Genomic DNA, 230,686 nt, shown 5'->3' with positions numbered 1-230,686 from the left:
CAGGGGCGGCTCTTCGAACTCGCTCATGACCCGCTGCAAGCGCCCGGCCTGGAGGTCGGCTGCCACCTGATAGGCCAGCACGCGCGTCAACCCCCAGCCCTGGCGGGCAGTGCTGATGGCGGCTTCATTGGTATTGGTTTGCAGGGCCGCATCGATCACCACACGCTGGCCATCGGCAAAGCGCCATTCCGGCGAAGCCCAGGCGCTGGTGGACGTGACGATGCGATGCTGCTTCAGATCAGCGGGTGAGGTCGGCGTGCCATGCTGGCGCAGATAGTCGGGTGAGGCACAGATCACGCGGCGGACCGAACCAACCTGAATGGCAGTGAAGCCGGAATCGGGCAGATGGCCGATACGCACCGCCACATCCATGCCCTCTTCCACGATGTTGACCGGACGATCCACGAAGAAAGTCCGCGCCCGCATGCCCGGATAGAGATCGAGGTATTCCGTGACGATGGGCAGCACATGTAGCTGCCCGAACAGCAAGGCCGCCGTCACCGACAGCGTGCCCGAGGGTTGGTCATAATGACCGGCGGCGGCCGCTTCGGCTTCGGCGATTTCAGCAAGGATGCGGCGGCAGTCTTCCAGATAGCGGGCCCCGGCTTCGGTAGTCTTGACCGAGCGCGTGGTACGCACCAGCAGCCGTGCGCCGACCAGTTCTTCCAGTCCCGCCACGGTGCGGGTGACCATCGGCGCACTCAACTGCATCTGCCGCGCCGCCCTGGCGAAACTGGCGGTCTCGGCCACTTGCACGAAGATTCGCATTGCCAGCCATCGGTCCATGTGCCTTCCTTGCCTGCCTGTCGGAGAAGGTCGCATTATGCCCTCTTCAGCGGCATCCGGAGCGGGACTTTCCAAAGCCTTCATATCGCCCTCACAGCGCCAGCTCCAGGCGCTGCGCATCCGTGCCAGATGGCTTGGCCGGACGCGCACAGCACAGCAGCACCTCGCCTTCGCCCACGCTGGCCTGCGGCGGCTTGAGGTAAGTCACCTCGCCGGCCAGCAAACGGGTGCGGCAACTGCCGCAGTGACCTTCGCGGCAGCTGAACTCGGGCGACAGGCCGCGTGCTTCGGCCAGCTCCAGCAAGCTGCCAGAGTCAGGTGTCCAGCGGGCTTCCTTGAGGCTTTCCATGAAGATCACCGGGACGGCCGTGTCCGCCACCGGTGCCAGCGGCACCGCCGCCTCGACGGTGTTGCCGGTGCGGGTGAGCGAGGCCGGACCAAAGGCTTCGGCATGGATGCGCTCGTCGTTGATGCCGAATCCACGCAAGCCATCGTAGAGCCCCTGCATGAAGCCGCCCGGACCGCACAGGTAAAACTCGTAATCGCCAAACGGCAGGCTGCGCGAGAGCAGGTTCATGTCGATACGGCCGGCGGCGTCGAACGCGTCGCCCTCGCGGGCGTCGGTGGTGTCACTGAGCACCCGTACCAGCCTGATTGCACCGCGTGAGGCCGCCACCAGCTCGGCCAGCTCGGCATCGAAGGCGCGCTCGCCCATTGTGCGTGCGGAGTAAAACAAGATGGCCGGGCGCATGCGCTGGCGGCGCAATCCTTCCTGGACCAGGTGGCGCAACATGGCCATCATCGGCGTAATGCCCACGCCAGCGGCCAGCAGCACCACCGGCCTGTCGGTGGCGGTATCGAGCGTGAAATCCCCCGCCGGGGCGCGCGCCTCGATGCGGTCGCCCTCGCGCAACTGCGCATGCAGGTATTGCGACACCACGCCCTCGCGCTTGACGCTGATGCGGTAATGCCCCTCGTGCGGTGCCGAAGACAAGGTGTAGGTGCGGATCAACGGCGCGGCCCCGGCCTCGGTGCGCACCCGGATCGGCAGGTGCTGGCCCGGCAGCGCCGGCAGCAGCCCGGCGCCATCGTCGGCCACCAGGTGGAAGGAGCGGATGGTCTCGCTTTCCTGCACGATGCGCCACCTTCAGGCTGCGCCACTGGCCCGAGAGGGCCTGGGCGCGCAGGCGCTCGGCGGCTTGCTGCCAGTCGCCCGTCATGAGCGCATAGGGCGAAAAGGCGTGTTCCTGGAACGCCCAGCGCAAGGCCAGTGCCGCACGGCGGCGCACGATGCGCTGCGGGCGGAAGGTCCACAGGCGCTCGGCACCCTCGAAGGCGGCGATCTCGGGGGATTCGAGGATCACCTCAGCCTGCCCGGTCATCTGCAAGACATCGCCTGAGGCATAGTCCACAAAGAGCAAACCCGCATGGCCATTGAGCACGATGTTGCCCAGGGTCGAAAAGAACAGGTTGCCGTTGAAGTCCGGCACGGTCAGCACGCCCTCCTCATCGACCCTGACAAACCCCGGCTTGCCGCCGCGATGCGAGACATCCACCTGGCGCCGCCCTTCCAGATCGGCATAGGTGGCCACGAAGAAGGCATCGGCGTCGGCGATCAGGGCACGGGCCGGGGCGTCCAGCGTGGACAGCATCTCGCTCTGCCCGGTGTGCGCCTCGGCGGGCTCGCGGGCAAAGGAATAGTCGCGCAGCTGGATGTAGCGCGGGCAATTGCCGAAGCTCTGCTCCACCTGCACGCGCCATCCGTCGGCCAGCGGTGCGAGCACGCCATTCATGCGATTGCGGCGCCGCGTGTGCATCTCGATGCCCAGCAGGCCGACCGGCGCGCCTGCGGCCATGCCGGCGGCGGCCGGGTCTTCGGGCGCGGGACGGGCGTGCATGTCCAGCTGGGTCGGCGCAGGCGAGGCCAGGAAGCCGGGATGGCCTTCGAGGAAGGTGGCCCACGCGTCGCCCGACGCATCGACACTGCCCAGCACGATGAAGGGCAACTGGCCGTAGAAATCGCGGTGCTGCTCGGGCATGAAGTCGCGCACCACGCGCTGCCCCACGGACTCCATCTTGTCGGCCACGCCGAGTTGCGCTTGCAGTTGTTTCTCACCGGCATGCCAGGTCGGTAGCTTGGGGAAAGTGCTCATGACGGACCTCTCGAAAAGACAGTGCCAGCAATCGCCGTGACGGCGGCCTGGAAATGCACCCGGACAATCAGGCCTGGGCGGCCCGCAGACCAGCGGCGGTGCGGGGGAAAGGCACGAAGCCTGGCAGGGCCTCGATGCGCTCCAGCAAGCCCAGCACGGCCGGATAGGCGCTCAGGTCGACGTTGCCCTCGGGCGCCCCGGCCAGGTAGCTGTAGACGGCCACATCGGCGATGGTCGGGTGATCGGCGGCCAGCCATTGGCGCGTGGCCAGGTGCTGCTCCATGCGGCCCAGCAGCAGGTGCGCGCGCTGGATCACTTCTTCCGGATTGAAACGGGCACCGAAGACGGTAATGAGGCGTGCGGCGGCCGGACCATAGGCCAGCTCACCGGCGGCCACCGACAGCCAGCGCTGCACGGCGGCGGCGCCTTGGGCATCCTCGGGCAGCCAGTCGGTGCGGCCGGCCTTCTTGGCCAGGTAGACCAGGATGGCGTTGGAGTCGGCGATGACGGCATCCCCATCTTGCAGCACCGGCACCTGGCCAAAGGGATTCAAGGCGAGGAAGGCCGGCTGCTTGTGGGCGCCGCCGGCCAGGTCCACGTGAATCAGCTCGGCCTCCAGGCCCAGCAGCGAAGCGAACAGGACGGCGCGATGAGCATGACCGGACAAGGGGAAATGATGGATCTTCATGGGAGGGCTCCTGGTGGATTGGGTCGGTCATGGATGTTCCTTGACCGTGACGCCAGTGTGGAGCCAAGCGCGAATGAAGAGAATCCGTGCCGTCGACACTTCTTTATTGCACAGAGAGGAATAATGTGAAGAAAAATGTGAAGGAAAAAACGAGCCCTCAACGAGAATCCGGAAGCTTCGTTCAGTCTCGCCTTCACCAGCAACGTCGCTCATCCGCCCGGTAGCGCCCAGCTCGCTTGAAGAATCGCTGGCACGGGCGTTGGCGGCCCGCGCTTGCGAACGGGAAATGTTGCCTGACGGGATGTGTGAAGAAGCCTTCATTTCCTCCTGTACGCGCCCATGTCGCTTGGTTATGATCTTTCGCGGGGAGGGCCTGTTCAGGCCCTGGGGACAGGCGGATGGCAAAGCGCAAGGGGACGCTATGCATTATCAGATCGTGCACGCCTTCGGGGCTGGAGTGTATTGCGTCTTCATTGCGCTGTTCCTGCTGGCCGCGCGCATCCCGCGCACTCCTCCCGGTGCCAACTGGTTCGCTGCCGCCATCGGCTGTGCCCTGGTGGGACGACTGGCAGTGCTCTACCTGGCGCCACTGGGCGAGCGCGCCCTGGCCAGTCCGGTGTACGGGAGCTTCCTGATCCTGGAAAAAGTGTTGCTGGTGATCGGCTTCGTGCGCTTCTTCGATCTTGGGCATCGCACCCGGCTGGTACGGCTGGTCAGCCTGGCGGCCATCATCGCCGAACTGTGGATGCTGTGGTCCGACAACCAGCTGGCCCTGCCGCTCATCAAGAGCACCAGCTATGCCCTCTTCAACGTGGTTGCGCTGGGCAGCCTGTGCTGGATGATCCTGCGCGACGACCTCGACTGTCCGCCGCTCATGCGCCGCTGCATGGCCACCGCCGCCATCGCCCTGATGCTGCACTGGGCCTGCGGCGGACTGGTCGGATCGCTCTATGCTCCCTGGCTGCGCTATGGCTTTCTGCTGGGCACGGCGCTGGTGGCGCTGCTGTACATGAGCCTGCTCACGGCCATCCTGGCACTGTTCCACCGGCGCCTGATCCAGGCCGAGGAAAAGGCACTCAAGATGGCCTTCAAGGATCCACTCACTGGCCTCTACAACAAGCATTTCATGAACAACCTGTTCGACCAGGCGCTGCTGCTGGCCACCCGACCGCATCACCTGGTGGCGGTGTATTACATCGACCTGGACAACTTCAAACCCGTCAATGACCAGGCCGGTCATGCGGTCGGCGACAAGGTGCTCATGTGCGTGGCGCAGCGCTTGAAGGAAGCCGTGCGCAGCACCGACATCTGCGCGCGCCTGGGCGGCGATGAATTCACCGTGATCGCCACCCAACTGGAACGCCAGGACCAGGCCCCGGAAATCGCCAAGAAGCTGCTGGCCAAGCTGGCTGCCCCCATCGAGGTCGGGCAGCAGCAATTCGTGCTGGGGGCCAGCATCGGCATCAGCCTTTATCCCAGCCACGGGCAAGACCTGTCGCGACTCCTGGAGCAGGCCGATGCCGCCATGTATCACGTCAAGCACCGGGGCAAGAGCGGATATGAACTCTATACCGCCGGATAGGCGATGCAGGCTCGCCCGCAAGCCCGGGGGCAGACCGCTGGTGAAGATCCGTCCCCCCGACGTGGCAGGGCTGCGCGTCAGCGGGTGGGCAAGCCCTGGATGAACTGCCCCAGTTCGCGCGCATAGAAGCGCGCCATGCCGGTGGTACCGTGGCCGCGTGTCTCGGTACTGGCGGGGATGAGCAGCAATTGCGCACTCGGCACTTCCTTCAATGCGGCCTGCATGAGGCCGGTCTCGGGCGGGTTGCGTTCATCGTCGGCGGAATTGATGGCCAGCACCGGCACCTTGATCTTCGACAGGCCCGGCGCGGCGTTGTAATCGGCCGAGGAACCCCACTGGTAGATGAAGTCATTGGCGTCCGCCGTCACCGGCGCGGCCAGGCGCTGATCGACCAGCTTGTCGGCCTGGGCATGGGTGCCGGCGCTGGCCTGGTAGGCCAGCGTGCCGCCATTGGTGGCAATGATGAACATGTTGTTGGCCAGGCGCAGCGAGGGCGGCTGGGTGGTGTAGTTGCCATTGTTCCAGGCCGGGTCCTGCTTGATGGATTCCACCAGCATGCGCCGCATCATCCAGTTGCGGCTGGCCATCTCGGTAGGCTGGGACGCCATCGGCACCAGCCCATCGGCAAAGCCCGGATGGGTAGCGCCCCACAGCCAGGTCTGCATGCCGCCCATGGAATTGCCAATGATCAGGCGCAGGTGCGTAATGCCCATGCCCTCGGTCAGCATGCGGTATTGCGCCAGCACCATGTCGTCATAGTTGTATTGCGGGAAGGCCGCGCGCAGTCCGTCGGAAGGCTTGCTGGACTTGCCCACGCCGATGCCGTCCGGAATGATGATGAAATACTTGCCGGCGTCCAGCGGCTGGCCGGGACCGAACAGCTGGCCGCCGAAGTCCTTGGACAGCATCGCACCAGCGCTCTGGTAGGTACCATGCAGCACCAACACCGCCGGGTTGCTGCGTTCCCCCAGCGTGATGTAGTGCAGCCGCAGGTCCTCCAGCGTCTGGCCGGTATGGAACTGGAAGCGCGGTGCCACCCAGCTGCCTTCGACCGGTTTGAGCGGTTCGGCGGCATGCACGGGAGCGGCTCCCAGCAGGAGCACGGAAGAGGTGAGCAGCAGGCGGGCCGCCCGGCGCAGGCTTGAGGTCAGGGTCATGAGGTCTCTCTGGTCTGGTTATTATGAAAAATACACGCCTGCTACCCCTCTTCCCAAGGGATGGTAGGACGCAGGCCAAAGTATGTAACAACTGTAAGAGAACGTGTTGCAACTCGAATCTTTTCGAGAACAAGCTGGTCTATTGCCTTGTCCGCTCGCCTTCGCCTGCCTCTCTGAGGCAGCCTGCGCGAGCCGGGCCCTCATTCAAAAAACTTCGGGAACCAGCCCAACTTTCGATCAGGAAAAAAATCATGAAAACACTGCACAAGATCGCTGCCATTTCCATCACTGCCATCGCGCTGACCGCCATGACCGGCTGCAGCAACATGAGCACCCGCGACAAGAACACTGCCATCGGCGCCACCGTAGGCGCCGTGGGCGGCGCCATCCTGACCGGTGGCAGCGGCATCGGTACTGCCGGCGGTGCGGCCGTGGGCGGCATCATCGGCCATCAGATCGGCCGTTGAGCCGACTCCGGACGGCTACCAGCCCCTTGCAAGGGCGGTCTTCGGGCCGCCCTTGTTGCGTCTGCAGGGCCTACGCCGCCAGGAAGCCGCCATCGACCGGCACCACTGCACCCGTGAGCATGGCGGCATCCGCCGAGAGCAACATGGCGATGCTGCGCGCCACGTCCTCGGCGCTGGCGAAGCGCTGTAGCGGATGGCGCACCATCATCGGTGCCGACTTGGCCGGATCGCTCCAGGCCGCCTCGGCCAGTTCGGTCAGGGTGATGGTCGGAGCCACCGCATTGACGCGGATGCCATAGGCCCCCAGTTCCTTGGCCAGGACCCGCGTCGCGCCCTCCAGACCGGCTTTGGAGGCGGCATAGCAAAGATGCTCGGCAAAGCCGCGATGACCTGCAATCGAGCTGATGTTGACGATGGCGCCGCCTCCCCCGGCGGCCATGCGCGCCCGCGCGAAGGCCTGGCAGGTGATGAGGGCGGCGCGCAGATTCACTCCCAGAACGGCCTCGTAGGCTTCATCGCTCATCTCGGTACTGGATTGGAGCACGTTGATGCCGGCACTGTTGATGAGAAAATCCGCCGTGCCGGCCTGCGCCATGGCGCGCCGGGCGGCGGCAGGATCGGCCAGGTCGACCTGGATCGAACGAGCGCCGATTTCCTCGCGCAGGCTGGCCAGATCGCTGGCGGTGCGCGACAGGGCGATCACCTCGGCCCCTCGTTGTGCCATCAGCCGCGCGCAGGCGCGTCCTATACCCTTGCCGGCGCCGGTGATGATGACCGATGTTCCTGAAAATTCCATCCGGGTTTCCTTGTTCAATGCGCGGTGGCGGACTGCGCCGCCAGCAGCGGGGCCAGGCTGTCGCGCACCTCGCGCGCCAGTTGCTGGCTGTTGAGAAAGGCCTGATAACGCGCCTGGTGCAGTTGGCCGATGGCCTCCCCCACCGGGGCGTTGCGTCCGGCCACGCTGGACATGGCGGCCATGGCCGTCTTCAGGTCGGCATGGGTACCGGCAGCGACAGCGGCCAGCATGGCCGATCCCAGCAGCACCGGCTCCGGGCAGGCGGTGATTTCCACCGGCAGACCGGTGGCATCGGCCAGCAACTGGCGGGTGAGCGCATGCGTACCGGCGCCACCCGAGACCGCGATGCTGGCAATGCGCACCCCACACGCCGCCTGCGCCTCGATGATCTGGCGCAAACCGTAGCCCAGGCTGCACAAACCGGCTACGTAGAACGCCACCAGGCTGTCGATGTCGTGTTCCATGCCCAGCCCCAGCAACAGCGCGCGCGCCTGCGGATCAGCCAGCGGTGAACGGTTGCCGAGGAATTCCGGCACCACGTTGATCTGCCCGGCCAGCCAGACCGCCTGCGCCGGTTGTGCAACAGCGGCAAGCGCCCGCGCGGCCAGCCACTGCGGCAACTCCATGCCCTCGGCGGCGGCTTGCTGGCGCGCTTGCGGCGTGGCCGGATGCAGCCGCAACAGGTGATCAATGGCCGCACCCGCAGCGGACTGTCCACCTTCGTTCAGCCACATGCCGGGTGCCATGGCGTTGTAATACGGGCCCCACACGCCGGGCACGAAGACGGCCTCGGCATTGCTGGTCATGGTGCAGGACGAGGTTCCGAACACATAGGCCATGCAGGCTGCCGCATCCCCGGCACCGCCGCGCGCGGCCACCGTGCCCACACCACCGGCGTGCGCATCGATGAGTCCGGCAGCCACCGCAATACCGGGTCGCAACTGCAGCGCCTGCGCGGCCTGCCCGGACAAGCCGCCGCGCAATGCCGTACCGGGCCACACCACTTCCTGGCCGATGCGTGCAAACCCCTGGTCGGCCAGATCACCCAGGCCGATGCGACGGAAGTAGTCGGCATCCCAGCGCCCTTCATGGGCCAGATAAGTCCACTTGCAGGTGACGGTGCAGGATGAGCGCTGCAAGGATCCGGTCGCCTTCCATGTCAGGAAATCGGTGAGGTCGAAAAAATGCGCCGCCCCGTGATATACCGCCGGCAGGTGTTCCTTCAGCCACAGCAGCTTGGGTGTTTCCATCTCCGGCGAAATCACGCCGCCCACATAGGACAGCACCGCATGCCCGCCAGCATTGATGCGCTGTGCCTGCTCCAGCGCGCGATGATCCATCCACACGATGACGTCGCGCTCGGGATGGTCCGCATCGCCCACGCCCGCCGGTGCGCCTTGCACCACCAGCGAACAGGTGGCATCGACACCGATACCGGTGACGCTGGCCGGATCGATGCCGGCCGTAGCGACCGCGGCGCGCACCGCATGACATACCGCATCCCATATCTGGGCGCTGGATTGTTCGACGCGCGCACGGCGCTCGTCGCGGAAAAGATCGATGTCATGTCGGGCGCTGCCACACAACGTGCCGCTACGATCAAATACGCCGGCCCGGGCCGAACCGGTTCCGACATCGATGCCGATCAGATAGGTTTCCATCTTTCCTCGCTGGTTGCCTGAAGGGACCACCCTGCCGCGTGCATTGCACTCACACGCGGTCGAAATTGGTGGGCAGCACGAGCATATCGCGGATGGTCACGTTGCGATTGCGGGTCAGCATGTACTCCACCGCATCGGCCACTTCGGAAGGCTCGATCAGGCTGCCGGATTCCTTCGCCTTGCGCAGGTTCTCTTCGGGCCAGTCGGCCAGCAGCGCCGAGATCACCGGTCCCGGAGAAACCTGTCCCACCCGTATGCCATGCGGGATCATCTGGCGCCGCATGGTCTGCACGAAACAGGTGATGGCCCATTTGGAGCCCGCATAAACCGGCTCCCAGTAAGTCGGGAAATGCCCGGCCACCGAGCAGGTGACGATGATGTCGCCGCTCTTGCGCTCCATCATGTGCGGCGCCACCGCATGCACGTTCTTCATCACGGCGTTGACGTTGAGATTGAGCATCTTGTCGATGGCCTCGGGCGTGGTGTCCACCAGCTCGCCGCCGATATAGGTACCGGCATTGCAGTAGAGGATGTCGATGTGATCGACCTTCTTGAGGATCTCCGGCACCATCGCCGCGCAGCTGTCGGCATCCAGCAGATTGGTCACCTGCGCGATGGCCTTGGGACCGAGGCGTGCGGCCAGTGCTTCCAGGGCCTTGGCATTCCAGTCCACCATGACCACGGTCACGCCATTGGCCAGCAGTTTTTCGGTGGTGGCAAGGCCAATGCCGGAGGCGGCGCCCGTGATGACGGCGATCTTGCCGGTCAGGGATAGTGTCATGTTCTGTCTCCTTGTGAATGAAATCAAGTATGAATAAAAGGAATGGAATTGCTCAACGCCATTCCCTGGCGATATAGATCGCCAGCAGGATGATCACGCCGCGAATGATGTCCTGCAGGTAGGGATTGATGCCCATCAGGTTCAGGCCATTGTTGAGGATGCCCAGCAGCACCGCACCGATGAGCGTGCCCACCACCAGCCCGCGCCCACCGGCGATGGCCGTGCCGCCCAGCACCACGGCGGCAATCGCATCCAGTTCGAAACCCACACCCGCATTGGGCTGGCCTGACATCAGGCGGCCCGTGAGGATGATGGCCGCCAGCCCCGAGGTGAAACCGGAAATCGCATACACCGCCAGCTTGATGCGCGTAGTCTTCACGCCTGACAAACGCGCTGCCATCTCATTGCCGCCGATGGCATACACATGGCGACCAAAGGGCGTGCGCTGCAACAGCACCCACGCCAGGGCATAGACCACCAGCATCAGGATCACCGGCACCGGGATCATGCCGATGCGCCCCACGCCGAACCACGAGATCCAGCCCGGCAGCCCCGAGATCGGATAGCCGCCCGAGTAGATCAGCCCGACCCCGCGTGCCACGCCCATGGTGGCCAGCGTGACGATGATGGCCGGCATGCGGCCCCAGGCCACCAGTGCGCCGTTGAGCAGGCCGATAGCCACCGCCAGCGCCACCCCGGCCAGCAGTGCCACCGGTGCGGGCAGGCCGCTGTTGACGATCAGCCCGGCCGACAAGGTACCGGCCAATGCCATGGCCGCACCGACCGACAGATCGATGCCGCCCGTGAGGATGACGAAAGTCATGCCCACGGCGAGGATGCCGACAATGGACACCTGGCGCAGCACGTTGAGCCAGTTGGAGACGGTAAAGAAACTGTCCGAGGCCAGCCCCATGAGTAGCGACACCACCACCAGCCCGGCCAGCGGCAGCGCCAGTGGTGAATGGATCAGGGCGCGCCAGCGCGCCCGGGAAGCGGCGTGCACGGGGGCGGCGCCGAGAGCGTTTGCGTCATGCTGCATGGTGAAGTCTCCCGCTGGTTGCATGGGTCATGATTTCCTCGGCGGTCACGGCATCGCCTTCGACGGTGGCCACGATGCCGCCGCCCTTGAAGACGCAGACCCGGTCGGCCATGCCGACCACCTCCGGCAACTCGGAAGAAATCATGATGATGGAATAGCCCTGCGCGGTGAATTCGCGCATGAGCTGGTAAATCTCGGCCTTGGCACCCACATCGATGCCGCGCGTCGGTTCATCGAAGATCAGCACCTGCATGTGGTGATTGATCCAGCGCGCGATCACCACCTTCTGCTGGTTACCGCCGGACAGCGTATCGACCCGCGCATGCGCATCCGGTGCCTTCACCCGCACACGCTGCATGGCCGTGCGCGTGGCGTCGGCTTCACGTTGACGGTCGAGGAAGAGGCCACCACACCGATACTTGCCGTAGTTGTTCAGCGAGATGTTGTGCAGGATGGGGAAGCTGGTGATGAGTCCCTGCTCCTTGCGACTCTCCGGCAGCAAACCGATGCCGGCCTGCAGCGCTTGCGCCGGATCGGCAAAGCGCAGCGGCACACCACGCATGGAGAGCTGGCACTGCACCGCCGGATGCGCGCCCAGCATGGCCAGCACGGTCTCGGTGCGTCCGGACCCGACCAGACCGGCAAAGCCCAGGATCTCGCCGCGTCGCAACTGGAAGCGCGACACCGGGCCATGACGTTTCAACTGCAGTGCCTGGACCTCCAGCACCACATCGTCTTCGGGCGCGGCCACAGGCTTGGGCGGAAAACAGTTCTCGATGCGCCGTCCGACCATCATCTCTACCAGCTGCGCCTGATCCACTTCGCTCACGGCGCAGGTGCCGATGTATGCACCATCGCGCAGCACGGTGATGCGGTCGCAGATCTCGAAGATTTCTTCCAGATGATGCGAGATGAAAATGATCGCCACCCCCTGTTCGCGCAAGCCGCGCATGACCTTGAAGAGGTGCTCGACCTCACCGGGGGTGAGGGTTGCGGTCGGTTCATCCAGCACCAGGATGCGAGCGTCGAGTGCCAGTGCCTTGGCGATCTCGACAAACTGTTGCTGCGCCACCGAGAGCCTGCACACGGGCACATCCAAAGCAATCTCCACGCCCAGTTGCGCGATGATCTGCGCCGCACGACGCTTCATGGCCGCGCGTTGCAGCAGGCCGAACCTACCGCGCAGTTCGCGGGCGAGGAACATGTTGTCCACCGCATCCAGATAGGGGATCAGTGAAAACTCCTGAAACACCACACCGACGCCCGCTGCGATGGCTTCGTGATAGCGGGCGAAGCGGCGCGGTTCACCATCGATGCGGATCTCGCCGCCGTCCGGCGCGACGATGCCGCAGAGGATCTTCATCAGCGTGGACTTGCCCGCGCCGTTCTCACCCAGCAACGCGTGGACTTCTCCGGCACGTACCTCCAGATCGACACCGCGCAGCACCGTCACGGGGCCAAAGTTCTTCTTGATACCAGTCAGTTGGAGCATGGCTGCCTCCATCGAGGGAAAGGAAGGTGCGGCAACGCATGGCTGCCGCACCGGCGGCTTACCAGCTGAAGCCGGCCGCGTTCTTCTTGGTCACCGGCATGACGTCGATGGGCACTTCCTTGGGCACCACGCGCGCGCCCCATTTCTTGGCCAGGGCCATGGCCAGGCCCACGCGCACCTGGTCACGCGGGAACTGCGCGGTGGTCTCGATGAAGGGGCCGCCATCGGCAATGGCCTTGACCGCTTCCGGCGCACCATCCACCGAAGTGAGCTTGATATCCTTGCCGCTACCCTGGATGGCCGCCAGTGCGCCCATGGCACCACCGTCATTGACGGAGAAGATGCCCTTGAGGTTGGGGCGCGCCTGGATCATGTTCTCCACCACGCCCAGCGCCACCGAGCGGTCCTGACGGCCGTTCTGGGTGGCCACCAGCTTGATGTCCTTGTACTCGGCCAGGGCCTGCTTGCAACCTTCCACGCGCTGCAGGATGGGCACCACGGGGATGCCGTCGAGGATAGCCACCTCGCCCTTGCCGCCGATGGCATCGGCCAGTGCGCGACAGGACTGATACCCGGCATCCTTGTTCTTGGAACCGACGAACATGTCCACCGGGCCGGAGGCATTGGCATCGACCGCCACAACGATCACGTTGCGCGCCTTGGCCGCTTTCACTGCCGCTTCCACGCCAGCGGAGTCGGTCGGGTTGATGAGCAGAATGTCGATGTTCTGTTGCAACATGTCTTCGATATCGGCGATCTGCTTGGCCACGTTGTGGGCAGCATCGGTGACGATGACCTTGGCGCCGAAGGACTTGGCGGCCTCATCGAGCGCCTTCTTCATCGAGACGAAATAGGGGTTGTTCATTTCCTGGAAGCTCATGCCGATCTTGAGCCTGGACAGTTCCTGCGCGCCTGCCGGTGCGGTGAAGGCCACCAGCGTGGCGGTGGACAGGGCCAGTGCGGTCAGTGCTTTCTTCATTGCAGTCTCCATTGTTGTTGGTCGTGTGCTTGATGACGGGATTGCCCGGCATGCTCGTTACGAAGTGACAGGCGACACCTGTCCTGTTCCGGAAAGCGGGGGCTTTCCTGAATGCGGTTTCCCCGGATCAGGGAAATGATCTAAATGATTTCGCAGATTCCGCCGACGCTATCCGGTGGCGGCAAAGAGGCCATTGCTGGCAAAGGTATTGCGGAACTCCGAAGGCGACATGCCCTTGATCTTCTGGAAGTGCCGGTTGAAATTGGAGAGATTGGAAAACCCGGTCTCGTAGCAGATGTCGGTGATGCGCGCCTCCGGATTGTTGAGCAGGGCCAGGCAGGCCAGGTCCACGCGCAGCTGGTTCTTGTAGCGTACCAGCGTGGTCCCGGTGTGCCGCTTGAAGGCGCGCGAGAAGGTACTCAGGTTCTGCCCCACCATGTCGGCCAGGTCCTGTTCGCCGATGTCATCGGTGAGGTGCTCGCGCAGATAGGCGATGGCGCGATTGAGGCCGCTGCTGTTCACGCCGGAGAGATCGAGCTTGTAGGAGAGACTGGCCAGCACTTCGGGTTCGGGCGAATTGGCCAACACGTCGAGGATTTCCCAGAACAACGCCAGCCGTTTCAGGCCGCGCTGATCGATCAGTCGCTGTATCAGCGGGCGCACCATATCGCTGGTGGCGGCATCGAAGAGCAGGCCGCGATGGCTGCGCTCCAGTAGCGGCATGATGGCGTCCATCTCGGGGATACTGGCCGCGCACTGGTCTACCAGTTGCTCGGGGAACTGGATCACCAGCGAGCGCACCGGCACCACTTCATCGCGGCCGATATTGGAAATCCAGTTCTGCGGCAGATTGGGACCGGTCATCACCAGCTGGCCGGGCGCGAAATCGCCGATGTGGTCACCAACATAGAAACGGCCCGAGGTCGCCACCACCAGGTGGATCTCGTACTCCGGATGGTAGTGCCAGCGCACGGTACGGAAGGGGTAGCCGTGCATCCATGCCGCAAAGGATTCCCCCTTGCGGATATGGACCAGTTCCAGGTCGGGCTGCATCATGTCTCCTCTCAATCGAGAGCATTTTCTTTGTGGAATCTGACAAATCGCTGTTGTCAGTTTTCGCCATGTACTGCATCTTAGTGCCCGTCTGGCTGGGGCTTCTACATCACCAGCGAAGAGGGACTGATACTTTTTTGCATTTTTGAACAAAGAGAATGAAATACGATGCACGGCAGCAAAACGGCCCTCCGGGCTCCGTCTGCGCCCGATTTGTCATGCCCCTGTTGCATTGAAGGGGCATCATCGCGCACCATGGCGCAGCGCACACCGCGCGCCGTCCCCCCTGAACGTACCGGAAGTCCCATGCAAATCCTGGCCAACATCAATCTCGATTCCCTGCTCGATACCTTCATCAGCCTCACCGCCGCCTTCGTGCTGGGTGGCCTGATCGGCCTGGAACGCCAGTACCGGCAGCGTACTGCCGGCCTGCGCACCAATGTGCTGGTGGCGCTGGGGGCGGCGGTCTTCGTGGACATGGCCAACCGCCTGGGCGGGCATGACGGCGCGGTCCATGTGGTGGCCTATGTGGTCTCGGGCGTCGGTTTTCTGGGCGCGGGCGTGATCATGCGCGAGGAAGGCAATGTGCGCGGCATCAACACCGCCGCCACCTTGTGGGGCTCGGCGGCGGTCGGTGCGGCAGCGGGCGCGGACCTGATCCTGGAAGCGATCCTGGCGACCCTCTTCGTGCTGGCCGCCAATACCCTGCTGCGCCCGGTGGTCAATACCATCAACCGCAAGCCGCTGGACGTGCCCTCGGTGGAAGTGACCAACACCCTCCACCTGATCGTGGAGAGCGCACACCAGAAACGTGTGCTGACCGCCGTGACCGACATGCTGGAGCAAAGCCGCCATCCTACGCACGACCTGGATGTGCGGCCCTTTACCGATGATGAGGTGGAAATCGAAGCCACCCTGGCAGCCACTTCCGTGGATGGCGATGAGCTCGATGCGCTGGTCGAGCGGCTGCTGGCCTTGCCGGCCGTGAAACAGGCGTTCTGGAGTCCCAGTACGACCGATTGATCAATTAGTAGCGCTGAACTTGCCGCGCAACCACTTCACCGGCCCGCCGATGAGCGGCAATTTCTGCCACAGCTCTTCAGCCGCATCCCAGTAGTCGCGGTGCTCGATGACCAGCCCCGCTGCATCGAAGCGCAAATGCGTCGCTCCCAGCACCGTGTAGAACCGGCCCTTGAGCCGGAACTCGAAACGCCAGGTGGCAAAGCCCTGTGCGCCCTGCCCCATGCGCTCCAGGATCACGAAGCGTGGCTCTTCCGTGGTCTCGAACATGTGCGCGAAGATGGCGCGGATGGAACGCAGGCCCTTGATGTCGTTGAAGGGATCCTTGAACAGGGCCTCTTGTGAATAAAATTCACCAATCCGTTCCAGGCTGCCGGGGTCCAGCGCGCCATACCAGTCCAGCAAACGGTCCAGGTGCTGCATGGTCAGCTCAACAGAAAACGCTGGAACAGGACGAAGCGCAGCCGGAACGGCAGCAGCCGCAGGATCTTCAGCCAGGCCGTGAAGCGCAGCGGGAAGTGGATCTCGAAGCGGCCCTCGGCAATGCCGCGCCAGATGGCGGTGGCGGCCTGTTGCGGGGTCTGGATGGCGGGCATGGGAAAGTCGTTCTTGTCGGTCAGGTCGGTCTTTACGAAGCCCGGATTGACCAGATACACGTTCAAACCCTTGGGCCGCAAATCACTATAAAGAATTTCCGCCAGATTGATCAGTGCGGCCTTGCCCGGCCCATACACGGTCGCCCCCGGCAGCCCCACATAACCGGCCACGCTGGCCACCAGCGCAATGCCGCCGCTGCCGCGCGCCAGCATGTCGGGCAAGGCCGCACCCAATGCCGAATAGACGCTGGCGACGTTGGTGCGCAGGGTGTGTTCGGCCTCGTCTTCCTGGACTTCCCAACTGCGCTCGGGACGATACTTGGCCGCGCAGAAGACCAGCAGATCGACACCGCCGAAGGCTTCCACGATGCGCGCATGCTGGTCGCGCCAGGCATCATGGCAGAGCACGTCCAGCGGCGCGATGAAGGCATTCTTGTGGGCCGCCGCCACCTCTTGCAGCACATCGGCCCGGCGCGCCGAGAGTGCCACCCGGGCACCGGCCTGCAACGCCTGGCGGGCCAGCTCGGCGCCGATACCGCTGGAGGCGCCGACCAGCCAGATGCGCAGGCCGCGCAGGTCACTGACCGGTTGATTCATCGGACCAAACAACACGGCCGGGCGCGAGATCGGGGCGCGCTCGCCGGCGGCGCCGACAGCCTCCTTGGTCAAGGGCTTGGACTGGGTGTTCATACGCCCTCCTTGCGGAAGAACAGCGTGACCTGGCCCACTTCCACACCGAACTTGCTCATGCTGGTGCGGTTGATGAGGGTGCGCTCGTCCATCTGGTACATCCAGTCATCCATCTGGACTTCGTATTGCTTGTCATCGACCGGCAGCAGCAGCGTGTAATTCCAGTGCAGCGCATTGCCGGCCGTATGGCCGATGGCCTCGCCGATGACGTCACCGGCACGTCCACGCCAGCTGTTGTCGGGCTGGCGTACCAGGGTCCAGATGCGGGTCTGGGTCTGGCCATCGTCATAACGGAAACGCTCGTCCAGCGTGAGCGTATTGCCCTCCACGGTGCCGGTCACGACCACGTGAAAACGCCGCGCCGCTTCGCCGCTGCGCTTCTGGAACATGCCCCAGGCTTCCGTGCGGCCCTTGAAGAAGACCGCCGGATCGAACACCGGTGTCTTGCCTGCATAGTCCGACAATTGTTGCGAGGCGCAACCGCCCAGCAGCACTGCCAGCAGCGCCAGTCCCAACCAGGTCCACAGGCGCGCGGGCAGGTCCCGGCGCATCAGCTTGGCATCCATGACTCACTCCTTTTGCAAGAGGAATTGCACCACATCGGTCTGCCCTTCATCGAAGCCGACTTCGCAGAACACGTAATACAGCTGCCACAGGCGGCGGAAGCGCTCATCGAAACCTTGCGCGGCGATGGTCTCGCGCTCGGACTGGAAGGCATCGTTCCAGCGACGCAGGGTCTCGGCATAGTCACGGCCAAAATGGAAACGGTCACGCGTGGCCAGGCCGGCACGCTGGGCGCAGCGCGAGAAACGCTCATGACTGGGCAGCATGCCGCCCGGGAAGATGAATTCGCGGATGAAGTCGGCACTGTCGCGATAGCGCTCGAAGACGGCCTCATCGATGGTGATCGACTGGATCAGCGCACGACCGCCGGGTTTCAGGCGCGCCGAGACGGTATCGAAATAGGTCTGCCAGAAGCGCTCGCCGACTGCCTCGAACATCTCGATGGAGACGATGGCATCGTATTGGCCGTCCAGATCGCGGTAGTCGCACAGTTCGAGATGCGCCAGATGCTCCAGTTGCTGATGGCGCATGCGTTCCTGAGCGAAGGCCAGTTGCGAGGGCGAGATCGTCACACCATGCACGCGGATGCCCAGGCGCGCTGCGTGTTCGGCAAAACCGCCCCAGCCGCAGCCGATTTCCAGGACGCGGTCCCCCGCGCGCAGGCCGAGCTGGTCGACGATGCGCTGGTACTTGGCGGCCTGGGCTGACACCAGGCTCTGGCCGGGCGCACTGAAGATGGCGGAGGAATAGGTCATCGTCGGGTCCAGCCACAGACGATAGAAATCATTGCCCAGGTCGTAGTGCGCATGGATGTTGCGACGGCTGCCGCTGCGTGTATTGGAGCGCAGCAGGTGACGCAGACGGTACCACAGCGAGGCCAGGAGTCCGCCCTCGACGGCGCTGGAAAGCGCCGCGCGGTTGCGCATGGCCAGGCGCAGCAGTGCGGCCAGGTCGGGGGTATCCACCCAGCCGTTGCCGTAGGCTTCACCAAAGCCGATGTCGCCGGCACGCAGGATGGCACCGCAGGCGCGCCAGTCGAGGATGCGCAGTTGCGCGCTGGGTGGCTGGCGCAGATCGCCGAAGGTCAGCGTGGTGCCGTGGGGCGTGATCAGTTCCAGGTGGCCGTGGTTGAGACGCTCGAGCATCGCCAGGAACAGGCGAGCCGAAATCGGTCCGGCACGACGGCCGGTAGTCTGCAATGCGGGGCTGCGGTTCACGATAGGGTTTCCTTTCCAGAAGAAGGTCCTGCGGCGGCGGCGCGCTCAGGCTTGCTGAACCAGGGCACGCGCTTGCGCCACAACAGCAAGGCCTGCCAGTGGATACGGGCGACCACGCCCAGGGTAAGCAGTGGCTGTGCACACAGCGCACCGAAGGCCGTGGCCGCAGTCAGGGGGTGCAAACGGCCACCGATGGAGGTACGCATCAGGGGTTGCAGGCCGCGTGTTGTCTGCGCAGGTTGGCCGTGGTCGTAATAATCGATGCCAACGAAGGCGGTATCGCCGCCGGCATCCGGATGTCGCAATTGATCGCGGAAGCGGAAGCGATAGAAGCCGCGCACTTCGCAGAACGGCGAGACGTGCATCAGCTTGTTGCAGACCAAGCGCGTGTGTTCATCGATGACACCCTGTTCGGGTGCAGAGAGCAGGTAGTGCTGGGTCTCGCCGAAGGTGTTGTTGACCTCGGCCAGCACGGCGCGCAGATGGCCCTCACGGTCGTGGCACAGGAAAAAGCTGACCGGATTGAAAACGAAGCCGAACAGGCGCGGAAAGGTCTGCAACCAGATCGTCCCATCGTGCGGCAAGCCTGCCTCTTGCAGATGCGCGCGTACCCAGTGCGACAGATCGCTGCCATCACGGGGACCATAGTCGCGCGTACGCACGCACATCGGACGGCGGCGATTTACGCCGAACCAGGCATTGCCGGTCTCGTTGAGGCGCGCCAGATCGAGACGCACGCAGAACACCGGATAGACAAACTTGTGCGGCACCGGGCGCAGGCGCTGGTGCATCACCTGTCCGCTCAGCAACAGCGCGGGCGCGTCAGTGCGGGAGGTCAGCGAAATAGTCATGGGGACGCCCAATCCGGCGTTACGCCGAAATCCTTGATTACACGCAGGGCCGATTTGAGGCCGTCTTCATGGAAGCCGTAACCCGTCCAGGCGCCGGCAAACCAGGCGCGATGCTTGCCCTGGATCTCGGGCAGGCGGCGCTGGGCATCGATGGCGGGCTGGTCGAAGACCGGATGCTCGTAATCGAAACGGCCCATCACGGTGGCCGGATGCGGTGGCTGCGGCGGGTTCAGCGTGAGCACGATGTCGGTCTTGCAGGGCAGGTCCTGCAGACGATTCAACCAGTAGCTCACGCACACCGCACGGCTGCCATCGCCGTGACGCGAACCGAGGTAGTTCCAGGCCGACCAGACCTTGTCCAGGCGCGGCATGAGCGAGACGTCGCTGTGCAGCCAGGCGGTATTGGCCTGGTAGCGCACGGCCGCGAGCACCTGGTGCTCCTCGATGGTGGCGTCCTGCAGCAGGGCCAGGGTCTGGGGCGCGTGGGTGGCGAAGACCACGGCATCGAACTGTTCTTCGCGGGGTTCGGCACCGCCACTGCGCACCAGCACGCCCCGCTCGCTGCGGGTGACGCTGGCCAGACGACTGCCCAGGCGCACATCGTCCAGGGTGGCGGCGATGCGCCGCACGTACTCGCGCGAGCCGCCGCGCACGGTACGCCAGCGCGGACGGTTGTTGACCTGCAGCAGGCCGTGATTGATGCAGAAGCGCAAAAAGGTCGCCGCCGGAAAATCCAGGATGTCCGAAGGCGAACTGGACCAGATCGCCGCGGCCATCGGAATCAGATAGGCATCACCGAACAGGGCACCATAACCGCCCTCCTTGAGCAGTTGGCGCAGGCTCACCGGTCGGCCTTCGCAGGCGGCCAGGTTGGTATGGGCCGCACGATTGAAGCGCAGGATGTCACGCAGCATGCCCAGGAAAGACGGCTGCAACAGGCGCTGGCGCTGGGCGAAGACGGTATCGAGGTTGGTGCCGGCCCATTCGAAGCGCCCTTCATCCATCGACACGCCGAAGGACATGTCGGTGTCGTAGGTCTCGACCTTGAGCTCCTCAAACAGCGCAATCAGGTTGGGATAGGTCCAGTCATTGAAGACCAGGAAGCCGGTATCGACCGGGAAAGGCACACCCTCCGGGGCGATCTCCACCGTATTGGCGTGACCGCCCAGCGTGGGCGCGGCCTCGAACAGCACCACCTGATGCTTGCGCGCCAGCAGGTAGGCGCTGGCCAGGCCGGAAATGCCGGCGCCGATGACGGCGATGCGCTGTCCTGTGCCCGGCGCGTTGGCTGCTACGTCTGGAGTCATGAAAACTTGCCCGCCTATGTCTTTGTTATTGAAGTTCCGCCGTTGCCAGTCCGTGGGAAACCGTCCCCGCCCTGCTGGCCCGTGCTGCTTTGGTGACCGGGGCGGCGCCTTGTGGCCGGCCTTTTTGGCCTGTCGCGCCGCTTATTTGCTATTCATCCTTGATTTAGGTGCTAAGATTACTACCAAAGAAAAATAAAATCTACTAATTAGTAACTTAAACTACCAATGAGTATTTTCGGCAAACTGAGCTTCAAGGACCAAGCCTTCAAATTACGGGAGAACGCCATCCTGGATGCGGCCACGTCGGTACTGGGCAGCAAGGGCTATGACCTGATGACCATGGACGATGTGGCTGGTGCAGTGGGTATCTCCAAACCCAGCCTGTACAAGCATTTCAAGTCCAAGGAAGAGCTGATCGGCGAGACCATGCTGCGCCTCATCGATGGTGCCATCGACCAGCTGGCGGAGCTCGAACACATCGCCAGCCCGCGCGGCAAGCTCGAAGCGATGCTGGAATGGGCGCTGCGGGTGCGGCTGGAGGGCGGACTGCCGTTCCTGCCGTCCACCAGCGCGCATGTGCGCGAGATGCTCATGCGCAACGTCAAGTACGTCATGCGCGTGCTCAAGCTCAACGGCCAGCTGGAAAAGCTGGTGAAGGAAGCGCAGAAGAATGGGGAGCTCGATGCCGCCCTGCCCAGCGACGTGGTGTTGTACAGCTACTACGCACGCACCTGTGACCCGGCGGTGGATTACCTGCAGAAGTTCAGCAAGATGAGCGATGACGAGATCGTGAAATACATGCTGCACGTGGCCTTCAACGGTTTCACGCGCTGACGTGCACAGCCGCCGTGCTCGAGGGCGGCTGTGCCCTTGCCTGACTTACAAGCCGTAGCAGCGCGCCGCCGTCGCGCCCCATAGCTGTTCGCTTTGCGCTTCCGACAGACGGGTGGCCGCCCACTCGCGCAGCACGCCGGCCACCGTGGCATAGGAGGCGGCCAGCAGGCACACCGGCCAGTCCGAGCCGAACATCAGGCGCTGCGGCCCGAAGGCTTCCAGCGCGGTATCCAGGCACAACACGATATTGTCGTAATCCTTCTGTCGCAATCCGCGCAGCCAATCCGCCTCGGTTACCAGCCCCGACAACTTGCAGGCCACATGCGGCATGGCGGCCAGTGCACGCAACTGGCGTTTCCAGTCACTGAAGGAAGCTTCATTTCGCCCGAAATCCGCCAGGGCCGGCTTGCCCAGGTGATCCAGCACCAGCCAGTGGCGGTCATGGCGTGCGCAGAAAGCCTGCACCTCCTGCATCTGCCTGGCGTAGACCAGCACGTCATAGACCAGTCCCTGCTGCTGCAACCATTGGATGCCGGCATTGAAGGCCGGGGCCTCGACGAAGGCCGTGACGTCGGCTTCATCCTGGATCTGGTGACGCAGTCCGACCAGCTTGTCCCGCCCCCACTGCGCCACATTGGCGGCCAGGTGGGGCGAAGAGATGTCTTCCCAGCCCACCACACCGGCAATGCGATGGTCGGCGCGCGCCAGATCCAGCAGGAAGCCGGTTTCTTCGCGTCCGGCGCGGGCCTGCACGGCAATCGAGCCCTGCAAGCCTTCGGCCGCCAGGACCGGATGCAGTTGCCCGGGCAGGCGATCACAGGCCAGCAGTTCCATGCCCTTGCCGATCCAGGGATAGTCGTCGGCGCGATAGCGCCAGAAATGCTGATGAGCGTCGATGCGGAGGGGTTTCATGATGCAGTCTCGGGAGGGGGAGGAGAATGAGGGCATCCACATTTCCCGGTTTTTTTCTGGCTGAAAAACGCGGGAACGGGAAATGAAAAACGCGGGCGCCGCAAGCGCGCGGCGCCCCTGATCTCCCCGGACCCTGCCGGGGAAACCGGTGAACGCAAGATCCGATCAGTCGTACAGCACGGCCTTGATCTTGGGATCGTCGATGTTGCTCTTGTCGTACCAGTAGAAACCGGTATCGATGATCTTGGGCAGCTTCTCGCCCTTGATCGCCTTGACCGCCGCTTCCACGGTCTTGTAGCCGATGCCGACCGGGTTCTGGGTGATGGCGCCGGCCATGATGCCTTCGCGGATCGCATCCGTCTGCTGCTTGCCGGAGTCATAGCCGATGATGATGATCTTGCGCTTCATCTCCCTCACGCCATTGACCACGCCGATGGCCGAACCTTCGTTGGTACCGAAGATGCCCTTGATCTTGGGATAAGCCTGCAGGATGGACTTGGTCACTTCGGTGGACTTGAGCTGGTCGCCCGCGCCGTATTGCACGCTGACCACCTTGATCTTGGGATAGCTGGACTTGATGCGCTCCAGGAAACCATCGCGGCGGTCCACACCGGTACGGCTGGTCTGGTCGTGCGCGACCACGGCGACTTCACCTTCCTTGCCGATGAGCTCGGCCATCTTGTCGGCGGCCAGGGCCGCGGCGGCGCGGTTGTCAGTGGTGGCGGTGGTGACGGGGATGTCGCTGTCCACGCCCGAGTCAAAGGCCACCACCGGGATCTTGGCGGCTTGTGCCTTCTTCAGCAGGGGGATGGCGGCCTTGCTGTCCAGGGCGGCAAAGCCGATGGCCTGCGGCTTCTTGGCCAGGGCGGCGGAGAGCATGTCGATCTGCTTGTCGACCATGGCTTCGGTTTCCGGACCTTCGAAGGTGACCTTCACCTTCAGGTCGCGGCCGGCCTGGTCGGCACCGGCTTTGACGGCCTGCCAGAACTGGTGCTGGAAGCCCTTGGAAATGAGCGGCACATAGATTTCCTGCGCCTGCGCAGCCGAAGTGCCGACGGCGAAGGCCAGACCCAGGGCAGCGGCCAGTAACTTGTTCTTGAACACGGTACGTCTCCTTTTGTTATCGATGATGGAGTGCCGGAAATGGCGCTTCCGGCGGGGCTTGCGTTGCTACGTTTAAATCATGTCATGCGCTTGCGCCCCTGGCTCAGGCACGGCGGCGGCGCAGAATATCCAGATACACGGCCAGGATGATGATCACGCCGGTGACCACCGTCTGCCACTCCTGCGCCACCGACATGATGCGCAGGCCATTGACCAGCACGCTCATGATGAAGGCGCCGATGATGGTCCCCAGGATGGTGCCGGTACCGCCCGAGAGCGAGGTACCACCGATCACCACGGCGGCAATCGCATCGAGCTCGTAACCCTGGCCCAGAGCGGGCTGCGCCGAATTGAGGCGGGACGCGATGATGAGTCCGGCAATGCCGCAGATGGCCCCCGAGAAGGTGTAGACCGCCACCTTCCAGAAATCCACCTTCACGCCCGACAGACGCAGCGCTTCCTCGTTGCTGCCCAGCGCAAAGGTATAGCGGCCAAAGACGGTCTTGTTGAGGATGATGGAGGCGCCGATGGCCACGATGAAGAGGATCAGCACGGCGTTGGGAATCGGCAGCGAAGGGATCAGGTCGCCGATGAGCGAATCCTGGGCGATGGACGAGAAGCCCTCGGTATCGTTGAAATAGATCGGACGGGTACCGGAAATCACCAGGGACAGACCCTTCAACAACATCATCATGCCCAGCGTGGCGATGAAGGGCGGCACCTTGAGCTTGGCGATCACCATGCCCGAGACCCAGCCCGAGAGTGCGCCGAAGAAGATGGCCGCTGCGATGCCCAGCGGCAGCGGCATGCCCCAGTTGGTCAGCACCACGCCGGCCATGACGGCGCAGAAGGTCATCATGGTCCCCACCGAGAGGTCGATGCCGGAGGTGATGATGACGTAGGTACAGGCAATGGCCAGCACGCCGTTGACGGCGGTGGATTGCAGGATGCTGACCAGGTTGTCCACCTCCATGAAGTTGGGCGAGGCGAAGCTGAAGAACAGGATCATCAGCATCAGACTGGCAAAGGCCAGCAGTTTCTGGCGCGCCGCCGGGTTGAACAGGCGGGCGCGCAGGCCCGTGGGGGAAGCGTTGTTGGTCATGGTGGATGCGGAGGTGGCGGAGTGGATATTGTTTGCCATGATCGGTCTGTCTCTCTTGTAGGGTCTGGATGCGCGGCCGGTCTTGTTACGCCACGGCCGACACGCGCTGCGTGGCCAGCTGCATGATGTTTTCCTGCGTGGCCTCGGCGCGCGCGAGCTCACCGGTGATGCGGCCTTCGCACATGACCAGGATGCGGTGGCTCATGCGCAGCACCTCGGGCAGCTCGGAGGAAATCATCACGATGGCCTTGCCCTGTTCGGCCAGGGCATCGAGCAGTTTGTAGATCTCGCTCTTGGCGCCGATGTCGATGCCGCGCGTGGGTTCGTCGAAGAACAGGATGTCGCAGTCGCGCAGCAGCCACTTGGCGATCACGATCTTCTGCTGGTTGCCGCCCGAGAGCAGGCGCGCCTGCTGTTGCACCGAGGGTGTCTTGATGGCCAGCTGGCGCACGTAACCCTGCGCTGCGTCACGGATGGCACGCTGGTCCATGAAGCCCGCTCTGGTAAAACGTCCCATGCTGGAGAGCGCGATATTGGCCTGCACGTCCATGCCCACGGCCAAGCCGAAATGCTTGCGGTCTTCCGACAGATAACCGATGCCATGCGCGACCGCATCGGCGGGTTGGCGGATCACCGCCTTGCCGCCGTGGATGATGATCTCGCCCGACTCCAGCGGATCGGCACCGAAGATGGCGCGCGCCACTTCCGTGCGGCCCGCGCCCATGAGTCCGGCGAACCCGAGGATCTCGCCCCGGCGCAGCTTGAAGCTGACGTCACGGATGGCGCGACCACGATTCAAGCCGCGCACTTCCAGCACCACTTCATTGCCGGAAGTATCGGGCGGCATGCGCTGTTCGCCATCGAGGGCGCGGCCCACCATCATGGAGATGATGGTATCCATGGAGGTGCCCTGCATCGGCACGGTGGCGATGTACTTGCCATCGCGCATGACGCTGACGCGATCGGCGATCTGACGCAATTCGTCCATCTTGTGCGAGATGTAGACGATGCCCACGCCCTGCGCCTGCAGGTCGCGGATGATGCGGAAGAGCTCGGCGATCTCGGCATTGTTCAGAGCCGCCGTCGGTTCATCCATGATGAGCACGCGCGAATCGAAGGACAGCGCCTTGGCGATCTCCACCATCTGCTGGCGGGCCACGCTCAAGTCGCCCACCGGCGTGCGCGGGTCCATGTCCAGGCGCATGCGGGAGAAGATGGCGGCGGCCTGGCGGTTCAACTGGTCTTCATCGATGATGAGGCCGAAGCCCTTGCGCGGTTCGCGTCCGATGAAGATGTTCTGGGCGGCGGAAAGGTGGTTCATCAGGTTCAGTTCCTGATGGATGATGCCGATGCCCAGGGCCTGGGCCTGGCGCGGTTCGCGGATGTCCACCGGCTTGCCGTCAAGCAGGATGTCGCCGCTGTCACGCTGATAGACGCCGGAGAGGATCTTCATCAATGTGGACTTGCCGGCGCCGTTCTCGCCCATCAGGGCGTGGACCTCGCCGGCCACCAGTTCGAACTGGCAATTATCCAGCGCCAGCACGCCCGGAAAGCGCTTGCTGACATTGCGCAGGGCGATCACCGGTGTGGCCGATGCCGTCGCCGCTACGCGGGCTTGTGTCTCGTGTTCTTGCTGCATGCTCACCTCGGATGTGGATGCACTGCTGGCCGGATTGGCTCCTGACCATCGTTTGCACGACTCTGCGGTCGCTGTTTTTCGGTGCTGCCTGAATGGCGTACTGCTTACTCTACCGTCTTGCGAAAAACCTGGAAAGCCATTGACTGGCCCTCACCGGAGCTTGCCGTCGCGCACACTCAATCCTGCTGCGCGGCCAGGTCGAAGATGCGGGTCATGGGCACCCATTTCTCTCCGGCCGGGGTCCATGGCGTGGGCGCCTGGAAGCGCCACATCAGTTCTTCCCACGCGCGGACCCTGGGGTCGCTCTGGCTGGCCTGCGCCATGGCGGCGGCATCGAAGACGGCGTCGTCGGTTTCCATCACCATCACCATGCGTGTACCCAGGCGATAGATGTCCATGCCGGTTACGCCCTGCCGGTGCAGATGCGTGGCGATCTCGGGCCAGATGCGGCGGTGATGCTGTTCATACTCGGCGATGAGCGCGGGGTCATCCTTGAGATCCAGGGCCAGAACGGTACGCATGGCGGCCTCAGGTCAGGGCGCGGTCGAGATGGGTATAGCCCCCATCGACGAAGACCCATTGCCCGGTGGTATGCGAGGAACGTCCCGAGAGCAGGAACACCGCCATGTCGGCCATTTCCTCGGAGGTGGTGAAACGCTTGCCCAGCGGGATCTTGCTGGTGATGGCATCGAGTTTCTCCTGGGGCTGCTCGAAGGTGGCGATCCATTTCTCGTAGAGCGGGGTCATCACTTCGGCAGGGATGAGGGCATTGACGCGCACGCCATCATCGCGCAGAGCGGCGGCCCATTCGCGCGTGAGCGACAATTGCGCGCCCTTCGATGCGCAATAGCCGCTGGTATTGCCCTGCCCCGTGACGGCCGTCTTGGAGGAGACATTGAGGATGGCACCGCGCGTGGCCTTGAGGTGGGGCACGCAATAATGCGCCATCACGTAATAGTGGATCAGGTTACGCTCCAGCGAGGCGACAAATTCATTGCGCCCGGCATCCAGACCCACACTGTCATTGACCCCGGCATTGTTGACCAGGCCATCGAGACGGCCGAAGCGCCGCACGGTCTCGGCAACGGCCTCGCCGCAGGCTGCCTCGTCCTGCAATTCCAGCTGGAACAGGGCGGCAAGCGGCTGCAGACCGGTCAGGCGGCTCCAGAACTGCGGCTCTGGTGCGCTGCGCGCAAACACCACGGGAATGGCGCCCTCGGCCGCCAGCTGCAGGCTGATCGCTCCGCCGATGCCGGAGGCGCCACCGGTCACGATGACTACCTTCTCTTGCAGGTTCAAATCCACATCAGTCTCCGTTTTCGTTCTTTTCGTTCATCTTGCAATGGCAATGTCTGCCTTAATCCCGGAAGCGGTACTGCTCCAGTGAAGCAGGCTTCATTTCGATCGAAAACCCCGGCAAGGCGGGCGGCATGTAGGCCGCGTTGCGGATCACGCAGGGATCGACGAAGTGCTCGTGCAGGTGGTCCACGTATTCGGTCACGCGCCCGTCCTTGCTGCCGGAAATGCAGAGGTAGTCGATCATCGACAGGTGCTGCACATATTCGCACAGGCCCACGCCACCGGCATGCGGGCAGACGACCTTGCCGTACTTGGCGGCCATGAGCATGACGGCCAGGATTTCATTGACGCCGCCCAGGCGACAGGAGTCGATCTGCACCACATCGATGGCATCGCGCATGATGAACTGCTTGAAGAGCACGCGGTTCTGGCACATCTCGCCGGTAGCGACCTTGACCGCACCGATGCCCGCGCGGATCTTGCGATGGCCTTCCACGTCATCCGGGCTGGTCGGTTCCTCGATGAACCACGGTTGCGCGAAGGCCAGTTGATTGACCCAGTCGATGGCCTGATCCACTTCCCAGACCTGATTGGCATCGATCATCAGATTACGCTCCGGCCCCAACACTTCACGGGCGATGCGCACGCGCCGCTTGTCGTCTTCGAGATCGCGGCCAACCTTGAGCTTGACGTAGTTGAAGCCCTGGTCGACGGCTTCCTGGCACAGTCGCCGCAGCTTGGCGTCGTCATAGCCGAGCCATCCGGCCGAGGTGGTGTAGCAGGGATAGCCGTCCTGTTCCAGCGTGCGCAGGCGCTCGGCCTTGCCGGCCTCTTTTGCGCGCAGCAGCGCCAGCGCTTCGTCCGGGGTGATGCAATCGGTGATGTAGCGGAAGTCGATGGTGCGCACCAGCTCCTCGGGCGTCATGTCGGCCACCAGTTTCCACACCGGCTTGCCGACCGCCTTGGCCCACAGGTCCCAGGCGGCATTGACCACCGCGCCGGTAGCCAGGTGGATGGCCCCCTTGTCCGGACCGATCCAGCGCAGCTGACTGTCGGAGGTGACATGGCGCCAGAAGCGCCCCATGTCGGCGGCAATCCAGTCCAGCTCCAGGCCCACCACCAGGTGCTCCATGGCACGGATGGCGGCGCAGCAGATCTCGTTGCCACGGCCGATGGTGAAGGTCAGGCCGTGACCCTTGAGTTGTTCATTGTCGGTGTCGAGGATGACATAGGCGGCCGAATAATCCGGATCCGGATTCATCGCATCGGACCCATCCAGCGATTGCGAAGTAGGAAAGCGCACGTCCAGCACGCGCAGGGCAGTGATCTTGGTCATCAGTCTCTAACGTGGATGCCGGGGCGCCAAGGGGCTGCCGTCGGCCGGGCGGTCCGTGGCGGACGGCCCAGGGTGATCGTCTCCGGGGCCGGGCCCCTTTTTTGATTTCTCTCACAAATAAAATTTCATTTCATCTGTGAGTGACAGAGCATAACCCCGATTATCCTCCCAATGCAGGGCTGTCCCGATGAAGTTTCCGCGCGGATCGATATCGATTTCGTGATGACGATGCCGCATCAAGAGGTCATTCATGAAAATTTATTTTACAAATAAAATGGTTTTTTCATCAAAATCCCCTACAATCCGGCCCCATCAACCGCCCGCTTTTGCGATCTTGCGACCATTGCACCAGAACGCCATGCCCAGAACCCGGAAACTCCATCCCGCCGAAGCCCCTGCCGTGCAGACCGCCGCCGACCACGAGGAGGAAAGCGCCAGTGGCAAGACGCGCTACGCCGCGCCGGCGCTGGACAAGGGCCTGGACATCCTGGAGTTGCTGAGCCGCTCGGAGCAGATGCTGACCCTGAACCAGATTTCCCGGCAACTGGGGCGCAGCGTCAACGAGATCTTCCGCATGGTGGTCACGCTGGAACAGCGCGGCTATCTGGTGGCCGACAACGACCATTACCGGCTCTCGCTGAAACTGTTTGAACTGGCGCACCATCATCAACCGATCCGCTCGCTGGTCAGCACTGCCCTGCCCCACATGCGCGAGCTGGCCAATCGCTCGATGCAGTCGACCCATCTGACGGTCTATGAAGCCGGTCGGGTGATCGTGGTGGCACAGGTCGACAGTCCCGAGCGCTGGGCCTTCGGACTGAAGGTCGGTGCGCTGGTGAGCCTGACCGATACCGCCTCGGGCCATGTGCTGCTGGCGTTTCGCGACCAGGCCGAGCGCGCCAGCATGCTGGCTGCGCACGTGCGCATGGATGGTGAACAGGAAATCGAGACGGCGCAGTTGATGCGCCAGATCGAGGACACGCGCAAACGCGGTCACTCGCGCATGGAAAGCCGCCAGATCCGGGGGGTGGTCAACCTGTCCTATCCGGTCATGGGCGCCAACGACCGTATGCTGGCGGCCCTGAACGTGCCCTATATCGAACGCATCGACAAGAAGGTCAATCCCAGCCTGGACGAGGTGCAAGGCATCGTCCAGGAAATCTCGGCGCGGCTGTCGCGGCTGATGGGGGATTCAAGTTTCGGGTCCTGAGGACGGACCCGAGGCAAGGCCTCAGCCGGCGAAGCGCACTTCCGGCAGGCCGCGCACACCAGGCAACGGCACGCTGAACAAGGCACCGGCCAGCTTGTCTTGGGCGCGTTGTCCGGCGCTCATGCCTTCGTGGGCGGTGGTCACGAACAGGGTAGCAAAGTCGGCACCGCCGAACGCCACGCAGGACGGCTGTGCGGTGGGCACCTCGATGATGCGGTCGATCCTGCCGTCAGGGGCAAACCGCACCACGCGCGCACCACCCCACTGGGCGTTCCAGACGTAACCATCGGCGTCGACGGTGGAACCATCGGGGCCACCCGGCTGCCCGGACAGATCGGCGAAGAGGCGCGCATTGGAGACGGCGCCGCTGTCGGTGTCGTAGTCACACACCATGATCTTGCCGGCCATGGAGTCGCAGTGATACATCAGCCTGCCATCGAGGCTGAAGCAGATGCTGTTGGAAATGGCGATACCAGGCAGGGCCAGGCGTTCCAGGCTCAGGTCGGCATTCAAGCGATAGAAGCTGGCGATGGGCGCGCGGCCGGCGTCTTCATTCAAGGTCCCGAAAACGAAACGGCCCTGGCGGTCGCAGCGGCCATCGTTGAGGCGCGTGGTCGGCAGATCGCCTTCGATGCGGCAGATCGGACTGATGCTGCCGGTGTTCAGGTCGAAGAAGGCCAGGCGCGATTCCAGTCCGATCAGAAGACGCTGCGCTTCGGCCGTGAAGGCAAAGCAGCACAGGCGTTCCGGCATGCCCCAGCTGCGCGTGGCACCACTGGCCGGATCATGGTTCCACAAGCGGGATGCGTGGATATCGGTCCAGAAGACCGTCTGCGAGCGCTCGCACCAGAGCACTCCTTCGCCCAGTTCATGATGTCCGTCAACCAGCAATTGCGCATTCATCGGGGTTCCGCCTGCAAATCAAATAAATGAAAAAATGAAAAAAAATGAAATAAATTAAATAAACAATATAGATAGTTTGAATGGCGCAATCAACCATGCACCACCAAGACAAAAAAGGGTGGGCTTGCGCCCACCCTCAACTACATCAAGACCACCTCAGGAAGGATTACAGATACTGCTGTTCGTTACATCAGAACGAGTGGGCGATACCGAAGTAACCACCGGTCTGCTTCAAGCCGGAAACGCCGTTGTCGGCACCGTTTTCCAGGACGTGACCAGCGCCAGTGCCGTTACGCACGGTGCCCACGTCGACGTACAGCAGGGTACGCTTGGACAGGAAGTAGTTCACGCCAGCCATGTACAGGTTGGCCGTGCCGCCGCCATTGCCCACGCCGGAAGAACTGACCGAAGCGTTGTTGGCATTGACGTGGAACCAGGAAGCGACCAGTTGCAGTTGCGAGGTCACGTCATAGTTGGCGCCGATCCAGTACTGGTTGGCACGGCTCGGGGCACCTGCCGCGGCATTGGGCGCACGCAGGTTTTCGTAGCCGACGAACATCTTGAGCTTGTCGATCTTGTAGGTACCGCCCAGGATCAGTTCCTTGGAGTGGCTCCAGACGTTGGTGTAGTCGCCGTTGGAATCACGGATCACGTCATAGATGGCGCGCAGTTCCAGGCCGTTCTTCTGGTAGGCCACCGAGATGCCGTCCTTGCGACCATCGCTGTTGCCGCCAGCAGCAGAGTTGCTGTTGCCGCCGTTGAACGAACCGGCCTTTTCACCCAGGCTGGTCTGCAGATTGACGGTGAAACCAGCCATGTCGGGGCTGTTGTACTCGATGATGTTGGAAGCACCCGGCCAGTTGCGGCCGTTGACCAGGGTCACGGTACCGATGGCTTGCTGGCCGGTCGGATCCAGATACCAGATGTCATTGTTGATGAACAGGTTCTTGCCGAACTTGATGGAACCGGCGGTGGCCGAGGACAGACCGACGTAGGAACGACGGTTGAACAGGGCATTGTTGCTGGTGTCGGTGCCGTTGAGGGCGCCCTTGGTCGAATTGAAACCGGATTCGATCAGGAAGAAGGCATTGTTACCGCCGCCCAGGTCTTCCGTGCCCTTGAAGCCGATCATGCTGGTGCCCCATTGATTGTTGGCGGCGCTCCACTTGGAACCTTGACCGTTGGTACCGGCATTGGTCTGGAAGTCGACACCGGCCACGACACGGCCGTAAATGGTGACACTGCTTTGCGCCTGCGCCTGTGCCGAGAACGCTCCCATGAGCGCCAGCGCGCACAGGGTCTTTGCTCCAATAAAGGATGGCTTCACTTGCTTCATGAATAGTCTCCGTGGATATTGCCGTTTAAAATTTTTTTCGTCGGTGGGCTTGGCCGTGCAGCGTTGCACTTCAGACCCCTGGGTCCTGACGGACCCCTGACAGTCTCCCAACTTGTTGTTTTGATGCTGCCCGACCGTCTTCTCTTTCATCCCGTAGCTGCGCTGGTTGTCTCCTGTACAGCCCGGAATGTGGCTAGATACTAAGTATTCAGTTCATGTCTTTCCAATGAAATCTTTAGCAATTCCGATATGCGATTTGATATCATCAATTCCTAATAAAAAACGATTGATAAAATTTAGAACCCATTTCGTAAATAGGCGTGAGTGCCTATTTACGAAATGGGTTCTAAAAACCGTCCCCGGAGACTTATGAAAAACAGTGACCCGAACTGGTTTCTGCGGGCGCGATTGAAGACCCGTCAGCTGCTTCTGCTGATCGCTCTCGACGACACCCGCAACATCCACCGCGCCGCCAGCGAGCTGAACATGACGCAGCCGGCTGCTTCCAAGCAACTCAAGGACCTCGAGGACATGCTGGGCGTGTCCCTGTTCGAGCGCCTGCCGCGCGGCATGCGGCCCACCATCTATGGCGAGGCCATGATCCGCCATGCGCGCATGGCCCTGACCAGCCTGTCCAAGGCGCATGAAGACATCGTGGCCCTGAAATCGGGCCTCTCCGGCCAGGTCGACGTGGGCGTGATCCTCTCGCCGGGCATGGCTCTGCTGCCTCCGGCCATCGCACGGGTCAAGGAACAGGCGCCGATGTTGCGCATCGGCGTAGAAGTGGAAAGCAGCAACATCCTGCTCTCGCGCCTGCTGCACGGGGAGCTGGACTTCATCATCGGTCGCATCCTGGACGAAGAAGCCCGTGGCGGCCTGCTCTATGAAGAGCTGGCCGACGAGCCGGTGTGCGCCGTGGCCCGCGTGGGCCATCCCTTCCACACCCGTACTGACCTGAGCCTGGCTGACCTGGCCAGCGAAGCCTGGATCATGGCGCCCAAGGGCAGCATCCTGCGGGCACGCTGCGACCAGATGTTCCGTGAGCAAGGCCTGGCGCCGCCCTCCAACGTGGTCGACACCACCGCCATCCTCTTCATCACCAGCCTGTTGCAGCAGACCGATTTCATCTACGCAATGCCCACCGAAGTGGCACGCTACTACACCCAGGCACGCCTGATGGATATCCTGCCCATCGAACTGCCCTGCCGCATGGCCGGCTTCGGCATCATCACGCGCCAGGACAACCTGCTCTCGCCCGGGGCCAACCTGGTCCTGCAGGCGATCCGCGAAGTGGCGAAGATGATTTACTGATTCCCCCGCCTGCCCGGGCATGTGCCATGCCGGGGTCGGTTTGCTGCGCCGAGTTTTATTAAGAAATGTAAGGTAACGTAAGACTCTCTGAAATCGGGCGACAACGCGGCACCAAAAACAAAATCACACCGCAAAAAAACTTTAAAAAACGCGGCTAAAAAACAACACCCCACGCGCGCAAAAAACTAAGTTTTTTCAAGCTGTCATACAGCTTTTTCCGGAAACTCTCCAGGTTACCTCCCGCTTCCAAACTCTTTTAGCGTTTGCGCAAAATTTGCGCAAAAAAAAAGAGTCGCCATTGGGCGACTCTTTCTGGTCCGCAGCGCAGGCGCGCATCGTCAAACCTGTCACACCCAACCGGCGTCGACGATGAATTCCTGCGCGGTGCACATGGCGCTATCGTCGGCGGCCAGGAACAGCACCATGCGCGCCAGGTGCCAGGGCAGCAGATCGCCCTGCAGGCACTGGTTGCGGGCAATCGCCTTCTTGCCCTCTTCATCCAGCCACAGCTTGATTTGGCGTTCGGTCATGACCCAGCCCGGTGTCACGGTATTGACGCGGATCTTGTGCGGGCCGAGGTCGCGCGCCAGGCCGCGTGTCAGGCCCAGAGTCGAGGCCTTGGCCGTGGTGTAGACCGGGAAGCCGCCACTGGACTGATGCCAGCTGATGGAGCTGAAGTTGATGATGGAACCGCCGCCACGGCGCTTCATGCCTTCCACCACCGACTGCACCGCAAAGAAGGACGGACGCTGGTTGATGGCAATGCGATCGTTCCAATACTCCAGCGTCACTTCTTCCAGCGTGTGACGCTGGTCATTGGCGGCATTGTTGACCAGCACGTCGAAGTCGCCCAGTTGCGCTTGCAGCTCGGCGATGGTGGCCTGGAAGGCCGGGATGTCACGCAGGTCGCATTGACGGAACAGCGGCTTGGGGTGACCGGCCGCCGCCACGTCATTGCACAGCGCTTCGCTGGCCTCGGTGGCGATATCGACGAAGGCCACGTGCGCACCTTGTTGCGCAAACGCTTCGACAATGGCCGCACCGATGCCGGTGCCGCCGCCGGTGATGAAGACGCGCTTGCCCTTCAGGCTGGGGAAGTGCGCCAGTTGTACGTTCTGGGGAGTAGTGCTCATGAAGTGTCCTTGCTGGTCGGTGCGCGCACAAGGCGCGACACCGGCATCACGATGAAGGGAGGAAGATCAGTGCGAATGCTTGGGCACGGCAGCACCACGGCAGCCGACCAGGAAGTCGAAGTCGCAACCTTCGTCAGCCTGCAGCACGCGGTCCACATACAGGGACTGGTAGCCGCCGACCATCTCGGGCTTGCGTTCGGCCAGCAGCTTGGCGCGCTCGGCCAGGCGGCGCTGCATCTCTTCTTCGCTGATGTCCAGCTGCAGCTTGCCTGCGTAGGCATCCAGCTCGATGAAGTCGCCATCCTGGACGATGCCCAGCGGGCCGCCGGCGGCGGCTTCCGGCGCCACGTGCAGGATCACGGTGCCATAGGCGGTGCCGCTCATGCGCGCGTCCGAAATGCGGACCATATCCTTCACGCCGGTGGCCAGCACCTTGGGCGGCAAGCCCATGTTGCCCACTTCGGCCATGCCGGGGTAACCCTTGGGGCCGACGTTCTTCATCACCAGCACGCAGCTGGCATCGACGTCCAGATCGGGATCGTTGATGCGTTCCTTGTAATGAGCGAAGTCCTCGAAGACCACCGCGCGGCCGCGATGCTTCATCAGTTCAGGGGTGGCTGCCGAGGGCTTCAGGACCGCACCGCGCGGCGCCAGGTTGCCGCGCAGGATGCAGATGCCGCCGTCTTCGATGAGTGGCTTGGCCAGCGGGCGCACCACTTCATCGTTGTAGATCGGGGCGTCCTTGACGTTGTCCCACATGGTCTGGCCGTTGACGGTCAGGGCATCCTTGTGCGGCAGCAGGTCGGCTTCGCCCAGGCGGCGCAACACGGCAGGCAGGCCGCCGGCATAGTAGAACTCTTCCATCAGGTAGCGACCGGAGGGTTGCAGATCGACGATGGTCGGGGTGCCACGTCCGATGCGGGTCCAGTCTTCCAGTTCCAGATCCACGCCGATGCGGCCGGCGATGGCCTTGAGGTGGATCACCGCATTGGTGGAGCCGCCGATGGCGGCATTGGTGCGGATGGCATTCTCGAAAGCCTTGCGGGTCAGGATCTTGGACAGGGTCAGGCCTTCCCAGACCATGTCGACGATGCGCATGCCGGAGAGGTGCGCGAGAACATAGCGGCGCGCATCGACGGCGGGGATCGCCGCATTGTGCGGCAGCGACACGCCCAGCGACTCGGCCATGCAGGCCATGGTCGAGGCGGTGCCCATGGTGTTGCAGGTACCGGCCGAACGCGACATGCCCGCTTCAGCGGCCATGAAGTCGTGGATGGTGATTTCACCGGCCTTGACCTGTTCCGACAACTGCCAGACCACGGTGCCCGACCCGATATCGCGGCCCTGGTGCTTGCCGTTCAACATCGGACCACCGGTCACGACGATGGCCGGCACGTCACAGCTGGCCGCGCCCATCAGCAGGGCCGGGGTGGTCTTGTCGCAGCCGGTGAGCAGCACCACGGCGTCGATGGGATTGCCACGGATCGATTCTTCCACGTCCATGCTGGCCAGGTTGCGAGTCAGCATGGCGGTGGGGCGCAGGTTGGATTCGCCGTTGGAGAACACCGGGAACTCCACCGGGAAGCCACCGGCTTCGATGATGCCGCGGCGCACATGTTCGGCGATCTTGCGGAAGTGGGCATTGCAGGGCGTCAGTTCCGACCAGGTGTTGCAGATGCCGATGACTGGCTTGCCCTGGAACTCATGGTCGGGGATGCCCTGGTTCTTCATCCAGCTGCGGTACATGAAACCATTCTTGTCGGCGGTACCGAACCAGCCGGCCGAGCGCAGGGTGCGGCTCTTGTCTTTTTTGTCGCTACTCATTGTTGAATTCCTGAATGACAGAAAACGAAGGATCTGGAAAACCGCTTGCTGCCGAATGCAAAAGGCGGGCGCCAGGCCCGCCTTGCTTGATCCGGATTACTTGTTCTTGTTGTAGACGTCGAAGCACACGGCCATCAGCAGGACCAGGCCCTTGATCATCTGCTGGTAGTCGATGCCGATGCCCATGATGGACATGCCATTGTTCATCACGCCCATGATGAAGGCGCCGATGACTGCGCCCATGACCTTGCCCACGCCGCCCGAGGCCGATGCGCCGCCGATGAAGCAGGCCGCGATCACGTCCAGCTCGAAGCCCAGGCCAGCCTTGGGAGTAGCGGTGTTCAGACGTGCCGCGAAGATCAGACCGGCCAGTCCCGCCAGCACGCCCATGTTGACGAAGGTGAAGAAGGACACGCGTTCGGTCTTGATACCCGACAGCTTGGCCGCCTTTTCATTGCCGCCCACGGCATAGACGCGACGGCCCAGGGTGGTGCGGCTGGTGACGAAGGTATAGAAGACCATCAGCGCGAACATGATGATGAGCACGTTGGGCATGCCGCGATAGGTCGACAGCAGATAGCTGAAGGCGATGATGGCCGCAGCAAAGACACCATTCTTGAGCAGGAAGAACGCCGCCGGTTCATCTTCCATACCGTGCTTGGTCTGTTTGCGGCGGCCATGCAGCTTGACCAGGATCAGCACCACGGCCGCGACCACGCCCACCACCAGCGACGTGGTACGGAAGGTGGTGCTGCCGGTCAGCTCGGGAATGAAGCCCGAGGACAGCATCTGGAAAGTCTGCGGGAAGGGGCCCAGGGATTGACCCTGCAGCAGCGCCAGTGCCATGCCCTTGAAGACCAGCATGCCGGCCAGGGTGACGATGAAGGACGGGATCTTGAAGTAGGCGATCCAGTAACCCTGCGCCGCGCCGATCAAGCCACCGGCGATCAGGCAGACGATGGAGGCCGGCACGAAGCCCCAGCCGTAGTTCACCATCAGCACGGCGGCCAGTGCGCCGACCAGACCCACCACCGAGCCCACTGACAGGTCAATGTGGCCGGCCACGATCACCATCAGCATGCCCAGCGCCATGATGACGATGTAGCTGTTCTGCAGGACCAGGTTGGTCAGGTTCAGCGGACGCATCAGCGTGCCGTCGGTCATGATCTGGAAGAAGGCCATGATGGCCACCAGCGACATCAGCATGCCGTATTCGCGCATGTTGTTCTTCAGGAAGCTGCCGTAATCCTTCTTCTCGACGGCGCCGCTGGCGACGGCCGGTTTCTTGCTCATGTCAATGCTCTCCATTGTCTTGCTCCTCGGGTGCTCTCTGGTCTTGATGGACTTTATGGGTGTTGCCGCCGGTTTGGCTCCGGCTTGATGGTTTGCGTTCAGGCAGCCTGGGACAGGCCCGGGTCATCGATGCGCTTGTTGCGCATGATGGCGCGCATGATGTTTTCCTGCGTGGCCTCGGCCTTGGGCAGGTGGCCCACGAACTGGCCTTCGTTCATCACGTAGATGCGGTCGCACATGCCCAGCAGTTCCGGCATTTCCGAGGAGATCATGATGATGCACTTGCCCTCGGCGGCCAGCTTGCTGATGATGTTGTAGATCTCGAACTTGGCGCCCACGTCGATGCCGCGCGTAGGTTCATCCAGGATCAGCACTTCCGGCTGCGAGAACAGCCACTTCGACAGCACCACCTTCTGCTGATTGCCGCCGGAGAGGTTGACCACTTTCTGCAGCACGCTGGAACAGCGGATGCGCATCTGTTGCTTGAAATCGGCCGCGATCTTGTACTCGCGCGCCTCGTCGATGACGGTGCGCTCGGACACGCCGCCCAGATTGGCCAGCGAGATGTTCTTCTTGATGTCTTCTTCCAGCACCAGGCCATCACCCTTGCGGTCTTCGGTGACGTAGGCGATGCCCTTGGCGATGGCCTTCTCGATGGTGGACAGGTCCGCTTCCTTGCCATGCAGGAAGGCCTGGCCGGTAATCTTCTTGCCGTAGGCACGGCCAAAGATGCTCTTGGCCAGTTCGGTACGACCGGCGCCCATGAGCCCGGCAATACCGACGATCTCGCCGGCGCGCACGGTCATGTTGACGTCCTTGATGGCCAGGCGATCCGAGTGCAGCGGGTGATGCACTCGCCAGTCGCGCACTTCGAAGATGACCTCGCCGATCTGTGGATCGCGCTGCGGATAGCGGTCGGCCATCTCGCGGCCCACCATGTGCTGAATGATGCGGTCTTCGCTGATCGGCTCGGCGCGGCAGTCGAAGGTATCGACGGTGGTGCCGTCGCGCAGCACGGTGATGGAATCGGCGACCTTGGAAATCTCGTTGAGCTTGTGCGAAATGAGGATCGAGGCAATGCCCTGGCGCTTCAGTTCCAGCAGCAGTTCCAGCAGGGCATCGGAGTCGCTTTCATTGAGGCTGGCGGTGGGCTCGTCCAGGATCAGCAGCTTGACTTCCTTGGAGAGCGCCTTGGCGATCTCGATCAGCTGCTGCTTGCCCACGCCCAGGTCGCCGACCTTGGTCAGGGGTGACTCCTTCAGGCCGACCTTGGCCAGCAGTTCCTTGGCGCGCACGTAGGAGTGCTCCCAGTCGATGACGCCGCCACTGGCTTGCTCGTTGCCCAGGAACAGGTTTTCCATCACCGACAGCAGAGGCACCAGGGCCAGCTCCTGGTGGATGATGATGATGCCCAGGTGTTCGCTGTCGCGAATATCCTTGAAGGCACGCACCTCACCTTTGTAGACGATGTCGCCGGAATAGCTGCCGTGCGGGTACACACCCGAAAGCACCTTCATCAGCGTGGATTTGCCGGCGCCGTTCTCGCCGACGATCGCATGGATCTCGCCTTCGCGCACTGCCAGGTTGACGTTGTTCAACGCCTTCACACCCGGGAAGCTCTTTTCGATGCCGCGCATTTCCAGAATGTTGCTCATGATGCTGACCTCTCTTTTGCCGGTCTTGCGTGGGTGACGTAGCCGGACTTGCCTGTCTCGTTTGCGTTGCACGGGGGCAAGCGCAACGCTGAAAGAATTAGTCCCGCACAGAGCGGGACCATGCTGTTCTTCTTGCCTGCTTCTGCTTGTTGTTCTTGTCGGGTACGGCGGTGACACACTCTTGCCACGCGCGGCAGCGTCATTGACGCTGCCGCCCGCGTATTACCTCAAACGATTACTTCAGTTGCGCTTCGGTGTAGTAGCCGCTGCCCACCAGGATCTGCTTCCAGTTCGACTTGTCGACCACGACCGGCTTCAACAGGTAGGACGGCACGACCTTCACGCCGTTGTTGTAGGTCTTGGTATCGTTGATCTGGGGCTGCTTGCCGCCCATGAGTGCATCGACCATACCAACGGTGACCTTGGCCAGTTCGCGGGTGTCCTTGAAGATGGTGGAATACTGCTCGCCACGGATGATGGACTTGACCGAAGGAATTTCGGCATCCTGACCCGAGACATACGGGAACGGCTGTTGCGGAGTACCGTAGCCCACGCCGCGCAGCGAGGACAGGATACCGATGGACAGGCCGTCATACGGGGACAGCACGGCGTTGACCTTGGCATTGGTGTAGTAGGCCGACAGCAGGTTGTCCATACGGGCCTGGGCGGTTGCCGGATCCCAGCGCAGGGTCGCGACCTTGTCCATGCCCATCTGCTTGGAACGCACCACCAGCTTGCCGCTGTCGATGTAGGGCTTCAGGACCGACATGGCGCCGTTGTAGAAGAAGAAGGCGTTGTTGTCGTCCGAGGAACCGCCGAACAGTTCGATGTTGAACGGGCCCTTGCCTTCCTTCAGGCCCAGAGCCTTTTCCAGCGACTGCGCCTGCAGCACGCCGACCTGGAAGTTGTCGAAGGTGGCGTAGTAGTCGACGTTCTTGGAACCACGGATCAGGCGGTCATAGGCGATGACCTTGACGCCCTTGTCGGCGGCCTTCTGCAGCACGTCGGTCAGGGTGGTGCCGTCGATGGCGGCGATCACCAGCACCTTGGCGCCCTTGGTCAGCATGTTCTCAATCTGGGACAGCTGGTTGGGGATGTCGTCTTCGGCGTATTGCAGGTCGGTCTGGTAGCCCTTTTCCTTGAGGACCTTGACCATGTTGTTGCCGTCGGCAATCCAGCGGGCCGAAGACTTGGTGGGCATGGCCACACCGACCAGTGCCTTGCTCTGCGCGCTCACCTGTGCGCTGATGGACATCAGGGTCACACCCAGGCCGAGGGCGATACCGCTCAATACGGATTTGATTTTCATGCTTCGAGTCTCCAGTCTCATTGTTGGAATGGCGTGTTGTAGTTATCTAAAACAGCGCCGCTATTTCTGATGAATGTCATGCAGAGCAACTGTTTTGCGGGCTCTACATTAATTGCTTTACCAATACATTTCTAATGATTTTTTGAGCGTAATGGATATGTTTTTCGGTATAACTCCCTCTATGTAAAGTTATCTTAATTAAGCTTAAAAAATCCCGCCTAAGCCCCGGCTGGCGCGGCTTTCGCCGATCCGGCCGGTTTGCCGCGCAGGGCTCCCAGAGAAATGACGCGCTGTGCGACACAAAAGACGAACAACAGCGCGCCGATGAAGATCCTGGTCCACCAGGAACTGAGGCTGCCATCGAAGGCAATGAGGGTCTGGATCACGCCAAGGATGAGTACGCCGGTCAGTGTTCCGGCCACGTAACCATAGCCGCCGGTGAGCAGGGTCCCGCCGATGACCACGGCCGCAATCGCATCGAGCTCCACACCTTGTGCATGCAGCCCGTATCCCGAGAGCATGTAGAAGGAAAACAGCAAGCCGGCCACCGATGCGCAGAAGCCGCTGAAGGCATACACCAGAACCTTGGTGCGTCCCACCGGCAAGCCCATCAGCAGAGCTGACTGCTCGCTGCCACCGATGGCATAGACGGCACGACCGAAGCGGGTGCCATGTGCCATCCAGATCGCCACGGCCAGCACCAGCAACGCGATGACCACGCTGGGAGAAATGAACAGACCGGCGAACTCGATCCGCGTCTGCGACAACGTGACGAACAGCGGATCATCGATGGTGATGGAATTGATGCTGATGAGGTAGCACAGCCCGCGCGCCAGGAACATCCCGGCCAGCGTGACGATGAAGGCTTGCAGCCGGAAGTAATGGATCAGCGCCCCCATGGCTGCGCCAAAGCCGGCGCCCATGAGCAACACGGTAGCCATCACCAGCAGCGGCGGCCAGTGCCAGTTCTGCAGCAGGAAAGCCGCCACCATCGTGGTCAGTGCCAGCACCGAGCCGACCGAGAGATCGATGCCGCCGGAGAGGATGACGAAGGTCATGCCGATGGCCACCACCAAGAGGAAGGCATTGTCGATCAAGAGATTGAGCATCACCTGGGGCGACAGGAAACCATCATAGCCCATCGCCCCGACTACCAGCATGAGCACCAGCAACACCACCGTGACCATGGACGTGAACCACGGCGCGTGCGAAGCACGCCGCAAGAAAGAAACAGGCATCATGATTTGGACATCCTCAACATGCGGCGGAACTCCGGCGACTGCGACAGGCAGACCAGGAACACCACGATGGACTTGACCACCATATTGACTTCAGGCGGCACGCCCAGCGAATAGATCGTATAGGTCAGCGTCTGGATGATGAGCGCGCCGATGACGCTGCCCACCAGGCTGAACTTGCCCCCGGCCAGCGACGTGCCGCCCAGGGTGACGGCGAGGATCGCATCGAGCTCCAGCAACAGGCCGGCGTTGTTGGCGTCGGCACTCTTGATGTTGGAGGCGATCATCAGTCCGGCCAGCCCGGCACAGGCGCTGCAGAACATGTAGACAAAGAAGATCAGCGCAGCGGTACGGATACCGGCCAGGCGCGAGGCCACCGGATTGATGCCGACCGACTGGATGAACAGGCCCAGCGCAGTCTTCTTCATCAACAGCGCCAGCAGCAGGAACATGGCCGCGGCGATATAGAGCGAGAACGGCAGTCCGAACAGATAGCCGCCCCCCAGGAAGAAGAAGGGCTTGTAATACACCGTCACGATCTGACCATCCGTAAACAACTGCGCCAGCCCGCGTCCGGCCACCATCAGGATCAGCGTGGCGATGATGGGTTGCAGCCCGAGACCGGCCACCAGCAGGCCGTTCCATGCGCCACACAGCAGCGCCGCCGCCATCGCCGCGCACAGTGCCCACACCATCGGCACGTTGCTGACGTATTCAGGGACGCCATTGACCACCACCATCTTGCCGCCGATGAGAACGGCCGCGACCGCACCGGAGATGGCCACTACCGCCCCCACCGAAATGTCGACGCCGCGCGTGGCGATGACCAGGGTCATGCCCAGCGCCGCCAGCATCAGCGGTGCGGCGCGGTTGATGATGTCGATGACCGCGCCATAGAGGTGGCCATCCTTGATCTCCAGCCGGAAGAAGCCGGGCACCATCAGAAAATCGATCAGCAGCAGCAAGGCCAGCGCCGCCAGCGGACGCATCAGCGGATGACGCAGCAGTACCGCGAAGACCGGCGCGCTGCCGGTGGCGGCGCTGTCGGGAATGAGTTTGGAATCCATGGATGCACTCATGCGGCCTCTCCCGCGATTACCTGCAAGACCGACTGCTCGTCGAGCTCGCCGCGCCGATACTGGCCGCAGGCACGGCGGTCGCGCAGCACCAGCATACGGTCGCTGCAGCGCAGGACCTCGGGGATTTCCGAGGAAATGAAAAGAATAGCCTTGCCCTTGCGACACATGGCGATGACGAAATCCATGATCTCCTGCTTGGCGCGCACGTCGATACCGCGCGTGGGTTCATCCAGGATCAGCATGCCCGGATCGGTGGCCAGCCAGCGCGCCAGCAAGGCTTTCTGCTGGTTGCCGCCGGAGAGCAGGCCGATGGGGGTTTCCAGGTCGGCGGTCTTGATGCCCAGCCACCTGACGTAATCTGATGCGATCTGGTTCTGGCGCTTGCGCGGCAGCACCCGGAACAGACCCTGGCTTGCCTGCAACGCCAGGATGATGTTCTCGCGCACGGACAATTCGAGGATCGCACCTTCCTTCTTGCGGTCTTCCGAACAAAAACCGATGCCCGCCGCAATCGCATCGCGCGGCACGTTGAACTTCACGCTGCGGCCCTCGACGCGCAGTTCTCCGCAATCGGCGCGGTCGGCACCGAACAGCAGGCGCGCCATCTCGGTCCGTCCTGAACCGAGCAGACCGCACAGACCGAACACTTCACCGCGCCGCAATTCCAGATCCTGCGGGGCCAGTACGCCGTGGCGGCCAAAGCCATCGGCCTGCAGAAAGACCTCGCCCTTGCCGGATTCATCGCCCGACAGTTCCGCGGCCAGGGCCTCGGCACCGGCGTCGACCTGACGATGATCGACCGCGCTCACGCCCACCATCTTGTTGACCAGCTCCAGTCGCGACAGGTCAGCAACCAGATACTCGCCCTCGCGCACGCCATTGCGCAGTACGGTGATGCGATCCGATATGTCATAAGTCTGGTCCAGGAAGTGCGTGACGAAAAGAATCGCCATGCCCTGTTCGCGCAGGCGGCGCAGCACCTTGAACAGTTGCTGGACCTCGGCATCATCAAGACTGGAAGTCGGTTCATCCAGGATCAATACCTTGGCCGAAACCGAGAGGGCGCGAGAGATTGCCACCATCTGCTGGATCGCCAGCGGATAGGAAGACAATTGCGCGCCCACATCGATATCGATCTGCAACTGCTGCAGCAGCTGCCTGGATTGCGCATGTACGCTTTTCCAATCGATGCGCCCGAAGCGGCGCGGATAGCGGCCCACGAAGATATTCTCTGCCACCGACAGGTTGGGACACAGGTTGACTTCCTGATAGACCGTGCTGATACCCAGCGACTGCGCCTCCAGGGTGGAGGCCGGCGCAATGGCGCGGCCATCCAGTTCAATCCTGCCTTGATCGGGTTCGTGCACGCCGGTGAGCACCTTGATCAGCGTGGACTTGCCTGCGCCATTCTGTCCCATCAGGGTATGGACTTCCCCCGGGAACAGCCGCAAGCCGACATCGGTGAGCGCCTTCACGCCCGCAAATGCCTTGTGGATACCGCTCAATTCCAGCATGGGACGCGCCTGCGCCCCGACAGACATCGTCATCGCAACTCCATCAGAACCATCGGAACCCCGATGCAGGGCCGCTGCGCAAGCAGCGCCCGGCATCAGGCCAAACCAGCACGGCGCGCGCCCTGGAAGCTCCAGTGCGCGCGTCGGGCCGTCATGCCGCGATCAGTACTTGCGGTTGGGGAATTCCTTGGCGGCCACTTCGGCCGGGAAAACGCCTTCCACGGTGGTGATGCGCTTGGGGACTTCCTTGCCTGCCTTGATGTCCTTGGCCACCTGCATCAGTTGCGGGCCCAGCAGCGGGCTGCATTCCACGGTCACATTGAGCTTGCCGGCCATCATGGCTTCGAAGGCGCCCTTGACGCCATCGATGGAGATGATGGTGATGTCCTTGCCGGGCTTGAGACCTGCCTCTTCGATGGCCTGGATGGCGCCGATGGCCATGTCGTCGTTGTGGGCGAAGAGCACATTGATCTTCTTGCCCTCAGCCTTGAGGAAGGCTTCCATCACTTCCTTGCCCTTGGCGCGGGTGAAGTCGCCGGTCTGCGAACGGATGATCTTCAGACGCGGTTCGCTCTTGATGACTTCCTCGAAGCCAGCCTTGCGATCGATGGCCGGGGCCGAACCCACGGTACCCTGCAATTCCACGATGTTGATGTCACCGGCCGGCATGGACTTGGCCTTTTCCAGCAGCCAGCGGCCGGCGCGACGTCCTTCCTCCACGAAGTCCGAACCGATGAAGGTGACATAGAGCGACTTGTCGCTGACATTGACGGCGCGGTCGGTCAGGATCACCGGGATCTTGGCAGCCTTGGCCTCACGCAGCACGGTTTCCCAGCCCGATTCCACCACCGGGGAGAAGGCGATCACGTCGACCTTTTGCGCGATGAAGGAGCGGATCGCCTTGACCTGGTTTTCCTGCTTCTGCTGGGCGTCGGCGAATTTCAGGTTGACACCGGCCGCCTTGGCGGCCTCCTTGATCGATACGGTATTGGCGGTGCGCCATTCACTTTCGGCACCCACCTGCGAGAAGCCCATGGTCAGTGGTTTGTCGGCGGCAAAGGCCGAGAAGCTCACGGCGCTGCTGCCCAGGCTCATGCAAATGGCTGCGCCCAGAAGCGCTCTTCTCTTCGAGTTCATTGTCAGTCTCCGTTGGCAGGGAATTGTGGACTTCCCTTTTTTCTATGCGTGGGGTGCGCTGCGCCGCAATGCGTTTGATTTGTAGGTATGAATTGGAAGCGGCGCGGTGCGGTTGGAATCGCGGACAGCCCTGATCGCCCTTGATTCGCGCTCAATATTAGGCAAGCGACCAATCCGTATCCAATGAATTTTTAATGTTTCTCGATATCGTTTCGCACATCGTTGGAAGCAACCGGTCTCTTCGTGAGGCGTACCGGGGCACGCAGGCCGGTCGTTTTGCTTGCCGGCATGCGGCGCGCATTTTTGATATCGTTTGCGATGTTTTTTTCATTATTCCCTATCGGAGTGCAGTGATAGGATCAGCCAGATTTTTTTTGAAGCGCACTGCATGAAGACCGGGCGCGAACCCACGTGAACCGACTCCCTCTTCCTGCCGACGACTTCAGACAGCCCCAAGAGGGACGACGCGTTGGACAACGCGTCCCTGTGCCGACGATGCACGCAGCACTCCATAACAAGATACGAGACACCATGCCATCCCGAGCAAGCGATGCCCAACCCGCAGGCGCCCAGGGGCTGCCGGAAATCCATACCCTGCAATCGGGGCGCCAGCGTCTGCACGTGCTGCCAGCGCTAGGCGGCGCACTGGCCGGCTGGGAATGGCAGCGTGAGCGCAAGTGGCTGCCGCTGCTGCGCCCTTGGAGTGCCGACCCGGCCAAACTGTACGCGACCGCGTGCTTCCCGCTGCTGCCCTGGTCCAATCGCATCACCGGCGGCGGCTTCGAGTTCAATGGCAAGCATTACCCGCTGGCACCCAACCGCGCCGGCGAACCCTATCCCATCCACGGCGACAGCTGGCGCCAGGCGTGGTCCATCGTGGCCCAGGCCGAGGACCGCATGACCCTGGAACTGGACTCGGATCGCTGTGACGGCAACCCTTATGTCTATCGTGCGCGCCAGGTGCTGACCCTGCGCGAGAATGCGCTGGAAATCGAACTGCGCGTGACCAACACCGGCGACGAGACCCTGCCCTACGGTCTGGGCCTGCATCCGTATTTCCTGCATGACGCACAAACCCGCCTGCAATTCCGCTCGCGCGGGGTGTGGCTGTCGGGACCGGATCGCATCCCGACGGCTTTCTCGCGTGAACTGCCGGCCGACTGGGACTACAATCGCGCCGCATCGCTGCAGGGCGGCCTGATCGACAATTGCTTCGAGGGCTGGGATGGCCTGGCCATGATCGAAGATCCCACGCGCGGCCTGCGCCTGCAGATGCACACCACGGATCGCAGCGGCTATGTGCTGATGTTTCGCCCCAATGGCCTGCCGTATTTCTGCCTGGAGCCGGTCACGCATCCCATCGATGCCTTCCACCTGCCCAAGCAACCCGGCCTGATCGCCCTGGCCCCGGGTGAGGACATGGTACTGCTGACCCGCTTCACGGTCTGCGAGATCGCCCAGGACCCGGTGCAGGGCACTCCCCGACAAACGAGCCTTGCGCGCTGACGCGCCCTCATGAAGATGAACCAGGAATTGAATCAAGACTGTGCCCTGATCGCCCTAGACTGGGGGACCTCCTCGCTGCGCTGCTATCGTTTCGATGGCAGCGGCCAGGTGGTCGAGCGCCGCGCCCATCCGTGGGGCATCATGAACCTGCCAGCCGTCGGCCATGGCGAAGATGCCCAGGCGCCCTACCGCGCGGCACTGGAAGCAGCCTGCGCAGACTGGCTCAAGGCGGCCCCCGCCGCTCCTCTGATTGCCGCCGGCATGGTCGGCAGCAAGCAGGGCTGGCGCGAAGCCGCCTACCTGAACGTACCGCTGGCCCCCGCGCTGATCGGCCGCCAGCTGACCGAAGTCGATACCGGTCTGGGTCGCCCGCTGTGGATCGTGCCGGGCCTGCTGGAACAGGGGACGCTGCCCAACGTCATGCGCGGTGAAGAGACCCAGGTCATCGGTGCCCTGCAAACCCGCCAGGAGCGCGAGCTGCTGATCGGTCTGCCCGGCACGCATTCCAAGTGGGTGCGCGTGCTTGAGGGACGCATCGCGCATTTCGACACTTTCATGACCGGCGAAGTCTATGGCGCCCTGTGTGCCCACACCATTCTCGGACGCACCATGCACAAGCCCGAGGTGGCCGACGACGAAGCCTTTCTGCGCGGTGCCGGTGTGGCAAAGAGCGAGCAGGGCCAGAGCGGCGTACTGTCCAACATCTTCAGCAGCCGTACCCTGGGCCTGACCGGCGCGCTGGCGGCCGAGGCGCAGCCGGACTACCTGTCAGGCCTGTTGATCGGCCACGAGATCGCTGCACTCAAGCGCCTGTATCCGTCCACCCCGGACATCGTCCTCATCGGCGACCCCGGCCTGTGCCGCCGCTACCAGCTGGCCCTGGACCTATATGGACTGGGCCCGGCCAGCCAGGCCGACGCCGCCACCGAAACGGGCCTGTGGATACTGGCGCAGCACGCCGGTCTGCTGGCCTGATCGCCCCTCACTGCACAACGTACCCCGCATCACGAAAAAGACCATGACCACCCACTCCCAACGATTCCACGACGCCCTGCGTAGCACCGGCATGATCGCCATCCTGCGCGGCGTGCGCAATGAGGAAGCCCAAGCCATCGGCGCAGCCCTCTACGAGAGCGGCTTTCGCATCATCGAAGTTCCGCTCAATTCGCCCGCACCGCTGACCAGCATCAGCATCCTGCGCAAGAGCCTGCCGGCCGACTGTATCGTCGGTGCCGGCACCGTCTTGAAACCGACCCAGGTGCAGGAGGTCAAGGATGCCGGGGGAGAGTTGATCGTCATGCCGCACAGCGATGGCGCCGTGATTCGTGCGGCGCGCGAGGCTGGCCTCTACAGCGCCCCGGGCGTGGCCACCGTGACCGAGGCCTTTGCGGCCTTGGACAATGGGGCCGATGTGCTCAAGATGTTCCCGGCTGAGCAGCTGGGCCCGCAGGTGGTCAAGGCCTGGCGTGCCGTGATCGCCCGTGACATCGCCCTGCTGCCCGTGGGTGGCATCACCCCCGAAGGCATGGCCGTGTTCCGCGCGGCGGGTGCCTCCGGCTTCGGCCTGGGTTCTGCGCTCTACACCCCGGGCCTGAGCGCCGATGCCGTGCGTTCGCGCGCGCAGGCCTTCGTAGCCGCCTGGCAGGCGCTGGGCTGATTTCGCTCACAAGACATACAGGACATACATCGTCGTCACCGATCGCATGGCGATCATTCATCTGCACAACAGATTAAACGCATAACCGGACAGAACAATGAAAATCACCAAGATCTCCACCTTCATCGTGCCCCCGCGCTGGTGCTTCCTCAAGATCGAGACCGACGAAGGTATCGTCGGCTGGGGTGAGCCCATCGTGGAAGGCCGCGCGCACAGCGTGGCCGCTGCCGTGGACGAACTGGCCGACTACCTGGTCGGCAAGGACCCGCGCAACATCGAGGACCACTGGACCGTGCTCTATCGCGGCGGTTTCTATCGTGGCGGCGCCATCCACATGAGCGCCCTGGCCGGCATCGACCAGGCCCTGTGGGACATCAAGGGCAAGGCTCTGGGCGTACCGGTGCACCAGCTGCTCGGTGGCGCGGTGCGCAACTCGATTCGCGTGTATTCCTGGATCGGCGGCGACCGGCCGGCCGATACCGCTGCTGCGGCCAAGAACGCGGTGGCGCGCGGTTTCACCGCCGTGAAGATGAACGGCACCGAAGAACTGCAATTCATCGACAGCCACGACAAGATCGAACTGACCCTGGCCAATGTGCAAGCCGTGCGTGAAGCGGTGGGCCCGAACGTGGGCATCGGCGTGGACTTCCATGGCCGCGTGCACAAGCCCATGGCCAAGGTCCTGATCAAGGAACTGGAGCCGTACAAGCTGATGTTCATCGAAGAGCCGGTGCTGTCGGAGAACTCGGAAGCCCTGAAGGAAATCGCCCACCTGACCTCGACCCCGATCGCGCTGGGCGAGCGTCTGTATTCGCGCTGGGACTTCAAGCGCATCCTCTCCGAGGGTTACGTGGACATCATCCAGCCCGACGTCTCGCACGCCGGCGGCATCACCGAGACCCGCAAGATCGCCATGATGGCCGAAGCCTACGACGTGGCGCTGGCGCTGCACTGCCCGCTGGGCCCGATCGCACTGGCGTCCTGCCTGCAGGTCGATGCCGGCAGCTACAACGCCTTCATCCAGGAGCAGAGCCTGGGCATCCACTACAACGAAAGCAATGACCTGCTGGACTACATCCGCGACAAGAACGTGTTCGCGTATGAAGACGGCTACGTCAAGATCCCGCAAGGCCCGGGCCTGGGCATCGAGATCAATGAAGAATATGTCCGTCAGCGCGCCGAAGTCGGCCACCGCTGGCGCAACCCGATCTGGCGCCACAAGGATGGCAGCTTTGCCGAATGGTAAAGCGATAAGCCGAAACCTCCTCCTCGGTAGTCCCTCAACCCGGTCCGGCGCAAGCTGGCCGGGTTTTTTTGCGTACCTTGAGGCTGGAGGCAGCTTGTGTTCGACAAGAATACGGTGTGCCATTTCACCAGATTGAGGGGTTTCAGCAAACGCTGAAAGTGCCCTTTCCAGTGAAATCCGGCGCGGCACGCCCTACTGCGCTGCGGCGAGAGCCACCACATTCATCTGTGGAATCGATCAAGCCAATCTGAATAATCCATTTAACGAATGAATCAAAAACTGGCACAGTGACGCTCTTTGACTTTCGCCAGACCTCTCCATGCTTTCAGGCAGCTCATCCGCACCCGCTTCCGAACCACACCGCATCCGCCACGCCACCCGCGCCACCATGGCGCAGTTTTTCGTCAATGGTGCCACCTTCGCCACCTGGGGCATCCTGATTCCCTCGGTGAAGGATCGCTTCGCCCTGTCGGACGCGGTGTTGTCGCTGGCCATGCTGGCCGTGGCCGGGGGAGCCCTGCTGACCATGGGCCAGTCCGGCAAATGGATTGCGCGCGTGGGCAGCGCGCGCGCCTTGCGCCAGGCTGGCATCCTCTATGCGGCCACGCTGCTGCTGATCCCGCTGGCGCCGCAGTTCTGGATGCTGGTAGCGCTGCTGCTGGTGTTCGGCAGCGCCATGGCGGCTTTTGACGTCGCGATGTCGGTCCAGGCCGCGTTGGTGGAAGGTCGCCGCAGCCGGCCCATCATGTCCACCCTGCATGCCATGTTCAGCATCGGTGGTATCGCCGGCTCGGCCCTGGGCGCCCTGCCCGGCCTGTCGCCGCTCGCCCATGCCGGGCTGGTGGCAGTGGTGACGCTGTCGGTGGCCTTGTCCATCGGCCCCTTCGCCCTGCCTGACGATGCCCACGACGAAACGGCAGCCACGCCCGGCAGCGACAGGTCGGCCCGCCGCATGGTGCTGGTACTGGGCGTGATCTCCTTCCTGGCGCTCATGTGCGAGGGCGGCATGTATGACTGGGCTGCGGTATACATGCGCGACATCGCCCAGTCGCCCGCCGCCTGGGTCAGCTACAGCTACGCCGCGTTTTCTACCGGCATGGCCGCCGGGCGCCTGACGGGCGACCGCATCCGAGCACGCATCGGTGGCTTGCGCACGCTGCTCTGGAGCGGGGTGGCGGGTGCTGCCGGCATCGCACTGGCGGCGACCTTGCCGACCCCGCTGGCGACCATGGCCGGGCTGCTGCTGGCCGGGCTGGGGATTGCCAACCTGATGCCGATCTTCTTCCTGGCAGCGGCCCGCGTACCGGGCATGCCCGCCGCCGAAAGCATCGCCGCCGTGGCACGCTTTGCCTACGTCGGCATGCTGCTGGGGCCGGTGTGCATCGGCGGCGTGGCCGAGCACCTGGGGCTGCGGGTGAGCTTTGCGGGAGTGGCGCTGGTAATGATGGTGGTGGCACTGTTCGGGCCTCGGGCGGTCAAACGCTTCATCTGACGCCCACAGGAGCGACGGAAACCGGCTACGGTGGCGCCCCCACCTGAAGCTGTCTTCATATCGCCCTGAAACCACCCAAGCGCAGGACATCGCGTGCTGATGGTAGTGCCGCGTTGTCATGCGGCCTTGTTCGAGGACGCGGGCCGGTCATCCAACATGCAGCGCCGAGCAGGGCGCAATCCTGCCGGGCCGCTGATTCAGCTTTTTTCCCGGGCCTGCGCCTGCTCCATCAACAAGGCAAGAAACGCCGCCGGTGCCGCATCGAGCACCAGCACGCCATTGCGGGCCGCCGCTTTGTGCGTGACCACCAGTTCCCAGCACAACTCCACCCCGCGCAGCTTGATGCAAGCCAGCTTGCCCCGCCGCGAGCGCACCAGGTCGCGCGGCAACAGCGCCACACCCAGCCCATGGCCGACCAGATCGAGCAAGGTCACCAGGTCACTCACCTCAAAGGCCACACGACGCCGCAGGCCCGCTTCGGCAAAACCGCGATCGACCAGCGCACGGGTGCCCAACCCGGTTTCAAAATCGACGAAACCCTCGCCGGCCAGTTGTTCCAGCGTCACCGAACGCGCCTTGCCCAGGCGATGGCCGGGGTGGCAGGCCAGCACCAGTTCGTCGCAGGCGATGATGTGTTGCTGCAAACCCTCCCCGCTTTCCTCGATGGGCAGGATGGCCAGGTCCAGCTGGCGGGCATCGATCTTCTCGTTCAGCTCGCCCGCCGCCCCCTGGCACAGCCGCACCTCCACCGCCGGATGGCGACGGTGAAAACGTGCCAGCAGCGCCGGCAGATCAACAAAGGAGGGCAGGCTCTGTACCGTGCCGATGCAAAGCCGGCCGCGCCGCATGGCATTGACGTCGGCCACGTCGGTAGCCCCCTGCTCCAGGGCCGCCAGCGAGCGGCGCGCGCTCTCCAGGAAGGCTTCGCCAGCCGCCGTCAGCTCCACCCGGCGCGTGGTGCGCACGAACAATGCGGCCGCCAGTTCTTCTTCCAGCAGGCGGATCGAGGACGACAGCGCCGACTGCACGACATGGCAGCGCGTGGCCGCCCGGGTAAAACTTTTTTCTTCTGCCAGCGCGATGAATTGGCGCAGTTGCCTCAGTTCCATGGAGTCCGTTGTGGTCGGTGATGCTGTGGGATTGATCAATGCAATGAATGAATCATGCCGTTTGCATCGATTCTACTGACAAGTCTGCGCCAGCACCGCTGTCTGAAAAATTCTGCATCCCTCCTCGAAAAATCGCCAGGAACAAGGAGCGATGCGGCAGCCGCCTGCCAGCCCGGCTAAAATAGTCGCCCGAACGACCGCTGCGCACCGCGCGGCACCCACCGAACAGACAAGCATGAGAAAAGTGAAGCTGCGCACCGCCGCAGAAATCGCCCAGGCCCGCGTGGCCGGGCAACTGGCGGCCGAAGTGCTGCACATCGTGGCCGAGCACGTCAAGGCCGGTGTCACCACCGACGAGCTGGACCGCATCTGCCATGACCACATCGTCAAGGTGCAACAGGCCACCCCCGCCAACATCGGCTACCACGGCTTCCCCAAGACCATCTGCAGTTCCGTCAACGACGTGATCTGCCATGGCATCCCGGGTGGCCAGGTGCTCAAGGATGGCGACATCATCAACATCGACGTGGCCGTCATCAAGGATGGCTGGTACGGCGACTGCAGCCGCATGTACTTGGTCGGCTCCCCCAACGCCACCGCGCGCAAGCTGGTCAACACCACTTATGAGGCCATGTGCGCGGGCATCCGCGCGGTGCGCCCGGGCGCGACCCTGGGCGATGTCGGCCACGCCATCCAGACCGTGGCCCAGCGCGACGGCTTCTCGGTAGTGCGCGAATACTGCGGCCACGGCATCGGCACCATCTATCACGATGAACCACAAGTGCTGCACTACGGCCAGCGCAACAGCGGACTGCCGCTCAAGGAAGGCATGATCTTCACCATCGAACCGATGTTGAACGCCGGCAAGCGTCACACCCGTCAGCTCGACGACGGCTGGACCGTCCTGACCGCCGACGGCTCGCTGTCGGCCCAGTGGGAACACATGGTGGTGGTCACCGCCAAGGGCTATGAAATCCTCACACCCTGGCCGGAAGGCTGCGGCGACTATCCTTCCATCGCCACCCGCAACTGATGCAATGCCGGCCCGACGCGCATTTGTCGGGCCGGAAAAAATATTTTCAGATTACTGCATCCAGATCGGCTCCTCGCGGGTAGTACCTCATGTCAGCCCCGTTGTCGCGCATGCGGCGGCGGGCTGCACGAGACAACATCCCTTTCAAGAAACAAGGAGCCCATCATGCAAACTGCCGTCCTGTCTTCCCGTTCCCTCCGTATCGTCCTGCCCCTGGCCGCGGCCCTCACGCTGGCGGCCTGCGCGCCCATGTCGACCATGTATTCGCAGGACGGCCTGCCGGAGGCCGTCAAGGTTCCGGCCGGCAACAAGGTCGTGCTGCAGACCGTGGGCGTGGGCGAGATCCTCTACGAGTGCCGCGCCAAGAAGGACATGCCCGGCCAGTTCGAGTGGAGCTTCGTCGGCCCGGATGCCGTGCTCAAGGATCGCAACGGCATGCAGGTCGGACGTTACTATGGCCCGCCGGCCACCTGGGAGAGCAGCGACGGTTCCAAGGTGACGGGCGCCCAGGTGGCGGTCGCACCGGCCGGCACCGGCAATATCCCGCATCAGCTGGTCAAGGCCAATCCGGCCACCGGCATGGGTGCCATGACGCAGACGACCTATATCCAGCGCGTCGCCACCAAGGGCGGCGTGGCCCCGGCTGATCGCTGCGACATGGCTTCGGCGGGTGCCAAGCAGAAGGTGGGCTACCAGGCCGACTATATTTTCTGGAAGGCATCCTGATGCGGGCTCATCCCTGGCTATAATCCAAGGCCTGTTTACCCCGGTCGGAGGTTCCGGCCGGGCAACCATCGCCCGGAGCCTGCTTTCGCGTGACTGACGTCCCCGCCTCGTTCGATCATGAAGCCGCCCTGCTCGCCTGCGCGCACGGCGAGCGTCGTGCATTGCAGGCGCTCTACGAGCACGAGGGCCGCACTCTGCTGGGAGTGGCCTTGCGCATCGTGCGTGATCGCGCACTGGCCGAGGACGTCCTGCATGACGCCTTCCTCAACCTCTGGAACCGCGCCGCCAGCTTCGACCCGGCGCGCGGTGCGGCACGCGGATGGATCTATACGGTGGTGCGCCATACCGCCCTCAATCGCATCCGCGCCATGCAGCACGAAGTCGCCGTCGGTGACGACCTGGAAGAACTGGCTGAGCGCGCCGAGCCCGCCGTTGAAGCGCCCGAGTGGCAGGCCGACCTCGGCCGGCTGGACGAGTGCCTGGGCCAGTTGAGCGATGCCAAGCGCGCCAGCATCGTCTACGCCTATGTCGATGGCTGTACCCACGCAGAAATCGCCGAGCGTCTCCAGGCCCCGCTGGGATCGGTGAAGGCATGGATCAAGCGTGGCCTGGCCGCGCTGCGGGAGTGTATCGGATGAACGCATCACACGAAGATCTGCAATGGCTGGCCGCCCAGTACGTGCTGGGTACCCTGCCCTACGCGCAGCGCCAGGAGGTGGAGCGGCGCTTGCCCACGGACCCTGCCCTGCGCGCCGCCGTCGACGACTGGGAAGCGAAGCTGCACCCCCTGACCGCGCTGGCAGAGCCGGTACAGCCGTCGACCAGCCTGTGGCAGCGCATCGAGCGCAGCCTGCCCGCACCGGCAGCCGTGCGTCAGCGCGGTGGCTGGCGCGCTTGGTGGGAGAGCGTGCAATTCTGGCGCTGGAGTACGGCCACGGCGCTGGCCTGCTCGGTCCTGCTGGCCGTCATCATGTTGCGTGCCGGGCCGCCCACCGGAGCACCGGCTTACATGGTGGTGCTGGTCGCACCGCAGGACAAGGCGCCTGGCTGGGTGGTACAGACCGGCGGCAGCGGACGTCTCAATCTGATCCCGCTGGGCGTGGCCACGGTGCCGCAGGAGAAGGCGCTGCAATTCTGGACCAAGGGCAGCAACTGGAACGGACCGGTCTCGCTGGGCCTCGTCAAGCCGGGCAAGACCCAGGAAGTGGCCCTGGACAAGCTGCCGCCACTGCAGCCGGACCAGCTCTTCGAGATCACGCTGGAGCCCGGAACCGGCTCCCCCACAGGCCGTCCGACTGGCCCCATTCTCTACATCGGGCGCGCGGTCAAGGTCACATCCTGAGTTCTCCCCGATAGCGCATGAGATGAGCCATCCCTCGCCAACGCGAGGACTGGCGAGATTCGTGGATGGCGCACATCACTTGCGATGGGGGTGTCTACCGCACGCTGGGAAATGGCCGCAAAACACGAGGCAAAACAAGCGGCCACGAAAAAAACCGGATAAGGAAGCAGCGTTTTAAATTAAGCTTGCGCGACATAATTACTTTCTGAGCAATGAATCGCAAAGTCTTCCGACGCGTTTCCTCCTGGAAAATCCTTCTCTGGGCCTGCAGCTGCATGCTTGGGGGAGTCATTCTGGCGCAGCTCGCGCTGACCGTCTCGGAGATTGTCCACATCGACGCCTCGTCGATGCAGGCCTTGCAGCGTGCGGAAGACGCCGGGCGGGCCACTGCCGATGCACTGCGCCGGGCCGAGGCCAGTCCGTTCGAAGCCTGTTCCGAGGGTGATCTCACCATGCTGCGCAACATCGCCTATGCCAACAGTTATGTGGCCGACCTGGGTCGCATCGAGCAGGGGGTGGTGCGCTGTACGGCCTTGTGGGGCAAGCTGGAGCAGCCGACCCGGCTGCCCGCACCGCACTATCGCGCGCGCGGCGGCTTCGACGTATGGAGCCACCAGGAAGTCTTGCAGACGCACTACCAGAGCAATCTGGTCGCCCTCAATCACAGCCTGGTCATTGCCTCGCCCTCGACCTTCGAGCTCAACCGTTTTTATCAGGATGTGTCACTGCGCATCACCAACGGCGATGGCACGCACACCTATGCCCAACGCGCTGGTCTGCGCTACAACCCAGCCGGAGCGATGGATCTGCTGCCCCATATCGACATTACCGAGTGCAGTCGCGACATGGCCCTGTGCGCCCATGCCACGGCGCGCCTGCACTGGTTTGCACTGGCGCATCCCTTGAGCTTCCTGGCGTTGCTGGCTGGCGGTTTCCTGCTGGGGGCGCTGGCCTGCCTGATGTATCTGCGCCTGCGCCGCAACCAGGGTGTGCTGGAGAAACTGCGCGAGGGCATTGCTCGTGACGAGATCGTGCTGCTGTACCAGCCCATCGTCTGCGTGCGGGATCTGAGCCTGACGGGTTACGAAGCACTGGCGCGCTGGAGACCGGCGGGCGAGCCCGAGATCGGTCCGGACATCTTCGTGCCGCTGGCCGCGCAGAACCGGCTCAGTGCGGCGCTGGCCAAGGTGGTGCTGGCGCGTGCGGTGCGCGAGATGCACGACCTGCTGCAGGCCGATCCGGCGCTGATGCTGGCTATCAATACCGAGGTCGCCGACATCGAGGATGCGGATTTCATCGAGTTCGCCCTGGAACTGACGGCGGCCACGCCGGGGCTACGTTCGCAATTGCACCTGGAAGTCACCGAGCGCGCCGACATCCGTTCGGCCACCTTCACGCAGAACATCGAACTGTTGCGCAAGGCCGGCTTTGCGATCTGGATCGATGACTTCGGCACCGGCAGCGCCAATCTCTCGCACCTGTCGTATGCGCAGTTCGACGGCATCAAGATTGACCGGCTCTTCACCAGCGCCCTTAGCACCGGATCGCCGCTGCGCTCGGTGGTCCCCAACCTGCTGCGCCTGGCCACCGAGCTGGAGCTGAAGGTGGTCATCGAGGGCATTGAAACGGAAGAACAGTTGCAGCTCGTGCGCAGCATCGCGCCGCAGATTCATGCGCAGGGGTGGCTGTTCAGCAAGGCGATGGAATTGAACGAGGTGCTGCAGCAGAGGCGGCCTTATACGCTGGAGGAATTCGGGTTGGCGGCGTGAACTGACGCCCCACGCGCGCCTTGCGACGTCGAGAACCAGGGGCACGCAGCCCCTCCCCCGGCCACCCGGCGTTCATTCAAACGTGAGCTCCCGGAACGTACAAAAGTGTCGCACTTCAGCTTGGCCAGCAAAGTTCGACGAAGGCCTGCCTGTCACTGATATTCGCATCTCCCGTACGCGCCTTGAGTGCTTGCCCCAACGGCATGAGCAGCTTGTCCAGCGCGGCGTGCGTCACCTGGTTGGTGTCGCAGATCGCGTTGACATGTTTAACGAACAGCCGGTAGCAGGAGGCGTCATTGTCGCCAGTTCCGGTCTGCCTCCAGCCGCCGCTCCCCGTGAAAAGAAACTTCCTGCATTTTTCCTCTTCGGTTGCATCCAGCGAGCCTAACGCCCAAATCGCGCGCATCGCATGTTGATCATAAATCGGCGCATCAGGATCCCGAAGATACCTGGCGAAGGCAGAGAAAACGACGCCGCCGTCGGATGAGACTTCCCGGTCGAGATCATTGAAATTTTCCACGAATATTTTGTAGGTATTCCACTTGCCCATTTTCCAAAGCAGCGCTTCTGCCAGGTTCTGTGGGGTATCACCGATGTCACCGGAAAACTCTGCAGTGTTCGCGGGGAGCGCCGGGAACTTGTGTGCGTCATACGCCTTGTGGCCGAGGGCCTGGAGCTGACCAATCGCATCGTTTATACGACGTGAATCAAGCGTGTTCTGTTTGATCGCCTGTTGAAGACTGGAAATCAGCTCTCTCATTGTTCTCTTTCCTTGATGTGGTTGACCCGAAAATGTATGCAGCGAAGGGATCGGCATCGGCATTTCTTGCTCGTCCCCTGACCAGCCTTGCCAGTGTCCCTCATCCATGAGACATTTTATGTCCCATTCGATTTCCTTGCTTTCTCATGTCCCCCCTCGACTACCCCATTCTTGCCCTCCTGCCAACCAGGAAATCGACTGATCCCTGGATGACCACGCCTGAAGTCGCGGATGCACTCAGACGCAATGGCCTGAGCGTTCAGCACAACAAGACCGTTCAACGCCGCCTGGAGGCGTTTCGCGATGAGGGTGTGGTGATCAGCGACAAGATCGGCAATGCGCTGGCGTGGCAGAAAAAGGAAGGAGCCAGCGGCGTGGCCGCCAAAGCGGGCGGCATGATGACCTTTGACGAGGCCCTTGCATTGCAGGCGCTCAAACGCTTTGCCAGTCGCCAGATCCCGGCGCTAGTGGCCAATTCCCTGGCGGGACTGTTCGATGTCGCCCAAGAGCGGCTGAAACAGGGGATGGGATCGAATACCCGGCGACATGCCAGCTGGAACAAGAAAGTGGCCATCGTCGATAGCGGCTTTCAGTTACTGGCTCCGGTGATACCGGAATCCATCTTCTTGTCCGTCTCCGAAGCGCTGTTTTCCGAGCAGCTTCTGGAGATCGTCTATCACGCCCGGTCCAGCTCGGACAAAACGCCGGAGGCCCGTTTGGTCATGCCGCTGGGCCTGGTCGAAATGGCCTCGTTCGTCTATCTGGTGGCCAAACGGACCTCCAAGCCCGATCCGGCCATGTACCGGCTCGACCGCATGAAGAGCGCACAGGTCTGTCCGGATCCGTTCTCCTATCCCCGCGACTTCTCCCTGGAGAAATACATCGCGCAAGAGAGGCAATTCGATTTCCTTCCGAAAGGAGATATCAAACTGGCCGTTCGCTTTGCCAAAGGGCGCAACCACGCCGTTCTGGAAGCCCCCATCTCAGGCGACCAGACCGTGGAAACACATCCGGATGGCGGTATCACCGTTCAGGCGACGGTCATTCTCAGCGAAAGACTGCGCTGGTGGCTGCGCTCCTTCGGCCCCCATGCCGAAATACTGGAACCCCGGAGCCTGCGCAAGGAATTCGCTGCAGAGGCCAAGGCCAGCGCGCGACTCTATGAACAAGACCGCTAGCGCTGTTCAACGCTCTGAAGGTCCTCAACGCCCTTGCCACTCTCAAGCGCTAGGATCTCTCCTGGGAAAAGCTGTCCAGCTCGCGCAGCACATCTATCGCCGAACCGGCAATTCCCGTTCCGATGTGCGGGGCAATGGCTGCTTCGCGTGCATTGATACGGATCACGCGCGGACCGTATCGTTCGCCGAAGCGTCGCACGGTCGGAAGTGCGGAGCCCGCTCCGATTTCGATGACCACAAGGTGCCGTGTGGCAGCGATCCATTGCTCCAGGCGCCATCGCTGCTGCACTGCCGACGTATGATGCCAGTCTACATCGTCAAACATGAGGATATGTGGCCGCGCCAGGCCTGCACAGTGAGGACAGGTTGGCAGGTCCCCTTGCAGTAGACAGCTCACCTCGTCAACGTCCGGTTCAAAGCCCTCTGCAGACCAGACTGCGCCAGAGCAGGCGTTCACACATTGCATGGCGTGAATCGATCCGTGACATTCAACAATGCGCTGATCGGAAAAACCAGCCTTTCCGAAATGACCATCTACATTGCTGGTGAAGACGAAGGCGCCAGATGGCATCCTGTCGGCCCACTGTCTCAACAGGGTAAAACCGTGATGCGGCACGATTGCGCGATAGAGCGACAGCCGGTGTCCATAAAAGCCCCATGCGCGCCGAGGATCGGACAAGAATGCCTGCGGGTTGGCGATGTCTTCAAAGGAGAGACCAGCCCTGCCCAGCGCCGGGTACGCAGCCCAGAACCCTTCCTCTCCCCGGAAGTCCGGCAACCCCGAATCGACGCCCATACCTGCCCCGGCCGTGATCAGAAGCCCATCTGCCTCCTTTATCCAACCTGCAGCCCTCTGCAATTGTTCAAAACGTTGTGTCATCGAGGATATGCTTTCACTTTCCGATCATGCTATGGGTCAGCCCGCTCTTCACCAGCAAGCCCGATCAGGCCAACATTATTGTAAATACCTGTGTGAATCGCGTTCCAAGACAAATGAGAGGTAGAGCACATCACGCTGACGTTTCCTTGCGATCGCATCAATGTGTTCAATCAATACCGGCATCTTCTGGCTCCTTTTACGGTTCATGTCCCGGCCCCTGGCAATCGGATTGCAAGGGGCCTCCTTGTTGCTGAAGGAATGAATGATCGCACCGGGAAGAGACATTATTTGTCTCAACTGATCCGTGGAGAAGGGAGCCGCCAGAGCAGGCAAGCAGGGACAAGAACCGTGACGGCGGAGAGGGGCCGTCTCTGAGGTTCAGGAGAGGAAGGTCAGGGCTCGCTGCACCAACTCCGCCGCCGTCCCGTCATCACGCAAGCCAAGCCTGCGCGCAATGCGGTCATCGAGCACGGGATAGCGGCCAAAGACCGCCTCCACCGGCTCTTGCGGTGCATAGCGCACGAGCGCATTGCCATCAACGCCATACAAGGCCGAGAGCGTTTCGACCACTTCCTGCATGGACAGCCGCAACACCGGCAAGGCCCAGGTGCGGTCCATGTGGCCTTCCTTATCCAGCAGCGGATCCATGGTCGCCGCATGCAGCAGGTTTTCTGCACAACGTTGCGCCGACATCCACCACGCGGTCGCTTGCGGCCCCACCGGCAGGGTCACTGATTCACCTGCGGCCAGTGCATGCAGCAGTTCGCTCATGAAGGCCGAGACCAGTCCGGATGCAGTGCGCGGGCGGGCCACGATGCCCGGCAAACGCAACGAACGACCATCGAGCACACCGCGCCGCGTGGCATCGGCCAGCAGGATTTCGCAGGCCCGCTTGTGGGCGCCATAGATCAAGGCCGGTCGCGTGGGCGTCGTCGGAACGACCGGGTCGGGCAAGGGCGTACCGTACACCGCGATGGTGCTGGCATACACCACCACCGGCGCTGCACTTGCTGCGGCCCTGCCCTCAGCCAGCAAGTTGAACAGATCGAGCGTGGCATCCAGGTTGACGCGGCGGCTCAAGGCCGGATCGGCTTCGGCCGCGCCACCCGGAACCGCGGCCAGATGAAAGCAAAGATCAGCACCGAACTGCGCCAGACGTGACTGCACCTGCGCATCCTGCAATTGCCCCTCGATACTTTCAACGGTATCTGGCAGCGATGGCAAGTGCTTGTCCATGGCCGCCAGCCGCGCAATGCGTCGCGTGCCGACCTGCCCCGTCTGCTGCAGCAACCGCAGCAGGGTCGCGCCGATGAAGCCGCCCGCGCCGGTGACCAGGACCTTCATGCTGCCCGTACCACGCGCTGTTGCACGATGCCGAAGGGACCGGCACTGCCATCCTCGTAATGCGCCTGCATGCGCACCTCGTCGCCGAAGTGCATGAAGCCGGTACGGATCTCGCCGTGATCGATCTTCTCGATCACACGCCGCTCGGCGATGCAAGCCGAACCGGCCGCGCGCGCAACATTGGAAACGGTACCCGAGCCAATGATGCAACCCGCCGTAAGACGGCGGCTGTGCGCCGCATGGGCAATCAACTGACCGAAGGAAAAATTCATTTCGCCGCCGTGCGGTTCGCCAAAGCGCGCGCCATTCCATTGCACATGCAAGTGCATGTGCACACGGCCATCGCGCCAGGCCTTGCCCAGTTCATCGGGCGTGACGGCAATAGGTGCAAATGCCGTCGAGGGCTTGGCCTGCAGGAAACCGAAACCGGTCTTCATCTCATGCGGGCCAAGTGCGCGCAGGCTCCAGTCATTGAGCTGCACCACCAGGCGCACGGCCTGCAGGGCCTCGTCCGGTGTCGCGCCCATGGCGACCGGGCCGACCACCACACCGAACTCGCCCTCGAAGTCGATGCCTTCGGCTTCCGAGCGCAGCGGCACGTCCTGCTGTGGCCCGAGGAAATCATCGCTGGCCCCCTGGTACATCACGGGAACGGTATCGAAATACGGAATCGGCGGCGTCTTGAAGGCTTCTTCCATCAAGCGTCCGTGATTGAGGAAGGCGGATGCGTCCAGCCATTGCGGTGCGCGCGGTAGCGGTGCCATGCACAGCTGCGCATCGAAGCTGATGACACCCTCGGCCCGGCCTTCATTGAGGGCCTCATAACGCTCGGTCAGTGCAGGCTTGACCTCGTCCCAGCGTGCCAGCGCATCGATCAGGGTGCGCGCAATCTGCGGCACCGGCAAGGCAGTGGCGGCATCACGCGCGACCAGTACCAGCGCGCCATCAGGCGAGCCGTCGCGCAGGGTAGCGAACTTCATGGCTTATGCTCCCTTGCCCAGTTGCGCGGCAATGGCCGGGTCATACTCGCCATCGACCAGGATGAACAGCATGCGGCAGGGCTTTCCCGAACGATTGGCCCAGGCGTGGTTGGTGCCGCGCTGTACCACCACGCTGCCGGGTTTCAGGGCAACTTCGCCACGCTCCAATACCAGTGTCATCTCGCCTTCGATGACGATGCCGTAGTCCACCGATTCGGTCCGGTGCATCAGCGGGTGCGGGGAGTCGGCCTGCACGGTGGAGGCCGAAGCCTCGCCGATCTGGCTGAAGGCTTCGTGCATCTTGCTGTTGCCGCTGGCAAGGAATTCCTCGGTATCGGCCGGGATGTCCACGAAACGCATGCGCGTGCCGCGTTCAGGCGGTGACAGGACCAGCGCTCCCAGGGTGGGATCAGCCCCATTGTCCACACGTGCAGGCGTGGCGCCGGTACTCCAGACTTCATGGAAGAGCGTGCCGGGAATGGCGGCCACCTCCACGACGGTGGGCAGCGGGCCGTCGCTGCTGACGATGGATCGGCCTTGTGCATCGTGGCCGGTGACGACGCGGTGTATCGGGGGGAAGGACATCATGAGCTCCATGGAAATGCTGGTCGTGCGTGAATCTGCTGATGGCTGCCAGGGTGACAGCCGGGTTCAGCCTTCGTCGAAGATCGCTACCGCGCGGGTCCACCCGGCGCTGGCGCCACGAATCTTGTGGGGAAAGCAGCTGATGGTGAAGCCGTGCGCAGGCAAGGCTTCGAGGTTGTGCAGCTTCTCCAGGTGGCAGTAACCGATATCGCGACCGGCCTTGTGGCCCTCCCAGATCAGCGCCTTGTTGCCGGTCTCGGCCACGCGCTGTGCGGTATAGGAGAAGGGTGCGTCCCAGCTCCAGGCATCGGTACCGGTCAGGCGCACACCGCGTTCGAGCAGGTACATGGTGGCTTCGTAGCCCATGCCGCAACCGGCACCGAGATAGTCGCGATGACCGTAGCGCGATCCGGCGCGGGTATTGACCACGACGATATCGAGTGGCTGCAGCACGTGGCCGATGCGCTTGAGTTCAGCGTCCACGTCGGCGGCGGTGGCCACATAGCCATCGGGGAAGTGACGGAAGTCCAGTTTCACGCCGGCCTGAAAGCACCATTCCAGCGGGACTTCATCGATGGTGATGGAGGGACGTGCGCCCCCGTTCTTGGCATCCTGCGTGGAGTGGAAATGCCAGGGTGCATCCAGGTGCGTGCCATTGTGCGTGGTCAGCGTGACCCACTCGGCAGCGGCGGCCTCGCCATCGGGATAGTCCTCGGGCTGCGTACCGGGCAGCATGGCCATGAACTCGGGCAGGGTATCGGCGTGCTTCTGGTAAGTGATCTTCGGTGCCAGGGGTGGCGGGTCGGAGAGCACGTCGTTTTCAAGGTAGATGGACAGGTCGACGAAACGATGACGCCGACGCGCTTGCGGGGATACGGTCATGCCAGGGCCTCCTGGGGTTGAACGGCGACCGCGCGTGGCAGTCGCGAGAAACAGATCGATGCACTCACGCCCAGGACCAGGGCCACCGGTCCCAGGCTGCCATAGCCCCAGCCCTGCACCAGCGTGCCGCCGAGGATGGGGCCGATGGCCGCGCCCGTCATGAGCATGGCGGGCGTGGCGGCCATGGCGCGACCGCTGCGGTCCAGCCGGGCCATGAGGCCAAAGGCAAAGGTGTGCGTGAAGATCATCACGGCAGCAAAGACCGAGGCCGCCGCGGCATAGGGCGCAAAGCGTGCCGAACTCATGATCACCACCACCAGCAGCGCCTGCACCAGCGGGCCGGCCATGAGTACGCTGCGGGCCGGCAGCCGTTTTTCCAGCAGGGCCGCCAGCGGCGCGGGCAGGAGATTGACGAAGCCCAGCGCGATGAGCACACCCGTGACCGCTTGCAGTCCGAATCCGCGATCACTGCCCACGCGCTCCAGGAAACTGAACGTCATCGATTGCACCAGACCCATGCAGGCAATGCCGGCAATGCCGTACCAGACCTGGCGTGGCACCGGCTGGCGCGGCGCAGCCACGCGGGCCGTGCCATCGGTCTCGGCACGCGGAAACGCCAAGGCGCAGGCCAGCGCCCCCACCGCCATCACGCCCGCAAACAGGTAAAACAAGGCAGCGCCCCCGAGACTGGCGATGACAGGCGGTGCACTGCCCAGGAACAGGATGGCGAACACGCCCAGCGCGATGCCGACCAGTGCAAAACCGCGATGCGGATTGCTGCCCCGCGCGATGGTGCCATGCGTGACGCTCAGGGAAAGACCGGTGGTCAGCCCGCACACCGCATGCAGCAAGGCCAGCAGCAGGTAATGTTGGGTCTGCGCGGCCAGCGCAAAGAGCGCCGCCGACAGGCCAAAGCCGATGGCCGCCTTCCAGCGCGCCGTTTCCGGATCGAAGCGCGGGGCCAGCACGGCACTGGCCAGTACCGCGCCGCCCAGGAACAGCGACGCCAGCAAGCCTGCCTGACGCGCATCGAAGTGGTAATGCGCCACCAGCGTGCCGACCCAGACGGGCAGCGCGACCAGGTCGATCATGCCGGCACAGTGGGCCAGCATCAGCGCAGCCAGGGCGCGCTTGGAATAGGTCGTGATCATCTTGTCTCCTCGCGTCGTACGCGGATTGCAGAACCGTTAATCGTTTATATTTTTTATATGCTTTATGGACGTCAGATGGGCTGGACCAGTGCCGCATGCGACTCGCGCATGATGCGGGAATGCTCTTCCTTGTCGCCGCCTTCGACCTCGATCTCGCCCAGCCGCGCCGAGTTCTCCACCACCATGCGGCAACGTTCCCAGCGGCGTTCCTCGAAGGCTGACAGGGCCAGTGGTACGCTGGTGTTGCGCGCCAGTTCGTCGGCCAGCACCAGGGCGTCTTCGATACCGATACAGGCTCCCGAAGCCAGGTGCGGCGTGGTGGCATGGACCGCATCACCGATCAACACGACACGTCCCTGGTACCACGGACGCGGCAGCAGCAGACCTTCCAGCGGACGGAAGATGATGCGGGCGTTGTCATCGAGCTGGTCACGGATGGTCTTCAGGACCGGTGCACTGAAATCTTCCAGCAGGCCGCGCAGACGCGCCACGAAGCTGGCCGGATCGAGGTGCTCGTTGACCGGGCGCGGCTCGGTCACGAAGAGGTACATCTCGTCCTTGGAAACCGGATTGACGCCGGGCTTGATGCGCGGCCCCATCCACATGGTGCAGGTGGTGATCTCTGCCGGACGTGGCAGGATGGCGCGCCATACCGCCTGGCCGCTGTAGCGCGGTTTGGGTGCGTCGGGGAAGAGCTGGGCGCGCAGCTTGGAATACAGGCCGTCGGCACCGATCACCAGATCGTAGCGACGGGTCTGGCCGTCGGTAAAGTCTACCTCGACCTCGTCATCGATCTCGCGCACGGCAGTGAAGGTGCAGCCCAGGCGCACATCGGTACCGGCTGCGCGGGTGGCATCGGCCAGGATGCGCGCCAGCACCGGACGCAGAATGGCGCCGCCGCCAGGGACATCGGGCGAGGCCAGGCGCGGCGTGGGCAGTTCGGCGATCTGCGGTCCGTGCGGCAGGCACAGGCGCACGCCGTCACCGGCCGCACCTTCGCGCAGGAAGACATCGAGTACGCCCAGTTGTTTGAGGGCACGCAGCGTGGCCGGGCCCAGGCTGATGCCGGCGCCATAGTTGCGCCACTGGGCATCCAGTTCCACCAGGTCGACCTGCGCGCCACGGCGGCGCAGATCGATGGCGGCGGACATGCCGGAAAAACCGCCGCCGATGATGAGGATGCGTTGGGCTGCGAGTGTCATGGTGTCTCCTGAATCTTGTTCTTGAAAGGGTTAAGCATCGGCGCCGGTGGCCAGGTGCAGGCCGCCGTCGTCGTCGAGGCGCAGCGCCACCGGCGTGAGCGTATCGCCCAGGCAGGGGCCGAGGGTGCAGACGCCAGTGAGCGGATCGAACAGCGCACCATGTGCGGCACAGACCACGTGCTGGCCGCTGGCGTCGAGATAGGCATCGCGCCGCCACGGTAACGGGGTGCCGTGGTGCGGGCAGCTGTCACGCCAGGCGCGGATCTGGTCGCCCCGCCGCAACAGGAAGATGGTGGCCTGCCCGGCCCCGTCGGTATCGAAACCGCGTGCACCGTCTTCGGGCAATTGCGTGACATGGCACAGGTACATGGCCGTCTCCCCGCGCGGGTCAGCGTGCGGCGCCCGGCGGCGGACCACTCGGCGCCCACTTTTCGCGGTACTGGAACAGGAACAGTTGCGAGGCATCCGCGCCCATCGGCGCTTCGCGCGCGGCCCACTGTTCATCATGCAGGTCCATGTCGGCATCGTATTCGACGTGGCAGCCCAGCGGCGAATTGAAGTACCAGAACCAGTTGCTGCCAAAGCGATGACGCCCCGGCCCCCAGAAGCTCTGGTAACCCTTCTCGACGAAACGGGTGCCGGCCAGCAGCACTTCGGTCGGACCGCCCATGTGGAAGGTGAAGTGTTCGCAGCCTTTCATGAAGGGCGGGGTCTGGATCATGAACAGGGTATGGTGGTCCTGCGTACCCGCGGGACGCAGGAAGGGACCCACGCCGGTGAAGCGGTCGGTACAGACGAAGCCCAGGCGCTGATAGAAAGCCTCGGCCTTGGCGGCGTCAGGAACGAAATACACCACATGCGACAGCGTACGCGGCAGGGCCTGCACATCGGCGGGCAGGCCCAGTTGGTTCGGTGCGCGCTGGGCATCGCCAGGACCATTGACGCGTTCGGACGGGATGGCAAGCGGGCGGCGTACGGTGACCTGGAAGGCCAGCGCGAAACCCATGTCGTCGACGCTGCGCACCACGCCATCGCGGCGGCTGACCTCGCGGTCGCGGCGCAGTTCGGTTTCGATGGCATCCAGCGTGGCGTTATCGGCCACGCCATAGACGGTCTCGCGCAGCAGGCTGGCGGTCGCCATGGGCGGCGGCAGGGTGCCATCGTCCTTGGCGCGCAGCACGATGGCGGTACCATCGAGGGCTTCGTAACGGTCATGACCGACATCCTTCAAGCCATAGTCGATCAGGTATTGGCGGCAGGCGGGCAGATCGTCCACGCCAAAGACCAGGGCATCGGGTCCAATGATGTTCATGCGGATTTCCTTGTGATTGACTCGGTGTTGTGTCGTAGCGTCGTGCGCATCAGGCCTTGGTGCGCCCGCCCAGGGTCTCGGCCACCCAGTCGGCGATGACGTGGCCGGCGTTGATGGAGTTGTCGAAACTGGCGTGCTGCGCGCCGCCTTCGCGATCGGTGAAGACCTTCAATTCGCGCTTGGGGCTGTTGACCAGTTGTTCGTAGGTGCGGTGCGCCCACTTCAGGGGAATCTGGGTGTCCTTCTCGCCGTGGGTGACCAGGAAAGGCACGCGGATCTTCTCGACCACGCCATCCAGATGCACGTCTTCGGCGATGCGCATGAAGTCGTCGATATCCTTGGCGCCCCATACCCAGCTGACGTGCTGCCAGTAATGCGGCACGGGGAAATCGCCCTCTTTTTCCAGGCGCTTTTTCTGTACATCGCGCCAGTCGTGATTGGCTCCCCACACCACGCCACAGGCAAAGCGCGGCTCCATGGCCACCACGCGCGGGCAGTAGTAGCCGCCCAGGGAGACGCCTTCACAGCCGATGCGGCTGGCATCCACATCATCACGCTGCTCCAGCCAGTCCACCACGTGACTTGCCCAGTGCTCCGCATCGAAGCGCGCGGTCATGCCATGCAGACGCAGCGCTTCGCCGGTGCCGGGCTGGTCGATCACCAGCGAGGACACGCCGCGCTCGGCCAGCCAGCCGGGCAGGCCGACCAGGTATTTCATTTCCTTGGTCGAATCCAGTCCATTGAGCTGCACCAGAATCGGGGCCGGACCTTTGACCTTGTTGGCGCGTACATACAAGCCGGAGATGACCTTGCCTTGATAGGGAATCTCGACCCGCTCGCAGTTCTCGCCGGCCAGGGTGATGCCGCGCTGGAACACCTCCAGGAAGCGCCGATACAGTTCCAGCCGACCCGGCGCGCCATGCGCCTGCAGGCGTTCGCAGGTCAGCAGGTAGCTGGCCGCACGCTTGTACTTGGCGCCTGCGGAAAGCAGCCGGCCGCGTACTTCGTCTTCGGCGGCCAGGCTGCACAGCTTTTCTGCCATGTCCGCCCAGGTGGCGCGGAAGGCAGCGGTGCCTTCGGCGTCAGGCTGTTTGGCCGCCTCCTGCAAGGGGGCGCACATGGCTTCGATTTCACCGATGCGCGCGCCCATCTCGATGGCGAGGTCGACGGAAAGATTCCAGACATAGTTCGTCGGGAAGTAACGGAACATGGTGTAACTCCTTTGATGATGAGTGATGCCCGGCGAGGCCGACGCCGGCTCAGCGCGGGCCGCCCAGCCACAGCGGCATGGCGAAGTTGATCCAGACGGCATTGCTCTTGGTCGTATTGGCGGCATACAGACCGCGCTGGTAGTTCATGTTGATGCTGTAGGTACCGGCGTTGTAGGCCACCGTGGGGCCCATGGCGAAGCTGCGGGAGCGATTGCCGGTGATATCCGCGCCGTTCTGGCGATCATCGGTGAACTGGTTCAGGTAGGAACCGGTAACGCCCACCTTCCACTTGCCGAAGTTCCAGCCGCCGATGAAGTCGGCCACATAGGCCGTGCCGGAGCGGTAGTTGGTATCGCTGTTCTTGTCATTGAAGAGCAGGCGGTTGGAGATGCCCAGGTCCAGTCCGTCCGGATCGTTGTGGCGAATCGCCAGCACCGGCTGGTAGGAGTTGTAGCCCACTGCCACGCTGGTCCGCTTGGCATCATAGGAGCCGGTCTTGAGCGCGAAGTCGAAGCCGAAGGTGACATTGGTATGTGCGGCGACATCCCAGCGCAGCAGCAAGGGCGTGAAGGTGATGTTGGACAGACCGCTGTGATTTTCGCCATGGCCGGCCACTTCGGTATGCAGCGAGACCACTGGCAGCACCAGTTGGGAATACACCTTGGCCCCCATCCATTGCACACCGTAGGAAGCCAGCAGGCGCGTGGTGGCCGAGTAGACATCCGTCTTGAAGGGGATAGGACGCTTGTTGCCGTTGTTGTCGTAGAGTCCGTCGGCACTGCTGTAGTTGAACTGCTGCACTGCGAACAGGCCCGCAATGGGCGGCAGGGCGGCAATATATTCACTGGTGGACCCGGTGGGGAATGGCGAAACACCCCCTTCGAAGGCTTGCGCGGACTGCATGCTGGCAGCACCGATCACGGCCAGGGTGGCCAGGACGGCACGATTGCCCAGCCGCCGGGCTGGTACGGTTCCTCTCTTCACTGCTGTCTCCTTGTCTCCTACCCTGCCTGGCTTGTTGTTCGCCGTCGCGGCGTCTTGTCGGGGCCAGGCTCAACAGTGGCGCAACCAATGCGCCACCAGCTTGCCGTGCCAGCCTTTTCTCGTGTCTGTCTGCGAGGCCGTGCAGCGGTTGGGTGAAGATTAAGGTTGTGGTTGATATTGATCAAATGGATTGTTTTGATTCATGATATGGACGGGATCAATACATGACCGCGCCCTGCAAGCCTTGCACAGAAGAAAGGCCGGCCCCCGACAACGGAGACTTATTCATGCGTTTCAACAAGCTCGACCTCAATCTGCTGGTCGCCCTGGACGCCTTGCTGACCGAACTCAACATCAGCCGCGCCGCCGAGAAGATCCACCTGAGCCAGTCCGCCATGAGCAATGCACTGGGGCGCCTGCGCGAGTATTTCGATGACGAGTTGCTGATCCAGGTCGGCCGCCGCATGGAAGCCACGCCCCGTGCCGAAGTGCTGCGCGACGCGGTCAACGATGTGCTGCGTCGCATCGAAGGATCGATCGCGGCCAAGCCGGCCTTCGTGCCGGCCGACTCCCATCGGGAATTCCGCATCTCGGTGTCGGACTTCAGCCTGAACGTGCTGATCCCGCGGGTGATCGCACGAGCCCACGCCGAGGGGCCGCAGATCCGCTTTGCGCTCATGCCGCAGGTGCAGGACCCGACCCGCTCGCTGGACCGGGCCGAAGTCGATCTGCTGGTATTGCCGCAAGAATTCTGTACGCCTGATCATCCTGCGGAGGAAGTGTTTCGCGAACGTCATGTCTGCGTGGTGTGGCGCCACAGTCCGCTGGCCAAGGGCAAGCTGACGCTGGAGCGCTACATGGAGGCCGGTCATGTGGTGATGGTGCCGCCGGGTGCCAATGCCTCGTCGGTGGAAGCGTGGATGGCCAACAAGCTGGGCTTTGCACGGCGGGTGGAAGTGACCAGCTTCAGTTTTGCTTCCTGCGTGGCGCTGGTGCAAGGGACCAATCGCATCGCCACCGTGCATGGCCGGCTGGCGCGCAGGCTGGCGGCGCAGCTGCCGGTGGTGTTGAAGGAGAGCCCGCTGCCGCTGGCGGAGATGCACCAGATGATGCAGTGGCACCGCTATCGCACCAATGATCCGGGCATCGAGTGGTTGCGGCAGGTGTTCCTGGAAAGTGCGAGGGAGATGGACATGGAAATGGCTTGATGAAGCAGCCTGAGCCATTTCGATAATCAGTATAAATTATTTATATCAACCAAGTTTTTTAAAAAAATACCCTGCTGCCTTTCAGCAGCAGGGTATTAGATGCAACTCACAACTAAGTACGTGCAGATCAGAAATCGACCTGCGCCGACAGCACCAGAGTGCGCCCCGATGCCGTGCCGACATAACCGTTCTGCATCAGCCAGTAATTCTTGTCGAACAGGTTTTCGATGTTGGCGCGATAGGTCACGACCTGCCCTGCCGTTCGGGTGATGTAGCGCGCACCGATATCGACGCGGGTCCATCCCGGCACCTTGAGCTTGTTCTCGTTGCTGTACCACATCGAGCCGGTACGGGTGACGCGGGTATTCAAGGCCAAGCCTTGCAGCCAGGGCGCATCCCAGTCCAGGCCGAGATTGAAATTGCTGTTGGGGATAGCGCCGACATCCTTGCCGTCATTGGTGCCATTGTCGGTGTGGTACTGCTTGGCATCGAAGAAGGTGCCGCTGGCATTGAAGCGCAGGCCACGCCGTATTTCACCATAGGCCGCCAGTTCCAGTCCGCGCACGCGGTTGCGGCCATCCTGGGTGGTGGTGCTCACGCCATTGACCAGCGTGGTGCTGGAATTGGCCTGCTCGATCTGGAATACGGCGGCGGTGGTGGTGATGCGGCCCCAGTCGACCTTGGCCCCGGTTTCCACCTGCTTGGACTTGTAGGGCGGGAAGAGCTGGTTGGGATTGCCGTCGCTGGCCGAAGTGAAACCACCGGCACTGAGCGCCGCCGTGTAGTTGGCATAGAGCGAGACGTTCTGCACCGGCTTGACGACCACACCCAGTACCGGCGAGATGGCGGTCTTGTTGGAGGTCTGGGTGGCATCGACCAGGCTGTGCGAATAGACCTGTTGACGGCGCAGGCCGACGATGAAACGCAGGCGGTCATCGGCCAGCGACAGCGTGTCGGTCAGGGCAAGGCTGGTCAGGCGTACCTGGCTTTGCGGCGTGGGCTGGCCGCGTGCACCGGTAATGGCGGCCAGCGCCACCGGGCGATACAGGTTGGAGGTGACGCTGCTGCTTTCGGAGAGGTAGAAATAATCGGTCTGCTGGTCCAGCATGTTTGCGCCCAGCATCACGGTGTGCTTGATGCCACCGGTGTTCAGGCGCGCGCGCAGGCCCACATCGGCGGAGGTGGAGACCACCTTCTGGTCGTAATAGCCATTGGAGAGAGTCCCCGTATCACCGGCTGCATTGAGGATGGTGGCGCTGGGAAAGCTCTGGTAGGAGCTGGCCTCGTGATAGCCCACGGCACCGTAGGCGGTGAGCTGGTCGTTGATGTCGTATTCCAGGCGCGTGGTCACGGCCTTGTCGTCCGATTGCAGGGTGGTGCCCGGGTAGAGGTTGGTCTTGCCCGAGGGCGCTTCCGGCATGACCAGGCTGCTGACGCTGAATTGCGGGCGGAAGTTGCGCGCGTCTTCATGCTGGGTATACGCATCCAGGCTCCAGCGCACACGGCCACCGTTGTAGTCGAGCCCGACCGAGCCCATGCTCTGCTGCTGATTGCTGCCGGACAGGCCGGTATTGCCATCGGCATAGAGGGCATTGACGCGGATGCCCCACTCCTGCTGCTCGCCGAAGCGACGTCCGAGGTCGGCCTTCACGCCGAACTGCGAATTGGAGAGATAAGTGGCCGTGACGCTGGAGACCGGATCTTCATGTGCCCGCTTGGGGATCAGGTTGACCGCCCCGCCGACCCCGCCGGCCGGCCCCATGCCATACATCAGCGTTCCCGGCCCTTTGAGTACTTCGATGCGCTCGACCATGGAAATGGGCATGCGTGTAAGCGGCACCATGCCGTAGAGTCCGTTGAAGGCCACGTCATTGGCCGACATGGTGAAACCGCGAATCTGGTAGCTGTCGCCGAAACCGCCATTGCCATTGGTGTTGCGCACCGAGGCATCGTTGGTGATGACGTCACCGATGGCGCGCGCCTGCACATCCTCGATGCCTTGCGAGGTGTAGTTGGTGGTGCTGAAGGGCGTGTCCATGACGCTGGCCGTGCCCAGCACGCCCAGGCTGCCGCCACGCGCCACCAGGCCACCGGCATAGGGCGCGGTGGGGTCGGCACTTTCGGTGATGGTGACGGTGGGCAGGACAGCATTGGCATTGCTGCCGGTGATGCCTGCGGGGGCCATCACGGTGTAGCTGCCATCGGCATTGCGGATGGCTTGCAGGGGCGTGCCGGCCAGCAGCGCGGCAAAGCCTTCGGCCACGGTATAGCGGCCGGAGAGCCCCTTGCTCTGGCGCTCGCGCGTGAGGGCCGGATCGAAGGACAGCAACACGCCGGCGCGGCGGGCGAAACTGTTGAGGCTCGGGTCCAACGGCCCGGCGGGGATGTCGTAGCTCTGGCGTTGGGTGTCGGTGGCTTGCGCCTGAACAGCCGCCATGGGGCTGGCCAAAGCGGCCAGTATCGCCAGTCGGGACAAGGTCGGACGCGAGGGGAAGCAGGTTCGGATGGTCATGGATCTCGTTGGGTGATTAGCTGAAGAGGACTTGCTCTCTGGTAAACCGAACGAGATCCAAAAACCTGCAGAAAAAAATGAAAATGATTTACGCCAATGCCTGCATCAGGTGGCATCCCGTGGTCGCAAGGTGATCCAGTAGTCCGTGAAGGAATCGACCCGCACCGGCAAGGTCCGGGCGATCGCGGCCAGGATGCGGGCGGGCTGGTCGAGCGGAAACACGCCTGAGATCGGCAGGCTGGCGACCGCAGGATCGCAGCGCAGCCTGCCAGGCAGGCTGCGCTCCAGCTCGGCCACCAGTTGGCCCAGGGGCATGTGATCGGCGATGATGACGCCTTCGATCCAGGCGCTGGCCTGCTCATTGGCCGGGGCGAGACTGCCGACCAGTCCTTGCGCATCGAACAACCCCTGTTGCCCGGCATCCACGCGTACCGCCGCGTGCTCATCATGAGCACGGAATTCCACCGCGCCCTCATAAACAGCCAGGCGCATGCCCTCCTGCGCATCACGCAACTGGAAGCGCGTGCCCAGCGCGCGCGCCTGGCCCAGTCGGGTCTGCACCAGCAAGGGCCGATAGGGGCGATCACGTTCATGTCCCGTGCTGATGAGCACTTCGCCGCGATACAGGTGCAGCAGGCGCCGCTGCTGGTCGTAATCCGCATCCACGGCGGTGGCGCTGTTGAGTTCCAGCACGGTGCCGTCGGCCAGCACCACGCGGCGCCGTTCACCGGTGCCGGTAGTGTACCCGGCCATCCACGCCTGCCATGGCGCCAGGCGCGCAGCGCTGGTGGCCAGCAGCCCGGCACCGATCGTCATGCACAGGGTCTTGAGGGCGAAGCGGCGGTTGTGGCGGGTACGGGCAGGACTGGCGCCGATGCTGCCATGGGCCAGGGTCGCGGGCAGCGTGGCGATCCGTTCGCTGAGGCACTGCAGGCGCTGCCAGGCCAGCTCGTGCTGCGGGCATTGAGCCCGCCAGCGGCGGCAGGCTTGCTGGTCGTGGTCGGTGGCGCTGCCCGATTGCAGTCTGACCATCCAGTCGATGGCGGCCATGACGATGTCCTCGCTCGGCGGGCTGATGTCAGCGGCCATACTGCAGGCGGTAACAGGCGGTGAAGGCGCGCCTCATGTATTGCTGCACCGAACTGAGCGAGACCTGCAGACGGGTCGCGATCTCGGCATAGCCCAGGCCATCTAGCTGGGACAGCAGGAAGGCACTGCGCACCTTGGGGGGGAGCGCGGCCAGCATGGCGTCGACTTCGTTGAGGGTTTCCAGCACCAGCAGTTGCGCTTCGGGCGAGGGCAGATGCTCGGGCGGCATCTGCGCAAGCATCTCCAGGAAGGCCGCTTCCAGCGCACAGCGGCGGAAATGGTCGATCATCAGGCCGCGGGCGATGGTGGCCAGCAGCGCGCGGACTTCATCGAGGCTGAAGTCGCGGCGCGCCACCATCATCTTGACGAAGGTATCCTGGGCCAGGTCGGCGGCCAGGTCGGCATTGTCGGTGCGACGGCGCAGCCACCCCAGCAGCCACCGGTGATACCCGGTGTAGATGCCAGCGATGTCTTGATGACGGGAAGATGCAAGGTCGGCCATGACCGCAAGAAAATGAATGAGAACGTGTCTCATTATAATCTTGAAATGCGCTGACGGGGCGGCCTGGTTTTTGGTCGATATGAAACAAAAAGCCCCGGCACCAGGGCCGGGGCTTGTCACAGCGGCTTCATCCGGTTCCGTCATGGAACCGGATGTGAAGCTTGTTGCTTACTTCACCACGCTCAGCAGGGTACGCTTGCCACCCTTGTAGGTGTACAGGGTCAGGGTGCCGTTGAGGATGTCGCCCTTGGAGTCGAAGGCGATTTCACCGGTCACACCCTTGTGGTGGATCTTGGCCAGGAACGGCAGGTAGACCTTGGGATCCGACGAGCCAGCCTGCTGCATGGCATCAGCCAGGGTCATCAGCGCATCGTAGGTGTACGGTGCGTAGATCACGACGTCCTGGTTGAACTTCTTCTTGTAGGCTGCCTTGAAGTCTTCCAGCGGCTTCTTGCCGGCTTCGGTCACGCCACCGGCTTCGGCGCAGACCACTTCGCTGTCCTTCAGGCCGGCACCGGCCAGGGCCGGCAGTTCGGTGGTGCAGATACCGTCACCGCCCATGAACTTGGCCGAGATACCCAGCTGGTCCATCTGGCGCAGCATCGGGCCGGCCACGGCATCCATGCCGCCGAAGAAGACCAGATCCGGCTTCTTGGACTTGACCGAGGTCAGGATGGCGTTGAAGTCGGTGGCCTTGTCGGTGGTGTACTGGGTTGCCACGATGGTGGCACCGGCAGCCATTGCGCTCTTGCGGAATTCTTCGGCCACGCCTTGACCGTAGGCGGTGCGGTCGTCGATGACGGCCACGCTCTTGCCCTTGAGCTCATTGACGGCATAGCGACCCAGCACGCCACCAAGCTGACCATCGTTGGCCACCACGCGGAAGGCGGTGTTGAAGCCCTGTTGGGTGTACTTGGGGTTGGTGGCCGACGGCGAGATCTGCGGGATGCCGGCGTCATAGTAGATCTTGGAAGCCGGGATGGTGGTGCCGGAGTTCATGTGACCGACCACGCCCTTGACCTTGGCATCGACCAGGGCCTGAGCCACGGTGGTGGCTTGCTTCGGATCGGAAGCGTCATCCTGGGCCACCAGCTGGAAGGTGACCTTCTTGCCGGCGATCATGAAACCCTTGGCGTTGAGTTCGTCCACGGCCATGCGGGCGCCGTTTTCGTTGTCCTTGCCGATGTGCGCGTTGGGACCGGTCAGGGGAGCGACGTGACCGATCTTGATGACTTCTTGTGCTTGCGCAGCCCCTGCGAATGCGAACGCTGCCACCAGTGCCGTAGCGACAGGAATCATTTTGATTTTTTGCATGAATTGCTCCTATTACTTCCAATGAAAGATTGAAAACGCAGTTCGTTGTGCCATTTGTTATGTGCACTGACCGATCCTGAGCGCCATGTGGACGGTGCCATGATCGGAAAGCGCCGCAGCGCCTCCCAGTCGCTGACCGGTTCTTGCTTGCGGACTCTGCTACTGCAAAAAACGAGCCATGCCTTGCAGCATCTCGACTCGGGCGCTTTCCGCATGGTCATCCCCGGTTAAAAAGGGACGGAGCCACAGCAGGCAAGCGGCCCGGCCAAAGCGCCAGGCCAGGCGGGGCAGCTCCTCCGATACACCGCCCCGCCGGGCAGAATACACCGTAATGGTGCGGCTGGGAGAGCGAGTTCCGTGCCAACGCGGTTGTTCATTCATATCGCACGTTTTATGCACTTTTTTGAATCGAAATGCGAAGGAGCGCACCAATAAGGGTGGGCGACCGGAAGAAAACTGCACTTGAAACTCAGGCAGACTACCCCGGAAACCTCAGTCCACGCGCAAATGATCCTGCAAAATGAGAATTTTCATTCATTTGCCGCAGATTCCGGCCTTGATGCGCTGATCGCACCCGTCAGTGAGGTGCCGCCATCAGGAACCTTCCATGGCGGCCCGTTCACGACGCGTCTTTCGCAGGCGCTGATCAGAATGCGTAACGCCCCTGCACGTACAAGGTACGCGGCGCGCCCACCAGCTTGCCAGGATTGCCGTCCACGGTACGGGTGAAGTAGCGGTGATCGGTCAGGTTGTTGATGCCGGCGGTGACATCAAGCCCCTTCCTGCCTGGCACCTTCCAGCTTGCCTGGGCATGCCAGAGGCGGAAACCCGGGATTTCCCCGAGGCTGCCGTCGGTGCTTTCGGCCAGGGTGTTGGCTTCATCGGCGAACTGTCGGCTCTGGTGCGTCGTCGACAGGCTCACACCCCATGGGCCGGACTTGAAGCGGGCGCCAAGCGTATCGGTCGTACGGGCATAGAACGGCAGGTCCTTGCCGGGGTTGCTGCCCGACTTCTGCAGGGCCCGGGTGTAGGTGTAGTTGGCAAAGACCGAGCAGCCCTGCAACGGACCTTGCTGGTCAAAGGTATAGTCCGCTGCCAGTTCGATGCCATCATGCCGGGTCTTGCCGATGTTGCGGAAGACACTGGGATTGGTTCCCTGGACGGACACGATCTGGTTGTCAAAATCGAGGTGGAACAGCGTCGCTTCGGCAGACGCCTGCGCACTCTTCCAGCGCGCGCCCGCTTCCATTGTCCTGGCCAACTCCGGAGAGAGCGGATTGGCCGAGGACATGGTGTTGAGTTGCGAATTCTGCACCACGCCGAAGGAGGTGTTGTAATTGCTGAACAAGGTCAGTTGCCCGGTCAGCAGGTAGGCCACATTGATGGAGGGCAGCGGCTTGTTGCTGCCGGTCTCGTAGGATGCCTTTTTATTCACGTCAACTCGGGTCGACCTGACGTGCTCGAAGCGCAGGCCCGGGGTGATGCGCCACTGGCCGAAGGCGATCTTGTCGTCGATATAGCCGGCGTGGGCATCGGTACTGTTACGGAACTGGGCAAATCCGCTCAGTGCGCCGGTGCGCACTGACTCGTTATAGAGGTTGTCGTCGCCACGCTCGCGGACATGGCGATAGCCGACCGTGACATCGTGCGTGACGCTGCCCCAGGCAAGGCGATGCGTATAGCGTGGCTCGATGCCCAGGGTTTCGTAGTTGCGCGGTTGATGCGAGAGCTGCACCCGGGCGGCATTGATCAAGGTACTTTGGCGGGTGGCCTGGTTGAAATAGCTACGGATCTCGAACTCCTGATGGTCCGATATCGTGTTGAGGTAACCCAGGTCGAAGCCTTTTCGGGTGCCGCTCCAGTTGTCGCGCGGGCGTGTGTTCTGGAACGGATCGGCGGCGTACTGCGCCGTGGTCAGCCCGCCCGGCGTGCGACTCATCACGTCGTAGTAGTTGAGCTTGGCGTAGAGTTCGGCGCTCGGCGAGAGGGCGTAACGCATCTTCAGCGCAAAATCATTGAGGTGCTCGTCACTCTTGTCGCGCCATCCGCGGCCATCCTGCCCCGAGTAAAGAAAGGCCATGCCGATGCCGTTGTCGTTCTGGCCGCCGGCGAAGGCCGTGGTCTGCGTATTGCCCCCACCCTGACCGTAACTGTTGTAACGCACCGAGGCATCGCCGGAGATGCCAGTGGTTGCCGGGATGGAGCGCGTCTTGAAGTTGATGACGCCACCCACGTTCTGCGGCCCGAAGCGCACGGCCCCGCCACCGCGGACGATGTCGATGGATTCGATGTTGTTCAGACTCAGTGGTGCGAAGGACAGTTGCGGCTGTCCATAGGGCGCGACCGCCATCGGAATGCCGTCCAGCAGGATGGTGGAGCGCGGCGAGAAGCGCCCGGTCAGTCCCCGCACGCCAATGTTGAGGGCGATGGCGCTGCCTGCCGTGCCGGCGTTGTCGCTGGACTGCACGCCGGGGATGCGGCGCATCACATCGCCGATGCTGACGGCGCCCGTGCTGTCGATCTCCTGCTTCTTGACCACGGTGCGCGCCCCCGGATAGGTCTTCACGCTGCTCTCCAGACCGGTGCCGAGCCAGTCGCCACTGACCTGGATGGGCTCCAGGCCGGACTGCACCTGGGCCGCGGCCGGCTGCTGTGCCAGGCTTGCCAGTGGCCAGCCGAGCATGGCCAGCGAGACGAGGGTTGAGGTGGCGATGCGTAGATCGTGCGCAAAAAGCAAAGTGGCCTGACTAGTCTTCATAACATTTCGGTCCAATAAAAATATTGGCGAACCTCCGCCGTTTATTTCTTGTTTCTTGTTGAAAAAGGGAATCTTTCGGGCAGACACCCGAAAGGAGGCGGAATAGTAATGATTCGTATTAAGTCGTGCGCATTTTTCGGGGCGTTTGATAATTATTCTGATTAAGCCTCGAATTTCTTTGAGCTCCGGAGCGCCCTGCGGCAGCGGAAAACGTCCGGCATGGCCATTGTCCGCGATCAAAAATCCTGACAAACGCCTAAAACATAACCCCTTGATTTTATTAGATATATCACCTCAGACGATCAAAAATAATGACATAAGGCGCTCATAAATAATGTCACTGGTTTAGCGCGCGATCAAAAATAATGACAGTGGTGCAATGTCAACTTGACAATTCTCTGATCAGCATATCCCCAGGTAACGACTTCGCAACTTTCCAGCGACTTTCATGCGCGCTGAGAGCAGGCAGTAAAGGCCGGACCACAAGTTAGCTATATAGCTATGAACATCGCCACGGGCACGGCTTTTATCTAGCGCAGAAATATTTTCTAAAATGCACACAGTTGTGCGTGGAAATTGCACTTATCCATGGACTATTCTCAAAAAGAGTCCATGAGCGTACTTGATCTCAGCGTAGGAAGGCCCTGTGTATATACCCCAATATTTATTTGGAGCAATATTTGGTGAAGGAGTGCGCCGGGGCCGGTATGGAGTCAGTTTGTTTGCGAGGACGTTACTGCGATATTTCGGGCGTAGCTGTTAAATGGGCTAGCTATTTAGCCCAACGCAGCTGCCTTCGGCAGTAGCACCAGTAGCAGCGTTACTCTCGCTTTCCCCGTTACTTTCTCCAAGGAGTCAAGGATGGGAGTTGCTCGCAAAGTCGTACACCGCTCGACACATCGTATGGTTGGCGCGATTCCATGCCTGGGGAAAAATGCAAAGTTAGTGGAGTGGGAATCGCATTTAGAGCGTGACGCGATCGACATACTCCGATTTCATCCTGATGTGACTTACATCGACAGCCAAGTTCTTTGGTTGGAGTACCTCGATCAAAACGATCAAGTTCATAAACATTGTCCCGATCTGTACGTTATCTATAAAGACAAGCCACTTTGGATCGAAGTCAAACTTCAAAAATTTGTGGATGAATTTCAGGAGCGAACGCGCTTACTTACTGAGATTGTCCGTCTCAAAGGCGAGAACTATTCTGTGATGGATGAGACTGTCATCCGCATTGAGCCTCGCCTCAGCAACATCCAACTTCTGCTCCGATACCAATTGCTGCAGCCTTCCGCAGTAATCAAAAACAAAACAGAAGCACTCTTTGTTTCCGGATTTTCAGCATCAATCGAGACCCTCATTGAAGTCCATGGATTCGACCTTCTGACGCTCTATTCCCTTCTTTGCCACCACCACTTGCGTACGGATCTTCACACACCGATCACACGAAAATCAATTGTTTCTCGCTTTGTTTCAGGCCAGGAGATTCTTTCAGATGAAGAAATTCTCAATTAGTCCGGGACTCTTAGTACTTCGCAAAAATGTCCAATATGAGATGCGAAGATTGGTCAATGGTGAAAAACTGATTTTTGAGTCGCTGGTCGATGGGGATGTTTGGAATATCGAGAAAAGTGAGTTTCTTCGCCTATGGAGTGAGGGAGAAATCCAACTTGTATCCGCTGCAGTATCGAGGCAAGAAATCAAGGAGACTGAAGGATTGGGCTTGCAAGACTTGGATTGCTTTGGCTCCAAGCAAAAAGAAAAGGCGCTTCAGCGCAGTGAGTACATCGCAGAGGTTCAAAAAATACCAGGTTCTTCTTTTGAATCGCTCACCAAGGCCATAGAACAAGTTGCTTTACGTCGCAAAGAAAGCCCACCGTCGCTTCGGAGTGTATATAGATGGATCAAGGAATATAAACGCAATGACTGCGATGTGGTGTCTCTCGTTGATCGCTTGGCTAATCGTGGACGCCCTCCCACCTCTGGGATAGTTCAAACGCTTCTGGATGAATCTATAAAATCCGTCTATCTCACTCTAGAGCGCCGCCCGGCCACAGATGTCTTCGATGATCTAGATTCGAAGATTTCGCAGAGAAACAAATCACCAGGGAACGAGCCGCTGGTCTGTCCCAGTATCGCGACAATTAGACGCTACATTGACACGTTAAATGCTTATGAAGTTTGCGTCGCACGTTATGGAAAAAAGGAAGCGACTAGACAGTTCAGGTCCGTACGCAACACAAATTCCATTAAGCGAATTCTCGAGGAAGTGCAGATTGACCACGGCCTAGCAAACTTATTTGTCATCGATGACGAACTGATGCTTCCATTAGGAAGACCAACTATTACTGCAGCTCGCGATACCGCATCCAGGATGCCTTTCGGCCTATTCATCTCCTTTGTTCCCCCATCACTTTACTCGGTGTTCTCCTGTCTTAGGGACGGCATACTTTACAAAGATAAAATCATTAATGCGTTGCCGAGCATAGAAGGTGATTGGCCGGTTTTTGGTCTTCCCGTATCAATCAAGCTAGATAACGGCCCTGAATTTCATAGTGCCGAATTACTCTCCGTCGCGCAGGAATTCGGAATATCCATCACGTGGTGTCCTCGTCACCAGCCTTGGTTCAAGGGCGGGATAGAGCGTTACATCAAAGAACAAAATGCCGGCCTTCTCGAAAAACTCCCAGGGACAACTTTTTCCAACCTCATAGCGCGTGGAGACTACGACCCCGAAAAACATGCAGTTATTCGCTACAGCATCTTTTTGGAGCTGGTCTACAAATGGTTGATTGACGTCTATATGCGCACCCCAAGCCGGGACTATACGCGTCCGATAGACCTATGGAATGACGGTATCAAAGAAACTCCAGTTTTCTTACCAGAGAGTGTGGCTCATCTTTCTGTTGCATTTGGCCGTTCAGAAACTCGTACGCTGCGTCATGATGGCATACGTCTTCACAACCTAATTTATAACTCCGCAGAGATGGATGAACTAAGGGAGAAGTATGGAGCCGTCCAAACGGTAACGTACAAATACCAGCCAGCAGATATAGGTAGCATCTTCGTCCAACACCCCAATAAAAAACGCTACATTGAAGTACCTTGTATTGCCCCTGACTATGCTAAAGGCCTCTCGAAGTGGCAACACGATCTAATCCGGAAAATAGCAAAAGAACGCCTGAAATCCCGCATCGACATTGATGCGTTACGCAGAGCAAAGGCGTACTTGCGAGAGTTGGTTGCAGCAGAAATCAAGCGAAAACCTTCTGCGGCGCGCAAAGCGGTCGCGAAGATGGGAGAATTCGGCTCTGACACTGCCTTGGCCGGCGCCACTCCATCCGTCACTCAATGGCTGGCACCTACTACTAGCTTGCATGCGCAAGTTGACCAGGTTATTCAACAGGCTAAAGCTACAAGCAAGATGCCGGCAGAGATACCCAAATTTGGTACCGTCTTGAGCAAAAAGGAGAGCTTATGAGTGCTGAGCTCTTCTCTGATCCAGAAAAAATGGAGGCGCCTTGGGGCACGCGTGCCGCAGTAGATAGGGAAAATTCGTTACACCTAGCCCCGGAGGCAAAGGTCGCTGCTGTGCGACGAATCCGCGTTCTGCATCCGGCGTACGACAACGCCATTCAGTTTGTCCAACGTACATTCGACAAATTCGGGCGCTTTGAAGATCCAGGTGGCGGCAGAATTATCGCCCAGTCTGGCGGCGGGAAAAGCGCTGTCGTTCAGCACATGGTTGAAAAGTATCCCAAAATTGACACCCCTGAGCGTTTGATAGTCCCAGTCTTGGCGATTTCGGTCTCAAGCGCCCCCCGTATTGGATCGATACTTGATTCGATACTCGCTGAATGTTCCTTTTTTCTTACGAATTCAAAATTGCGAGCTACCGAAGATCTCAAGATCCCGGGCAAGGTGGATAGTGTGATTGAGGCTTTCGCGCGCTGCCAGGTCCGCCTTCTGATGGTAGACGAATTCAGTCACGTTGGAGAGCGCAGACAGGGGCCGATGTCCAAGGAAATAACGAACACAATGAAGCTGATTTACTCAGCGACGAAAGTTGGGCAAATATTTCTCGGGGAAGAAAATGCCAACCTGCCTTTCGAACAAAATGGGCAGCTGAGGACAAGGCTACCGGGAATGATCTCTCTCCATATGTTCGAATATGGCACGGAATTCCTAGGCGTGCTTCAGAGCTTCGATGAGCAACTTCCGATGCGCTATCAGGCAGGCTTAGCGGCACCCGATATTTCGTTTGCCCTCCATGTTGCAAGTGGTGGGCAAATGAGAACCTTGGTGAAAATTCTGTCCGAAGCCGTTTATATCGCCGCAAGTGGCAACGATGACAAAATCTCACACAAACATTTGAAGATTGCGTACGACTATGTGACTGGGGGCGATCCCAAGCTACACAATCCTTTCTCGGCCATCGGCAAATGATCTGGGGACAGGCATGCACGCGCTTGCTCATTCGCGGACAGCCGTCTGCAGAGGAAAGCCTCCTGGGCTTTCTAATTCGTCTAACAGAGCTCAATAATTTCGTAAGCCCTGAACGACTCTATCGCCTTATCCAGGGTTCATCCCCAACATATCCATCGCGACGTGATCTATTGAAGTTCGCGCACGTCGCAGGATGTGCTTTCAGTGACCTAGATATCCGCCACTATCGTCACACGCTGGCCGACAATTGCAAAGGAAGCTTCAATTACTTTGGTCATTCACTCTCGCGTGAATGCTTCCTCACATTCTTTTATCCGCGAATATGCCCAGAATGCCTCCGTGAAGCTGAAATAGCCCTCGCAATCTGGGATCTCACCCTCGTCACGTCTTGCCATCATCATCTGATTCGACTCGTTGACACTTGTGGTTCATGTGGAAAACGACTTTCTTGGAAAAGAAATCGCATTTGTTATTGCAATTGCGGCTTTGACCTTCGACATTCACCACGCAGTAGCTCCGGTGGATTTCCAGCATTCTTTTCTCAGCACATCAGCAGAAAGCTGGCGTTACGCTCACCGCCGTCAAGTCTGCCAGTACCCGATATCTACCCAGACTTCTGGTCTCTCTCATTGAACGCCCAGTTCGCGCTCGTTTGGCTGCTTGGTAGGCTGGTGCCGAATCACACACAGCTCAAGAACGGACATGGGCGAGCAAAACTGGGGGTTGGATCTGCAACATCGGTGCTCGAGGCAGCGGCCTCCACCATGGCGCGCTGGGGATCGCCAATAAGCATTGACAGCTACGAAACGCCCTCCGACCTCGATTGCCTGCGAAAAATCAGGCGTTACATTCAAGACGAATTCTCTTCCTCTGATCTGCTAACGCTTAGCCGTCAGCTGGAACGAGAATACGGTCGGACAGCTCTTAGGTTTGTCCCTCTGGACGATCTATCAGGAATTCAGTTGACCTTAGATTTTTGACTTCGCGAGTTAAGCCGATGCCCCTCGATCCCGTTGATGTCTCAGCACCAGTTGGAAAAGGATATTTGCCACCACGACTGAGACTATATGGCTGCCCACTGCCTTTGGCTGACGAATCACTGTCCTCGTGGCTTATGCGCGTTGGCGCCAATTACATTCTTCCTGTGAAGGAAGTCATTGGATATTGTTTTGGCAGCGGTCTCTCTCGACTATTCAGCGCTGATCCAGATATAGTCATCATTGAGCGGATTCGGTATATCCAAAAGTCACAAATATAAGAAAGAGCGTATCCCCCACGTTCAGTCCTGATGGAAAGAAACGTAGACCCAAAACAAAATATAGATATGAAAGGACAACTCCATATCCGACTAGCACAGCAGGAATTGTCCTGCGTATCAACTCAACCCGAGTGGAAAACGTCTTTGCTCTCGCTTCTTCTGCTTGTGCAAGATCCTTGATTTCCGTTGACGTCAGATTTTTCCCTTCCTGCTGGCTTTCTTCCTTACTCATCCTACCCCCAGATTTTTGTAGCTGATCCTACAATTTTTTCGAAACCGAAACTCATAGCGTCAATGGACCGCCCCGCGGAACGATATTCTGCCTGCCCAAAAGCAATCTTGTTAGACCTTATCTCTTCAACGATACGGAGATAACGAGCGGTCCCACCATGCAGAGATGAGGCCTCTCGACCTGGTCAATGACTCAGATGTGCCGTCAACTTGAATATACTGACCATCTTCGCCAGATGGCTAGCTTGCTGCTTCTGCAATTTATTTCCGAATAAAATGATTACAGCCTGCTGGAAGCAGGTTATTCGATTGACTATTTCGAGTGGAGAAAAAAATGAGCGAACCGAAGCGACTTTCTGTCTTTTACTCATGGCAGAGCGACCTACCTGACTCGTCGAACAGGTCCTTGATACGGCAAGCACTAAGAGCGGCAGCGTCGTCCGTCGAGCGACAAGAAGAAAACTTGATCGTTGACATTGACGAAGCAACCCGCTCAGTTTCAGGAAGCCCGAACATTCCCACTACGATCTTGGCAAAGATTGCGAGTGCTGATGCTTTCGTATGTGACATCACAACCATCAATTCAGACCAATCCGGGAAGAAAACACCTAACCCGAATGTGGTTTTTGAGTTGGGTTACGCTATTGCGAATGTCGGATGGCAGAGAACCATCCTCCTTTTTAATGATGCGTTTGGAAAATTTCCAGCTGACCTTCCATTCGATTTTGACCGTCATAGGGCCACAAAGTATTCATCGCCGAACCCATCATCGAAGAAGCATCTGAACGATCTGGCAGCGGTTCTAGCAACAGCACTTGGTTCGATTGTCAAAAATGATCCAGAAAAACCAAATAGTGTTGAGACGCCGGAGCAACGAAAGCGGAATCATGATGTCAGCAACATAAATTGGGTAATGAGTAGCCTTCATCTTCCAACCCTCGATCAGCACGTTCAAGAATGCCCGCACATGCTGTCTGATAGGGTTTTGTATTTTTGGGAAGGGTTTAACGGTGTCATGAGCAACAGCCTGTTTCATCTTTACGATCAAAACTTGCTCAATCTCTTTCGTCACTACCACGAAAGTTTTCATGAAACGGTTCGTCATGCAGAGGAATATCACCCCAACCATGACAATAGCGCATATATTTTCACAAATACGGGCGATCTTCCCTTGCCTGCTCGTAGAGAGGCCGTTTGGAATTTGATCAGAAATGCAGCTCAGGAGATGCAAAAGACGATGCCGAAAATCCTTTCGACAATTAGGGATGACTATCTCGAAGTTTCTGTCGACGAAAACAATAAGGCCGCATGGCGGGACTACGTTCAATTCAAGAAGGAGCAAGCTCAAGCTCTTGAGGATGATCAATCCCACTAAGCAGGCACTTGTCGTTCTACGCAGGCAAGTTGTCGCGTCAGGTGCTGGATGGCGTCTCCTGTCAGCGTAAGGCATCTGCTTCTAGCCGATCACCGACAGGAGTTATATCGGAAATTGTTGCAGCGATCGCGAATATCGGATCTCGGCAACACTAACCCCGCCGATCTCTACAGATTTTGTGCCCGCTTCAGCCAACAAACATTGTTCTAAGAGCATAAGCGAGAAATAAGGTCATCGCCAAATGAGCTCCTCAGTCGGGTAACATGCGCCGGCTCGGCATACTGCAAGAACGCGATGTAGCCCCGAAGGCTATCGATTTCATCCGCGGTCAATTCCCCCTTACTGAACTTGAATATTTGCACCCTAAGTAGCCGCTTCCTATCTCGACCAATCGAGACCTCACCTTCCGAGCTTATATTCAGCCCAGTAATCTGACGTCCAGTCTTCTTCGATGCATGCCTAGTCTTCTCTTGATTGACAGTCAATGCAATCAAACCAAACTCAGCAATGACTTCAGGGAGCGCCTTCTCTACCTTGCAGAGCACATCGCGCTCATTGGTCGAAAAGGTTAGATCATCCGCATAACGTGTATAGACAACATATAGCCGATCACAAAATTTAGAGATGACTTCGTCGAAGCGATACATGAGAATATTGGATAAAGCTGGAGAGCTAGGGGCACCAATAGCCAAACGAAGCTGCTCCGTTCGCCTATCCAATTTAAACAAAATATTGCAGAGAATACGAATCTCAGCGTCAGAATAAGACGATTCCTTTAAGAAAACTTTGAAGTTTTCAGAAGTAATTGAGGGAAAAAAATCCTTGAAATCGACTTTCAAAAGAAAACGATTCTTCTGATGTGGCCGAACATTTTCCAGCAGACCTCGGCCACTACGATATGCAGTTGCGGCGGGATGAACTGGAAATTGGCTAAGTACATTTACAACCACCCACCGCTGAAGTAATTTCACTTCGGGAGTCGGCTGGGATATCTGACGAAACTTGTCGCTGTCTCTTTTTGGAATCTTGTATTCTTTATACCTAAAAGGCGCAGTGCCGATTAGGACTTCAAGCTCTCCAGATGAGAACGGGAGCGACTCAAGCATAAGTTCTTTAAGCAGCATTCTGCACCTCGCTCTTCTCTGCAGAAGAGGTTGACCTGAGGACTTTGAATGAATGCTTTCGCCACCTATCGCCCGTTGTCTGCTCAAAGAAGTTGGCTTTCCAGGACAACTTCTTCGCGGGCGATCCGCTAAACGCGTACTCAATCTCAGGCCGCTCTGAATCTATATCTACATATAGGCAGCGCTCGCCAAGTATCTTTTTCTCGTTGATGAAACCCAGATTTTTAAGAACAAAAAGCAATTGTTCTAGCCTAGCTTTGGGAATCTCATAGCGAAGGCACTTCAAAAGGTGCTGAATGTCACTTATTCGCGCAACTTGGATTAGCTCGACAAAATCAACTAATAAAAATAAAAGATGGCGCAACTGCCCAACTCTGAATGTCTCAGTCTTGGGCATATCGGCAAATCGCCGCTGGAGCTCCGTACTGATATATGCAGATTCATCGCTTCCCAGAGATCCATTCACAGAGAAGATTACATTCACGTCTGCAAACGCTTCATCTAGATATTTGAGCATGCCGAGGTGAATGAACGAGTCCTGATCATGTTCACTGTTTACGACCACAATCAGTTTTGGTGCTATATCCGGGTTTTTTACCAGGCACCCCAATTCAGCAATAGCACCTGCGGTCTCAAGAAATACCAGCACTCCATCGACGATGGCACATATGTCTTCTTCAAATGATAGGAGATCCTTGTAGGTATCGAAGTGGTTCCAGCTTTTGATGTGCTCTGGAACAATAAAGCTATCCGCCAACTTTGACGCAAGGAGCAGAAACGTGCCTCGCTGTGATAGTTCAGAATCGGGGTTTTCGGTTTTGCCCCCGAATATGGTCACTTTCTTTGGACCATTGACCACCTTCGATCTTTGTAGATCGATGGCCTCCGCAAAATTTTCTATTATTTTTAGCACGAAGAAGTCTCAACTACCATAAATTACAGCGCAGGAAGGCGTGTTCGTCGCGGCGAGCCGGGACGGGCGCGGCTTTCTGCGCTGTCAGTGGTACCAATTCATTCAGTCTGGCGCTCCGCCCGACATTAATGTCCAGAAATATGCTTGAACATCAAAACGCGTAATTGAGGTGATGACGGTATCACGTAATTAAAAAGCTCGTCAATAAGTGGAAAGAACGTGGCCGCCGCGCGTATCCGCTTCGGCCAGAAGCAGACCTTTTAGATTTAGCAGCTGATTCTGAAGCGTAGATAACGGACAAGTGCAGCCCCCACACCCATCTTCGCCTTGCGCAAGACTGGAACTGAGGTGGATGCATATTTTTTCAGAGCAGTTTGAAGGCACAAGCTGTCAAACGCTAATTTATGGCTCCCTTCTCAGCCGTGTACAATAATAAATACCGTCAGTAGATATATCCTAGGTAGACATGTTAAAGCGGAAGAAATTTGATTTCACAAATGTTCGCACGATGACTCCCGAAACAGTTGTTCTGGGCGCAACGGTTGCCGAATGGAATCGTCTTTTCACCGGCAATTTCGTAGAGAATTTAGAATTAGACCGACTACGATCTAAGTTGGAAAAAGACTCATCTGCCGGTGAGGGCTTAAGGACTGAGCAAATGTAAGATGCGGCGCAAAACAAAATCAGCGCAAAAATGCTTTCCAAACGGAAGGAATTGTTTATTGCAAGATTGCGTCTCAGCTCGACCCAAGTCTGTTGCCATCAAATCTTGCAGATATTAACGGTGTGCCTCTGAGCTGGGGCAGTTGCGCCATAAGCACTCAAAGTGCTGGTCCAATATCCCGGATAGGTTGACCACCAAACCATCTCGACAATGTCGTCATGGCTTCTGGTTCAAGAAAATGTGTGAAAAGAAGAGCTAAACGTTTTTTCGGCCGAGAGACTGCGACATAGAACAGGTTGCGATAGCGCTCATAGGCCTCCGCACGAGCTCCAATCAAGCTTGGATTTCCAGCCATTTTGAGGAACAGGTTGAAATCATATTCGTTCCAGCCACGCCCGAACACAACTAGGACGTTATCGAACTGGTCGCCCTTCACTCCATGTTTAGTCTCAAATGGAGAGTGGCCATCGAGATATTTACAGAGAGCTATGATCTCCTTATATGACACTCCGTGAAGTGCATGAAGCTCCTTAATGCGTCCCGTCAACGGGGTGCCGCTCAAAAGCGCGTCAGCAAGCGCACGCTCTTGGCGCACAACTGCATCGGAAAGTAGTGGCAAGCCTGTAGAAGCCAAATGTGCAAGTACATCACCAATCGTACCTGTCTCACGAAGCTCGCAGAGGCGCTTCATCGCGCTTGCCCACCTAGCCTTGTCAGCGGGACTGTTCATTACCGGACGCGAGGCATCAATCGCTATAAACATTTTGCCGAACTGCTTTGAGAGGTATGCGCGCGCAGCCGGCTCCAGATGTTCGTGAAAGTACGCGATGATCTCGTTGGCCTTTCGAGTGTAAGAATCATTGAACTCAAAGACGGTTCGCATTGAGCTATAGCCCATCTCTGCGGCCAGTGCTCTATGAGTTAACATCAGGATTTTCGTGTTTTTAGTAAAATCCCAGCCAGCTTTTTCCAGCTCGGTGCGCACAGTGCTAAGCGCTCGCGCCGCTTCTGCCTCAGGAAGATCGCCCTGCCAGTGGTTAGCCGTGAGCCGCCTGCCTGACCATCCGTTGGTATGAAAAGTCCTGACGTCGCCCGGTTCAGTAGGATCTTTTACCTCCTGCGCGAGTTCCCGACGAATGAGGTTCAAGCTGTCGACGATAGGCTTCGTACTGCGAAAATTCGCTTTCTTGTCGATACGCTTCAGCGCATCGTGGATGATTGCCCCGCAGCCGTCGCCATAGATCTTTTGCCAGTGATCTCCGAAAAAGCCGAATAGAGGAGCATATTTTTTGCCCAGGAAATGGCTTTTAAAACATTCGACTATCTTCGCGTTCGTATCTTGGTACTCATCTACAAAAATGAGTGGGAAGCGTGACGAGATCATGTTACGAAACTTAGCAGATTGCATGAGCTCAATGAAAACTGGAAAAATGTCTTCATGGTGCAAATTCGCAGTCCCGTTTTCAATGGATCGTCGGCCAAGAGTATAACCAACCTTGACGATATTCGCGGCTTGAAGTTCATCGAGCCGATCCTTCCAACCGAGGAGCGTAGGAACCAACTCGCAAAGGCGTTTTTGAAAAGGACTGACGAGCATCCATGCGAACGCATGGGTGGTGTCGCAGTAAATCGTCGGATCACCGTCCGTCTGCGCTATGATCATGTCCCTCGCAACATTCGTATAGGTGATACACGCAACTTGTTGATGGTTGCGTTGAAGCGCTCGTGACTGACTCAGTAAAATATAGCGAAGCGCAGCAATCAGCGAGTAGGTCTTGCCTGCACCTGCGCCGGCTTCAAACACAAAACTCTGCCCTTCATCGAGGCAGCTTTTCAGCGCATGCCATGCGCTGGCTGCGGCGACCTCGGCTGGATTTTGGTTGAGTTGGGAGGTCTCGTTCATTTAAGGACTCCGGAAGCTTCAGTGTCAACGAGCGCATTGATCAGATTGGCCGCCTTCGCCTCAACTGCTAGTGATATGCCGGGATCTACGACAGCGACATTGTTCATTGCAAGCCAGCGCAACCCGTCAGCAATGTATCGCGGGGTAACCCAGTTGGTTTTCTTAATTGCATATGTCAGTGCAAATTTTGATTTCTTCTGTTTTTCAGCTTTATCTTGAGCGGCTTTGGCAAGCACGTCATGCGTCGCACCGGTGATGCCAAACAAAGTTTGGTTCGCAAGGATGAATGCATCTTCAAACGTACGACCACACGGTCCATTCGGCGCTTCTGGGACCTGATAGGCTAGTCGAAGAGTGTCGCGAGTCTTGGCGTCCTCAGTCGCCAACAATGCTGTAGACAGAGAGAATAAATGCGTTTCATCGGAGACCTCTTCCTCGTCGCCCAGGTCGCCGTTAACGGTATGCAGGGATTTAGTGCCGGCCTTTGCAGGCTCTTCCCGTAGAGTATCTTGGGACGTTTCCGGACCAACTTCAGAACCAGTAGTAATTTCCTCACTAGATGCTTCGTTCGCCTCCGGTCTGGCGATGCTCTTCGTGAACCAGTGTTTAATGCAAGAATTGCTCGTACTCTCCCCCTGATGGACCAAGCAAGCTTCAAGTTTCTTGTCGTTGTTGCGTTTGACTGCATCGAGGTCGGTAATAATCAGGGTTCGTAGGCCCAAAAACTCGAGTAGCGGGATGAACAACTGTGCATAGGCCCCACCAACCTCCATGATCGTGATGTATTGGATTCCAAGCTTTAAGGATGGATCAATAGCATCAAGGGCACGCATCGCTTGCGGCAATATTAGCCTCTCAGTCGTCCCCTCAATCAGTATAGCCTTGTCCGCGAAAAAGAGATCACAGCGCGTGAGCGTAAGATATTGATGCAGAAAGTCAGAAACAGGCCCCTTTAAACCGGCGAGGTCACTGCTGAGGTCCTTCACCTGTGTAGATCGGACGCCAATAGGGAGTGCGGCTGAGGTCCGCGCGAAATAGCGGATGGTGTTGAACCTAGCCTCGTTCGCGATGTGAGGAGAGTGTGTAGATACGACGAATTGCACCGGCCACGAAACGTCTTCGCCTTCTGCTTCACATAATTTCCTTACAATTACCGGCAATTGCCGAATGAAGACTTCTTGCATCTGCGGATGGAGATGAGCCTCCGGCTCTTCGATCACGATCAGCTGCACGCCAGGTGCGTTCGGATAAGCCCGATACTCTCGGAAAAATCCAACGATCTTGAGTAAGATATAAAGGAGGTTGCGGTAGCCAAGACCATTGTAGGATTCGGGTAACTGCACTCCACTGTAACCAGCGTATTGAACTTTCGTGAAGTCGGACAAAAGTTTACCGACGTCTAGTTTTGTCGCCGGCTGCAATGGCATGTTATCCAGTCCCGGATACCCGAAATTCTCAATCGCGGGCATGAGCTTAGCTAATTGGCCCTTAAAATCCGTGTCTATCCCCACTTGGATTTCCTCTACGGCCTTTTTGAGCCCTTCCGCAATGTTTTTTTGCGATCCATCCGCCGTCGAAACGGATGCACTTATGAACAATCCCTCCAGCACCTTTGCAAGTACATCGGTGTCGCGGCCTCCGGTGCCGTCAAGTGCACGTTGCGCATTCACAAAACCAAGGGAGAGAAAGTTTGTAACCGATTTGTGCGTTGCCTCACGTATATCGGACGGGTCTAGCGGGTTTTCCGCCCATATACGTGTGGCGAAAAGATGCGGAACGCGTTCTGCCAAACTACGGAAGAGCGCTAGACGATCCGCGTCGTCGCCGTTTAGGACCGCTTTCTGGTGTCCTTCGAACAGGTCTGCAATCTTGCCAGAGGCAACACTTCGTGAGCACACGATAATCGCTTCCGTGCAATCATCGTCATCATCTAAGATGAATTGGCTGAGTGGTCCAAAACTGGGGATTTTAGGATCATATTCCACGTGAAGTCGAAGCTCGATCGACGGCACGATCGCACGAACTCTTTCAACATCAGTACCCTCTAGGTACTCCCTATGCGCCTCACAAAATTGGTCGTAGCAAGCACTGGAAAAATCCTCGATTTCGAACGTGCTACGCTCTGAAAGAAACTTTCGGATTATGTCCGAGAACGAAGTCTTTCCGCAATTATTACGCCCGACCACTACTGTGGTTTCATCCTCAAGCTGCAGAGAGATATTATGCAACAAGCGGAAGTTCTTTATCTTTATTGTCTTTATTTTCACGATGCAATCTCGTAGATAGATTCGATGCTAACTAGCACCCCAGATGCAGCTATTTTTTGAGAAACAGCGCCCCAACCAGTTTCGAATGTCAGACTTCTTCCTATTATTTGCTTAATAAAATTCCTGTACTCCATCACCAGCAAAAATAGGCTGTCTTGGCAGCACAAACAATGGCATTAGCAGTCACGCGCGCAGCCGCAGATACAACCATCTACCAGCTCCTCCTCAGAAAAAATTTACCTTTAAAAACGGCATATCTTAATGAATCACTTCTTCAGCTTGAGACAGATATTGGGACACGTTCGCAAATGACTTATGAATTTTATTGAGGCAACATTATTAAATCTGTCGCCGGAGTTAAGTCAAAAGCAAACGCGCGAGGAGCACACGGTACGGTATTAATATTTCCCACGCATCGAGCATCTAAAATCAACTTTCGTTGATGTTCTACGGTCGCGGGGAGAAAATCGATTGCATGAAGCTGAAGCGCGGAAAAGATGGGAGTGCGGTCAGATGAAGCTCGGCAGCCGCGAGATTAAAGCTCTTTCGCCAAGCGATTGCTTCGAACGACTGCAGAGTAGTTAGTGGAGGGATCATCGTATCTCGAAGTTCTTATGTTGCAGAATTCGACCAGTGATTTGACGATGACTCTGCACACGAATCGAGATGTTTGCAGCTAATGACATAGATGTCGATCGCAGCATCTTTTCGCGGCCACTGAAACGTATCGGTATTTTGCACAAGCAATCCGTTGACGAAAGTGTAGAAACCGTCAATCCCTCCGTCGTCACTCCCATCCACCCAGCAAACAAGTAGCTCTTCGCGACTCAAGTCATGGCTCTTCAGAATTTGTTCGAAGGAGAACAATTCGAAGGCTTCTCCTCGATCTCCAATCGCCTCAGAATCCATCTTCGCGTCATGATGCTATCGACAAGCAACACGTCGTTTTTAGCCATGCGTTTCCCCCAATTTTGTTATGCGTTCGAACAGCTTTTATGGTTGTAAGCTCGGACTTTCACTCAGAGCTTGCATCAACCAGTTCCGGAATAGCTGCATTTTAGGTAAACCACTTTCCACTTTTTGCGCGAACTCCAGTAAATGTCGGCGAGCATCTTCATCTATTGCTTTTTCGTGCGAAATCCTCTCTCTGAATCCCGCATCGGGAAAGAACGGAACTGGAGTATCTTTCCGCCTACGTTGGATGGTTGCGTCGTACCAATATTGAGTAGTAAAAGCTCCGCAGTGAGGGCAAGAAAATGCTGACTCAGAGATAGACGGCGAGACGACCTTGGCGTTCATGGCAGCACATTCCCAAATTGGAAACGAAAATATCAAGCGTTTTGTTCGTCTGAAACGGGAATCAGACTTAAAGGCCGAGTTTTTTCTTCATCCAAATCACCCCCGCCGCAGACAGCATGTCTCGCCAAGATGAGAAAGAAGATTCAGCTTGAATATAACGGTCCCAGTCTTCGTCCGGAATTGCTTTAAGATCCTCGACACTATCTAGCTTGAAGCCACTCCCGTCGAACAATGCTTGCGCATTTGGAAAACGAGTGTGCGCTGACATGAATTCGGGCGTGAGAAGATCAGGCAGCGGTACATTTTGCGTTCCATCAATTTTCGACGCGTTTTCTGCCAACTGTTTGAGATGCCGGCTAAATTCATCAAGGCCTTTGATTTCCATACGATCTCTCCAAAAAATTTTGAGGGCACTAAGCAGCTGAACAATTAAACGAAACCTTGAGATACTCCGTCAAGGAGTGTCTATATAAAAGATTGATCGAAGCACGGCTCAGAATCTGAAGACTGGAACCTCAGATGATCTTGTACAAATATGCGACGACAGAGACCGCCCTGTTGATGTTGCAGCATGGCACCATTACGTTTTCCAACGGAAACACATTCAATGATCCGACCGAATTGAGTTCGGCACATTACACAGGGGAATTACAATATCCTCATGGAGGGATAGGTCGTTGGCCATTTTTAAATAGCTTTGGCATCTGTTGCCTCACGCGAGCACCATTGAATCCCATCATGTGGGCTCACTATGGCGAAAAGCATCGAGGGGTGGTGATTGGCATCGATGCCAATGAGGCCGGCTTGAATGCCACGGACACCTGCGTCATACCAGCCAAATATGGATCGCTCATTTACACAGGCTCAAAACCTCAACACCCATACATCGGCTCCGAAGCCCCCGAAGTGATGCGTGGCGAGATCCAGCAATTTGACCCACTTCATTTGGAGGCACTGCAGCGCGCATTTCTTCACAAAAGCAGCGAGTGGGCATATGAAGAGGAGGTGCGAGTTGTGCGATCTGGTCGATATTTAGAGGAATCGGGGGCCAAACTGGAAAGGGACTCGAATGGGGATTTCACAGGGAGATACTTCGCTTCGATTCGCAAAGAATCAATAAAGAGCGTACACCTGGGTACAAGATGGCTTGCGCTTAATAGCGAAGAAGACAAACGCAGACTTGAGCAGATACGAGAGCATGTTCCCCATGCCAATATAGAGATCGCCTATTTTGACGACAGCACCTGGAAAATGAATAGCGCGGTTCTATGGTCACAAAATGGACAAGGTGTATTCAACACAGACATGAGAGAAAAAACAATCAACCAATTAAATCAGTCCGATCTAAAGCTGCATTCCTAATCAAAAACGTAAAGGATCGTCCGGTACCGGACGGCCACTCTTCTCTACTTAATACGACTTCCTTGCCGGCCTCGTTGAAGGAAAATTCAATGCCGCTCGTGATTTTTTTGAAGAGATCCTCTTCAAGATCTATACAAAGTGCGAATTGAAACAAGATGGTTGAAAGCAATGCAAGCTCTTGCAACGCCTCTTCTTGAGACTCTGTGGCGTTGACGTTGAGAAGAAGCTTAAGCTCATTCGCAACAAACTCCTTTCCAGTAATGTAGTACGACACATTGCACGGATAGACACCTCGCGTTATTTCTTTGTGGAGCCTACTGGCGGACCATGAGCCATCAATATAGCCCTCGTGATAGTCATCTGGGATGATACCATTTCCCTTGAAGACTTCTCTCGCACGATACGGCGACCATCCATCCGAGAAATTCACTGTTGGTGGATTCTTCTCTCTCATATCCAGATGGATAAGCCGTCCAATTGCAGCTCGAACCTCGGTACGTGTCTTGGGCGGCCGATTGCGGATGTCTCTGGTCCATCTTTGCAGAAATTTCGTACGAAGGTGGAATCGAACTACTGCAACGCATTTTGCGTATCTTCGCAACCACTTGTCTTCAATGATCGAATCTACTTGATAGCCAAATGCGGTCTGGTACTTGGTGACTGCAGCAAACGTGATGGTAAAGGGCAGCAATGCGAAGGAAAGAAGAAACGGGAGAAGAAAATCTTTGAACGTGCCGAACTGGGCGAACGAGTCGAAATCGACAACTAGTTTGTAAGCTGAATACGTCAAGAGCACCAAGCCCCATGTCACCAAAACCCCGGAGAGGAAGGAGGTAGCTGAAGCATATTCTGGCTTTGTTTCTGAAAACACCTTAGTCGCGGCAAAGAACGCAATGACCGGAACCGTAATTAGCTCCATCCAGAATGGCAGCGGGAAGAAATTGACGACAAACTGGATCGCAACGATTACTTTGATGTTGTCCTTAATTGTATTTCGCAAATAATGTTCGTCATTTGCAATGGTAGGGGTTCTGAAAAACGAGACGCAGGCGATGGTTAAAAACCAGATCACGGTCGTTTTAAGTAGACCGGCATCCCAGTAACCTACGTGATAAAGCGCAAAAACAAGGCCACAGACATATAAAGTCAACACGAGGAAAGGTGCCAATATTGGCCAACTACATGCCGTACGCACCAGGTTGCCGATCATGCTTGGCATCTGGTCTAGCGAAAACACCCAGACAGTAAAAACAAATAGCCAGATTCCTATAGCGATTTCACGCGTGGTGAAGATCTCGAACATATCTTCCTTAGAGGAAAAAATCTGCAATCAATAGAGAAGCCTCAACTGAATATTACATTCGAGCAGGCCAGTTCCTGAAGCCCCGTAAAGTCTCAATTTATTGGCGTGTATCCGATTGCGGAATGTCGATTTCGAATGAATGGGTGAACTCCTTCCCGTCTCAAATGAAGTTTACGAGTCAGCGGCAATGGCTGCAGTGCTCGGCGCACTGATTCCTCTGCAGGGCCGTCACGCTATCAGCTTCTGTTGTTCTAAGAGTGATGCCTCCCGCCGCCCTTTATTAAAGGTCTCCATCAGATAGGCACCATGCTGCGTTGGAGGGCCAATTTCTAGATACGGATAGACCATAGGCAGAAAATACTTGCCTTCAGAACGCAATATTTCCATTGCAAAAAATTCAATTGAGTGGCGCTTCTTGGCGGCACTTTTCCGTAAATATGCCCAATCGCAAAGTAGTTGCACGATAGGAACATAGCCATACGTGATCCATACCCAATCTGGCGATCTGCCTGTACTGCAGACAGGACATGCGCCAAACGTCGAAGAAAACCCAGTATTTCGATGCACAACCCAGTTGGAAACAAATTCATTTCCAAAATGCAATTATTTCAGCGATTTTGAACGGCCACTTCCAAACAGAAGCCGGAGGAGTGAGGAGGTCCGTTGACGACCTACCAATTTATTTGACGGAAATAGGGAGAAGGAAAGGGATAGATGTCATACGCCCATTTGGCGATATTTCAGAAAAAGACGCCAAATATTTAACCAAGGTGTTTGATACAGCAATACGAGATTCGGGCTGGCTTGACCTCAGAGAGGGCAGACCGACCATGCCGTCTGGCTTAGCGCTCAAACGTTACCTTTTGGAAACACGAATTTCAACAGGAAAGTTCAGAGTTAAATGGCGGAAGTCGTCTAAGTCTGGAGTGCGGGTCCAGGCCCAGAGCACCTCGCTCCACACTGGTGTCAGCTAACTCTGTCCTAAAAAGTCATCTAACTCTGGATTTTCCCTACTTTGTTCACTTAACTCTGGATTTCTTCGTTCTGGCGAGTAAATCGCGTAGTTCAGTGGGCACTATCAAGATGATCGCGCAGCTGTTCAGGAGTGAGTTTTTCGGCGGCCCCGGCCAGCTCCGACCAGCGCTCTCCATCACAGTCTTCGGCATAGGAAACAGTCCAATTCCCGGCCGGATCGGCTGAAAACTCATAGGCAAATTCCCAGTCGCCCATGACGTTGTCGTCCAGGGCTATAGCCTCATAGATGGGAAGTACGTCACGCATTTTTGGCGAAATTGGCTCGTCGCCATAGCCTGCCTGGAAGATAAAACGCAGGAAATAGCTGCCGGTATGAAAGTGGGCCCGGGGCTTGATCGAATCTGCCGACTCCAGCATGTCCAGTAGGTGAATCCCAACGGCTTCAGGAGAGCCGTTTTGCCGGCGAAAGTGAACTTGATTTTCCCCAAAACGTACGACGACCAATGACGGCATTCCCATGAGCAATATTTCCTTATGAAGGGCTTATAGATAAAGGATGAACGGAGTTCGGTCTTGAGTGACTTCCGAAAAATCCAGGGTTAAGTGACAAAAATCCAGACTTAGACGATTTCCGACATTAAATGAATAAAGTTCAGACTTAGCTGAATTCCGACACAACACTCAGCGCAGGCGATTAAACGCCAGCCCAAGCTCAAAAAAATCAAATTTAAATTTCTGCAGAAAATTTACGATCTTCATAGCGAAGATATCGCCTGAAGCCACAAAGGTCATACTCAGATGACGTTCAAGGCTTTGATTTTAAAGCGGAATATCAGTGTCATTATTTTTGATCGCAATGACATTAATTATGATCGCGGACAGCCATCGACGCCTTGAAAATTCCCCGCCCCATCCCTATACTTAGCACTCGTCACGGCAGAGTGCTAACAGCACCGCCGGACGCAATCCCCTTTTTCTTGCGGTGAGGTTTGCTGCATTTGGAAGAAAACCGTTGCAGGCTACGCCGCAATCAATGCTAACTTATTGAAAATTAAGGAGTTCTCATGAATCTTCGCCCTTTGCACGATCGCGTTATCGTCAAGCGCCTCGACCAGGAAACCAAGACTGCTTCCGGTATCGTTCTGCCTGACGCAGCGACCGAAAAGCCGGACCAAGGCGAAGTCCTGGCCGTCGGCAACGGCAAGATCCTGGAAGATGGCAAGGTCCGTCAACTGGCCGTGAAGGTCGGCGACCGCGTTCTGTTCGGCAAGTACTCCGGCCAGGCCGTGAAGGTCGATGGCCAGGAACTGCTGGTCATGCGCGAAGAAGACCTGTTCGCCGTCGTCGAGAAGTAATTCGGCATCCGGCCTTCCTTTTCCTTCTATATAGATAGAGAAAATCTGAAGGCCTGCGGCAGCAAGACAGCAGCCGGCGCCCCTGAAATTTCAGTCGCGCGCCAGGCTATATGAACTGAACCGAATTTCTGGAGAATCCAACATGGCAGCAAAGCAAGTTATTTTCGGCGATGAAGCACGCGCCAAGGTCGTCAACGGCGTCAACATCCTGGCCAATGCAGTCAAGGTCACCCTGGGTCCCAAGGGCCGCAACGTCGTGCTCGAGCGCAGCTTCGGCGCCCCGACCGTGACCAAGGACGGCGTTTCCGTCGCCAAGGAAATCGAACTGAAGGACAAGCTGGAAAACATGGGTGCCCAGCTGGTCAAGGAAGTCGCTTCCAAGACCTCCGACAACGCCGGTGACGGTACCACCACCGCCACCGTGCTGGCGCAAGCCATCGTGCGCGAAGGCTTCAAGTACGTCGCCGCCGGCTTCAACCCGACCGACCTGAAGCGCGGTATCGACAAGGCTGTCACCGCCATCGTCGGCGAAGTGAAGAACCTGGCCAAGCCCACCACCACCTCCAAGGAAATCGCTCAAGTCGGCTCGATCTCGGCCAACTCCGACGCGGACATCGGCGACATCATCGCCAAGGCCATGGAAAAGGTCGGCAAGGAAGGCGTCATCACCGTCGAAGACGGCAAGTCGCTGGAAAACGAACTGGACATCGTCGAAGGTATGCAGTTCGACCGCGGCTACCTGTCGCCGTACTTCATCAACAACCAAGAGAAGCAGATCGTCGCCCTGGACAATCCCTTCATCCTGCTGTTCGACAAGAAGATCTCCAACATCCGTGACCTGCTGCCGGTGCTGGAACAAGTCGCCAAGGCTGGCCGTCCGCTGCTGATCGTGGCTGAAGACGTCGAAGGCGAAGCCCTGGCTACCCTGGTGGTCAACAACATCCGTGGCATCCTGAAGACTGCTGCCGTCAAGGCTCCTGGCTTCGGCGACCGCCGCAAGGCCATGCTGGAAGACATCGCCATCCTGACCGGCGGCCAAGTGATCGCCGAAGAAGTCGGCCTGACCCTGGAAAAGGCTACCCTGGCTGAACTGGGCCAAGCCAAGCGCGTTGAAATCGGCAAGGAAAACACCACCATCATCGACGGCAACGGCGAAGCCGCTGGCATCGAAGCACGCGTGGCAATGATCCGCACGCAGATCGGCGAAGCCACCTCCGACTACGACCGTGAAAAGCTGCAAGAGCGCGTGGCCAAGCTGGCTGGCGGTGTTGCACTGATCAAGGTTGGCGCTGCCACCGAAGTCGAAATGAAGGAAAAGAAGGCCCGCGTCGAAGACGCCCTGCACGCTACCCGCGCTGCTGTTGAAGAAGGCGTCGTGCCTGGCGGTGGCGTGGCCCTGCTGCGCGCTCGCGCCAACGTCAAGGACCTGAAGGGCGACAATCCTGACCAGGAAGCCGGTATCAAGATCGTGCTGCGCGCCATCGAAGAACCGCTGCGCCAGATCGTCTTCAACGCCGGCGACGAGCCGTCGGTGGTGGTGAACAAGGTGCTGGAAGGTTCGGGCAACTTCGGCTACAACGCTTCCAACGGCACCTACGGTGACCTGGTGGAACTGGGCGTGCTGGATCCGGCCAAGGTGACCCGTTCGGCCCTGCAGAACGCTGCCTCCGTGGCCAGCCTGATCCTGACCACCGACGCCCTGGTGGCCGAAGTGGCAGAAGACAAGCCGGCCGGCATGCCTGGCGGCATGGGTGGTATGGGCGGCATGGGCGGCATGGACGGCATGATGTAATTGGCCTTCCGGCTGCGGGCCATGCGCTGCATGGCCTGTGCTGCAAGTGAAAAACCCGCATCAGCAATGATGCGGGTTTTTTCTTGCCCTGCGCTCGGACCGGCTCCCTTGCGCCATCACCAAAACGATGCCAAGGCCCTTGCGTACCCGCGCTGTCAGGAAAGCCGCTCAGCGCACACTGCGCCGGCACCATGTGTCGTGCCGCAACGAGGTATAAAAAAAACCCGCATCCTTGCGGATGCGGGCCAAACATCGGGCTCCCACGAGCCCGGATGCAGTGCCAGATCTTAGAAGCTGTGGATCAGGCCGGCGTTGATGCCGGTCTGGCTGCGGTCCAGACCAGGGACGCGTTCCTTGCCCAGGCCGACGCTGTACATGTCGGACGAACGCAGGTTGCGTACGACGGCATAGGTGCTGGTGCGCTTGGACAGGTCATACTTGGCGCCCAGGTTGACCTGCAGCAGGCGGCCATCGGCGCTGCCGATGAACCTGGCGCGGGTGTACTGCAGGCTGCTGATCAGCGACAGAGACGGCGCGACGCGGTAGTTCACACCGATATCCAGCGTACTGCTGGAACGGTTGTTGGCACCGCCGATGACGTAGTGACCGGTGCTGTCCATCGTGTACTTCGGCTGGGGATTACGGCCCTTGGGATGTGCCAGCGAGGCGAAGCTGTAGTCATGCTTCGGATTGTTGGCGATCTCCGACGGTACCTTCCCCAGCGGCAGCGCCACGTGCGAATAGGAACCGTAGACCCTGGCCGCACCGAAGTCGTAGGCCGCAGCCAGCGTCCAGGTCTTCAGGCAGGTATCACCGGCACGGTCCTTGCCAACCACCTCGCCCTTGCAAGCCGCAGGACCGTTGACATCACTGGAGCTTGCGCCCAACTTGCTCTGGAAATAACCCAGACCGATGTTCAACGGACCATTGGCATAGGTACCACCCAGGCCGAAGGACTGGCCGGCGCCGGTGCTGCCGGCTGTCTCGCCGAAGCCGTAGATGACGCTACCGGTGAAACCGTTGAAGTTCGGGGTGTTGTAGCGGATGGAGTTGTTGACGCGCTCGCCGTTGGTGCGATCCAGGTTCAGCGAGTGGACCCGGCTGACCACGCCGCCGAAGTCGCCCGCCGAGCTGATGCTGCCCACATCGTCCAGGACGTCCTTCTGGCGGCCGGCCAGGATGGTACCGAAGTTGCCGGACAGGCCGATGGTCGCCTGACGGCCCCACAGCACGCCGCCCTGACCTGCCTCGCCGGTATCGACATTGAATCCGTTCTCGATCGTGAAGACGGCCTTGAGGCCGCCGCCCAGGTCTTCGATACCCTTGATGCCCAGGCGCGAACCCTTGAGCAGACCGGAATCGAGCGCCATCTGGCCGCCCGTCTCCTTGCCGTCCTTGGTGGCGATCTTGTTGGTATAGGACAGGCTGGCATCGACCGCACCGTAGATGGTCACGCTGCCGCTTTGCGCGTGCGCCGCGCCGGCGAAGGCACCCAGCACGGCCAGGGCCAGGATGGACTTTTTCATAGAGTACTCCGTAGTGGTTTGATTGCTGTTGATTGGCGGGCGGGCGTCGCAGCATGGCGAAGGGACCACCCAGGCTTCCCAAAGTAAATCAAGAAGTCACGGCAAATCTAAACCGTCTTTATTTCTTCAAAAGCATCATTCCTTGAATTTCATTCATTTATGAGACTATTCCGATGTTTTATCACCACACCTGTCGCGTATAGTGGGAGTCAAACTTGGGAGGCCATCAGAAATGGAAGCGGCATTGATGGATCACCACCCTGCCCGCCACGCGCTCGATGACCAGACGATGTTCGCCATGCAGGCGCAGGGCGAACAGACCGGGCAGACGCAGGGGCAAGGCCACCTGTCGAGCCGGTGGAATGCAGGAGTCGTCACGTAGCCGACGCATCAAATGAAGCAACTGACGCGCAACCCGACGGTCGTGACGGCGCCACCAGGCCAGGTCTTCCCGGGCCAGCGGGGTCATGCAGAGCGGGGTCATGTCGGATTGTTCAGCGGCAGCAGCTCGGCGCGCAGTTGCAGCAGGCTGCACAGCAGACGCTCGGCGTTCAGATCGTTGCCCAGCAGGTGCAGGGCTTCCTGCACCCCGCGCCAGACAGGTTCGCGCACCAGCACCAGGTTGTCGGCACCTTCGCGGGTGAGAATGACTTCATCGATATCGGCCAGCTCCAGCAGCGCATCGAGGCGCAGGGCGAGGTCCGTGACAGGAAAGGCGTACATGGGAGGGATTCCGGCGTCTTTGCCCGGCGCGCTGCAGCACGCCGGGCAAAAATTCAGGAAGATAAGCGCCCGCTGCGTCATCCAAGGCATTCCAGCGAAAAATGGACTGAACGACAAAATTTATTCGAATACTTTCTCGTTCAACAACGAGACAAGCTATTGTCCTGCCCTCTCCGCGAACCGCGATCCGGTCAGCAAATCCAGTCCACAAAGCACTTCCCGCCCCGTGCTAAGACGCGCCGGTTATATACATAGGCGAAAATTTATTTTCCCTATATAACCTTGCAGCCTTAAAATAACGGCTTCTTATAAAAATATTGATGGCAGTGGAGACCTGAGGTCCTGACCCGCCCGCAGCGTCCCATGATGCCGCGCTGGCGCAGGCGCCCGGGGCCCGCTGCCATTTCTTCTTTTTCATCATGATCGAAATACAAGCTGTCACCCAGCGCTTCGGCAATGTCGACGCGGTGCGCCATGTCGATTTGTCGATCCGCAAGGGCGAGATCTTCGGCATCATCGGCAGAAGCGGCGCCGGCAAGAGTACGCTGGTGCGCACCCTGAACCTGCTCAACCGCCCCACTGCCGGCCGCATCCTGCTCGACGGCCAGGACCTGACCTCGCTGTCGGCCTCGCAACTGCGCGAGGCTCGCCGTGGCATCGGCATGATCTTCCAGCATTTCAACCTGCTCTCTTCGCGCAGCGTCTACGACAACATCGCCCTGCCGCTGGAACTGGCCGGCAAGAGCAAAGCCGACATCGCCGCCAAGGTCGAGCCCCTGCTGGAACTGGTCGGACTGACCGCCCTGCGCGACCGCTATCCGGCGCAGATTTCCGGCGGCCAGAAGCAGCGCGTAGGCATCGCCCGCGCCCTGGCCAACGATCCCAAGGTCTTGCTGTCGGACGAAGCCACCTCGGCGCTGGACCCCGAAACCACCCGCTCCATCCTCGACCTGCTGCGCAAGATCAACCGCGAACTGGGCCTGACCATCGTGCTGATCACGCACCAGATGGAGGTGATCAAGGACATCTGCGATCGCGTGGCCGTCATGGAAGCCGGCCAGGTGATCGAACAGGGTGAAGTGCTGGAGGTGTTCCGCCAGCCGCGCCACGAAGTCACCCGTGCCCTGATCGGCGACGTCATCGCCCACGAACTGCCCAAGGGGGTGCTGGCGCGTCTGCGCGAACGCCTGGCGCGTGCCGATGCCGGACAGGGGACCGACCACCTGTTCCGCTTCGCCTTCACCGGCAGTGATGTGGACCAGCCGCACCTGTCGGAAGCGGTGCGCCGCTTCAACCTGAACTTCAACATCCTGCACGGCCAGATCGACGAGATCCAGGGACAGGCTTTCGGTTCGCTGGCGATTCTCGCCAACGGCACCCAGGACAACATCAACCAGGCCATGCAGTACCTGCGCGAACAGGGCGTGGTCGTCGAGGAGCTCAACCATGTCATCTGAACTGATCGATCTGTTCATCAGCGCCTTCGGCGAGACGCTGATGATGGTGGCCATCTCCGGCGTGGTCGGTTCGCTGCTGGGCATCCCGCTGGGCATCGCCCTGCACATCACCGAATCCAAGGGCGTGCTGCCCAATGTGGCGTTCAATCGCGTGGCCGGCCTGCTGGTCAATGCAGTGCGTTCCACGCCCTTCATCATCCTGCTGGTGGCGGTGATTCCGATGACGCGCTTCTTCGTGGGTACCTCCATCGGCACCGCCGCGGCCATCGTGCCGCTGACCATCGCCGCCGCGCCCTTCATCGCGCGCCTGGTCGAGACCGCATTGCGCGAAGTCGATCACGGCCTGGTGGAAGCGGCCCAGGCCATGGGTGCCACCACCTGGCAAATCATTTACAAGGTATTGGTGCCCGAGGCATTTGCTGGTATCGTCGCCGGTCTCACGATCACCTTCGTCAGCCTGGTCGGCTATTCGGCCATGGCCGGCGCCATCGGCGGCGGCGGCCTGGGCGACCTGGGCATCCGCTATGGCTACCAGCGCTTCCTGCCGGAAGTCATGCTGGCCGTGGTGCTGATCCTGATCGTGTTCGTCCAGGTGGTGCAATCCCTGGGAGACCTGCTGGTCCGCAAGCTCAGCCACCGCTGAGCACTGCAATCTCTACAAAAACGGCAGCTATCTGCTGCCCACCTCAAAGCTCGAAAGGAAAGTCATGAAGCGTCGTCAGTTGATTCAATTCATCGCCGGTCTGGGTCTGGCCGCCGGCCTGATCTCGGCCCCGGCCATGGCCGAAGACCAGATCAAGATGGGTGTGACCGCCGGTCCCCACGCCGAGATCATGGAACAGGTCAAGAAGCTGCTCGAAAAAGACGGCGTGAAGATGAAGGTCATCGAATTCACCGACTACATCCAGCCCAACGCCGCCCTGGCCGCCGGTGACCTGGACGCCAACTCCTACCAGCACCAGCCCTACCTGGATGCGCAGATCAAGGACCGTGGCTACAAGTTCGTCAGCGTTGGCAGCACCATCACCTTCCCGATGGGCGTGTACTCCAAGAAGATCAAGTCGCTCAACGACCTCAAGCCGGGCGCTCGCGTGGGTGTGCCCAACGATCCTACCAACGGTGGCCGTGCCCTGCTGGTGTTGCAGGCCAAGGGCGTGATCAAGCTCAAAGCCGATGCCGGTCTGAAGGCCACCCCGCTGGATATCGTCGAGAACCCCAAGAAGATCAAGATCGTCGAGCTGGATGCTGCGCAACTGCCGCGTTCGCTGGATGACTTCGACGCTGCCGTCATCAACGGCAACTACGCTGAATCGGCCGGCCTGTCCCCGACCAAGGATTCGATCGCCGTGGAAGCCTCCACCGGTCCCTACGTCAACGTGATCGCCGTGCGCGCTGCCGACAAGGACAAGCCTTGGGTCGCCAAGCTGGTCAAGGCTTATCACAGCCCGGAAGTGAAGAAGTTCGTGCTGGAAAAGTACAAGGGTTCCGTGATCACCTCCTGGTAATCCGCCACGCCTCACTTGCCTGCATCAACGAAAAGGCCAGCTCATCGAGCTGGCCTTTTTCATTGAGCGGGAATTGGTGGCTTGCCGGTGATCCCCAAAAACTTAGTTTCTGAAATCCGCTTTCTAAGTTTTCCGCAGAGCAAAACTTAGATTCAGCGCCCCCGGTGATCCGGAGCGTCTCGCCAGTCGTAGTCCTCGTCATCTTCCTCTTCATCCTCGGCCTGCAGGGCATCAGGATTGTCGGTGGACCGATAAGTCGCCAGCAGCTCGGCACGCGACTGCGGTGTCTCCAGCGAGATGCGACCCAATGCACCGCTGCGATAATCCTGCAGGAAGGTATGGGCGGCCTTCTCGAAATCGAAGTCGCCTCCCTTGAGACGAAAACCGCGCTTGGCCGCCACACCCTCTACCACCGCCACGCCATCCATGCCGTCAGTATTGAAGCCATACCGTGCCTTGAGCAGTTGCGGATAACGCTGCAGCAGCAGGTCGGCCAGAAAGGTCGCCACTTCCTCTTCGATGAGGGCATTGCTGCCCACCGCATGGCTGGCCGCCAGCATGAGACCATCGCTGGGATGCTCGATCTTGGGCCAGAGCATGCCGGGGGTATCGGTGAGCACCATGTTGTTGCCGAGATAGAGCCGCTGCTGCGTCTTGGTCACGGCCGGTTCATCGCCCACGGCGGCCACGCGCTTTTTCAGCAGCGCATTCATCAGGGTCGACTTGCCCACGTTGGGGATGCCCATGATCATCATGCGCAGCGGCTTCAGGGCGGTGCCGCGATGCGGTGCCACCTGGATGGCCAGCTTGGGCACGCGCGCCACGTCCGAGGGCTTCTTGCAGGACAGCGCCACGGCAGTCACGCCCTTCTGGCTGTTGTAGAAGTCGATCCAGGCTTGCGTAGCCACCGGGTCGGCCATGTCGGTCTTGTTCAAGATCTTCAGGCAGGGACGCTGGCGCGCATTGCGCAACTGCTCGATCATGGGATTGCAGCTGGCCTGCGGCAGGCGGGCATCGACCACTTCGATGACCATATCGACTTTTTCCATGCTCTCCGCGGCCTTGCGGCGGGCGGAGTTCATGTGACCGGGGAACCATTGGATGGACATGCGGAGCTTCTTTCTGATGCGTATTTCGTGAAGGCGCTATTTTACGGCCCTGCCCCGCCAAACCCTAACAAATCCCCAAGAAAACGGCCTGCCGCGCACAAGTCGGGGCAGGCCATTGGACAGGGAACAACACCCGCACTCACGCGCGCCGGGTCACCCATTGCTCCTTGACAACGCCCACAAAGCGCCACACCAGCCACAAGGCGACGCCGTAGGCCAGCGCCATCACGCCGAAGGCCAGCGGATTGCGCAGACTCCAGCCCTGAACGCTGTGCAGGATCGCGCCCATCAAGGCCACGCCGACCAGCGCACCGATCTGGCGATTGGCATTGAGTGCCGCCGCCGCGCTGTTGGCATGGGCCTTGCCGGCCACCTGCATGACCACCGTGGTCATGGCGGGAATGGCCGTACTGATGCCCAGGTTGGCCGCCGCGCACACCAGGGCCAGCAGCCAGTAAGGCGTCTCGGGACGGAAAACCATCGCCACGGCGGTAAAGACCGTGCCCACCGACAGCCCCAGCAGCAGCGGTACACGCGGCCCCCAGTGGGCGGCCATGCGGCCCGACATCAGATTGCCGAAGAAGATCACCGCCATCATCGGCACCAGCTGCAAGCCGGTCTGCAGCGCATCCGCGCCCCTGCCCTGCTGCAGGAACAGCGCCAGATAGAAGAGGTTGCCATAGACCCCGAAGTTGATCAGGAACCCGATACCATTGGCCGCCGCAAACTGCGGCGTGGCAAACAGCGCCTTGGGCAACAGCGGCGCAATGCCGCGCAGTTCATGCCGCACCAGCGCCACCGCAGCCAGCACCGCCACCGCCAGCGCAGCCAGGATGCGCGGCGAGGTCCAGCCATACACCGGTCCCTGGATCAGGACGAAGGACAGCCCGGCCAGCATGATCACGCCCGCCAGATGGCTGTAGAGGTGCAGTGCGCGGGCATGGCCGACCACCTGCGGAATGAACCTGCGCGCCATCAGCAAACCCAAGAGGCCCACCGGCACGTTGATGAGGAACACGCTGCGCCAGCCCAGCCAGTGGATCAGCACACCGCCCAGCAGCGGCCCGGTGGCAGCAGCCAGGCCGACAGTCGCCGACCAGACGCCCAGCATGCGGGCACGCACACGGTCATCCTCATAGACGTGCGTGAGCAGGCTCAGCGAACTGGGCATGAAGAAGGCCGCGCCCAAGCCCTGCAGCAGACGTGCCGCGATCAGGAAGGGGCCGTTGGGCGCGGCCCCGCACAGCAGCGAGGCCAGCACGAACAGGAACAGCCCGGTCAGGTACAACCGGCGCGCCCCGAAGCGATCAGCCAGAGCCCCCCCCACCAGCAGCATGGCGGCAAACGTCAGCGTGTAGCCGTCGACGATCCACACCAGCATCGACAATGGCGCATCCAGGCTGGTGGAGATATTGGACAGCCCCACGTTGACCACCGTCACGTCCAGCATGGCCATGACGAAACCGATGGCCAGCGCCACCAGCGGCAGCATGCCGGCATGCGGGGTGGCACGGGCAATGGGAGGTACCAGCACCGAGGCTGGCGCGCGAGGGCATTGTGTGGAAGACATGGCAACAGGACTTTCTGCACGCACGGTGCGAGGGAGAACCGCAAACCCGCGACCGGAAACGCCGGGGCGGGGTTCAATGGGGCAGATTCTAGGCTTGGACAGTGATGCAATAAAGAGGTATAAGATCAGCACGCTGATGCAAATTTGCATCAGGCCATCACTTACCTCCCCTCTTGCAGCAAAGGCACATCATGGATTGGGACAACGCCCGCATCTTCCTGGCCATCTATCGCGTGGGCACCTTGCGCGGGGCCGCCGAACAGCTGGAGATCGACCAGGCCACTGTGGGCCGCCGCCTGGCCGCCCTGGAAAGCTCGCTGGGAGCGCGCCTGTTCCTGCGCACGCCCAGCGGCTACGTACCGACCCCGGCGGGCGAGCTGGCCGCTGCGGCGGCCAACCAGATGGAGCAAGGCGCGGAACAACTGCAACGGCAGATGCAGGGCATGGACGAACGCCTGTGCGGCGTGGTGCGGCTGGCGGCCACCGACATTACGGCGCGCCATTTCCTGTTACCGGCCTTGCACCGGCTGCGCCAGGAGCATCCGAAAATCCGCGTGGTGCTCTCGACCTCCACCCAGATCACCAACCTCACCAAACGCGAAGCCGACATTGCCGTGCGCACCCTGCGGCCGGATGCGCCAGACCTGATCGCGCGCCATCTCAAGCGGCTGCATACCGGCATGTATGCCTCGAAAGCCTATGTGAAAAAGCGCGGAATACCCGATCCCGGTACGGGCCTCAAGGGACATGACGTAGTGATCTATCCGCGCAGCGTCTCGCCCAGCAAGTCCGAGCAGATCTGCGGCGAATCCATCGCCCACGCCAGCGTGGCCATGGAAGTGAGCACCGGCCTGGTCATGTATGACAGTCTGCAAGCGGGTTTCGGCATTGGCGAACTACCCACCCACGTGGGCGACAAGGCCAGCGGCCTGGTGCGCATCTGGCCGCAGCGCGCCGTGCCTTACGACATGTGGCTGGTGCTGCACAGCGACCTGAACCGCACGGCGCGGGTGCGGGCGGTGGCCGATGCGATCATTGCGGCGTATGAGGCGTATGAGGCGTATGAGCCTGCCGAGGTTTGATGAAGAATCCGGCATGCGGCCTGTGCATAAAACAAGGCGCGAAAAAAACCTTGGTTTTTATCGCGCCATTTCTTGAAACCGCCTGTGGAAAATCCAACGTTCATTCCAGGTCGGCCAAGACCTTCAGGTGCGCCACCACGCTGCGCCCCAGCGCCGAGAGGTTGTAGCCACCTTCCAGGCAACTGACGATACGGCCCTTGGCATACTGGTCGGCGATCTTCATGATCTGCCGCGTCATCCAGGCGTAGTCCGCTTCCACCAGGCCCATCTGGCCCATGTCATCCTCGCGGTGGGCATCGAAGCCGGCCGAGATGAAGATCATCTGCGGCTGGTGCGCATGCAGCGCCGGCAGCCATTTCTCGTTCACCAGCTGGCGCACCGCATTGCCATCGGAATAGGCCGGCACCGGCACGTTGACGATGTGCGACTCGGTCGGCCCGTCGCCCGAGAAGGGATAGAAGGGATGCTGGAAGAAGCTCACCATGAGCACCCGGGGATCATGGGCAAAGATATCCTCGGTGCCATTGCCGTGATGCACGTCGAAATCGATCACCGCCACCCGTTCCAGTCCATGCACCTCCAGGGCATGGCGCGCGGCAAGGGCCACGTTGTTGAACAGGCAGAAGCCCATGGCCTTGTCGTGGGTGGCATGGTGGCCGGGCGGACGCACCGCGCAAAAGGCATTGTCCAGCTCCCCGGCCAGCACCGCATCGGTGGCGGCCACTGCCGCACCAGCTGCGCGCAGAGCGGCTTTCCAGCTGTGCTGGTTGAGCAGGGTGTCGCCATCAACCGAATGATAGGACTGGCCCGACAGGCTCAAGGCATGGCTGTGCTCGCGCACGTAGTCGACGGCCGCGGCCGTATGCACGCGTTCCAGTTCGGCCGGATCGGCCAGCGGGGCTTCGCGGCGGTCGAGGAACTGATCGATGCGGCTCAGGATCAGCTGGTCCTCGATGGCCTCCAGACGAGCGGGGGTCTCGGGGTGCCAGTCCCCCATTTCATGGCGCTGGCAATCGGCGTGCGTATAGATGGCGGTGGTCATTCTTGCTCTTGTTGCGATCTTGTTGCGATGATATTGCCACCCGGCAAACATCCTGCCAGCCGGGTTGTCTCCTTGGGCTAGTGTACATTGGCTGTCGCTGATCGTGGTCAAAGCCTGCTCACGCGCATGCACCGGCATGGGGCGGGGTGGCCGATGCGGTATACTTGGCCGCTTGTCTGGCCTCCCCCTGCTGCTCATCCCGCTCATGCCCATCTCCCTGCCTCGCCTGACCGCCCTCGTTTCCTCCCTGCTCATTGCCACATTGTGTGCCCTGCCGATGACCGCGCAGGCGCAGGACGGCAAGTCTGTGGAAAAGAAAAACCAGAAAAAGGCTGTGGATAAAACACACAAGAAACCGGCAGAGAAAAAAAACAAGCCGCAAGCCAGGAAGAAAATCGCCACCGATGAACAGGGCGAGTTCGTCAACTTCAATGAATGGAAGGACGTAGCCCGCTTCATGGATGAAATGGTGGACCGCAACCATTTCCAGCGCAGCGATCTCAATGCGCTCTTCGCGCAGACCCGCTACGTGGATAGCGCCATCCAGCTCATCAAGCCGGCCCCCGTGACCAAGCCCAAGAACTGGACGGCCTATCGCGCCCGCTTCGTGGAACCGGTGCGCATCAATGCCGGGGTCGATTTCTGGAACACCTATGGCGTGGCCCTGGCGCGCGCCGAGGCGCAGTATGGCGTGCCGATGGAAATCATCGTCGGCATCATCGGCGTGGAAACGGTCTATGGCCGCAACACCGGCAACTTCCGCGTCATGGATGCGCTGACCACGCTGGCCTTCGATTATCCCAACACGGCCAACCGCGATGCGCGCATGGCCTTCTTCCGGGGCGAACTGGAAAACACCCTGCTGCTGGCCCGCGAGGCCGGCATCGATCCGATGTCCTTGCGCGGCTCCTATGCCGGCGCCATCGGCTGGCCGCAGTTCATGCCGGGCAGCATCCGCGAATATGCGGTGGACTTCGATGGCGACGGCAAGATCGATCTGCGCAATTCTCCGGTGGACGCCATCGGCAGCGTGGCGCACTATCTGGCCGTCCATGGCTGGCAGCGCGGTGAGCCGGTGGCCTTCCCGGTGCAGGTCTCCAGCGACAACCGCCAGTGGGAAGCCATGCTCAACCAGGGCCTGGAAGCCAAGTACACCGCCGACGAGCTGCATGCCGCCGGCATCTCCACGCCGCCCCTGCCGGCGGGCATGCGCTTTGGCCTGGTGGACCTGCAGAACGGCACCGGTCCCACCGAGTACTGGATCGCCACCAACAACTTCTATGCCATCACGCAGTACAATCGCAGCTACTTCTATGCGATGTCGGTGGCCGACCTCGGTCGTGCCGTTGCCACGGCACGCAACCGCTGACCTTCCGTCCTGCCCTGATTGCCCTGATTGCCCTGACTACCCTGTTGATGAGGGAGCGCGCACGGCGTGCTCCTGCTGCTTCCCTTCCACGATAGAACCACGATGAAACGCATTGCACCCCTGGCCTCCACGCTGATGCTGACGCTGGCCGGCACCTCGCTGAGCCTCTCGGCCACCGTCCGCGCAGCCGATGTCGGCGACGACAAGGGCGACTCCCTGCCCACCGTCAACGTCACCGCCAGCGGCACCGGCAAAGACGACAGCCGGGCACGTTCGGCTGCCGTGGCCGGTTTCGACGATGCACCGCTGATCGACACGCCGGCCTCGGTGGCCGTGGTCACCGCCGCGCAGATGCAGGACCAGCAATCGCGCCTGCTCTCGGATGTGGTCAAGAACGATGCCTCCATCAACGAGAACTATGCCCCGGTCGGTTACTACGAGAACTTCAGCATCCGCGGCATCACGCTGGACCCGGCCAGCGCCTATCGCATCGACGGCCTCACCGTGGCCGGCGAGCAGACCGTCGCACTGGAGAACAAGGAGCGCGTCGAATTCCTCAAGGGTGTGGCCGGCCTGCAGGCCGGTGTGAGCAGCGCGGGCGGCATCGTCAACTACGTCACCAAGCGTCCGGCCGATGTGCGTTCGATCACGCTGGGGACGGACTCCTACGGATCGCGCTATCTGGCCACCGACCTGGGTACGCTCTTCGGTGACCAGAAACAGTTCGGCCTGCGCATCAATGCCGCGCACGAAGACATCCACTCCTACGTCAACAATGGCGATGGCTGGCGCGACTTCGCTTCGCTCTCGGCGACCTGGGCGTTGTCGTCGAAGACGCTGGTGCAGTTCGACGCCGAATACCAGCAGAAGGCCCAGCACTCGGTGGCCGGTTACCAGTTGCTGGGCGGCACCACGCTGCCCTCGGGCGTCTCGCCCCAGACCATGCTGACGCCGCAATCGTGGGCGCAGCCGGTGCGTGACAGCTCGTTGAACTACCGCCTGCGGGTGGATACCGATCTCAATGCCGACTGGCATGCTTACGTGCAGGCCGGGCGCAGCCGGGCAGTCATCGACGATAATCTGGCCTTCCCGTATGGCAGCGGTGGCGGGGCTTCTTCAAGCTTTGCCGCCAATGGCGATTTCGACGTGTACGACTATCGCGTACCCGGTGACGAACGCCGCAATGACGAGGCGCAGGCCGTCATGACCGGCAAGTTCGCCACCGGCTGGCTCAAGCATGAGCTGACCATGGGGATGGCCATGTCGCGCCGGGTGGTGGATAAATCGGATGGCATCAGCGTACTGGTCGGCAGTGGCAACATCTATTCCGGCACCCCGGCACTGGCCCCGGCCACCGATGTCCCCGGTCCGGCATATCGCAATCTGGACAGTCGCCAGAAGGCGCTCTTCTTCAGCGACCGACTGCTCTTGTCCGAGCACTGGCAAGCCATTGCCGGAGGCCGTCAGGTGTGGCTCAACGAACAGGCCTTCGCCTCCGATGGCAGCGTCACCCGCACCACCTCGCGCAATCTGTTCCTGCCGCAACTGGCCTTGATCTTCAAGCCCATGCACAAGCTCTCGCTCTACGGCAGCTATGCCGAGACGCTCACGCTGGGGACCTCGGCGCCGTTCTGGGTCAGCAACTTCCCGACCACGCTGCCGCCGTCGGTGGCACGTCAGCTGGAAGCCGGCGTCAAATACGATGTCTCGCCGGATCTGGCCCTGACCGCGGCCCTGTTCCGTATCCGCAAAGCCTATGAGTATCAGCAACCGGACAACAGCAGCAGCGGTTTCACCTACGTCCAGCAAGGTCGGCAGACCAACACCGGACTGGAGCTCGGCGCCAGCGGCAAGCTCAGCGCGCGCCTGTCGGTGGGTGCCAGCGTGACGGCCACCCGTGCCCGTGCCAGCGACACCGGTACGGCCGCCTATGACGACCGGCAGGTCGTGAACGTGCCGCGCCTGCGCAGCAGCGTCTATGCCGACTATGCCCTGCCGGGGGTGGAGGGCGTGAACCTCATGGGCAGCTGGCTCTACAGCGCCAGCAAGCCCGCCACCCGCGATGGCAGCGTGAACCTGCCGGCCGTGCACGTCTTCAATGCCGGCCTGCGCTACCGGCTGCGCATTGGCGGCCACACGGCCACCCTGCGCGCCAATGTGGACAACGTCTTCGACAAGCGTTACTGGAAAGATGCCGGCCAGTACCTGGGCGACGGCTACGTCCACCTGGGCGCACCGCGCACGGCGCGCCTGTCCTTGCAATATGATTTCTGATTTGCTGTTCTGCTGAAAGCCCATGGACGCCGCTTCCCATCACCTCACCCGCGTCATCAGCCACGGCATGGGCGTGGAGCCTGTCATCTCCGACTGGCCCGCGCTGACCTCGGCCGAGGTAGCGCGCGTGCTGCGCCACTATCCCGGCGTGGGTCAGCCGCTGCGACTGGAATGGCACAGCCCGCGCCCGTTCTCGGCAGCCTGCGTGATGCAGACCGAGAGCGGCCCCATCATCGTCAAACGCCATCACGCGCGCGTACGCGATGTAACGGCGCTGGCCGAAGAACATCGCTTCGTGGCGCACCTGAAGGCGCGCGGCCTGCCGGTCAGCAGCGCACTGACCACCACCGACGGCGCCACTGCGCTGGCCGACGATTACTGGACCTATGAAGTCTTTCCGCTGGCGCCGGGAGTGGATCTGTATCGCGAGGCGATGTCATGGACGCCTTTCACCAGCTGCACCCATGCGCATTCGGCGGGTCAGATGCTGGCCCGTCTGCACCAGGCCTCTGCCGGTTACGATGCCCCGGCAAGACCGGCGCGGCCGCTGGTGTCGAGCTTCACGATCTTCTCGCAGGAAGATCCGGTGCGTCCGCTGCAGCACTACATCGAGCAGCGCCCGGCCATTGCGGAATATCTGGAAAACCGCCCGTGGCGTGGCGAAGTGGCGCAGCACCTGCTGCCCTGGCATGCCGCACTCAAACCCTATCTGGATGAATTCGTCCCGCTGTGGACGCACAACGACTGGCACGCCTCCAACCTGCTGTGGACCGATGCCACCGATCAGGCCAGGGTACAAACCGTGCTCGACTTCGGTTTGTGTGACCGCACCTGTGCGCTGCACGACCTGGCCACGGCCATCGAGCGCAACATCGTCGAATGGCTGGCCATCCCGCAGCGCGCCGTGCAGCTGGTGCATCTGGATCTGCTCGATGCGATGCTCGACGGCTATGCCGCCACGCTGCCCCTGAGCGCACGCCAGGTACGCGCGCTGGCGGCACTGCTGCCGCTGGTCCATGCGGAGTTTGCGCTGGCCGAGCTGGATTATTTCCATGGCGTCACGCAGTCGCCCCAGAATGCCTCGCTGGCCTATGACACCTACTTCCTCGGCCATGCCGACTGGTTCCACTCTAACGAGGGACAGCGCTTGCTGTCGCATCTGGAACAGCGGGCACAGGGGCTGGCAAAGACCTAAGTTTTTTCTGGCTGCACATTAAGAAAACGCGACCGAAAAACTTAGTTTTTTGGTCGCGCCGGATGCCAGACGAAGCAGAGGATCAGGAAAAGTCCTTGATCGTCTGCGGTTCGATCAGCACCATGTTTTCATTGGCGCCCAGCCAGATCTGTCCATCCTGAATCGTGCATTGCAGCTGCATGGTGCGCTGGGCCAGTGCGGCCAGCGCCTGGCTGGCCTCGGCGGGGATGTTGACGACCTTGAGATTCCTGGCGCGGTCGACGCGGCTGCCGGTCTGGTTCCACCAGATGTGGGAGGTGCTGCTGTAGCTGTACACCAGGACCTGTTGCGCGCGGCCACAGGCTTTGAGGATGGCGCGGTCGTCCGGTTGCCCGACCTCGATCCACAGCTCGATGGCACCGGTCAGGTCCTTCTGCCAGAGGTCCGGCTCGTCGGTATCGGACAGGCCCTTGCCGAAGGCCAGCGCCTCGCTGGCATGCAGAGCGAAGGCCAGCACGCGGATCATCATGCGCTCGTCGGTCTCGGAGGGATGGCGGGCGATGGTCAGTGCGTGCTGCTGGTAATAGTGCCGATCCATGTCGGAGATCTGCAGGTCGGCCTTGAAGATGGTGGATTTGAGCGCCATGGGAATCTGTTCGTGCAAAGGAAAGGCAAGCGCGCGTGGCGGGCCGCCGTCAAAGGTTGGCAAGCATAGCCGATCTGGCGCGGCTGTGGGCGATTGTGGTGAGCTCCTGGTAGTGCGTGCGACAATGCCGCTATGAGCACTTCTTCACCTTCTCCCGCTTCCCTTCCGTCCTCTCCCGCTGACGCAGAGGTCGTCGCGCTCACGCGCGCCTGGCTGGAACAGGCCGTGATCGGCTTGAACCTGTGTCCTTTTGCCAAGTCTGTCCATGTGAAGGATCAGGTCCGCTACCGCGTCAGCCGGCATCAGGATTGGAATGAACTTTCAGTTGATCTGGAACAAGAACTGAGTTTTCTGGCAAAGGCCGACCCGGAACAGGTCGACACGACCCTCTTCATCATGCCGCTCGCATTAGCCGATTTTGTCGAGTACAACGATTTCCTGGACTGGGCCGATCGCCTGCTGGAAAGGCTGGGGCTGGAGGGCGAGCTGCAGATTGCCAGCTTCCATCCGGACTACCAGTTTGCCGATGCCGAGGCCGACGATATCGAGAACTACAGCAATCGCTCGCCTTTTCCCATCCTCCATCTGTTGCGAGAAAGCAGCATCGACCGGGCGGTCGCCGCCTACCCCGATGCGGCAGCGATCTTTGAGAAAAACATGGCTACCTTGCGCAATCTGGGCCTAAGTGGCTGGAATATGCTGCCATTTGTCGTATCAAAAGAACAACGCTAGCAAATGGGCAAAAAATCCTGTTAATATCTGTTACAAATTCGAAAATGAGTTTCTGCAACTATTGTGGACTAGAATTTTCTGACTGCATGAAAAATGTGCAATTATTTCTATATAGACATAGAATTATTGTTGTGCTGCTCCAAGCGCACTGGGTCAGAGAACAGAGAATTAGATAAGTGTTGTTTTGAAGCCGTTCTTTGATAGGGCTTTCGATATCTTGCAGAAAAAGGCAACGCCTTCTCGGATAACGTCAGTCGCGTTTTGCAGTTTTACAAACAATTAATGCATAGGCGCACAGCCTTCCACAAACATCTGCATAATGGAACGTCCCGATCATGACTACCCACGATACTGCTGAATCCAACTCGATCTCCGATCAAGTCAACTACGATCCCAACCACCTGCTCGATGCGCTGATCGAAAAGCTGCATCTGAAGAACGATGCGGCCCTGTCCCGCGCGCTGGAAGTGGCGCCGCCGGTGATCAGCAAGATCCGTCACCGTCGCTTGCCGGTGGGCGCATCGCTGCTCATTCGCATGCACGAGGTGAGCGAACTGTCGATTCGTGAACTGCGCGAACTGATGGGCGACCGTCGCGAGAAATTCCGCATCAGCGACAAGCAGTTCAAGCCGAAGCCAGGCGCAGCGCCGGGCGCACCGGCACCGAGCGGCAGCGGCATGCCGGAATGACACGGCCCGGCTGGGCGACATCGCCACGCCGGACGATATGAAAAACGGAGCCATCGGCTCCGTTTTTCATTGCATCTCACTGCCTCGCTCAGGCCGGGAATACGCCGGTAGAGAGATAGCGATCACCGCGATCGCAGACGATGAAGACGATGGTCGCATTCTCCAGCTGATGCGACAGGCGCACGGCTACTTCGCAGGCGCCCGCAGCCGAAATGCCGCAGAACAGCCCTTCGGTCACGGCCAGCTTGCGCGCCATGTTCTCGGCATCGGCCTGGCTGACCGACTCCACCTGGTCCACGCGCGACCGGTCGAAGATCTTGGGCAGATAGGCTTCCGGCCATTTGCGGATACCGGGGATGGATGAGCCCTCTTCCGGCTGCGCCCCCACGATCTGCACTTGTGCATTCTGCTCCTTCAGATACTGCGACACGCCCATGATGGTGCCGGTGGTGCCCATGGCACTGACGAAGTGGGTAATGCTGCCCTTGGTATCGCGCCAGATTTCGGGACCGGTGGTCTCGTAGTGCGCCAGCGGATTGTCGGGGTTGGCGAACTGGTCGAGGATGAGGCCCTCGCCATTCTTCTGCATTTGCTCGGCCAGGTCGCGGGCGTATTCCATGCCGCCGCTCTTGGGGGTCAGCACGATCCTGGCACCGTAGGCGGCCATGCTCTGGCGCCGTTCTTCGGACAGGTTCTCCGGCATCAGCAACACCATCTTGTAGCCGCGCATGGCCGCCACCATCGCCAGGGCGATGCCGGTATTGCCGCTGGTGGCTTCGATGAGGGTATCGCCCGGCTTGATCTGGCCGCGCGCTTCGGCGCGGGTGATCATCGAATAGGCGGCACGATCCTTGACCGAGCCGGCCGGATTGTTGCCCTCGAGCTTGCCGAGGATGAGGTTGTTGCGGCGCCTGGCTTCTTCGCCGCCGATGCGTGGCAGCTGGATCAGCGGGGTATTGCCGATGGTGGATTCGATGGTCGGATAGGACATCTGCTTGGCTTCCTTGCGCAGCCGTGCGCGGGCACGGGGCGTTCTTTGGTCGAAACGGCCATTCTAATATGACTGCTGCGCATGTGTTGGCGGCGCGACCTAACAAGATCCTTATAAGGATATAGCCAAATCATTTAAAGGATTTTCTGTAGAGGATCGCATGCGCGATCATTGCAGGTCGCGGTAGCGAGGCAGCATGTTCAGTTTGGCCAGCCGGATTTCGATGGCGCAGGCGGACCTGATGTGGTCTTCGTTCTCCGCGGAAAATAACAGCAACCGTACGATACTATCCGCAACACAGTGGCGGACAGGAAAATGCAGCAACTCAGCATTGAGAAATCGGCAGTCGCGATCAGCGCCATCCCAGGTTCACAAGCCAGCCAATTACGCGCACACTGTGAGCTCGCTCAGGCGCGCACAATAGTCAGGCAATCGATCACAACAACAATCTGCGCGCTGTTCATGGAGACGACATGCACACCCACGACATCACCAACCAGGTCCCGGACCTGTGCGACTACAACCTCTACCGCAGCGATGCTGCCCTGGTCGAAGCCGTGCAGCGCGAAGGCGCACACTGGCACGACTGCACCCTGGCCAGCCAGGGCGAGGCGCTGGGCACGGCCGAGATGAGCGAGCTGGCCGACCTGGCCAATCGCCACGGCCCGGTGCTGCGCACCCATGACCGCACCGGCCATCGTATCGACGTGGTGGATTTCCACCCGGCCTGGCACACGCTGCTGGACCAACTGCGTCGCGCCGGCCTGCATGCGCTGCCCTGGGTGCAGCCCGGGGACGGCGCCCACGTGGCACGCGCAGCGGGATACTTCCTGCATGCGCAGGTCGAGGCCGGCTCACTGTGCCCGACCACCATGACCTTTGCCGCCATCCCGGTGTTGCAGCAGGAGCCCGCCCTGTTCGCGCAATTGCGCAGCCGGCTCTTCTCGCGCGAGCACGACGGCCGCGACCTGCCCATGACGCGGAAGCGCTCCATCCTCATCGGCATGGGCATGACCGAGAAACAGGGCGGCTCCGACGTACGCAGCAATACCTCCATCGCCACCGCGGCCGATCCGCTGGATGGCGGACGCGGCAAGGCCTACCTGCTGTGCGGTCACAAGTGGTTTTTCTCGGCACCGATGTGCGATGCGCACCTGATGCTGGCCCGTACCGAGAATGGCCTCTCCTGCTTCTTCGTCCCGCGCTGGCTGCCCGAGGGCAGCCGCAATCCGATACTCATCCAGCGTCTCAAGGACAAGCTCGGCAACCGCTCCAACAGCAGCAGCGAAGTGGAATTCGAAGACGCCATGGGCATCATGGTCGGCGAGGACGGGCGCGGCATTGCGACCATCCTCGAGATGGCCAACCACACGCGCCTGGACTGCATCATCGGCAGTGCCGCGCTGATGCGCCAGGCGCTGGTACAGGCGCTGCACCATGCACGCCACCGCAACGCCTTCGGCCGTCGATTGGCGGAGCAATCCCTCATGCGCACCGTGCTGGCCGACCTGGCCCTGGAGAGCGAGGCCGCCACCCTGCTGATGCTGCGCGTGGCACATGCCTTCGATGCACCGGATGACCCGCTGCAGCGCGCATGGAAGCGCATCATCACGCCCGCCGCCAAGTTCTGGATCTGCAAGCGCGCGCTGGAATTCACCGGCGAATGTATGGAAGTCTGGGGCGGCAACGGCTACGTGGAAACCGGACCGATGGCCCGGCTCTATCGTGAAGCCCCCGTCAATTCGATCTGGGAAGGTTCGGGCAACGTGATGTGCCTGGATGTGCTGCGGGCCATGAGTCGCGAGACCGAAGGCCTGGCACGGTTGCTCATGGAACTGGACGATGCGGCCATGGCCCATCCCGCCCTGGCGCTGCGGGTGCATGCGCTCAAGCAGATGCTGGCGGCAGGCGAAGAAGAACAGCAAGCCGGTGCCAGGCGCCTGGTACAGCAACTGGTACTGGCCTTGCAGGGCATGCTGATGCTGCGTCACGCGCCGGCGGGATCGGCCGAGGCCTTCCTCGCCAGCCGTGCCGACAGCGATGGCGGACGGGTCTACGGCACCCTCAATGGCACCAGCGCAGCCGCGCAGCAGGCCATCCTGCAGCGCGCCTGGCCCGAAGCATGAGGGCGCGGTATCAGCCCGGCAGTGACGGCATCAGCGGACTGCGTTCGGCCCAGGCCACGAAGAGCTTGCCCCGACGCGCGCGCGGGCGACGCTTCTTCATGGCCGAATAAACCAGCTCGGCCAGGGTGCGCTGTTCGGCCGGACTCATGGTCAGCGACATGCGATACATGCGCAGCAGCATCAGGGCATTGTTCATGAAGGCGGTATCGGCAGCATCGCTGCGCGCCAGCGCAGCCATCTGCGCCGCCACGGCCAGGGTGCGCGCGCCCTCGGCGGCGGCTTGCGCGGGTTGACGCGATGCCAGGGGATCCTGTAGGGCGATGCGCTCGAGCACCATGCGGTAGGAAGCCTCCACCTCGCCGGCGCTCTCACCGATGGCGACACCGGCCAGACCGGCCAGCAGTTTTTCCAGTGCGCTCAAACTGACGGCATGACCGCTCCGCCCACCATCGCGCCAGCCGCCCCCGGCGGGATCCACCAGCCAGGCCAGGAAACCATGATCAAGCTGCGTCATCCGGGCCGCACGGCTGGCCAGCAGGCGCCGTGCGATCACGGCCTCTTCGCTGCTCATGCGAGCGGCATGAGAAGCGAGCTCGGCGACGGCGTCCATGCTGCCGACCTCGCTCGTGGCACTCCCCTGGCCGGTGGCAGAAAGGCCGGCATCGGCACGCCAGCGGCGATAGGCCGCCAGGTCGTGTGCCAGCGCGTCAATCTCTTCCAGTGCCATCGCGTGCGTCTGCGCATAGGCGTAGGCCTCGGCCAACAGGCGTCGATCTCCATAGGCAAGGAAGTCGCGCGCACTGGTCCCCGTTGCGGCACGGCGTACCGGAGCCGGTTCATCCTCCCGGCGCGCAATGCCGAAGACGCGTTGCAACAGCATCAGATAAGCGCTGTCCTGTGCAGCGTGGGCACTGTTGCTGACCTGCAGCAGATCGGCCAGGCGCGGAGCCGCAGCGATCAGTTCGGCCAGCGACGGTCCCAGGCGCGGCAGCAACAGGCCCCGGATCACACCACCGGCCAGCGCCAGCGGCCCCAGCGGCAGCACCAGAGTTTCCAGCATGCGTGCCAGTTCGGCCTGTTGCTGCGGCGGCAGTGCGGCCGGCGCAGACGGTGACGCCAACTGGTAGAGATCGAGATATTGCTGCAGCAGTTGCGCGTAGTTGTCCGGATAGGCAGTCTGCTCCAATGCAGACAAGCTCGCATGGAACACCAGCGCCGCCGTGATGACCGGCTTCCAGTCACCACTCTCCAGCGCCCGCTGGAATACCGGTGCCCAGAACTTCTGGTCCAGGACAGTGCGCTGGTTGGCGGCCGCGTAACGTTCATTGATGGTGTAGGCCCCGCTGTCGTCATAGACGATGGCCGAGAGTTCAGCGCGCGACTTGTCTGCAAACGGATTGTCGGCGCGTCCATACAAGGACTCGGTGGCCTGCTGCGCCTGGCGCAGACGTTGCGGATCGTCCGAGCGCGGCAGCTCGGCATCGGCTGCGGCAATCGCCTCGGCGCCACGGCGTGCCGCCACCAGGCGCGCTTCAATGGCAAAGAGCGTGTCGCGTGTGATGGGGCGCGCCGCGTCGATGACGGACTTGGTAACAGTCTGCAACGAACTGTCCTGGACCGCTTCGGTGGAATCCACCGCCGCCGTGGTCACGCTCTCGACCGCCGTGGCCAGGGCGGCCATGAGCTTGCCCTGGGCCGACAGCGAGAGCGTTACGCCTTCTTCCGGCAAGACGGTCGCCGCCGCAGCAGGCGTGGGCGCAGGCGCCAAGGCCGTGTCATTGCGTGGCTGGTTCTGCTGGTTCAGTTGCGCAAGCGCTTCACGCGCCATGATGACCAGATCGGTTTCCATTGCCATGTTCACTCTCCTGGTTCGGAGTTCTCATGACTTGGTTACGGTAAAAGATCGTCAATCTTTACACTTGCAAACCGGCATCATCCAGGCGGGACGCGGCGTCTCGGGCGATGACGGCCCGTCGCGATGAGACCGGCGGCTCAGGATTTCTCCGATGCGCGTGGCCGCGTACAAACGCTACAGTGGTCTGCATCGAGGAGAATCCCATGAACAAGACCCATGCCCTCATCGCGCTGCTGGCGCTGATGCTGACCTGGCAAGCTGCGCGCAGTGAACGTGCCGTGGCCGCCAATGCCGGTGCACTGGACATCTCGGTCGTGGTCGCCGAGAAATGCCGGATCGATTTTTCCGAAGGCAGCGCCGACTTCTTCCAGGTTTGTTCCATTGGTCAGAGCAGCACCACTGAGCGCACCCAGCAGGTCATGGGCGCCAACATCGCGCTGTCGCCGCAGGATGATCCCTACTTCCTGGAGCGAGACCCCGAGCGTCCCGGGCAGGTCGCCCGCGTCGGCGATGACCCGCCCGCCACCGACGCGGCCGGGCGGCGTGGTCCCAAGGTAGTCGTCATCCCTTACTGAGATCGCGCTGCCAGCGTGATGCGACGCTTGTCCTGGCGTGGCTGGAAATGCGTGGGCGTGCTGTGCAATGCCTTGCGGAACATGTTGGAAAATGCGCTCTGGCTGCGATACCCCAGCGCCTGTGCCACCACCCCCACGGCATCGCCGCGTGCCAGGCGCACCAGGGCCTGACTCAGATGCACTTGTTGTACCCAATGGCGAAACTGCAAACCCGTTTCCTTAGGGAAGAGCCGGATCACGGTGCGCACGCTGGCGCCCCCCATCCCTGCCCAGTCCGCCAGGGAGAACTGCCGCCCCGGATCGGCCAGGATGGCTTCGCAGATGGCCTGCAGGCGGCGGTCGCGCGGCCACGGGATGGCCACCGGAATGGCGGGCGCGCGCGCCAGTTCCGACAGGATCAGTTCAGCCACATGGCCGGCGCGACTGTGGGGCGCATACTCGCGCGGTTCGGCCAGCAGCGCCAGGATCAACTCGCGCAGCAGGACCGACACTTCCAGCAGGCGACATTGCCCGCCCAGCGCGCGCCCCTGGGCCTGGTCGATGTAGAGCGTGCGCATGCTGACCCGGGTGAGCATCAGGATCTCGTGCTCCACCTGCGGCGGTACCCACAGCGCCCGTTGCGGTGGCACCAGCCACACGCCTTGCGGGGTACGCACCTGCATCACCCCCTCCACCGCATAGAGCAACTGGCCGCGCCGGTGCGAATGCGCCGTCAACAGATCCCGCGCCGACAGTTCGCGGGCAAACGCCACGACGCTGCTGGGCAGGTGCTGGAACGCATCCACTTCGGCACTGGGACACACGGAGGTCAGGTGGGCACGCATGGCATTTAATCGACAACAAGTGTCATCATCATCAATAGATGCCAATGATACGCTTCGAGTCTTCTTCCTGCATGCCATTCCCGACACCATGACCAGTGCCACCGACTCCAACGCCACCGCGCCCGCCAGCGCGACGGCCTCCGCCAATTCTCCTGCGGCCATTGCCGCCCAGCCGCTGGTGATGAGCATCATCCTGGCCTGCGGCGGCGCGCACCTGATCAATGACATGATCCAGGCGCTGCTGCCCTCGATCTATCCCATGCTCAAGACCGGCTACGGCCTCAGCTTCACTCAGGTCGGGCTGATCACGCTGACCTTCCAGGTCACGGCCTCTCTGCTGCAACCCTGGATCGGCATGTATACCGACCGCCATCCGCAGCCCTGGCTGCTGCCCAGCGGCGCCGTGGCGACCCTGAGCGGCATCGTGCTGCTGGCGCTGGCGGGCAGCTTCGGCGCCTTCCTGCTGGCCGCAGCGCTGATCGGCATCGGCTCTTCCACCTTCCATCCGGAAGCATCGCGCATCGCCCGCATGGCCTCGGGCGGTCGCTTCGGTCTGGCGCAATCGACCTTCCAGGTCGGTGGCAACGCCGGCTCGGCCTTCGGTCCGCTGCTGGCCGCAGCCATCGTGGTGCCGTATGGCCAGGGCAATGTGGCCTGGTTCGTCTTGCTGTCGGTGCTGGCCATCGTGGTGCTGTCGCGGGTATCGCGCTGGTATCGCGGCCATCTCGCGGCCAACAAGGGCAAGGCCAGGGCGCGCGTGGCGCAGACGCTGCCGGCCGCTACCGTGCGCCGGGCGCTGGTGGTGCTGGCGCTGCTGGTGTTCTCCAAATACTTCTACATGGCCAGCTTTACCAGTTACTTCACCTTCTATCTGATCGAACGCTTCCACATGTCGGTGGCCTCTTCCCAGTTGTACTTGTTCCTGTTCCTGGGGGCGGTGGCGGTGGGCACCTTCGTTGGTGGCCCGATTGGCGACCGCATCGGCCGCAAGCTGGTGATCTGGATCTCGATCCTGGGCGCCGCCCCCTTCGCTCTGATGCTGCCGCATGCCAACCTGTTCTGGACAGCCGTGCTGTCGGTGGTGATCGGCCTGGTCATCTCCTCGGCCTTTGCCGCCATCGTGGTCTATGCCCAGGAGCTGGTACCGGGCAAAGTGGGCATGATCGCCGGCGTATTCTTCGGCCTCATGTTCGGCTTCGGCGGTATCGGCGCCGCCCTGCTGGGCCACCTGGCCGATCTGTACGGTATCGCCTGGGTTTACGGCCTGTGTGCCTTCCTGCCGCTGGCGGGCGTGCTGACGGTATTCCTGCCGGATGTGCGTGAGCGCTGAGCTTCACTTATCACCTGATACACAAGAATAAAAAAACGCGCTGGCCTGCGAGCCAGCGCGTTTTTCTTCATATAGCGCACCTGGCGGCGCAGCCCGGCTTCGGCTCAGGCCGTTACCAGCGGCGCGGCTGCAGCCAGCTTGCTACGACGGCGCCAGGCCATCCAGCCCACCATGCCCAGACCGGCCAGCAACATGGCGTAGGTCGATGGTTCCGGGACCGGCGCGACGCTGCGCAGCGAGGCGTTGGAAGTGAACAGGGTGACGTTGGAGAACGCCGGCACCTGGCCGCCGTTGTTGTTCCAGTTGATGGCAAAGGTGCCACTCTGGGTCTGCCCGGCCGTCAGCACCAGATTGTCGAAAAGGAAGGAGCCCGTGGCATTGCCGGCGTGAATGCCCAGCACCAGATCCATCTGCAGGCTGTTGCTGGAGGTAATGCTCCAGGTGCCGGACTTGCTGCCGTTGGCCAGACTGAAACTGAGCGTCAGGTTGGAACCCAGCACTGAATTGGTGGAGCCCGAGAGTGCGCCGGTGGAATCGATCTTGCCCAGCAGGTTCCAGCTACCGCCGCCGAAGGAGCTGCTGAACAGGGAGCTGTTACCGTTGGGGCCGGCCTGCGCATTGCCGCTCGCCCAGACGAAATTGTTGGCCTTCTGTCCGTCCAGGGTCACGTCATTGACGCCGGCACTGCCTGCGCCAGCACCACCGGGAGCAGCGACCGCGATTGAACTGGCTACCAGAAGGATGGCTGCAATCAGGGTTTTCATGGGTTCCTCTTTGTTGTCGAATTGATATCTCTTTAGATCTGATTTTAATCAAACGACAACAAAAAGTTGAGCAAATTTTACAACTTGTTGTTATTTAGATCACAAATTCTTGCTGTTGTGAAATTCATTGCCGCACAGTATCGCGCAAGCGGAACAAGGCCACGATTTCCGCCAGCCGCGCCGCCTGCTCCTGCAACTGCTGGGCTCCGGCGGCGGCCTCTTCCACCAGCGCGGCATTCTGCTGGGTGGCCTGGTCCATATGGGCCACAGCGTCATTGGTCTGCTGGATACCCTGGCTCTGCTCGCGGCTGGCCGAACTGATCTCGGCGACTACGTCGCTGACCTTGCGCACGCTCTCGACCACGCTGCGGATGGTGCTGCCGGCATCACTGACGGTCTGCTCACCGGCACGCACCTGTTCCACCGAATCGCCGATGAGGACCTTGATCTCCTTGGCAGCGGTGGCCGAGCGCTGGGCCAGCGAGCGCACTTCCGAGGCCACCACCGCAAACCCGCGCCCCTGTTCGCCGGCGCGCGCCGCTTCCACGGCAGCATTCAAGGCCAGGATATTGGTCTGGAAGGCGATACCGTCGATCACGCTGATGATGTCCACGATCTTCTGCGAGGACGCATTGATGGCATTCATGGTCTGCACCACCTGCTCCACCATGGCACCTCCGCGTCCGGCGATCTCGGAGGCCGACTGCGACAGCTGGTTGGCCTGCTGGGCGTTGTCGGCGTTGTGGCGCACGCTGGAGGTCAGCTGCTCCATGGCAGCCGCGGTCTGTTCCAGGGAACTGGCCTGGGACTCGGTGCGCTGCGACAGGTCCATGTTGCCGCTGGCGATATCGCGCGTGGCGGCATGGATGGTATGGCTGGCTTGGCGGATGTCGAGCATGACATGCTCCACCTTGTCGACGAAGCGATTGAAGGCCGCGCTGATGCGGCCCAGTTCGTCGGCGCTGCCGTGGGTGTCGAGACGACGGGTCAGGTCGCCATCGCCGTCGGCGATTTCTTCCAGTGCGCGCTGCACCACCGACAGCCGCCGCAACATGCGCGAAACCAGCGCACCCAGCACCAGGGCGGCCAGGATGGTCACCAGCACGGCCATGACGCCGGAACTGGCCAGCATGGCCGAGAGCGAGGCCAGCGCATCGGCGCGGTCCACGGCCACCACCAGCAACCAGTCGGTCCCGGCCACACGGGCGGCATAGAGCATCTGGCGGCGGCCATCCAGGCTCAGGTCCAGATGGCTGTTGGCGGCCATGGCCGCGGTCAGCGATTGCGGGGTGATGGCAGCATCCAGGTCCGACAAGGGTTTCAGACGCAGCTTGTCATTCGGGTGGGCGATGATCTTGCCGCCCAGATCGACCAGGAAGGCATAGCTGTTGGGCGTGGGCTTGATGGCCACCACGTCGGCCACGACACTGTCGAGCAGCACGTCGGCGGCGGCCACGGCGCTGACCTGACCGTCCTTGCTGACGGCTTCGGCGAAGGTCACCAGCAGCTTGCCGGTACTGGCGCTGGTGTAGGGGGCCGTCAGCACCGGCCCCTTGCTGGAGGCCGCCAGCTGGTACCAGGGCCGCTTGGTCGGATCGTAGTCCGGCGCGCGGCTGCGCTGCTGCGAGAACACCGTGCGCTTGTCGGCATAGCCCAGATAGGCCAGATCGAAGCCGCCGGCGGTCTCGGCCGCCTTCACGAAGGGCAGCGGCTCGGCGGCGTCGGCGGATTGCTTGATGGAGGACACCACCAGCTTCCTGGCATCGGCCCACTCGGCGATGGCCGATGCCTGGCTCTGCGCCAGCTGGGACATCTGGCCGTCCAGCGCGACCATGGTGCGCGAGCGTGCCGTGAGGAAGTTGGTCAGGACGATGGCCAGCATGGCCAGCACGACAATGCCAGCACAAAGGGCGATGAGTCGGGTACGCAGCGAGGAAGAAGTCATGATGTGAGGATCTGGAAAAACTGTGGATGATCGTGCAAACGCCCGCGCCGGCTGCGGCAAAGCGGCAGCCGGACCTGAAGGCAGGATGGAATGTCGTTATGACCCCGGTCTGACCGGAGTGCAGGGAATGGCCCCGTCCACCTCACGAGCCCGGCCCCTGCCGTGACTCGCCCCATTCTGATGCGACTGGACGCCATGTCCGGATCGTTCCCCCGTTGTAGTCCTGCGATCCGATTGCTTGCAAGCGTAACAGCGGGCGCACCGGGAATTTCACAAATTCATGCAGTTCTTGGCAAAGCCATATGAAGTGATGCGCGCATGCCACGTTGCCCGCCGGGAAGCCTCGTCAGCAGACCACTTCAGGGCCGCTGCAAAGTTTTCTCCGGTTTTAAGTCTGGCTTAATTTTCGGGGCCTAGAGTAGCCACATCGAGACCTCCTCTTTCCCCTTGTCCGCTGCGACGACATCCAGCGGATCTTTCAGCCCGTCCTTCCCCGGACGGGCTTTTTTTCGTCCGGGCCGGCACCGGCGGCCAGGCGACCGGGCCCGTCAATGGCATGGCAACGAGCAGAATCTTTCACATATGCTCAGGCATATGAGATGATTAACTACCGGCAATCCTGTCCGCGACGCCCTCGGCGCTCCACCGCCCGTGGTCAGGGATGCCAAGCCAACCCGTTCCCCGGTCAGCCGGAAAGATGTACGAGAAATGTTGAAAAAAATTAAAACGGAGGATCTGGTCCTCGGAATGTATTTCTGCGGCTTTGAAGCAGCCTGGCTGGATCATCCGTTCTGGAAGAACAAATTCCTGCTCAAGAATGAGGCCGACCTCAAGCAGGCCCATGCCAGCGGCATCGCCCATTGCTGGATCGATCCCGAGCGCGGCCTGGATGTCACCGAGCCGGCCGCCCAGGCGGACCAGACCGATGATGCAGGGCAAGCCCCGGAGCAGGTCGAGCCCCTGGCGGAACTGCCCCCGGGTCCCGACATCGACACCACCCTGCTGGACGCCATGGCCCTGCGCGAGAACGCCAAGAAGGCGACCAAGGCCATGTTCAGCGAAGCACGGCTGGGCAAGGCGCTGGACATGGAGCGCTGCGTCTCGGTGGTGGAAGAAATTACCGGCGCCGTCCTGCAAAGCCCCAACGGTACGCTCAGCGTGCTGCGCCTGAAACTGGCCGATGAATATACCTACCTGCACTCGGTAGCGGTATGCGCCCTGATGGTGGCCCTGGGGCGCACCCTGGGCCTGGACGAGAAGGCCTGCCGCGAAGCCGGCCTGGGCGGCTTCCTGCACGACGTGGGCAAGGCCTTCCTGCCGCATGAACTGCTCAACAAGCCCGGCAGGCTGACCGAGGAAGAATTCACCCAGATCAAGAAGCATCCCGAACTGGGCTACAAATACCTGAGCCAGGACCCCAACGTGCCCGACTATGCGCGCGATGTCTGCCTGCACCATCACGAAAAGATGGATGGTCAAGGCTATCCGGAGTCACTGCGCAGTGGTCAGATCAGCCTGTATGCGCGCATGGCCGCCATCTGCGACGTCTACGATGCGCTCACCTCGGACCGCCCCTACAAACGCGCCTGGGACCCGGCCGAAGCCATTTCGAGCATGGCTTCCTGGACCGGTCACTTCGACCGCGCCATGTTCCTGGCCTTCGTCAAGACGCTGGGCATCTATCCGGTCGGCTCCATCGTCAAGCTGGAATCGGGCCGTTCCGGGTTCGTGATCCGGCAGAATGCCCAGGACCTCACGCGACCGGTGTTGAAGGTGTTCCGCTACAACGACGACATGGAAATGAGCGACACCGAGATCCTCGACCTGATGGCCACGCCCGACGCCGACACCATCGTCGCCCGTGGCGGCGAAGAGTGGGCGCGCCTGAGCCACTTGGACACCATGCAGCTGCTCAGTACCGGCACGCCGGACTGAGGCGCCATGACGCCGGGTCGCCCCGGCCGTGCCGCTCTCAAGCTGCGCTGACCTGGCGGATTGCCGCTTCCCAGGCGTGGATGCGCTCCTGTGCCTGTTCGCGCGTGAAACGCGGTTCGAACGTACGCTCCATGCGCCACTGCGCAGACAACTCGGACAGATCACGATAGACACCGGTAGCCACGCCGGCCAGATAGGCCGCACCCAGCGCGGTGGTCTCGGTCACCTGCGGACGGATCACCGGGATGCCCAGCAGGTCGGCCTGGAATTGCAGCAGCAGGTTGTTGGCGGCCGCACCGCCATCGACCCGCAATTCGGTAATCGGCGAGACCGCATCCTTGACCATCGCATTGAGCAAGGCCGTGCTCTGGAAGGCAATCGATTCCAGCGCCGCGCGGGCGATGTGGGCCACCGTGCTGCCCCGGCTCAAACCGACGATGGCGCCCTTGGCACCGGGATTCCAGTATGGCGCACCCAGCCCCGTGAAGGACGGTACGAACACCACCCCACCCGAATCTTCCACCGTGCAGGCCAGTGCCTCGACGTCGGTGGAAGTCTTGATGGCCTTCAAGCCATCGCGCAGCCACTGCACCACGGCGCCGCCGATGAAGACACTGCCTTCGAGCGCATATTGTTTGCGTTCATCGACCTGGCAGGCAGCGGTACTGATGAGACCGTTGTGGGAGGTGGCGCACTGGTCACCCGTATGCAGCAGCATGAAGCAGCCGGTACCGTAGGTATTCTTGGCCATGCCGGGACGCACGCAAGCCTGGCCGAACAGGGCCGACTGCTGGTCGCCGGCGATGCCGCCGATTCTGACCGCCGCGCCCAGGTGCCGGGCATCGACTTCGCCATAGATGTGCGCCGAGGCATGCACCTGCGGCAGCATGGCCGCAGGGATGTCCAGCCATTGCAGCAATTCCTCATCCCAGGCACCGGTGTGGATATTCCACAGCATGGTGCGCGAGGCATTGGAGACATCGCTCACGTGCAGGCGGCCACCGGTGAGGTTCCAGACCAGCCAGGAATCGACGGTGCCAAACAGCAGTTCGCCCCGTTCGGCGCGCGCACGCAGGCCGTCGACGTTGTCGAGGATCCAGCGCAGCTTGGTCCCGGAAAAATAAGGATCGAGCACCAGCCCGGTCTTCTTCTGGATGGCCTCGCCGAGTCCTCGTTCGCGCAGCGCCGCGCACACCACTTCGGCGCGGCGGTCCTGCCAGACCACGGCGTTGTAGACCGGCTTGCCGGTGGCGCGCTCCCACACCACGGTGGTCTCGCGCTGGTTGGTGATGCCCAGGGCCGTCAGTTCTTCGGCCTTGATGCCGCTTTGCGCCAGCACCTTCTGCGCCGTCTGCAACTGGCTCTGCCACAGGTCCATGGGGTCGTGCTCGACCCAGCCCGGCTGCGGGAAGATCTGCGGGAATTCCTGCTGGGCCGTGGCGACGATGGCGCCACTCTGGTCAAAGATGATGCTGCGCGAGCTGGAGGTACCCTGGTCGAGGGCGAGCAGATAGGCCATGATGATTCCTTGCAGACGACTGAACCTCTTGGGTTCAAAAATGGAAAAACACCCTGCGCATTGCGCCAGCAATCAATAGCTGTGCGGCGTCAGGAAGATACCAATAAAGTATCAAAATAGAACTAAGCAAACCGTCCTGCGCAAACGCGAAGACGCCATCCCGACATCGGCCGGGATGGCGTCATCTCACGCGTGATGGCGATCAGGCTGCATCAGCGTACGCGGCCATCCTTCCAGGCTTGCAGCAGCTTGTCGTAAGGGATGGTCTCACCCTTCGGCTTTTCGTTGGCCAGCTTGGCCCACGGTGCGCCCTTGTCGGACAGCCAGGTGGCCGGATCCTTCTTCGGATTGAGCTTGGGCGCGCAATGCTTCATGCCGGCGCGCTGCAGGCGGGCCATGATACCGTCCATTTCATCGGCCAGGTTGTCCATCGCCCCTTGCGGTGTCTTCTCGCCGGAGATGGCCGAGGAGATGTTCTTCCACCACAGCTGCGCCATCTTCGGATAGTCAGGCACGTTGGTCCCGGTCGGGGTCCACGCCACCCGTGCCGGGCTGCGGTAGAACTCGATGAGGCCACCGTACTTGGCGGCGTTCTTGGTGAAGTAGTCGGAACGGATGTCGGAGTCACGAATGAAGGTCACGCCGACGATGGACTTCTTCAGCGAGACGGTCTTGGAGGTCGTGAACTGCGCGTACAGCCAGGCGGCGGCCATCTGGTCCGGCGGGGTGCTCTTGAGGAAGGTCCAGGAACCGACGTCCTGATAGCCGTTCTGCATGCCATCCTTCCAGTACGGACCGTGCGGGCCGGGCGCCATGCGCCACTTGGGCGAACCGTCGGCGTTGACCACCGGCAGGCCCTGCTTGGTCATGCTGGCGGTGAAGGCGCTGTACCAGAAGATCTGCTGCGCGATGTGTCCCTGGGCAGGCACCGGGCCGGCTTCGGAGAAGGTCATGCCCAGCGCTTCGGGCGGTGCGTACTTCTTCATCCAGTCCAGGTACTTGGTCAGGGCGTAGACTGCCGCCGGCGAGTTGGTGGCACCGCCGCGCGAGACCGATGCGCCCACCGGGGTGCACTTGTCATCGGCCACGCGGATACCCCATTCATCGACCGGCAAGCCGTTGGGCAGGCCCTTGTCGGCAGCACCGGCCATGGACAGCCAGGCATCGGTGAAACGCCAGCCCAGCGAGGGATCCTTCTTGCCGTAGTCCATGTGACCGAAGACCTTCTTGCCATCGAGTTCCTTGACATCGTTGGTGAAGAAGTCGGCGATATCTTCATAGGCTGACCAGTTCTGCGGCACGCCCAGTTCATAGCCGTACTTGGCCTTGAACTTGTCCTGCAGATCCTTGCGGGCGAACCAGTCGGCACGGAACCAGTAGAGATTGGCGAACTGCTGGTCGGGCAGCTGGTAAAGCTTGCCATCCGGTGCGGTGGTGAAGCTGGTGCCGATGAAGTCCTTCAGGTCCAGACCGGGGTTGGTGTATTCCTTGCCGGGGCCGGCCATGTAGTCGCTCAGCACCACGGTCTGACCGTTGCGGTAGTGGGTGCCGATCAGGTCGGAGTCGTTGACCCAGCCGTCATAGATGGACTTGCCCGATTGCAGCGAGGTCTGCATCTTCTCGACCACGTCGCCTTCCTGGATCACGTCGTGAATGACCTTGATCCCGGTAATGTCCTCGAAGGCCTTGGCCAGGGTCTTGGATTCGTAGGCGTGGGTATCCAGGGTTTCGGAGACCACGTGGATCTCCTTGACACCCTTGGCCTTGAGCTTGGCGGCCGCGTCGATGAACCATTGCATCTCGCTGACCTGCTGCTTGCGCGACAGGGTGCTGGGCTGGAATTCGGTGTCCACCCATTTCTCGGCGGCCTTGATGTCGGCCCAGGCATTGCCCGCGATACCGGCCATCGCCATGGCGGCGACCAGCACGGTCAGTTTGATTTTCCGCATGTTCTGCATCATGTCTCCTCGTCACCTTCCCCTGAATTGGCGTGCCGGGTAGGGAAGGAGAATCCCCGGACGTCCGTTCTAGTACAGATCCGTTGCCTGTCAGATGTTGCGTATCACCTCGGGACAGGCCGCTACCCCTTGCGCATGATCAGCGCCAGCGCCACGAACCCCAGCGCTACCGCATACCACTGGTCCAGGTCGGTCAGTCCGACCCAGGCCAGGTTGATGTAGGCCGCCGTCAGCAATCCGATGAACAGGCGGTCACCGCGCGTGGTACGCATGGGCAGGAAGCCCTTGCGCTCGATGGTCGGAGAGCGCAGCTCCCACACCGTCATGCCCACCAGCATCAATGCCACGCACACGAAAAAGATCGCCACCGGCAGCGTCCACGACATCCACGAAAAAGCATTTCCCATGATCACACTCTCCCCATTGCGAAGCCCTTGGCGATGTGGTTGCGCACGAACCAGATCACCAGGGCTCCCGGAACAATCGTCAACACGCCGGCAGCCGCCAGGATGCCCCAGTCCATCCCGGCCGCAGACGCGGTACGGGTCATGATGGCGCTGATGGGCTTGGCGTTGACCGAGGTCAGGGTGCGGGCCAGCAGCAGTTCCACCCAGCTGAACATGAAGCAGAAGAAGGCCGTCACGCCCACGCCCGACTTGATCAGCGGCAGGAAGATGCGCAGGAAGAAACGCGGGAAGGAGAAGCCGTCGATATAGGCCGTCTCATCGATCTCGCGCGGCACGCCCGACATGAAGCCTTCCAGAATCCATACCGCCAGCGGCACGTTGAAGAGCATGTGCGCCAGCGCCACCGCGATGTACGTGTCCGACAGGCCGATGGTGGAATAGAGCTGGAAGAACGGCAGCAGGAACACCGCCGGCGGTGTCATGCGATTGGTCAGCAGCCAGAAGAACATGTGCTTGTCGCCCAGGAAGCGATAGCGCGAGAAGCCATACGCCGCCGGCAAGGCCACCAGCAACGACATGACCGTATTCATGGCCACGTAGATGATGGAGTTGATATAGCCCGAATACCACGAGGGATCGGTGAAGATGGTCTTGTAGTTGTTCAGCGTGGGCGCATTGGGCCAGAGCGTGAAGACCGACAGGGTTTCCTCATTGGTTTTCAACGATGTGTTCAGCAGCCAGTACAGCGGCACCAGGGTGAAGGCGATGTAGAGCAGCATCACCAGCATGCGGGTAAAGGTCTTGTCCTGAGTCTTAGTCATGTTGGCCACCCGAAGCATTGGCGTTGTTGCCGGCGCTCTGCATCCAGTTGTAGAGCACGAAGGACAACAGCAGGATGATGAGGAAGTAGATCAGCGAGAAGGCGGCGGCCGGACCGAGATCGAACTGGCCCACGGCTTTCTGCGTGAGGTACTGGCTCAGGAAGGTGGTCGAGTTGCCGGGACCGCCACCGGTGAGCACGAAGGGTTCGGTATAGATCATGAAGCTGTCCATGAAACGCAGCAGCACCGCGATGACCAGCACGCCGCGCATCTTGGGCAGCTGGATGTAGCGGAACACTGCCCAACGGCTGGCGCCATCGATCTGTGCGGCCTGGTAATAGGCATCGGGAATCGAACGCAAGCCGGCGAAGGCCAGCAGTGCCACCAGCGGGGTCCAGTGCCAGACGTCCATCACCAGCACGGTCAGCCAGGCATCGCTTGGATTGGACGCGTAGTTGTAGTCGAAGCCCAGCAGATCGAGCACGTAGCCGCCCAGGCCGATGTCGGCGCGGCCGAAGATCTGCCAGATGGTACCGACCACGTTCCATGGAATCAGCAGCGGCATGGCCAGGATCACCAGCGTGGCCGAGGATTTCCAGCCTTTGTGGGGCATGGCCAGCGCCAGGCCGATGCCCAGCGGAATCTGCACCAGCAGCACGCAGAAGGAAAAGATCAGCTGGCGCAGCAACGCCGCGTGCAGCTCGCTGTCGCGCATGACGTCGCGGAACCAGTCCAGGCCCACGAAGACCTTCTGCTCGGGGCTGATGATGTCCTGCACCGAATAATTGACCACCGTCATGAGCGGGATGATGGCCGAGAAGGCCACCGTCAGGAAGACCGGAAGGATGAAGAACCAGGCCTTGTTGTTGTAGGGCTTGTTCATGGCTTAGCGTCCTATTCTCTCGTCGTTGCTGAAGTAGATCGTCTCGGGCTTGGCCAGTCGCAGCCAATGCGCGCCGGTGGCGATCTTCATCTCCGGCGCCACGCGCGCCTTCACGCTCATGCCCTCGACCTGCGCCGTCACCAGCTGGCTGGTGCCAAGGTGTTGCACCTGGGTGATCTCGGCACTGACTGCACCGGCCGTACCAGGTGCGGCCAGCTCGACAAATTCCGGACGGATACCCAGCTTCAGCTCGCCGCTGCTGTTCTTGAGCGCCTGCAATTGCGCGGCCTCGACCTGCACGCGCTGCTGGCCCAGCAGGAGCGCATCACCTTGCACGTGCACCGGGCAGAAGTTCATGCCGGGGCTACCGATGAAGTAACCGACGAAGGTGTGATCGGGACGCAGGAACAGTGCCTCTGGCTTGCCCTGCTGCACCACCTTGCCCTCGGTCATCACCACCACTTCATCGGCGAAGGTCAGCGCCTCGACCTGGTCGTGGGTGACGTAGATCAGGGTGAGCTTCAACTGATGGTGGATTTCCTTCAACTTCTGGCGCAGCTCCCACTTCATGTGCGGATCGATCACCGTCAGGGGTTCATCGAACAGGATCGCCGCCACATCCTTGCGCACCAGGCCACGGCCCAGCGAGATCTTTTGCTTGGCGTCAGCCGACAGGCCCGCAGCGCGCTGCTTGAGGTCACGGGTGAGGTCGAGCATCTCGGCGATCTCGTGCACGCGCGCCTGTACCTCGCGCTCGGCGACCTTGCGGTTGCGCAGCGGGAAGGCCAGGTTGTCGAACACGCTCATGGTGTCGTAGAGCACCGGGAACTGGAACACCTGCGCGATGTTGCGATCACGGGTGGCCATGCGAGTCATGTCGCGACCATCGAAGAGCACCTGCCCTTCCGACGGTTGCAGCAGACCGGAAATGATATTGAGCAGCGTGGACTTGCCGCAGCCCGAGGGGCCCAGCAGTGCATAGGCGCCGCCGTCCTCCCACACCATGTTCATGGGTTGCAGCGCGTAGTCCTTGAGGCTGGCCGGGTTGCCACTGTAGGCGTGACCCAGGTTCTTGAATTCGATGCGGGCCATATCAGCGAGTCTCCAGCGGGGCGCTCAGCAGGCGACCCTGTGTATCGAACAGGAAGGCCTTGGTCGCGGCGATGCTCACTTGCACCGTGCTGCCGATGGCCACTTCATGCACGCCCGACAGCTGCGCCACCAGCGGGACATCACCATGGCGCAGGTGCAGGTAAGTTTCGGAACCGGAGAGTTCGGCCAGGGTGACGCGGCAACCCAGACTCACGCCCGGTGCGTTGAGCGCCTCCAGGCGAACATCATTGCAACGGATGCCCAGCTTGCAGGGCTGGCCTTCGGGGAGGGACAACTGGCGTCCGGCAATTTCCAGCACGCTGCCATCGCTCATGCGAATCGCAGTCTTGCCTTCATCGGTGGAGATGGCCGTGGCATCGAGCAGGTTCATCGGTGGGTCATTGAAGATCGCCGCCACCCGCGTGGAAGCGGGGCTGTTGAACAGCTCCAGGGTCGGTCCGAACTGCAGCAGGCGGCCCTCGTGCATCACGGCGGTATGTCCGCCCAGCAGCAGCGCTTCCTGTGGCTCGGTGGTGGCGTAGACCACGGTGGTGTCGCCGCTGGTGAAGAGCGAAATCAGCTCGCTGCGCAATTCCTCGCGCAGCTTGTAGTCGAGGTTGACCAGCGGTTCATCCAGCAGCACCAGCGGCGCGCGCTTGATGAGCGCCCGCGCCAGCGCGCAACGCTGCTGCTGGCCACCGGAGAGTTCCAGCGGCAGGCGTTGCAGCAGATGCGCGATGTGCAGCTTGTCGGCGATCTCGTTGACGCGCTTGGTGATCTCCTGCTCCGGCTGCTTCTGCAGACGCAGCGGCGCGGCGATGTTCTCGAACACCGTCAGGCCGGGATAATTGATGAATTGCTGATACACCATCGCCAGGTTGCGCTCGCGCACGCTCACGCCGGTGACGTCCTGGCCATTGACCAGCACGCGGCCTGCGGTGGGCTTGTCGAGCCCGGCGATGATGCGCATCAGTGAGGTCTTGCCGGCCTGGGTCGGCCCCAGCAAAACGTTGATGCCACCTTTGGCCAGGTTCAGGTCCATCGGGTACAGGTGCGTTTCGGCACCGACCGTCTTGGCCACTTGTTTCAGTTCCAGGGTCACGCTGTCTCCTCGCTACATTTTTTTGATGAATGGTGTGCGGCGACCTGGCTTACGGCTGGGCCGGGTCTGGCAGACTGGCCAGCCACGCCTCCAGCCGGGCCCGGTGCTGGGCACTGGCGTGCAGGCCCAGCTTGCTCCGGCGCCACAGGATGTCGTCCACCCCGCGCGCCCATTCGTGTTGCACCAGGTAACGCGCCTCGGCCTCGTAGAGGCCCGGTGCCAGTTCTTCGCCCAGGGCGGCCAGACTGTCGGCCTGGCCGATGATGCGCTCCACGCGCGATCCGTAGCTGCGCGCATAGCGATGGGCCAGGTCGGCCGGCAGCCAGGGATGGCGCGCCTGGACCTTGCGCAGATACGCCTCGAAGTCATAGCGCGCCACCATCTTGCCGGGTTGCTCCAGGTCACCGCCGGGCAGCGGCGCACCGGCCGTCCACGGCTGGCTCGATGCACCCAGGTGCGGGGCCAGCATGGACAGGGCTTCCTCGGCCAGCTTGCGATAGGTGGTGATCTTGCCGCCCCAGACGTTCAACATGGGGGCGCCGGCATCGTCGCATTCGAGCAGGTAGTCGCGCGTGATGGCCGAGGCATTCTCGGCGCTGTCATCCAGCAGCGGACGCACGCCCGAGTAGGTCCAGACCACGTCATCCCGGCCGATCTGACGCTTGAAGTAGCGGTTGGCCATCTCGCAGAGGTAATCGATCTCGGCGGCATCGATCTCGACCTTGCCGGCGTCGCCGTGGTATTCGAGGTCGGTGGTGCCGATGAGGGTGAATTCTTCCTGATAGGGGATGGCGAAGATGATGCGCTTGTCCGGATTCTGGAAGATATAGGCGTAGGGGTGATCGAACAGGCGCTTGACCACGATGTGGCTGCCCTTGATCAGGCGCAGGCTGCGGCCGGTCTTGGCCTGCGGCACGGCCTGCGCAAACCGCGCAGCCCAGGGGCCGGCGGCGTTGACGATGGCGCGGGCACGCACTTCTTCCTGCTGCACGCCGCCTGCATGCTGATGCTCCAGCACGGCATGCCAGATCTCGCCTTCGCGACGGGCACTGATGCACTTGGTGCGGGTGAGAATGCGGGCGCCGTGTTCCTGGGCGTCCATCGCGTTCAACACCACCAGACGGGCATCGTCGACCCAGCCATCGGAATAGACGAAGCCACGACGGTAGTCGCCCTTGAGAGGCTTACCGGCAGCGTGACGGGTCAGATTGGCGCCTTCGGAGGCGGGCAGGATCTCGCGCTTGGCGAGGTAGTCGTACATGAACAGGCCGGCGCGGATCATCCAGGCCGGACGCTGGTTGGCGTCGTGCGGCATGACGAAGCGCAGCGGCCAGATGATGTGCGGTGCCGAGCGCAGCAGGACTTCGCGTTCCTGCAGGGCCTTGCGCACCAGCTTGAATTCGTAATATTCGAGGTAGCGCAAGCCGCCGTGGATGAGCTTGGTGCTGGCCGAGGAGGTATGTTGGGCCAGGTCATGCTGCTCGCACAGCAGCACCCGCAGGCCGCGCCCGGCCGCATCGCGCGCGATGCCCGCGCCGTTGATGCCGCCGCCTACCACCAAGAGATCATATTCGAGCGTCATTCGCCGCTTCTCCGTGTTGGATCCGTATGGGTTCCGGGTTGAAACTGTATTGATGCCGTAGTGAAACTGTATTGGCTGCGACAGCGACACCGTATTGCTGCCGGGCTGCCACTGTATTGCTGCCGTGTTTCCGCTGTATTACTGCCGTATTGGTGCCGTATTGGTGCCGTGTTGCTTGTGTGCGGTAACCGTATTGCCGTCTCAGCGGTTCCGCTGTGTTTGCGTGCAACAGCTGCCGTGCAACCCCGCACTTTCCCGGGAGTTGCCAATGCACCGTAAGATAAGCGACATCCCGAAAGTAAATCAACAATTATTTGTTGTTTTATGTTCGTTTATGTTTTTTAATGTTCATATTCAATCAAAATTGTTTCCCAAAAATCAACGGATTTCGATCACCTCCATGCTCAATCCCAGGCAACAGACGCTGCTGGAATGCGTTCGCAAGCACGGCACCATCTCGGTGGAAGAGCTGGCCCAGCAACTGAACGTGACCACCCAGACCGTGCGCCGCGACGTCAAGGCGATGGTCGATGCCAGCTTGCTGGCGCGTTATCACGGCGGTGTAGGCTTGCTGTCCTCGACCGAGAACATTGCCTATCCCGAACGCCAGGTCATGCACGCCGAGGCCAAGCGCCGCATCGGCCGCACGGTGGCCGCGCGGGTGCCGGACGGCTGTTCGCTGATCCTCAATCTGGGCACCACCACCGAGGAGGTAGCGCGCGCCCTGCAGCAGCACAAGAACCTGCACGTGGTGACCAACAACCTGAACGTGGCCAATTCGCTGGCCAGCAATCCGGCGCTGGAGGTCATCATTGCCGGTGGCGTGGTGCGCGCGCGCGATCGCGGCATCGTCGGCGAAGCCACCATCGATTTCATCCGCCAGTTCAAGGTGGACATCGGCATCATCGGCATCTCCAGCATCGAGATGGATGGGGTGTTGCGCGATTTCGATGCCCGTGAAGTCAAGGTGGCGCAGACCATCATCGAACAGTCGCGCCAGGTCTGGCTGGTGGCCGATGCCAGCAAGTTCGGACGACAGGCGCTGGTGAAGATGGCGCATCTGTCGCAGATCGACGTGCTCTTCACCGATGCCCCGCCACCGCCGGAACTGGCCACCCTGCTGGCAGAGACGGATGTGGAAGTGGTGATCGCGAAGTAAGTCGGCCGCGCGCGCATGCTGCAAGGGCATGCGCTGGTGCACTCCTCTTGTTTTTCAACGATGGGCGACATGGATCAATCCATGCGCAATCATCGATTGTCGTCATGCGGCACGCGGAGGATATTGACGCATGCAGACAGGAACAACAGTCGGCCATTGCAGCACAAGGCCGCCGCCCTGCCCTGGCATCCCGTTGATCCCCCCGAGGAGTGCATATGACGCAAATGATGAAAGCGGCCGTCGTCCGCGAATTCGGCAAGCCCCTGTCGATTGAACAAGTGCCCGTCCCCACGCCGGGTCCGGGCCAGATCCTGGTCAAGTTCGAAGCCAGCGGCGTGTGCCATACCGACCTGCACGCGGCCCATGGCGACTGGCCCGTCAAACCCACACCGCCTTTCATTCCCGGTCACGAAGGCACCGGCTACGTTGCCGCGCTGGGCGCGGGTGTCAAGCACATCAAGGAAGGCGACCGCGTTGGCGTGCCCTGGCTGCATACGGCCTGTGGCTGCTGCTCGCCCTGCCGCACCGGCTGGGAAACCCTGTGCGCCGAGCAGCAGAACACCGGCTATTCCGTCAACGGCAGCTTTGCCGAATACGGCCTGGCCGATCCCAACTTCGTCGGCCACCTGCCTGCCGGACTGGACTTCGGCCCGGCAGCCCCTGTGCTGTGCGCGGGTGTGACCGTCTACAAGGGCTTGAAGGAGACCGAGGTGCGCCCCGGTGAATGGGTGGTCATTTCCGGCATCGGCGGCCTGGGCCACATGGCCGTGCAATATGCCAAGGCCATGGGCATGCACGTGGTCGCCGCAGACATCCACGAAGACAAGCTGGCGCTGGCCAGGAAGCTGGGCGCGGACCTCACCGTCGATGGCCGCGACCACAATGCGGTGGCCGAAGTCCAGCGCATCATCGGTGGCGCGCATGGTGCGCTGGTGACGGCGGTCTCGCCCAAGGCGATGGAACAGGCCTTCGGATTCCTGCGCGCACGCGGCACCATGGCGCTGGTGGGCCTGCCACCGGGAGACATCAGCCTGCCGGTGTTCAATACCGTGTTGAAACGCATCACCGTGCGCGGCTCCATCGTCGGCACGCGCCAGGATCTGGAAGAGTCGCTGGTCTTTGCTGCTGAAGGCAAGGTGGCGGCGCATTTCACCTGGGACAAGCTGGACAACATCAATGCCATCTTTGCGCGCATGGAAGAAGGCAAGATTGATGGGCGGATTGTGCTGGACTTGAAGTAAGCAGTCCCGGCGTACGCAGAAGTTTGACGCAATAGAAAATGACGGCTTCTCCGGAAGCCGTCATTTTCGTTGAAGCCGCTGCCTGCTCAAACCGGGCTCGGCTCCTTGGGTTGCCACTGCTTGATACCAGCCAGCACATCACGCATCTTTTCACGCGCGATTTCGGTGTCATATGCGACTTGCGCGCGCAGCCAGTATCCGTCGGAGAGTCCGAAGAAGCGTGCGAGCCGCAAATCGGTATCGGCTGTTACGGCACGCTTGCCATTGACGATCTCGCTGATGCGCAATTGCGATACGCCGATTTCCTTGGCCAAGCGGTATTGGGTGATGCCCATCGGCTTCAGGAATTCTTCATTGAGCAGTTCCCCCGGCGTTACCGGAGCAAGACGTCGAGCCATCGCAACCTCCTAGCTGTGATAATCAACGATCTCGATGTCGAATGCGGCCCCGTCCTTCCAGACGAAACAAAGACGCCACTGATCGTTGATTCTGATGCTGTATTGCCCGCGCCGCCTACCTTTGAGCAATTCAAGGCGATTTTGCGGCGGGATTCTCAAATCCTCCAGCCGAACGGCAATTTCCAACTGCCGCAACTTGCGCAAAGCTACGCGCTCGATGTTGACAAACCGCGCTATGCGCTTGCCTTCGTGCAACGCCTCAGTGTCGGCGCATTTGAATGATTCGATCATGGGAATAGTAACGACATACGTTAGTAACGTCAAACGTTATTATCGGTATTATTTGAACTACTCCCTTTGCCCTTGGACCGGCCAGCCAACACAATGCGGTGGCCGAAGTCCAGCGCATCATCGGTGGCGCGCATGGGGCGCTGGTGACGGCGGTGTCGCCCAAGGCGATGGAACAAGCGTTCGGTCTCCTGCGTGCACGCGGCACCATGGCGCTGGTGGGCCTGCCACCGGGCGACATCACCCTGCCGGTGTTCAATACGGTGTTGAAGCGCTTCATCTGGAAGAGTCGCTGGTCTTCGCCGCCGAAGGCAAAGTGGCGGCGCACTTTACCTGGGACAAGCTGGACAACATCAATGCCATCTTTGCGCGCATGGAAGAGGGCAAGATTGATGGGCAGATCGTGCTGGACTGAGCTAAGACAGGACCAAGATGTCGTGTTTGGATGGCAGTTCATTTTCATGAACTGTCGTTAAGTACGCCTACAGCAACTATCTGCCGTGCCAAGCGAATCTGCGCATCAAGCCATAGCACTCAGTACGCCTCATCAATTCGCTCAGTGAAGTTCACTTCGCCGATAGAAACTGAGTGCTATACCAATTCCTCCAAGCGCGCCAGCACATATACGATTTAGCCATAGAAGAGCTCGAGCGGATAAATATCGCATCGAGTGATATCCACTCGCGGCATAGACATACATGAAGACGATGTCGATTAAAGCCGTTATCACCGCAAGAGCCGTATATTGAGCCCATACAGGACTCTTGGCATTAATGAACTGAGGTAGAAATGCGGAAAAGAACAATAGCCCTTTGGGATTGGACAGCGCTACAAATAACGAACGTTTGAGAACCGTTTTTCCGTCTAGATGAGTGGACGTTGAGGCGCGGACATCAATGGTCTGAACTGAAGATCTCCACAATTTCCAAGCCAAATACAGCAGGTAGATTGCCCCGCCCCATTTAACAATCGAGAACAATTTTTCCGATGCCAGCAAGATCCCTCCGAGGCCCAAGGCTACGGTGCCAATCAACAGCAAATCGGATAATGCCGCGCCAGCAATACCGAATAGCGCAATTCTCATACCACCTTGGGCGCCATTGCTCAAGGCAAGCAGCATAGTCGGTCCTGGAACAATTGTGACTGCAGAAACGGCGATCATATACAAAACAATAGTTGTCAATTCCATTGATGAATGCCTTCTCAAATCTGATACGCCAGGGTGATAGAAACTCCGAATCTCTACAGGGTGTCGACATTAACAGTCATGAGAGAAACAAAGCGGGCGGGGGGTAGAACAGGCGTACCAGTATCGACCGCCACGCTCACAACGCGTCTCGCTCCTGCAATCCACTAAGCTATTACCGAAGATATTCGATGCACCTTCCCAAAAAACCATGACTTGGAAACCGTCCGGCAGCGATCTGTGATGCTTACCAATACCCCAACACCTTCCACCACACCATTCCCACCGTCGCAAACACCAGCAATTCCACCACCGCCATCACGAAGCCCACTCCCCACCACTTGCCCATGGAAACATAGCCGCTGCCGAAGATGATGGGCGAAGTACCGGTAGCGTAATGGGTCAGCGTCATCATCACGCCCGATCCTGCGGTCATCATCAGCATGAAGGGTGCCACATACTGCGGCGGCAGCAATTGCGCGCCCACCGTGAGGAAGGCCAACATCATCGCGCTGATGTGCGCCGTGGTACTGGCAAAGAAGTAATGCGACAGCACGAACACCAGCAACAGCACGCCGGCCACGGCCATCCAGCCCATGCCGCTGGCGACGATGGCGGCCTTCATGCCTTCCGAGAACCAGGCCACCACGCCGGTCTTGTTCAACTGCTCGGCCAGCATCACCAGGGCACCGAACCAGACCAGCGTATCCCACGCGCTCTTTTCGGAGAGCACATCATCCCAGTCAATCGTGCCGGTGATGATGAGCACGAACAATCCAACGAACGCCACCACCGTGGGATCGAGTGTGAAGGCCGCTCCCAGCAGCATCGCCGGGACATTGGCCCACAGCAGCAGCAACAGCGCGAAGGTCCCCAGCATCACCTTCTCGCTGGCCCCGAGCTTGCCCATCTTGTCGAGCTCGCTGCGGGCATAGTCCACCGCGTTGGGCGTGGACTTCAATTCCGGCGGCGAGAGCAGGTAGATCACCATCGGCATGATCAGCAGACACACCAGACCGGGCAGGAGCATGCACAGCGCCCAGGTGGTCCATGAGAGTTGCAGCGCATGGCCGGTGGCCTTGGCCACGTAGTTGACCACCAGCGGATTGGGCGCGGTGGCGGTGAGGAACATGGCCGAGGTGATCGGATTGGCGTGATAGTTGACCAGCGCCAGGTAGGTGCCGACCTTGTTCTGCGTGCCCTTGGCCGGATCGGAATCGAAGGCATTGGCAATCGACTTCATGATGGGATGGACGATGCCGCCGCCACGCGCCGTATTGCTGGGCGTGAAGGGCGCCAGCACCAGTTCGCAGATGGCCAGGCCATAGCCGATGCCGATGGTGCGCTTGCCCAGCAAAGCGATGAACATCAGGCCCAGACGCCGTCCCAGCCCGGTCTTCTTCAGCCCGCGCGAAATCAGGATGGCCACCACGATGAGCCAGATCAGCGGATTGGAAAAACTGGCCAGCGCATCGGCAATCGCTCCCTTGGACGAGGTGGACGTCACTTGCGAGAGCGAGACGATGACGATGGCCATCATCGCCATCACGCCGATGGGCATGACCTTGAGGATGATGGCCACGATGGTGGTGAGGAAGATCGCCACCAGCGCCCAGGCCTTGGGCTCCAGGCCGGCCGGACAGGGGGTGAGCAGCAGCAGGATCAGTACCGCCGTGGCAATCAGGGCCGGCACCAGCTTGAAGGGAACAGCGTCGTTGAAATACTTGAAGGTGGCTTTGAGTTGATTGAACATCGCATCATCCTGAAGACTATGAAAGCAAGATGGCCGCACAGCCTGTTGCCGTGTGGCCATCCTTGCGCCAGTATAGTCAGCCGTCCGCTGCGCCAGCGCCGGAGAGTGTGGATGTTTTGATCTACGCCAGCATTAAAGTGACTTTAATGCTCTTTGGCATCACCGCAGCGAGACGCCGTCATTCTCGGCCATGGCCGAACGGCAAGCAAGCGTGAGCGGTACAGTCGATCCGTCATGGACGCATGCCCGCGCATTTTGACCACAGCGGCGCCGCATTGTTATGATCCCGCCTATCACTCTAGGGGAATGGCAATGCAGCGCTGGACAATTTCGGTCGATGACGACCTGGCGGCAGAGTTCGACAGGTTCGTGGACAGCAAGGGCTATTCGAACCGCTCCGAAGCCTTCCGTGACCTGGTGCGCAAGGAACTGGGACAGACTGAACTGGAGGAGGGCAAGTCGCGCTGGTGCGTGGCCACCGTCAGCTACATCTACGACCACCATGAGCGCATGCTGGCCAACCGGCTGACCCAGCTGCAGCATGAGCATCACGACGTCGCCATCGCTTCCCAGCACGTCCATCTGGATCACGACAATTGTCTGGAGACGACGATCCTCAAGGGACGCGTGGACGAAGTACGCGCCTGCGCCGACGCGATCATTTCACAAACCGGCGTGCGGCATGGGAACGTCCACATCGTGCCGGTCGAGATGAAGAGGGAAAAATACGTGCGCGCCACCCACGGGCATGGCCACGTTCATTTTCATCCGAAGTCTTGACGCGCGCTCAGGGAGGCGCTCAGCGGATATCCGATGCGGGCGGCAGATCCAGTTCGTCATAGCGCCGCCACTTGTAGATCAGCAGCGATAGCAGCCAGGCGGCCACGAAGAGCCCGATGATGAGATAGCCGATCACGCCGAAGCTGTCGCTGAGCCGACCGATGAAGTCCCAGAAAGCACCCGACAATTCAAGCTTGTCCGCCATCAGCCCCAGCACTTCGATACTGCCCACCAGTACCGCCACCAGCACCGAGACAAAGGTGATGGTCATGTTGTAGTAGAGCTTGCGCACAGGCTTGACGAAGGCCCAGCCATACGCGCCCAGCATCAGGATGCCGTCGGTGGTGTCGATCAGCGACATGGCAGCCGTAAAGAGCAGCGGGAACAGCAGGATGGTCCAGATCGGCAATCCATTGGCCGTCTGGGTCGCCGAGATGCCGAGCAGGGAAATTTCGGTGGCGGTATCGAAGCCCAGCCCGAACAGGAAACCCAGCGGATACATGTGCCAGCTGCGCGTGATGAGCTTGAACATGGGCCGGAAAATGCGCGCCATGAAGCCACGATTGCCCAACAGCAGATCCACGTCTTCCTCAACGTAAGGTTTGCCACTGCGCAGGTCGCGGAATTTGCGCCAGACGGACCTGAGCACGATCAGGTTCAGCATTGCGATGAGCAGCAGGAAGAAGGCAGAGACCAGCGTCCCGATGATGCCGCCGATTTCATGGAAGGCTTCCATATGCGTCTTCAAGGCCATCGCACTCAGTGCCAGCAGCAGGCAGGCGAGAATGACCACCGTCGAGTGGCCCAGCGAAAACATCAGGCCGACGGCCACCGGCTTCTTGCCATCCTGCATCAGCTTGCGGGTCACGTTGTCGATGGCGGCGATGTGATCGGCATCCACAGCGTGCCGCAGCCCGAAACCATAGGCCAGAAACGCCGTCCCAAGCAGCAGGGGCGTCTGCCGGAACGCCAGATACGCCGCAATCCAGACGGCAACGTTGAAGAAAATCAGGAAGGCATAGATGCCAATGAGCTTGTTCCGCAGTTCGGGGGCGGCGTCATTGAGCACGGTGCGCAAGGATTGAAGCATGGCGGCCTGGCAATGGGCGGCTGGCTCCGGAAAGAGCGCCGACCTTCATATGATTAAAAAATAAATCATCATACTCTTTATCGCTGACCATGAGCTGACTGCACAGCTTGTGCCGATAGGATGACGGCAGAAAAGAGAACGCCCCGTTGCACAAGCTGCACAACGGGGCGCTTTCCAGGCATGCAGAAAATTCATGCCCGCATGTGCATCCATTCCTTGCGTGCCTGCTTCAGACGGGCCACGCCTTCGATGATCTCCGCGGGTTGGGCGTTGGCGAAAGACAGCCGCCAGTGGCCCGCCTCGGCCCGGGTCGCGTAGAAGGCGCTGCCGGGCACGTACATCACGTTGTGGCGCACCGCCACCTGCAACAGCGCGCTGGCGTCCGTGCCATCCTGCCAGCTGGCCCAGATGAACATGCCACCTTCCGGCGCGATCAGCGAGAGACCATCACCGAAGGCTTCGCGCAGGGACGACAACATGATCGCGCAACGTTCGCGATAGGTGGCGATGATGTGAGGCAGGTGCTCCTCCAGATGACCGTCCTGCAGATAGCGCGCCGCGACCATCTGCATCCACGGCGCAGTACACAGGTCACCGGTCTGCTTGGCGATGACGGCCCGACGCAGGATCTCGCCGGGGCCACACATCCACCCGATACGCAAACCCGGTGCCACGGTCTTGGACAGGCTGGACAAGTAGACCAGCCAGTCGCGCGCGCCTTCGATCTCATCTGCGACCTGCAGCAGGGGCGGTTCGGCCTGCCCGGAGAACCGCAGCTGGCCGTAGGGATCATCCTCGATCACGATGAACTGGTAACGCACCGCCAGCGCCAGCAAGTGGCGCCGCCGTGCCAGCGGCAAGGTGGCACCGGTCGGATTGGCAAAGCTCGGCACCAGGTACAGCAGCTTGGGCCGGGCGCCCGCCAGCAGCATGGCTTCCAGCGCACCGGTATCCATGCCTTGGCCATCACCGGGGATTTCCATCAGCTCGGCACCGGCCAGGCGCAGGGCCTGGATCGCCGCCGGATAGCAGGGCCGCTCGATGACCACGCCATCGCCCGGTTCCAGCAGGATGCGCAACAACAGCTCAAAGCCCTGCTGCGAACCGGTGGTCACGATCAGATCACCCGGATCGGCACCGCCGATGCGCTTGCGCGTGAGCTCCCTGAGCACCTGCGCCAGCTGCGTCGTGCCCTCGGTGGCGCCATATTGCAGACAGGCCGCAGCCGCGCTGTCGAGCAGGGTGGCGGCGCTCTTTGCCAGCCCTTGCGTATCGAACAGCGACGGCGCCGGATAACCGCCGGCAAAGGAGATCATGCCGGCTTGCTGCGTGTACTTGAACAGCTCCCGGATGGGCGAGCCCTGGGGCGACTGGAAGGCCGGATTGAAACGATAGGCTGCGGTCATGATCGACAAAAGCTTATTGCTCGATCATGCGGTTCCAGCGGTTGTTCCACTCGGAGCGCTTTTCGTTCACGGTGTCCCAGTCCACGGTGTTGAGGTTCCTGGTCAGTACTTCGCTCTTGCCCAGCTTGGCTTGCGCGGCCTCCGACAACGGCACGTTGCGGTTGACCGGAATGGAGTTGGCCAGTGCCATGCTCTTGGCCTGTACCGCCGGGGTCAGCAGGTATTCCAGCAGCTTCTGGGCCAGTTCTGGCTCGCTGTTGCCCTTGATCGGGCAGGCGCCGGTCATGAGCAACACGCCGCCTTCCTTGGGGGTGACGAATTCGGCCGGGATGCCCTTGTCCTTTAGATTGGCGATACCGGTCACGGTCAGCGGGAAGATGGCCGCTTCATTGGTCTGCACCATCTCGGAAATCTTGGCCGAGCTGGAGAGGTATTCGATCACGTTGGGGCCGATGGTGCTGCCCCATTTCTTGAAGCCGGGATCGACGTTCTTGTCGGTGCCGCCCACCAGACGGTTGAACATCATGAAGCCATACAGACCGAAGGTGCTGGCGGAGATGGATTGGAAGACCACCTTCTGCTTGTACTTGGGATCGGCAAAATCCATCCACGAGGTCGGTGCCGGCCAGCCCTTCTCGGCGAACAGCTTCTTGTTGTAGCCGATGCCGAGCACGCCCATCTCGATGGCCACGGCCTGGTCATTGGCCAGACGCGCGAAGGGATAGACGTCCTTGAGCACGGCGGCGTCCTTGACCTTCTCGCACAGGTTCATGTTGATGGCGCGGTACATGATGCCGTCATCGAGGAAGGCCACGTGCATCTGCGGCTTGTCGCGCTGGGCCTGCATCTTGGCGATGATGTCCGAAGAGGTGCCGGGCACCACCACCACCTTGACGTTGTTGGCCTTCTCGAAGTCAGGGAAGATCGAGGCGGTGTAGTTCTTTTCCATCGTGCCGCCGTTCATGCCGACGTAAATGGTCTTGGTCTGCGCCTGCGCGCCCGTGGCGAGCAGGGTCGCGGCGATTGCACAGGTGACTGCCAGGGTCTTCATCTTCATTACTGCACTCCTTGCCGGTTTGCCGTTGTGGATCCCGCTTGCGCGGGCGTGGGTCGTGGGATGCCCTGCCGGATCCCTTGTGGTGGAGCAGGGATCCGGCAGGGGTGCTGCATGTTTCCAGGGGAATGAGCCGGTGGACTTCGCCGTCGTTCAGTCGATGTCGAACTTCACGCCCTGCGCCAGCGGCAGGGTCTTGCTGTAGTTGATGGTGTTGGTGGCGCGGCGCATGTAGTTCTTCCAGGCGTCGGAACCGGATTCGCGGCCCCCGCCGGTTTCCTTTTCTCCGCCGAAGGCACCGCCGATTTCCGCACCGCTGGTGCCGATGTTGACGTTGGCCAGACCGCAGTCGCTGCCGGTAGCCGAGACGAAGAGTTCGGCCTCGCGCATGTCATTGGTGAAGATGGCCGAGGACAAGCCTTGCGGCACGGCATTGTTCATGGCGATGGCCTCGCTCAGTTCATCGTACTTGACGATGTAGAGGATGGGCGCGAAGGTCTCGTGGTGCATGATGGCGGTCTGGCCGGGCATGGTGACCAGGGCCGGACGCACGTACCACGATTGCTGGCCCATCACGTCCACGCGTTCGCCGCCGGTGACTTCACCGCCCTGGGCACGCGCCTGCGAGAGCGCCGCCTGCATCGCATCGAAGGCGGCCTGATCGATCAGCGGGCCGACCAGGGTGTCGCCCTGCAACGGATCACCGACCTTCACGCTGGCGTAGATGCGCTTGATCTGCGCCACCACCTGATCGTGGATGCTGCTGTGAACGAACAGGCGGCGCAGACTGGTGCAGCGCTGGCCGGCCGTGCCCACCGCCGAGAAGGTGATGGCGCGCAGCGCCAGGTTCAGGTCGGCCGAGGGCGCAACGATCATGGCGTTGTTGCCGCCCAGTTCCAGCAGGCTGCGACCCAGGCGCTCGGCCACGACGGTGGCGACCTTGCGGCCCATGCGCACACTGCCGGTGGCACTCACCAGCGGCACGGCTGCCGAGCGCGACAGGGTTTCGCCCAGATCGGCACCACCGATGAGCAGGCCGCACAGCTGCGCCGGCACCAGGTTCGGACGCTGCGCCGAGAAACGCGCCACAGCCTTGGCAAAGAGCGCCTGTACGGCCAGGGCGGTGACGGGCGTTTTTTCGGAAGGTTTCCACACCACGGCATTGCCGCACACCAGTGCCAGCGCGGCGTTCCACGCCCACACCGCGACCGGGAAGTTGAAGGCGGTAATCACGCCCACCACGCCCAGCGGATGCCAGGTTTCCATCATGCGGTGGCCGGGCCGCTCGGAGGCGATGGTCAGGCCATGCAGCTGGCGCGACAGGCCGACGGCGAAGTCGCAGATATCGATCATTTCCTGCACCTCGCCCAGGCCTTCGGAGAGGATCTTGCCGGCTTCCTGAGTCACCAGGGCACCCAGTTCATCGCGATGCTCGCGCAGCACTTCACCCAGCACGCGCACCAGTTCGCCGCGCACCGGCGCCGGCACTTCGCGCCAGGCCAGGAAGGCTTGTTGCGCACCGGCGATGGCGGCTTCAGCGTGGGCCGGCGTCTGCGCCTTGAGTTGCGCGATGATCTCGCCATCGCGCGGCGAACGAATCACCAGATCGTTGCCGGCGTAGGCCGAGAAGTCGGCTCCCAAGGTGGAGAAGATGCGTGGAGAAGACATGGGATTCCCTTGAAAAGTGGAGTGGGATGGGTCTGGAACGGTGCAGTATAAGGACAGCGAGTGCCATTGTTAAAACCAAAAATATTCACCACATCATGAGTTTTTGGAATGCACCGACCTGGCGCGCGAGAATCGACGGGGATGAGCAAGGATGGTGCGGCGCATCACTTCATATCGCCCGGAAGCACCGGTGGAACGGGCGTTCCGGCGCCGATGCCGGGGCCGCTCGGGAGGCCGCTTGCGCGCCATTCACGGCGCGCCGGGAGGATCACCAGCGCGCGCATGCAAACCGCGCGGGCATGAGTTTTAGTCAGCCTGGGAAATTCGCGCACCGAATCGATGCACATGCACGAGGGGCCTCAGCCTCCCTGCGCTTCGCTCAGAATCCACTCACGGAACTTGAGGATGGCGGCCTTGCCGGCATTCTTTTCGGGATAGACGAGGTAATAGGATTGCGGGCTCTTGACCGCCAGCGCGAAAGGCACATGCAGTTGCCCCAGGCTGATCTCGGTCTCGACCATGAACTTGGGCATGAGCGCCACGCCCATGCCGGCCACGGCGGCCTGGATGACCATGGCCAGTTGCTCGAAACGCGGCCCCGACAAGGCATTGGGGCAATCCACGCCGACGTGGCGGAACCAGTCCTGCCACGCCTGCGGACGTGTGGTGTGCTGCAGCAGCGTGACGTTGGCCAGGTCATCCACCGTGCGCAGACGTTCGGCCAGCGCCTTGCTGCAGACCGGCACCACTTCCTCGCCCATCAGGCGCACCATGACCGTATCGGGCCAGTCGGGTTCGCCAAAGTGGATGGCGGCATCCACCTGGCGCGTATTGAAATCGAAGGGCAGCACTTCCGTGCTCAGGTTCAGCAGGACGTCCGGATGGGCGGCGGCAAACTTGGCCAGGCGCGGAATCAGCCACTTCACGCCGAAGGTCGGGAGGATGGCCAGGTTGAGCACGCTGGCCAGGCTGTTGTAGGTCATGACCTGGAAGGTCGCCATCTCGATCTGCTTCAGGATGGTGGAGACCTGGGACGCATAGTCGCGCCCGGCCTCGGTGAGGATCAGGCGGCGGTTGATGCGCTCGAACAGCTTGACGTTGAGGTACTCCTCCAGGATCGCCACCTGGCGACTCACTGCGCCCTGCGTCATGTGCAATTCATTGGCCGCCTTGGTGAACGACATGTGCCGTGCCGAGGTGTCAAAGGCAATCAGGCAGGACGTTGACGGGATGAAACGACGCATGGGACGGATGCCGCTGGCTGAAGGCGGGGCAGAAGATGACGGACCCCGCACTATAGCAAATGGTCCGCCCTCCTCTCCAGCGTGGCCGGCACGCGTCATGTGAAACGCGTATTGCCCAGCAGGCAGTGCGGATCGAACACCGCTTGCACACGGCCGGCCAGTGCGCGTTGTGCGGGCTGCGTGTAGCGCTGGTAGTAATGCTGGTTGAAGGGACCGATGCCGTGCTCGGCGCTGAAACTGCCTTGGTAACTTTTTGCAACCAAGTCATAGAGCGCCGTGCGCAGGGCCTCGATGCGCTCCGGCGGGAACTGCGGCTGATGTGCCGGTGCGATGGCGAGGTTGAAGTGCACGCCGCCGTCGCCCCAGTGACCGAAGTCGAATACCTCGGCACCGGCGAAGTCACGCGCCACCAGGGCCAGTGCTTCCGCGCGGAAGGCCGGCATGCGCGAGCGCGAGACCGAGATGTCGAAGGCGACGATCTTGCCTTCCTGCTTGACGCTGTCGCTGATGGCATGGCGCAGACGCCAGAGCGTCTCGGGCTTGTCGACTACGGCATCGACGATGGCATCGTCGAAGTGACGCTCCAGCCAGGCCATGAAAAGCTTGTCGAGATCGAAGTGCTCGCTGGCCTGCGAGGACGAACTCACTTCCACCAGCAAGGCATAGTCCGGAATTGGATCAAAGGGTGCGTTCACCTGCGGCAGGTGGCGCAAGACGGAGGCCAGCGCATTGCGCGAGATGCCCTCAAAGGCCGAGAGGAAATCGGCGAACTGTGTCTGGGCATCCTGCAGCAGACGCAAACCCGCTTCCAACGAGGCCGGCACGATCAAGGCGGTAGCGCGCTGGCGCGGCAGCGGATGCGCGCGCAGCACCGCCTGGGTGACGATGCCATAGCTGCCGGCCGTGCCGATGAAGAGCTGTTTCCAGTCCGGGCCGGTATTGTTCTTGTGCAGGCGGTTGCCCATCTCCAGCAGTTCGCCGGGCGGCTGCATCAACAGGGCTTGCAGGCCCAGGGTGTTGTGGCGCACGTCGCCATAGCGGATCAGGCGGGCGCCGCCGGTGTTGGCGGCCAGCATGCCGCCCACCGAGGGATCGGCTCCCAGGTCGATGGGGAAGCACAGGCCGTGCGGGGCCAGCGCCTGGTTCAGGTCCGACAGGCGGGTGCCGGCCCAGGCCTGGACCACGCCATCGACCGGATCGATATCGATCACGCCCTTGATGCGCTCCATGCTGAGGATTAGTTGCAACCCTGAACTATCAGGCGAAGCCGCACCGACCAGGCCGGTGTTGGCTCCCTGCGGGATCAGCCGGATATTCTCGGCGGCACACAGGCGCATGAGTTCGGCGGCCTCGGCCACATTGGCCGGACGCGCCACGCACAGGGCCTGTCCGGCCCCATAGCGCGGGCCGTGCTCATAGGGCTGGCGCTCGGGCGCAGAGGTGATCAGGCCGGCGTTGCCCAGCAGGTCCTGCAGGCGCGCCAGCGCGGCGTCAGCAGACACTGGCCGCCTCGTCGCTGGCCGCACCGGGGGCCACCGCCTCGGTCATCTTGAAGATGCCTTGCGCGTTGCCGCTGTCAAACGTCAGGTCCAGCTTGCGCTGGCCGGCCTCGTCGGCGAAATAGTCACGCGAGATGAATTCGTAGAACGAACCCGGCACGGTGACGGCGACCGGCTGGCCATCCTCACCCTGCAACTGGTAATCGACCTTGACCGCACGGAAGGCGGTCTGGCGCACGCGGCCATTGCGCGAGACTTCCACCTGGTCCTTGATGGGACGGCCCAGCTGGCGCTGGCGCTCGGCGGTGGCGACCACGTCGGAGACACGGTCGGTAGCGTGATTGAAGGCATTGCCTTCAGTGGAGATCCAGGCCATCTCGGCGGATTCGGCCTTGAGCGCTTCGTATTGCGCCAGGTTCGGCAGCTCGTGATGGCGGGCGAAGCACTTGAGCATCGCGGGCAGCAGGCGCCTGGCCTCGTCCATGCCCAGCTTGCCTTGGGCGGAGAGCTTGGCCAGCAGGGCCAGCACCTCATCGGAGAGCGGATTGCGCGAGGTGGCCAGCACGGCGTCGACGGTCTGCTGGAATCGCGGCGAGAACTGTTCCGGATGCAGTTCGCTCACGAAGAACTGGGCGATCTGTTCAGCGTCGTCGATGTGGGTATAGACGCGGCCGGTCATCTTGATGCGCGCCAGCGGATAGGTGCCGGTCTGCTGGTAGCCCAGCGGCAGCAGCACGCTGGTGAAGAGCGTTTCGCCATCGGGGAAACCGCTGTCGCGGCCCAGGCGCACGGTACGCACGGCACCGTGGTCGAAGCAGATCTTCACGCCCTCGCGCTCGGCATCGGCCACGTAGTCACGACCGGTGGCGACCTGTTGCAGCAGGCCTTCGAAGAGCAGCATGTTCAGGGCCTGCGCCAGTTCCAGGCGCGAGACCTCGGCGGCTGCCGGGCGCAGGGTCGAGGCGGGGACTTCCAGGCGCGCAAACTGGCGCTGCACCAGGGCCTCGTCGCCGTAGTGGGAAAGCAGGAGTTGATGGAGATTGCTGTGCTGCGCGGAGATCGTCATTTGCGTGCCTTTGACCGGGTGACTATGAGATAGCCTCATGGTAAGGGCAGCTTGGGGTCGGAATAAAACGATTATTTCTGAGGCTTCAATGCCTTTTACTCATGCAAGAGGGGGCTATGGAGAGACGAACACGGACCCGCGCGGGACTGGCGGGAGCCGTTGATGCCAATGTCGATCACGATGCCGAGCAGATGCCTGATCTGTCCATTGACGGTCGTCCCGGAGAAGAAAGTCGGGTGCATCCTGCGATGGTTCGGCATCGCCCTCTTCCCTCTACAGTGCTGCACACCGAAAACCCCCTCCACGGTGACGCAGCGCCGGCGCGAGCTTTAGCCCGCAGTGCCCCCCGACACATGACCGACAGGGAACGACAGGGCAACTGTATTACAAGCAGGACAATTTGATTAGCCGTCCTTTTACGAATGAACTCGTTAATCAAATTGAACAATGCGAAGAGAGTCTGACCTCACCGCGCCGGCCGATCTCCGTCTTCAGGCGGATGCCGACGTGCGAAATATTCCTCGATCTGCGCAATGCAGGCCAGGATCTTGGCGGGCACCGCGTCACGGTGGCGGGTGGTGATGAAGGCCCAGAATCCCTCCAGTGACCACTCCGGCAGCACCTCGACCAGCCGCCCTGCCTCCAGATCGGCTTGTACCTTGCTGCGCAGGAAGCGGCCGATACCGTGTCCCTGGAGCGCCAGCTGCCGCACCGAACGTGCGTGGTTGGCGGTGATGCGTGGACTGAGCCGCATCTGCGCGCACTGCCCGGTGCGATGGTGGAGCGTGAGCTCGACGATGGCATCGGGCGCATGGGGGGTGAAGAACAGCATCTGCTGTTGCAGCAGATCCTCAGGGCGACGAATCGGTGGCCGCCCCGTCAGGTAGGCCGGTGCCGCGCACAGCACGGCTTGCATGCGGGCCAGCGGGATATCGGCGGGGCCGGGTGTCTTGCCAACGCGCAGGGCCAGGTCGACGCTGTGATCCATGAGATCGACGTTGTGATCGCAGACGTCGATGCTGATGCGCAGCTGGGGATGGCTGCGGATGAAATGTTCCAGGGCGGGCACCAGGTATTCGGGAGCCATGAAGCTGGAGGCGGCGATACGCAGTTCACCCACCAGTTCCTTGTGCAGGCTCTCGGTGGCATCGCGGGCCTCGTTGGCCAGGGCAACGATGCGTGCGCAGTGGGCATAGAAACCCTGGCCGGCTTCGGTCAGGCTGAGCTTGCGGGTGGTCCGGTGCAGCAGGGTGGTACCGAGAATGGATTCGAGCGCACTGATGTGCTGGCTGACCGAGGAAGAGGTCAGTCCCAGTTCGCGAGCGGCCTTGGAAAAGGCCCCCAGTTCGACGACGCGGGAGAAGATCACCATGCGGGGCAGGTAATCCATGGCGTGGTTTTTCATCTTGGCGCGGTAGGAGGTCGATGAGTCAGAGTGCGCCAACTATAGCGCGCGCAGAGGTAGGATGAGCAGATGAGCTGAGTGGGAGATTGGGGCCTGTTTCCTGTTTGGCAGGAGAGATGGGGGCGCGATGAGATAGTCACGGAACTCACCGAGATCATCGATCCGCACAGGCTGATGAGGATGCCCGGCATGGTGAGAGGAAGCGCCAAAGTCATCTGCGAAAAGCCCGGACCAAAGATGATCACTTCCCCGGCACCGCCATCTGTTGCGCGACCTGGGTGAATTGCAGCAGCCGCCGTATCACCAGGACAAAGGGAGGGTGAGGCGGTAAGGAGTCAATATCATGCGCATCATAGAGATGACATTAAATCACATAAAGTTATATCTATAATACAAACAATGAATAATAGACGAACATAGATAATTCATTAAACTCTATCTAAACCGGTCTATGTCTATCTGCAGCGTCCCGACAATGGCCAGTGGGTCACCGTTGGCCGGTACAAGACGGGCGGTCCTGGCGAAGGATTTTTCAGGTATGCCCCCTCTTACATCGAGGCCGGGCATACCTGGACCATTGACCCGCAGAACTTGAGGTTTTTGCCGGATAGGGATTTCCGGGCACAACGGTATCAAGGTCTGCATGACGTGTTACGCGACGCCTGCCCGGATGCCTGGGGGCAAGCGCTGCTGCGCCGCGCACACAATCTTTCGGAAGATGCTCCGCCGCTGCAATACCTGCTCAGGGCCAGCAATCTGGACCGCTGGGGGGCGCTCGCCGTGGGCACAAGTACCAAGCCGCCCGGTGCGCAAATCAACACGCCTGGCCTGCCTCAACTCAATGAGGTGATTGAAGAACTGGCAGCACTGGCGGAGCATCGTCCTGCCATCCGTGCCAGCCTTCGCAAACGGCTGGTCCAGACCGCCAGCGTCGGCGGTGCGCGGCCCAAGGCGACGGTGCGAGGCGACAACGGCCAGTTTTGGCTGATCAAGCCGGAGATTGCCACAGACGCTGGCCCTGTTCCCCTGCTTGAGCACGTCGGGCAGCAATGGGGTAGGGCCAGTGGATTGCACTTTGCTGAAACCGTCTATCACGCCCAAGCCGGCGGCAGAAAGACGGTAAGGGTTCTCAGGTTTGACCGCACAGGTCAGCAACGCCACATGTGCGTGAGCGCCGCCTCCTTGCTGCAGGCTGAATATCCGGGGCGTCACGAGACGGACCGCTGGAGCTATCCGCGTCTGGCCGAAGAACTCAGGTTGGCGGGTGCGCCAAGTGAAGACCGTATCGAACTGTTTGGGCGCATGGTGTTCAATGCCGTCTGCGGCAACGATGATGACCATGTGCGCAATCATGCGATCGTCTATCAGGAAGACGAACGCCGCTGGCGCCTCGCACCCGCGTTTGACGTGGTGCCGAACCCGGTGGAAACGCCCGCCCGTCTGCACATGCAGCTATCACAGGGGCGCTTCGACATTTCCCGAGAGGCCGTTCTGGCTGACGCCCATCGTTTCGGATTTGCCAATCGCGAGGAGGCCGCAACTTGGCTCGACAAGCTGCTGGCACGCATCACGGCCAGCTTTGACGAGCTTGCAGATTGCCTCGATCAGCAATGGCAAACCCTGCTGCGCGAACGCTTGTCTCAGCAGGTCGCCCTCCTGAGCGGACGGCCAGAGTGCGACGACAGCTAGAAGCTAACGGAGAGACAATCGCCAAGGCAGTTTGACGCTGGCCGACGCACGCGTCTCTCGCTCAGGCTCAGGCGGCTTGCGACAGCGTCGGCTGGCCGGCCTGGGTGCGCAAGGCCGTGATGTGATCGAACAGGTAGCGCGCATCACGGTCGATGCCCGAGAAGCGACCCGAGCCCCAGGTGTATTGCCACGGCAAGCCGAGGAAGTACAGACCGGGGGCAGCCGTCACGCCGCGCTCATGGCCGGGATAGCCACGACCGTCAAAGATGGGCTCGGCGATCCAGCTGAAATCGGTACGAAAACCAATGCACCACACCACCGCCGAGATGTCGCGCCCGCGCAAATCCAGCGTGCGCAGTTCCTCTGCCGGAGGCTGCCACACGGGCACGTAGCGCGCCTCCGTGGGTGCCTCGATCTGCTGCGCGGCGATGAACTTGTCGATGCTGTCCTTGATGCTTTCGGAGACCGCATCGGCTTCGTCGAGATAGCCCTTGAGACCGCCACCGAAACGTACCACGTCGCCTTCCAGTCCTTCGAACTTGCCGTAGAGCTGCATGCCTTCCAGCGCGAACTTGCGCAGGTCGATGTCACGCCCGCCATCGCGGCCGGTCACGTAGTGATTGGTCTTCTCGCGCACGCCCGTGCCCAGCGGGTGCTGGTCCACGGGGAGATCGTAGTACTTCATCTTGTCCAGCCATTCCACCACGTCCTTGCCGCGATAGGTGCGCGCCACGCGCGGTGCCTCGCCCACGCCGAGGTGCACGCGGCGACCGGCCAGGTGCAGGTCTTCGGCGATCTGGCAGCCGGACTGGCCGGTGCCGACCACCAGCACTTCGCCCTCCGGCAGCGATTGCGCATTGAGGTACTGGCTGGAGTGGATCTGCACGATGTCGGCCGGCAGGCGCTCGGCCGCGCGCGGCACCACCGGGATGTGATAGCCGCCGACGGCGACCACCACCTGATCGGCCGTGTAGGTGCCATCGCTGGCGGTGATGTGCCAGCGCTCGCCCACACGCCAGAGCTTCTCGACGGTCACGCCTTCGCGCACCGGTGGCTGGAAGCTGGCTACGAAGCCATCGAGGTAGGCCACGATCTCGTCTTTCTTCATGAAACCGTAGGGATCGTCGCCGCGATAAGGATAGCCGGGCAGACTGCATTGCCAGTTGGGCGTGACCAGGCAGAACGTGTCCCAGCGCTCATGGCGCCAGGCGTGGCCGACCTGGTGTTTTTCCAGCACCAGGTGATCGATGCCGGCCTGCTTCAGGTACCAGCTGATGGACAGGCCAGCCTGGCCGCCGCCGATGATGATGACGCCGTGATGGCGCGCTGCGCCTTGGGCTTGGGTGGACATGGTGTTCCTCTTGCAGTGATGTCGTGTTGAATGGAAAGTCGGTGACGAGGTGATCAGGGCCTGATCAGGGAATGAAGGATTCGACCCGGACCACTGGATCGGCAGTGCTCTCGAAGCGGGCCGCCGTTTCTTCGATGCGGCGCAACTGGTCCAGCGCCGATGAGCAGGCAAAGCCATACTTCTGCCGCACCCGCTCGCTGCCGATGTTCAGTGCCGTGGCGCTGCGCTCGACGAACTCGGCCAGGGCATAGGTGCGGCCGGCCTCCAGGTGTTCCTTGACCACCAGCGAAGGCGAGTAGCAATCGGTGACGGTATCGTCCGGCCAGCGGACACGAAAGTGCATTTCAGGCATGGTGTTCCTCTTGGAATGAGGCCGCTACTGGACAGCGGCTGATGAAATTTTCATAAAGCGCCACATGGCGGCTTGCCGAGCGCGTCCACGAAAACCGCGCGCACACGGCCGCACCCGCCTCCACCATGGCCGCACGTGCAACGGGGTCGAGCGCATGGGCGATGCCGGCAGCAATCGCAGCGGGATCATTCGGATCAACCCAGGCACAGCAGTCGCCATCGAGATATTCGGTAAAGGGCGCGATGCGCGAGACCACCACCGGCACGCCGCTGGCCATGGCCTCCAGCACCACCAGGCCGAAGCCCTCCTTCAGGGAAGGAAACACCAGCGCATCGGCACAGCGGAACAGTGCAGGCATGTCGGCATCCGCCACCTCGCCCAGAATGCGCACGGCCCCGGCAGGCAGGGACGCTGCCTCCAGCTCGGCCTGAAACGCGCGCTGGTAGCCGGCGTGATCGAGCACGCTGGCGCCGCCCGCAATGACCAGTTGCGCCTGCGGGTAGACGCGGCGCAGGCGCAGGAAGGCCTGCAGGATGCCCAGCGTATTCTTGCGCGGCTCCACGCCGCCCACGGCCAGCAGCAAAGGCGCACCGACCAGGCCAAGCGACTGACGCAGGGTCTGCTCATGCAGCCCCTGGCGAGGAGCGTAGCGCGCCATATCGACACCATTGGCGACCAGCTCGGTACGGATACCGAGCTCGCGCCGCAGGATGTCCTGCCAGGTGCGGCTGACGCACAGCACCAGGTCGGCAGCGCGATAGCCGCGCTCTTGCCAGTCATGCAGCCGCACATCCTCGAACTGGTCGAGATGGTGCACGGTGCGCACATAGCCGTCGATCACGCCGCGCTCCGTCAACGTGGCCAGCGCATTGGCGCTGATGGAATCCTGGGCATGGCAGATATCGAAGCGCGCCATGTCGATCTGCTCGAAGCAGTGCAGGTAATCATCGATGCGCTGGTGCACCATGTCAGCCACGTCCACGCAATGCACCGGCCCCGGCACCGCATGGAAGGTGCAGGCGGCGCGCCGGAACAGTCCACGGCCGCGTGCATCGGGCGCGAACAGCGTGGTCTCGTGACCCAGCGCCTGCAAGCTCTCCGCCAGTTGCAGCGCATGCACCACGCCGCCGCGCGGGTTGACGGAATGGGTCAGCATGGCGATGCGCAGGTGTGGTGACGGTTGCATTCATGCCTCCCGGCGCAAAGCGCAGCCGATCAGCGCTTCGTCATTGAGATTCCAGAACGGCAGGCGCTGCCCTTGCATGCACAGGTCGAGCTGGCCGCTGTCGTCGATGCGCCCGATGGAAGCGGCCGCGATATCGCGTGCCGCAAAGCGCGCCAAGACCTCAGGCAGGTCATCGTCGGCCACGCTGAGCAGGAAACCGTAGCTGGGGAAAGCCGTGAGCCAGCGTGTGAAATCCGCTCCCGGCGGACAAGGCAAAGCATCCAGGTCAATCACCGCACCCTTGCCGGAACACTCCAGCAGCATCAGGGCAGTACCGATCACGCCGGCCATGCTGATGTCCTTGGCAGCGCGCGCCAGGCCCTGCTCGGCCAGTTCGGGCAGCAATTCAAGGTCGGCGCGCAGGCGCTCGGCGGGCGCGCCGGTACTGGCGTTCCAGTAGGCATAGGGTTCCTGGAAGCGGCCGCGCAGATCGATGGCGGCCACCAGGTGTTCTCCGCTGCGGGCATCGAAACTGGTCAGCAGGCGCCTGGCCCGGCCGATGATGGACACCGACAGCTGCTCGCGGTCATTGCGGCGATTGCTGTGCCCGCCCACCAGCGGCACGCCATACACGCGCGCCCCCTCGGCCAGTCCGGCGAGGATGGGCTGCGCGGCCTCGCCGCCACGGCTCCACAGGGCATCGACCACCGCCAGCGGGCGGCCGCCCATGGCATAGATATCGCTGACGTTGACCATCACCCCGCAGTAACCGGCAAACCACGGCTGCTGTTGGACGAACTCGTTGATGAAGCCTTCGATGGCAAAGAGCAGGTAGCCATCGCCATCGGGAATGGCTGCGCAATCATCGCCCACGGCCAGCGTATGGCCCTGGTGCTGCATGGCCGGCGCCAGCGGCAAAGCCTGCACCACCGCGTCGATATCGCGCTTGTGGGCGATGCCGCGCGAGGCACGCAGATCCTGCACGATCTGCGCCAGCGAGGACGAGGTGTCGCGCGCGTTCATGGCCGGCGCTCCTCGCGGCCACCCACCAGGAAACCGATATCGCCGTCACTGATGGGCGGATAAAAGCCCAGGTCCGCCTGCATCTGATGATGCGGCAGCCCGTGCACTTCGATCTCGGCCAGGGTGTGCCAGTGCAGACGCCGGAACAGCTCTGCATTCTGACGCTGCACCTGGGCCAGGAAAGTATGGCAACCATGCGCATGGGCGGTGCAGACGGCCAGCCTGATGAGGCCGCTGCCGACCGAACCGATACGGCGCGCATGCTGCGCCACGGCCAGGCGCGAACCGTGCCAGACACCTGCCGCAGATTCGTGGATGCGCACCGTTCCTACGACTTCACGACAACCGTCATCGTGTTCCAGTACGGCCACAATGGGCATGGCAATGTCATCGATGGCATCGGTATCATCGTCGCGGAAGACCCCCTGCTCGGTGCAGAAAACGTCACGGCGCAAGCGATGTGCTTCTTCGCGCTCCCACCGGTCCAGCGCCAGCTTGATGCGCACACCGCGGGCCTGAACTTCCTGTGCCAGCGCGTTTTTTTCGACCACGTCGCTCATGTCATTTCCTTTCGAACGCAGACAGAGATGAACAGGCGCCGCACTTGCCGCAGCCTGCCTTGGCATCGCCTGAGCGCATGCCGGCGTTCTCCAGCATCTCTGCCAGCGGTGCGAGCAGGCGGCGCATGGCGGCGGCATCGGGGGAAGGATGGTCTTCTAGCGGCGTACCCGAGATGGGTACGAAGGGCACCACGAAGGGATAGACGCCCAGCGCGATCAACTGCTCGCTCATGCGCAGGATGGCCTCGTCACTGTCGCCCAGGCCGGCCAGGATGTAGGTGCTGACCTGGCCACGCCCGAAGACCTCGACGGCGGCAGCAAAGGCGTCCATGTAGCGTTGCACCGGCACGGTGGCCTTGCCCGGCATGATGCGCTGGCGCACCTCGGGCGTGACCGCCTCCAGGTGCATTCCCAGCGTATCGATACCGGCATCGTGCATGCGCCGGAACCAGGCATCGTCGTCGGGCGGCTCGCACTGTCCCTGGATGGGGAGGTTCACCGCCGACTTCACACCGAAGGCGCTTTCGCACAGGATCTGCGCGCCCCGGTCCGTGGCATTGGGCGTGCCGGTGGTCATGACCATGTGCCTGACGCCATCCAGCAACACTGCCGCGCGCGCCACTTCGCCGAGTTGCTCGGGGGTTTTGCGCAGGATGGTGCGGCCGGCCGCGAGCGACTGCCCGATGGCGCAGAACTGGCAGGACTTGCGGCGGCTCTCATAGCGGATGCAGCTTTGCAGGATGGTGGTGGCCAATACGTCGGCGCCGTGCAGGGTAGCGATCTTGCCGTAGGGGATGCCGTCGAAGGTCTGCATCTTGTAGAAGCGCGGCTGGCGCGGGAAGGACACCACGCCCACCTCCACGCCATCGCGCAGGATGCGCGAGGCGCCATCCGCGCCGGGCTGGGTCGCCACGTAGGGCGAGGACCAGGCACCGGCCGTGTGGACCGGGATCATCACGGTATGACCATCGACGGTGACCGCCTTGTGATCCGACGGCCCGGCCCCGCCGCGCCGGCTCTGTGCACCGGCGCCGGGATCGTCAAGACGCAGCCCTAAGGATTGCAGTTCCGAGATCAACTCCATGGGGGCCTTGCGGCTCGGACGCTGGGGATGCAACTGGATGACGGCTGTCTGCATGATGGGACCTCGCGGAAGGATGAGTGACAGGAGCAGGCTGTTCCGCCGGGAACAGCGAGGACATGGGAGAAGTACGGCGATCATCGATCACCAGGTGCAGCAGTTCGGGGCGCGCATAGTGCCCGACCGAATCCATCATGCGCTTGCGCTTGGTGACCAGTTCCATGTCCAGGTCGGCCACCAGGATGCCTTCGCCGCTGCGCAGGGGCTCGGCCAGCAGCTTGCCTTCCGGCGAGACGATGGCGGTACAGCAGCCACCGCGCAGCGCCTTCTGTGCCTTGGGATCGGGCTCGATGGCGGCGATCTGTTCATCAGTCAGCCAGCCGGTGGCATTGATGACGAAGCAGCCCGACTCCAGTGCGTGATGGCGGATGGTGACCTCCATCTGGTCAGCGAAGATCTGCCCCACCATGGAACCGGGGAACTGGGCGCAATGGATTTCTTCGTGCTGGGCCATGAGGCTGTAGCGCGCCAGCGGGTTGTAGTGTTCCCAGCAGGCCAGCGCCCCCAGGCGCCCCACGGCGGTAGGCACCACCTTCAGGCCGCTGGCATCGCCCTGCCCCCAGATCATGCGCTCGTGATAGGTCGGCGTGATCTTGCGGCGTTTCAGCACCAGCTCGCCGTCGGCATCGAAGACCAGCTGCGTGTTGTAGAGCGTGCCGTGGTCGCGTTCGTTGACGCCCAGCACGACCACCGTGCCATGCGCGCGTGCCGCTTCTGACACCGCCTGGGTTACGGGGCCGGGCACCGTCACCGCACGCTCGTAGAGCAGCAGGTGTTCCGGACCTGACGCAAAAGGCGGCCGCACGAACGAGAAGTACGGATAGTAAGGAACGAAGGTTTCCGGAAACACCACCAGTTGCGCGCCTTGTCTGGCAGCCTCGGCAATGGCCTGGCATACCTTGGCCACGGTACCGAGTTCGCTGTCGAGGTCGGGCGCGATCTGCACCGCCGCCGCCCGTACCGTTCTCTTGTGGATGCTCATGCGCCGCCCCTTTCCATTACAGGGTCCAGGTATCGAGGATGAAGGCGTTGTCGCGACGATGCAGCAGCACCAGGTCGAGCACGTCCAGCGGATTGATGGGGCGGATGCCGGGAATCAGCGAGGGCTCGCCGTGGCCGTACAGCGCCTGCAGGGCGAAGCGGCAGGCGTAGACCTTGCCGCCCTCTTCCATGAACTTGACGATCTGCTTGTTGAAGTTCTGGTGACCGGGGAAGGCTTCGTCCCCCAGCGTGGGGAAACCGCGCTGCACGCCCAGCGTCACGCCCGGACCATAGAGCAGGATGGAGGTCTCGAAACCCTTGCGCTTCAAGCGGGTTGCCTGCAGCAGGTTGACGAAGCCGATCGAGCCTTCGAAGGCCACCGTATGGAAGGTCACCAGCGCTTTTTCTCCCGGCTGGGCTTTGACGTCTTCGAACACCTTCTCTTCATAATCCACCAGGAAATCGCCGGGGGCGTGGGCTGCTTTGGTGACTGCGGGCATGGTGATACTCCTCTCGATTGCTGTTGGTCTGCACTTGGGGAAGTGGTCTGGCGAGTTCGCCGCGACACTGGAATTGAAGGCATCAGTCATGCCACCAACACCCCGTCAATGTGCGAATTGACTGCATAAAAATCCCGTCAATCCTCCCCTCGCAGAATGGAATCCAGCATCTGCGCGGCTTGCCGAATCGGCGCTTGCAGCATGGTTTTTGGGCCATGTGAAGCAATCCATTCAATCGCTCCATACAATCGGACAGCATCGCGCAAACCCTTGTGCACTCTGGCGTTGCGGCGCGTCTTGAGTTGGTGCAGAGCGCTGCGCGCGGATGATGCAAGACGGTGCACTTTTGTACCTGTACGGCAGAGATTGGATGGAATGCAAATTGCATTCAATGACACCAGTCGATGCGGTCAATATTGAAGTCAGGAAACGAGGAAGTTGCCATGACCAAGAACAGCGCCATGTGGGTTCCCAAATTGAAGAAAGGTGGCGGCCCGCTTTATCTGGCCATCGCCAATGCGATTGCCGAGGACGTCGCCACCGGCCACCTGCAGCCCGAGCAGCGGCTACCGCCGCAGCGCAAGCTGGCCGAGGTGCTGGACCTGGACTTCACCACGGTCGCGCGCGCCTATACGGAAGCGCATCGGCGCGGACTGGTGGATTCGGTGGTGGGACGCGGCACCTTCGTCTGCGGCAAGCGCCGCCCGCGCATCCCGCGCTTGACTGAGGGCCGCCCCAACGTCGACATGTCGATGAACATGCCGCCCGAGCCGGAGTCGCCGGAGCTGATGGAGTTGATGCAGTCGGGCTGGAACAAGGTCAATGCGCGCCTGCGTGACCTGATGCGTTACCAGGATTTCGGTGGTTCGCCCGAGGATCGCGAAGCCGGTGCGCTGTGGCTGCGCCGGCGCGGGCTGGTGGTGGAACCGGAACGGGTGCTGGTGACGCCGGGGGCGCAATGTGCGCTGCTGGCCATCCTGACCATGCTGGTCGGACCTGGCGGGGTGCTCTGTTGCGAGGACGTGACCTACCCCGGCCTGCGCGCCCTGGCCGGGCATCTCAACATCAAGCTGGTTGGCTTGCCGATGGACAATGAGGGCATTGATGCGGTGGCCTTTGCCGGGGCCTGTGCGCAATATGCTCCGAAAGCGCTGTATTGCAATCCCACCCTGCTCAATCCGACCACCTGCACGACTTCGGTATCGCGCCGCCAGGCGCTGGTGGAGATCGCCCGTCACTATGAAGTGGCCATCATCGAGGATGATGCCTATGGCTTCCTGCCGCGTGTGGCACCGCCGGCCATTGCCAGCATGGGCAGCGAGCTGACCTACTATGTCACCGGACTGGCCAAGACCGTGGGGGCCGGTTTGCGCATCGCTTATATGGTGGCGCCCGATGCCGCCTCGGCTGCGCGCCTGACGGCGGCACTACGTGCGACGACGGTGATGGCTTCACCGGTTACCTCGACCCTGGCAACTTATTGGATACGCGATGGCGTGGCGGATCTGGCGCTGGCCAATATCCGCAAGGAGTCGATGGCGCGGCAGAAGATTGCGGCCCGCATCTTGCCCGAGCACGGGTATGCCTCGGAACCGGAGGCGTTTCATTTGTGGGTGAAGCTGCCGGGGGGATGGCAGGCCAGTACGTTTTCAGCGCAGATGCGCGCCAATGGGGTGGCGGTGGTGGGAGTGGATGCGTTTGCCGTGACTACTGCGCCGGTGCAGGCTGTGCGTGTGTGTATTGGGGGGATTGCCAGTCGGGGGGATATTCAGCATGCGTTGACGTTGATGCGGGATACCTTGGCGGAGCAGCCGTTGGTTAGGGCGGCTGTGGTTTGAGAGTGCCGGGGCCAAGTATCCAACAATATGCCTATTCACCTTCGAAGTAATCTGAGTCGATCTTTTTTATCTCGTAGACGCCGACTTGAGCGACGCCGACATTATGATCAACCATAAATTTTGCTAGCTGCTTTCCGTCTAGAAGAATGATCTTGGAGCTGATTATGTTTGCGTAATCTTCAGCATCTTTCGAAAAAACTGAGGTGGTAATGAATACCCCTTTGTTTGCACGCTGCCCCTGCAGTGCACCGGCGAATTTCTGGATTTCTGGTCTTCCAACCGTTCCATCCCACCTCTTGGCCTGGACATATATGACATCGAGGCCCAGACGGTCTTCTTTGATGATGCCGTCAATTCCTCCGTCGCCACTCTTTCCAACAGCGCTCGCAGCGTCCTGTCGAGAACCGCCGTACCCCATCGCAACCAGTAGATCAATAACAACTCTTTCGAAAAATGCAGGAGACATTGATTTCACCTGCTCAAGTAGATCAGCTTCGAGGTTGTTGCGAAGGGTGCTGTATGCGGTGGCTAAGGCGTCCTCCGGGGTCTGATCACTCATTTCCGTTGAAATGTCCAAGACTCCGGACGTATCCGCATCCTTTGTTCGCCGTCGAACTTGGAATTCGCGGAACTCTTTAAATTGGCGCAGAAACTCCACATCAATTTTTGCCGGCGATTGCCTGAGAAGGTCGGCGCCCCTGTCAGTGATCTGAAGTAATCCTCTTTTTGCGGAATAGAGAAGTCCGGCTTGCTTCAAGTATGTTCTCGCCCACCCGACTCGATTATCGAAAAGAGGTGCAGTTCCGCTTGGCAGCATTTCTGAACGCTCGGCATCAGTCAGAACAAAATCAATGGCTAATTGTTCTACCAGATCTCTGAATCGATGTTCCCTGCCATCACTGGCCAGACGAAGAAGGGGGAGCATGATGGACTGGTAATTGGGGATGGGCATTCTTTGCGATATGAATTTGGATTTTGGTTGATTATATATACCAATTGACCTTGCGCCACTTCTAGCTCATTCCCATATCCCAAGCAAAACAGGATTCCAGCGCAAAGCCACATCCAGCGCGACTCGCTGACTGCGCATAGAGCGCGCAAAATCCCATAGTTGCGCGTGTTTTGGAAGAAATTCCCGAAGAGGAAAGCGGAACTATCTTTTTGATCAGCTTAGTTTCCTACTTGGGTACAAACAAAAAAAAGGACTCCAATCACTCGGAATCCTTTTTAAATACTGGTGGCCCCCCCGTGAGTCGAACACGGCACCAACGGATTATGAGTCCGCTGCTCTAACCAAGCATGAGCTAGGGGGCCAAAAAATCAGCCGGCGATTTTAACATCTCGCCGGCCAATCCTGACTCACCCTTAAGATCAATTCCCTTCAAGGAAGCTCTTGAGCTTGTCCGAACGCGAAGGATGGCGCAGCTTGCGCAATGCCTTGGCTTCGATCTGGCGAATACGCTCACGGGTCACGTCGAACTGCTTGCCCACTTCTTCCAGCGTATGGTCGGTCGACATCTCGATACCGAAACGCATGCGCAGCACCTTCGCTTCGCGCGGGGTCAGGGAATCCAGGATGTCCTTGACCACGTTGCGCATCGACGCATGCAGCGCCGCATCGGCCGGCGCCAGCGTGTTGTTGTCTTCGATGAAGTCGCCCAGATGCGAATCGTCGTCGTCACCGATCGGCGTTTCCATGGAGATCGGTTCCTTGGCGATCTTCATGATCTTGCGGATCTTGTCTTCCGGCATTTCCATCTTGATCGCCAGGGTCGCGGGATCAGGCTCGGCACCGGTCTCCTGCAAGATCTGACGCGAGATGCGGTTCATCTTGTTGATCGTTTCGATCATGTGCACCGGAATACGGATAGTGCGCGCCTGGTCAGCAATGGAGCGAGTGATGGCCTGACGGATCCACCAGGTCGCATAGGTCGAGAACTTGTAGCCGCGACGATATTCGAACTTGTCCACCGCCTTCATCAGACCGATGTTGCCTTCCTGGATCAGGTCCAGGAACTGCAGGCCACGGTTGGTGTACTTCTTGGCGATCGAGATCACCAGACGCAGGTTGGCCTCGGTCATTTCACGCTTGGCCATGCGCGCCTTCTTCTCGCCGGCGCCCATCTTCTTGTTGATCGCACGCAGATCCGGCAGCGGCAGTACCACGCGCGCCTGCAGGTCGATCAGCTTCTGCTGCAGCTCCTTGATGGCCGGCACGTTGCGGCTCAGCACGGCGCTGTAGTCATGGTTGGCGGCGACTTCGCCATCCACCCAGTCCAGGTTCACTTCATTGCCCGGGAACACCTTGATGAAGTGCGCACGCGGCATGTTGCACTTGTTGACGGCCACGTCCAGGATCTGACGTTCCACGGTACGCACTTCGTCCACCTGCGCACGCAAGGTGTCGCACAGCTTCTCGACGATCTTGGCGGTGAAGCGGATGCCCAGCAGCTCGTTGGAAATGATTTCCTGCGCCTTGACGTAAGGCTTGGAGTTGTAGCCTTCCTTCTCGAAAGCCTTGCGCATGTTCTCGAACTGGGTGCCGATGACGGCGAACTTGCCCAGCGCGTCGCGCTTCAACTGCTCCAGCTGTTCAGCGGAGAAACCGGCTGCACCCGAGCCGCTGCTCTCGTTTTCTTCTTCCTCTTCGTCTTCTTCCTCTTCTTCCTCTTCCTCGTCGTCCTCATCGGAGTCGGAAGAGGCAGCCTCGACCTGCTGTTCGCTCTCATTCGGATCAACCAGACCATCGACGATTTCGTCGACCTTGATCTCGTCCTTGGAGATGCGGTCCGCCGCAGCCAGGATCTCGGCGATCGTGGTCGGGCAGGCGGAGATGGCCTGGATCATGTCCTTGAGGCCATCTTCGATGCGCTTGGCGATTTCGATTTCGCCTTCGCGGGTCAGCAGTTCGACCGAGCCCATTTCACGCATGTACATGCGCACCGGGTCGGTGGTACGACCGAAGTCGGAATCGACGGTCGACAGCGCGGCTTCGGCTGCGGCTTCGGCGTCGTCATCGCTGGCGACGTTGGCCACGTTGTCCGACAGCAGCAACGTTTCTGCATCAGGGGCGTGCTCGTAGACCGAGATGCCCATGTCGCTGAAGGTGCCGATGATGCCTTCGATGGCTTCCGGGTCGACGATGTTTTCCGGGAGGTGGTCGTTGATTTCAGAGAAGGTCAGGAAACCACGCTCCTTGCCCAGCTTGATCAGGGTCTTCAACTTCTGGCGACGGCGCTCCAGCTCTTCTTCGCTGGCTTCGGTGTCGGAAGAGAAGGCGTCCTTCAACAGGGCCTTTTCCTTGGCCTTGCGATCCTTGGCCTTGGCCTTGTCGGCAGCCTTCAGTTCGGTGCGCTCGATGGTGTTCAGTGCTGCAACTTCATCACTCTCGGGCTGGAATTCCTTGGGCTTGCGACCACGGCGGCCCGGCACCTTGACGCTCGGCAGCACATAGCCGGACGTGTCGATGGCTGCCAGAGCAGCGGCATCAGTGGTTTGGCTTACGCTCGACGCGGCGGTCGCGCTGACGTCTTTGCCTTCGACCTGTGCAGCTTTGGTGGTCTTGGCGGTCTTGGTTTCGGGTTTCTTGGTGGTCACGGAAGTCTTCGTCGCTTTCACAGAAACCGCTTGTTCGGCGGCTTGAGGTAACTTGTTGGCTGGCGTTGCAGTCGCCTTGGGCGCTGCGGCGCGGGCCGGCTTGGCGGCAGCTGTCTTGACTGCCGTCTTTTTCGGCGTCGCTGCTGCTGCAGTCTTTGCCGTGGGTTTTACGATGGTGACCGCTGCCTTCGCCGTCCCCTTGACGGGCGATGTGGCGGCTACCGCCCTGGAGGTCTTGGCCACGGCGGTGGATTTTACCGCCGTGGCCGTCTTGCTGCTCTTTGCCGACGCTGCTGGAGTTTTCGCGGGTTTCTTCATTGCATTTGCCATAGAATCAACTGCCAATTGAGAATTCACTCATTGCGCCAATCAAATCATGCTAATGATGCAACTCCGGTACACCGGTTGCCCGGTAGACTCCGGCTGCACGCGCAACGTTCCTTTTACCGGCGGGCCATTGATCGCGTGCAGCAGGCAGTCATGCCGCTTGCGATCCGGCAGCGATACCGCTCTCTGCCGTCCTTCCTCCCGATGCGCCGGGCTGAAGGCATGTCGCCGCAGGGTGGGGATGCAAGAGCCATCCGGCGGAACTAAAGCCCTATAGTATAGCACAGATGGGGCCCTTTTCCCGGGGATCAAGGCGGGATATTCGGCCATCCGCCAGCGATCCGGTGCGTAAATCACGACAATTTGCAGCGCTTTACCGTGTTTTCCACATCCGGGCATCTACTGCTCCTGCACACCCGTCAGACCTGGTCCCGCTGAATCTTGCGGGAATCCCTGCCTGCCCATCTCCTTCTTTCCACCTGCCGGTGAAGCTGCACTCAACCTGCCGCGACTGCGCCGCCGGTCTGGCGCTTGAGCCATTCCTTGCGCTGCATCAGCTCGCGATAACGATTGCGCTCTTCCTCGGTGCGCAGGTTGGAGGCCACCAGCATCTGCATCTCCTCATCAAGGGCGCGGATCCTGGCCTGGCGGATGGCGCCGGCCATCTCGGCCCGCACCACATCGAATTCGGATTCCGACTCGGCCGCGATTTCCGCGATCATCGAGTCGAACTCGGGACCACCCTCGCGCAGGTGCTCGACCAGCGCGGCAAAGTTGGCCTGCTCGCCCATGCTCTGGGCCACGCCGACCAGATGCGCGAGCATCTCGGCCTGGTCCGGCGCGATGCGGGCGATGGCCTCCAGCGCAGCCGCATCCAGATCGGCGGAGAGTTGTGGATGCGCCACAAGCAGTCGCATGATCTGACGCTCCAGCCCGAGCGGAGCGCTGCGCTTGCTGCGCGGCGGGGCACTGCGTACGCGCGCCACCGGTTTCTCCAGCTCGAACAGCACTTCCAGCTCGGCCGGCGTGGTCTGGGTGGCCTGGGCCACGCTGCGCACGATCTGCAGCCGCAATCCGGATGCCGGCAGAGCCTGCAAGAGCGGCTTGGCGGCAAACTGCGCGTGGGCGCGGCCTTCGGGGGTACGCAGGTCGTTTTCGCCGATGATTTCCTTGAGCAGGAACTGCGACAGCGGCAACGCCTCGCGAATCTGCTCTTCAAAGGCGGGCGCGCCCATCTCGCGCACGTAGCTGTCGGGGTCGTGCTCCTTGGGCAGGAACAGGAACTTGATGGTCTTGTTGTCCGAGGCGTGCGGCAGACAGGCTTCCAGTGCGCGGCGGGCGGCGCGGCGGCCGGCATTGTCGCCATCGAAGCTGAAGATCACCTGATCGGTCTGGCGCACCAGCTTCTGCACGTGGATGGGCGTACACGCCGTACCCAGCGTGGCCACGGCCTGCGGGAAACCCAGCTGAGCCAACGCCACCACATCCATGTAGCCTTCGGTGACCAGCACGTAACCGGCTTCGCGGATCGCCTGGCGCGCTTCGAACAGACCGTAGAGCTCGCTGCCCTTCTGGAACAGCGGCGTTTCGGGCGAGTTCAGGTACTTGGGTTCGCCACCATCCATCACGCGACCACCAAAGCCGATCACCTGGCCTTTGGTATTGCGGATGGGGAACATGATGCGACCACGGAAGCGGTCATAGCGCTTGCGATGACCGCCCCCTTCTTCGCTCTTGTCGATCACCAGGCCGGACTCGACCAGCACCTCGTTCTCGTAATCAGGAAAGACCTGACGCAGGCTGTCCCACTCGTCGGGCGAATAGCCCAGACCGAAGCGCGCGGCGATCTCGCCGGTCAGACCGCGCCCCTTCAGGTAGCCAATGGCAGGCTGGGCGCTACGCAACTGGTGACGATAGAAATCATTGGCGCGCGTCATCACGTCCGACAGCGCCATGCTCCTGGCCTGTTTTTCCTGACGCTGGGCCAGGGGGATGCTGTCCTCGCGCTCAGGGACCACCATGCCCACGTTCTGAGCCAGATCCTTGACCGCTTCCACGAAACCCATGCCGGAATACTCGATCAGGAAACTGATCGCCGTCCCATGGGCACCGCAGCCGAAGCAGTGATAGAACTGCTTGGTCGGGCTGACGGTAAAGCTGGGGGATTTCTCGTTGTGGAAGGGGCACAGGCCCATGAAGTTGGCGCCGCCCTTCTTCAGTTGCACATAGCGACCGACCACGTCGACGATGTCGACGCGGTTCAACAGGTCCTGGATGAACGACTGAGGAATCACCTGGGCAGCAAGCTTGGCAACAACGCGACGAAGACGCTGCTCAAGAAGCCAGCGCGGCCTTGACCATCGCGGACACGGCGGTCATGTCAGCACGTCCGGCCAGCTTGGGCTTCAACACGCCCATGACCTTGCCCATGTCCTGCGGACCGGCAGCGCCGGTGGCGGCCACGGCGGCCTGGACTTCGGCCTTGATCTCGTCATCCGACAGGCTGGCCGGCATGTAGGTGGCCAGCACGGCCAGCTCGGCCTTCTCGACGTCAGCCAGATCCTGGCGACCACCCGCTTCGAACTGCGAAATGGAATCCTTGCGCTGCTTGACCATCTTGTCGATGATGGCCAGCACGTGAGCGTCGGTCAGTTCGACGCGTTCATCGACTTCCTTCTGCTTCATCGCGGCGGTCAAGAGGCGGATGGTGCCCAGCTTGCCCATGTCCTTGGCGCGCATGGCGGCCTTCATGTCTTCCGTGATCTGCTCTTTCAAACCCATGGGGTACTCCGAAGATGAGGTGGATGAGTATTCTGCGATCTGGCGCCATCCCGCATCCAGTATTCCGGGCGGCAACAAGGCAGCCCCGGTCTTAGGATCGTAGAACATGGATGGGCTTATCGCCAGCCCGATTTGGTGCTTTCCTTCCTATTTGGGGGTACCCATAGGAAAAACCAGGCCAGCCGGCCGCCCGGAGAAAACACCACGACAAATCGGGAATAAATGCGAAAACCCGCTGCGGACCAACACCGGAGCGGGTTTACACATCGGCCGCACGAGTGTGCGGCGAGAAATTCTTAGTACAGCTTCTTCGGCAGCTGTTGGCTGCGGATACGCTTGTAGTGACGCTTCACGGCAGCTGCCAGCTTGCGCTTGCGCTCAGCGGTCGGCTTTTCGTAGAACTCGCGTGCGCGCAGTTCGGTCAGCAGACCGGTCTTCTCGATGGTGCGCTTGAAGCGACGCATTGCAACTTCGAACGGCTCGTTCTCTTTAACGCGAATAGTGGTCATGTAAATTCAAACCAAAAAGGTTAGGTTGGATTAGCAAAGAAAGCGATTGTAGCAGGACTGGCATCCGATTGGAAGGCCAAACGTGGCATTTTTTCCACCACCGTGGTAAAAAACGGATAAGAATCAGTCACTTATCACAGTCAAGATGATCCTTCACCTGAAGTCAAGGGCAAATGAAGAAACAAGTCAGACATCGGCCTTCCAGGCCCGGCTCATACCGCCAAACCCGCCGCCACACCTGAGGCCCAGGCCCACTGGAAATTGTAGCCGCCGAGCCAGCCGGTGACGTCCATGGCCTCGCCGATGAAATGCAGTCCCGGCACCTTGCTGGCCATCATGGTCTGCTGCGAGAGTTCACGGGTATCCACCCCGCCCAGCGTGACCTCGGCCTTGCGGTAGCCTTCCGAGCCGCTGGGCAGGATGACCCAGTGGTTCAGCGAATCGCCCAGCTTCCTCAGGGATTTGTCGGGCATGTCGGCAATGCGCGCCCCGGCATCGAAGCCGTTGATCTTGAGCCAGCCCTCGGCCAGGCGATTGGGCAGCCATTGCGCCAGCAGATTGCCGAGGTTCTTCTTGAGCGTGCCCTTGCCGTGGATCAGGAACTGGCCCACATCCAACCCCGGCAAGAGGTTCAGCATCAGCGGCGTGCCGGGCTTCCAGTAACTGGAAATCTGCAGAATGGCCGGCCCCGACAAACCGCGATGGGTGAACAACAGGTCTTCCAGGAAATACCCGTTCTCCTTCTTCACGCCCGTCTCCACCGCCACTTCCAGCGCGATGCCGGCCAGTTCGACAAGCGACTGCCAGGCCTTGCCGTCGAAGGTCAGCGGCACCAGGCCCGGACGGGTCTCGACCAGCTTCAGATCGAACTGACGGGCGATGCGATAAGCGAAGTCGGTCGCACCGATCTTGGGGATGGACAAGCCACCCGTGGCAATGACCAGACTCGCGGCCTGGATCTCGCCGGCGCTGGTGGCCACGCGGAACAGTTCGCCGGTCTTGCCCACCTCCTGCACCGTGCAGGGCATGCGCCAGCTGACGTTGCCCGCGTCGCATTCCGCCTTGAGCATGGCGATGATGTCCTCGGCGGAGTCATCGCAGAAGAGCTGCCCCTTGTGCTTCTCATGGAAGCCGATGCGATGGCGCTTGACCAGGCCGATGAAATCCTGCGGCGTATAACGCGACAAGGCGCTGCGACAGAAATGGGGATTTTGCGAGAGATAATGCTGCGGCCCCGCGCCCACATTGGTGAAATTGCAGCGGCCACCGCCGGAGATACGGATCTTCTCGGCCAGCTTGGCGGCGTGGTCGATCAGTACCACGCGCCGACCGCGCTGGCCCGCCACGGCGGCACACATCATGCCGGCCGCACCGGCGCCGATGATGGCGACATCAAAATGATTGGGATTGTTCTTGCTCATGCTCGCTCCGGCACGCATCTCGGTGCAGCCCGAGGTCGCTTCAAAGCCGTGATTGTCCGCGATCCTGCCCCGAAAACACAAGCACCGGCACACAACGCCGTTTCCAGATGCCACAAAGACGAAGGACCGGCATCTTTCGATACCGGCCCTTCGCCTTCTCCCTCCCATCATTGCGCACGCTCTGCAAACACACGCAATGCCAGGTGCCTCAACTTTGATGCAATATTATCTTAAGCAATCGTTTATATCGTTTACTGGAAATACGGCGGCGGCTCTACGCCCATCCACAATTCCGAAGACAAGCGCATCATGTCATTGAGCGAACCGCGCTGGGCAAACATCTGGCGCAGCCAGCTGGCGTCGGACAGGCGATCATGTGCGATGCGACGCAGGCGCGCGAGGGTCTGCTGCTCGGCCTCATTGGCCACATACGGCTCCAGCAGCTGCAACTGCTGCAGCAGATGCTCATAGATGGGCAGCTTGCGCGATTGCGATGGCGTGGCGCCATGCAGGGCGAGCTGGCCATTGAGCCCGAAGCGGCTGGCCTCGAAGCGGTTGTACTGATACAGCAGATAGAAATCATCGCCGATGACGAAGGGTCGCTCGCTCAGGATCCAGCGTGCCAGCAGTTGCGCATACGCGCCCAAATGCGCGGCATGCTCGATGGTGAGCGGGGTATCGCAGACGCGGATTTCCACGGTGCCGTACTCGGGCTTGGGACGGATATCCCAATAAAAGTCCTTCATGCTGGCGATGATGCCCATCTGCAGCAACTCATCGTAATACGTCTCGAACTCGGCCCAGATGGTATGTACCGGTGCCGTGCCCGACAACGGGAACGCGCGCACCACGTTGCTGCGCGAGGAATCGAACTTGGTATCGGCGCCCTGGTAGAAGGGCGAGGCCGCCGACAGCGCAATGAAGTGCGGTACGTAGCGCGAGAAGCCATGCGTGAGGTACAGCGCATCATCGCCGTTCTCCACACCGATGTGGATGTGCTGACCAAAGACGGTGAAGGTCTTGGCCAGGTAGCCGTATTTCTCGTGCAAGTGATGGAAGCGCTCGCTGGGCGTGATGCGCTGCTCGTTCCAGTGCTGGAAGGGATGCGCGCCGCCGCCGGAGACATCGATGTTGAGATACTGCGCGCCCCGGTTCAAGGCGGCACGCAAGCCCTTCAATTCCTCGATCAGTTCATCGACGCGGGTATGGATGCCGGAGTTCAGCTCGATCATCCCCTGCGTCATTTCCAGCTTGATCTGCTTTTGCAGGTCGCGCGGCTCGATCCAGTTGAGCAGGTCGACCGCATCGCTGGCGAGGTTGTAGTTGCGGCGGTTGACCAGTTGCAGTTCCAGCTCGATGCCCATGGTGAAGGGCGTGGAAGAACCGAACGGCAGGATGCCGGCGCTGCCCTGCGGTCCGGCCACGTGGGCGCGGTGGGCAGGGTCGTCGTGTTCGTTGCGGATCAGTGTGTCGGTATTCATTCGCGTCCACTCTCTCCCGATTTGATCAGGGCAAACTGGGTTGCCACCGGTCCCAGGAATTCCAGGACCACCATGCTTCCCGCCAGCAGCGGCAAGACATTGGCCGTGGTGTGCGGATACAGCGACGAGACCGTTTGCATCAGGCCCACGCCCACTTCCGTCATGGGCAAGGTACCCAGCGTGAGCAGGCCGGCCTGACGCCAGTTCATGCGCGCAAAGCGGGCGAACAGGAAGATGCCCAGGCCCATGGCCAGAAAGCGCGCCGCGATCAGGATCAGTACCGAGAAGCCCAACAGGCTCAGGTCCGACAACTTCATGGACGCACCCACGGTGACGAACAGCATCACCACGAACAGTTCATTGGCCACGCCAAACTCCAGCTCCATCAGATCGAACTGGCGATCCAGGTTCTTGGAGAGGATGGCGAAGATCAGCATGGACAGCATCACCGGCAGATGCAGTGCATGCGCCACGCCGATGGCCAGTGCGATCACCGAGATCACCAGCACGAACTGCGAACTGTTCTCGCGACCCAGCAGGCGCGCCAGCGGCATCATCAGCCAGTAGGTGAGATAGGCCAGAATGGCCGAGCCGATCAGGGAATACAGGGTGTGCTGGATCAAGGTCCAGACAGGTGTTCCCGCCTCATGCGCAATCACCGGCAGAAGCGCATAGGCGGCCAGCACGGCAACGAAATTGTTGAGCGCGGTCATGGCCGCCAGGCGCCGCGTGACCTGGCCTTCGGCCTTGAGGTCGCGCAACACCACCAGCACCACGGCAGGTGCGGTGGCAATGGCCATCACGCCACCCAAGAGCGCCATCACCGAATCGGTCCCGAACCAGGTCAGGGCGATGCTGACGAAGCCGAAGCACAGCACGGCCGAGACGGCCACCGTGATCATCAGCCATTTTTCGCGACGCAGCCAGCCGATGTCGACATAGCGACCCAGCTGATAGACCACCAGGGCGACAGCGATGTCGGCAAAGATGTTGGTGACCTTGAGGACTTCACCGGAGAGCAGATTGAAACCGCCCGCTCCCAGCAGGAAGCCGACCAGCAAATAACCCGTGATGCGTGGCACCCATGGGGACTTGGAAACTACATAGCCCGCGATCAGCCCGAACAGCAGCAGGCCGCCGAATACCAGCAGGGCATTCCATTGCAGCGTCTGTGCGAGGGTGAACGACGGAAGAGCCCACTCCATATCTCCTCCTGTAACGATTAGGTGTTGAACCGCACTGGCAAGCCATCAGGTGACATGCTCGATGCGGATCGCGTGAGCAACATGCCTGGCATGCGCTTGTCGAACTGCCCGACGAGATCGGGCCCGAGTCCGGAGAGAGGATTTTCCCAAAAAAATCGCCCACCGGAAAACTCGGAGCACAGAAGATATCACTCTTGCTCTACGCGATGATCTTTTTTTTACCTACAACGGAAATCTTGATTTCCTGATTTGATAGTTATTGAATTTCTGGAAGTTATCCGAAGCGCATTGAGAAGATGAATGTAGTTGGGGGAGCCTCAATATTCCATCAGTGCGCCATCGGCGGTAATCAGCGCAGACCTGATTCGCTTGTCGGAAAAGACTGACATGAGCGCGCTGCGGTAACGGGCCAGCTGCGCGGCATAATCGGCGCGTTCGCTGTCGAGCAGGCGACGCTTGTAATCGAGCACCCAGACTTCGTCATCGAACATGACCACGCGATCGAGCCGCATCACCCCCGCTGGCGCGACGATCTCCATCTCATTGCGTGCCCAGCGATGCAGCGCCGGATTGAAGAAGCGCTCCAGCTGCGGCTGCGCCAGCACCACGCGCGCCTGCGCATGCACCACCTGTGCCATCTGCGCAGAGATGCCCAGCCAGCGCACCAGCGCGGACGACGACGGCAGCTGCAGCGGCCATGCACTGCCATGCGTGAGCCGCTCCAGCAGCGCATGCAGGGCCACGCCTTCATCGATGGCCTCGGTGCTGACCAGCGTGCCATCGGCATCGACCTCGGGCAGCGCCTCTTCATCGTCCTGCGCTGCGCCAAACAGCGACATCGGCACCGGTTCGGGATCGAACAGCGCCAGCGAGAATTGCTCCTCGATGGCGGCGGCATCGGCGCCGTGAACGGCCTCCCCGCTGATCTCGCGCACCGGCGCATCGCTGGCGAAAAGACGCTGGTACCAGCTGCCTTCCACCACGCCACCCTCGCCCGCACCGCGCGTGCCGGCCACGCCTGAGACCAGCAGCAACTGCTTGGCGCGCGTGACGGCAACGTAGAGCAGATTCCAGTCTTCCTGTGTCTTCAGGCTTTCCTCTTCCTCGAACAGCGGGGCGCGCGCAGCGCCGCGCTCGCTGCGTCGGCCGAAGGCAGAGAAGTGGGTCGGTGCATCCCGGTCTTGCGGCCAGGCGCAGAGGATGCCGAGATTGTCTTCCATCCCGTCACTGTGATTGGCGTCGAGAATGGCCACCACCGGCGCTTCCAGCCCCTTGGCGCTGTGCACCGTGAGAATGCGCACCGCATCGGCGCTGGCGTCGACGCTGGCCTCGTCGGGCGCATCACCGCCCGAGCTGCGCTGCAGGAGCCGCAAGGCATCGATGAACTTGGGCAGGCTGGGATAGCGTCCGGCATCCATGTTCAGCGACAACTCGACGAAGGCCGCGATATTGCCCAGCGTCTGGTTGCGCGTGAGCGGCGAGGCATGCTGCGCATAGCGCGCCACCAGTTCGCCCTGATGCAGGATCATGTCCAGCAGGTCATGCACCGGCAGGTGCGGTGCGGCCTGCAGCCAGCGCCGCAGCAGGGTCACGGCGCGCACCAGGGCGGCCGGAGCCGCGCCTTGATCCTGCATCTCCTGCAGATGCTGCCACCAGTGGCCACTCTCGGAATGCGCCACCCGGCGGGCGATCTGCACCAGCTCATCGTCGGCGGCCCCGATGATCGGGCTCTTGAGAACATGGGCCAGCGCCCGCGTATCGTTGGGGGTGATGAGGAAGGTCAGCAGCGCAATCAGGTCGGCGATCTCCAGCGATTCGAGCAGACCGCCGCGCTTGTCGGAAATGAAGGGAATCCCGGCGGCGCGCAAGGCGCTCTCATAGGCGGCCAGGTGCGTACGCTTGCGCACCAGCAGCATGATGTCGCCCCAGCGCATCGGCCGAGTACCCCGGCCTTCGGCCACCGGCACTTCGCGACAGGCTTTGAGCAAGGCCTGCGCCAGCGCCTGTCCTTCCAGCAGGCGGCGGGCATCGTCTTGCTCACCGCGTGGCGTGGTCAGCGGATTGCGCCAGGGGATGATGTCTTCAGCGTTTTCCGTGGCCTCGTGGGAAGCCGATTCGTCGGCGGTTTCAGGCGCATTGACGTTTTCTGCATCATCATCCTGACGCGCCAGCGGAAGCCGCCACACCTCGCCCCCGGCAAGGCCCAGCGTGGTCTGCTGCGCAAACAGCGGATTGCCACCCATGACGAATGAACGATTCAGTACATCGACCACGGCCGAGGCATTGCGGCGCGTCTGGTTGGCGCGCAGGATGGCTGCGCCCTGCGCCCCCAGCATCTCGCGCGCGGCGACGAACACGCGCGGTTCGGCACGGCGGAAGCGGTAGATGGACTGCTTGGGATCGCCCACCACGAACACGCTGGGCTGAGCCGCATCATCGCCATAGGCATCCAGCCAGCTGCGCACGATGCACCATTGCAGCGGATTGGTATCCTGGAATTCATCCAGCAGGATGTGCTTGTAGCGCGCATCCAGCCGGGTCTGCAGATAGGCCGCGCTGGCCTCGTTGCGCAGCAGGCGGTAGGCCTGCCATTCGAGGTCGGCAAAGTCCAGCGCGCGCTGTTCGGACTTCACTTCCTGGTAGCAGGCCAGGTAGGCGCGGCCTGCCGTGAAGAGGGCGCGGTTGAGTTGCAGTACGGCCTTTTCCTTGCTGCGTCCCTGCAACTTGCGCAGTTCGTTGCCAACTGCATTGAACTCCTCTTCAAAGGCCGCCAGCGCAGCCTCCTCGCCGGTGCCGAAGTGCTGCGCCAGTGCGGCCAGCAGGGACTTGGCCTTGCCGTTCTTGCGCGGCTTGTCCTTGTCGTCGACGAACTGGTTGCAGAGCGCATCGAAGTTGTCCAGCGCGGCACCCGCCGTCAAGGCCGATTCGATGGCCACCGCACGGTCCTTGTTGGGCTTGCCGCCCTGCCCCAGCAGGAGGGCGATCTGGCTGGCACGCGCTACCAGCGCGGGATCATCCCACAGCGACAGGCGCGCATCACGCTGCGCATCGTCGCCGCACAGGGCTTCCAGCCAGCGCAGGGGCGCAGGTATCGCAGCGCCGTCCTCCCCCTCTTCAACGTCGTCCTGGGTAGCGGCCCACCATTCGGCACGCTTGTCGATGAAGGCATCGAGCAACTGGCGTGCATTGAAATCGCCGGCCAGTTCATAGAGTTCCAGCAACGCCGCCTTGATGGGGGCGCCCTCGGGATCGCGCAGCTGCTGCATGAAGCGACGGTAGGCTTCGTCCAGCAGTTCGCCATTCTTTTCGGTCAGGGTATAGCCGTGGGGCACCCCCGAGGCCAAAGGTGCAATCTGCAACAAACGCGCGAACCAGCTATGGAAGGTATCGATGGACAGGCTCTGTTCTGAGGCGAGGATGCGCTCGTAGAGTCCACGCGCGATCGGCAGCAGCCGCGGCAGATCGGGTTCGGCCACGCCGCGCTCGCGCAACAGGGTAGCGGCCTGCGTGTCATCGGCCAGGGCCAGTTCATGGAGCAGTTCGAGCAGGCGCTCGCGCATTTCCTGGGCGGCCTTGCGGGTGAAGGTGATGGCCAGCAGTTCCGGCGCCTGCGCACCGGAGAGCAGCAAGCGCAACATGCGCGCCACCAGCAGCCAGGTCTTGCCGCTGCCGGCGCAGGCTTCCACCACGACCGAATGGCGCGGATCGCAGGCTGCGCGCGTGAAGACGGCAGCCTCCACCGCCTGACCATTGACCTCGTAGGCGGCGGCTTGCTTGTCGGCGGCGCTCACAGCCACGCTCCCTTGCGGCACAGGCCACGCATCTCGCAATACTGGCAGACCGATTCGATGCCGTTGGCCGGCAGGGCTGCGCCGTGGGCGACGGCGTGCATGGTGGTGGTGATCTGTTGCTGGAGCATCTTCTGTTGGCGTACGAAATCAGGGGCGGCGGCATCGCCGGTTTTCTTGTCGGGGCCGAGTTCAAGGGCGACGTAGTGTGCGTGTTCCACCCTGCCACCGGCGAGCAGGCCGTAGAAGGCCAGCTGATGGTCGTCCTCTTCCTTGACCTTCTGCCGGAGCTGGCCGACGGGACGGGTCTTGTAGTCGAGCACGGCGCGCTCGCCATCGGCATTGCGATCCACGCGGTCGAGGCGCCCGACCAATTCGATACCGCCGTCTTCCCACTGCAGGGCGTGTGATTGCGCTTCTTCACCGAAGGCAAAATGCCAGCCCTCGGCTTCGCGCTCATTGGCCCACAGGAGATAGGCCGGCATCACCTTCTGCCAGCGCGCATGGAAGGCCAGCGCCGCCGGATGGCGCTGCATCTCGCGCTGGAACACCTCCTCGGAAAACTGCGCCAGCAGCGGCGCGCGGGCTGGCAGCGGGGTGGCGTTATCGCGCAGGTGGGCGTGATAACGATAAAGAATTTCGTGCAGCCAGCTGCCGTAGTCGCGCTTCTCTGGCATGTCCGACAACTCATCCATCACCGCCACGCGCAGCATGCGTTGCGCGAAGAATTGATAGGGGCACGCCAGAAAACTGCCGAAGCCGCTGGCCGACAAGGACGTCGGCAACAGATCCGGTGCGCTCGGCATGGGCATGGATGAGACTACGGCACGCAATGGCTTCACCGGTGGCGGCAGCGTCACGCGTTCCAGTGCCGCGGCGCCCTGCTGCGCCAGCTTCAGTTCGAGGCGCTGGATCCACGGGCTGACCGGATTGGGTTCGCCCTCCTGATGAGTCTGCCAGCACAGCACCACCTCCGGATTCACGCACAGCAATTCGGTGAGATCGCGCAATTGCTGACGCTGGCGCGTGGCCCGCGTGGCCAGGTTCAGCTCGCGCCGTACGGCATTGGAGAAGAACAGGGTTTCCTGCGGAGGTGAAGGTAAATGCGCGGCATCGGCACCGATCACCAGTACCGCCTCGAAACGCCGCAGCCGCGCGCCGTTCAGCGGCAGCATCACGACGCGCCGGTCCTTGATCGGCGGCATGAAGGAAGTGGCATCCAGGCGCAGGTTGAGCAGCGCGCGCCATTCGGCGAAGCTGAACGTATCGCTCAGGCCACCTTGTTCGGCGGCGATCTCGTCGAGCATCAGCAGGCATTGCTCCCCCGCGCCATCGGCGCGCAGCGCGGCGTCCATGCCCAGCGCCTGGCACAGGCCGCGTTGCGTCTCGCACCATTGCGCCAGCGTCTTGCGACCACCGAAGCGCGCGGCCTGCCTGGCCAGCGTCATGATGCAGGCCAGCTCATCCTCACGCCCTGTCTCGGCGAAGGCCGATTGCAGCGCCTGCCAGTCACCGGCGATATTGGTACGGCGCAGGCGCGCCTCGATGCGCATGACGCGGTCGGTGCGGTCGGCATCGTCGGGGAAGACGAAGGGCGATTTCAGCAAGTCCAGCAGTGCATTGGTTTCGCCCCGGGCCGAGACCAGGTCGTTCCAGGCCGCCAGGGCGGCGGCGGCGCGGGTGGTGGAGAGCTTCCAGCCGGTCTCGTCGGCCACGGACACTTCGGCGCGCTCCAGCAGGGCGCGCAGGCGACGTGCGGTGACGCGATCCTGGGCCACGATGGCGATGTCGGTCTTGCCCTGCTGCAGCCAGCGCAACACGATCTGTGCGCTTTGCACGGCGGCGTTCTCCAGATCCGCGGCGGGGCACAGTCGCGGTAGCGCGATGGACGGTGCAGTGGCAGCGGCGGGCGCGCCGGGCTCCGGCGCGATGGTGTCATCGTCCTGCACCAGTTCTTCCCAGGCCGACAGATACAAGGGATGCCGTGGTGCGATGGCTGCGCGACGCCAGTCCAGCGTGACGATGCGCACCGGCTGGCGCTGCGCATAGGCTGCGAGGAAGGCCGCATCCAGCGGCTCCGGCTCGGTCGGGCTGACCCATACCAGTGGCAGGCTGGCCTGCTCGGCCAGGGCCAGCATCGCATCGAAGCGCTGCACGATGCGGTCCTGGGCATCGAGCTGGGTCTTCCAGACCTGCCACACCAGCGCCGCTTCATCGGAGAGCATGCCGTGCGCCGAAGGCGCCAGCGGTTCCAGCAATTGCGCCAGGGCCTGGGTCCAGCGGCCCACGGCGGCGTCTTCGCCATCAGCATTGGCGCGGATCTCCGGCAGCAATGCCAGGGTCAGCTCATCGGACAGGGACAGCAGCGTATGCGCCAGCGGCAGCAGATCGGCGTTGCGACGGGCGGAAAACATTTTCTTGAGCCAGCCATGCTCGCGCAATTGCGCGTAGAGCTGCATGAGTCGCTCGCTCTCGGAGGGCGGCGTACGCTCGCCCGGCGGCTGCATCGCCAACAGGCCCGAGAGCGTATTGATGCGCGGGGCGATATAGGGACGACGCAGTTCGCGGGCCAGGGCCGCCTTGAAATTCTGGGCGTGGGAAAACGCCGGCACCATCAACTGCACGCCCGAGAAATCCAGCGTTCCGGCTGTCTGGGCCTGCAACGCCTGGCCCAGCGGCTGGCCCTCGCGCAGCAGCGCACGCACGGCCTGTTGCCAGAAATCGGGAGTGGGCGGGATCGGTACGGTAGCAAGCAGCATGCGTTCTCTGTTCTCTGGATTCGGTGAGGGCTGGTGAGGATAGCGCGGACGCCCTGCCAAGGCGCCACGAGAGGTGGCACAAGAGCAGGGATGGCCGGCACGGCCATTGTATTTTTCTCTTGCTCCAACAGATTTTTTCAATCGCCTGCGCGCAGCCGCTGTTGCGCATTGTATGCCAGCCAGCCCCGGAGCGGCCCTTGCGCCGGGCTCCGTGCCTGCGGGCAAAGCCGCGCCGGTACTCGGTTGGCGCCGAAGCAGTCGCAATGAGGACGGGTGACAACAAGCCCTGGCCTGCGCGTCTACACTTTCCCTGAAAATGGGTTATGATTGCCCCTGTACCCCGCCGCTTACCTCTGCCGCGCTTCAATTACAACTTGAATCGGCGCGCAACGACTCCACGTAGACCTAGCAACTCCGGAAGCGTTGATGGCTCACGCCAGGCCTGATGGTATGTGTCCACGGCGCTGATTGACTAATTACACCACTGCCTCATCTCGAGGAAATGCCATGAGCGAACATATCAAACATATTACTGACGCCTCCTTCGAAGCCGATGTGCTGAAGTCCGACAAGCCCGTGCTGGTTGATTTCTGGGCCGAATGGTGCGGTCCCTGCAAGGCCATCGCCCCGATCCTGGAAGAAGTCGCCAAGGAATACGACGGCAAGCTGCAGATCGCCAAGCTGGACGTGGATTCCAACCAGGCCATCCCGGCCAAGTTCGGCATTCGCGGCATCCCGACCCTCATCCTGTTCAAGAACGGCGCAGCCGCTGCCCAGAAGGTCGGCGCACTGGCCAAGGGTCAGCTGGTCTCGTTCATCGACAGCAACATCTGATTCTGATGTAACATCCGACGGCGGCGCGCTCGCGCTGCCGTCCGCCCGGCACAGGACGCCCGGCTTTATCCTAGATCCACACCACGCAATTCCCTCCCCCACCTTTACTTATCCCGTCCCGGGACACTCATATGCACTTATCAGAACTAAAAGCGATGCACGTCTCTGCCTTGCTGGAAATGGCCATCAGCCTGGACATCGAGAATGCTGCGCGCCTGCGCAAACAGGAGCTGATGTTTGCCATCCTGAAGAAGCGCGCAAAATCAGGAGAACAGATTTTTGGCGATGGCGCCCTCGAAGTGTTGCCTGACGGCTTCGGCTTCCTGCGCTCGCCCGACGCCAGCTACATGGCGTCCACCGACGACATCTACATCTCGCCTTCGCAGATCCGTCGTTTCAACCTGCACACCGGCGACTCCATCGAAGGTGAAGTGCGCACGCCCAAGGATGGCGAGCGCTATTTCGCCCTGGTCAAGGTCGACAAGGTCAACGGCGAACCGCCGGAAGCCTCCAAGCACCGCATCCTGTTTGAAAACCTCACGCCCCTGCATCCCAACAAGCTCTTGCAGCTGGAGCGCGACATGCGCGGCGAGGAAAACATCACCGGCCGCATCATCGACCTGATCGCCCCGGTCGGCCGCGGCCAGCGCGGCCTGCTGGTGGCCTCGCCCAAGTCGGGCAAGTCGGTGATGCTGCAACACATCGCCCACGCCATCACCACCAATCATCCGGACACCGTGATGATCGTGCTGCTCATCGACGAACGTCCTGAAGAAGTGACCGAAATGCAGCGCTCGGTGCGCGGCGAAGTGGTCGCCTCCACCTTCGACGAACCGGCCACGCGTCACGTGCAGGTCGCCGAGATGGTGCTGGAAAAGGCCAAGCGCCTGGTGGAAATGAAGAAGGACGTGGTCATCCTGCTGGACTCGATCACCCGTCTGGCACGCGCCTACAACACCGTGATCCCGGCCTCCGGCAAGGTGCTCACCGGCGGTGTGGATGCCAACGCGCTGCAACGCCCGAAGCGTTTCTTCGGCGCGGCACGTAACGTCGAAGAAGGCGGCTCGCTGACCATCATCGCCACCGCTCTGATCGAAACCGGTTCGCGCATGGATGACGTGATCTACGAAGAATTCAAGGGCACCGGCAACATGGAAGTGCACCTGGAACGTCGCCTGGCCGAGAAGCGTGTCTACCCCGCCATCAACCTCTCCAAGTCCGGCACCCGCCGCGAAGAGCTGTTGATCAAGCCGGACCAGCTGCAAAAGATCTGGGTGCTGCGCAAGCTCATGTACGACATGGATGAAATCGAGGCGATGGAATTCATCCTCGACAAGATGAAGTCCACCAAGAACAACGCCGAGTTCTTCGACATGATGCGCCGGGGCAACTAAGTTCATCAAAGCAACTAAGTCCTTGGCAGTATCGGAAAACGGCATGTCCCTCACCGGACATGCCGTTTTTCATTGCCCGATGGGAAACAAGCGGGGCGCGTTTTCATCTGAAATACCACGCCGCACCGGCCCGGGCGCTTGCCCGCCTTGACCCAAGCCCCTGATTCCACTGTATAATTTCGGACTTTTCCAAACCGGCAAGTGATCATCAATCGGGTCAAGAAGCAGGGCGACCGACGAAGTGGCGATTGGCTACCAAACTACTCTTGAGGCAATCATGAAAGAAGGCATCCACCCGGATTACCGCGAAGTCCTGTTCCACGACATGTCGAACGACTTCAAGTTCATCACCCGCTCGACCATCGGCACCCGCGAAACCGCCGAGTTCGAAGGCAAGCAATATCCCCTGGTGAAGATCGAAGTGTCCTCCGAATCGCACCCGTTCTACACCGGCAAGCACAAGATCGTCGACACCGCTGGCCGCGTCGAGAAGTTCCGCCAGAAGTTCGGTTCCGTCGGTTCGAAGACTGCGGTCTCGAAGGCGTAATCTGTACTTCCCTCAAAAAAGGCAGCTCCGGCTGCCTTTTTTGTTTGGATCTTCGGTGGTGCCCAGGCCGCGCCTGCACCACGATGTAGCAGACAGAAACAACTTTTTACCGGGTTTTCCTGCACAATAGGGCCTGCTAAAAAAACACCAGCCGCCGAACACAACGGCGACCGCGCGGCCCAGGCCCTCCGGCCAGCGCATCACCCAACACGCAGCACAGAACAAGAGCAACAAGATCTTGATGAAGCCAGTCCGTCTTCCCGCCGCCGCGACCAATGCGCTTCCGCGCATGGTCCTGCTTGCGCTTGCCCTCCTCTACATCCTGCCCGGCCTGATCGGCCGCGATCCGTGGAAGAACGAGGACGCCACCAGCTTCGGCATCATGTGGACCATGGCCCACGGCACGCTGACCGACTGGCTCACCCCCAACGTGGCCGGCCTGCCGCTGCCGGCCGAAAGCCCGCTGGCCTACTGGTTTGGTGCAATCTGCATCAAACTCTTCGGCTGGCTGCTGGGCGACCCGCTGGCCGCGCGCATCTCGGTGGTGGGCTGCTTCCTGGTCGGCTCCATGTCGATCTGGTACACCACCTACCTGCTGGGTCGCCGCGCCGAAGCACAGCCCTTGAAGCTGGCCTTCGGCGGCCAGCCCGAGCCCAAGGACTTCGGCCGTACCCTGGCCGATGGCGCCTTCCTGATCTATCTCGGTTTCCTCGGCCTGCTGCTGCACAGCCACGAGACCAGTCCCAAGACCCTGCAGATCGCGCTGGTGGCCTATGCCATGTTCGGCGCGGCGCGTGTGTTCGATGCCGGCAAGTGGCGTCACGGCATGTGGCTGGGCCTGGCGCTGGGCATGCTGGTGCTGACCTATGGCTGGCTGCTGCCGGCTGGGGTGCTCATCGCGCTGGTGCTGCTGGCGCTCCTGCGCAAGGACGGCCGCGCCATGAGCCGCTTGCTGTTGCTGGCACTGCCGCTGGCCCTGCTCATCAGCGCGGTATGGGTGGTGGCCTTGCAGCACCTTATCCCGGCCGAAGCGGCCAGCCAGTTCGAACTGTGGATGAGCTGGAACATCTACCAGCTCAATCGTCCGACGCTGTCCACCCTGGCCTTCCTCGGCAAGTACGGCGTCTGGTTCGCCTGGCCCGCCTGGCCTTTCGCCGGCTGGGCGCTGTACGCCTGGCGACGTCAGCTGGGTTCGCTGCACATCGCCTTGCCATTGGCCTTCCTGATCCCCATCACGCTGCTGGTGCTCATCAACGTGCATCGTGAAGAAGGCATGCTGCTGCCGCTGCTGCCGGCACTGGCGATCCTGGCCGCCTTCGGCCTGCCGACCATGAAGCGCGGCGCCATCAATGCGGTGGACTGGTTCTCGGTAATGACGCTGACCACCTCGGCCGCCTTCATCTGGATCGGCTGGATCGCCAAGGAAACCGGCTGGCCGGCGCAGATCGCCCGCAATGCCTACAAGCTGGCCCCCGGCTTCAAACCCGGCTTCACCTGGATTTCCCTGGCCATAGCCGTGGCCGCCACCATCGCCTGGATCGTCGTGGTGCACTGGCGCATCTCGCGCCGTCCTTCGGTACTGTGGCGCGCGGTCGTGCTGTCCTCGGGCGGCGTGATCCTGTGCTGGGTACTGCTGATGACACTGTGGCTACCCTGGGTCAACTATGGCAAGAGCTATGCAGGCGTGGCCGAACAGATCGAATCGAAACTGGGCTCGGTCAAGCAATGCGTACAGACCAATGTCGGTCCGGCCCAGCGCGCTTCCTTCGCCTACTTCGGCAACGTGCGCTTTGCCGACGAGCGCGACCAGAGCTGCGACTACCTGCTGCTGCAGGATGACATCAGCAACCAGGATGCCTCGCTCATGCTGCGCCAGTACCCTGGCAACTGGCGCATGCTCTGGGAAGGCCGCCGGCCCTCCGACCGCGACGAGCGCTTCCGCCTGTATCGCCGCGCCGGTCGCTGATCGGGGACCATCGCCGCGTGACCACTGAACTGCCCGCCCTCTCCTCCCGCCATCACGTCGGCCGCATCGCGCGGCTGGCCTGGCCACTGCTGATCGGGCAGCTGGCCATCATCGCCAATGGCGTCATCGATACCGCCATGGTCTCGCGCTTTTCGGCCCTGGACCTGGGCGCGCTGGCACTGGGCGTGTCGATCTACGTGAGCGTCTTCGTCGGCCTGTCGGGCGTATTGCAGGCGCTGCAGCCCACCATCGGCCAGCTCTTCGGCGCCGGTCGCACGGGCGAGATCGGCCACGAGGTCAAGCAGGGCCTGTGGCTGGCCGTACTGCTGTCCATCGTGGGCTCCCTGATCCTGATGTTCTCGCCGCTCTTCCTGGCGCTGGCCAAGGCTTCGCCGGAACTGGTGGAAAAGGCCACGCTGTACCTGCGCATCGAAGCACTGGCGCTGCCGGCCACGCTGTTCTTCCGCGTCTATTCCTCGCTCAATACGGCACTGGCACGGCCCAAGATGGTGATGGCCCTGCAACTGGGCGGACTGCTGCTGAAGCTCCCGCTCAATGCCCTGCTCATCTTCGGCGGCCTGGGACTGCCGGCCTTCGGCGGCCCAGGCTGCGCCATCGCCACCACCCTCATCGCCTGGCTGATGATGATCGCGGCCTGGATGCTGGTCGCCCGCCTGCCCCTGTATCGTCCGCTCAAGCTGTTTGGCAGCGGTTTCGTCGCGCCCTCCTGGAAAAGCCAGCGCACCCTGCTGCGACTGGGCATTCCGATCGGCATGTCCTATTTCATCGAGGTCACCGCCTTCACCTTGATGGCGGTGTTCATCGCGCGCCTCGGTGCTGTCCCGGTGGCCGGACATCAGATCACGGCCAATGTCGGCACGGTGCTCTACATGCTGCCGCTGTCCATTGCCAGCGCCACCGGCACGCTGGTGGCGCAAGCCATCGGCGGCGGCAACATGCCTGAGGCCAGAAAGATCGGCCGTGCCGGCATACGCCTGGCGGTGTCGCTGTCGGTGGTCATCGGCGTGATCGTCTGGTTCCTGCGGGGGCATATCATTCGCGCCTATACGCCGGACCCGGTCATCGTCAGTGCGGCACTGCCGCTGTTCCTCTACATCGCTTTCTACCAGCTGTTCGATTCCATGCAGGTGACCACGGCCTTCGTGCTGCGTGCCTACAAGGTGGCGGTGGTGCCCACCGTCATCTACGCGGTCACGCTGTGGGGGGTGGGTCTGGGCGGCGGTTATCTGCTGGGACTCGATCCGCTGGGCGTGACACCGTCGGCCCTGCGCGGTCCGGCCGGATTCTGGCTGGCCAACAGTGTCAGTCTCGGCCTGGTGGGTGCAGGACTGCTGGCCTATCTGCGGGTCATACAGCGCCGCGCGCAACGCGGCGAACTCAGCGTTTGATCACGCTGCCGGCCGCAAACAGATCGTCATTGCTGGCATTGACCAGTCCGGGCACGCTCAAGGGCTCATCCGGTCGCCCCAGCAGGAAGCCCTGCACCTGATCACAATGCAGCAGCTGCAGTTCGCGCAACTGCCCTTCGGTCTCCACCCCTTCGGCCACCACTTCCATCTGCAGGGCATGTGCCAGCGCGATGATGGCGGCCACGATGGCGCGTCCGGAGTGGTCCTCCAGGTCCAGGCGCGAGGTAAAGAAACGATCGATCTTGACCTGCCGGCAGTGGAACTGCGCCAGATAGGCCAGGCTGGAATAGCCGGTGCCGAAGTCATCGATGGCAATGTCGAAGCCCAGTGACTGCAGCTCGCGCACCACCCGCGTGGTGCGCTCCACATCCTTCATGGCGGCCGTTTCCGTGATCTCGAACATGAGCCGCTGCGGCGCGATGCCGGCTGCGCTGACCACCTCGACGATGCTGTCCACCAGATCGCTGCGCATCTGCAGCGGCGACAGGTTCATGGCCACCTTGACCGGCTTCATCCCGGCCGCATCCCAGCAGGCGATCTGCCTGCACACCGCCTGCAGCACCCAGTCGCCGATGCTGAGGATCTGGCCCGAACGCTCGGCGATGGGAATGAATTCGGACGGCGCCATCTCGCCCAGTTCAGGATGATGCCAGCGCAGCAGGGCTTCCAGCCCGGTCAGTTCCTTGCCGGCGCCACGATATTTGGGCTGGAAATGCAGGCGGAACTGCTGGCCGTCGATGGCCTGCTGCAGTGCCTGCCGCACCTGCAGATGGCGCATGGCACTGGCGTGCATGGCTGGTTCGAAGAAGCGATAGGTATTGCGACCGCTCTGCTTGGCCTCGTACATGGCGGCGTCAGCATTCTTCATCAGGGCATCGACCGACTCCCCACTGTTGGGATAGACGGCAATGCCGATGCTGGAGGTCACGCGCAGGGTCGCGTCCTCGATCTGGAAATCCTGGCGCAATACGGCCAGGATGTTTTCCGACAACTGCTCCACCACCTCGGGCGTGGAGAGATTGCTCATCACCACCACGAACTCGTCGCCACCAATGCGCGCCACCATGTCCTCGCCCCGGATGCAGGCGCGGATACGTTGCGCCACGGCCACCAGCAGGCCATCCCCGACGGCATGGCCGAGCGAATCGTTGATGGCCTTGAAGCCATCGAGATCCATGAACAGCACCGCGAACGGCCTGCCATTGCGGCGCGCCACCTCTACCGCATGCTGGATGCGGTCCGCCAGCAAAGCCCGGTTGGGCAGGCCGGTGAGTACATCATGGGTGGCAAAGTGCAGCAGCTTGTCATTGGTGCGACCGACGATCTTCTTCAAGACCTGGTTGCGCTGCACGCCGCTGACCACCAGCGCCAGCGCCATGGCCAGGAAGGCCAGGAACACCAGGCCATTGACCAGATGCTCACGCGTGATGCCTTCTCCGGCCAGGCCCTGCGTCTGCGGGTCGATGCGCAGAGCACGCAGCCCGGCCACCGCCGCCGACACCACTCCGGCACCCACCAGCAAGGCGGCCAGCACGCGACGAGCCTGCTGCGAGTTGAGCGAACCGGTCATGGGCTTGCGTCCGTTGCTGGCCGAAAAGAGCGTGACGATGAACACCGCCAGCACCTCCGATACCACCAGCGCCAGGATCAGCAGGTGCGTGTCGTACAGCACGGGCGGCACCAGCGTCATGGAGCGCAGCGCAATGTGGAAGGCAGCATTGAAGGCTGCGCCGATGGCCAACCCGCCGATCACCAGGCGGGTGGAATGGGGGCGCCGCATGCCCGTCAGGTGCATCAGGTAAAAGGCGCTGGCCAGGCACAGCAACAGGGCCAGCACCACCATGCGCGCATCGAAACCAATGCGCACGGGGGTGTCCAGCGAGGCCACGGTCAGCAGCATGGCGCCCCACACGCCCATGCCGAACACGACCGCCCCTACCGAGAGCCATAGCCGGCGACGCTGGGCTTCCTGCAGCACGATGCGCTCGGAGACCTCCAAGGCCGCATAGGACGACAGGCTGGCGACCAGCAAGGCGAAGGCCAACAGCAGGAAATGAAAGGAAGCTGACATCGTCGGACCTGGCTCGGGTGCGCACCTTCCACGCGGGCGATCGCTGGGAGCCCGCAGGACAGCACGCCTGCTCGGTATCGCGGCCGTTCCGTCCCGGCGCACCCACGCTGCCGACATGGCGTAGCGGGCTGCAGGACGTCAGTCGATCGCCGTGGCATCTCCACGGGTCGCCGCGTTCCATCCCGCAATGGAGCTGGCCGCATCGCGTGCGGCAGGAAACCATGCCACTGACGCGACGCCACAGGCGTCATTGCGGGAACATCAAAAAGTTACGTAACAAAAACGTACCACAAGGATGCTGCTGACTTCTTTGATTTGTTCGATTAGTTGCAACCAGCCTGCTGCTCGTGTGACTGTCCGGAAAGTTTTCGGACCTTGCTGCCCCCCCAAAAGGGTGGACCGAATTATCTAACAAAATTCCATCCCCGTGGAATGGGAAAGATATCGGCTATTCATTCACCGGATGCCCGGTTCCCCTTTTCTCTGTCCCGCTATTCTAGCGCGCTTCGGGCGCGAAATGCCGCGCCGCGCCAGATCGTAAAGCCCGCATCGCGTACCACGGCGCGTGTCTCGCGACGGACACAAACCTTAAAAATTTGCGCCTGCCCGATGCACACGCAAGACATCTGGACCGACAATGCAGACATCACAAGACCGGCATCGTCCCTCCTGCGCCAAGCATGCGATGCACCCGGCCGGCCCTGCAACAAACTCTCCACGACGTACTTGCAGTGGCCTGATGACCTGACATCTGTGCACGGCGCACCGTGCCAAATGCGGCTGCACACTGCACCAAAGATCGCTGTGGAGACTTGCACATGGACGCTTTCCCATCGGCCGGAAATGCTTGCCGGAACTGCTTCGGCGGGGTGGCGTGCGACCCGTTGCCGGAGCGATGGCGCAGACGTTCAAGGCAGTGAGTATAAATCACGTTTGCGGCGTAACTCACCTCGGAAGCAAACGTACCCCGGAAAGCGCTACCTCAAAGTACCTTCGAAATCATGGAAACCGCCAATCAAAAATTCGCCAAGCGCCTGCGCGCAGCGATGGAAAAAGCTGGATACGAACCCAAGCCCGCCGTTCTGGAAAGGGAATTCAATCTGCGTTACTGGGGCAAGCCGATGACCCTGCATGGGGTACGCCGCTGGCTGCTGGGGGAGTCAATGCCCAAGCAGGACAAGCTGGAAACGCTGGCCGAGTGGCTCATTGTCACGCCACAGCATCTGCGCTTCGGCGAAGAACTCAGCAAGCGCATCGACAAGCGTCGCGCCCGCTGGGAAGAAGCCATCGGCTACCGCGAACGCGAAGCCTTCGAGGCGTTCATCAATCTGCCCGCGCCCCAGCGCAAGATCGTCAAGGAAGTGATCTTCGCCTTCTCCCAGCTTGCTATCCAGGCGGCCGAGAAGATCATTCCGGCCACCAAGACCACCCCGCGTCGTCGATCACGCACCTGAAGACGATCTCACGCTTTCACGCTCGTGCGTAGCGTCGGTCGCATGATTTCCTGACGTTTTCTCCCAGTTTCCCACCTCTCCGAATCACGATCCCGCCCCCCCCTGGGATCCTGCTTCTTCGCGTTGTTTTCTTATCGCCGGCCTGTGCAGGATCGGTCGCAGGCCACTGTGCTTGCGCGCACACCCTGTCAACATGTCAGCTTCCCGCCTCACGGGATCCTCTGTGGCACATCGTTCACGTGGCAGGCAGGTTGCCTCCCACGCGCGCGGCCACGTCGACACAGTGATCGACCTGCTCGGCGATGGCCTGCGGGACCGGACGGCGGTCTTCCAGCACCTCCATGATCCAGGCTGCGGTCGCAGCGGCGTCCTGTCCATCGGGCAGATCCGGCAGATCCTCGGCCACGCTCTGTTTCTCCACCAGCACGGTGCGCATGCCGCGACTGAACCAGTCGATGCGCTGGGCCCGCCGCGCATTGGCCACGGTCTCGCCTTCGGTACCGCGCATCAGGAAGGCATCACCGCGATCATGCGGGGCGGCATGACTGAAGTAGTCGGTCAGCATCTCCAGATATTCCGGATGGGTGTACGACGTCAGACGCAATGCGGGCTGCGCGAACGGCTGCATGATCTTGACCAGTGTGTGGGTGGAATTACGTACCCCCAGGATGCGACGCAGGTTCAGCAGGCGGGCCACTGCGGGTGCCAGGGCGGCGATCGGGATGAAGGCCGGCAGCCTGGCGGCCATGCGGGCTTCGACCTCGGCCGCCGACGCCGCATGAGGCACGCCCAGGGCGGTAAAGATCTCGGCGCTGGTCACGCGCTGCGGGTCCTGCGTGACGCCGTGCATCAGCACCGGCACGCCGCGACGCACCAGCAGCAGGCACAGCAACGGGGTCAGGTTGGCCATCTTGCGCGAGCCGTTGTAGCTGGGCAGCACCACCGGTGCATAGGGCCCTGCGGGCGCACGCAAGGGTGTGAACGAAGCCTCGGCGGCGGCCAGGAAGCCGGCGATCTCGTCGACAGACTCGCCCTTGATGCGCATGGACAAGAGGATGCCGCCGAGTTCGAGATCGCTGACGCGGCCCTCGAGCATGGCGGCGTACAGCAATTGCGCATCCTCGCGCGAAAGACTGCGGGCACCGTCCTTGCCGCGTCCGATTTCCTTGATGAAACGGGCGGCGGCGAAGGGGGCCGCTGACGGCAGCGCAGTGCCGGAGGCAGGCTCGACGGCCGCAGCCGGAGCAGGAATGTGGGCATCGTTTGACATGGGCGAAGGGTACACCAAAAGCGCCGGATGCCCCAGCTGCAGCGCTGGTGCGGCGGCTTTCCTTTACAATAGCGCCTTTGCCGCACGGTGCTCCTGCGCTGGTGCGGCGGCTTCATTGAGTGCATCCCATGTTAGTTCTCGGCGTCGAATCTTCCTGTGACGAAACCGGCCTCGCTCTGTACGACACCGAGCGCGGTCTGCTGGCGCATGCCCTGCATTCGCAGATTGCCATGCACCAGGAATACGGCGGTGTCGTCCCCGAGCTGGCCTCGCGCGACCACATCCGCCGCGCCATTCCGCTGCTCACGCAAACTCTGGCCGATGCCGGAGTGCCCGCCACTGACATCGATGCCATCGCCTACACCCAGGGGCCGGGTCTGGCCGGAGCGCTGCTGGTGGGTGCGTCCGTGGCCTGCGCGCTGGGTCTGGCGCTGGACAAGCCGGTGCTGGGCATCCATCACCTGGAGGGTCATCTGCTCTCGCCCCTGCTGGCGAGCAAGCCGCCGCGCTTTCCCTTCATCGCCTTGCTCGTCTCGGGCGGGCATACGCAGTTGATGCGCGTGGATGGCGTGGGGCGTTATGAACTTCTGGGCGAAACTCTGGATGACGCGGCTGGCGAAGCCTTCGACAAGTCGGCCAAGCTGCTGGGACTGGGCTATCCGGGCGGGCCGGCGATTTCGCGCCTGGCCGAGTTCGGCGATCCGAATGCTTATCAATTGCCGCGTCCGATGCTGCACTCCAAGAATCTCGATTTCAGTTTCTCGGGCTTGAAGACGGCGGTACTCACCGTGGTCAAGCAGCACAGCGCAAACATCTGCGAACAGGACAAGGCCAACATCGCGCGCGGTTTCGTCGATGCCATCGTGGACGTGCTGGTGGCCAAGTGCATGACGGCCCTGAAACAGACCAACCTGAAGCGTCTGGTCATCGCCGGCGGCGTGGGTGCCAATGCGCAGCTGCGCGCGGCCCTCGATGCGGCGGCAGCCAAGCGGCGTTATGAAGTCTTCTATCCGGAACTGCAATTCTGCACCGACAACGGTGCCATGATCGCCTTCGCCGGTGCCATGCGCCTGCGTGAGGAGCCGGGTGCGGCGCGCAAGGAATACGGTTTTGGCGTACGCCCGCGCTGGCCGCTGGATGAGTTGCGGCCGCCGCAGCGACAGGAAGACACCACTACTGCCTGAATCACGTAAATTATTTAAACGATATAAGCAAAAAGGGCCGCAATGCAAATTGCGGCCCTTCTTTCCAATCCAATCGGCAGGCTTGCCTGGCCTTAACTGGCCTTAACTGGCCTTACCTGGCCTTACTTGGCAGCCTTCTTCTTGTCGCCAATGCGGCTTTCCTTGCCCGCCAGCAGGTTGCCGATGTTCTTGCGATGGCGATAGATCAGCAGGGCCGCCATGGCCACCACCGCCAGCAGAATGCCATCGGTAGTACCGAACAACAGGCCGTAGTAGAACGGCGCAAACAGCGCTGCCACCAGCGCCGCCAGCGACGAATAGCGGAAGGCGAAGGCCACCGCCAGCCAGGTCGCCAGCGTCGCCAGGCCCAGCCACGGATCCAGCGCCAGCAGGATGCCCAGCGCAGTGGCCACGCCCTTGCCGCCGACAAAGCGGAAGAACACCGGCCACAGATGGCCCAGGAAGACGGCCAGAGTCACCAGCGCAATGCCGGTATCGTCCACGCCAAACTGCGGGCCGAACTTCTGTGCCAGCCACACTGCCAGCCAACCCTTGAAACCGTCACCCAGCAGGGTCAGCGCAGCCGCCTTCTTGTTGCCGCTGCGCAGAACATTGGTCGCGCCCGGATTCTTCGAACCATAGGTGCGCGGGTCGGACAGGCCAAACAGCTTGGAGACCAGCACCGCAAAGGACAGCGAACCGATCAGATAGGCCGCGAGGGCAAAGAGGATGTTGTACATGAGGAGGGGCTTTCTGTTGTCTCTGTCATTCGGGGGTGGCGGGCAGGTCGCACAGGCTCAGGCTGCGTCGGCCAGTGCACACTGCACCGCCTTGGCCGGCAGCACCTTCAGGATCACGGCCGGATCGATGCCGACCAGAAATCCCCGGCGTCCGCCGTTGATGTAGATCTTGTCGAGTTCGAGGATGGTCGACTCCACATAAACCGGCATGGTCTTGCGCGTGCCGAAGGGCGAGGTGCCGCCGATCAGGAAACCCGAGTGGCGGTTGGCCACTTCCGGCTTGCACGGCTCGACCGACTTGCAGCCAATCTGGCGCGCCAGGTTCTTGGTGGAGACCTTGCAGTCGCCGTGCATGAGCACCAGCAGCGGCTTGGCGGCCTCGTCCTGCATCACCAGGGTCTTGATGACCGCATGCTCGTCCACGCCCAGTTCGCGCGAAGACACCGAGGTGCCGCCGTGCTCCTCGTAATCGTAGGGATGCTCGGTGAAGACCACGCCCTGCTTGCGCAGGAATTGCGTGGCGGGGGTTTCGGAGATGTGTTCTTTCTTGGCGCTCATCGGTGTCTTCCTGACGGCAGGCTGACCGGCGCACAGGCCGGTCGGGCCGTCATGGGCGCACATTATGCCGCAAGATCAGCCGCGGGGGTGATGTGCGGCATGCAGTTGCTTCAAGCGTTCGCGCGCTACATGCGTGTAGATCTGGGTGGTCGAGATGTCGGCATGGCCCAGCAGCAGCTGCACCACGCGCAGGTCGGCGCCATGGTTGAGCAGGTGCGTGGCAAAGGCATGGCGCAAGGTGTGCGGCGACAGACGGACGGTGATGCCGGCCTGCAGCGCGTATTTCTTGATGAGCGTCCAGAACATCTGGCGCGTCATCGGCCCGCCGCGGGCGGTGACGAAGAGCGCATCATCGATCTGCCCCTGCAGGATCTGGCTGCGCGCCTCGGCCAGATAACGCGCCATCCACGCTCCCGCTTCCTCACCGAACGGCACCAGGCGCGTCTTGCTGCCCTTGCCGGTGACGCGCAAGACGCCCTCATTCATGCCGACCTCGATGCTTTTCAAGCTCACCAGTTCCGACACCCGCAAACCGCTGGCATACATCAGTTCGATCATGGCGCGATCGCGCAGACCCAGCGGCGTGGAGACATCGGGCGCTGCCAGCAGCGCCTCCACCTGCGCCTCCGACATGGTCTTGGGCAGGCGCTGCGGCTGGCGTGCCGAGCGCAGCTTCAGGCAAGGATCGGCGGCCACATGGTGCTGCCGCAAGGCCAGCTGGAAAAAGCGCTTCAGGACGGCGAGGCGGCGATTGGACGAGCTGGGCTTGGTGGCATCATGGCGCGCGGCGAAGTAGGCGTTGAGGTCTTCGGCCTGCGTGTCGTAGAGCGCCTTGGCGCGCTCCTGATAGAGCCAGTGGGCGTACAGGGTCATGTCGCGGCGGTAGGCTTCCAGCGTGTTCTTGGACAGGCCATCTTCCAGCCACAGGGTGTCGCAGAATTCGTCGATGGCCTCGCGGCTCACGGACGGGGCTTCGATCTTTGGTGTGGTGCGTCCCATGCCCGTGCGTCAGTATCCGGTCACGCCTTCGTGGCGCAGCAGCCAGCGCTTGACCTCGAGGTGGAAGCCATCTTCGTCGTCATGATGCGAGAAACCGCCCAGGCCACCTGCGGCCGTCACGCGATGACAGGGAATCACCAGCGGATACCAGTTGGCGCCACAGGCCTGCCCTACCGCGCGCGGTGCGGACTGGATACGCCTGGCAAGCTGCCCATAGGTCAGCACCTGACCGCAGGGGATCTCGGCAATGGCTTGCCAGACACGCTGCTGGAACGCACTGCCGACGGCCTGCAGCGGCAATGCGAAACGATAGCCAGGATCGGCCAGATAATGCGTGATCTGCTGCACCGCCTGCGCGGCCACGGCATCGCTGGCGTCCTGCTCGGCGTAGTGCGGCGGCAGATACACCATCTCCACCAGCGCTCCCGCCCGGGTGCGGATGCCCATGCCGCCGAAGGGCGTGTGCACCACGGCAGAGAACAGAGCGGTCAACGGGGAGTCGGCAGGGGTCATGGGAAAACCGGGCAATCGCGGCAAGGGCCTGGGGCGCCTATTGTAAGCAATTCAGGCACGGGCTTGATACCATCGGGCAAAACTTCCTGGAGACCGCATGACCGCTACCCCCTTGCACACCGCCCCCGACCACCTGGTCGTGACCGCATCCACGCTGGAGGCCGGCATGGCCTGGGTGGAGCAGCGCCTGGGCGTTTCCATGGCGCCGCGCATCGGCGGACAGCATGTGCGGCTGGGTACGCACAATGCCCTGCTGTCGCTGGGCGAAGGGTTCTATCTGGAAGTGATCGCCATCGATCCGCAAGCGCAAACGCCGGACCGCCCACGCTGGTTCGGCATGGATGACTTGCCCGCCGATGCCGCACCGCGTCTGGCGCACTGGGTGGCGCGCACCAGCGATATCACCGCCGCGGTAGCTGCCAGCCCCATCGCACCCGGTGTCATCGAACCCATGCAGCGGGGCACACTGGACTGGCTCATCACCATTGCTGCCGATGGTGCCCCGGCCTGCGCGGGCGTGATGCCCTCCCTGATCCAGTGGCTCAGCGCAGCGCACCCGGCCAGCGCCCTGCCCGAGCGCGGATGCCGCTTGCAGCAACTGGTCCTGGAACATCCCGCCGCGCAGCAATTGCAGGTGGCCTGGCAGAGCATCGGACTGGCCGATGCACGTATCGTCTTGAAGCAAGCAAAGCACGCCAGCCTGCGTGCTGTGGTGTCCACGCCACAGGGAGCGCGCATATTGGACTGATGCGCCGTCGCCCGATGCAAAAAATATAAACCGTATAAACGATTTATACGACCCATCACGACCACGCCACGCCAAGAAAAAAGGCGCATCCGCGGATGCGCCTTCAAAATACTCCTGATGCATTCCCGACCGTTTGAACGGTTTCAATCGAATGCACGTCTCCTCAGTTTCCCGGTATCGATACCGTTTGTTATGCACCACCCGCTTTGTATTCGGTGCTGCCTCGCTGCGCCCGTTCCGATGTGTCGGAGGGGTCACCGGTGAGGCAAGTACATCAACAACTCACTAGAAAAACTTGTTTGCAAAAACTCGATTGCCGGGACGGCAAACACCATCTGCCGATTCAGCAAAGCCCGCACTTTAGCAGCACTTCGTGCCGTTTCAAAGCACTTTTTCAGGGCAAAACCAACATACTTTTCAGCAACTTGACAGACATCTGACGAAATCGGCACCGACCTGGTGCGCACCCTCGCGGTGCCGATTTCATCGTCTCATGACGTCATCGCCGATCAGTTGTAGATCAGGTTGGGCAGCCACAGCGACAGGGCCGGCCAGTACGTCACCAGCGCCAGGAAACCGAGCATGGTCAGCAGCCACGGCATGACCGCGACGGTCAGTTCGGTGATGCCCATCTTGGTGATGCCCGAGGCCACGTACAGGTTCAGGCCCACCGGCGGATGGCACATGCCCACTTCCATGTTGACCACGATGAGGATGCCGAAGTGCACCGGGTCGATACCCAGCTTCATCGCCACCGGGAACAGGATCGGCGCCAGGATCAGCACGATGGACGAAGGCTCCATGACGTTACCGGCCAGCAGCAGCAGCACGTTGACCACCAGCAGGAAGGTGATCGGTCCCAGGCCGGAATCGGTGATCCAGGCTGCCATCGTCTGCGGGATGTTCTCGCTGGTCACCAGGAAGGAGAACAGCACCGCGTTGGTGATGATGTAGAGCAGCATGGCCGACATCGACGCCGAATCGAGCAGCACCTTGGGGACCTGCTTGAGGCTCATGTCCTTGTAGACGAACACGGCGATGAAGAAGGCGTACACCGCCGCCATGGCTGCCGCTTCGGTGGGCGTGAATACGCCGCTGTAGATGCCGCCCATGACGATGACCACCAGGAACAGGCCCCAGCCACTCTTGCGGAAGGCGGCGCCGCGCTCGGCCCAGGTCGCCTTCTTCAGGCGCGGGTAGTTGTTCTTGCGCGCCAGGAACCAGGTAGTCAGCCCCAGCAGGAAGGCCAGCAGCAGACCCGGTACCACGCCCGCCATGAACAGCTTGCCCACCGAGGTATTGGTGGAGACCGAATACATCACCATCACGATGGAAGGTGGGATCAGGATGCCCAGTGCGCCGGAGGTGGTGATGACACCCGCGCCGAAGCGTTTGGGGAAGCCCTGATTGACCATCGCCGGCAGGATGATGGAACCGATGGCCACCACGGTCGCCGGCGAGGAACCCGAAACCGCCGCGAACAGCGCGCAGGCCAGCACGCCGGCCAGGGCCAGGCCGCCATGCCAGTGGCCGACCATGGACGTGGCGAAGTTGATCATGCGCCGCGCCACCCCCCCATGGGTGAGGAAGTTGCCGGCCAGGATGAAGAACGGGATCGCCATGATCTCGAACTTCTCGATCCCGGTAAACAGCTTCAGAGCCACCGACTGGATAGGCACGTCGGTCATCGTGAAGAGGAAGGTCAGGACAGTCAGGCCCAGCGAGATCGAGATGGGCATCCCGGTCAGCATCAGGGCAAACAGCAAGACGAAAATGATCAGTGCATTCATGCTTTACCTCCGCTGCTTTCTTCGTCCAGACCTTCCACGTGGGCATGGTCATGCTTGGGCAAGTCGCCGGTGCGGTAGAAATTCCACGCGACCTGGAGGAAGCGGAAACACATCAGGTAGGAACCCAGCGGAACGGCCAGATAGACGATCCACATCGGCACCTCCATCACTTCGGAGGTGCTGTCGTGCTGGGCGATGTCGTAGACGAATTCGGCGCCGAAGGTGCCGACGATACCGGTGAAGAGCGCGCCGGCAAACAGGCCGAAGAGCACGAACTTGTTGCGCCACGGCGTGTTCATGCGGTTGATCAGCACGTCGACGCCGACGTGGATGCCGGTGCGCACGCCATAGGCGGCACCGAACTTGGCCATCCACACGAACATGTAGATGCACAGCTCCTGGGCCCAGCTCATGTTGATCTGGATGAGCCGGTCCTGCAGCCAGGGAATATCCAGGCCGGAGGCGTAGCGGTGTACCACCGCCACGAAAATGATGAAGGTGGCCGCGGCCATGAGGAACGCGATCAGCCACTCTTCCAGATGGTCGAGTAACTTCATTGAAGTCTCCTTGCGCCAGCAGGCCGATACCGTAGTGGTATCAGCCCATGACATTGCTTGTTCGGATTGGTCTTTACAGGGAGGCGCCCGCCTGGCTACGCAGGCGGGCGGCCAATGCAGCCGATGATGCTTACTTCTGACCCAGAGCTGCCGCTTCCTTGTTGACGGCGTCGATCAGGTCCTTGCCGATGCGACCGGCCATCTGCTGCTGTACCGGCAGCAGGGCCTTGCGCCATTCAGCCTTCTCGGCGTCGGTGAGACGATAGACGGTGGTCTTGCCGGACTTTTCGACGGCGGCCAGGGCCGCATCATTTTCCTGCTGGGCGATGGCGTTGGCGTACTTGGTGGCGTCCTTCATGGCGCCTTCAAGCTCGGTGCGCACGTCCGAGGGCAGGCCGTCCCAGAACTTCTTGTTGACGATGACCGCATAGCCCAGGTAACCGTGGTTGGAGACGGTGACGTCCTTTTGCACTTCGTGCATCTTCTGGGTGTACAGGTTCGAGGGCGGGTTCTCGGTACCGTCGACCACGCCGGTCTGCAGGGCCTGGTAGACCTCGGAGAAGGCCAGCACCTGCGGGTTGGCGCCCAGTGCACGCATCTGTGCATCAAGTACCTTGGAGGACTGGATGCGCATCTTCAGGCCACGGAAATCGGACGGATGATGCAGCGGCTTGTTGGCCGACATCACCTTGAAACCATTGTCCCAGTAAGCCAGACCGGTGATGCCCTTGGGCTCCAGCTTCTTGAAGAGGGACTTGCCGATGGGGCCTTCGGTGACGCGATAGAGCACGTCCTTGCTGGGGAAGATGTAGGGCAGGTCGAAGACCTCGAACTCCTTGACGCCCAGCGGACCGAACTTGGCCAGCGACGGCGCCAGCATCTGCACCGCGCCCAGTTGCAGGGCTTCCAGTTCTTCCTTGTCCTTGTACAGGGTGCTGTTGGGATAGACCTCGACCTTCACGCGGCCATGGGTGGCCTTCTCGGCCAGTTCCTTGAAACGCTCGGCAGCCTTGCCCTTGGGCGTGTCGTTGGCCACCACGTGGCTGAACTTGATGATGATGGGCTGCTGCGCGAAGGCGCTGGCAGCCAGGCCAACATTGACGACGGTGGCCGCAGCCAGCGCAAAGACGATGGACTTCAGTTTCATGCTTGTCTCCCCAGTGAGGTTTGAATGATTGTTCGTTCTTCTCGGATATGGCCGGTCTTGATGAGAACCGGATTGTGCCCGCGAATTTTCGCGGCCTCACCAAAGCAGGGCAACTGTGGAAAACCACAATGTCCCGCTGCCTGACCTTCCCGCTGCGCAGGAGGCTGGCGCCGGGCCTGGGGGGCGGCTACACTGGCGGCGTCATGAAAACCGTCCCGCCACCGCCGATCGCTCACCAGCCCGATGCCGCCTCGCAGTTGCAGGCCTCAGGCCGCAAGACGACCATGCGCTGGCTGATCCCCTTCCTGCTGATGTGCCTGTTTCTGGTCACGCTGATCTGGCTGCCGCGCCAGGCCCAGCAGATGGAAGCCAGCGAACGGCTGGAACAGTTGATCGCCGATTCGCTGTGGGTGGAACAGGCGATCCGCTTCCAGTTGAGTCGCGATGACGAGAGCATGCGCATCATTGGCCGCGAGATCATCAATGGCCGCCTGCACCGGGATCATTTCCGCAGCCGCTTGAATGCCCTGCTGCGCAACAACCGCGAGTTCTATCGCGTCACCTGGTTCAATGCCGAGGGGCGAGCGGTGGCCTCCACCGACGATTTCCCTATCGGTCGCAACGATCTCTCGCCCCCTTCGCTGATGACGTCCGACCGCGCGCAGCAGATGCACCGCCCGCTCTACAGCCCGCCGGCCGTGCCGCCCGGCATCGCCGAGCCGATGCTCATGGATTATCATGTGCCGCTGTTTCGCGACAACCATTACATCGGCAGCCTCGTGGCCAGCTACGCAGTGGCGCGCATCCTCAACGAGATGGTGCCGTGGTGGTTCGCGCAGGACAATGAAATCTCGCTCACCGATACCGACGACAATGTCGTGGCCCGCCGCACCTCGGGCGGACCGGGCCTGAACGTCTATACCCACCGGCGCGAACTGGAGCTGCCGGGCCTGACCCTGGTGCTGCATACCAACAGCACCAAGAGCGCCCCCAAGCTCCTGCCCAATCTGCTGGTGGGCTCGGTGATGGTGCTTTCGCTGGGCCTGCTGTGGAGCCTGTGGGCCTTGTGGCGCGACATCAACCGGCGCACCAAGGCCGAGAAGGCCCTGCTCAATGAAGCCGTATTTCGCGCGGCGATGGAAAATTCACTGGTCACCGGCATGCGCGCACGCGACCTGGAGGGCCGCATCACCTACGTCAATCCGGCCTTCTGCAAGATGGTCGGCTTCGCCCCCGAGGAGCTGGTAGGCAAGATCCCGCCCATGCCCTACTGGGCTCCGGAGGCCATGGATGAATACCAGGAGCGCTTCTCCAACGTGCTGGCCGGGCGCGCCACGCCGCAGTTCGAGACCATCTTCCAGCGTCGCGACGGCGAGCGCTTTCCGGTGCTGATCTTCGAGTCGCCGCTGGTGGACCAGGATGGCCGGCAGACCGGCTGGATGGGCTCCATCCTCGACATCTCCGAACGCAAGCGCGCCGAAGACCTCAACCGCACCCAGGAAGAAAAGCTGCAGGCCAGCGCCCGCCTGGCCAGCATGGGCGAGATCGCCTCGACCCTGGCCCACGAGCTGAACCAGCCGCTGGCGGCCATCTCCAGCTATACCACCGGGGCGCTGAACATGATGCAGCAGGGCCAGGCCGATCCCAAGGCGCTGCAACCTGCGCTGGAGAAGATCCATGCCCAGGCCCAGCGGGCCGGCCATGTGATCCGCAGCGTGCACCAGTTCGTCAAGAAGCGTGAACCGGCGCGCCAGCGACTGCAGATCCGGCAACTGGTGGAGAACGTGGCGCCGCTGGTCGAATTGCAGGCGCAACAGTTCTTCGTGGTGCTGCAGTGGCAGGTCCCCAAATCGTTGCCGCCCGTGCTGGGCGACCAGGTGCTGCTGGAACAGGTGCTCCTGAACCTGACCCGCAACGGCATCCAGGCCATGGCCGCCGTGCCGTCGGCGCGCCGCATCCTGCGCGTGAGCGCCGAGCTGACTCGCAATGACGATGGTGCAGAATCGGTCACGGTGTCGGTGATCGACCAGGGGCACGGGATTGCCGAGGACGTAGCGGCGCGCCTGTTCTCGCCCTTCTTCTCGACCAAGGCCGAGGGCATGGGCATGGGTCTGAACATCTGCCGCACCACCATCGAATTCCACGGCGGTACGCTCACTTACACCGATAACCCGGCAGGCGGTACAATCTTCCGGTTTTCGCTGCCTGCCCAGCGCACGCAGCCACAATAACGAAACGCCTTGCCCACTCTGGAATCCCCGCCCGCATACCGATGCTGCACATAGTCGACGACGAAGAAATCATCCGCGATTCGCTGACCTGGCTGGCGCGCTCGCGCAACATCGCTGCCGTCGGCTACGAGAGCGGCACTGCCGTATTGGCCGCGCTGACCCATGCCACCGGGATCGATGCCGAGGGCGAATGCCTGCTGCTGGACGTGCGCATGCCCGGCACCAGCGGCGTGGCGCTGTTCAACGAACTCAAGACCAAGGGGCTGCTGCACCGGCGCCCGGTGATCTTCCTGACCGGTCATGGCGATGTGCCCATGGCGGTCGATATGCTCAAGAACGGCGCCTTCGATTTCTTCGAGAAGCCCTTCAATGACAACCAGCTGATGGATCGCGTGCTGGAAGCCCTGGAAAGCTCGCGCGCCGGTGGTGCCGAAGATGCCGTGCAGAGCCGCCTGGCGGCGCTTTCGGCGCGTGAACGCGAAGTGCTGGACCTGATCCTGGCCGGCAAGATGAACAAGGTCATTGCCGATGAACTGGGCATCAGCATGCGTACCGTGGAAGTCCATCGCGCCCACATCTTCGACAAGATGAACGTCAAGACCGCCGTCGAACTGGCGCGGCTGCTGAAGTAAGCGCTGTGGAAATCCTCAACCTCCTGCTGCCCGACTTCAGCCTCATCGTGCTGGGCGTACTGGTCTATCGTCTCTCCAACTGGGGCGACGAATTCTGGGCAGGCATGGAAAAGCTGGTCTACTTCATCCTCTTCCCTGCCCTGCTGTTCTATTCCACGGCGCGCCTGAAGGTCGACCTCTCGGTCACCGGCGGCATGGTGCAGACCGGCGTGAGCTCGCTGCTGGTGGGCATCGCGCTGACCTGGCTGGGCAAACCCCTGTTGCGTGCCACGCCCATGACCTACGAGTCGGGCATGCAGTGCGCCTATCGCTTCAACTCCTATATCGCCCTGGCACTGGCCACCCGCATGGCCGGCGAGGAAGGTGCGGGCCTGATGGCCATCCTGCTGGGCTTTGGCGTGCCCCTGTGCAATATCGCCGCAGTGCATGCGCTGGCCGCGAAAAACAGCAACCTGCTGCGCGAGCTGGCCCGCAATCCCTTGCTGGTGGCGACCGCTGGCGGCCTGACGTTTTCTGCACTGGGCCTGCATCTGCCGGAAGCGGCCAGCGTGGTGCTCTCGCGCCTGGGTGCCGCCTCCATCGCCCTGGGTCTGCTGATGGTCGGAGCCGGGCTGCGCCTGTCGGGATTGAAGGAGAGCAAACCGGTGGTGGCCTGGTTCATCGTGATCAAGCTCTTCGCCGTGCCGTTGACCGCCTATGTGGTCGGCATGCTGTTGCACCTGCCGCCGTTGCAGTGGCGCATCGTGGTGCTGTTCTGCAGCCTGCCCACCGCCTCCAGCGCCTACATCCTGGCTGCGCGCATGGGCGGCAACGGTCCCTTCACGGCCTTCCTCATTTCACTCGGAACCATGCTCTCGGCGCTGACCATCCCGATCTGGCTGGCGCTGGTGCACTGATCGGCCGACGCGCGCTAGGTGATACCGTGGCGTGCCAACGCCCAGGCCACATGCTCGGCCACCAGCGCCGAGGGATGCCCCTGGCGGGCACGCAAGGCCGCCACGATGGCGGCATCCCCCCGATGCGAAGCGACCGCGGCGGCATTGCCCAGGCCCACGGCCAGGTTGCGCAGCCAGCGTTCGTGACCAATGCGGCGAATGGCGCTGCCTTCGGTATTTTTCAGGAATTCTGCTTCGCTCCAGCCGAACAGGTCGATCAGGCTGGCGCTATCGAGTCCGTGGCGCGGGTCGAAGTCTGGCAGGCTGGCGCGCTGGGCGAACTTGTTCCAGGGACAGTAGAGCTGGCAGTCGTCGCAGCCGTAGATGCGATTGCCGATCAGCGGGCGCAGCGCTTCCGGGATGCTGCCCTTGAGTTCGATGGTGAGGTAGGAAATGCAGCGTCGCGCATCCAGTTCGTAAGGGGCGACGATGGCGCCCGTCGGACAGGCCGTGATGCAGGCGCTGCATTGGCCGCAATGCGACGTGACCGGATCATCCACCGGCAGCGGCAGGTCGGTCAGCATCTCGCCCAGGAAGAACATCGAACCGGCCTCCCGGTGCAGCAAGAGCGTGTGCTTGCCGCGCCAGCCCAGCCCGGCCTTCTCGGCCAGGGCCACTTCCATGACCGGGGCCGAATCGGTGAAGACACGATACCCGAAGGCACCGATGCGCCCCTCGATGCGGGTCGCCAACTGCTGCAGGCGCGCGCGCAGGACCTTGTGGTAGTCGCGTCCGCGCGCATAGATCGAGACCTGGGCCGCCGCAGGATCGGCACTGCGCGCCTCTTCGCGGGCGCGCCAGTCGGGCGGTTCGGACCGGGCGGGGTCGACGGCGGGCGGCAGATAGGGCATGCGCACGCTGACCACGCGCACCGTACCGGGCACCAGTTCGGCCGGCCGCGCGCGTTTCATGCCGTGGCTTGCCATATAATCCATCTCGCCGTGATACCCCTTGTCCAGCCAGGCCTGGAAGCCCGCTTCGCGGTGTGACAGATCGACGTCGGCAATGCGCACGTCGGCAAACCCCAGCTCGCGGCCCCAGCGCTTGATGGTCGCGGCCAGCGCCGCCAGGAAGGCGGGATCAGCAAGATCGACGGGTGTAGAGTCGGACGACATGCGGCATTGAACCTTGAAACCAGTATCTTGTAACGAACCATCCCGGATGACCCAGAACAGCATGACGATGCAGCGACTCCATCTCCACCTGCCCGACGAAACCGCCACCGCACGGCTGGGCGCCGACCTGGCGCAGGTGCTGGTGCCGGGCCTGGCCATCTACCTGCACGGCGACCTGGGGGCGGGCAAGACCGCGCTCACGCGGGCCCTGCTGCATGCAGCAGGCTATCAGGGACGCGTCAAGAGCCCGACCTACACGCTGGCGGAGCCCTATGAAGTTTCCTTCGCAGGCCGCATGGTAACAGTCATCCACTTCGATCTGTACCGCATGGCCAGCCCGGAGGAATTTCTCGATGCCGGTTTTCGTGAACATTTCAGCGAAAACTCCGTCTGTATCGTCGAATGGCCTGAAAAGGGCGATCCGGTGTTGCCGCCACCGGACATACACGTCAACCTGTCGCTTGCAGGGGACGGTCGTGATGTAGAATTGCGTGCGTTGTCCGACAAGGGTCATCAATGCCTCGCTCGACTGAAATTCGCTCCCAACCTGTGAAGTCCAAAACCCGCCGCACCATCATCAAAGCCGGCGGCGCCCTGTTCGTCTCCGTCGTCACTCCCCTGCCCGCCCTGGCCTCGCAGATTCTGGCCGTGCGCGTCTGGCCGTCCGAGGATTACACCCGGGTCACGCTGGAAAACGACAGCAATCTCAAGGTCACCCACTTCGTGGTCAAGAACCCGGAACGCCTGGTGGTGGACATCGAGGGCATCGACTTGAACAGCACCCTGAAGGACCTGGTTGCCAAGATCCAGCCCAACGATCCTTACATCAGGCAGGTACGCGTCGGCCAGAACCGCCCCAGCGTGGTACGGCTGGTGTTCGACCTGAAGGACGAGATCAAGCCGCAGGTCTTCACCCTGGCCCCGGTGGGCGAGTACAAATATCGTTTCGTCATCGACCTGTATCCGGCCAACCCGCCCGACCCGATTGCCGCCCTGATCCAGAAGGGCGACTGGAACAAGGAAACCCCGGCCACTCCGCCCCTGGCACAAGGCCCGGCGACGCCGGCCAAACCCGATCCGGCCCCGCTGGCCGAGCTCAAGCCGCCGCCGGAAGACAAGAACGAGCGCAACCCCAAGGTGGTGCAGGACGAGCCGCGCATGCAGCTTACCCGCATGATCACCATCGCACTGGACCCCGGCCACGGCGGCGAAGACCCCGGCGCCACTGGCGCGCGCGGCAACCGCGAGAAGGATGTGGTGCTCTCCATCGCCAAGCGCTTGAAGCGCAAGATCGAGCAATATCCCAACATGCGCGTCATGCTCACCCGCGACGCCGACTTCTTCGTGCCGCTGGGTCAGCGCGTGGTCAAGGCCCGCAAGGTACAGGCCGACCTGTTCGTCTCCATCCATGCGGATGCCTTCGTGCAACCGACCGCGCGCGGCTCCTCGGTGTTCGCCCTGTCGGAAAAGGGCGCCAGCTCCACGGCGGCGCGCTGGCTGGCCAACAAGGAAAACTCCGCCGACCTCATTGGCGGCGTCAACATCAAGACCCACGACCGCCAGCTGGCCAGCGTGCTGCTGGACCTGTCGACCACCGCCCAGATCAACGACAGCCTGCGTGTGGGCAATGCGGTGTTGAAGGAAATCGGCGGCATCAACAAGCTGCACAAGGGAATGGTGGAACAGGCCGGCTTTGCCGTGCTCAAGGCACCGGACATCCCCAGCATCCTGATCGAGACCGCCTTCATCTCCAATCCGGAAGAAGAAGCCAAGCTCACCGACGAGCACTACCAGGACAAGATGGCCGACGCCATCCTGACCGGTATCCGCAACTACTTCGCCAGGAACCCGCCGCTGGCCAAGAACCGGATGACCTGAGGCCCTGCCCTTGCCGGCAGACCATGAAAAACCCGGCGCTGCCAGCAGGCCGGGTTTTTCTTTGGGTGTCGCAGGCTCTGCGGACTGGCGTAACAGTCCCTCGGGACATCAGGCGTTGCTGACCTTGCGCTTGCCGCGCAGCTTGCGCCAGAGCTGCCACAACGCCCCCAGTACGATGGGGAAAATCGCAGCGACCATGCCGATGAGGACCAGCGTATTGAGGTTCTCCTGCACCAGCGGGATATTGCCGAACAGGTAGCCCAGCACCACCAGACTGACCACCCAGAGGAAGGCGCCAAGTACGTTGAAGAGCTGGAAGCGGCCAAAGTGCATGGCCGACACGCCGGCGATGAAGGGCGCGAAAGTACGCACGATGGGGGTGAACCGGGCGATCACGATGGTCTTGCCACCGTGCTTTTCGTAGAAGGCGTGGGTCTTGCGCAAGGCGTCGGGATTGAGCCAGCGGTAGTTGTGGGTATAGACGCGTTGTCCAACCCAGCCGCCGATCCAGTAATTGAGCGTATTGCCGGACACCGCCGCGGCCACCAGCAGCCACATGAGCAGCCAGATATCCATGGCCCCCAGGGCACAGAAGGTGCCGGCGATGAACAGCAGCGAATCACCCGGCAGGAAAGGCAGCACCACCAAACCGGTCTCACAGAACACGATCAGGAACAACACGGCATAAATGAGCGGGCCGTACTGCTCGATCAGGACGCCCAGATATTTGTCCACGTGCAACAGCACGTCCAGCCACTGCAGATAATCCATAAAGCCCAATCGTTGGTGATTCATCAAGGCCGGGACTCCCCATCGCCACGCGGCCGGATATTCCCCGCAAGCAGTGTCCGCCGGGGCTCTATCGCGCAGGCGAAGCGATCATCCACGCCTGCGCAGGCATCATACAGCACTCGCCCCGGCCAGACTCAAGAAGCTGGCCGCGCTGTCGATAAAATCCTTGAAGGAAACTTCTCCCGCACCAATACTCACGCAAGATCGCAGGCCTGTTGCACTGCGCCGGCGGTGGATGCACGAGAACGCACAAGGGGAAGGATTTGGCATATGATCAAGTCAGATTCCTTCAGATTTCATATGCACTATATGCACCAGGAAACATAACCTGCCTGTTCCGGAGCCGGGGTTCCCGGCTGCGCGGCAGACAGGACGGGGCTGACGGACGAGGTCCATCGCGCCCGCCGCGGGCAGGCGAAAAGCCGGAGGAACCGGGACAATGCAACTCCGCACTGCATGAGGCAAGACGCACCAGGCGTCATTACCGGCCAGAGGGGGCGCTGTATGGGGAGCCAGAGGTCATTGGTGGGCCAGTTCGAGCAGCCGTCGCAGTCGCTGGGAGACCACCAGCGCCTGCGCGAGGATGAACGCGAAGCGCTGCTGGGCGCCTTGTGGCGTTGCATGGCCATTCTCGAATTTGCGGCTGATGGCACCATCCTGGATGCCAACGACAATTTTCTGTCCATGCTGGGCTACCAGCGTCATGAAGTCATCGGCCAGCCGCACCGCATGCTGTGCGATCCCGCCTATGCCGACAGCGACGGATACCAGCATTTCTGGCAGCACCTGCGCCAGGGTGAAGTGATTGCCGGCACCCTGCAACGCCGCCGCATCGACGGTACCCTGGTCTGGCTGGAAGCCTTGTGCAGTCCCATCCTGGACGGCAGCGGCCAGTTGCTGAAGGTGATCTCGGCGGCCTCCGACATCAGTTCCCACATCGATGACTCGCACCACAGCAACAACGTCCTCAGCGCCCTGAACCGCTCGCTGGGCGTCATCGAGCTCTCCCCCGAAGGCAGGATCCTGGCGGCCAATCGCAACTATCTCAAGACCATGGAATACCTGGCCGAGGATCTCATCGGCCAGCCGCACAGCCTGCTCTGCCCGTCCGATTACGCCGCCGGCGAGCAATATACCGCCTTCTGGCACGATGTCAGCAACGGCCGCTTCTTCTCGGGCCGCTTCCCGCGCCGAACCCGCAGCGGACGCACGATCTGGTGGGAAGCCACCTATTCACCCCTGCTCGATCCGCAAGGGCAGCTCGAACGGGTGATCTGCATCGGCAACGACGTGACCTATCGCGTCACCCGCGAAAAGAGCGACCGCGAACACCTGCACCTGCTCTCGCTGGGCATCAACGAGACCGACAACGCGGTGCTCATCACCGACGAGCAGAACCGCATCGTCTTCCACAACACCGGCTTTACCCGCATGCTGGGCTTCCAGAGCCAGCAGACCATCGGCAAGCTGCCGCGCGAGCTGTTTGCCGACCATCCGACCTTCGTCAAGTCGATCGAACGCTGTCACGGCGAACTGCTGCAGGGACACAGCTTCCACACCGAGGAACTGATCCACGATTTCCACGAACAGCCGGTATGGATCTCGGCCGTGGTCAATCCCATCCTGGATGGAGAGGGCAAGCTCATCAATGCCGTCTGCGTGATGACCGACATCACCAATACCAAGGTCCACGAAGTCCTGCAGTACCGGGTGCTCAACGCCATGGCGCGGGATTGCTCCTTGCCCGAGCAGATGAACCTGCTGTGCGAGGAAGTGGAGCGGGTCGCGCCCGAGGTGATCGCCTCGGTGCTGCGCGTGGACGAACAGGGCCGCCTGCACACCCTGGCCGCCCCCAGCCTGCCGGAGGGCTACACGCGCGCCATCGAAGGCATCCAGATCGGTCCGCTGGTGGGGTCCTGCGGCAGCGCCGCCTATACCGGTGAGAGCGTGGTCTCGGAAGACATCGCCACCGATGCGCACTGGGCCGACTACAAGGAGCTGGCACTGGGCCATGGCCTGCATGCCTGCTGGTCGACCCCGATCAAGTCGGCCGATGGCAAGGTCATCGGCACCTTCGGCTTCTACTATCGTCAGCCACGCCAGCCCACGGCCTTCCATCACCTGCTGGTCGATGCCGGCCTGCACCTGTGCGCGCTGGCCATCGAGCGCGAAGCCTCGCGCGCGCGCATTCATCAACTGGCTTTCTACGATTCGCTGACCAGTCTGCCCAATCGCAGTCTGCTGCTGGTGCAAGCCGGCCAGGCAATTGCGGCAGCCGAACGCAACCGCAGCACGGTGGCGGTGATGTTCATCGATCTGGACCGCTTCAAGCAGGTCAATGATTCACTGGGCCACCAGGCCGGCGACGAACTGCTGCGCACGGTAGCGACCCGCCTGCAGTCGCAGGCACGGCGCTCGGACATCGTGGGCCGGCTCTCGGGCGACGAGTTCGTGGTGGTACTGACCCAATACGACACCGACCACCTCACCGAAGTGGTCAAGCGCATCCAGGAACGCCTGGCCATGCCCTGCCACATCAACGGCACCCCCTTGAATCCTTCGGCCAGCATCGGCGTGGCGATCTACCCCGACAATGGCCACGACATCGAGACCCTGCTGCATCGCGCCGACATCGCCATGTACCAGGCCAAGGCCGTCAACCGGGGGCGCTTCAGTTTCTTCAGCGAGGAGATGAACAGCCTCGCCCAGGAACGCCTGGCCCTGGAAAGCGCACTGCGGGACGCCTTGCGCGGCGGCCGCTTCGAACTGCACTTCCAGCCCCAGATCAAGCTGCACGACCTGAGCCTGCATGGCGTGGAAGCCCTGGCGCGCTGGCACGATCCGCAACTGGGGCAGATTTCCCCGGGGCGTTTCATCCCGATTGCCGAGGAATGCGGGCTCATCGGCGAACTGGGCAAGTGGGCGCTCGAAGAAGCCTGCTTCCAGCTCTCCGACTGGCGGCGGCGCGGCATCCAGGTGCCGTCGGTCTCGGTAAACCTCTCGGCCACCAATTTCCACGACCTCGACCTGCCGCAATTTCTCACCGGCCTGCTGCGCCGCTACAGCCTGGCGCCTACCGACCTGACCCTGGAAATCACCGAAACCGTGCTCATGGATACCAACCCCAGCACCAACCAGACCATCGCCGCCGTGCATGCGCTGGGTATTCCGCTGGCCATGGATGACTTCGGCACCGGCTATTCCAGCCTGGGCTACCTGCGCAAGCTGCCGGTCTGCGAACTCAAGCTGGACCAGAGCTTCGTGCGCGACATGGCCAAGGACGAAGCGGTCAGCGCCCTGACCAATGCCGTCATCCGCATCGGCGAAAGCCTCAAGCTCATCGTGGTAGCCGAAGGTGTGGAAGACGCCGAGCAGTACCGCCTGCTGGTCAGCCAGGGATGCGACGTGGCGCAGGGCTATTATTTTTCGCGGCCGATGTCGGCCGATCAACTGGAGCACTGGGTGCGCGACTACCGCAGCAGCCCGGTGCCGACGGAACATGGAAGCACACCTGTGAAGGGAATCTGAGCGCCAGGGAAAGCGGCAAGGGCAAGGGAGACCGGAAATCTCATGCCAAAAAAGCACTTTCCCGCTGGAAAAACAACAGCACAGTTACATGTGGGCGCAAACATTCGAAGTATTTTGATCTGCCGCAAAAAGCTGACGATATACTGACGGCCTCCCCCGCAAGTACCGTGATTTCAGCATGAACGTTGGACCTCCACCAAGGTGGCTCATGACGTTTTCGACCCAGTGGCATTGCCGTTTCGGCAATCCGATACAGCAAGTCAGCCCGTTGGCCTGACTCTCATCGGTTCGCAGGCACAGTGCTGCAGGACGTTCCGTACGACGGAAACAAGGAGGGCTGACGCTGGCGAGATGAACACGCAGGCAGTCGTCGTCATCGCTCCCCGGATGGTTTCTGGTTCGGTATTTGTTTTTCCATATTCTTTGACTTCAAGAACAACAACACCCATGGCCAATGCAATGTCTGGTGCGCGCGGCGCATCCCTTTTCCACCGTTCGGTCGGTGCAAAACTGACTGCCATGACGGTGGCCCTGGTGGGCATCGTCTTCGTGATCGCCCTGATACTGATCACCTATTCTGCCTCGCGCATGGTGGAAAGTCGCTCCATCGAACAGATGGGCAACGATGCGCGCGGCGTGGCCAACATGGTCGGCATCTTCGACCGCTCCGTGAACAGCCAGGTGGACCGCTTCTCCACCATGTTCGACAAGGAATTCGGCAAGCTGACGCTGGACGAAAGTCGCACCGTACAGATTGGCGACCGTGCCACGCCGGTGCTGTCCAACGATGGTCGTGATCTGAACCTGGACTTCTCCATCCCCGACCGCTTCACCGCCAACACCGGCGTCACCGCCACCATCTTCGCCAAGACCGGTGACGACTTCGTGCGCATCTCCACCTCGGTGAAGAAGGAAAACGGCGACCGCGCCGTCGGCACCCTGCTCGACCGCGCCCATCCCGGCTATGCGGCGCTGAAGGCCGACAAGACCTACAGCGGTCTGGCCACGTTGTTCGGCAAGCAGTACATCACCAAGTACGTGCCCATCAAGAACGGGGCCGGCCAGATCATCGGTGTGCTCTACGTGGGCATCGACATCTCGGCCGACGTGAAGGCTCTGAAGGATCAGATCAAGTCCCTCAAGATCGGCGCGACCGGCAACTTCTACGCCCTCAATGGCCACCAGGGCAAGGATCAGGGCGTGATGATTGCCGGTGCCCCGCGCGAGGGCAAGGAAGAAGGCGGCAACCTGATCGAGGCCAAGGATGCCGGCGGCGATACCTACATCAAGACCATGGTGCAGCAGAAGGAAGGGCAGCTGCGCTATACCGGCAGCGATGGCCGCAAGAAGATCGCCGTCTTCACCCACTATGCGCCGTGGAACTGGGTCATCGTCGGTGAAGCGACGGTCGATGAGATCACCCACGAAGTCAACTCCATGCGCAATCTCTATATCGGCCTGGGTCTGCTGTTCCTGGCGGTGCTGGGAGCGATCCTGACGGTGGTGATCAACCGCATGATCACGCGCCCGCTGGATGCGGTGTGCGATGCCGCTGATCGCATCGCCGGTGGCGACCTGACCACCCGCCTGCACGTGCACAGCAGCGACGAGATCGGTCGCCTGATGGGCGCCTTCAACGGCATCAGCATGGGCCTGTCGGAAGTGGTTTCCAGCGTGCGCGCCGGTACCGAAGAGATCAACACCGCCGCCAGCGAGATCGCCGCCGGCAACCTCAATCTGTCCTCGCGCACCGAGCAGCAGGCCGGCGCCCTGGAAGAAACCGCCTCGGCCATGGAAGAGCTGACCTCGACCGTGAAGCAGAATGCGGCCAACGCGGTTCAGGCTGATGAGCTGGCCGGTTCCGCCTCGGACGTGGCCAGCCACGGTGGCGAAGTGGTCGGCCAGGTGGTGCAGACCATGGATGCCATCAACAGCTCTTCGCAACGCATCGTCGACATCATCAGCGTGATTGATGGCATCGCCTTCCAGACCAATATCCTGGCCTTGAATGCCGCCGTGGAAGCGGCGCGCGCCGGTGAACAGGGCCGCGGCTTCGCCGTGGTGGCCACCGAAGTGCGTACGCTGGCCCAACGCAGCGCATCGGCCGCCAAGGAAATCAAGGAACTGATCGACGCCTCGGTACAGACCGTGGCCGGTGGCGGACAGCTGGTGGCCCAGGCCGGCAACACCATGAACGACGTGGTGGCCAGCGTGCAACGCGTCTCCACCGTCATCAGCGAGATCACCACGGCCAGCCGCGAGCAGAGCGAAGGCATTGACCAGATCAACCGCGCCATCGCCCAGATGGATGAGAGCACCCAGCAGAACGCGGCCCTGGTGGAACAGGCTGCGGCCGCAGCCCAATCGCTGCAGCAGCAGGCTGAACGCCTGGCCGCAGCGGTGAGCACCTTCCGCGTGTAAATCATTTATATCGTTTTCAGCATGGTGACTGACTGATTGCCGCGCAGAAAAAACGCATGGCACAACCACCCTCGAAGCCGCCGCCGGGCGGCTTCGTCACATCCGGCCTGCGGCGTCGGCAGGTATAATCGCGCCATGAACGTACCGCACTCCTCCCCTGCCTCCGAACCGGCTGCCGCCCCGTCCCATCGCCCCATCCAGGCCCTGCCCGATCAGCTGATCTCGCAGATTGCCGCCGGCGAGGTGATCGAACGTCCCTCTGCGGTCGTCAAGGAATTGCTGGAGAACGCGCTCGATGCCGGCTCCACGCAGATTACCGTGCGCCTGGAGCAAGGCGGTGTCAAACGCATCGCCATCACCGACAACGGACGCGGCATACCACCGGAGCAATTACCGCTGGCACTGGCGCGCCACGCAACCTCCAAGATCGGTTCACTGACTGATCTGGAGAACGTCTCCACGCTCGGCTTCCGTGGCGAGGCGCTGGCCTCGATCGCCTCGGTCGCCCAACTGACCGTGACCAGCCGCACTGCCGATGCCCCCCATGCGTGGGAAATCACCGGCTCCCAGTTTGGTACCGTGGCCCCGGCGTCAGGCGCACAGGGCACCACCATCGATGTGCAGGATCTGTATTTCAACACCCCGGCGCGACGCAAATTCCTCAAGTCCGAGCAGACCGAATACGGCCATTGCGCCGAGGTCGTGCGGCGCATTGCGCTGGCGCGCCCAGACGTGAGCTTTTCACTCTCGCACAACGGCAAGACAGTCGATCACTGGAACGTCGGTGAATTCGCCAAACGTAGTGCCCACATCCTTGGCGACGAATTCGCCAATGCCCGCCTGCCGCTCGACGAAAGCGCCGGTCCCTTGCGCCTGCATGGTTTCGTCGGTCTGCCGACGGCCTCGAAGGCGCGCGCCGATGGTCAGTATTTCTACGTCAATGGCCGCTTCGTGCGTGACAAGCTGCTCACCCACGCCGTGCGCGCGGCTTATCAGGATGTGCTGCATGGCGACCGTTATCCGGCCTATGCACTCTCGCTCACGCTGGACCCGGCGCTGGTGGATGTGAACGTGCACCCCTCCAAGATCGAAGTGCGCTTTCGCGACAGCCGCGCGGTGCACCAGTTCGTCTTTCATGCGGTCGCGCGCGCGTTGGCGCAGACCTCGGCAGTCTCCTTCGGCAATCTGCCGCAACAGCAGCCGGACAGTAGCGACGGCAGCACCGCGCCCGCGAGCGGACCGAATGCCCCGCTGCCCTGGATGCGCGAACAGAAACAGCAGAGCTTCTCCGCCCAGTTCGCCGAACAGCCGCGCCCCTTCTCCTTTGCCGGCAACGGTGCGCAGGGGAGCGGCGGCTTTGGCGTGCGCCAGGATCGCGCCGCTTACGGCAACATGTTCCGCAGCGAGCCTGCTGCCCAGGGCGGCGACGGCAGCGCTTTCCAGACCGCTGCAGAGCCCGCTGCACCGCTGCCCGAGGGCGACTTCCCGCTCGGTTTCGCGCTGGCGCAACTGCATGGCATCTACGTGCTGGCGCAGAACCGGGCCGGTCTGGTGGTGGTCGACATGCACGCGGCGCATGAACGCATCCTCTACGAACAACTGAAGACGGCGCTGGATGGCAACGAGATGTTCGTGCAGCCCTTGCTGATCCCTGTCACCTTTTATGCGGACCCGGTGGAAGTCGGCACGGTGGAAGAACACCATGAGACGCTGTCGGCCCTGGGCTTCGACATCGCAGTGATGTCACCGACGACACTGGCCGTGCGTGCCGTCCCGGCGCTGCTGAAGAATGCCGATGCCCAGACCCTGGCGCGCGATGTGCTGCGCGATGTCCGTGAATATGGCGGCTCGCGTGTCCTGCTGGAACGTCGCAACGAACTGCTCGGCACCTTGGCCTGCCACACGGCGGTGCGCGCCAATCGCAGCCTGACGTTGCCGGAGATGAATGCGCTGCTGCGCCAGATGGAGGCCACCGAGCGTTCCGACCAGTGCAACCATGGCCGTCCCACCTGGACGCAGATGGGCCTGTCGGATCTGGACAAGCTCTTCCTGCGTGGCCAGTAAGGACGGTGCGATGACCCAGCGCCTCCCACTGGCCGTGGCCATCATGGGCCCCACCGCGTCCGGCAAGACGGCGGCCGCGCTGGAGATTGCCCGGCACCTGCCCTGCGAAATCATTTCCGTCGATTCGGCCCTGGTCTATCGCGAGATGGACATCGGCACCGCCAAGCCCAGCCCGGAAGAACTGGCTGCCGTGCCGCACCACCTCATCGACATCCTCGACCCCACCGAGGCTTACTCGGCCATGCAGTTCCGCCAGGATGCGCTGCGCCTGACGCAGGAGATTGCCGGGCGCGGCAAGCTGCCCTTGCTGGTGGGTGGCACGATGCTGTATTTCAAGGTATTGCGGGATGGTCTGGATGAGCTGCCGCAGGCTGATCCTGTGCTGCGTGCGCAACTGGATGAAGAAGCAGCGCGCATCGGCATGCCGGCCATGCACGCGCGCCTGGCCACGCTGGACCCGGTAACGGCCGCGCGTCTGAAGCCGACCGACAGCCAGCGCATTCAGCGCGCGCTGGAGATCCGCTTGCTGACGGGGCAGCCGATGTCGTCGTTGCTGTCGCAGAAGCCACCTGAGCCCTTGCCTTTCGCGCTATTGCCGCTGGCGTTGGAGCCTGCTGATCGTGCGATGCTGCATGAGCGGATTGCACTGCGCTTTGACCTGATGCTGCGCGGTGGCGCATTGGAGCGCGAAGTCGCCGCCCTGCGCGCGCGCGGCGACCTGCACCTGGGCCTGCCCTCGATGCGTTGCGTGGGATACCGGCAGATGTGGGAATACCTGGATGGCAGCATCGATGCGGCCGAGCTGCGCGAGAAGGGCATTGCGGCCACGCGCCAACTGGCCAAGCGTCAGTTGACCTGGCTGCGTTCCATGCCAGAGCGCATCAGCATCGACTGCAACCGGCCACACGCCACGGCCGAGGTACTGGCGCGGGTGCAACAGGCGGTGGCGGAACATCACGGTGGATGAACTGCTGCGGCTGTGGATAAAAATAATCAGGAAATACGGAAAAAGTATTGACAGACAGCGACGAGACCTCTATAGTCTCGGGCTTGCCTCCTGGTGATATAGCTCAGCTGGTTAGAGCACAGCACTCATAATGCTGGGGTCGGTGGTTCAAGTCCACCTATCACCACCAGATACCCGTCGCTGCATGTGCAATCATGCGTATGCGGCGCCGTCCGAAAAACCCGCCTCTTCGAAAGAAGGGCGGGTTTTTTGTTTTATATCGTTCTCGGCATTAGCGTCCGTCAAGTTGAAAGGACGCATGGCAATGTGGCTTTCGCCCCGTTCATTGCAGTCAATTAGCTGCAGGATGGCTCGCGCCCCACCCTCAACTCCGCGCTGAATCCGGCGAGGAAAAAGCTCGAAGCCAAGATGCCATCGAGCATTGGAAGCCAAAAGGGGGCGAAAAAAATTCGCCAAACCCTCCGTCCGCGTTCGACACAACCTATAAAACGCCCGTAATTAAAAGTTACGCACGTATAAAGTATTTCCAAGTACTTCTTGCGGCAAATAAGACGCAAGAACTCCAATGCGCGGCATCAGGACGTACCGTCCGCCCCTCGAGCACCGGCCCCATCCAGCGCAAATCCGGCAGCAGTTCTTCCCTGAGACCAGATCGCACTGGTCAATTCCCCCACTTCTCGCTTCACCGGTCAGCCAAGCATCCAAGATCTGCGTACACCATGATCTTTTCGGCAACATCGCTTAGAATCGAATGAGGTCGCAGAAATTAAAAGTTACGCAGGACGCGAATCGGGGGGAAACATGAACATTGGCCTATCCAAGAAGCCAGCAACGGAAGAATCCGAAACCATAGAAGTACTTCCTGATCCAGTCAGCCTCATAGAATCCATGCGCGCGGTGGGTTACACGACCGAGAGCGCAGTGGCCGATCTGATTGACAACAGTATCTCCGCAGGGTCTTCGGCTATTCAGATTGAGTACGATGCAACGCAAGAACCATTCGTTGCGATTCTGGACAATGGACGGGGCATGAATGCTTCCGCACTAACGGATGCGATGCGTCACGGAAGCCGCAATCCGGTTGAAAACCGTGCTGCGCATGACCTCGGCCGGTTTGGCTTGGGATTGAAGACGGCATCATTGTCTCAGTGCCGAAAGTTGACAGTCGTCAGCAAAAAGGAGGGACATGTCCATGCTCGCTGCTGGGATCTAGATTTCGTCAAAAACGTGCAGAGATGGATGGTCGTTGTACCCGAGGCCGAGATACTTCAGCAACTGCCGCTATTCGAGAATCTCCTGGAACAAGAAAGTGGCACGCTCGTCGTATGGCAGTCCCTCGACAAATTGATGGCAGGCTCGGCGCATCCTGTTGATGAAATGAAGACGCGTATGGAGGGACTTCATCATCATCTTTCGTTTGTCTTCCATCGATTCTCAAAAAAAGAGGATCGACTCTCGCCTATCTCGATTTTTGTCAATGGACAAAAGCTTGATGCACTGGACCCTTTCCTGAAAGAGAGTCCATTCACCCAACCGTTGGAAGGCCAGGAGATCCGACTTGGTAGCGAAGCGATCGCTGTCCAGCCTTATGTTCTTCCTCACCTCAGCCACTTGAACACCGAACAGGCGCAGCTTGCTGGGGGATTGGATAGCCTTCGAAACAATCAAGGCTTTTACATTTATAGAAACCGTAGATTGGTGATCTGGGGAACATGGTTCCGTTTGGCCCCAAAAGAAGAGTTTTTCAAGCTGACACGAGTACAGGTAGACATTCCCAACTCGCTAGATCACCTTTGGTCGCTGGACATCAAGAAGTCGTCCGCCTCTCCCCCAGATATCATCCGCAATCGACTGCGAGACTTGATCCCGCATTTCGCAAATGCCAGCAAGCTGACCATTACCTATCCAGGACGAAAGCATAAGTCACAAGCCGTATTCCATCCATTCTGGGATCGAATAGAAACATCGCACGGATCGTTCAGATACCAGATCAATACGGAGCATCCGTCAATAAAATCATTGGCAGATTCTCTCGGCAAAGACGAGCAAAAGAAGCTGCAACATATTCTTGATTTGCTGGCGGCAGCGCTCCCCCTTGAGTCAATCTACTCCGATATGTGTTCCGACCAGCGCTCGAAGAGAACGAATAACGAGAAAGATCAGATCCGTGACATCGCATCAAAAATGATGAGTGTCACCGGGCTGGATTTGAGCGTAGTTCTCACGCTTGACCCAATCGGCAGATTTCCCCAATTTCACGACGCTATCCGCAAGGAGCTTTCCTGATGAGCAAATATGCAATGGATCACGTTGGCATCGCCATGAATATCATCAACGGCAGGCCGTTGACCGAATCACTTCTGGAACAAGTTCTGACAATGCTGTCAAACCTTGACTCCAACCTCGGAGAAACAGAACTCAAAAGGATTCGCAGCAAGCTGGAATCCACCATTGGCATTCAAGTTTCGGTAGGCGGAGTCGTTCGCGAAGATGCACATGAACCATGGCTCCTTGATCAGAAGGGGAAGATTGAGTGGCATTATTGGGACAGCTACAAGCGGCTGCTTGTATCTCAAGGATGGAGCCCCGCTGTCGTACGTGTATTGGATGAAGATACGGATAACATTATCACTGAGTGCGGCAACCCAAGTCTCGAGGAAGGATGGAACATTCGGGGTCTTGTCATGGGTGATGTTCAGTCAGGCAAGACAGCAAGTTATAGCGGGGTGATCGCAAAAGCAGCTGACGCTGGCTATAAAGTCATCGTCCTTTTAACCGGCATGATCGAAGACCTTCGTAAGCAAAGTCAGGAGCGCCTCGACTTTGGCTTTGTAGGCCGTGACAGTCGGGACGTGCTTGGGAAAAACACAGATAGACCAGCTATCGGAGCGGGGAATTACCGCAGCAAATCGGCGAACGTCCTGACCTCCGTCGATTCGGATTTTCTGACAGCAAATGCCCAAGTCTTGGGCCGTATCCCACTGAAAAACATTAATGAGCCCATTCTTTTCGTTATCAAGAAAAATGTTTCTCCTCTCAAGAATCTGAATGAATGGCTAACTGCTCAGATGAAAATATCGGGTTTAGCCCAGCACCATGTTCCACTCCTCGTGATCGATGACGAGGCTGACAATGCCTCCGTCAATGTAAAGAAAGAGGACGAAGATCCCGCCAAGATCAACGCGGGAATTCGCGATCTTCTCAAGAAATTCTCCCGCTCCTCATACGTCGCCTACACGGCGACGCCGTTTGCCAATATCTTTATCAACCCCGATCAAGAAGACGATTTATTCCCGTCCAATTTCATTTACAGCCTGAACACACCATCCAATTACATCGGCGCGAGCAGTATCTTCCTTGAGGAGGGGAAACATCATGCGCAGCTTCGTGACATTGATGACGCTGAAGAAATTATCCCTCATGCCCACAAGAAGGAACTTCCGATTGATGACATTCCGGAGTCTTTGAAAGACGCTGTTCGAGTCTTCTTGATTAGCTGCGCCATCCGCGACATTCGCGAGGAGGAATTGCGCCATCGTTCCATGCTGGTCAATGTAAGCAGATTCACCGATGTCCAGAAACGGATTTCGGAGAAAGTCGGCAACTTCCTTTGGAATTTGCAAGAGGAGATTCGCCAGTATCTATCAAGCATTTCTTGGAAAAAGCATTCGGAGCTGGTTGAACTGAAGGCCGTCTTCGAAGATGAGTATGCAAACGCCGGCGTCACTTGGGACGAGATACGAGCGCAGATCAATGAATCAGTCGCCTCAATTAAAGTAGTTACGATCAATCAGAAGTCCGCACCAGAGGAAAAGCTTGATTACTCGCGCTATAAAAATACGGAAAAGGGCAGAAGGGTTATTGCCATCGGAGGCCTTACGCTTTCGCGTGGTTTAACACTGGAAGGCTTGAGCGTCAGCTACTTCTATCGAAACTCAAAGGCCTATGACACCTTGCTTCAGATGGGACGCTGGTTCGGGTATCGCCCGGGATACGATGATCTGTTCCGTATCTGGATGAATAGTGATGCGCAGAACTGGTATGCACATATTGCGAATGCTGTTGCCGAGCTGCGGACAGACTTCCGGCGAATGAGCGCGGACCGGCTTCCACCGTCAAGGTTCGGCATTCGAGTAAAGGCCCATCCGGACACATTGATCGTAACGGCGCAAAACAAAATGCGCACAGGGCAAGAGTTCGTTCACTCTATTTCTTTTAGTGGTGCGGGAATCGAAACGGCCTACGTCGTAAAGGATCAGTTGAACCAACAAAACATCCAATTAGTAAAGCAATTCATTAAGGAACGTGGAACTGCAAACGTACAAAAGAAGCGCTATTTCTGGCGGGGTGTAAAAAAGCAAGCAGTTGCGCAGTTTCTCGCTGCCATGAACATCAGCAACTTGAATATGCAATTTATTCCTGATGAAACAGGGGGGCGTCCCTTGTTGAGGTTCATCGAAGAAAATCTTTACCCTGCTTTGGAGAACTGGGATATCTGCATTCCACAAGGCGAAGCCGATCCGGTGGATGACTTAACTATCACGACCGAAGCAGGAGTTACGGGCGGAGTGTCATGTCGAAAGCGCCAGTTCGAACAAGTACAAAAAGGCGCCCCCTATTTGAAGCTAAATAAGCAACGTGTTGGGGATACTAGCGACGAAAAAGTAGGCATGTCAGATCCTGAGATTAATGCCGCAAATGAGGCATGGAGGAAAGAGCGAGAGAAGGATGCGGGCTTAGGTGAAAGCGTCCCGGGCTATATGTACAGGCAACATCGACCATTTCCGTTGCTGACAATCCACTTTCTGAGACCTGGCGAGCCTAGCGAAAAGACTAAGGCCGGCGCCATGATGGACCCAAAGGAAGTTGGGACGACGCCGATAGTGGCGTTAAGTATTAGCTTTCCTGATTTCGATCCTGGCTCGAACGGGCAATACGTCGTCTATCGATTAAATAAGGTTGCGTTGCGCGATCTTATTGGAGAAGAAGGGAGTGAGGACGATGACACCGATTGAAGCCCTCTGGAACAAGTTGCAACAGGACGCCCTCCTTGAGCCGCTGCGTGAATCTAATTGCAGGCTGCTAAAGATTGAAAATACTTCTGCTTTCGATACCTTCGCTGGAATCGATAGTTCAGGATTCGCTATCGTGGCATTTAGCTGCCGCACCAAGCCTCCTGCAATCGATTTCGAGACAGGGGCTCTTGATTATTTTAGACAGGGGCGACTGAATGGTCAGTGGCTGATGGCTCTACGTTTGAAGAACGAGAGCCTTCGACAAGTGTTTGGTCGACTATGCCAAGATTTGATTGACGAATCCCACCATGTCTTAACCGAAGCAGGCTTGATCTCTCTTTTCCGGGAGCGCCTCGTGCTATGGAAGAGGCTATTTGGCAACAGCGATGACGGATTGCTCAAGTCTTATCAAATCAAGGGCCTATTGGGAGAGTTGCTTGCTCTGGAGAATTTTAATTCGGAATTTCCAGATGCTCCGCATGCCTTGATAATGGCCTGGACGGGCCCGGAGGGCGGCGACCAAGATTTCCATTTCCCCGAACATGCTGTTGAAATCAAATCAATTTCACCATTCGCAGAAGAAATTACCATTTCCTCCGCCGCGCAGCTGGACTGCACTCTTCCGCTGGAACTGCATCTATATTTCTTGAAGGAATGTGCTCAAGAAGAGCCAGGAGCAATCTCACTCGCACAGCAGGTAGTCCGCATAGAGAATATTGTGCATAGCTCGCCAGAGGCACTGAGGGCATTTCGCCAGAAGCTGCTCTCAGTGGGATACGTTGAAAATCCTTATTACCAGACGGTCACGTTCGTTCCGGTTGAAGCACGACGCTTCGCCGTCACAGATCAATTTCCGAAAGTCGTGGATGACATGCTTCCGATTGGGGTGGTTCATCTGTCCTATGGCCTGTCGCTTGCCTCGATAGCACCGTATCAAATTTGAAAGGTTTCAAATGCAGATCGATGAATTCTTGGTGGAATTGTCCCAGCTGATCGCACGTCGAAGTACCGCCAGTCATCTTGTTGATACCCTTGCATTTGTTACTGAAGTAGCCGACCGCCTTGAAGACGACCCTGTTTTCGGGGAGTTTGAAAGTATCGAATATCGGGGAACCGGAAGTTATTCGCGACAGATGCGGATTCATGGCTTCAATCGGCTTGACGAGGCAGACGGAAGCATTGGATTGGTCATCGGAAAATGGGAGGATGCCCCGTTACCGCAGACACTGACGAGCAACACCGTGACCCAAATGTCAGGCTGGCTGGAGAACTTTGTTCGCGAATCGATTGAAAATGATCTCTGCGAACGTATCACTGAAGCCAACCCAGCCTACGAGTTGGCGCTGCAACTCAGGAATGAGCAAAAGAAGATAAGCAGAATCCGCCTCCATATTTTCAGCAATTCGCTATTGAGTAGCCGCTTCAAAGAGGAACTTCAGGGCGAGATCGCAGGAATCCCTGTCGAGCGTCACATTTGGGACTTGCAACGCCTCTCCGCGATCTATCAGTCAGGTCGCGAACGAGAAGTTGTCGACATTGATCTGATTGCTCTCGGCGGTTCGGGTATCCCATGTATTGAAGCTGCGAAGTCGGATAACTTGCGTTCATATCTATGTGTCATTCGTGGCGATCAGTTGGCGGATCTGTTTGACCGTTATGGAAGTCGCCTGCTTGAAGGCAACGTGCGATCTTTTCTCGGTATGAAGGGCGGAGTAAACAAGGGGATCAGGGCCACGATTCAAGACGAACCCAGCTTGTTCTTTGCCTATAACAACGGCATCGCTGCAACCGCGTCTGATGTAACCGTTCAGAACGTCAATGGGCGGGACGTTATCACCCACTTGATCGATCTTCAGATTGTCAATGGTGGTCAAACCACCGCAAGCATCTTGAGCGCACGAAAAAAAGACAAATTAAGCCTTCAAGACGTCTCCGTACAGATGAAACTTACCAAGGTTTTGCCAGAGAAGGCGCAGGAACTAATACCCAATATCGCTGAATATTCAAATACTCAGAACAAGGTTGCTGCTGCAGACTTCTTCGCAAATCATCCCTTCCACCGAAAAATGGAAGAGGTCTCACGCCGACTTCTTACTCGCTCGGTAGCAGGTCATCGAATCCAGAGTAAATGGTTTTATGAGCGCTCGCGGGGACAATTCCAGAATGAACGCCTGTATCTGACAAAATCCGAGAAAGCATCCTTCGAGCTGCAATATCCTACGGAGCAACTGATCAGCAAAACTGATCTCGCCAAATACTGCCACTCTTGGGAAGAAAAGCCTTACTGGGTTAGCTTGGGTGCACAGAAAAATTTCTCCAAATTTGCTGCGAAATTTTCCAGCAAAGACAGCGACATTACCGAGGCCGAGCATTGGCAAGCCATTGGCGCCTCATACGGCGACGACTTTTTCAAGTCTATGGTGGCCATTGCCATTATCTGGAAGAAAATGGAGTCTATCGTCGATTCCGCCAAAAACTCATGGTACGAGGGCGGGTACCGGATAAATATCGTCACCTATTCTATTGCCAAGCTTGCCTACGATGTCCGCAAGGCGGGCGGGGAAATTGACCTGGAACGAGTTTGGAACAATCAGGATGCAGGACCGGAAATCTCCGGACGACTCGAACAACTCGCGCCGCATGTCCAAGCGTCGCTCCTTCTTCCGCCTCCAGGCGTGAAGAACGTCGGGGAATGGTGCAAGAAAGAAGCATGCTGGGAAAGCATCAGCCAACTTAGACTTCCTTGGGAAGTGAGCGTCAAGGCGATGGCGATCACCAAAGAAGCTCACGTTGCGAAAAAGGTTGAAGAAAAGAAAAAAGGATCTGTGGACGCTGGAATTAACCTGCAGTCTGAAACACTCGCACTTTGCATGGCCGGATATTGGGCTGCACTGTACGGATGGTCGGGAAGCCGCATTGACCTATTCTCGCCAGCCGACAGGAGCTTGCTACAACGTGCCAGTACGACACAGGGATTCCTGAAGCTAGCTCAGGAGGCGAGCTGGAAAAAACTAATGACGCTCAAAAAAACTGCCGAGGATGAAGGGTTCAGAAACGAAACAAAGAAATAGGCTCTGCATGTTGGCTCCCGCGATGACATCAACATGGTGATGTCATCGCGAGTCTTTCTAAAAATCCTTGGCGCCACGGCTTTCGAGGATCGCCAATACTTTCTTTGCGATCTTCCGAGCCAACATGGGAGGCACTGCATTACCCACTTGATGATATTGCTGTGTGCGGTTGCCCTGAAAAAAATAATTATCAGGAAAGGTCTGCAGGCGCGCCGCCTCTCTCACCGTCAGGCTTCGGCATTGGGCCGGATCCGGATGAATAAAATAATGGCCGTCCTTGGCGATGTGGCTCGTCACAGTAGTCGAAGGCATTTCCCTGAGCTGCACACGGAATCGGTCCTTGAACTTTCCGCTCATCCAATTTTCATGATTGGGATGAAGACTTTCCAGCAGATCAAACTCCTCATGTCCCGAAGGCGACCTCTTTCTGGCTGAGGCAAATACTGCGGCATATGCGTATCTCGCCAAGTCACTACT

At 61.0% G+C, this 230,686-nt stretch carries 192 protein-coding genes, 2 tRNA genes and 3 pseudogenes (2 of these 197 cut by a window edge); 70 read left to right on the top strand and 127 right to left on the bottom strand.

Features of this window, described 5'->3' with window-relative positions:
- The 4 genes and pseudogenes from HNO82_RS03790 to HNO82_RS03770 form a co-directional block, all read right to left on the bottom strand.
- Positions 1 to 786, bottom strand: the 5' portion of a protein-coding gene (locus HNO82_RS03790; protein ID WP_175342797.1) for a LysR family transcriptional regulator. It extends 105 nt beyond the left edge of the window; only the first 786 of its 891 coding nucleotides appear in the window; it begins with the start codon at positions 784 to 786; its stop codon lies off the left edge, out of view.
- A gap of 91 nt (positions 787 to 877) precedes the next feature.
- Positions 878 to 2,939: pseudogene (locus HNO82_RS22175) on the bottom strand (2Fe-2S iron-sulfur cluster-binding protein).
- A gap of 67 nt (positions 2,940 to 3,006) precedes the next feature.
- Positions 3,007 to 3,627, bottom strand: coding sequence for a glutathione S-transferase family protein (locus tag HNO82_RS03775; protein ID WP_175342795.1), 621 nt, complete (start codon positions 3,625 to 3,627; stop codon positions 3,007 to 3,009).
- A gap of 27 nt (positions 3,628 to 3,654) precedes the next feature.
- Positions 3,655 to 3,948, bottom strand: a complete 294-nt coding sequence (locus HNO82_RS03770; RefSeq protein ID WP_008326174.1) for a hypothetical protein — start codon at positions 3,946 to 3,948, stop codon at positions 3,655 to 3,657.
- A gap of 100 nt (positions 3,949 to 4,048) precedes the next feature.
- On the opposite strand from HNO82_RS03770, the gene HNO82_RS03765 reads away from it, so the two are divergent.
- Entirely contained in the window at positions 4,049 to 5,209 is a 1,161-nt protein-coding gene (locus HNO82_RS03765; protein WP_175342794.1) for a GGDEF domain-containing protein, read from the top strand.
- A gap of 77 nt (positions 5,210 to 5,286) precedes the next feature.
- On the opposite strand, the gene HNO82_RS03760 is transcribed toward HNO82_RS03765, so the two are convergent.
- Positions 5,287 to 6,366 carry an alpha/beta fold hydrolase gene (locus HNO82_RS03760; RefSeq protein WP_175342793.1) on the bottom strand — a complete coding sequence of 360 codons (1,080 nt, stop codon included), beginning with the start codon at positions 6,364 to 6,366 and terminating at the stop codon, positions 5,287 to 5,289.
- 251 nt (positions 6,367 to 6,617) lie between these two features.
- Between HNO82_RS03760 and HNO82_RS03755 the strand changes: the two genes are divergently transcribed.
- Positions 6,618 to 6,833, top strand: a complete 216-nt coding sequence (locus HNO82_RS03755) for a YMGG-like glycine zipper-containing protein (RefSeq protein ID WP_008326171.1) — start codon at positions 6,618 to 6,620, stop codon at positions 6,831 to 6,833.
- 70 nt (positions 6,834 to 6,903) lie between these two features.
- Here HNO82_RS03755 and HNO82_RS03750 read toward each other — a convergent pair whose 3' ends face one another.
- The 7 genes from HNO82_RS03750 to HNO82_RS03720 all read right to left on the bottom strand — a co-directional run bounded on the left by HNO82_RS03750 (position 6,904) and on the right by HNO82_RS03720 (position 14,637).
- Positions 6,904 to 7,629, bottom strand: a complete 726-nt coding sequence (locus HNO82_RS03750; RefSeq protein WP_008326170.1) for an SDR family oxidoreductase — start codon at positions 7,627 to 7,629, stop codon at positions 6,904 to 6,906.
- Positions 7,630 to 7,643: 14 nt separating this feature from the next.
- Complete coding sequence (locus tag HNO82_RS03745) at positions 7,644 to 9,290, bottom strand: FGGY-family carbohydrate kinase (RefSeq protein WP_175342792.1); 1,647 nt, start codon at positions 9,288 to 9,290, stop codon at positions 7,644 to 7,646.
- 49 nt (positions 9,291 to 9,339) lie between these two features.
- Positions 9,340 to 10,071 (bottom strand): SDR family oxidoreductase, encoded by a 732-nt coding sequence (locus tag HNO82_RS03740; protein WP_175342791.1) that lies wholly within the window; start codon positions 10,069 to 10,071, stop codon positions 9,340 to 9,342.
- Between the two features lie 52 nt (positions 10,072 to 10,123).
- Complete coding sequence (locus HNO82_RS03735; RefSeq protein ID WP_034349824.1) at positions 10,124 to 11,110, bottom strand: ABC transporter permease; 987 nt, start codon at positions 11,108 to 11,110, stop codon at positions 10,124 to 10,126.
- Positions 11,100 to 12,602, bottom strand: a complete 1,503-nt coding sequence (locus HNO82_RS03730; protein WP_175342790.1) for a sugar ABC transporter ATP-binding protein — start codon at positions 12,600 to 12,602, stop codon at positions 11,100 to 11,102. Before HNO82_RS03730 ends, HNO82_RS03735 begins: the two co-directional genes overlap by 11 nt.
- A 58-nt stretch (positions 12,603 to 12,660) precedes the next feature.
- A complete protein-coding gene (locus HNO82_RS03725; protein ID WP_008326164.1) occupies positions 12,661 to 13,581 on the bottom strand; it encodes an ABC transporter substrate-binding protein in 921 nt (306 codons plus the stop codon).
- A 168-nt stretch (positions 13,582 to 13,749) separates the two neighbouring features.
- On the bottom strand, positions 13,750 to 14,637 hold the full coding sequence (locus HNO82_RS03720) for an AraC family transcriptional regulator (protein WP_249776923.1): 888 nt from the start codon (positions 14,635 to 14,637) through the stop codon (positions 13,750 to 13,752).
- Between the two features lie 303 nt (positions 14,638 to 14,940).
- Here HNO82_RS03720 and HNO82_RS03715 point away from each other — a divergent pair, with 303 nt between their 5' ends.
- A complete protein-coding gene (locus HNO82_RS03715; protein ID WP_008326162.1) occupies positions 14,941 to 15,657 on the top strand; it encodes an MgtC/SapB family protein in 717 nt (238 codons plus the stop codon).
- Here the strand turns inward: HNO82_RS03715 and HNO82_RS03710 are convergent, their stop codons facing one another.
- Genes HNO82_RS03710 through HNO82_RS03685 form a run of 6 tightly spaced genes read right to left on the bottom strand, consistent with a single transcriptional unit; the run spans position 15,658 to position 20,879 of the window.
- Complete coding sequence (locus HNO82_RS03710) at positions 15,658 to 16,077, bottom strand: nuclear transport factor 2 family protein (RefSeq protein WP_008326161.1); 420 nt, start codon at positions 16,075 to 16,077, stop codon at positions 15,658 to 15,660.
- A 2-nt stretch (positions 16,078 to 16,079) separates the two neighbouring features.
- Complete coding sequence (locus HNO82_RS03705) at positions 16,080 to 16,940, bottom strand: SDR family NAD(P)-dependent oxidoreductase (RefSeq protein WP_175342789.1); 861 nt, start codon at positions 16,938 to 16,940, stop codon at positions 16,080 to 16,082.
- On the bottom strand, positions 16,937 to 17,506 hold the full coding sequence (locus tag HNO82_RS03700) for a DUF3833 domain-containing protein (protein ID WP_175342788.1): 570 nt from the start codon (positions 17,504 to 17,506) through the stop codon (positions 16,937 to 16,939). Before HNO82_RS03700 ends, HNO82_RS03705 begins: the two co-directional genes overlap by 4 nt.
- A 3-nt stretch (positions 17,507 to 17,509) precedes the next feature.
- Complete coding sequence (locus tag HNO82_RS03695; protein WP_175342787.1) at positions 17,510 to 18,721, bottom strand: class I SAM-dependent methyltransferase; 1,212 nt, start codon at positions 18,719 to 18,721, stop codon at positions 17,510 to 17,512.
- Positions 18,718 to 19,572 (bottom strand): DUF1365 domain-containing protein, encoded by an 855-nt coding sequence (locus HNO82_RS03690; protein WP_175342786.1) that lies wholly within the window; start codon positions 19,570 to 19,572, stop codon positions 18,718 to 18,720. The genes HNO82_RS03695 and HNO82_RS03690 overlap by 4 nt, the downstream gene beginning before the upstream one ends.
- A complete protein-coding gene (locus HNO82_RS03685) occupies positions 19,569 to 20,879 on the bottom strand; it encodes an NAD(P)/FAD-dependent oxidoreductase (RefSeq protein ID WP_175342785.1) in 1,311 nt (436 codons plus the stop codon). Before HNO82_RS03685 ends, HNO82_RS03690 begins: the two co-directional genes overlap by 4 nt.
- Before the next feature lie 225 nt (positions 20,880 to 21,104).
- On the opposite strand from HNO82_RS03685, the gene HNO82_RS03680 reads away from it, so the two are divergent.
- Entirely contained in the window at positions 21,105 to 21,713 is a 609-nt protein-coding gene (locus HNO82_RS03680) for a TetR/AcrR family transcriptional regulator (protein WP_008326155.1), read from the top strand.
- Between the two features lie 45 nt (positions 21,714 to 21,758).
- Here HNO82_RS03680 and HNO82_RS03675 read toward each other — a convergent pair whose 3' ends face one another.
- From HNO82_RS03675 to HNO82_RS03645, 7 genes are all read right to left on the bottom strand, one after another.
- Positions 21,759 to 22,625: an L-fucono-1,5-lactonase gene (locus HNO82_RS03675; protein ID WP_008326154.1), complete on the bottom strand. Its 867-nt coding sequence runs from the start codon at positions 22,623 to 22,625 to the stop codon at positions 21,759 to 21,761.
- Positions 22,626 to 22,790: 165 nt separating this feature from the next.
- Positions 22,791 to 23,729, bottom strand: a complete 939-nt coding sequence (locus HNO82_RS03670; RefSeq protein WP_008326152.1) for an ABC transporter substrate-binding protein — start codon at positions 23,727 to 23,729, stop codon at positions 22,791 to 22,793.
- Positions 23,730 to 23,832: 103 nt separating this feature from the next.
- Entirely contained in the window at positions 23,833 to 24,831 is a 999-nt protein-coding gene (locus tag HNO82_RS03665) for an ABC transporter permease (protein ID WP_369770080.1), read from the bottom strand.
- 85 nt (positions 24,832 to 24,916) lie between these two features.
- Positions 24,917 to 26,470 carry a sugar ABC transporter ATP-binding protein gene (locus HNO82_RS03660; protein WP_175342784.1) on the bottom strand — a complete coding sequence of 518 codons (1,554 nt, stop codon included), beginning with the start codon at positions 26,468 to 26,470 and terminating at the stop codon, positions 24,917 to 24,919.
- A 176-nt stretch (positions 26,471 to 26,646) separates the two neighbouring features.
- A complete protein-coding gene (locus HNO82_RS03655) occupies positions 26,647 to 26,991 on the bottom strand; it encodes an L-rhamnose mutarotase (RefSeq protein WP_175342783.1) in 345 nt (114 codons plus the stop codon).
- Between the two features lie 7 nt (positions 26,992 to 26,998).
- Positions 26,999 to 27,775, bottom strand: a complete 777-nt coding sequence (locus HNO82_RS03650) for an SDR family oxidoreductase (protein WP_175342782.1) — start codon at positions 27,773 to 27,775, stop codon at positions 26,999 to 27,001.
- 52 nt (positions 27,776 to 27,827) lie between these two features.
- Complete coding sequence (locus tag HNO82_RS03645; RefSeq protein WP_175342781.1) at positions 27,828 to 29,105, bottom strand: L-fuconate dehydratase; 1,278 nt, start codon at positions 29,103 to 29,105, stop codon at positions 27,828 to 27,830.
- A 358-nt stretch (positions 29,106 to 29,463) separates the two neighbouring features.
- On the opposite strand from HNO82_RS03645, the gene HNO82_RS03640 reads away from it, so the two are divergent.
- The gene (locus tag HNO82_RS03640; protein WP_175342780.1) at positions 29,464 to 30,315 is read left to right on the top strand and encodes an IclR family transcriptional regulator; all 852 of its coding nucleotides are present in this window, start codon (positions 29,464 to 29,466) and stop codon (positions 30,313 to 30,315) included.
- Positions 30,316 to 30,336: 21 nt separating this feature from the next.
- Here HNO82_RS03640 and HNO82_RS03635 read toward each other — a convergent pair whose 3' ends face one another.
- Together HNO82_RS03635 and HNO82_RS03630 are read right to left on the bottom strand one after the other, a co-directional pair.
- Positions 30,337 to 31,218 (bottom strand): SMP-30/gluconolactonase/LRE family protein, encoded by an 882-nt coding sequence (locus HNO82_RS03635; RefSeq protein ID WP_008326095.1) that lies wholly within the window; start codon positions 31,216 to 31,218, stop codon positions 30,337 to 30,339.
- 190 nt (positions 31,219 to 31,408) lie between these two features.
- Positions 31,409 to 32,554: a porin gene (locus HNO82_RS03630; RefSeq protein WP_008326091.1), complete on the bottom strand. Its 1,146-nt coding sequence runs from the start codon at positions 32,552 to 32,554 to the stop codon at positions 31,409 to 31,411.
- 369 nt (positions 32,555 to 32,923) lie between these two features.
- Between HNO82_RS03630 and HNO82_RS03625 the strand changes: the two genes are divergently transcribed.
- The gene (locus HNO82_RS03625; RefSeq protein ID WP_008326088.1) at positions 32,924 to 33,865 is read left to right on the top strand and encodes a LysR family transcriptional regulator; all 942 of its coding nucleotides are present in this window, start codon (positions 32,924 to 32,926) and stop codon (positions 33,863 to 33,865) included.
- Positions 33,866 to 34,212: 347 nt separating this feature from the next.
- Here HNO82_RS03625 and HNO82_RS03620 read toward each other — a convergent pair whose 3' ends face one another.
- From HNO82_RS03620 to HNO82_RS03580, 9 genes are all read right to left on the bottom strand, one after another.
- A complete protein-coding gene (locus tag HNO82_RS03620) occupies positions 34,213 to 34,998 on the bottom strand; it encodes an SDR family NAD(P)-dependent oxidoreductase (protein ID WP_175342779.1) in 786 nt (261 codons plus the stop codon).
- 66 nt (positions 34,999 to 35,064) lie between these two features.
- Positions 35,065 to 36,822, bottom strand: coding sequence for an IlvD/Edd family dehydratase (locus tag HNO82_RS03615; RefSeq protein ID WP_008326085.1), 1,758 nt, complete (start codon positions 36,820 to 36,822; stop codon positions 35,065 to 35,067).
- Between the two features lie 96 nt (positions 36,823 to 36,918).
- Positions 36,919 to 38,130, bottom strand: coding sequence for a multiple monosaccharide ABC transporter permease (gene mmsB / locus HNO82_RS03610; protein WP_175342778.1), 1,212 nt, complete (start codon positions 38,128 to 38,130; stop codon positions 36,919 to 36,921).
- A gap of 83 nt (positions 38,131 to 38,213) precedes the next feature.
- Complete coding sequence (gene mmsA / locus HNO82_RS03605) at positions 38,214 to 39,770, bottom strand: multiple monosaccharide ABC transporter ATP-binding protein (protein ID WP_175342777.1); 1,557 nt, start codon at positions 39,768 to 39,770, stop codon at positions 38,214 to 38,216.
- 235 nt (positions 39,771 to 40,005) lie between these two features.
- Positions 40,006 to 41,079, bottom strand: a complete 1,074-nt coding sequence (gene chvE / locus HNO82_RS03600) for a multiple monosaccharide ABC transporter substrate-binding protein (RefSeq protein WP_175342776.1) — start codon at positions 41,077 to 41,079, stop codon at positions 40,006 to 40,008.
- Between the two features lie 218 nt (positions 41,080 to 41,297).
- The gene (yjfF, locus tag HNO82_RS03595) at positions 41,298 to 42,320 is read right to left on the bottom strand and encodes a galactofuranose ABC transporter, permease protein YjfF (RefSeq protein WP_175342775.1); all 1,023 of its coding nucleotides are present in this window, start codon (positions 42,318 to 42,320) and stop codon (positions 41,298 to 41,300) included.
- Positions 42,317 to 43,396, bottom strand: coding sequence for an ABC transporter permease (locus tag HNO82_RS03590; RefSeq protein WP_034349819.1), 1,080 nt, complete (start codon positions 43,394 to 43,396; stop codon positions 42,317 to 42,319). The genes yjfF and HNO82_RS03590 overlap by 4 nt, the downstream gene beginning before the upstream one ends.
- Positions 43,393 to 44,943: a sugar ABC transporter ATP-binding protein gene (locus HNO82_RS03585; RefSeq protein WP_175342774.1), complete on the bottom strand. Its 1,551-nt coding sequence runs from the start codon at positions 44,941 to 44,943 to the stop codon at positions 43,393 to 43,395. The genes HNO82_RS03590 and HNO82_RS03585 overlap by 4 nt, the downstream gene beginning before the upstream one ends.
- 129 nt (positions 44,944 to 45,072) lie before the next feature.
- Entirely contained in the window at positions 45,073 to 46,047 is a 975-nt protein-coding gene (locus tag HNO82_RS03580) for an ABC transporter substrate-binding protein (protein ID WP_008326073.1), read from the bottom strand.
- A 531-nt stretch (positions 46,048 to 46,578) separates the two neighbouring features.
- Here HNO82_RS03580 and HNO82_RS03575 point away from each other — a divergent pair.
- From HNO82_RS03575 to HNO82_RS03555, 5 genes are all read left to right on the top strand, one after another.
- Positions 46,579 to 47,553 carry an aldose 1-epimerase gene (locus HNO82_RS03575; RefSeq protein ID WP_008326071.1) on the top strand — a complete coding sequence of 325 codons (975 nt, stop codon included), beginning with the start codon at positions 46,579 to 46,581 and terminating at the stop codon, positions 47,551 to 47,553.
- A gap of 15 nt (positions 47,554 to 47,568) precedes the next feature.
- Positions 47,569 to 48,528, top strand: coding sequence for a 2-dehydro-3-deoxygalactonokinase (locus HNO82_RS03570; protein WP_034349909.1), 960 nt, complete (start codon positions 47,569 to 47,571; stop codon positions 48,526 to 48,528).
- Positions 48,529 to 48,571: 43 nt separating this feature from the next.
- On the top strand, positions 48,572 to 49,210 hold the full coding sequence (locus HNO82_RS03565; RefSeq protein ID WP_175342773.1) for a 2-dehydro-3-deoxy-6-phosphogalactonate aldolase: 639 nt from the start codon (positions 48,572 to 48,574) through the stop codon (positions 49,208 to 49,210).
- A 97-nt stretch (positions 49,211 to 49,307) separates the two neighbouring features.
- A complete protein-coding gene (gene dgoD, locus HNO82_RS03560) occupies positions 49,308 to 50,456 on the top strand; it encodes a galactonate dehydratase (protein WP_088755358.1) in 1,149 nt (382 codons plus the stop codon).
- 319 nt (positions 50,457 to 50,775) lie between these two features.
- Positions 50,776 to 51,948, top strand: coding sequence for an MFS transporter (locus HNO82_RS03555; RefSeq protein ID WP_175342772.1), 1,173 nt, complete (start codon positions 50,776 to 50,778; stop codon positions 51,946 to 51,948).
- 197 nt (positions 51,949 to 52,145) lie between these two features.
- On the opposite strand, the gene HNO82_RS03550 is transcribed toward HNO82_RS03555, so the two are convergent.
- Positions 52,146 to 53,057 carry a LysR substrate-binding domain-containing protein gene (locus tag HNO82_RS03550; protein ID WP_008326061.1) on the bottom strand — a complete coding sequence of 304 codons (912 nt, stop codon included), beginning with the start codon at positions 53,055 to 53,057 and terminating at the stop codon, positions 52,146 to 52,148.
- A gap of 235 nt (positions 53,058 to 53,292) precedes the next feature.
- On the opposite strand from HNO82_RS03550, the gene map reads away from it, so the two are divergent.
- The 5 genes from map (at position 53,293) to HNO82_RS03525 (ending at position 57,927) form a co-directional block, all read left to right on the top strand.
- Positions 53,293 to 54,090 (top strand): type I methionyl aminopeptidase, encoded by a 798-nt coding sequence (gene map / locus HNO82_RS03545; protein ID WP_175342771.1) that lies wholly within the window; start codon positions 53,293 to 53,295, stop codon positions 54,088 to 54,090.
- 165 nt (positions 54,091 to 54,255) lie between these two features.
- Positions 54,256 to 54,816 (top strand): DUF3455 domain-containing protein, encoded by a 561-nt coding sequence (locus HNO82_RS03540; RefSeq protein WP_175342770.1) that lies wholly within the window; start codon positions 54,256 to 54,258, stop codon positions 54,814 to 54,816.
- Positions 54,817 to 54,905: 89 nt separating this feature from the next.
- Positions 54,906 to 55,454 (top strand): sigma-70 family RNA polymerase sigma factor, encoded by a 549-nt coding sequence (locus HNO82_RS03535; RefSeq protein ID WP_175342769.1) that lies wholly within the window; start codon positions 54,906 to 54,908, stop codon positions 55,452 to 55,454.
- Entirely contained in the window at positions 55,451 to 56,158 is a 708-nt protein-coding gene (locus tag HNO82_RS03530; RefSeq protein WP_008326055.1) for an anti-sigma factor, read from the top strand. The genes HNO82_RS03535 and HNO82_RS03530 overlap by 4 nt, the downstream gene beginning before the upstream one ends.
- 275 nt (positions 56,159 to 56,433) lie before the next feature.
- Positions 56,434 to 57,927: an EAL domain-containing protein gene (locus tag HNO82_RS03525; RefSeq protein ID WP_175342768.1), complete on the top strand. Its 1,494-nt coding sequence runs from the start codon at positions 56,434 to 56,436 to the stop codon at positions 57,925 to 57,927.
- A gap of 115 nt (positions 57,928 to 58,042) precedes the next feature.
- Here the strand turns inward: HNO82_RS03525 and HNO82_RS03520 are convergent, their stop codons facing one another.
- Complete coding sequence (locus tag HNO82_RS03520) at positions 58,043 to 58,687, bottom strand: hypothetical protein (protein ID WP_175342767.1); 645 nt, start codon at positions 58,685 to 58,687, stop codon at positions 58,043 to 58,045.
- Positions 58,688 to 58,896: 209 nt separating this feature from the next.
- On the opposite strand from HNO82_RS03520, the gene HNO82_RS03515 reads away from it, so the two are divergent.
- Entirely contained in the window at positions 58,897 to 59,865 is a 969-nt protein-coding gene (locus HNO82_RS03515) for a helix-turn-helix transcriptional regulator (protein ID WP_217509788.1), read from the top strand.
- 49 nt (positions 59,866 to 59,914) lie between these two features.
- Here HNO82_RS03515 and HNO82_RS03510 read toward each other — a convergent pair whose 3' ends face one another.
- From HNO82_RS03510 to HNO82_RS03460, 11 genes are all read right to left on the bottom strand, one after another.
- On the bottom strand, positions 59,915 to 60,745 hold the full coding sequence (locus HNO82_RS03510) for an SIR2 family NAD-dependent protein deacylase (protein WP_175342765.1): 831 nt from the start codon (positions 60,743 to 60,745) through the stop codon (positions 59,915 to 59,917).
- A 378-nt stretch (positions 60,746 to 61,123) separates the two neighbouring features.
- Complete coding sequence (locus HNO82_RS03505) at positions 61,124 to 62,089, bottom strand: NAD-dependent epimerase/dehydratase family protein (protein ID WP_175342764.1); 966 nt, start codon at positions 62,087 to 62,089, stop codon at positions 61,124 to 61,126.
- Complete coding sequence (locus HNO82_RS03500) at positions 62,086 to 63,069, bottom strand: fumarylacetoacetate hydrolase family protein (RefSeq protein WP_175342763.1); 984 nt, start codon at positions 63,067 to 63,069, stop codon at positions 62,086 to 62,088. Before HNO82_RS03500 ends, HNO82_RS03505 begins: the two co-directional genes overlap by 4 nt.
- Before the next feature lie 3 nt (positions 63,070 to 63,072).
- The gene (locus HNO82_RS03495; protein ID WP_034349905.1) at positions 63,073 to 63,654 is read right to left on the bottom strand and encodes a cupin domain-containing protein; all 582 of its coding nucleotides are present in this window, start codon (positions 63,652 to 63,654) and stop codon (positions 63,073 to 63,075) included.
- Positions 63,655 to 63,720: 66 nt separating this feature from the next.
- Entirely contained in the window at positions 63,721 to 64,536 is an 816-nt protein-coding gene (locus HNO82_RS03490; RefSeq protein WP_175342762.1) for a cyclase family protein, read from the bottom strand.
- Positions 64,533 to 65,687, bottom strand: coding sequence for an MFS transporter (locus HNO82_RS03485; protein ID WP_175342761.1), 1,155 nt, complete (start codon positions 65,685 to 65,687; stop codon positions 64,533 to 64,535). Before HNO82_RS03485 ends, HNO82_RS03490 begins: the two co-directional genes overlap by 4 nt.
- Before the next feature lie 71 nt (positions 65,688 to 65,758).
- Positions 65,759 to 66,889: an FAD-dependent oxidoreductase gene (locus HNO82_RS03480; protein WP_175342760.1), complete on the bottom strand. Its 1,131-nt coding sequence runs from the start codon at positions 66,887 to 66,889 to the stop codon at positions 65,759 to 65,761.
- A 30-nt stretch (positions 66,890 to 66,919) separates the two neighbouring features.
- A complete protein-coding gene (locus tag HNO82_RS03475; protein ID WP_008326003.1) occupies positions 66,920 to 67,258 on the bottom strand; it encodes a Rieske (2Fe-2S) protein in 339 nt (112 codons plus the stop codon).
- Positions 67,259 to 67,277: 19 nt separating this feature from the next.
- Positions 67,278 to 68,201 carry a VOC family protein gene (locus HNO82_RS03470; RefSeq protein WP_175342759.1) on the bottom strand — a complete coding sequence of 308 codons (924 nt, stop codon included), beginning with the start codon at positions 68,199 to 68,201 and terminating at the stop codon, positions 67,278 to 67,280.
- Positions 68,202 to 68,250: 49 nt separating this feature from the next.
- A complete protein-coding gene (locus HNO82_RS03465) occupies positions 68,251 to 69,411 on the bottom strand; it encodes an alpha/beta hydrolase family protein (protein WP_008326001.1) in 1,161 nt (386 codons plus the stop codon).
- A 49-nt stretch (positions 69,412 to 69,460) separates the two neighbouring features.
- Positions 69,461 to 70,315: a SphA family protein gene (locus tag HNO82_RS03460; RefSeq protein ID WP_050978060.1), complete on the bottom strand. Its 855-nt coding sequence runs from the start codon at positions 70,313 to 70,315 to the stop codon at positions 69,461 to 69,463.
- Positions 70,316 to 70,683: 368 nt separating this feature from the next.
- On the opposite strand from HNO82_RS03460, the gene HNO82_RS03455 reads away from it, so the two are divergent.
- Positions 70,684 to 71,604 carry a LysR family transcriptional regulator gene (locus HNO82_RS03455; RefSeq protein WP_008325999.1) on the top strand — a complete coding sequence of 307 codons (921 nt, stop codon included), beginning with the start codon at positions 70,684 to 70,686 and terminating at the stop codon, positions 71,602 to 71,604.
- Positions 71,605 to 71,731: 127 nt separating this feature from the next.
- On the opposite strand, the gene HNO82_RS03450 is transcribed toward HNO82_RS03455, so the two are convergent.
- The 5 genes from HNO82_RS03450 to HNO82_RS03430 form a co-directional block, all read right to left on the bottom strand.
- A complete protein-coding gene (locus tag HNO82_RS03450) occupies positions 71,732 to 74,116 on the bottom strand; it encodes a TonB-dependent receptor (RefSeq protein ID WP_175342758.1) in 2,385 nt (794 codons plus the stop codon).
- A gap of 105 nt (positions 74,117 to 74,221) precedes the next feature.
- On the bottom strand, positions 74,222 to 75,205 hold the full coding sequence (locus HNO82_RS03445; protein WP_008325996.1) for a FecR domain-containing protein: 984 nt from the start codon (positions 75,203 to 75,205) through the stop codon (positions 74,222 to 74,224).
- Positions 75,195 to 75,707, bottom strand: a complete 513-nt coding sequence (locus HNO82_RS03440) for a sigma-70 family RNA polymerase sigma factor (protein ID WP_175342825.1) — start codon at positions 75,705 to 75,707, stop codon at positions 75,195 to 75,197. Before HNO82_RS03440 ends, HNO82_RS03445 begins: the two co-directional genes overlap by 11 nt.
- Before the next feature lie 168 nt (positions 75,708 to 75,875).
- The gene (locus HNO82_RS03435; RefSeq protein ID WP_008325990.1) at positions 75,876 to 77,021 is read right to left on the bottom strand and encodes a branched-chain amino acid ABC transporter substrate-binding protein; all 1,146 of its coding nucleotides are present in this window, start codon (positions 77,019 to 77,021) and stop codon (positions 75,876 to 75,878) included.
- Between the two features lie 646 nt (positions 77,022 to 77,667).
- The gene (locus HNO82_RS03430; protein ID WP_175342757.1) at positions 77,668 to 79,779 is read right to left on the bottom strand and encodes a TonB-dependent receptor family protein; all 2,112 of its coding nucleotides are present in this window, start codon (positions 79,777 to 79,779) and stop codon (positions 77,668 to 77,670) included.
- Positions 79,780 to 80,640: 861 nt separating this feature from the next.
- Between HNO82_RS03430 and HNO82_RS03425 the strand changes: the two genes are divergently transcribed.
- From HNO82_RS03425 to HNO82_RS22440, 4 genes are read left to right on the top strand one after another with little or no spacing between them, the layout of a single operon-like run.
- Complete coding sequence (locus HNO82_RS03425) at positions 80,641 to 81,294, top strand: TnsA endonuclease N-terminal domain-containing protein (protein WP_175342756.1); 654 nt, start codon at positions 80,641 to 80,643, stop codon at positions 81,292 to 81,294.
- Complete coding sequence (locus tag HNO82_RS03420) at positions 81,275 to 83,260, top strand: TnsB C-terminal domain-containing protein (RefSeq protein ID WP_175342755.1); 1,986 nt, start codon at positions 81,275 to 81,277, stop codon at positions 83,258 to 83,260. The genes HNO82_RS03425 and HNO82_RS03420 overlap by 20 nt, the downstream gene beginning before the upstream one ends.
- Positions 83,257 to 84,225: a TniB family NTP-binding protein gene (locus HNO82_RS03415; RefSeq protein WP_175342754.1), complete on the top strand. Its 969-nt coding sequence runs from the start codon at positions 83,257 to 83,259 to the stop codon at positions 84,223 to 84,225. Before HNO82_RS03420 ends, HNO82_RS03415 begins: the two co-directional genes overlap by 4 nt.
- Positions 84,222 to 85,205, top strand: coding sequence for a TniQ family protein (locus tag HNO82_RS22440; RefSeq protein ID WP_175342753.1), 984 nt, complete (start codon positions 84,222 to 84,224; stop codon positions 85,203 to 85,205). The genes HNO82_RS03415 and HNO82_RS22440 overlap by 4 nt, the downstream gene beginning before the upstream one ends.
- A 237-nt stretch (positions 85,206 to 85,442) precedes the next feature.
- Here the strand turns inward: HNO82_RS22440 and HNO82_RS03405 are convergent, their stop codons facing one another.
- Positions 85,443 to 85,715: a hypothetical protein gene (locus tag HNO82_RS03405; RefSeq protein WP_175342752.1), complete on the bottom strand. Its 273-nt coding sequence runs from the start codon at positions 85,713 to 85,715 to the stop codon at positions 85,443 to 85,445.
- A 333-nt stretch (positions 85,716 to 86,048) separates the two neighbouring features.
- Between HNO82_RS03405 and HNO82_RS03400 the strand changes: the two genes are divergently transcribed.
- On the top strand, positions 86,049 to 87,089 hold the full coding sequence (locus HNO82_RS03400; RefSeq protein ID WP_175342751.1) for a TIR domain-containing protein: 1,041 nt from the start codon (positions 86,049 to 86,051) through the stop codon (positions 87,087 to 87,089).
- 206 nt (positions 87,090 to 87,295) lie between these two features.
- Here HNO82_RS03400 and HNO82_RS03395 read toward each other — a convergent pair whose 3' ends face one another.
- The 4 genes from HNO82_RS03395 to HNO82_RS03380 all read right to left on the bottom strand — a co-directional run bounded on the left by HNO82_RS03395 (position 87,296) and on the right by HNO82_RS03380 (position 93,960).
- On the bottom strand, positions 87,296 to 88,213 hold the full coding sequence (locus HNO82_RS03395; RefSeq protein ID WP_175342750.1) for a retron St85 family RNA-directed DNA polymerase: 918 nt from the start codon (positions 88,211 to 88,213) through the stop codon (positions 87,296 to 87,298).
- Positions 88,203 to 89,126: a retron St85 family effector protein gene (locus HNO82_RS03390; protein ID WP_175342749.1), complete on the bottom strand. Its 924-nt coding sequence runs from the start codon at positions 89,124 to 89,126 to the stop codon at positions 88,203 to 88,205. The genes HNO82_RS03395 and HNO82_RS03390 overlap by 11 nt, the downstream gene beginning before the upstream one ends.
- A gap of 821 nt (positions 89,127 to 89,947) precedes the next feature.
- Positions 89,948 to 91,693, bottom strand: a complete 1,746-nt coding sequence (locus HNO82_RS03385; RefSeq protein WP_175342748.1) for a UvrD-helicase domain-containing protein — start codon at positions 91,691 to 91,693, stop codon at positions 89,948 to 89,950.
- Positions 91,690 to 93,960 carry an ATP-dependent nuclease gene (locus HNO82_RS03380; RefSeq protein ID WP_175342747.1) on the bottom strand — a complete coding sequence of 757 codons (2,271 nt, stop codon included), beginning with the start codon at positions 93,958 to 93,960 and terminating at the stop codon, positions 91,690 to 91,692. Before HNO82_RS03380 ends, HNO82_RS03385 begins: the two co-directional genes overlap by 4 nt.
- 170 nt (positions 93,961 to 94,130) lie before the next feature.
- Here HNO82_RS03380 and HNO82_RS03375 point away from each other — a divergent pair, with 170 nt between their 5' ends.
- Positions 94,131 to 94,289 carry a hypothetical protein gene (locus HNO82_RS03375; RefSeq protein ID WP_175342746.1) on the top strand — a complete coding sequence of 53 codons (159 nt, stop codon included), beginning with the start codon at positions 94,131 to 94,133 and terminating at the stop codon, positions 94,287 to 94,289.
- Positions 94,290 to 94,464: 175 nt separating this feature from the next.
- Here HNO82_RS03375 and HNO82_RS22170 read toward each other — a convergent pair.
- From HNO82_RS22170 to HNO82_RS03365, 3 genes and pseudogenes are all read right to left on the bottom strand, one after another.
- Positions 94,465 to 94,557 (bottom strand): annotated as a pseudogene (locus HNO82_RS22170) (LysR substrate-binding domain-containing protein); the annotation flags it as partial.
- A 396-nt stretch (positions 94,558 to 94,953) separates the two neighbouring features.
- The gene (locus HNO82_RS03370; RefSeq protein WP_175342745.1) at positions 94,954 to 95,259 is read right to left on the bottom strand and encodes a hypothetical protein; all 306 of its coding nucleotides are present in this window, start codon (positions 95,257 to 95,259) and stop codon (positions 94,954 to 94,956) included.
- Positions 95,260 to 95,326: 67 nt separating this feature from the next.
- Positions 95,327 to 95,644: a hypothetical protein gene (locus tag HNO82_RS03365; protein WP_175342744.1), complete on the bottom strand. Its 318-nt coding sequence runs from the start codon at positions 95,642 to 95,644 to the stop codon at positions 95,327 to 95,329.
- Between the two features lie 134 nt (positions 95,645 to 95,778).
- On the opposite strand from HNO82_RS03365, the gene HNO82_RS03360 reads away from it, so the two are divergent.
- Complete coding sequence (locus tag HNO82_RS03360) at positions 95,779 to 96,621, top strand: DUF2971 domain-containing protein (protein WP_175342743.1); 843 nt, start codon at positions 95,779 to 95,781, stop codon at positions 96,619 to 96,621.
- Here the strand turns inward: HNO82_RS03360 and HNO82_RS03355 are convergent.
- Entirely contained in the window at positions 96,581 to 97,924 is a 1,344-nt protein-coding gene (locus HNO82_RS03355; RefSeq protein ID WP_175342742.1) for a hypothetical protein, read from the bottom strand. The two genes, HNO82_RS03360 and HNO82_RS03355, sit on opposite strands and share 41 nt — an antisense overlap.
- Positions 97,925 to 98,451: 527 nt before the next feature.
- On the opposite strand from HNO82_RS03355, the gene HNO82_RS03350 reads away from it, so the two are divergent.
- Positions 98,452 to 98,898: a hypothetical protein gene (locus HNO82_RS03350; RefSeq protein WP_175342741.1), complete on the top strand. Its 447-nt coding sequence runs from the start codon at positions 98,452 to 98,454 to the stop codon at positions 98,896 to 98,898.
- Between the two features lie 91 nt (positions 98,899 to 98,989).
- Here the strand turns inward: HNO82_RS03350 and HNO82_RS03345 are convergent, their stop codons facing one another.
- Positions 98,990 to 99,418 (bottom strand): hypothetical protein, encoded by a 429-nt coding sequence (locus tag HNO82_RS03345; RefSeq protein ID WP_175342740.1) that lies wholly within the window; start codon positions 99,416 to 99,418, stop codon positions 98,990 to 98,992.
- A gap of 545 nt (positions 99,419 to 99,963) precedes the next feature.
- Between HNO82_RS03345 and groES the strand changes: the two genes are divergently transcribed.
- On the top strand, positions 99,964 to 100,254 hold the full coding sequence (gene groES / locus HNO82_RS03340) for a co-chaperone GroES (protein WP_008325967.1): 291 nt from the start codon (positions 99,964 to 99,966) through the stop codon (positions 100,252 to 100,254).
- Between the two features lie 142 nt (positions 100,255 to 100,396).
- Positions 100,397 to 102,046: a chaperonin GroEL gene (gene groL, locus HNO82_RS03335; protein WP_008325965.1), complete on the top strand. Its 1,650-nt coding sequence runs from the start codon at positions 100,397 to 100,399 to the stop codon at positions 102,044 to 102,046.
- A gap of 287 nt (positions 102,047 to 102,333) precedes the next feature.
- Here the strand turns inward: groL and HNO82_RS03330 are convergent, their stop codons facing one another.
- The 3 genes from HNO82_RS03330 to HNO82_RS03320 form a co-directional block, all read right to left on the bottom strand.
- The gene (locus HNO82_RS03330; RefSeq protein WP_175342739.1) at positions 102,334 to 103,572 is read right to left on the bottom strand and encodes a porin; all 1,239 of its coding nucleotides are present in this window, start codon (positions 103,570 to 103,572) and stop codon (positions 102,334 to 102,336) included.
- 226 nt (positions 103,573 to 103,798) lie between these two features.
- Positions 103,799 to 104,056 (bottom strand): type II toxin-antitoxin system YoeB family toxin, encoded by a 258-nt coding sequence (locus HNO82_RS03325; RefSeq protein WP_175342738.1) that lies wholly within the window; start codon positions 104,054 to 104,056, stop codon positions 103,799 to 103,801.
- A complete protein-coding gene (locus tag HNO82_RS03320; protein ID WP_008325962.1) occupies positions 104,053 to 104,295 on the bottom strand; it encodes a type II toxin-antitoxin system Phd/YefM family antitoxin in 243 nt (80 codons plus the stop codon). The genes HNO82_RS03325 and HNO82_RS03320 overlap by 4 nt, the downstream gene beginning before the upstream one ends.
- Positions 104,296 to 104,714: 419 nt before the next feature.
- Here HNO82_RS03320 and HNO82_RS03315 point away from each other — a divergent pair, with 419 nt between their 5' ends.
- The 3 genes from HNO82_RS03315 to HNO82_RS03305 all read left to right on the top strand — a co-directional run bounded on the left by HNO82_RS03315 (position 104,715) and on the right by HNO82_RS03305 (position 107,257).
- Entirely contained in the window at positions 104,715 to 105,752 is a 1,038-nt protein-coding gene (locus HNO82_RS03315) for a methionine ABC transporter ATP-binding protein (RefSeq protein ID WP_175342737.1), read from the top strand.
- Complete coding sequence (locus HNO82_RS03310; RefSeq protein ID WP_008325959.1) at positions 105,742 to 106,395, top strand: methionine ABC transporter permease; 654 nt, start codon at positions 105,742 to 105,744, stop codon at positions 106,393 to 106,395. The genes HNO82_RS03315 and HNO82_RS03310 overlap by 11 nt, the downstream gene beginning before the upstream one ends.
- Before the next feature lie 64 nt (positions 106,396 to 106,459).
- Positions 106,460 to 107,257, top strand: coding sequence for a MetQ/NlpA family ABC transporter substrate-binding protein (locus tag HNO82_RS03305; RefSeq protein ID WP_008325958.1), 798 nt, complete (start codon positions 106,460 to 106,462; stop codon positions 107,255 to 107,257).
- Positions 107,258 to 107,409: 152 nt separating this feature from the next.
- Here the strand turns inward: HNO82_RS03305 and ylqF are convergent, their stop codons facing one another.
- On the bottom strand, positions 107,410 to 108,366 hold the full coding sequence (ylqF, locus tag HNO82_RS03300) for a ribosome biogenesis GTPase YlqF (RefSeq protein WP_175342736.1): 957 nt from the start codon (positions 108,364 to 108,366) through the stop codon (positions 107,410 to 107,412).
- Between the two features lie 139 nt (positions 108,367 to 108,505).
- A complete protein-coding gene (locus HNO82_RS03295; protein ID WP_249776922.1) occupies positions 108,506 to 109,936 on the bottom strand; it encodes an MFS transporter in 1,431 nt (476 codons plus the stop codon).
- A 191-nt stretch (positions 109,937 to 110,127) separates the two neighbouring features.
- Here HNO82_RS03295 and HNO82_RS03290 point away from each other — a divergent pair, with 191 nt between their 5' ends.
- Complete coding sequence (locus HNO82_RS03290) at positions 110,128 to 111,018, top strand: LysR family transcriptional regulator (RefSeq protein ID WP_175342735.1); 891 nt, start codon at positions 110,128 to 110,130, stop codon at positions 111,016 to 111,018.
- Between the two features lie 100 nt (positions 111,019 to 111,118).
- Here HNO82_RS03290 and HNO82_RS03285 read toward each other — a convergent pair whose 3' ends face one another.
- Entirely contained in the window at positions 111,119 to 112,060 is a 942-nt protein-coding gene (locus HNO82_RS03285) for a histone deacetylase family protein (protein WP_008325952.1), read from the bottom strand.
- Positions 112,061 to 112,265: 205 nt separating this feature from the next.
- Between HNO82_RS03285 and mltB the strand changes: the two genes are divergently transcribed.
- The 3 genes from mltB to HNO82_RS03270 all read left to right on the top strand — a co-directional run bounded on the left by mltB (position 112,266) and on the right by HNO82_RS03270 (position 116,898).
- Entirely contained in the window at positions 112,266 to 113,429 is a 1,164-nt protein-coding gene (gene mltB / locus HNO82_RS03280; RefSeq protein ID WP_175342823.1) for a lytic murein transglycosylase B, read from the top strand.
- A 102-nt stretch (positions 113,430 to 113,531) separates the two neighbouring features.
- The gene (locus tag HNO82_RS03275; protein WP_175342734.1) at positions 113,532 to 115,703 is read left to right on the top strand and encodes a TonB-dependent siderophore receptor; all 2,172 of its coding nucleotides are present in this window, start codon (positions 113,532 to 113,534) and stop codon (positions 115,701 to 115,703) included.
- Between the two features lie 22 nt (positions 115,704 to 115,725).
- Entirely contained in the window at positions 115,726 to 116,898 is a 1,173-nt protein-coding gene (locus HNO82_RS03270) for a phosphotransferase enzyme family protein (RefSeq protein WP_175342733.1), read from the top strand.
- Positions 116,899 to 116,980: 82 nt separating this feature from the next.
- Here the strand turns inward: HNO82_RS03270 and HNO82_RS03265 are convergent, their stop codons facing one another.
- Positions 116,981 to 117,523 carry a YaeQ family protein gene (locus HNO82_RS03265; RefSeq protein WP_008325943.1) on the bottom strand — a complete coding sequence of 181 codons (543 nt, stop codon included), beginning with the start codon at positions 117,521 to 117,523 and terminating at the stop codon, positions 116,981 to 116,983.
- Between the two features lie 132 nt (positions 117,524 to 117,655).
- Between HNO82_RS03265 and HNO82_RS03260 the strand changes: the two genes are divergently transcribed.
- Together HNO82_RS03260 and HNO82_RS03255 are read left to right on the top strand one after the other, a co-directional pair.
- Complete coding sequence (locus HNO82_RS03260; protein ID WP_034349798.1) at positions 117,656 to 118,255, top strand: DUF1415 domain-containing protein; 600 nt, start codon at positions 117,656 to 117,658, stop codon at positions 118,253 to 118,255.
- Between the two features lie 335 nt (positions 118,256 to 118,590).
- Positions 118,591 to 118,944: a hypothetical protein gene (locus tag HNO82_RS03255; RefSeq protein ID WP_008325939.1), complete on the top strand. Its 354-nt coding sequence runs from the start codon at positions 118,591 to 118,593 to the stop codon at positions 118,942 to 118,944.
- Positions 118,945 to 119,032: 88 nt separating this feature from the next.
- Here the strand turns inward: HNO82_RS03255 and cysM are convergent, their stop codons facing one another.
- Positions 119,033 to 119,935, bottom strand: a complete 903-nt coding sequence (cysM, locus tag HNO82_RS03250; RefSeq protein ID WP_008325937.1) for a cysteine synthase CysM — start codon at positions 119,933 to 119,935, stop codon at positions 119,033 to 119,035.
- A gap of 473 nt (positions 119,936 to 120,408) precedes the next feature.
- On the opposite strand from cysM, the gene HNO82_RS03245 reads away from it, so the two are divergent.
- The gene (locus HNO82_RS03245) at positions 120,409 to 122,061 is read left to right on the top strand and encodes an isovaleryl-CoA dehydrogenase (RefSeq protein ID WP_175342732.1); all 1,653 of its coding nucleotides are present in this window, start codon (positions 120,409 to 120,411) and stop codon (positions 122,059 to 122,061) included.
- Positions 122,062 to 122,071: 10 nt separating this feature from the next.
- Here HNO82_RS03245 and HNO82_RS03240 read toward each other — a convergent pair whose 3' ends face one another.
- On the bottom strand, positions 122,072 to 123,916 hold the full coding sequence (locus HNO82_RS03240) for a hypothetical protein (RefSeq protein ID WP_175342731.1): 1,845 nt from the start codon (positions 123,914 to 123,916) through the stop codon (positions 122,072 to 122,074).
- Between the two features lie 203 nt (positions 123,917 to 124,119).
- Between HNO82_RS03240 and HNO82_RS03235 the strand changes: the two genes are divergently transcribed.
- Entirely contained in the window at positions 124,120 to 124,491 is a 372-nt protein-coding gene (locus HNO82_RS03235; protein ID WP_175342730.1) for a hypothetical protein, read from the top strand.
- Here the strand turns inward: HNO82_RS03235 and HNO82_RS03230 are convergent.
- Entirely contained in the window at positions 124,485 to 125,315 is an 831-nt protein-coding gene (locus tag HNO82_RS03230) for an AraC family transcriptional regulator (RefSeq protein ID WP_175342729.1), read from the bottom strand. The two genes, HNO82_RS03235 and HNO82_RS03230, sit on opposite strands and share 7 nt — an antisense overlap.
- 88 nt (positions 125,316 to 125,403) lie before the next feature.
- Between HNO82_RS03230 and HNO82_RS03225 the strand changes: the two genes are divergently transcribed.
- Positions 125,404 to 126,645 (top strand): MFS transporter, encoded by a 1,242-nt coding sequence (locus HNO82_RS03225; protein ID WP_175342728.1) that lies wholly within the window; start codon positions 125,404 to 125,406, stop codon positions 126,643 to 126,645.
- Between the two features lie 104 nt (positions 126,646 to 126,749).
- Here the strand turns inward: HNO82_RS03225 and HNO82_RS03220 are convergent, their stop codons facing one another.
- On the bottom strand, positions 126,750 to 127,409 hold the full coding sequence (locus tag HNO82_RS03220) for a PEP-CTERM sorting domain-containing protein (protein ID WP_175342727.1): 660 nt from the start codon (positions 127,407 to 127,409) through the stop codon (positions 126,750 to 126,752).
- A 124-nt stretch (positions 127,410 to 127,533) separates the two neighbouring features.
- Positions 127,534 to 129,354 carry a methyl-accepting chemotaxis protein gene (locus HNO82_RS03215; RefSeq protein WP_175342726.1) on the bottom strand — a complete coding sequence of 607 codons (1,821 nt, stop codon included), beginning with the start codon at positions 129,352 to 129,354 and terminating at the stop codon, positions 127,534 to 127,536.
- A gap of 708 nt (positions 129,355 to 130,062) precedes the next feature.
- On the opposite strand from HNO82_RS03215, the gene HNO82_RS03210 reads away from it, so the two are divergent.
- Positions 130,063 to 131,289 (top strand): cyclic di-GMP phosphodiesterase, encoded by a 1,227-nt coding sequence (locus HNO82_RS03210; protein ID WP_175342725.1) that lies wholly within the window; start codon positions 130,063 to 130,065, stop codon positions 131,287 to 131,289.
- A gap of 37 nt (positions 131,290 to 131,326) precedes the next feature.
- Here the strand turns inward: HNO82_RS03210 and glpK are convergent, their stop codons facing one another.
- The 8 genes from glpK to glpD form a co-directional block, all read right to left on the bottom strand.
- Complete coding sequence (gene glpK, locus HNO82_RS03205; RefSeq protein ID WP_008325925.1) at positions 131,327 to 132,808, bottom strand: glycerol kinase GlpK; 1,482 nt, start codon at positions 132,806 to 132,808, stop codon at positions 131,327 to 131,329.
- Positions 132,809 to 133,020: 212 nt separating this feature from the next.
- A complete protein-coding gene (locus HNO82_RS03200) occupies positions 133,021 to 134,769 on the bottom strand; it encodes an ABC transporter substrate-binding protein (RefSeq protein ID WP_034349793.1) in 1,749 nt (582 codons plus the stop codon).
- A gap of 119 nt (positions 134,770 to 134,888) precedes the next feature.
- Positions 134,889 to 135,173: a DUF2160 domain-containing protein gene (locus HNO82_RS03195; RefSeq protein ID WP_008325923.1), complete on the bottom strand. Its 285-nt coding sequence runs from the start codon at positions 135,171 to 135,173 to the stop codon at positions 134,889 to 134,891.
- A 2-nt stretch (positions 135,174 to 135,175) separates the two neighbouring features.
- Positions 135,176 to 135,994 carry a carbohydrate ABC transporter permease gene (locus HNO82_RS03190; RefSeq protein ID WP_085943551.1) on the bottom strand — a complete coding sequence of 273 codons (819 nt, stop codon included), beginning with the start codon at positions 135,992 to 135,994 and terminating at the stop codon, positions 135,176 to 135,178.
- Complete coding sequence (locus tag HNO82_RS03185; RefSeq protein WP_008325921.1) at positions 135,987 to 136,877, bottom strand: carbohydrate ABC transporter permease; 891 nt, start codon at positions 136,875 to 136,877, stop codon at positions 135,987 to 135,989. The genes HNO82_RS03190 and HNO82_RS03185 overlap by 8 nt, the downstream gene beginning before the upstream one ends.
- 3 nt (positions 136,878 to 136,880) lie before the next feature.
- Positions 136,881 to 137,969, bottom strand: a complete 1,089-nt coding sequence (locus tag HNO82_RS03180; protein WP_175342724.1) for an ABC transporter ATP-binding protein — start codon at positions 137,967 to 137,969, stop codon at positions 136,881 to 136,883.
- Between the two features lies 1 nt (position 137,970).
- Positions 137,971 to 139,071, bottom strand: a complete 1,101-nt coding sequence (locus HNO82_RS03175) for an ABC transporter ATP-binding protein (protein ID WP_175342723.1) — start codon at positions 139,069 to 139,071, stop codon at positions 137,971 to 137,973.
- 49 nt (positions 139,072 to 139,120) lie between these two features.
- Positions 139,121 to 140,653 carry a glycerol-3-phosphate dehydrogenase gene (gene glpD / locus HNO82_RS03170; protein WP_175342722.1) on the bottom strand — a complete coding sequence of 511 codons (1,533 nt, stop codon included), beginning with the start codon at positions 140,651 to 140,653 and terminating at the stop codon, positions 139,121 to 139,123.
- Between the two features lie 400 nt (positions 140,654 to 141,053).
- On the opposite strand from glpD, the gene HNO82_RS03165 reads away from it, so the two are divergent.
- Both HNO82_RS03165 and adhP read left to right on the top strand, forming a co-directional pair.
- On the top strand, positions 141,054 to 141,812 hold the full coding sequence (locus tag HNO82_RS03165; protein ID WP_175342721.1) for a DeoR/GlpR family DNA-binding transcription regulator: 759 nt from the start codon (positions 141,054 to 141,056) through the stop codon (positions 141,810 to 141,812).
- Between the two features lie 215 nt (positions 141,813 to 142,027).
- A complete protein-coding gene (gene adhP, locus HNO82_RS03160; RefSeq protein ID WP_175342720.1) occupies positions 142,028 to 143,053 on the top strand; it encodes an alcohol dehydrogenase AdhP in 1,026 nt (341 codons plus the stop codon).
- Between the two features lie 86 nt (positions 143,054 to 143,139).
- Here adhP and HNO82_RS03155 read toward each other — a convergent pair whose 3' ends face one another.
- Positions 143,140 to 143,388 carry a HigA family addiction module antitoxin gene (locus HNO82_RS03155; RefSeq protein WP_338152857.1) on the bottom strand — a complete coding sequence of 83 codons (249 nt, stop codon included), beginning with the start codon at positions 143,386 to 143,388 and terminating at the stop codon, positions 143,140 to 143,142.
- A gap of 72 nt (positions 143,389 to 143,460) precedes the next feature.
- Positions 143,461 to 143,742: a type II toxin-antitoxin system RelE/ParE family toxin gene (locus tag HNO82_RS03150; protein ID WP_175342719.1), complete on the bottom strand. Its 282-nt coding sequence runs from the start codon at positions 143,740 to 143,742 to the stop codon at positions 143,461 to 143,463.
- Between the two features lie 92 nt (positions 143,743 to 143,834).
- Here HNO82_RS03150 and HNO82_RS03145 point away from each other — a divergent pair.
- A pseudogene (locus tag HNO82_RS03145) lies at positions 143,835 to 144,154 on the top strand (zinc-binding dehydrogenase); the annotation flags it as partial.
- A gap of 141 nt (positions 144,155 to 144,295) precedes the next feature.
- Here HNO82_RS03145 and HNO82_RS03140 read toward each other — a convergent pair.
- Positions 144,296 to 144,928, bottom strand: coding sequence for a LysE family translocator (locus HNO82_RS03140; protein ID WP_175342718.1), 633 nt, complete (start codon positions 144,926 to 144,928; stop codon positions 144,296 to 144,298).
- A 244-nt stretch (positions 144,929 to 145,172) separates the two neighbouring features.
- Positions 145,173 to 146,678, bottom strand: a complete 1,506-nt coding sequence (locus HNO82_RS03135; RefSeq protein WP_175342717.1) for a DASS family sodium-coupled anion symporter — start codon at positions 146,676 to 146,678, stop codon at positions 145,173 to 145,175.
- Between the two features lie 312 nt (positions 146,679 to 146,990).
- On the opposite strand from HNO82_RS03135, the gene nikR reads away from it, so the two are divergent.
- On the top strand, positions 146,991 to 147,458 hold the full coding sequence (gene nikR / locus HNO82_RS03130) for a nickel-responsive transcriptional regulator NikR (RefSeq protein ID WP_008325869.1): 468 nt from the start codon (positions 146,991 to 146,993) through the stop codon (positions 147,456 to 147,458).
- Positions 147,459 to 147,477: 19 nt separating this feature from the next.
- Here the strand turns inward: nikR and HNO82_RS03125 are convergent, their stop codons facing one another.
- The 8 genes from HNO82_RS03125 to HNO82_RS03090 all read right to left on the bottom strand — a co-directional run bounded on the left by HNO82_RS03125 (position 147,478) and on the right by HNO82_RS03090 (position 157,890).
- Complete coding sequence (locus HNO82_RS03125) at positions 147,478 to 148,548, bottom strand: HoxN/HupN/NixA family nickel/cobalt transporter (protein ID WP_175342716.1); 1,071 nt, start codon at positions 148,546 to 148,548, stop codon at positions 147,478 to 147,480.
- Positions 148,549 to 148,739: 191 nt separating this feature from the next.
- On the bottom strand, positions 148,740 to 149,954 hold the full coding sequence (locus HNO82_RS03120) for an aminotransferase-like domain-containing protein (RefSeq protein WP_175342822.1): 1,215 nt from the start codon (positions 149,952 to 149,954) through the stop codon (positions 148,740 to 148,742).
- A gap of 13 nt (positions 149,955 to 149,967) precedes the next feature.
- A complete protein-coding gene (locus tag HNO82_RS03115; RefSeq protein ID WP_488927647.1) occupies positions 149,968 to 151,005 on the bottom strand; it encodes an ABC transporter substrate-binding protein in 1,038 nt (345 codons plus the stop codon).
- Between the two features lie 156 nt (positions 151,006 to 151,161).
- On the bottom strand, positions 151,162 to 152,676 hold the full coding sequence (amaB, locus tag HNO82_RS03110) for an L-piperidine-6-carboxylate dehydrogenase (protein WP_175342714.1): 1,515 nt from the start codon (positions 152,674 to 152,676) through the stop codon (positions 151,162 to 151,164).
- A gap of 359 nt (positions 152,677 to 153,035) precedes the next feature.
- Positions 153,036 to 153,920 (bottom strand): transcriptional regulator GcvA, encoded by an 885-nt coding sequence (gene gcvA, locus HNO82_RS03105; RefSeq protein WP_175342713.1) that lies wholly within the window; start codon positions 153,918 to 153,920, stop codon positions 153,036 to 153,038.
- 95 nt (positions 153,921 to 154,015) lie between these two features.
- Positions 154,016 to 155,422 carry an FAD-binding oxidoreductase gene (locus HNO82_RS03100; RefSeq protein ID WP_008325860.1) on the bottom strand — a complete coding sequence of 469 codons (1,407 nt, stop codon included), beginning with the start codon at positions 155,420 to 155,422 and terminating at the stop codon, positions 154,016 to 154,018.
- Positions 155,412 to 156,485 (bottom strand): DUF1338 domain-containing protein, encoded by a 1,074-nt coding sequence (locus tag HNO82_RS03095; RefSeq protein WP_175342712.1) that lies wholly within the window; start codon positions 156,483 to 156,485, stop codon positions 155,412 to 155,414. Before HNO82_RS03095 ends, HNO82_RS03100 begins: the two co-directional genes overlap by 11 nt.
- Positions 156,486 to 156,951: 466 nt before the next feature.
- Positions 156,952 to 157,890 carry a LysR family transcriptional regulator gene (locus HNO82_RS03090; protein WP_237713501.1) on the bottom strand — a complete coding sequence of 313 codons (939 nt, stop codon included), beginning with the start codon at positions 157,888 to 157,890 and terminating at the stop codon, positions 156,952 to 156,954.
- A 648-nt stretch (positions 157,891 to 158,538) separates the two neighbouring features.
- On the opposite strand from HNO82_RS03090, the gene HNO82_RS03085 reads away from it, so the two are divergent.
- Complete coding sequence (locus HNO82_RS03085; RefSeq protein WP_349627548.1) at positions 158,539 to 159,579, top strand: type II toxin-antitoxin system HipA family toxin; 1,041 nt, start codon at positions 158,539 to 158,541, stop codon at positions 159,577 to 159,579.
- 67 nt (positions 159,580 to 159,646) lie between these two features.
- Here HNO82_RS03085 and HNO82_RS03080 read toward each other — a convergent pair whose 3' ends face one another.
- The 8 genes from HNO82_RS03080 to HNO82_RS03045 form a co-directional block, all read right to left on the bottom strand.
- Positions 159,647 to 160,930 carry an MSMEG_0569 family flavin-dependent oxidoreductase gene (locus HNO82_RS03080; RefSeq protein ID WP_175342711.1) on the bottom strand — a complete coding sequence of 428 codons (1,284 nt, stop codon included), beginning with the start codon at positions 160,928 to 160,930 and terminating at the stop codon, positions 159,647 to 159,649.
- Between the two features lie 64 nt (positions 160,931 to 160,994).
- Positions 160,995 to 161,282, bottom strand: coding sequence for an MSMEG_0570 family nitrogen starvation response protein (locus tag HNO82_RS03075; protein WP_175342710.1), 288 nt, complete (start codon positions 161,280 to 161,282; stop codon positions 160,995 to 160,997).
- Positions 161,275 to 162,468: an MSMEG_0565 family glycosyltransferase gene (locus HNO82_RS03070; RefSeq protein ID WP_175342709.1), complete on the bottom strand. Its 1,194-nt coding sequence runs from the start codon at positions 162,466 to 162,468 to the stop codon at positions 161,275 to 161,277. The genes HNO82_RS03075 and HNO82_RS03070 overlap by 8 nt, the downstream gene beginning before the upstream one ends.
- The gene (locus HNO82_RS03065; protein ID WP_175342708.1) at positions 162,469 to 163,470 is read right to left on the bottom strand and encodes a sll0787 family AIR synthase-like protein; all 1,002 of its coding nucleotides are present in this window, start codon (positions 163,468 to 163,470) and stop codon (positions 162,469 to 162,471) included.
- Entirely contained in the window at positions 163,467 to 164,030 is a 564-nt protein-coding gene (locus HNO82_RS03060; protein WP_175342707.1) for an MSMEG_0567/Sll0786 family nitrogen starvation N-acetyltransferase, read from the bottom strand. The genes HNO82_RS03065 and HNO82_RS03060 overlap by 4 nt, the downstream gene beginning before the upstream one ends.
- A gap of 1 nt (position 164,031) precedes the next feature.
- A complete protein-coding gene (locus tag HNO82_RS03055; protein WP_008325832.1) occupies positions 164,032 to 165,114 on the bottom strand; it encodes an MSMEG_0568 family radical SAM protein in 1,083 nt (360 codons plus the stop codon).
- Complete coding sequence (locus tag HNO82_RS03050) at positions 165,071 to 166,153, bottom strand: Nit6803 family nitrilase (protein ID WP_008325830.1); 1,083 nt, start codon at positions 166,151 to 166,153, stop codon at positions 165,071 to 165,073. Before HNO82_RS03050 ends, HNO82_RS03055 begins: the two co-directional genes overlap by 44 nt.
- Before the next feature lie 16 nt (positions 166,154 to 166,169).
- Positions 166,170 to 166,652 (bottom strand): MSMEG_0572/Sll0783 family nitrogen starvation response protein, encoded by a 483-nt coding sequence (locus tag HNO82_RS03045; protein ID WP_006463016.1) that lies wholly within the window; start codon positions 166,650 to 166,652, stop codon positions 166,170 to 166,172.
- A 443-nt stretch (positions 166,653 to 167,095) separates the two neighbouring features.
- Between HNO82_RS03045 and HNO82_RS03040 the strand changes: the two genes are divergently transcribed.
- The gene (locus HNO82_RS03040) at positions 167,096 to 168,490 is read left to right on the top strand and encodes an aminotransferase-like domain-containing protein (RefSeq protein ID WP_175342706.1); all 1,395 of its coding nucleotides are present in this window, start codon (positions 167,096 to 167,098) and stop codon (positions 168,488 to 168,490) included.
- A 31-nt stretch (positions 168,491 to 168,521) separates the two neighbouring features.
- Here HNO82_RS03040 and HNO82_RS03035 read toward each other — a convergent pair whose 3' ends face one another.
- The 3 genes from HNO82_RS03035 to rpoD form a co-directional block, all read right to left on the bottom strand.
- Positions 168,522 to 169,442 (bottom strand): restriction endonuclease, encoded by a 921-nt coding sequence (locus tag HNO82_RS03035; RefSeq protein ID WP_175342705.1) that lies wholly within the window; start codon positions 169,440 to 169,442, stop codon positions 168,522 to 168,524.
- A gap of 283 nt (positions 169,443 to 169,725) precedes the next feature.
- Positions 169,726 to 169,804, bottom strand: a tRNA-Ile gene (locus tag HNO82_RS03030).
- Between the two features lie 57 nt (positions 169,805 to 169,861).
- Positions 169,862 to 172,087, bottom strand: coding sequence for an RNA polymerase sigma factor RpoD (gene rpoD, locus HNO82_RS03025; RefSeq protein WP_008325811.1), 2,226 nt, complete (start codon positions 172,085 to 172,087; stop codon positions 169,862 to 169,864).
- 115 nt (positions 172,088 to 172,202) lie between these two features.
- On the opposite strand from rpoD, the gene HNO82_RS22415 reads away from it, so the two are divergent.
- Positions 172,203 to 172,436 carry a hypothetical protein gene (locus HNO82_RS22415; protein ID WP_349627547.1) on the top strand — a complete coding sequence of 78 codons (234 nt, stop codon included), beginning with the start codon at positions 172,203 to 172,205 and terminating at the stop codon, positions 172,434 to 172,436.
- Positions 172,437 to 172,911: 475 nt separating this feature from the next.
- Here the strand turns inward: HNO82_RS22415 and dnaG are convergent, their stop codons facing one another.
- The 8 genes from dnaG to HNO82_RS02985 all read right to left on the bottom strand — a co-directional run bounded on the left by dnaG (position 172,912) and on the right by HNO82_RS02985 (position 186,358).
- Entirely contained in the window at positions 172,912 to 174,708 is a 1,797-nt protein-coding gene (dnaG, locus tag HNO82_RS03020) for a DNA primase (protein WP_008325809.1), read from the bottom strand.
- 40 nt (positions 174,709 to 174,748) lie between these two features.
- The gene (locus tag HNO82_RS03015; protein WP_175342703.1) at positions 174,749 to 175,195 is read right to left on the bottom strand and encodes a GatB/YqeY domain-containing protein; all 447 of its coding nucleotides are present in this window, start codon (positions 175,193 to 175,195) and stop codon (positions 174,749 to 174,751) included.
- Between the two features lie 296 nt (positions 175,196 to 175,491).
- Complete coding sequence (gene rpsU / locus HNO82_RS03010) at positions 175,492 to 175,704, bottom strand: 30S ribosomal protein S21 (RefSeq protein WP_006462949.1); 213 nt, start codon at positions 175,702 to 175,704, stop codon at positions 175,492 to 175,494.
- A 212-nt stretch (positions 175,705 to 175,916) separates the two neighbouring features.
- Positions 175,917 to 177,125 carry a BaiN/RdsA family NAD(P)/FAD-dependent oxidoreductase gene (locus HNO82_RS03005; protein WP_175342702.1) on the bottom strand — a complete coding sequence of 403 codons (1,209 nt, stop codon included), beginning with the start codon at positions 177,123 to 177,125 and terminating at the stop codon, positions 175,917 to 175,919.
- 251 nt (positions 177,126 to 177,376) lie between these two features.
- Positions 177,377 to 178,606 (bottom strand): YbdK family carboxylate-amine ligase, encoded by a 1,230-nt coding sequence (locus HNO82_RS03000; protein WP_249776920.1) that lies wholly within the window; start codon positions 178,604 to 178,606, stop codon positions 177,377 to 177,379.
- Positions 178,603 to 179,811, bottom strand: a complete 1,209-nt coding sequence (locus HNO82_RS02995; RefSeq protein ID WP_175342701.1) for a cation:proton antiporter — start codon at positions 179,809 to 179,811, stop codon at positions 178,603 to 178,605. The genes HNO82_RS03000 and HNO82_RS02995 overlap by 4 nt, the downstream gene beginning before the upstream one ends.
- A gap of 317 nt (positions 179,812 to 180,128) precedes the next feature.
- Positions 180,129 to 183,602 carry a UvrD-helicase domain-containing protein gene (locus tag HNO82_RS02990; protein WP_175342700.1) on the bottom strand — a complete coding sequence of 1,158 codons (3,474 nt, stop codon included), beginning with the start codon at positions 183,600 to 183,602 and terminating at the stop codon, positions 180,129 to 180,131.
- Positions 183,599 to 186,358 (bottom strand): PD-(D/E)XK nuclease family protein, encoded by a 2,760-nt coding sequence (locus HNO82_RS02985; protein ID WP_175342699.1) that lies wholly within the window; start codon positions 186,356 to 186,358, stop codon positions 183,599 to 183,601. The genes HNO82_RS02990 and HNO82_RS02985 overlap by 4 nt, the downstream gene beginning before the upstream one ends.
- A 507-nt stretch (positions 186,359 to 186,865) precedes the next feature.
- Here HNO82_RS02985 and trxA point away from each other — a divergent pair.
- From trxA to HNO82_RS02960, 5 genes are all read left to right on the top strand, one after another.
- Positions 186,866 to 187,192 carry a thioredoxin TrxA gene (gene trxA / locus HNO82_RS02980; RefSeq protein ID WP_006462943.1) on the top strand — a complete coding sequence of 109 codons (327 nt, stop codon included), beginning with the start codon at positions 186,866 to 186,868 and terminating at the stop codon, positions 187,190 to 187,192.
- Positions 187,193 to 187,323: 131 nt separating this feature from the next.
- Complete coding sequence (rho, locus tag HNO82_RS02975) at positions 187,324 to 188,586, top strand: transcription termination factor Rho (RefSeq protein ID WP_008325783.1); 1,263 nt, start codon at positions 187,324 to 187,326, stop codon at positions 188,584 to 188,586.
- A gap of 277 nt (positions 188,587 to 188,863) precedes the next feature.
- Positions 188,864 to 189,133: a type B 50S ribosomal protein L31 gene (locus HNO82_RS02970; RefSeq protein ID WP_008325780.1), complete on the top strand. Its 270-nt coding sequence runs from the start codon at positions 188,864 to 188,866 to the stop codon at positions 189,131 to 189,133.
- Between the two features lie 241 nt (positions 189,134 to 189,374).
- On the top strand, positions 189,375 to 191,099 hold the full coding sequence (locus tag HNO82_RS02965) for an ArnT family glycosyltransferase (protein ID WP_175342698.1): 1,725 nt from the start codon (positions 189,375 to 189,377) through the stop codon (positions 191,097 to 191,099).
- A gap of 17 nt (positions 191,100 to 191,116) precedes the next feature.
- Positions 191,117 to 192,508, top strand: a complete 1,392-nt coding sequence (locus HNO82_RS02960; RefSeq protein ID WP_008325776.1) for an MATE family efflux transporter — start codon at positions 191,117 to 191,119, stop codon at positions 192,506 to 192,508.
- Here HNO82_RS02960 and HNO82_RS02955 read toward each other — a convergent pair.
- Positions 192,498 to 194,600 (bottom strand): putative bifunctional diguanylate cyclase/phosphodiesterase, encoded by a 2,103-nt coding sequence (locus HNO82_RS02955; protein WP_175342697.1) that lies wholly within the window; start codon positions 194,598 to 194,600, stop codon positions 192,498 to 192,500. The two genes, HNO82_RS02960 and HNO82_RS02955, sit on opposite strands and share 11 nt — an antisense overlap.
- 1,001 nt (positions 194,601 to 195,601) lie before the next feature.
- Here HNO82_RS02955 and HNO82_RS02950 point away from each other — a divergent pair.
- Complete coding sequence (locus tag HNO82_RS02950) at positions 195,602 to 196,054, top strand: XRE family transcriptional regulator (RefSeq protein WP_175342696.1); 453 nt, start codon at positions 195,602 to 195,604, stop codon at positions 196,052 to 196,054.
- A 235-nt stretch (positions 196,055 to 196,289) separates the two neighbouring features.
- Here HNO82_RS02950 and ybiB read toward each other — a convergent pair whose 3' ends face one another.
- Positions 196,290 to 197,324: a DNA-binding protein YbiB gene (gene ybiB, locus HNO82_RS02945; RefSeq protein ID WP_175342695.1), complete on the bottom strand. Its 1,035-nt coding sequence runs from the start codon at positions 197,322 to 197,324 to the stop codon at positions 196,290 to 196,292.
- Between the two features lie 128 nt (positions 197,325 to 197,452).
- Here ybiB and tsaD point away from each other — a divergent pair, with 128 nt between their 5' ends.
- Complete coding sequence (tsaD, locus tag HNO82_RS02940) at positions 197,453 to 198,508, top strand: tRNA (adenosine(37)-N6)-threonylcarbamoyltransferase complex transferase subunit TsaD (protein ID WP_008325771.1); 1,056 nt, start codon at positions 197,453 to 197,455, stop codon at positions 198,506 to 198,508.
- 122 nt (positions 198,509 to 198,630) lie between these two features.
- Here the strand turns inward: tsaD and plsY are convergent, their stop codons facing one another.
- From plsY to HNO82_RS02920, 4 genes are all read right to left on the bottom strand, one after another.
- Entirely contained in the window at positions 198,631 to 199,248 is a 618-nt protein-coding gene (plsY, locus tag HNO82_RS02935; protein WP_008325770.1) for a glycerol-3-phosphate 1-O-acyltransferase PlsY, read from the bottom strand.
- 57 nt (positions 199,249 to 199,305) lie between these two features.
- Positions 199,306 to 199,806 (bottom strand): aminoacyl-tRNA deacylase, encoded by a 501-nt coding sequence (locus HNO82_RS02930; RefSeq protein ID WP_175342694.1) that lies wholly within the window; start codon positions 199,804 to 199,806, stop codon positions 199,306 to 199,308.
- A gap of 75 nt (positions 199,807 to 199,881) precedes the next feature.
- A complete protein-coding gene (gene xerD, locus HNO82_RS02925; protein WP_175342693.1) occupies positions 199,882 to 200,805 on the bottom strand; it encodes a site-specific tyrosine recombinase XerD in 924 nt (307 codons plus the stop codon).
- Between the two features lie 9 nt (positions 200,806 to 200,814).
- Positions 200,815 to 201,318 carry a methylated-DNA--[protein]-cysteine S-methyltransferase gene (locus tag HNO82_RS02920; RefSeq protein WP_175342692.1) on the bottom strand — a complete coding sequence of 168 codons (504 nt, stop codon included), beginning with the start codon at positions 201,316 to 201,318 and terminating at the stop codon, positions 200,815 to 200,817.
- A 97-nt stretch (positions 201,319 to 201,415) separates the two neighbouring features.
- Here HNO82_RS02920 and HNO82_RS02915 point away from each other — a divergent pair, with 97 nt between their 5' ends.
- Positions 201,416 to 202,066, top strand: a complete 651-nt coding sequence (locus tag HNO82_RS02915; RefSeq protein WP_175342691.1) for a VOC family protein — start codon at positions 201,416 to 201,418, stop codon at positions 202,064 to 202,066.
- Between the two features lie 509 nt (positions 202,067 to 202,575).
- Here HNO82_RS02915 and HNO82_RS02910 read toward each other — a convergent pair.
- From HNO82_RS02910 to HNO82_RS02900, 3 genes are all read right to left on the bottom strand, one after another.
- Complete coding sequence (locus HNO82_RS02910) at positions 202,576 to 203,856, bottom strand: TRAP transporter large permease (RefSeq protein ID WP_175342690.1); 1,281 nt, start codon at positions 203,854 to 203,856, stop codon at positions 202,576 to 202,578.
- A complete protein-coding gene (locus HNO82_RS02905; protein WP_175342689.1) occupies positions 203,853 to 204,413 on the bottom strand; it encodes a TRAP transporter small permease in 561 nt (186 codons plus the stop codon). The genes HNO82_RS02910 and HNO82_RS02905 overlap by 4 nt, the downstream gene beginning before the upstream one ends.
- Positions 204,414 to 204,543: 130 nt before the next feature.
- Entirely contained in the window at positions 204,544 to 205,560 is a 1,017-nt protein-coding gene (locus HNO82_RS02900) for a TRAP transporter substrate-binding protein (RefSeq protein WP_175342688.1), read from the bottom strand.
- Between the two features lie 203 nt (positions 205,561 to 205,763).
- Here HNO82_RS02900 and HNO82_RS02895 point away from each other — a divergent pair, with 203 nt between their 5' ends.
- Genes HNO82_RS02895 through HNO82_RS02885 form a run of 3 tightly spaced genes read left to right on the top strand, consistent with a single transcriptional unit; the run spans position 205,764 to position 209,319 of the window.
- Positions 205,764 to 207,791, top strand: a complete 2,028-nt coding sequence (locus tag HNO82_RS02895; protein ID WP_034349758.1) for a two-component system sensor histidine kinase NtrB — start codon at positions 205,764 to 205,766, stop codon at positions 207,789 to 207,791.
- Positions 207,792 to 207,832: 41 nt separating this feature from the next.
- Complete coding sequence (locus HNO82_RS02890; protein ID WP_008325747.1) at positions 207,833 to 208,423, top strand: response regulator transcription factor; 591 nt, start codon at positions 207,833 to 207,835, stop codon at positions 208,421 to 208,423.
- A gap of 5 nt (positions 208,424 to 208,428) precedes the next feature.
- Complete coding sequence (locus HNO82_RS02885) at positions 208,429 to 209,319, top strand: AEC family transporter (RefSeq protein ID WP_008325746.1); 891 nt, start codon at positions 208,429 to 208,431, stop codon at positions 209,317 to 209,319.
- 14 nt (positions 209,320 to 209,333) lie between these two features.
- Here HNO82_RS02885 and queG read toward each other — a convergent pair whose 3' ends face one another.
- Entirely contained in the window at positions 209,334 to 210,473 is a 1,140-nt protein-coding gene (gene queG, locus HNO82_RS02880; RefSeq protein WP_175342687.1) for a tRNA epoxyqueuosine(34) reductase QueG, read from the bottom strand.
- A gap of 67 nt (positions 210,474 to 210,540) precedes the next feature.
- Between queG and tsaE the strand changes: the two genes are divergently transcribed.
- The gene (tsaE, locus tag HNO82_RS02875) at positions 210,541 to 211,026 is read left to right on the top strand and encodes a tRNA (adenosine(37)-N6)-threonylcarbamoyltransferase complex ATPase subunit type 1 TsaE (RefSeq protein WP_034349755.1); all 486 of its coding nucleotides are present in this window, start codon (positions 210,541 to 210,543) and stop codon (positions 211,024 to 211,026) included.
- Complete coding sequence (locus tag HNO82_RS02870) at positions 210,990 to 212,351, top strand: N-acetylmuramoyl-L-alanine amidase (protein WP_175342686.1); 1,362 nt, start codon at positions 210,990 to 210,992, stop codon at positions 212,349 to 212,351. Before tsaE ends, HNO82_RS02870 begins: the two co-directional genes overlap by 37 nt.
- Before the next feature lie 108 nt (positions 212,352 to 212,459).
- Here the strand turns inward: HNO82_RS02870 and HNO82_RS02865 are convergent, their stop codons facing one another.
- Positions 212,460 to 213,122 (bottom strand): VTT domain-containing protein, encoded by a 663-nt coding sequence (locus HNO82_RS02865; RefSeq protein ID WP_175342685.1) that lies wholly within the window; start codon positions 213,120 to 213,122, stop codon positions 212,460 to 212,462.
- Positions 213,123 to 213,647: 525 nt separating this feature from the next.
- Here HNO82_RS02865 and HNO82_RS02860 point away from each other — a divergent pair.
- From HNO82_RS02860 to HNO82_RS02820, 9 genes are all read left to right on the top strand, one after another.
- Positions 213,648 to 216,671, top strand: coding sequence for a sensor domain-containing protein (locus HNO82_RS02860; protein ID WP_175342684.1), 3,024 nt, complete (start codon positions 213,648 to 213,650; stop codon positions 216,669 to 216,671).
- 447 nt (positions 216,672 to 217,118) lie between these two features.
- Positions 217,119 to 219,092, top strand: coding sequence for a methyl-accepting chemotaxis protein (locus tag HNO82_RS02855; protein ID WP_175342683.1), 1,974 nt, complete (start codon positions 217,119 to 217,121; stop codon positions 219,090 to 219,092).
- Between the two features lie 135 nt (positions 219,093 to 219,227).
- Complete coding sequence (gene mutL, locus HNO82_RS02850; protein ID WP_175342682.1) at positions 219,228 to 221,156, top strand: DNA mismatch repair endonuclease MutL; 1,929 nt, start codon at positions 219,228 to 219,230, stop codon at positions 221,154 to 221,156.
- A gap of 10 nt (positions 221,157 to 221,166) precedes the next feature.
- Positions 221,167 to 222,123 (top strand): tRNA (adenosine(37)-N6)-dimethylallyltransferase MiaA, encoded by a 957-nt coding sequence (gene miaA / locus HNO82_RS02845; RefSeq protein ID WP_175342681.1) that lies wholly within the window; start codon positions 221,167 to 221,169, stop codon positions 222,121 to 222,123.
- Between the two features lie 92 nt (positions 222,124 to 222,215).
- Positions 222,216 to 222,292: transfer RNA gene (locus HNO82_RS02840), tRNA-Met, on the top strand.
- 632 nt (positions 222,293 to 222,924) lie between these two features.
- Positions 222,925 to 224,409 (top strand): ATP-binding protein, encoded by a 1,485-nt coding sequence (locus HNO82_RS02835; RefSeq protein ID WP_175342680.1) that lies wholly within the window; start codon positions 222,925 to 222,927, stop codon positions 224,407 to 224,409.
- Positions 224,409 to 227,138: a Z1 domain-containing protein gene (locus tag HNO82_RS02830; RefSeq protein ID WP_175342679.1), complete on the top strand. Its 2,730-nt coding sequence runs from the start codon at positions 224,409 to 224,411 to the stop codon at positions 227,136 to 227,138. Before HNO82_RS02835 ends, HNO82_RS02830 begins: the two co-directional genes overlap by 1 nt.
- Positions 227,125 to 228,081 (top strand): PD-(D/E)XK motif protein, encoded by a 957-nt coding sequence (locus HNO82_RS02825; protein WP_175342678.1) that lies wholly within the window; start codon positions 227,125 to 227,127, stop codon positions 228,079 to 228,081. The genes HNO82_RS02830 and HNO82_RS02825 overlap by 14 nt, the downstream gene beginning before the upstream one ends.
- Positions 228,082 to 228,091: 10 nt before the next feature.
- Entirely contained in the window at positions 228,092 to 230,209 is a 2,118-nt protein-coding gene (locus HNO82_RS02820) for an AIPR family protein (RefSeq protein ID WP_175342677.1), read from the top strand.
- Between the two features lie 57 nt (positions 230,210 to 230,266).
- Here the strand turns inward: HNO82_RS02820 and HNO82_RS02815 are convergent, their stop codons facing one another.
- Positions 230,267 to 230,686: the 3' portion of a DNA cytosine methyltransferase gene (locus HNO82_RS02815; protein ID WP_175342676.1), read on the bottom strand. Its footprint extends 1,167 nt past the window's final position; 420 of the gene's 1,587 nt are visible here — the last part of the coding sequence; its start codon lies beyond the right edge, outside the window — the gene reads right to left on this strand; its stop codon occupies positions 230,267 to 230,269.

Origin of the sequence: Herbaspirillum sp. C9C3 (assembly GCF_013359625.1) — a bacterium.
Classification (GTDB): domain Bacteria; phylum Pseudomonadota; class Gammaproteobacteria; order Burkholderiales; family Burkholderiaceae_D; genus Herbaspirillum.
This window is presented reverse-complemented; position numbering and strand designations above follow the sequence as displayed.

Excerpts from the sequence above, each read along its gene's own strand:
- HNO82_RS03775 (WP_175342795.1), bottom strand. The coding sequence starts at position 3,627 with ATGAAGATCCATCATTTCCCCTTGTCCGGTCATGCTCATCGCGCCGTC.
- HNO82_RS03770 (WP_008326174.1), bottom strand. The coding sequence starts at position 3,948 with ATGAAGGCTTCTTCACACATCCCGTCAGGCAACATTTCCCGTTCGCAA.
- HNO82_RS03765 (WP_175342794.1), top strand. The coding sequence starts at position 4,049 with ATGCATTATCAGATCGTGCACGCCTTCGGGGCTGGAGTGTATTGCGTC.
- HNO82_RS03760 (WP_175342793.1), bottom strand. The coding sequence starts at position 6,366 with ATGACCCTGACCTCAAGCCTGCGCCGGGCGGCCCGCCTGCTGCTCACC.
- HNO82_RS03755 (WP_008326171.1), top strand. The coding sequence starts at position 6,618 with ATGAAAACACTGCACAAGATCGCTGCCATTTCCATCACTGCCATCGCG.
- HNO82_RS03750 (WP_008326170.1), bottom strand. The coding sequence starts at position 7,629 with ATGGAATTTTCAGGAACATCGGTCATCATCACCGGCGCCGGCAAGGGT.
- HNO82_RS03745 (WP_175342792.1), bottom strand. The coding sequence starts at position 9,290 with ATGGAAACCTATCTGATCGGCATCGATGTCGGAACCGGTTCGGCCCGG.
- HNO82_RS03740 (WP_175342791.1), bottom strand. The coding sequence starts at position 10,071 with ATGACACTATCCCTGACCGGCAAGATCGCCGTCATCACGGGCGCCGCC.
- HNO82_RS03735 (WP_034349824.1), bottom strand. The coding sequence starts at position 11,110 with ATGCAGCATGACGCAAACGCTCTCGGCGCCGCCCCCGTGCACGCCGCT.
- HNO82_RS03730 (WP_175342790.1), bottom strand. The coding sequence starts at position 12,602 with ATGCTCCAACTGACTGGTATCAAGAAGAACTTTGGCCCCGTGACGGTG.
- HNO82_RS03725 (WP_008326164.1), bottom strand. The coding sequence starts at position 13,581 with ATGAAGAAAGCACTGACCGCACTGGCCCTGTCCACCGCCACGCTGGTG.
- HNO82_RS03720 (WP_249776923.1), bottom strand. The coding sequence starts at position 14,637 with ATGATGCAGCCCGACCTGGAACTGGTCCATATCCGCAAGGGGGAATCC.
- HNO82_RS03715 (WP_008326162.1), top strand. The coding sequence starts at position 14,941 with ATGCAAATCCTGGCCAACATCAATCTCGATTCCCTGCTCGATACCTTC.
- HNO82_RS03710 (WP_008326161.1), bottom strand. The coding sequence starts at position 16,077 with ATGCAGCACCTGGACCGTTTGCTGGACTGGTATGGCGCGCTGGACCCC.
- HNO82_RS03705 (WP_175342789.1), bottom strand. The coding sequence starts at position 16,940 with ATGAACACCCAGTCCAAGCCCTTGACCAAGGAGGCTGTCGGCGCCGCC.
- HNO82_RS03700 (WP_175342788.1), bottom strand. The coding sequence starts at position 17,506 with ATGGATGCCAAGCTGATGCGCCGGGACCTGCCCGCGCGCCTGTGGACC.
- HNO82_RS03690 (WP_175342786.1), bottom strand. The coding sequence starts at position 19,572 with ATGACTATTTCGCTGACCTCCCGCACTGACGCGCCCGCGCTGTTGCTG.
- HNO82_RS03685 (WP_175342785.1), bottom strand. The coding sequence starts at position 20,879 with ATGACTCCAGACGTAGCAGCCAACGCGCCGGGCACAGGACAGCGCATC.
- HNO82_RS03680 (WP_008326155.1), top strand. The coding sequence starts at position 21,105 with ATGAGTATTTTCGGCAAACTGAGCTTCAAGGACCAAGCCTTCAAATTA.
- HNO82_RS03675 (WP_008326154.1), bottom strand. The coding sequence starts at position 22,625 with ATGAAACCCCTCCGCATCGACGCTCATCAGCATTTCTGGCGCTATCGC.
- HNO82_RS03665 (WP_369770080.1), bottom strand. The coding sequence starts at position 24,831 with ATGACCAACAACGCTTCCCCCACGGGCCTGCGCGCCCGCCTGTTCAAC.
- HNO82_RS03660 (WP_175342784.1), bottom strand. The coding sequence starts at position 26,470 with ATGCAGCAAGAACACGAGACACAAGCCCGCGTAGCGGCGACGGCATCG.
- HNO82_RS03655 (WP_175342783.1), bottom strand. The coding sequence starts at position 26,991 with ATGCGTACCGTTCTGGCCCTGGATCTCAAGGATGACCCCGCGCTCATC.
- HNO82_RS03645 (WP_175342781.1), bottom strand. The coding sequence starts at position 29,105 with ATGACCAAGATCACTGCCCTGCGCGTGCTGGACGTGCGCTTTCCTACT.
- HNO82_RS03640 (WP_175342780.1), top strand. The coding sequence starts at position 29,464 with ATGCCCAGAACCCGGAAACTCCATCCCGCCGAAGCCCCTGCCGTGCAG.
- HNO82_RS03635 (WP_008326095.1), bottom strand. The coding sequence starts at position 31,218 with ATGAATGCGCAATTGCTGGTTGACGGACATCATGAACTGGGCGAAGGA.
- HNO82_RS03630 (WP_008326091.1), bottom strand. The coding sequence starts at position 32,554 with ATGAAGCAAGTGAAGCCATCCTTTATTGGAGCAAAGACCCTGTGCGCG.
- HNO82_RS03625 (WP_008326088.1), top strand. The coding sequence starts at position 32,924 with ATGAAAAACAGTGACCCGAACTGGTTTCTGCGGGCGCGATTGAAGACC.
- HNO82_RS03620 (WP_175342779.1), bottom strand. The coding sequence starts at position 34,998 with ATGAGCACTACTCCCCAGAACGTACAACTGGCGCACTTCCCCAGCCTG.
- HNO82_RS03615 (WP_008326085.1), bottom strand. The coding sequence starts at position 36,822 with ATGAGTAGCGACAAAAAAGACAAGAGCCGCACCCTGCGCTCGGCCGGC.
- mmsB (WP_175342778.1), bottom strand. The coding sequence starts at position 38,130 with ATGGAGAGCATTGACATGAGCAAGAAACCGGCCGTCGCCAGCGGCGCC.
- mmsA (WP_175342777.1), bottom strand. The coding sequence starts at position 39,770 with ATGAGCAACATTCTGGAAATGCGCGGCATCGAAAAGAGCTTCCCGGGT.
- chvE (WP_175342776.1), bottom strand. The coding sequence starts at position 41,079 with ATGAAAATCAAATCCGTATTGAGCGGTATCGCCCTCGGCCTGGGTGTG.
- yjfF (WP_175342775.1), bottom strand. The coding sequence starts at position 42,320 with ATGATGCCTGTTTCTTTCTTGCGGCGTGCTTCGCACGCGCCGTGGTTC.
- HNO82_RS03590 (WP_034349819.1), bottom strand. The coding sequence starts at position 43,396 with ATGAGTGCATCCATGGATTCCAAACTCATTCCCGACAGCGCCGCCACC.
- HNO82_RS03585 (WP_175342774.1), bottom strand. The coding sequence starts at position 44,943 with ATGACGATGTCTGTCGGGGCGCAGGCGCGTCCCATGCTGGAATTGAGC.
- HNO82_RS03580 (WP_008326073.1), bottom strand. The coding sequence starts at position 46,047 with ATGAACTCGAAGAGAAGAGCGCTTCTGGGCGCAGCCATTTGCATGAGC.
- HNO82_RS03575 (WP_008326071.1), top strand. The coding sequence starts at position 46,579 with ATGCCATCCCGAGCAAGCGATGCCCAACCCGCAGGCGCCCAGGGGCTG.
- HNO82_RS03570 (WP_034349909.1), top strand. The coding sequence starts at position 47,569 with ATGAACCAGGAATTGAATCAAGACTGTGCCCTGATCGCCCTAGACTGG.
- HNO82_RS03565 (WP_175342773.1), top strand. The coding sequence starts at position 48,572 with ATGACCACCCACTCCCAACGATTCCACGACGCCCTGCGTAGCACCGGC.
- dgoD (WP_088755358.1), top strand. The coding sequence starts at position 49,308 with ATGAAAATCACCAAGATCTCCACCTTCATCGTGCCCCCGCGCTGGTGC.
- HNO82_RS03555 (WP_175342772.1), top strand. The coding sequence starts at position 50,776 with ATGCTTTCAGGCAGCTCATCCGCACCCGCTTCCGAACCACACCGCATC.
- HNO82_RS03550 (WP_008326061.1), bottom strand. The coding sequence starts at position 53,057 with ATGGAACTGAGGCAACTGCGCCAATTCATCGCGCTGGCAGAAGAAAAA.
- map (WP_175342771.1), top strand. The coding sequence starts at position 53,293 with ATGAGAAAAGTGAAGCTGCGCACCGCCGCAGAAATCGCCCAGGCCCGC.
- HNO82_RS03540 (WP_175342770.1), top strand. The coding sequence starts at position 54,256 with ATGCAAACTGCCGTCCTGTCTTCCCGTTCCCTCCGTATCGTCCTGCCC.
- HNO82_RS03530 (WP_008326055.1), top strand. The coding sequence starts at position 55,451 with ATGAACGCATCACACGAAGATCTGCAATGGCTGGCCGCCCAGTACGTG.
- HNO82_RS03525 (WP_175342768.1), top strand. The coding sequence starts at position 56,434 with ATGCTTGGGGGAGTCATTCTGGCGCAGCTCGCGCTGACCGTCTCGGAG.
- HNO82_RS03520 (WP_175342767.1), bottom strand. The coding sequence starts at position 58,687 with ATGAGAGAGCTGATTTCCAGTCTTCAACAGGCGATCAAACAGAACACG.
- HNO82_RS03515 (WP_217509788.1), top strand. The coding sequence starts at position 58,897 with ATGACCACGCCTGAAGTCGCGGATGCACTCAGACGCAATGGCCTGAGC.
- HNO82_RS03510 (WP_175342765.1), bottom strand. The coding sequence starts at position 60,745 with ATGACACAACGTTTTGAACAATTGCAGAGGGCTGCAGGTTGGATAAAG.
- HNO82_RS03505 (WP_175342764.1), bottom strand. The coding sequence starts at position 62,089 with ATGAAGGTCCTGGTCACCGGCGCGGGCGGCTTCATCGGCGCGACCCTG.
- HNO82_RS03500 (WP_175342763.1), bottom strand. The coding sequence starts at position 63,069 with ATGAAGTTCGCTACCCTGCGCGACGGCTCGCCTGATGGCGCGCTGGTA.
- HNO82_RS03495 (WP_034349905.1), bottom strand. The coding sequence starts at position 63,654 with ATGTCCTTCCCCCCGATACACCGCGTCGTCACCGGCCACGATGCACAA.
- HNO82_RS03490 (WP_175342762.1), bottom strand. The coding sequence starts at position 64,536 with ATGACCGTATCCCCGCAAGCGCGTCGGCGTCATCGTTTCGTCGACCTG.
- HNO82_RS03485 (WP_175342761.1), bottom strand. The coding sequence starts at position 65,687 with ATGATCACGACCTATTCCAAGCGCGCCCTGGCTGCGCTGATGCTGGCC.
- HNO82_RS03480 (WP_175342760.1), bottom strand. The coding sequence starts at position 66,889 with ATGACACTCGCAGCCCAACGCATCCTCATCATCGGCGGCGGTTTTTCC.
- HNO82_RS03475 (WP_008326003.1), bottom strand. The coding sequence starts at position 67,258 with ATGTACCTGTGCCATGTCACGCAATTGCCCGAAGACGGTGCACGCGGT.
- HNO82_RS03470 (WP_175342759.1), bottom strand. The coding sequence starts at position 68,201 with ATGAACATCATTGGACCCGATGCCCTGGTCTTTGGCGTGGACGATCTG.
- HNO82_RS03465 (WP_008326001.1), bottom strand. The coding sequence starts at position 69,411 with ATGTTCCGTTACTTCCCGACGAACTATGTCTGGAATCTTTCCGTCGAC.
- HNO82_RS03460 (WP_050978060.1), bottom strand. The coding sequence starts at position 70,315 with ATGCAGTCCGCGCAAGCCTTCGAAGGGGGTGTTTCGCCATTCCCCACC.
- HNO82_RS03455 (WP_008325999.1), top strand. The coding sequence starts at position 70,684 with ATGCGTTTCAACAAGCTCGACCTCAATCTGCTGGTCGCCCTGGACGCC.
- HNO82_RS03450 (WP_175342758.1), bottom strand. The coding sequence starts at position 74,116 with ATGACCATCCGAACCTGCTTCCCCTCGCGTCCGACCTTGTCCCGACTG.
- HNO82_RS03445 (WP_008325996.1), bottom strand. The coding sequence starts at position 75,205 with ATGGCCGCTGACATCAGCCCGCCGAGCGAGGACATCGTCATGGCCGCC.
- HNO82_RS03440 (WP_175342825.1), bottom strand. The coding sequence starts at position 75,707 with ATGGCCGACCTTGCATCTTCCCGTCATCAAGACATCGCTGGCATCTAC.
- HNO82_RS03435 (WP_008325990.1), bottom strand. The coding sequence starts at position 77,021 with ATGCAAAAAATCAAAATGATTCCTGTCGCTACGGCACTGGTGGCAGCG.
- HNO82_RS03430 (WP_175342757.1), bottom strand. The coding sequence starts at position 79,779 with ATGAAGACTAGTCAGGCCACTTTGCTTTTTGCGCACGATCTACGCATC.
- HNO82_RS03425 (WP_175342756.1), top strand. The coding sequence starts at position 80,641 with ATGGGAGTTGCTCGCAAAGTCGTACACCGCTCGACACATCGTATGGTT.
- HNO82_RS03420 (WP_175342755.1), top strand. The coding sequence starts at position 81,275 with ATGAAGAAATTCTCAATTAGTCCGGGACTCTTAGTACTTCGCAAAAAT.
- HNO82_RS03415 (WP_175342754.1), top strand. The coding sequence starts at position 83,257 with ATGAGTGCTGAGCTCTTCTCTGATCCAGAAAAAATGGAGGCGCCTTGG.
- HNO82_RS22440 (WP_175342753.1), top strand. The coding sequence starts at position 84,222 with ATGATCTGGGGACAGGCATGCACGCGCTTGCTCATTCGCGGACAGCCG.
- HNO82_RS03405 (WP_175342752.1), bottom strand. The coding sequence starts at position 85,715 with ATGAGTAAGGAAGAAAGCCAGCAGGAAGGGAAAAATCTGACGTCAACG.
- HNO82_RS03400 (WP_175342751.1), top strand. The coding sequence starts at position 86,049 with ATGAGCGAACCGAAGCGACTTTCTGTCTTTTACTCATGGCAGAGCGAC.
- HNO82_RS03395 (WP_175342750.1), bottom strand. The coding sequence starts at position 88,213 with ATGCTGCTTAAAGAACTTATGCTTGAGTCGCTCCCGTTCTCATCTGGA.
- HNO82_RS03385 (WP_175342748.1), bottom strand. The coding sequence starts at position 91,693 with ATGAACGAGACCTCCCAACTCAACCAAAATCCAGCCGAGGTCGCCGCA.
- HNO82_RS03375 (WP_175342746.1), top strand. The coding sequence starts at position 94,131 with ATGGCATTAGCAGTCACGCGCGCAGCCGCAGATACAACCATCTACCAG.
- HNO82_RS03370 (WP_175342745.1), bottom strand. The coding sequence starts at position 95,259 with ATGAACGCCAAGGTCGTCTCGCCGTCTATCTCTGAGTCAGCATTTTCT.
- HNO82_RS03365 (WP_175342744.1), bottom strand. The coding sequence starts at position 95,644 with ATGGAAATCAAAGGCCTTGATGAATTTAGCCGGCATCTCAAACAGTTG.
- HNO82_RS03360 (WP_175342743.1), top strand. The coding sequence starts at position 95,779 with ATGATCTTGTACAAATATGCGACGACAGAGACCGCCCTGTTGATGTTG.
- HNO82_RS03355 (WP_175342742.1), bottom strand. The coding sequence starts at position 97,924 with ATGTTCGAGATCTTCACCACGCGTGAAATCGCTATAGGAATCTGGCTA.
- HNO82_RS03350 (WP_175342741.1), top strand. The coding sequence starts at position 98,452 with ATGCGCCAAACGTCGAAGAAAACCCAGTATTTCGATGCACAACCCAGT.
- HNO82_RS03345 (WP_175342740.1), bottom strand. The coding sequence starts at position 99,418 with ATGGGAATGCCGTCATTGGTCGTCGTACGTTTTGGGGAAAATCAAGTT.
- groES (WP_008325967.1), top strand. The coding sequence starts at position 99,964 with ATGAATCTTCGCCCTTTGCACGATCGCGTTATCGTCAAGCGCCTCGAC.
- groL (WP_008325965.1), top strand. The coding sequence starts at position 100,397 with ATGGCAGCAAAGCAAGTTATTTTCGGCGATGAAGCACGCGCCAAGGTC.
- HNO82_RS03330 (WP_175342739.1), bottom strand. The coding sequence starts at position 103,572 with ATGAAAAAGTCCATCCTGGCCCTGGCCGTGCTGGGTGCCTTCGCCGGC.
- HNO82_RS03325 (WP_175342738.1), bottom strand. The coding sequence starts at position 104,056 with ATGACCCCGCTCTGCATGACCCCGCTGGCCCGGGAAGACCTGGCCTGG.
- HNO82_RS03320 (WP_008325962.1), bottom strand. The coding sequence starts at position 104,295 with ATGTACGCCTTTCCTGTCACGGACCTCGCCCTGCGCCTCGATGCGCTG.
- HNO82_RS03315 (WP_175342737.1), top strand. The coding sequence starts at position 104,715 with ATGATCGAAATACAAGCTGTCACCCAGCGCTTCGGCAATGTCGACGCG.
- HNO82_RS03310 (WP_008325959.1), top strand. The coding sequence starts at position 105,742 with ATGTCATCTGAACTGATCGATCTGTTCATCAGCGCCTTCGGCGAGACG.
- HNO82_RS03305 (WP_008325958.1), top strand. The coding sequence starts at position 106,460 with ATGAAGCGTCGTCAGTTGATTCAATTCATCGCCGGTCTGGGTCTGGCC.
- ylqF (WP_175342736.1), bottom strand. The coding sequence starts at position 108,366 with ATGTCCATCCAATGGTTCCCCGGTCACATGAACTCCGCCCGCCGCAAG.
- HNO82_RS03295 (WP_249776922.1), bottom strand. The coding sequence starts at position 109,936 with ATGTCTTCCACACAATGCCCTCGCGCGCCAGCCTCGGTGCTGGTACCT.
- HNO82_RS03290 (WP_175342735.1), top strand. The coding sequence starts at position 110,128 with ATGGATTGGGACAACGCCCGCATCTTCCTGGCCATCTATCGCGTGGGC.
- HNO82_RS03285 (WP_008325952.1), bottom strand. The coding sequence starts at position 112,060 with ATGACCACCGCCATCTATACGCACGCCGATTGCCAGCGCCATGAAATG.
- mltB (WP_175342823.1), top strand. The coding sequence starts at position 112,266 with ATGCCCATCTCCCTGCCTCGCCTGACCGCCCTCGTTTCCTCCCTGCTC.
- HNO82_RS03275 (WP_175342734.1), top strand. The coding sequence starts at position 113,532 with ATGAAACGCATTGCACCCCTGGCCTCCACGCTGATGCTGACGCTGGCC.
- HNO82_RS03270 (WP_175342733.1), top strand. The coding sequence starts at position 115,726 with ATGGACGCCGCTTCCCATCACCTCACCCGCGTCATCAGCCACGGCATG.
- HNO82_RS03265 (WP_008325943.1), bottom strand. The coding sequence starts at position 117,523 with ATGGCGCTCAAATCCACCATCTTCAAGGCCGACCTGCAGATCTCCGAC.
- HNO82_RS03260 (WP_034349798.1), top strand. The coding sequence starts at position 117,656 with ATGAGCACTTCTTCACCTTCTCCCGCTTCCCTTCCGTCCTCTCCCGCT.
- HNO82_RS03255 (WP_008325939.1), top strand. The coding sequence starts at position 118,591 with ATGACTACCCACGATACTGCTGAATCCAACTCGATCTCCGATCAAGTC.
- cysM (WP_008325937.1), bottom strand. The coding sequence starts at position 119,935 with ATGTCCTATCCGACCATCGAATCCACCATCGGCAATACCCCGCTGATC.
- HNO82_RS03245 (WP_175342732.1), top strand. The coding sequence starts at position 120,409 with ATGCACACCCACGACATCACCAACCAGGTCCCGGACCTGTGCGACTAC.
- HNO82_RS03240 (WP_175342731.1), bottom strand. The coding sequence starts at position 123,916 with ATGGCAATGGAAACCGATCTGGTCATCATGGCGCGTGAAGCGCTTGCG.
- HNO82_RS03235 (WP_175342730.1), top strand. The coding sequence starts at position 124,120 with ATGAACAAGACCCATGCCCTCATCGCGCTGCTGGCGCTGATGCTGACC.
- HNO82_RS03230 (WP_175342729.1), bottom strand. The coding sequence starts at position 125,315 with ATGCGTGCCCACCTGACCTCCGTGTGTCCCAGTGCCGAAGTGGATGCG.
- HNO82_RS03225 (WP_175342728.1), top strand. The coding sequence starts at position 125,404 with ATGACCAGTGCCACCGACTCCAACGCCACCGCGCCCGCCAGCGCGACG.
- HNO82_RS03220 (WP_175342727.1), bottom strand. The coding sequence starts at position 127,409 with ATGAAAACCCTGATTGCAGCCATCCTTCTGGTAGCCAGTTCAATCGCG.
- HNO82_RS03215 (WP_175342726.1), bottom strand. The coding sequence starts at position 129,354 with ATGACTTCTTCCTCGCTGCGTACCCGACTCATCGCCCTTTGTGCTGGC.
- HNO82_RS03210 (WP_175342725.1), top strand. The coding sequence starts at position 130,063 with ATGTTGAAAAAAATTAAAACGGAGGATCTGGTCCTCGGAATGTATTTC.
- glpK (WP_008325925.1), bottom strand. The coding sequence starts at position 132,808 with ATGGCCTATCTGCTCGCCCTCGACCAGGGTACCTCCAGCTCGCGCAGC.
- HNO82_RS03200 (WP_034349793.1), bottom strand. The coding sequence starts at position 134,769 with ATGATGCAGAACATGCGGAAAATCAAACTGACCGTGCTGGTCGCCGCC.
- HNO82_RS03195 (WP_008325923.1), bottom strand. The coding sequence starts at position 135,173 with ATGGGAAATGCTTTTTCGTGGATGTCGTGGACGCTGCCGGTGGCGATC.
- HNO82_RS03190 (WP_085943551.1), bottom strand. The coding sequence starts at position 135,994 with ATGACTAAGACTCAGGACAAGACCTTTACCCGCATGCTGGTGATGCTG.
- HNO82_RS03185 (WP_008325921.1), bottom strand. The coding sequence starts at position 136,877 with ATGAACAAGCCCTACAACAACAAGGCCTGGTTCTTCATCCTTCCGGTC.
- HNO82_RS03180 (WP_175342724.1), bottom strand. The coding sequence starts at position 137,969 with ATGGCCCGCATCGAATTCAAGAACCTGGGTCACGCCTACAGTGGCAAC.
- glpD (WP_175342722.1), bottom strand. The coding sequence starts at position 140,653 with ATGACGCTCGAATATGATCTCTTGGTGGTAGGCGGCGGCATCAACGGC.
- HNO82_RS03165 (WP_175342721.1), top strand. The coding sequence starts at position 141,054 with ATGCTCAATCCCAGGCAACAGACGCTGCTGGAATGCGTTCGCAAGCAC.
- adhP (WP_175342720.1), top strand. The coding sequence starts at position 142,028 with ATGACGCAAATGATGAAAGCGGCCGTCGTCCGCGAATTCGGCAAGCCC.
- HNO82_RS03155 (WP_338152857.1), bottom strand. The coding sequence starts at position 143,388 with ATGGGCATCACCCAATACCGCTTGGCCAAGGAAATCGGCGTATCGCAA.
- HNO82_RS03150 (WP_175342719.1), bottom strand. The coding sequence starts at position 143,742 with ATGATCGAATCATTCAAATGCGCCGACACTGAGGCGTTGCACGAAGGC.
- HNO82_RS03140 (WP_175342718.1), bottom strand. The coding sequence starts at position 144,928 with ATGGAATTGACAACTATTGTTTTGTATATGATCGCCGTTTCTGCAGTC.
- HNO82_RS03135 (WP_175342717.1), bottom strand. The coding sequence starts at position 146,678 with ATGTTCAATCAACTCAAAGCCACCTTCAAGTATTTCAACGACGCTGTT.
- nikR (WP_008325869.1), top strand. The coding sequence starts at position 146,991 with ATGCAGCGCTGGACAATTTCGGTCGATGACGACCTGGCGGCAGAGTTC.
- HNO82_RS03125 (WP_175342716.1), bottom strand. The coding sequence starts at position 148,548 with ATGCTTCAATCCTTGCGCACCGTGCTCAATGACGCCGCCCCCGAACTG.
- HNO82_RS03120 (WP_175342822.1), bottom strand. The coding sequence starts at position 149,954 with ATGACCGCAGCCTATCGTTTCAATCCGGCCTTCCAGTCGCCCCAGGGC.
- HNO82_RS03115 (WP_488927647.1), bottom strand. The coding sequence starts at position 151,005 with ATGAAGACCCTGGCAGTCACCTGTGCAATCGCCGCGACCCTGCTCGCC.
- amaB (WP_175342714.1), bottom strand. The coding sequence starts at position 152,676 with ATGTCTTCTCCACGCATCTTCTCCACCTTGGGAGCCGACTTCTCGGCC.
- gcvA (WP_175342713.1), bottom strand. The coding sequence starts at position 153,920 with ATGCGTCGTTTCATCCCGTCAACGTCCTGCCTGATTGCCTTTGACACC.
- HNO82_RS03095 (WP_175342712.1), bottom strand. The coding sequence starts at position 156,485 with ATGACGATCTCCGCGCAGCACAGCAATCTCCATCAACTCCTGCTTTCC.
- HNO82_RS03090 (WP_237713501.1), bottom strand. The coding sequence starts at position 157,890 with ATGAAAAACCACGCCATGGATTACCTGCCCCGCATGGTGATCTTCTCC.
- HNO82_RS03080 (WP_175342711.1), bottom strand. The coding sequence starts at position 160,930 with ATGTCCACCCAAGCCCAAGGCGCAGCGCGCCATCACGGCGTCATCATC.
- HNO82_RS03075 (WP_175342710.1), bottom strand. The coding sequence starts at position 161,282 with ATGCCTGAAATGCACTTTCGTGTCCGCTGGCCGGACGATACCGTCACC.
- HNO82_RS03070 (WP_175342709.1), bottom strand. The coding sequence starts at position 162,468 with ATGCAACCGTCACCACACCTGCGCATCGCCATGCTGACCCATTCCGTC.
- HNO82_RS03065 (WP_175342708.1), bottom strand. The coding sequence starts at position 163,470 with ATGAACGCGCGCGACACCTCGTCCTCGCTGGCGCAGATCGTGCAGGAT.
- HNO82_RS03060 (WP_175342707.1), bottom strand. The coding sequence starts at position 164,030 with ATGAGCGACGTGGTCGAAAAAAACGCGCTGGCACAGGAAGTTCAGGCC.
- HNO82_RS03055 (WP_008325832.1), bottom strand. The coding sequence starts at position 165,114 with ATGGAGTTGATCTCGGAACTGCAATCCTTAGGGCTGCGTCTTGACGAT.
- HNO82_RS03050 (WP_008325830.1), bottom strand. The coding sequence starts at position 166,153 with ATGAGCATCCACAAGAGAACGGTACGGGCGGCGGCGGTGCAGATCGCG.
- HNO82_RS03045 (WP_006463016.1), bottom strand. The coding sequence starts at position 166,652 with ATGCCCGCAGTCACCAAAGCAGCCCACGCCCCCGGCGATTTCCTGGTG.
- HNO82_RS03040 (WP_175342706.1), top strand. The coding sequence starts at position 167,096 with ATGACCAAGAACAGCGCCATGTGGGTTCCCAAATTGAAGAAAGGTGGC.
- HNO82_RS03035 (WP_175342705.1), bottom strand. The coding sequence starts at position 169,442 with ATGCCCATCCCCAATTACCAGTCCATCATGCTCCCCCTTCTTCGTCTG.
- HNO82_RS03015 (WP_175342703.1), bottom strand. The coding sequence starts at position 175,195 with ATGGGTTTGAAAGAGCAGATCACGGAAGACATGAAGGCCGCCATGCGC.
- rpsU (WP_006462949.1), bottom strand. The coding sequence starts at position 175,704 with ATGACCACTATTCGCGTTAAAGAGAACGAGCCGTTCGAAGTTGCAATG.
- HNO82_RS03005 (WP_175342702.1), bottom strand. The coding sequence starts at position 177,125 with ATGAGCAAGAACAATCCCAATCATTTTGATGTCGCCATCATCGGCGCC.
- HNO82_RS03000 (WP_249776920.1), bottom strand. The coding sequence starts at position 178,606 with ATGAATACCGACACACTGATCCGCAACGAACACGACGACCCTGCCCAC.
- HNO82_RS02995 (WP_175342701.1), bottom strand. The coding sequence starts at position 179,811 with ATGGAGTGGGCTCTTCCGTCGTTCACCCTCGCACAGACGCTGCAATGG.
- HNO82_RS02985 (WP_175342699.1), bottom strand. The coding sequence starts at position 186,358 with ATGCTGCTTGCTACCGTACCGATCCCGCCCACTCCCGATTTCTGGCAA.
- trxA (WP_006462943.1), top strand. The coding sequence starts at position 186,866 with ATGAGCGAACATATCAAACATATTACTGACGCCTCCTTCGAAGCCGAT.
- rho (WP_008325783.1), top strand. The coding sequence starts at position 187,324 with ATGCACTTATCAGAACTAAAAGCGATGCACGTCTCTGCCTTGCTGGAA.
- HNO82_RS02970 (WP_008325780.1), top strand. The coding sequence starts at position 188,864 with ATGAAAGAAGGCATCCACCCGGATTACCGCGAAGTCCTGTTCCACGAC.
- HNO82_RS02965 (WP_175342698.1), top strand. The coding sequence starts at position 189,375 with ATGAAGCCAGTCCGTCTTCCCGCCGCCGCGACCAATGCGCTTCCGCGC.
- HNO82_RS02955 (WP_175342697.1), bottom strand. The coding sequence starts at position 194,600 with ATGTCAGCTTCCTTTCATTTCCTGCTGTTGGCCTTCGCCTTGCTGGTC.
- HNO82_RS02950 (WP_175342696.1), top strand. The coding sequence starts at position 195,602 with ATGGAAACCGCCAATCAAAAATTCGCCAAGCGCCTGCGCGCAGCGATG.
- ybiB (WP_175342695.1), bottom strand. The coding sequence starts at position 197,324 with ATGTCAAACGATGCCCACATTCCTGCTCCGGCTGCGGCCGTCGAGCCT.
- tsaD (WP_008325771.1), top strand. The coding sequence starts at position 197,453 with ATGTTAGTTCTCGGCGTCGAATCTTCCTGTGACGAAACCGGCCTCGCT.
- plsY (WP_008325770.1), bottom strand. The coding sequence starts at position 199,248 with ATGTACAACATCCTCTTTGCCCTCGCGGCCTATCTGATCGGTTCGCTG.
- HNO82_RS02930 (WP_175342694.1), bottom strand. The coding sequence starts at position 199,806 with ATGAGCGCCAAGAAAGAACACATCTCCGAAACCCCCGCCACGCAATTC.
- xerD (WP_175342693.1), bottom strand. The coding sequence starts at position 200,805 with ATGGGACGCACCACACCAAAGATCGAAGCCCCGTCCGTGAGCCGCGAG.
- HNO82_RS02920 (WP_175342692.1), bottom strand. The coding sequence starts at position 201,318 with ATGACCCCTGCCGACTCCCCGTTGACCGCTCTGTTCTCTGCCGTGGTG.
- HNO82_RS02915 (WP_175342691.1), top strand. The coding sequence starts at position 201,416 with ATGACCGCTACCCCCTTGCACACCGCCCCCGACCACCTGGTCGTGACC.
- HNO82_RS02910 (WP_175342690.1), bottom strand. The coding sequence starts at position 203,856 with ATGAATGCACTGATCATTTTCGTCTTGCTGTTTGCCCTGATGCTGACC.
- HNO82_RS02905 (WP_175342689.1), bottom strand. The coding sequence starts at position 204,413 with ATGAAGTTACTCGACCATCTGGAAGAGTGGCTGATCGCGTTCCTCATG.
- HNO82_RS02900 (WP_175342688.1), bottom strand. The coding sequence starts at position 205,560 with ATGAAACTGAAGTCCATCGTCTTTGCGCTGGCTGCGGCCACCGTCGTC.
- HNO82_RS02895 (WP_034349758.1), top strand. The coding sequence starts at position 205,764 with ATGAAAACCGTCCCGCCACCGCCGATCGCTCACCAGCCCGATGCCGCC.
- HNO82_RS02890 (WP_008325747.1), top strand. The coding sequence starts at position 207,833 with ATGCTGCACATAGTCGACGACGAAGAAATCATCCGCGATTCGCTGACC.
- queG (WP_175342687.1), bottom strand. The coding sequence starts at position 210,473 with ATGTCGTCCGACTCTACACCCGTCGATCTTGCTGATCCCGCCTTCCTG.
- tsaE (WP_034349755.1), top strand. The coding sequence starts at position 210,541 with ATGCAGCGACTCCATCTCCACCTGCCCGACGAAACCGCCACCGCACGG.
- HNO82_RS02870 (WP_175342686.1), top strand. The coding sequence starts at position 210,990 with ATGCCTCGCTCGACTGAAATTCGCTCCCAACCTGTGAAGTCCAAAACC.
- HNO82_RS02865 (WP_175342685.1), bottom strand. The coding sequence starts at position 213,122 with ATGGATTATCTGCAGTGGCTGGACGTGCTGTTGCACGTGGACAAATAT.
- HNO82_RS02860 (WP_175342684.1), top strand. The coding sequence starts at position 213,648 with ATGGGGAGCCAGAGGTCATTGGTGGGCCAGTTCGAGCAGCCGTCGCAG.
- HNO82_RS02855 (WP_175342683.1), top strand. The coding sequence starts at position 217,119 with ATGGCCAATGCAATGTCTGGTGCGCGCGGCGCATCCCTTTTCCACCGT.
- mutL (WP_175342682.1), top strand. The coding sequence starts at position 219,228 with ATGAACGTACCGCACTCCTCCCCTGCCTCCGAACCGGCTGCCGCCCCG.
- miaA (WP_175342681.1), top strand. The coding sequence starts at position 221,167 with ATGACCCAGCGCCTCCCACTGGCCGTGGCCATCATGGGCCCCACCGCG.
- HNO82_RS02835 (WP_175342680.1), top strand. The coding sequence starts at position 222,925 with ATGAACATTGGCCTATCCAAGAAGCCAGCAACGGAAGAATCCGAAACC.
- HNO82_RS02830 (WP_175342679.1), top strand. The coding sequence starts at position 224,409 with ATGAGCAAATATGCAATGGATCACGTTGGCATCGCCATGAATATCATC.
- HNO82_RS02825 (WP_175342678.1), top strand. The coding sequence starts at position 227,125 with ATGACACCGATTGAAGCCCTCTGGAACAAGTTGCAACAGGACGCCCTC.
- HNO82_RS02820 (WP_175342677.1), top strand. The coding sequence starts at position 228,092 with ATGCAGATCGATGAATTCTTGGTGGAATTGTCCCAGCTGATCGCACGT.